The sequence below is a fragment of the Sphingomonas sp. Root241 genome (genome assembly GCF_001428865.1).
Lineage (GTDB): Bacteria > Pseudomonadota > Alphaproteobacteria > Sphingomonadales > Sphingomonadaceae > Sphingomonas.
Window position 1 is genome coordinate 1,949,435 of sequence record NZ_LMIV01000001.1, and the last position, 230,686, is coordinate 2,180,120.

The following is a 230,686-nucleotide window of genomic DNA, read 5'->3' on the forward strand; positions in this document are numbered from 1 at the left end:
TGTGAATAACGGGCATGAGCGGATAGGAGCCGTCAATGGCCGATCCGCGCATCATAGACGTGACGCTCGACGAACGCACGATCCTGTGGCGCTCGGCCGATATCGAGCAGGAGCGCCGCATCGCGATCTTCGACCTGCTCGAGGAGAACCATTTCGCTCCCCAGCGCAAGCACCCCGACGGCTATGCGGGGCCCTACAAGCTCCACCTCCGCGTCGAGGAGGGCCGGCTGGCGCTGGAGATCCACCGCGCCGACGATTCGCACCTAGAAACGCTGGTGCTCGGCCTCGCCCGCTTCCGCCGCCCGATCCGCGACTATTTCGCGATCTGCGACAGCTATTACCAGGCGATCCGCAACGCCTCGCCCGCGCAGATCGAGACGATCGACATGGCCCGCCGCGGAGTACACAATCAGTCGGCCGAGCTGCTGATGGAACGGCTCGAAGGCAAGATCGACCTGGATTTCGACACCGCACGCCGCCTGTTCACGCTGATCTGCGTGCTGCACATCAAGGGATAAACGACGGCTACGGCTGGGGCAGGCCGATCGAGGGGGACGAGATGCTGATTTCAGACGCACAGCGAGATATTGGGCGTGCCTATGTCGGGGGCGGCCCCGGCGTTATGGTCTCGGCGCTCATCTGGTTCGTCGCCGCATTCGTCCAGCACAGCCAGGGGACCGGCGCCGCGTTCGCCGTCCTGTTCTTCGGCGGCATGGTCATCTTCCCGGCTTCCAAGCTGATTGCACGCCTTGCGTTTCACAGGGACAATGAATCGCCGAACAATCCGCTCGGCATGACCGCGCTGGAAAGCACCATCGCGATGATTGGCGGGCTTCTCGCTGCCTGGCTCTTCCTGCCATCGCAGCCAGGATTGGTTTTCCCGCTCGCCGCGATCGCAGTCGGCACGCATTATGCGGTCTTCAAGACGGTCTATGGCGATCGTCTGTTTTGGGCGCTCGGCGGCATCGTCACTGCAATCGGGCTGTTCGACATCTTTGCCGCACCGCTGCAGGGCGCCGTGGCATTGCTGGTTGCGATCACCGAACTCGCCTTCGGAATCCTCCTGACGGCCCGCGCGCTGCGCCCGGACATGGGCGCACGTACTGGCCGTTCACGCGCCTGACGGGTAGAGACTCGACATATGAACGAAAACGCACCTGCATTGATCGAAGCCGCTCGCGTGGCGGCGAAGAACGCCTATGCGCCGTATTCGAACTTCGCGGTCGGCGCGGCGGTGCTGCTCAGCGACGGCAGCATCGTCACGGGCGCCAATTTCGAGAATGCGAGCTACGGCCTCTCGCTCTGCGCCGAGACCGTGGCGCTGGCGACGGTCAACGCCCAGGGCCGCTTCCGCGAGGTGGTGGCGATCGGCGTGATCGGCGGCCGGATGGGCCATGCCGACACCGCACCGGTGAGTCCCTGCGGCCGCTGCCGTCAGGTCATCAACGAGGCGGCGCAGGTCGGCGGCCGGGACATTCCCGTCCATTGCGGCGGCGCAGCGGGCGACGAGATCGCCACCTACAAGCTCTCCGAACTCCTCCCCCACGCCTTCGGCCCCGCCGATCTCGGACTCGCTTGAGCCGGCTTGCCAAGGGTTCCGCCGGCTGCTCTGGTAGCGCTAACGGAGGAGATGCCATGAAGACGACGTACCGGAGCGCGCTCGCGCTGCCGATCCTGCTCGCCACGCCCGCATTCGCACAGGATGCCCTGCTTCTCCATCCGATGTTCCAGGATCATGGCGTGCTTCAGCGCGATCGGCCGATCGCGGTGTGGGGCGATGCCGCGGCGGGCGAACGCGTGGAAGTGACGCTGGGAAGCCGGAAGGTGCTGACGCGCGCCGACAAGGACGGGCATTGGCGCACCGATCTTCCATCGATGCCCGCGGGCGGCCCGTACACGCTTTCGGCAGCCACGCGCGGCGGCAAGAGCCAGCGTGCCGAGGACATCATGATCGGCGACGTCTGGCTCTGCTCGGGCCAGTCGAACATGGAATATCCGGTCAGCGGCGTGCTCGGCGCGGCGGGCGAGATCGGCAAGGCGAACGATCCCGATCTGCGACTGATGACGATCGAGAAGAAGACCAGCCTCAGCCCCGAGCGCCAGTTCCCCACGCCGGTCCAGTGGCAGCGGACCACGCCCGACGCGGTTCGCGAATTCTCTGCGGCTTGCTATTTCATGGCTCGCGATCTGCGCGCGTCGCAAAAGGTGCCGATGGGACTGATCGATGCGACCTGGGGCGGCACCGCGATCGATGCCTGGCGCCCCGAAAGCGCGCTGGCAAAGGATCCGGCCGCCGCACAGGACCTCGCGCTTTTCCGCGTCTATCGCGCCGACGCGGCCGAGGCGAGCAAGCAGTTCGGCGAGCGCTGGATGGCCTGGTATCGCGGCAAATCGGGCGATGTTGCCGGCACCGAGCCGTGGCAGGCCGATGCGCCGGGCGAGTGGCGTGCTTTGCCGTCGTTCGATGCCTGGGAGAAATGGGGCGTCGCCGAGCTGGCGCAGTATAATGGCATGCTCTGGTACCGCACCGAAGTGACGCTCACCGCCGAGCAGGCCGCTAAAAGCGCGACGCTCGCGCTCGGCCCCGCCGACGATATGGACGCAAGCTTCGTCAACGGCGTGCCGGTGGGCGTGACCTATGCCTGGGGCGTGCCGCGGCTCTACGCACTCGCGCCGGGCACGCTCGAGGCCGGCCGCAACGTCATCGCCGTCGGCGTGCTCGATACCTGGGCCGAGGGAGGGCTGCTCGGCACCGCCGACCAGCGCGCGATCCGCTTCGCCGACGGCACCAGCGTGCCGCTGGCGGGCCCCGAAGGCTGGCGCTGGCGCCGTGCCCCCGCCGGCGTGGACGATCCGCCGCACGCGCCGTGGGAGGCGATCGCCGGCTTTTCGGGGATCTACAATGCGATGATCGCCCCGATCGGGCCCTATGGCCTGCGCGGCGCCGCCTGGTACCAGGGGGAAGCGAATGCCGGCTCGCCCGACGGCTATGCGGAGAAGCTCGGCAGCATGATGGCGGCGTGGCGCGGTCAGTTCGGCAAGCCCGACCTGCCCTTCCTCGTCGCCCAGCTCTCGGCCTGGGGTCCGCGCGTGCCCAAGCCGGTCGAGAGCGGCTTTTCGCAGATCCGCGACGAGCAGCGCCAGGCCGTCGCCGCCGATGCCCATGCCGCGCTCGCCGTCACGATCGATCTCGGCGACGTCGTCGACATCCACCCTGCCAACAAGCTCGATGTCGGCCACCGCCTCGCTCGCGGTGCCGAGGCGCTGACCTATGGCGGCAAGGCCTCGCCTTCGGGCGCCTGGCCGGTCGAGGCGCGTTACGAGGGCGCGGTCGTGCGCGTCCGCTTCACTGGCGCCGACAACGGGCTGGTGACCTACAGCGCTGCGCAGCCGATCGGCTTCGAACTCTGTGGAACCGCTCCCGGCAGCTGCCGCTTCGCCACGGCCACACTCGCAGGAAGCGACGTGCTGGTCGCGGTGGGCACCGGCTCCGCCGATCGCGTGCGCTTCTGCTGGGGCGACAGCCCGATCTGCAATCTCTACGACGGCACCGGCCTCCCCGCGACGCCGTTCGAACTCCCCGTTCGTTAGCCCTTGCGGAGCGCCGCGCTTCCCGCGAAACGAATGTCCCACCTCGTCCGGAGCCCCGAATGATCCTTTCCGACCGCTGGATTCGCGAACATGCCCTCGCCACCGGCATGATCGAGCCGTTCGTCGAGGCGCAGCGGCGCGAGGGCTGCATCAGCTACGGCCTGTCGTCCTACGGCTATGACGCGCGCGTCGCCGACGAGTTCAAGATCTTCACCAATGTCGATAGCGCCGTGGTCGATCCCAAGGATTTCGCAGCGAACAGCTTTGTCGACCGCAAGACCGACGTGTGCATCATTCCGCCCAACAGCTTCGCGCTGGCGCGTACGGTCGAATATTTCCGCATCCCGCGCGACGTGCTGGTGATCTGCCTCGGCAAATCGACCTATGCGCGCTGCGGGATCATCGTAAACGTGACCCCGCTCGAGCCTGAATGGGAAGGCCATGTCACGCTCGAATTCTCGAACACCACGCCGCTCCCGGCGAAGATCTATGCCAATGAGGGCGCCTGCCAGTTCCTCTTTCTCAAGGGCGATCAGCCTTGCGAGACGAGCTATGCCGATCGTGCAGGCAAATATATGGGCCAGCGCGGCGTGACCCTGCCGCGGCTGTGAAGGCACACATTTGATCTAGTTAAGGCGTCATCCCGGCCTTGTGCCGGGATCCACCGGGAGGCGAGCATCAGACTAGAGGCCGAAGGCCATCCGGTGAAGCTCCGTGGACCCGGCACGAGGCCGGGGTGACGGTTATAGGGTTGGGCGCGAGCTGTCCTGCGCCAACAAGAGCGACAATCGCCGCAGTCGGCAATCAGCGCGCGCTGAATTGCACCGCGTCGAGCCGGCGTAGACCGCGCTCCGCGAGCGCATGCGAGCCGGCGGTCTGATCCGCGCTGATGTCCATCAGCACGTCGTCCTTGCTCAGTACCTTGGTGTAGAGGTTGCGCGCCTCGCCCGTGCGGCCGGTCTTGGCATAGACGGCAGCGAGGTTGAGCAGCAGCTCGGGACGGCCTGGATGGATGCGCAGCTCTGTGAGCAGCTTCGATTCGGCCTGCGAATAATCGCCCTGCGCAATCTGTGTGCTGGCGACGGCGCTGTCCTGCGCCTGAGCCGGGAGTGCCGCGATCAGAGGCGCGGCGGCGAGGACAATGAGACCAATACGCATGGCATCCTCCACGAATCATTGCACCACGGTGACTGTTCCGTGACATCTTAATGACTCTTGTGTGACACTTTCGTTGCATATGATCAATTGCGCAGATTGCACGCGCAAAAGAAAAGGCGGCCCCGAAGGACCGCCTTTCCGAAGTTTCCAGGGCAGCGCCGAAGCGCAGCCGGTTAGAAGTCGTTGCGATACTGCTCGTTGCCGACGAAGCCGAGCTTGCTCACGTTCGCACGCTTGACGATCGCGAGCACGCGATCGACCACGTCGTAACGCGCCTGCGGATCGGGCTGGAAGTGCAGCTCTGGCTCCGGATCCTGCTGGAGCGACGCATCCAGATACTGGCGCAGCGTCACATCGTCGATCTGCACGCTGTTCCAGAACACGTTGCCGTTCGCGTCGATGTACAGCTTGTTCTTCTGCGGCTCCACCGGAGGCGCGGACTGGTTGCTGTTCTGCGGAAGATCGACCTTCACCGCGTGCGTCTGGATCGGGATGGTGATGATGAACATGATGAGCAGAACGAGCATGACGTCGATCAACGGCGTCGTGTTCAGTTCCATCATCGGCTGGCCGTCTTCCTGGCCACCGCTCATTGCCATGTAGAAAACTCCTTTGAATCGGTCATCGTCACATCCGGGTCGTGGTCGCGCCGGGCGGGGGTTCTGAAATGAAGCCCACCTTCACGAAACCAGCCATCTGCATCGTGTAGATCGTGGCGCCGATGCAGCGATACGGCGTGTTCACGTCGCCGCGGATATGCACTTCGGGAAGCTCGAGACCGGCGGCATTGATGCCGCCCTGGCGATCGATTTCCTTCTTGAGCTTCTCGACGCCGCGGTCGAGCAGTTCCTGGTGGCTCACCTTGGTCATGCCCCAGTAAACCTGGCACTGCCCGCCGGCGCCCGTCACCGAAAGCGCCACATTCTCGGGCTTGGTGGTGGTCGGTTCGAACTGCACCTTGGGAAGTGCGAGATCGATCGTCTGGATCACCACGGGAACGGCGATCAGGAAGATGATCAGGAGCACCAGCATCACGTCCACCATCGGGGTCGTGTTGATGTCCGACATCGGTGCGTCGTCGCCGCTTTCGCCTACGCTCATCGCCATTGGGCGCTATCCTATCCTTCTATCCCGCCGCAGGGTCTTGGCCTGCGGCGAAGGGCCGCGCGCGGAGACGCGCGGCCCGATGCGTTCAGCTTATGCGCGGGTCTGCACGCCACCGGCCTGGCCGGCGGTCGTGGTGGTGCCGGCCGGCTTGGCGCCGGTTGCCGGAGCGCCGACCTTCTTGACTTCGGGGCGGACGCGGCCGTCCGAAGCCAGGAAGCCGAGCACGTCGTTCGAGAACGCGTTCAGATTCTCCGCGATCGCCTTGTTGCGGCGCTGCAGGAAGTTGTACGCGAGCACGGCGGGAACCGCGACGACCAGACCGAGCGCGGTCATGATCAGCGCCTCGCCGACCGGGCCGGCGACGGCGTCGATCGATGCCTGACCTGCCGCACCGATCTTGATCAGCGCGCGGTAGATGCCGATGACGGTACCGAACAGGCCGATGAACGGCGCGGTGGCGCCGGTCGTCGCGAGGAACGCGAGACCGCCGTTGAGCGACGAGTTGATCGTCGCTTCCGAGCGGGCGAGCGAGCCGTGCAGCCAGTCATGGGCCTCGACGGGATCGGTGAGCTCCTTGTACTGCTCCTGGGCCTGCAGGCCGTCGTCGACGATCTGGCGATAGGCCGAGTTCTTCTCGAGCTTCGCCGCGCCTTCGCGCAGGCTGTTCGACGACCAGAAGCCGGCGCGGACGCGCTTGGCCTGGTTCATGATCTTCTGCTGCTCGAACAGCTTGGTGAACAGGATGTAGAGCGAGACGAAGAGCATCAGCACCAGGATGCCGAACACCGTCTGGGAGATGAGGCCGCCCTCACGGAGCGCGGGGAGCAGGCCGTACGGGTTTTCGCCCTTGGGCGCCGCAGCGGCGAGAATGGTGGTGAGCATTGTCGGTTCTTTCCTCTAAATAGATAGCGCTTGTTCCACACTCCGGCGCGCCGGGGAGCGGCGCGCCGGCCACTCAATCAGTTCTTCGGCAGTTCCCAGCGGAAGCGGCTGGCAAACGTCGCCGGGATCTTGTTCCCGCCAGCGTCTTCTGCAGGCGTGAAGCGCGCGCGGCGCCGCAACAGCGAACAGGCAGTGCTGTCGAGAACCGACGAACCGCTGGACGACGTGACCTGACAGTCGGTCACCTTGCCGGATGCATCGACCGCCAGGCGGAAGCCCGTCGTTCCCTGCTGTTCGGCGCGGATGGCGGCCGCCGGATAATCGTCGTTGGTCACCCAGCTGCCCGGAGGCGTGCGGGGCTTGAGCGGCTTTGCGATGCGCGGCGGTGCCGGCGGCTGCGGCGGCGCGGGAGGCGCAGGCGGAGCCGGCGGCGTGATCGGCGGCGGTGGTGGAATGATCGCGGTGGTCTGCATCGGCGGCGACGGCACCTGGACCTGCACCATAGCCGGCGGCGTCACGACCTGAGTCGGAGGCGGCGGTACGGGGCTGTCCGGCGGCGGCGGCGGCGGCGGAACCTCCTCGGGCGGGGGCGGCGGCTCTTCGACCTCGAAGGTCTTCAGCTCTTCCGCCTTCTTTTTGATATATTGGTATGCCAAGCCCGTGACGAAGGCATATCCCATGCCAGCCACGATTATTGCGACGACTACGATCGCAACGAACCGGCTGCCACTTACATTCCGGTCAGCGTAAGCCATTCGGCAACGTCACTCCTCTAATCTTGGCGACCCTGAACGCAGGAATGCTCCGCGCACAAGCTCGTCCGCCGTTCGCTTGCTTGCGTCGGTGCGGCAGAGCGCGAGTCTCTATCGCGGGCATTCCGGGTACGCAAACGCTTTGTCGGACAAACCGCGCCTACCGGCTCCCGATGACGGAATTATTTCTGTATAAGAATGCCGCGATCCGGTAACGGAAGACTATGATCCGCGTATCCCTGATGGCCTTTTGTTGCGCGTTATCCTTAACCGCGCCTGCCCAATCCGCCCCGCAACCCACGCAAAACCAAGCCTCCGCGCCTACTGTATTGCCCAGCTATGCCACTGTTGCAGGCTTGGTGTTGGGCGCGCCTCTGATCTTGGATGCGCGTATTCGCAGCGCCGTGCGGATCAAGGGGCCCGAAGCGGCAAATGTCGCGCCCGGAAGGGCCAGATTCTATGTCGAGGCCGATGTCACGGCCCTGATTCGGGGCTCGGGAGGGGTCGCACAGAGAATCGGGTACGTCGTCGATCTGCCCCTCGATCAGCGCGGGCGCGAGCCCAAGCTCAAGAAACAGCGCGTGCTCCTGTTCGCCCGCGCCGTCGCCAATCGGCCCGATCAGGTCCAGCTCGCCAACCTTGACGGCCAGCGCGCTTATTCGCCGGAGCTCGACGCTCTGGTGCGCGGAATCGTGCGCGAGACGATCGCCGGAGACGCACCGCCAGCGATCACTGGCGTCGGCAATGCGTTCCACGTCCCCGGCTCGCTGCCCGGAGAGGGCGAGACCCAGGTGTTCCTGCAGACCGCCGGCGGCGCGCCGGTGTCGCTCCAGATCCTGCGCCGCCCGGGCGAGCAGCCGCGCTGGTCTGTCTCATTGGGGGACATTGTCGACGAATCGGCCGGGCCGCCCCGGCCGAACACCTTGCTCTGGTATCGCCTCGCCTGCGGACTGCCGCGCCAATTGCCGGCGGGCAGCATCGAATCGGACGATCCCGCCAATGCGGCAATCGCACGGCAGGACTATGAAATCGTCCTGCGCGCGCTGGGTCCCTGTGCCTGAGGTTCGGCCAGCGCTTTTTGGATCGGGTTGATTCGCTTTCTCCGTTCGCCCTGAGCTTGTCGAAGGGCCGCTCTTCTTCGCGCGGCCCCCGAACGAGGATGGTCCTTCGACAAGCTCAACACGAACGGAAAGCGGCTATCGCGCTCAGCGCCGGTGACGCACCATGTTGATGCCGATCGATTCGCCCTGTTCGGCGATCGCCAGCTTCACGATGCGGATCTCCACGCGCTGTACCCGCGCATCCGAGACGAAGAGCGTTTCGCAGACATGCTCGGCGACTGCCTCGATCAGCGTGAAGTGCACGTCCCTGGGCAGCGCGGTGGTCGCGGCGTGCTTGAGATCGATATAGCTTTTGGAAGCGCTCAGCGGCGTATCGGGTGCGAAGCGCTCGGGCATGTCGATATCGACGGTCACCGAGATTCGCAGCGGCTGCGGCAGATGCGTCTCTTCGGAATATATGCCGGTCAGCACCTCTACTTCGAGGTCGTGCACCTGGAGCTGGAGCAGATCGCGCAATTAACGGCCTTTCGAGGAAACCGCGCTCCCTTAAGGGCGGGCGCTGTGCGGCGCCATACCATTAATCCTTGCGCGCGCGTGCAGCGGCGCTAAAGCGCGCGGCCCCGGCGAACGCGCCGGCTGTTTGCAGGGAATGGACGTGATCGCATTGGTGCCGCTGGCTGCTGTCGACCCCCAGGCCGTGGAGGCGCTGCTCGACCGCGCCTTCGGCCCGGGCCGACGCACGCGCACCGCGTACAAGATTCGCGCCGGCACCCTGCCCGTCCCCGAGCTGAGCTTCGCCGCGCTCGATGCCGACGGCGCGCTGCTCGGCACGATCCAGTGCTGGCCGGTCGAGCTCGCCTGCGACGATGGCGGTATCGTTCCGCTGGTGATGGTCGGCCCCGTTGCCGTAGAACCCGATCGACAGCACGGCGGGATCGGCCGCGCGCTGATGGAGCGGATGCTCGCGGTTCCGGGCTGCCCGTCCGAGGGGTGCGATTCGCTGATGCTGGTCGGCGATCCCGAATATTATGGCCGCTTTTTCGGCTTCACCGCCGATCGCACCGCCGGCTGGCGCCTGCCCGGGCCGTTCGAGCCGCGTCGCCTGCTCGCCCGCGGCGACAAGGTGCCCGATTGCGCGGGCGCGCTGGGCCCACGCGTCCGCCAAGCTGCTTGAGAGGGGAGGCGCGCGCGCCTAACGAGCGTCCATGCCCGGACCGCCGCCGCCCGATTTCACCAGCCTGTCCCTCGCGGAGATCGCACGGCTGGCCGAGGAGAATCACCTGCCGCCGGTGGAGAGCTGGAATCCCGAGCATTGCGGCGACAGCGAGATGCGTATCGCCCGCGACGGGACCTGGTATCATCAGGGCTCGCCGATCGGCCGCGCGCCGATGGTCCGCCTGTTCTCGACCATCCTGCGCCGCGAACCCGACGGCCGCTTCGTGCTGGTCACCCCGGTCGAGAAGCTCGACATTGAGGTGGAAGACGCCCCTTTCACTGCCGTCGAAATGAAGGTCGAAGACGAAGGCGAGGCGATGAAGCTCGCCTTCCGGCTCAACACCGGCGATCTCGTCACCGCGGGTCCCGAGCATCCGCTGCGATTCGAGGAGCGTGAGGACGGTCCCCGCCCCTATCTCCATGTCCGCGGTGGGCTCGAGGCGCTGATCGCGCGGCCGGTCTATTATGAGCTCGCCGGAATCGCGCTCGCCAATGACAGCGCGCCGCCGGGTGTGTGGAGCAACAACGCCTTCTTCGCGCTGGAGCCGCGGCCATGACTCTCGCGGAACGGCTGCGCGCCGCGCTCGATGCTCCGCATGGCGAGGAGACCATCCTCCTCGCCGGCGACCATTTCGATTTCGATCCCGAAATCGCCGGGCATCCCGCGGCGGTGCTGATCGCATTCACCGATCGCACCGAGCCGGGCATTATCCTCACCCAGCGCACCGAGACGCTCCGCCGCCATCCCGGTCAGGTCGCCTTTCCCGGCGGCCGGATCGATCCGGATGATGACGGGCCGGTCGGCGCTGCGCTGCGCGAGGCCGAGGAGGAGATCGCCCTCCCCCCTTCCGCCGTCGACGTGATCGGGGTCGTAGACCGCTATCGCACGGTGACGGGGTATGAAGTGACGCCGGTCATCGGCGTCGTGCCGCCGGATCTGGCATTGGTCCCGGCCGAGGCCGAAGTCGCCGCGGTTTTCGAGGTCCCGCTGGCCTTCCTGTTCGACACTGCCAACCATGTCGAGGCGACCGCGCAATATCAGGGCCGGGAACGGCGTTATTATGAGATACTCTGGGGCGAACGCCGTATCTGGGGGGCAACCGCGGCCATGATCGTCAATCTCTCGCGGCGGCTGCGATGGGCGGCATGACGCTTCCGCAGGCCGATTGGCGGCACCGATTCGGGCTCGATCGGCTGGTCGAGGTGCTGGGCGAAGTGCGCTTCGTTGGCGGCTCGGTGCGCGACACGCTGCTGGGGATCGCCGTCTCGGACGTGGACCTCGCCACGCCGCTCGCACCCGGGCGCGTGGTGGAGCTGCTCAGGGCCGCCGGCATCAAGGCGATCCCCACCGGCATCGATCACGGCACTATCACCGCGGTGCTGGAAAGCGGGCCGGTGGAAGTCACCACGCTGCGCCGCGACGTCTCCACCGACGGCCGCCGCGCCACCGTGGCCTTCACCGACGACTGGCGCGAGGATGCCGCGCGCCGCGACTTCACGATCAACGCGCTCTACGCCGACCCGCGTACGAGCGAGATCTTCGACTATTTCGGCGGGTTCGCCGATCTCGAGGCGCGCCATGTCCGTTTCATCGGCGATCCGCTCGAGCGAATCGCCGAGGACCATCTGCGTATCCTGCGTTTCTTCCGCTTCCTCGCCCGATTCGGCGATCGGGCCGATCCCGCGGGGCTCGACGCCTGCACGGCGCGCGCGAAGGACCTGATGGCGCTGTCGCGCGAGCGGATTCGCGACGAACTGCTCAAGCTGCTGGTCGCCCGGGACGCCGTGCGTGTCGTCCGCCTGATGATCGAGCGCGGCATATTCGAGCCCGTCCTTCCCGAAATCGTCTCGCCCGATCTGCTCGCCCACCTTGCCGAACGCGAAACCGCCACCGGCATCTCCCCCGATCCGATCCGTCGGCTCGCCTCAGTGCTGCCGCGCGACGGCGCGACCGCCGACCAGATCGGCGCGCGGCTCAAGCTTTCGAACGCCGAGCGCAAGCGTCTGGTGGCGGCGATGGGCGAACCATTGGAAGCGCCGAAGCCCCTCGCTTATCGGCTGGGCAGGGAAACCGCACTCGACCGATTGCTCCTCTCGGACCGCGACATCGCACAGATCGAGGAGATCAAGTCCTGGGAAGCGCCGCGCCTTCCGCTGAGCGGCGGCGCACTCGTGGCGCGCGGCCTCGCCAAAGGGCCGGACGTCGCCCGCGCGCTGCGCGCGGTCGAGGATCGCTGGATCGCGGAAGGCTTCCCCGGCGAGGAGCGCGCGGCCGCGCTTGCCGACGAAGTGGTCGCTCAGGCCTTGCTGGCGAGCAGCAGCGAATAGGCCTCGGCCTCAGGCAGCGGCCGCGCGTAGAGATAGCCCTGCCCATGAGTGCAGCCGAGCGCGGCGAGCGTCTGGGCGAGCTCGTTGGTCTCGATTCCCTCCGCAGTGGTCTGCATGCCCAGCGCCTGCGCCAGGCTGAGGATCGCACGCACGATCGCGATCTTGTCGCGGTCGGCGAGCATGCCGGAGATGAAGCTGCGGTCGATCTTGAGCAAGTCGATCGGCAGCTTCTGCAGATAGGCGAGGTTTGAATAGCCCGTGCCGAAATCGTCCATCGCCAGCGTGGCGCCCAGATCCTTGAGCGCCAGCATCGTCCGGCTGATCCGGTCCGGATCGCTGACGATCGCGCTTTCGGTGAGCTCCAGCGTCAGGCGCGTGCCCGACACGCCATATCGCTCGAGCGCCGCCTGCACCATCTCGGGGATCCGGTCGCGCTGGAGCTGGATCGCCGACAGATTGACGGCGATTTTCACCTCACTGTCGCCGCCCGTCGCGGCATCCCACGCCGCCAGCGTCCGCGCCGCTTCCTCCATCGCCCAGCGCCCGAGCGGGATGATCAACCCCGATTCCTCGGCAACGGGGATGAACTCGTCGGGCGAGATCGCGACGCCGTTCTCATTGGTCCAGCGCGCCAGCGCCTCGAACGAAATGATCTTGCCGGAACCCAGATCGCAGATCGGCTGATAGGCCAGGGTCATCTGGCCGTTCTCGATCGCGCGGCGCAGCTCGGTCTCGATGCTGAACTGCTCGCGGGCGATGTCGAACGCGCGGGTGTGATAGACTTCGGTCCGCCCGCTGGTCTTGGCGCGCTTCACGGCGAACTGTGCGTGGCGGATCAGATCCTCGGGCTCGCCCTTGTTGTCGGCGCCCAATGCGATGCCGATCGAGCAATCGATGCGAATCTCGAAACTGGAGAGCCTGAACGGCGTGGCGAGCGCCGCCTGGACGCGCTTGGCAACGTGCAGCGCGTCGCCGGGCCCTTCGTCGAGGGTCAGCAGCACGCCGAACTCGTCGCCGCCCATCCGCGACAATATGTCGCGGCCACGAAGCGCCCCCTTGAGGCGGCGCGCGACCGAGATCAGCAGTTCGTCGCCGGCAAGTCCCCCCATACAGGCATTGACCCGGCTGAAGCGATCGAGGTTGACCACGAGCACCGCGAAGCTCTCGGCATTGTCTATGGTGATCAGCTCTTCGAGCTGGTCGCTGAAGCCGGCGCGATTCGGCAGGCCGGTGAGGCTGTCGGTCGCCATCTCGCGGCGGAGGCTGTGCTCGGTGCGCAGCTCGGAGGTCTGGTCGACCAGCGTGACCAGGCAGCGCGGCGTGCCGCGATGCGCATCATGGCGTGCGAAGAGGACGCGGAAGTAACGGCAATCGACTTCCTCGCCGAATTGCCAGGCGGTTTCGCGCCAGGTCTCGTCCGATTCGAGGAAGCGGCGAAGCTGGGTGCCGAGCAGGCGGATCAGTGGCGATTCGCCGGCCACGGTTCCGAGCCCGGCCATACGGAATGGGCGGTTGAGCGCGTTGAACTGGAGCTTGCCGCCTTCGAGGGCGACCGTCACCGCCGGCACCGGCAGCAGGTCGAGCATCAGCCCGGTTTCGAGCAAGCCATCGGCGCGCGCAGGCATATCCTGAGGAGCAAACTCCACAGGCGCGGCCGAAACTGGCTTGAGCTTACCGAACGCCATCGCAATCGGGGCTAGCCGGAATTGGTTAAGACCGGCTGAAGCGGGCGCCTTTCCCGCGCCTCTAGAAGCGGTTGTCGCGGGGAAAGCCGTTGGGCGCCATCCGCCCCGCCGCGCCGCGCGCCGCGCGCCATGCGGAAAGGTCGGTCTCGCTGCGCGTCCGGCCGCTGTCGCCGCCCATCGGCCAGCTCAGCCCCTCCTCCATCCGGAAGGTCTTGGCATCCGAAAGGCCGCCGTCGCGGTAGCGCTGGAGCTGCACGCCCTGCCCGCGCGCCAGCTCGGCGACTTCGGACAATGGGAACACCAGCATTTTCCGGTTGTCGCCGATCGCCGCGACCGCGTCGTCCTCGGGAGCGATCGGGCGGACCAGCTTGAGATGCGCGCCGGCGCGCGGTGTCACCACCTGCTTGCCCTTGCGCGTTTCGGCGACGACGTCGGCGGCGTTGACCACGAAACCACGGCCGTCGGTCGCCGCCACCAGCAGCTTCGCCGCAGCACTCGCCGGCAGCAGCGCGATGATCTGCCGCTCGCCGTCCAGATCGACCATCAGCCGCACCGGCTCGCCGAAGCCGCGCCCGCCGGGCAATTTGTCACCGCCCAGCGTGTAGAAACGGCCATTGTCGGTGGCGAGCAGCAACTTGTCGGTGGTCTGGGCGTGGAAGGCGAAGAGCGGGCCGTCGCCTTCCTTGAACTTGAGCGTCTCGGCCGATGCCAGCTCGACATGCCCGCGCATCGCCCGGATCCAGCCGCGCTGCGACAGGATCACGGTGATCGGCTCGCGCTCGATCATCGCCTCGAGCGGGATCTCGCGGGTGGGGCCGGCCTCTCGGATCGCAGTCCGGCGCGCCCCGAGCGGGGTTTCGAGGCCGTAGCGCTCGATCATCTTGCCAAGGTCGCGCTTCATCCGCGTGCGCTGGCGCGCATCGGAAGAGAGCAAAAGCTCCAGCTCCGCCTGCTCCTTCTGCAACGCTTCCTGCTCGCGGCGCAGCTCCATCTCCTCCAGCCGGCGCAGCGAGCGCAGCCGCATGTTGAGGATCGCCTCGGCCTGGCGGTCGGTGAGCTGGAACTCGGCCATCATCATCGGCTTGGGCTCGTCCTCGTTACGGATGATCTCGATCACCCGGTCGAGGTTGAGGAAGGCGATGATATAGCCGCCGACCAGCTCCAGCCGATCGGCGATCTTGCTCAGCCGGTGCTCGGAGCGGCGGCGCAGCACGACGAACTGATGCTCGATCCAGGCGGCGATCGCCTCGTGCAGGCTCATCACCCGCGGCGTGCGGTGCTTGTCGAGCACGTTGAGGTTGAGCGGCACGCGCACTTCGAGGTCGGAGAGGCGATAGAGGCTCTCCATCAGCGTCTCGGCATCGACGGTGCGGCTGCGCGGCTCGAGCACGATGCGGACATCGTCGGCCGATTCGTCGCGCACGTCGCCGAGGATCGGCAATTTCTTCTCGTTGATGAGGTCGGCGATCCCCTCGATCAACTTGCCCTTCTGCACGCCGTACGAGATCTCGGAGACGATCAGGTGCCAGCCTCCGCCCTTCTCGACGACCTTCTCGATCTTCGCCCGCACCCGGAAGGAGCCCCGCCCGGTGGCATAGCTCTCGGCGATCGCCGCGGGACTGTCCACGACCACGCCGCCGGTGGGGAAATCGGGGCCGCTGACATGATCGAGCACGTTGGCCTGCGGATTGTCGATCAGCGCGACCGCGGCGTTCATGATTTCGGCGGCGTTGTGCGGCGGGATCGACGTCGCCATGCCCACTGCGATGCCTGCGGCGCCATTGGCGAGCAGATTGGGGAACAGGCCGGGGAAGAGCTCGGGCTCTTCCTCCTCTCCGTTGTACGTCAGGCGGAAATCGACCGAATTCTCGTCGAGCCCCGCCATCAGGTCGATCGCGACCTGCGTCAGCCGCGCCTCGGTGTAGCGATAGGCCGCCGCGTTATCGCCATCGATATTGCCGAAATTGCCCTGCCCGTCGACGAGCGGGTAGCGGAGCGCAAAGGTCTGCGCGAGGCGGACCATCGCGTCATAGACCGACTGATCGCCGTGCGGATGGTATTTGCCGATCACGTCGCCGACGACGCGCGCGCACTTCTTGTAGCCGCTCGCGGGATCGAGCTTGAGCAGCCGCATCGCCCAGAGCAGCCGGCGATGCACCGGCTTCAGCCCGTCGCGGACATCGGGCAGCGAACGCGCGGTGATCGTCGACAGCGCATAGACCAGGTAACGCTCGGAAAGCGCGCTATCGAAGGGGACGTCGGTGGGACCGGAGGGTTCGAGAATTTCGGTGTCGAGGGTCATCGTCCTCTCGGTTAGCAGCCCGGAAGCTCCACGCAAAGCTAGACCGGCGCCGGTCGCTCCCGCCCGATCTCGCCGAGCAGCCATTCGCGGAAGCGCTTGATCTTGGGGACGTTGCGGCGGCTTTCCGGAGCGACGAACCAATAGGCATAGCCGCGGGTCGAGACCTGCTCGAACGGCCGCACCAGCCGTCCTTCGGCGAGATCGTTGCGCCAGAAGAAGGGCGTGAGCATCGCCACGCCCTGCGCGGCCATCGCGGCATGCCCCTCATGCGCCTGCGAATCGAGGCGGACGCCGGGGCGCAGCGGACCGTCGGGCACGTCGACGCCCGCCTCGCGCAGCCACACCGTCCACCAGGGATCATGCGGACTGATCAGCTGTAGCCGCAGCAGGTCAGCGGGTTGCAGCGGGCCGTGGCGGTCGAGGAATTCGGGGCTCACCATCGGCGTGAAGTCGATCTCCATCAGCCGATCGGCGGCGAGTCCCGGCCAGCCGCCGCGACCGGCCCGGATCGCGCAATCGGCGCCTCCGCCCTCGAGATCCACCAATGCGTCGCTGGTCTCCAACCGCACCGCCATCTCGGGATGGCCGATCTGGAAGCTGCCCAGCCGCCATGCGAGCCAGGTGTTGGCGAAGGTGTTCGACGTCGAGATGACCAGCAGCGCCTCATCCTCGGCACGGATATTGGCGAAGGCCGAGTCGATCGCGTCGAACGCGCGCGAAATCTGCGGCGCGGCACGCGTGCCTGCGTCGGTGAGCACCACGCGGCGCTTGTCGCGGCGGAACAGCGCCGCGCCCAACCGCTCCTCGAGCAATTTCACCTGATAGCTCACCGCCGCCTGGGTCATGCCCAGTTCCTCGGCGGCGCGGGTGAAATTGCCGTGACGCGCGGCGGCTTCGAACACGCGGACGGCGGAAAGAGGCGGAAGGCGGCGCATCGGGTTATCATAAGCCCTGCTTATCACCTGAGTCCAACCATTTGTTGGCGCCGCGGTCGCTTCAGGCTCAAATACGGGAGGCCAGCAGCACAGGAGAAACCGACATGGACCGCGATTACGCAAGCGCCGCCTGGGCCGACAACCGCCACCATCTCAGCACGGCAATCCGCCGCTTTTTCAAAAGCATGGCTCATGTATTCAAGCGCCTGAACGCGATCGAATACGACGCCCCCTGGCGGTACATGCGTCCGTGATTTCGCCGCCCCAGGACGTCCCGAACCACTCCGAATCTTCTTCGCCACAATCTTGCCATAAATGTGGCAAGATTGTGGCTTGACGGCTTTCCCAGTCATGTGATGTCATATCCTCCTCGTTGCAGGAGATATGCCCATGCGCTTCATCACCCTATTCGCGGCCGCCGCGACGCTCACCGCCTGCTCTGCCGCTGAAAACGCGGGTTCCACGAAGCAGGACTCGACCGTCACGTCTTTCACGCCCGAGGAATCCGCCGCCGCCGATCGTGCGATGACCGACACACCCGCAGTCACACGCCCTGCCACGCCCGGCACCGCGAAATCCGATGCCCCGGCCAAGCTGCCGATCTCGATTCCCAAGCTCGCTTATGCCTATGCGCTCACCTATCTGCTCCCGGGCGACAAGATCGCCGCGACGCAGGACGCCCACCGCGACATGTGCGAGGAAATGGGGCCGGCACGGTGCCAGCTGCTCGCGCTCGAACGCGGCATCGGCAACGAACAGTCGAACAACGCGTCGCTCAAGTTGCGCGTCGCCACGACCGAAGCCCGTCGCTTCCAGATCCTGCTCGAGCATGACGTCACCCAGGCAGGCGGCCGCACCGAAAATGCCAAGATCGCCACCGACGAAGTCTCGAAGCAGATCGTCGACAGCGAGGCGCGCGTGCGCCAGCGCGAATTGCTCGTCGCCCGGCTGACCGAGATGCTGCGCAAGCGGCAAGGCACCCCCGCCGATCTGCTCGCGGCCGAACGCAGCGTCACGCAGGCGCAGGAGGAGCTAGACCAGGCCAAGAGCTGGCTAAGCGAGCTGCAGGGCCGCGTCGCGATGTCGGAATTCGACATCCGCTACGGCGCGATCGCCCCTTCGGCAACGGCCCAGGGCGTCGGCGCCCAGCTGGGGGAAGCGGTGCAGGGCTCGGGCGCGGTGTTCCTGATCGGCCTGCGCTTCGTCTTGTCGCTAGTGATCTATCTGCTGCCGTGGCTCTTGCTCGCCGCAATTCCGGTGCTGCTGATCCGCCGGTTCGGCAAGCGTCGGCCGGCAGCCGTGGGGGGCTGACGACCACCATTCGCGCTTCGCCGGGCCCGATGTCCGGCTCCGGCACAGTCGCTGCCCGGCGAAGCGTGATTGCACCGCAACACCGCATCCAGTATAGGCCCGAGCCTTCCAGAGCCCCGGTTGTCGTGCGGTCCTTGTCCGCGCCGCCGGGGCGACGCTTTTCAGGGGTAAGAGCCGACATGGCACGCCGCCGGCAGATCTACGAAGGCAAGGCAAAGATCCTCTACGAGGGTCCCGAGCCCGGCACGCTGATCCAGTATTTCAAGGACGACGCCACTGCGTTCAACGCGCAGAAAAAGGGCACGATCAACGGCAAGGGCGTGCTCAACAACCGCATTTCCGAGCATGTTTTCACCCTGCTCGGCGGGATCGGCATCCCCACCCACTTCATCCGCCGCCTCAACATGCGCGAGCAGCTGATCCGCCAGGTCGAGATCGTCCCGATCGAAGTGGTGGTGCGCAACGTCGTCGCCGGCAGCCTCGCGAAGCGCCTCGGCATCGAGGAAGGCACGCCGCTGCCGCGCACGATCGTCGAATATTATTTCAAGGACGATGCGCTCGGCGACCCGATGGTCACCGACGAGCACATCCTCGCCTTCGGCTGGGCCGCGCAGGAAGAGCTGCACGACATGGCCGACATGGCGATCCGCGTGAACGACTTCCTTTCGGGACTGTTCGCCGGGATCGGCATCCGGCTGGTCGACTTCAAGCTCGAATTCGGCCGCATCTGGGACAATGACTATGCCCGGATCATCCTCGCCGACGAGATCAGCCCCGACGGCTGCCGCCTGTGGGACATGGCCACCAACGAAAAGCTCGACAAGGATCGCTTCCGCCGGGATCTCGGCGGCGAGGTCGAGGCCTACCAGGAAGTCGCGCGCCGGCTCGGCCTGTTCCCCGAGGGTGCCGATTCGGCGGTGCTGGACCTCGAGAGCCACCGCAAGCGCCGCGGCAAATAAGGCGTTCGTTCGCCGCAGCGCTATTTCTGATTGCGGGACTCGCCCGGTCGGGCCATAGGCCCCGGCCATGAAGCTCCGCATCATCGTGACGCTCAAGAACGGCGTCCTCGACCCCCAGGGCAAGGCCATCCAGCACGCGCTCGGCGGCCTCGGTTTCACCGGCGTCGAAGACGTCCGCGCCGGCAAGATCTTCGAACTCGAAGTCGCCGACGGCACCAGCGACGAGAGCATCGACGAGATGTGCCGCAAGCTGCTCGCCAACACGGTGATCGAGAATTATCGGGTCGAAAAGCAATGAAGACCGCGGTCATCGTCTTCCCCGGCTCCAACTGCGATCGCGACATCGCGACCGCGCTGGAAGACGTGACCGGGACCGCCCCGCACATGGTGTGGCACGGCGAGAGCGAGCTGCCCTCGGGCATCGGCCTGATCGCCCTGCCCGGCGGCTTTTCCTATGGCGATTACCTGCGCTGCGGCGCGATCGCGGCGCGTTCGCCGGTGGTCCGCGCGGTGGTCGAGGCCGCCGAGCGCGGCGTGCCGGTGATCGGTATCTGCAACGGCTTCCAGGTCCTCACCGAAACCGGGCTGCTGCCCGGCGCGCTGATGCGCAACTCGGGGCTCAACTTCGTCTGCCGCAACGTCGCGCTGACGGTGGACAACAGCCAGTCGATCTTCACCAGCGCCTATCAGAGCGGCGAGACGATCACCGTTCCCGTCGCGCATCACGACGGCAACTACTTCGCCGATGCCGAGACGCTCGACCGCCTCGAAGGCGAAGGCCGCGTCGCCTTCCGCTATGCCGAGGACGTCAACGGCTCCGCACGCAACATCGCCGGGCTGCTCAACAAGAGCGGCAACGTGCTCGGCATGATGCCCCATCCGGAGCGCCGCATCGAAGCCGCGCACGGCGGCACCGACGGCCGCCGCCTGTTCGAGGGACTGCTCGAAGCGGTGGCCTGAGGGTCCGGCCTGCCAGGCTAGCGCTGAACCATCCCGTCCCGGCTCTTCAGGTCGAAACCGGCCGACACGGCGCTCGTATGGATGTTCCCGCTGATCACGCGAACGCGCAGGTGTGATTCCGGCGGGACCTGAATCGTGACCTGAAGCGGCACCATATGCGTCCAATAGTCGCCGCGTTCATCGACCGGAGGCAGGCAATCATTGGGCCATCGTGCGCGCGGGAGATAGCGATCGCGAATGCGAACCACATCGCCCGCCGACGCGGCCGAGAACGTCACGCTGGCAGCGTCGTCTCCGCGCGGAACGATGCGAACTTCGGAAGGCCCATCTTTCACGATGATCCGTATGTCCGCCCGAACCAGATCAACATCGATCACGGCAGCGGCACCGCGCCACTCCCACGCCTCCGCCACGGCAGGCGTATCGAGGCTCGACAGCAGCGAGAGCAAGGCGACAGGAATGTTCATGGCGGTGCCAATCCCGCATCGGGAGTGACGCCGCCATCCGCGCCTTGCGCGCAAACTCGCCCTGATCAGCCCGTCGTCGGGGCGTTGATCGCCAGTTGCGCGGCGAAAGCCCGGCGATAAGCCGGCCGGGCTTCGCCGCGAGCGACATAGGCGGCCAGGTTCGGATATTCGTCCAGGATGCCCGACATTCTCAATCGGAGCAGCACCGACACCATCAACAGGTCGCCCGCGCTGAATGCACCGTCGAGCCAATCCGCATCGCCCAGCCGCGCGGATAATTGGTCCAGCCGGGCACGGATACGATCCATGACCAAGGGCAGCCGTTCCTCGCTCCAGGGCTTGTCGCCTTCCGCGAATCTGGCCGTCTGGAGGTCGAGGATCGGCGGCTCCACCGTGTTGACGGCGGCGAACATCCAGGTGATGGCGCGCGCCCGGGCGTTCGCATCTTCGGGCAGCAGGGCCCTGGATCGCTCGGCGATATGGAAGACGATCGCGCCCGTCTCGAACAGGATCAGGTCGCCTTCCTCATAGGTGGGAATCTGGCCGAAAGGATGGAGCGCGAGATGCGCGGGCTTCTTCATCTCGGCGAACGAAACCAGGCGAACCTCGTAAGGCTGGCCGGCTTCCTCGAGCGCCCAGCGCACACGCGTATCGCGCGCCAGTCCCTTGCCGCCATCGGGCGACCGTTCGAAGGCGGTGATGGTGCTGGTCATGGCGTTTGTCTCCCTGGCTCGATCGATTGGCTTTGGTGCCACAGACGATGACGAACGAGATTGCCGGAAATCGACATGCCCTTTGAAATATATCGCTGAAGCGCAGATTTCTGTGGGGCGGCTTCGAGAAAGAGACCGAACCCCGGCCGCAGCCCGCCTTACAGATGCGCCTCCAGCCACGCCGTGATGTCCGCCATCACTTCTTCCTTGCCCAGATCCGCGAGCAGGTCGTGATAATGATCCTTGTACAATTTGAGCGTCTTATCGGCCGATCCGGCGGTCTCGTGGAAGAACACACTGCCCTCGCACACCGTCGCCTTGTCGGCGGTGCCGTGCAGGATGAGTAGCGGCAGCGTGATCGTCGGGAATTCCGCGCGCAGCCGCTCGTCGGCACGCACCAGGGCCGCCACCGTCGCCGCGGGCTGGGTCTCGTTCTGGGTATAGGGATCGGCGTTCAGCGCCGCGACCCATTCGGGGTCGCGCGAGAAATCCTCGTTCTTCAGCTTGAGCACGCCCAGCCGCGGCGCGATGTGGCTGAGCCCCTTGATCGCGGCGAGCGCGAAGCCGGGCGCCGGCACCTGAAAGGCGAAGCTCTCGCAGATGAATCCGTCGAGCGTGTCCTGATGATCGAGCGTGTAGAAAGCCGAAGTCACGCCGCCCGCGCTGTGTCCGAGCAGGAACAGCTTGCGGCCCGGATAGCGCGCCCGCGCAATGGCAATGGTGCCGCCGACGTCGCTCGCATAATCGGCGACATCCTCGACATAGAAGCGCTCGCCTTCGGAGCGCCCGCGCCCGCGCAGGTCGAGCGCGAACACCGCATAGCCGCTCGCGACGAACTGCTCCGCCGCCCAGAGATATTGGCCGCTATGCGAATTGACGCCGTGGCAGATCACCACCACCGCGCGGGGCTCGCCTGCGGGCTCCCAGGCGCGGTATAAGATGCTGAGCCCGCCGGCCCCCTCGAACGTCGCTTCGGTCGCCGCCATCGTCATTCCCCTAATCTGGTGATGGGGCGAGATTGTTACGCATGTGCATCTTCATGCAAGTGCGACGATTGCATCAGCGCTCCTGTGCGGGATTGCCGAATAATTGCGTGGTCCGCGCGAGGAGGAGCAGCGCGCTCGGCCAGATCATGGTGTTCCAGATGTCGTGGAAATTGGCCCAGAATGCGATTCGGGTGTGATAGACCATGCTGTCGCGCAGATCCCAGGCCTCGCCGATCAGCGCCCCCGCCAGCGCCACTGCCCAGGGCTTCCAGCTGCGGACCGGCCAGCGGAAGATCAGCGCGCTGACGACGAACAGCAGCAGCCCGACATGGACGTGCAGCGCATCCTTGGCGAGGCCGATATGCTGGATCAGCCAGAATTTGCTCGCCTGGAGCGGGCTCATCAGACCCGGGTGGCGAAGGGGGTGAAGTCGGTCCCCTCGTCATAGACGTCGACGCCCTCGCGCCGCTTGAGGAAACCCACCACGGCATAGGTGACCGGCGTCAGGATCGCCTCCCACGCCACCTTGAGCGCCCATTGGGTGAACATCACCTGGATCACCAATTGCGTCGTCCAGCCTTCGGCCCACAGGAAGGCGAGCGGATAGAAGATCAGGCTGTCTATCCCCTGCCCCGCGATCGTCGATCCGATCGTGCGCGCCCAGAGCATCCGCCCGCGGGTCCACAATTTCATGCGCGCGAGCACATAGGAATTGACGAACTCGCCCGCCCAGAAGGCACAGACCGAGGCGAGCACGATCCGCGGCACCTGGCCGAAGATCGTCTCATACGCCGCCTGGTTTCCCCAGCTCGGTGCGGGCGGCAGCGCCACCACCACCCACGACATCAGCGCCATGAACAGCACCGCGACGGTCCCCGCCCAGATCACCCGGCGCGCGCGGGCATAGCCATAGACCTCGGTCAGCACGTCGCCGATGACATAGGAGACGGGAAAGAACAGGATGCCGGCGCCGAACGGCCAGTAATCGTCGTAGAGCGGCAGCCAGATCTGCGAGACCTTGCCCGCCCCCAGCACGTTGGAGAGCAAAAGGATCGTGACGAACGCCGCCATCACGAAGTCGAAATAGCGGAAGTGCCCGCCGGCGATGTCCCGCGCGGCGATCGGCGCCGGCCCCATGTCCCCCTGAGTCATGCCGCGACTATATGGCGGTTCCGCCGCGGCGCAATCCGCGCTAGATGCGCCCCGCGCGCGCCCGTAGCTCAGCTGGATAGAGCACATGCCTTCTAAGCCTGTGGTCGTTGGTTCGAATCCAACCGGGCGCGCCAAATACCCTCAAGACGCTTTGCCAGGCTAAGGCGGACGACGGCTCAGCGCCCTATTTGCGAACTCGGTAGCGGATGTGCGTTGCGTGCGGCGTGTCTACGACGCCGATAATTTCCAGCTCAATCTCCCGAGGCAATATGTCGAACATGCGACGGCCGCGCCCCAATAGCACTGGTATGTGGTGAATTCTCAGCTCATCCAACACTCCAGCCTCAAGCGCTCGCTGTGCAGTGTATCCACCGCGGACCTGCACTTCCCGATCGCCGGCCGCGGCCTTCGCCTGTTCCATCGCCCTGGCGATCCCGTCGTTGACATAGGTAACCAAGGGGTAGCCCCAACGAGCGGCAGGGCTGGGCGGTCGGTGGCTCGGGACGAAAATAGGGGCGCCGTTATGACTACCGCCCCAATGATCCATCAGCTCAGCCGTCCGCCGACCAGCAAGGACGGCACCGGCTTTGCCCATTTCTTCCTCCAGCTCCCGCGCGAGGTCGCCAGTCTTGGCCCAGTCGTGCAGCCGCTCCCCGTCCTCACCCCCGAGATAGTCGTTCTCATCGGCGATATAGCCATCGAGGGACATAGACATGTCGAGTACCGATATGGACATCCTGACACCGCCTCTGAAGCGAAACTTCCAAGGCAACTTTCGCAGTCTTCGTTAGTGTCCGCAACGGGTCGATAGCTGCCATCGACCAGATGCCTGATCAAAAACGACCGGGCGCGCCAATCCTCACCAGCTTGTCGAGAAGCACCGCGTTACGCGACGCGGAAGCTCGCCCCGAACAGCAGCACCTCGGAATCCGGCGGGCTCACCTGCAGCGTGCCTTCGCCTTGGGTCACCAGCGCGTGGGCGAGGAACGCCGCCGCCGCGCGCGGCGTGACCGGCATGTCCTCCTGTCCGCCGGCCAGCGCTCCACGCAGCTCCGAATCGAGCACGATGCGCGGTCCGTCGGCGCGCACCACGATCTCGATCGATCCGTCGACGATCTCGGCGCCGATATCGAGCTGGCCGCCGCGGATCAGCGCGTCGCCGCCGATCAATGCGAGATTGAGCAGCACCTTGATCGCCTGCTTGGGCAGTACCGGGTCCTCGACCATCCAGCCGACATTGACGCGATGGTTCTCGCCGAACAGCCCCTCGATCGCCGCTTGCGCCTCGCGCGTGTCGACGGTCTCGCCGAAGCCGCCCGCCGCGCCGAAGGCGAGACGGAAGAATTTGAGCTTGTTGGCCGATGCCTTCGCACTCTCGCTCAGCAGCTCGAGGCAGCGCGCGCGCATCTCCGGGTCATGCTCGTCGGCGAGCAATTCGAGCCCGTTGTTGAGCGCGCCAACCGGACTGAGCAAATCGTGGCAAAGCCTTGAACATAAAAGGCTCGCGAAATCGGTCGGGCTGATGTTCAAGGAAGTGGCTCCGGTTACCCCAGCGCCTCTTTGGCGCAGCCGCGTTGCCGCTGCAAGCTGCGCCCGTGCACCACGCTAGACGACGCGGCGCCCCGAGAAGAGCTGGATCAGCCCGATGACGAGCGCGACGACCAGCAGAATGTGGATCAGCCCGGCACCGATATGCAGCGTAAAGCCCAGCAGCCAGAGCACGAGAAGGATGACGACGATGGTCCAGAGCATCCGGGAACTCCTTTTTGTTATGATGAGCAAACGTGGCGCGGGAGTGAAACGTTCCACGATGCGTGGCCTCGGCTGGGACCTTCAGACGGGGATCAGCTCCACCGGGGTGAAGCGGTCGTGCAGCGGGGCCCGTTCCTCCGCCCGCCACAGCTTCTCGCCCTCCCGCGCCACGATCAGCCATAGCTTGCCGTCAGGCTGCGCCATCGCCGCGTCGGTGATCGAAGGAGTCGCGTCGCCGCTCGGATGGGAGTGCCAGTAACCGATTATTTTCGGCCCGCCGGCGCGCTCGGCGCGGAGCGCTGCGAACAGCGCGCTAGGCTCGATCTCGAAGCGCCGCTCGGGCTCTTCCGCTACATTTTCAACGGCTTGCCAATCGGTGATCCGATCAGCCGCGCCGAACAGCAATCCGCAGGCCTCGCGCGGGGCGGCGTCCGCGGAAATGCGTTGAATACCGATCAGTACAGATCTTGAAACGCGTATTCCCATCCCCATCTACGTTTACAGAATGGACCGGGGGGTTACTACACTCGAAGCGCGGATTGCAGAGACCGCGAACGGCTGGCGGCTCGACCGTGCGCTCGCCGATGCGATTCCCGCCCTCTCGCGCGAACGCCTCAAGGCGCTGATCTCGAGCGGTGCGGTGACGGGCCCCGATGGCCTTGCTCGCGATCCCGCCAAAAAGGCGCCCGGGGGCGCGGTGTTCCGCATTGCCGTGCCGGATCCGACTCCGGCGCACAACGAAGCGCAGGATATCGCGCTCGACGTGGTGTTCGAGGACGAGCATCTGATCGTGATCGACAAGCCCGCGGGGCTGGTGGTCCATCCTGCCGCGGGCAATCTCGACGGCACGCTGGTCAATGCCCTGCTCCACCACTGCGCGGGGCAGCTTTCGGGGATCGGCGGAGTCGCGCGGCCGGGGATCGTCCACCGGATCGACAAGGACACGTCGGGCCTGATGGTCGCCGCCAAGAGCGATCGCGCACATATCGGACTCGCCGCGCAGTTCAAGGCACACTCGATCGACCGGCGCTATCGGGCAATCGTCGCGGGAAAAGTGTCAACTTCGGCGGGTACAATTTCCACTTTCCTAGGGCGATCGTCCACGAATCGGAAGAAAATGGCAGTCGTCCGCGAAGGTTCCGGAAAGCACGCGGTTACGCATTGGCGTACACTTCGCCAACTTCGCGAAGCAGCCCTGGTCGAATGCCGGCTCGAAACCGGGCGGACGCATCAGGTCCGCGTGCACATGGCTTCGATCGGTCATCCGCTGTTGGGCGATCCGGTCTATGGGAGCACGCGCCCGATCCATCGTGCACTTCTGGCAACCTTGAATTTCCGGCGGCAGGCCTTGCATGCGGCGCATCTCGGGTTCATTCACCCCCTGACAAGCCACGCTTTGGCGTTTGATAGCGAAATGCCTGCGGACATGCAGGAACTGTTCAATAAGCTCATCGTATGATTTTCGTGGCGCAACCCATGTGGTGCTGCGTCCAGTGAAGGGAGATTGATCATGGCAAATGGCAGCAACGTCCCGGCGACGATTCCTGCACTCGGCGGAGAGGCGAGCCTCAACCGCTATCTGTCCGAGATCAAGAAGTTTCCCATCCTGGCGCCCGAGCAGGAATATATGCTCGCCAAACGCTTCCAGGAGCATGGCGACCCAGATGCGGCCGCGCAGCTCGTCACGTCGCACCTGCGACTCGTGGCCAAGATCGCCATGGGCTATCGCGGCTATGGCCTGCCCGTCTCCGAGCTGATCTCGGAGGGCAATATCGGCCTGATGCAGGGCGTGAAGAAGTTCGAGCCCGATCGGGGCTTCCGCCTGGCGACCTACGCCATGTGGTGGATCCGCGCCTCGATCCAGGAATTCATCCTGCGCAGCTGGTCGCTCGTGAAGATGGGCACCACTGCGGCGCAGAAGAAGCTGTTCTTCAACCTGCGCCGGATGAAGGCCAAGCTCGACGCGTTTGAGGATGGCGACCTTTCCCCCGAGCATCTCGCCAAGATCGCCACCGATCTCGGCGTGACCGAGGAAGAGGTCACCTCGATGAACCGCCGCATGGCGATGGGCGGCGATACGTCGCTCAACGTGCCGATGCGCGAGGATGGCGAGAGCCAGTGGCAGGATTGGCTGCAGGATGATGGCCCGCTCCAGGACGAGGCCGTCGCCGAAGCGCAGGAGGCGGATGTCCGCCACGAGATGCTCGTGGACGCGATGGAAGACCTCAACGAGCGCGAGAAGCACATCCTCACCGAACGTCGCCTGACCGACGATCCGAAGACCCTCGAGGAACTCAGCCAAGTCTATGGCGTCTCGCGCGAGCGCGTCCGCCAGATCGAGGTCCGCGCCTTCGAGAAGCTCCAGAAGGCGATGATGCGCCTCGCGGGCGAGAAGCGGCTGCTCGCGGCCTATTGACGACGAAGCGGTTGCGTTGAGCGACCAGCGCCGCCAATCGTGCCCGAATGAGTGACGAACGGCACGACGATCTGACCGGTACACCGGCGCCGCAGGTAACGACGCGCATCGACGCGCCGGAGCCTGCGCTGCCCCGCCCGCGCAAGTCGCTCAAGCGCCGCCTCCTCGGCTGGATCGTCAAGGCGGTGCTGATCTTCTTCCTCGGCTCGCTGCTCTGGGTCACGGCCTTGCGCTTCATCAATCCGCCGATCACCTTCACGATGATCGGCGACGCAGTCTCGGGGCACGGCGTCACCAAAAGCTGGATGAGTCTCGGCCGGATCGACCCCAGCATGGCCCGCGCCGCGATCGCCGCCGAGGATTCGCGATTCTGCCAGCATAACGGCTTCGACTACAAAGCCATCGCCGCAGCGGCCGCGCGCAACGCCATCGGCAAGAAGCGCATCCGTGGCGGCTCGACGATCAGCCAGCAGACCGCGAAGAACGTCTTCCTGTGGCAGGGCGGCGGCTATTTCCGCAAAGGCCTGGAAGCCTATTTCACGCTGCTCATCGAGAATATCTGGGGCAAGCGCCGGATCATGGAAGTCTATCTCAATGTCGCCGAGACCGGGATCGGCACCTACGGGGTCAATGCCGGCGCGATGCGCTATTTCAAGCACGACGCCTCGCAATTGAGCGACCGCGAGGCCGCGCTGATCGCCGCCGTGCTGCCGCTGCCCAAGAAACGCGCCGCGATCGACCCGAGGGGCTTCACGCGGCGCTATGGCAATTCGATCAATCGCCGGATCGGCGTCGTGGCGGGAGACGGGCTCGACTCCTGCCTGCGCTGACTATTCGACCTTCTTGGCGGCATCCTTCGCAGCGCCGCCCACATCCTTCGCCGCACCGCCGACATCCTTCGCGGCGCTGGTGATGGCATCCGTCTTCACATTCTCACGATTGTTCTGGTTGATCAGGTACAGCGCTCCGACCACGACGAGGATCAGCACCGCCAGCCCGATCAGCAGTCCTGCGCCGCTGCCGCGCCGCTCGACCACCGTGGTGCCGCCGGGTGCACTCGCCGTCTCGGTCACGCGTTCCGACGTCGTACCATCGGTACGCTCAACAACTCGATCGACCATGGCTTTCACTCCTCCTCTAGACCTGCCAGCAACCGGCAAGAGGGGAAGATTGTTCCGTTTCGGTCCCGTCTAGAAGGGCAGCTTGAAGCCCGGCGGCAGGGGCAAACCGCTGCTCATCTTGGACATTTCGGCCTGCGATGCCGCGTCGGCCTTGGCGCGCGCGTCGTTGAACGCTGCGGCGACGAGATCCTCCAGCATGCCCTTTTCGGACGGCGCCAGCAGCGATTCGTCGATATCGACGCCGATGATCCGGCCCTTGGCGCTCGCCTTGACCTTGACGAGCCCGCCGCCCGACGCGCCCTCGACTTCGATCGTATCGAGCGTCGCCTGCGCCTTGGTCAGTTCGTTCTGGACGTTCTGCGCCATCGCCATGATGTCTTCGAGGCTCTTCATGCCTGGTTACTCCGTACATTGTTCCAGCCGATCAGCTCGGCTTCGGGAAAGGCTTGCATCGCTGCGGCGACTACGGGCGAGGCCAGCACCGCCGCGCGCTCGGCCGCCTCGCCCGCCGTCTGCTCCTCGCGCAGCGTCGGCGCCGCAGCGTCCTCAACGCACTTCAGGCGCCAATTGACCCCCGTCGTCTCGCGGAGGGCGGCCCCCAATTCGCGAATGAAGTCGTGCGGCAGCTCGCGCGCCGCGCCGAACTCGAATTCGGAGCCGTCGAACCGCACCGGCCGCAGATAGTCGCGCACCTGCTGCGCGAGCTGGAAGCGCTTGCCCATCTCCAGATGCGTGGCCAGCTCGGCAATGCTCGAAGGCATCGCCGGCTCGGCTGGCTTCGCCGACGCGGCTGCAGGCGCAGACGCGCTGACGCTGCCGTTCGCCAGCTGCCGTGCAAGCTCGCCCGGATCGGGCAATTGCGAGGCATGAATCACGCGCAGCAGCGCCATCTCGCACGCTTCGATCGGCAACGCCGCCTTGGCGACTTCATCATGTCCGCGCAGCAGCAATTGCCAGAGCCGATGCAGCGCCGGGAAGGAGAGACCTGCCGCCCAATCCTGCAGCGCCTTCAACTCCTCGGCCGATTGCCCCGCCGTCGCCTCGGTACCTAGCTTGGCGAGGGTCACGCCGTGGACGGTTTCGAGCAAGGTGCGCAGCACTGCCTGCGGATCGACGCCGAGATCATATTGCCCGCGCAGCGCCGCCAGCGCACCCACGGCATCGCCGGCGAGCAGCAATCCGAACATGGTCCGAATTGCGCCGCGGTCCGACAAACCGAGCATCTGGCGCACCGCCTCGGCACGCACCCCGCCGCCTTCGAGGCCGGCATGCGCGATCGCCTGATCGAGGATCGAGAGGCCGTCGCGCGCCGACCCCTCCGCCGCCCGCGCGATCAGCGTCAGCGCATCGGGCTCGGCCTCGACTCCCTCCGCGGCGGACACCCTGGCGAAATGCTCCGCCAGTTTCTCCGCCGGAATCCGCCGCAAATCGAAACGCTGGCACCGCGACAGCACCGTCACCGGCACCTTGTTCACCTCGGTCGTGGCGAACAGGAACTTCACATGCGCCGGCGGCTCCTCGAGCGTCTTGAGCAGGCCGTTGAACGCGGCCTTGGAGAGCATGTGGACTTCGTCGATGATGTAGATCTTGTAGCGCGCCGAGACCGCCGAATAACGCGACGCCTCGATGATCTCGCGGATATCGTCGATGCCCGTATGGCTCGCGGCGTCCATCTCGATCACGTCGATATGCCGCCCCTCGGCGATCGCGCGGCATGGCTCGCACACCCCGCAAGGATCGATCGTCGGCCCGCCCTGCCCGTCCGGCCCGATGCAGTTCAACGCCTTGGCGATCAGCCGCGCAGTCGAGGTCTTGCCGACCCCGCGGACACCGGTGAGCAGGAAGGCGTGCGCCAGCCGATCGCGCCGAATCGCATTGCCGAGCGTGGTGACCATCGCATCCTGCCCGATCAGCTCGGAAAAGGTCTGCGGGCGGTATTTGCGCGCGAGGACGCGATACGCCTCCTGCTTGGGCTGGGGCGGTTCGTCGAGGCCGAGGAAGGAATCAGACATTGCGCGCCAGACTAGCGGGCCGAGGGCTCTGCGTCTTCAAGGAATGGTGGGAGCCGGGACGACCCGACACGAAATCGTTACGGCTGCTTCCTTCCGGATCTGACCGGGTTGGCGACGGCATCGTCCGCCCGACTCCCGCGGCGCATATGGGCAAAGTCCGCGGCTTAGGCAAGTGCGGGAGCGCGCATGCGCGCCCCCGCGCTCTTGCTCAGCGCCAATAACGCACCTTGCGGCAGATGCGGACGCGGTGGCCGTTGCGCCATTTGCGCGTGCAGTTCGTCCGCCAGTAAGCGCGGCGATGCCGGTTGGTGGTGCGGCGCTCGTAGCGGCGTTCGCGCTCCCAGCGGCCGCTCTGCGCAGCGGGTGCGCTGGCGGCAAAGCTGGCGACCGATATGACGCCGGGTGCGGCGGTGGTGGCGGCGGATGCCGTCGGAACCGCCAGAACCGCGGCAGCGGCGGCCGCGATTAGGGTGAGGATTTTCATATGGCTCTCTCCTGACCTCGGGGCGAAAACCCCAAGGCCGTTACAATCCCGAAACGGCGGCGTTGTTCCGCGCGTTGTTCAAGTCTCAGGGCCATTCGGATCGGTGGTGACGACGGACTTGCCGCGACGTTTCGCGAGGACCTCCCCGGCCTTGTCGCCGGTGATGCGCAGCGCCTCCAGTTCGGATTCGCTCGCGGTCTCGATCCCCATCACTTCGTCGCGCGCACCCTTCATCGCATGGATCAGTTCGTCGATCTTGAGATGCAGCGCCGCCTCGTGCCGTTTCTGCTGGTTGAGGACCATCTGGGTGAGCGTGATCGCCAGCACCGACAGCACCAGCGTGAGCACCGCAGTCGCCTTGTCGCCGAGCGGCAACAGGAACCAGGCGAGGCAGAAGAGCACCAGCACGATCTGCGCCGTCGGGTGCCCCGCCACATTCGCGCCGGCATCCGAGATACGGCAGCCGATCACATAAAGGGCCTGGCTGATCGTCCGCTTCGACACGGTGCTGAAACGACCCGGCGCGAGGCCCGTTCCGAAAATTCCAACCTGGATCAGTCAGCGGCCCTGCATGTCGCGATGCTCGGGCGGCATTCGCACGGTCAGCCCGTCGAGCTCGGGCGAAAGCACGATCTGGCAGGCGAGCCGGCTGGTCCGCGCCGCGCCGATCGCGAGGTCGAGCATGTCCTCCTCCTCCTCGCTCGCGCGCGGCAGGCGGGCGAAATCCTCGGGCGCGACGATGACGTGGCAGGTCGAGCACGACATCTGCCCCTCGCACGTGCCCTCCAGCGGCTGGCCGTCATTCTGCGCCACTTCGAGCAGGATCGCACCCGCTTCGGCCTCGACGTCGCGGCTGTCGCCGTCGCTGCTGACGAACCGCACCCGGATCATGCCGCAACCTTCTGCGATCGCGCCGCGGCGATGATGCGGTCGAGCGCCGTCAGCAGTTCCTCCTCGGTGGTATAGCGGCCGAAGCCCAGCCTAATGCTCGATCGCGCCTCGTTATCGGCCAGCCCGATGGCGCGCAACACATGGCTCGGCCGCCCGGACCCGCTGGCACAGGCCGAACCGGCCGAAAAGGCGATGTCGCGCAGATCGGACATCAGCCGTGCGACATCGAGCCCCTTGCGGCGGATGTTGAGATTGCCGTGATAGCGCTCGTCGCGCGAGCCGTTGAGGATCCAGTCGCCATCGAGATGCGCCAGCGCCGCACGGAACAGTTGCTCGGCATGGGCATGGTCCGCCCCGAAACGCTGCTTGGCGAGCCGCGCCGCCGCACCGAAGCCGGCGCACAGAGCGGGCGAGAGCGTGCCCGATCGTCCCGCCGGTTCCTGCCCGCCGCCGTGCAGCAGTGGATCGAGCGTCACGCCGTCACGGATCCACAGCGCACCGACCCCCTTCGGGCCATGGATCTTGTGCGCCGATACGGCAACGAGGTCGCAGCCATCGGGAATCCGCGTGCGGCCATAGCCCTGCACCGCGTCGCACAGGAACAGCGCACCGGCGGCCCTGGCCAGATCGGCCAATTGCTCGACCGGCTGGATCGTCCCGATCTCGTTGTTGACCAGCATCGCCGCGACCAGCCGGGTCCCCGGGCGGATCGCCGCACGCGCCGCGGCGAGATCGACCAGCCCGTCGCTGCCGAGCGGCAGCACAGTGACGTCGCGCCCCTTGCGCGCTTCGGCCTCGACGGTGTCGAGCACTGCGGCATGTTCGCTCGCCAGCGTGACGATGGGGCCTGTCGTGCCCTTGATCGCCCAATTGAGCGCCTCGGTCGCGCCACTGGTGAAGCTCACCGCCCCGCCCACGGGCATCAGCGCGGCGACATCGTCGCGCGCCGCCTCCACTGCCGCCTTGGCTGCGCGGCCGGGGGCGTGGGCGGAGTGGGGATTGGCGTGCTGGCTCTCCAGCCAGGGGAGCATCGCGGCGAGTGCCTCGGGTGCGAGCGGCGTCGTCGCCTGGTAATCGAGATAGATCATGCCGCGCGCGCCCGCTTCTCGTCGGCGATCGTGCGCCAGAGCTCGGCGAAGCGCGCCACTTCGCCCTCGCTGGTGCTCCGCCCGAAACTGACCCGCACGACTTCGCGCAATTCGGGCTCGCTCCAGCCCATCGCCGACAGCACATGGCTCGGCCGCATGCTCCCCGACGAACAGGCACTTCCGGCCGAAACCGAGATCCCGCCCAGATCGAACCGGATGAGCTGCGCCGCGGAGGACACTCCCGGCATGCGATACGCGCCGATCAGGGGGCTGCGGGGGCTCGCCTCGCCCACGACTTCGCCGCCGGCGTCGCGGATCGCCTGCTCCAGTCCGACGCGAAGGCTCGCCATCCGCGCCAGATCCTCGGGCTCGCTCACCGCCGCGGCATAGCCGAGCGCACCGGGCAGATTCTCGGTCCCCGCGCGATAGCCCTTCTCCTGCCCGCCCATCGGCAGCAGCGTCCCGAAATCGCGCACGAGCAGCGCGCCGATCCCCGGCGGCCCGCCGCGCTTGTGCGCCGAGACCGCCACGAGATCGGCATGGCGGAGCACCGCCTCATCCGCGTGCGCCGGCATCTGCGCGGCATCGACCAGCAGAATGCCGCCCGCGCCGCGCACGATCTCCGCGATCGCCGCGATCGGCTGGCGCACCCCGGTCTCGCTGTTCGCCCATTGCACGCAGAGCAACGTCCGCCCGCGTCCCGCCAGCGCTCCCTGCAGCGCCTCCAAATCGAGGATGCCGTTCGCATCCACCGGTAGTACCGTCGCCCCTTCCGAATGCCGCAGCACCGAATCATGCTCGACGGCAGTGATCAGCCGCCGTTCGGCCATCGACCGCGTAAGCGCCATGTGCAGCGATTCGCTCGCTCCGGAGGTCAGCACGAGTTCGTGCGCCCAGCCATAAGCCGCGGCGATCTTCGCCCTCGCGCCCTCCAGCGCCGCCCGTGCGGCGCGCCCCTCGGCATGCGGCGAAGAGGGGTTCGCCCAGCGCGCCATCCCCTCGACAACCGCGGCCACGGCAGCTTCGGTCATCGGTGTCGTCGCGGCGTGATCCAGATAGATACGGTCGGCCAAGTTGGTTCCAATTGCGTGAAGGGCGCCGCTGCCTATATAGCGCGCAACTCCCCGCGCTCCACTGCGCGCACCCAATTCAAGGCAGGCCACATTGCCCGAAGTCATTTTCCCCGGTCCCGAAGGCCGTCTCGAAGGGCGTTTCGCCCCCGCTCCCCGCCCCCGCGCACCGGTCGCGATGATCCTCCATCCGCATCCCAATGCGGGCGGCACTATGAACAACCGCATCGTCCAGGAGCTTTACAAGACCTTCCAGCGCCGCGGCTTCGCGACGCTGCGCTTCAACTTCCGCGGCGTCGGCAAGAGCCAGGGCACGTTCGACAACGGCATCGGCGAGCTGAGCGATGCGGCGAGCGCGCTCGATTGGGTGCAGAGCTTCCACCCCGAAGCCTCGACCACCTGGATCGCCGGCGTCAGCTTCGGCGCATGGATCGGCATGCAGTTGCTGATGCGCCGCCCGGAGATTCGCGGCTTCATCTCGGTCGCGCCGCCGGCGAACATGTACGACTTCAGCTTCCTCGCGCCCTGCCCCTCCTCGGGCATCATCATCCAGGGAGAGGCCGACGAAGTCGCCACGCCGCTCGCGACGCAGAAGCTGGTCGACAAGCTGCGCACGCAGAAGCACATCACGATCCACCACGACACGATCCCCGGCGCGAACCATTTCTTCGAGCACGAGATGGAGCAGCTGATGGGTTCGGTGGACCGCTATCTCGACATGCGGCTCGATCCGAACTCGCCGATCCGCTGAGCTTGCGTCATCCCGGCGAAAGCCGGGATCTCAGGCGGCAGGCGAGCGGCTTGCGGCACGAGATCCCGGCGTTCGCCGGGATGACGAGCTTACAAGCTCCAGATCAGCAAATTCCCCAGCAGCACCAGCGCGCAGATCGCCATCAGCGCGCCCTTCTGCCGGTCGCCACCGCGCCAGGTGCGCACGCCGCCCCAGATCAGCGCGAACATCGCCACCACGGCGATGCTCAGCAGCAAGGGATTGAGTTGGGGATCCATCATCGCACGATCGCCCAGACCAATGCGACGATGACGAGACCGGCCCCGACAAAACCCGCGATCACCTTCGGCTCGCCGCGATAGATCAATCGCAGGAAATACCACAGGAACCAGCCGAGACCGCGCGCCCCGACGCTCAGCACATTGGCGGCGACCGCCCCGAACCGCGTGTCCTTCATCAGTCCCTCGATCCCAGCACCGCCGCATAGGCGTCCGGATCGGCATTGCCGCCCGAGAGTATCACCAGCAATCCCGGCTTCGCATCGACCTTGCCGGCCAGCAGGGCCGCCAGCGCCGCCGCGCCGCCGGGTTCGAGCACCAGCCGCAGTTTCGCCGCCGCCCAGCGTTGTGCGTGCCGGATCTCGGCCTCGCTCACTGCGACGCCCGTCGCGCCCCGCCGGCTGAGCACGTCGAAGGTCAAGGGCGAAACCTCATAGGTCTGCAGCGCATCACACGCCGTCGGCGGCGGATTGTCGTCCACCGGCTCGATCCACCCGGCTTCGAGGCTGCGGCGCATATCGTCCCACCCCTCGGGCTCCACCACCGTGATCTCGGCGTCCGGCAATGCCAGCGCGAGCCCCGCCGCGAACCCGCCCCCGCCGCACGGCACCACCACGTTCGAAGGATCGGGCAGCTTCATCTCGATCATCTGGGTCATTGCCTCGATGCCGGCGCTCCCCTGCCCCTCGATGATCCACGGGTCGTCGAAGCTCGGCACCAGGACCGCGCCGCGTGCATGCGCGAGATGCGCGGCGATCTTCTCGCGGCTTTCGGTGGCGCGGTCGTATTTCACGACCTCGGCGCCCATCGCCAGCGTCGCGTCGAGCTTCACCTTGGGCGCATCGGCCGGCATCACGATCACCGCCGGGATGCCCAACCGCTTCGCCGCCCAGGCGATTCCCTGCGCGTGATTCCCCGACGAGAAGGCGACGACGCCCCGTTCTCGCGCCGCCGTGTCCAATGCGGTCAGCCGATGCCATGCTCCACGAATCTTGAACGCGCCGATCGGCTGCAGCGATTCCGCCTTAAAGCAAACCGGAATGCCGCGAATTTCCGCTGTCAGCAGAGGGGTTTGCGGCAGGATTGCCGCGATCTTCGCTGCAGCGTCACGGACCCCGGCTCGGGTAGGCTGTCGTACAATCGTCACAGTTTAACCCCGCCGTACATTTCCGGATACCGAATCACTTTACATGGGGGGACCTCGTCCCTAAATGCCGCCTTCCGCTGCCCCATGGGACTTCCAACCGCAAGGCAGCTTTTCGTCAATGTTTGCCGCAAGGCATTTGGAGGTCCCTTGAATTGCACAAGCATCTTAGCGCGCTGGGGCTAGCGTCGGCCCAATCGACCGCACTTCGCGGTATCGACATCGCCAGCCAGCGCCCGGTTCAGCCGGTAACGCTGACTCGTCCGCACGCCGCATCGCGTGCCGCCCGCTTCTTCGTCGAGAAGTTCCCGGGCCGCTCGATGTATGCCGTGAAGGCGAACCCGTCTCCGGATCTGCTGCAGATCCTGTGGGATAGCGGTGTCACGCATTACGATGTCGCGTCGATCGCCGAGGTCCGCCTCGTCGCATCGACCCTGCCCGAAGCCACGCTCTGCTTCATGCACCCGGTCAAGGCCGAGGAAGCGATCGAAGAGGCGTATTTCGAGCATGGCGTCCGCGTCTTCAGCCTCGACAGCCTCGAAGAGCTCGACAAGATCGTCACCGCCACCAAGGGCGCCGAGGATCTGACGCTCTGCGTGCGGCTGCGTGTCTCGTCGGATCTGTCCAAGCTCAGCCTCGCATCGAAGTTCGGTGCGCTACCGGGCGAGAGCAAAGACCTGCTGATGGCCACGCGCCAGGTCGCCGATGCGCTGGGCATCTGCTTCCATGTCGGCAGCCAGGCGATGTCGCCCGATGCCTATGCCCAGGCGATGGAGCGCGTTCGCGCCGCGATCGTCGAAGCGGGCGTCACCGTCGACGTCGTCGATGTCGGTGGCGGCTTCCCTTCGTCCTATCCGGGCATGGAACCTCCGCCGCTCGAGCTCTACTTCGAGACGATCCACCGTGCGTTCGAGAGCCTGCCGATTAGCTATTCGGCCGAGCTCTGGGCCGAGCCGGGCCGTGCTTTGTGCGCAGAGTACAGCTCGATCATCGTCCGCGTCGAGAAGCGTCGCGGCGACGAGCTCTACATCAACGACGGCGCGTACGGCGCGTTGTTCGATGCCGCGCATATCGGCTGGCGCTTCCCCGTCCGTCTCCTCCGCGAGCCGGATTCGAACGCCCGCGACGTCGCGTTCAGCTTCTACGGCCCGACCTGCGACGACCTCGATCACATGGCCGGTCCGTTCCCGCTGCCCGCGGACGTCCAGGCCGGCGACTATATCGAGATCGGCATGCTCGGCGCCTATGGCGCGGCGATGCGCACGGCGTTCAACGGCTTCGGATCGGGCGAGACGGTGATCGTCGACGACGAGCCGATGACCTCGCTCTACGCCGAGGTTGAAGAGCCTGCGGTGGCGAACAACGTCGTCAAGCTGTAACCATTTCCCGTCACCCCGGCGCAAGCCGGGGTCTCAGGCCTCAGGCACGAGATCCCGGCGTTCGCCGGGATGACGGCTATTTGGCGGGCTTCGGCTCGCACAACGGGTTTTCCGCGTCCCCTGAATGACGGCGGCCATGCAGAATGGGAGTTCCCATGACCGACACCCTCACCAAGACCGCCGCGGCGAACCCGCCGATCAACGACACCCGCAAGGCGGAACTGCTGTCGAAGCAGGTCAAGCATATCGACATCACCAAGTTCGACGCGCGCCCGATCGTCGACGCGATGGCCGACATGAGCTTCACCAGCCGCGATCTCGGCCGCGCGACCAACATCTACAACCAGATGCTGGCCGACAAGGACTGCACGATCTTCCTCGTCATCGCCGGCTCGACCTCGGCCGGCGGCTGCATGGACCTCTATGCCGAGCTGGTGCGCAACAACATGGTCGACGGCATCGTCGCCACCGGCGCGACGATCGTCGACATGGATTTCTTCGAGGGCCTCGGCCACAAGCATTATCAGGCGCTCGAGATCCCCGACGACGACACGCTGCGCTCGCTCTACATCGACCGCATCTACGACACGTACATCGACGAAACGGACCTCCAGAACGTCGACCACACGATCTTCGAGATCGCCGAGAGCCTCGAGCCCAAGGCCTATTCGAGCCGCGCGTTCATCCGCGAGATGGGCAAGTATCTCGTCGAGCACGGCAAGAAGGACAACAGCCTCGTCAAGCTCGCCTACGAGCATGACGTGCCGATCTTCTGCCCAGCGTTCGTCGACAGCTCGGCCGGCTTCGGCCTCGTCAAGCATCAGGTCGACGCGGCCAAGGCGGGCAAGCCTTACGTGATGATCGACGCAGTCGCCGACTTCCGCGAACTGACCGACATCAAGATCGCAGCGGGCACCACCGGCCTGCTGATGATCGGCGGCGGCGTGCCGAAGAACTTCATCCAGGATACCGTGGTCTGCGCCGAAATCCTCGGCCATGAGGACGTCGCCGTCCATAAGTATGCGGTCCAAATCACGGTCGCCGACGTCCGTGACGGCGCCTGCTCGTCCTCGACGCTGCAGGAAGCCGCAAGCTGGGGCAAGGTCAACACCGGCATCGAGCAAATGGTGTTTGCCGAGGCCGGCTCGGTGATGCCGCTCCTCGCCTCGGACGCATACCATCGCGGCCATTGGAAAGACCGCGCCAAGCGCGGCTGGGCGAAGCTCTTCGCCTGAGGCGACCCACAAGACAACAAGGCGGCCGGGGAGCGATCCCCGGCCGTTTTGTCGTGGGAAACGGCCGGACCGCTCAGCGGCAAGCAGCTATTCCTCCACCGGCGGGTTGATGATAGCCTCCCTTCAAAGGGCGGGCTCAACTCGTCTATCGGGGAGAGTCATGATGCGGGCTCGCGGCGGGAAATTGTTCTGGACTGCGCTGGGGGGCGCGACGCTCATCGCGACCGGCGCCGCGCAAGCACAGACTGCCCCCGCTCCCACCCAGTCCGAAACGAGTGATCAGGACCTGAAGGTGACGGGCCAGCGCCTGCCTGCCGCCGAAGCGCCGCGCTCCTCGACTTGCGAGGTGCTGTCGCGCGATCCGTTCCTGCGCGCTTCGGGAATGGCCAGCCGAGCCTATCTGCCGACCAGGCCCACCCGCAATCCCGACTATAGCGCGCCGCCCATCGTGCCCGCCGGATCGCCGCTGCCCGATCTTTCGAAATCGCGCTTCGGCGTGCGCGATGTCACGGACGGCGATGTGGCGACCACCTTGGGACCCAGCGCACTCGACGATACTGCCGCCGACGGAGGCGCCGCCGCATCCCTCGACCAGAACAGTCTCGCCTCCGCGATCGGAGCATGCCGCGGTGCCTATGCTCGCGGTCTCGGCGACACCGGCGCGAGCGGCGGCAACACCGGCGCCATCGCGGCGAACAGCGGGGTATCGGAAACGGGTGCACCGATGGCCGATCCGGCATGGCGCGTCTCGGCAGCGAACAACCGCCAGATCGAGGCACGATCGTTCATCGCCAGCCGCGACACGTCGCTCCCGATGGGCTTCGCGCTTTTCGATCAGGGCCGCTACGGCGAAGCGCTCGACTGGTTCCGCAAGGCCGCCAGCAAGCTCCAGATGCGCGAAGGCGGCGACGAGGCGGCGTTGTTCGTCGGCAAGATCACGCTCCAGGGGCTCGGCGACAAATCCGATCCGGTCGAAGGCGTCAAATGGCTCAAGAAAGTGGCCACTGCCCCCTTCAACCCGCAGAACGAAACGCCGATGTTCGATCCGCGCCAGCCCGATCGCAACACCGCGGTCGGCGAAGCCGCGGTGATCCTCGCCAATGTCTACAGCACCGGCTTCGGCGCCGTCGGTAAGGACCCGGCCGAGGCCCGCAAATGGTATGATCGCGCCGGCGACGTCGGCCATATCCCCGCGATGAAGCGGCTCGGCGACATCTATTACGAAGGCGTGGACACACCGCGCGACGTGGCCAAGGCGGTCGGCTATTACAAACGGGCCGCGAAGCTCGATCATCCTGGCGCGCAGGTCGCGCTCGCCGATATCCTTTGGGACGGCGAGGACGGCGTGCCGCAGGACCGCAAGGCCGCGCTCGGCTGGTATCAGGCCGCCGCGCGCAACGGTAATGCGGGCGCGCTTTATGCGCTGGCCCGCGCTTATGATCTCGGCGAAGAGGTCAAGGCGGATCCCGAACTGGCAATGGGCTTCTACAAGACCGCCGCGCTGGGCGGAAACGCCGCCGCCAAGGTCGCGATGGGCACCTATTTCTACGAAGGCAAGCTGGTGCCCCGGGATCTCGCCATCGCGCGCAAATGGTTCGAGGCCGGCGCCGCGGGCGACGATCCCGACGGCATGTTCAACCTCGCCGCGATGCTCGCCAAGGGCGAAGGCGGCGACAAGGACGTGGGCAAGGCGCTTGCCCTGCTCCGCCGCGCCGCGCTCCAGGGCCACAAGACCGCCCCCCGCGCCATCGCCGCACTCCAGAAAAAGGCGAACTAGCCGTTCGCCGCAACTGTCTTGCCCACCGACATTGACGCGCTAGGCTCGCCAAAAACAGGGAGGATGCCGCCATGCCGATCGACCGCCGCACGCTGATCGGAGGCGCCGCTGCGCTCACGCTCGCCCCCGCCGCCGCCCGCGCGCAGAACGCACCGACTCCCTATGTCCTCGGCACCGGCACCGCCGCATGGCCCCCGCGCGAGCATTTCAAGCTGTGGGCCGGCACGCCTCCGGGCGCTCCCAGTCCACTCCCGACCAACGACTTCACCGTCAACGGCAGCTTCAAGGAACTCTGGCTGCGCGGCGTCTCCGAACCGATGGTCGGCGTCTATCGTCCGGCCAGACCGGATGGCCGAGCGGTCCTCTCGATCCCGGGCGGCGGTTACAATTTCGTCTCGGTCGAGAATGAAGGGATCGATGTGGCCAAGGCGCTCACCCCGCACGGCATCACGGTCTTCGTCCTCGCCTATCGCCTCCCCGGCGAAGGCTGGGCCAATCGCCCCGACGTGCCGCTCCAGGACGCCCAGCGCGCGATGCGGCTGATCCGCGCCAATGCCGGCAAATATGGGATCGACGCAGCGAAGCTCGGGTTGGTCGGCTTCTCGGCGGGCGGCCATCTCGGCGGGATGCTCGCCGTCGGTCACGCCGACCCGGTCTACAAGGCCGTAGATGCCGCCGACAGCGGGTCGGCCCGCCCGGCCTATGCCGGTCTCATCTACCCCGCAGTCTCGTTCCATTCGGCTGGTTTCGAGGATCGCAAGAGTAACGGATTATGGGGCGAATCGACCGATGCCGAGACCAAGGCGCGGTACACGCCGCTGACCCGCGTGGGCCCCGGCACTCCGCCGATCTTCCTCGTTCACGCAATCGATGACGGCACGGTTCCCATCCAGCAAAGCCTCGCGATGATCGAGGCCTGCCGCACGCAGAAGGTGCCGGTCGAGGCACATCTCTTCGAAAAGGGCGGCCACGGCTTCGGCGGGCTCCACTTGCCCGCCGACTCGCCAGGCCGGCTGTGGACCGACGTCTTCGCGCGTTGGACCGCCAGGCACTAGGTCCGTTGCATTCCCGAACCGCTTGCGGCAGCCTCGCCGGACAATCGGAGGGGACCGAATGCACAGCCAAATTCTCGCGCCCGTCGTGGCGCTCGTCGCCTGGTCGCTCGTCATGCTCGTCTGGATGATGGCGATCCGCCTTCCCGCACTCAAAAGGGCCGGGATCGACATGTCGAAGGCGCGCGGCGGCCGCCCCGGCATCCTCGACGGCATGGTCGACGAGCGTGTGCAATGGCCCGCGCACAATTACATCCACCTGATGGAACAGCCGACGCTGTTCTATGCGATCTGCCTCGCGCTGGCGCTGCTCGGCAGCGGCGACGGGGTCAACGCGTGGATAGCCTGGGCCTATGTCGGCTTGCGCATCCTGCACAGCCTCGTCCAGGCGACCTTCAACAAGGTGGCCGTGCGCTTCGGCCTGTTCGTGCTGTCGACATTCGCGCTGGTCGCGCTGACGCTCCACGCGGGAATCGCGCTGTTGCACTAGATTCCCGCGCAGGGCGGGTGTCAGGCCACAGCTTTAGCGGCGATCGCGCGTTCGACGGCCTCGCAACCTTCGACGCTCGCGACCGCAAGGTCCAGCGGGCGCCCGCCCAGCATTTCGTCATGGTTGTTCAGGAACGCCATCGCTTCATCGCGCCCGCCCAGCAGGCGCCACGCCAGCGTGGTTACGCGGCCCTGCCGCTCGGCGCTGTCGGCAGGCATGCGCGCGCTGGAAAATTTCTTGCGGAACGGCGTGGTCCTGCGTTCGGCAGTGGCGCCCTCCGGACTGGTAGCTGGCTCGTCACTCATCGGCGATTTCCTCTCGGATTATGAAGCGGCGCGAGGGGCCATTGGCCTGCTTGCCAGCGATCGAACTTATATGGGGAGCGACGGTGGCCGGCGAAACCCCGCCCTCCGCATCCGTGACGATCGAGGCCTCAGCCGAACAGCCGTTCGAGGCTTCGTTCCAGCATCAGCAGCTGCCAAAGCGTCCGCCCATGTTCGGCCCGCCCGGCCTTGTGGTCGGCAGCGAGCTTCTCGATCGCCGCGGGTTCGAACCAGCCGGTCCCGGTCAGCACCCGCGAGTGCGCCAGCGCCGCGGCCTCGTCGGCCAGCGCCTTGCGGAACCATGCGCTGATCGGCGTCACGAACCCCATTTTGGGCCGATAGAGAATATCCTTGGGCAGCCAGGGCTCGAGCGCCTTCTTCATCAGCCACTTGCCCTGCCCCGCCTTGATCCGCAGCGAGGGCGGCAGGGTCGCCGCGAACTCGACGAGCCGATAGTCGAGCAAGGGCTCGCGCGCCTCGAGACTCACCGCCATGCTGGTGCGGTCCACCTTGGTCAGGATATCACCGGGCAGCCAGTGCTGGATGTCGGCATATTGCGCACGGTCGAGCGCGTCGCGGGCCGGCGCCCGCCGCATCGCGTCGACATAACGCTGCTCGGCGGTGTGCCCGGCGAGCGTGTGCTTCGCGGCGCTGGTATAGAGCCGGTCGCGCAGCACCGGGCTCGTGACGCCCACTGCTTTGGAATAAGCGAACTCGCCATTTTCGGCGAGGGCGAGCAGGGTGGTTTTCGCGCGAAACGCCCGCGGCGCCCAGTCGGCCTTGGGATAGAGCCGACCCAAGGTCCCGAAAACGCTCGTTCGAAACTTTTCGGGAAACAGCCCGCGCGCGCGCTCCTCGGCGGCGAAGAACTTGTAGCGGCGGTATCCGGCGAACGCCTCGTCCGCGCCGTCGCCCGACAGCGCCACGGTCACTGTCTCGCGCGCGAGTTCGCACACCCGATAGGTCGGCAGCGCCGATGCGTCGGCGAAGGGCTCGTCAAATGCCGCTACCAGCGTGTCGATGAGCGCAAAGTCATCCGAGCCGACGGTTTTCGAGCGGTGTGCGGTCGCGAAGCGCTCCGAAATGCGTTTCGCATAATCGCTTTCGTCGTGCCCGGCCTCGTCGAACCCGATCGTGCAGGTCTTGACCGCCGCCTTGCTCGCCTCGGCCATCAAGGCGACCACCGCGCTGCTGTCGACGCCGCCCGAGAGGAACGCCCCCAGCGGTACGTCGGCGATCATCCGCGCGCGCACCGCCGCCCGCATCCGATCGATCAGCTCGGCTTCGAGATCGCGGGTCTTGCCCGTCGCGCGGTTGGAGAAATCCAGATCCCACCAGCGTACCGGCTGCGGCATGCGCTTGCCCCGCTGGAGCAGCAGGAAGTGCCCGGCGGGGAGCTTTTTCACGCCGACGAGCAGGGATGCGTCGTCGGGCACATAGCCGAGCCCCAGATAATCCTCGACCGCGCGGAAGTCCGGCCGCCGACGAAACAGCGGATGTGCCAGCAATCCCTTGATTTCGGAGGCGAAAGCCACGCCGCCATCGGCGAGCTTCGTATAGACGAGCGGCTTTACCCCGAACCGGTCGCGCGCGAGGAAAAGGCTTTGCTTCTCCGCATCATACAGCGCGAAGGCGAACATCCCGTTCAGCTTTTCGAGCATCCCCGGCCCCCAGGCCCGCCAGCCATGGAGCAGCACCTCGGTATCGCTCTCGGTCTGGAACCGCGCGCCCTTCGCCTCCAGCTCGGCGCGCACTTCCCGGAAATTGTAGATCTCGCCATTATAGGTGACGACCACGCTCTCGTCCGGCGTCGCCATGGGCTGGACGCCGCCTTCGAGATCGATGATCGACAGCCGCCGGTGCCCGAGCCCCACGCCCGGCGCGGTCCATACGCCCGCCCCGTCGGGCCCGCGATGCGCCAGCGCGTCGCGCATCGCTACGATGCGGGCGGGATCCACGGGTTTCGCTATGGCGGGGTAATAGAGCCCCGCGATGCCGCACATCGTCTAGCGACCGGCCATGCGGTCGGCGAACGCGTCCACGGGGCCGAGCGCGCCGAGAAAGTCCTCGATCGCCGCCTGCGCGCCCTGGTCTGGCCCTTGCTCGGCCGACACCAGAACGGCCACCGCGGCCTGATTGCCCCCCAACAACTTGGTCTTCAACGTCTCGAACTTCACGCGTTTGTCGCTCCCGGTCAGCGTATCGCCGACGCGGTACCAACTAACCGTCGTACGTTCCACCCGCGCCGGCCCCGTCATGCGCAGCGCGTAGCCGCCCGCCAGGTCCGGCAGGTCGGCGATGCGTACCCAGCGATCATTCTCGCGGATCGCGCCGATGCCGAAGCCGACCAGCTCCTTGCCTTCGTGCTGACTGGCATAGACCGCGACGGCAAGATCGATCGTCCTGCCGCGCCCGTCGGCATAATGACCGGTCAGGAAATGATCCGCACCCGGATAATGAGGCGACCAGGGCGCGACCGTGCTCGGTCCAACGCGGTGCCAGCCGGCGACCTGCGGCAGTTCGACGTTCGCCGGCAGCGGCGTTGCGCGCGCGGCGATCAGGCTCGACCAGCCTAGGAACAGGCTCACGACCGTCAGCGCCAGCAATGCCGTCACCGACGCCCCTGCGCGACCGATGACCGGCGCCTGCAGCCGCATTGGATCGAACCACGCCGCATCGGGATCGCGATCGAACCATTTCCAGCCGATCGCCAGCACCGCCGCCATCACCGCCGCGAAGAACACCCAGCCATAGACGATATGATCCATCCCCGTGGCCGCCTCGACCGAAGTCCACCACGCGGCATAGATCGTCCCGAACGCGCGCAGCCCGTTGGCGATCACCGGCACCACCAGCGCCATCGCAAGGAACGCCGCTCGGCGGGTCCACGAGACGTAGCAGACATTGGCGACGAGCACGCCGAACGCGACCATTGCGATCACGAACTTGGCACCCGAACACGCCTCAGCGACTTCGAAATATCCGTTCGAAGTCGTGATCAGCACTCCGTCGACGCTCGCCGGCACTCCGAGCAGATGGAGCAAAGGCATCACTTGTCCGACGGTGATGTCCTGCAGCGGCCCTTCGAGGAAATCGCCGAAGGGGACGAGGAAGGCCATGTACGCCAGCGGAAAGAGCAGCGCGCGGCTCACATTGGGGCCGAGCACGCTCACTGCGGTGCCCTGCAGCATCAGTACCAGCCCGGCATGACGGAACAATGCGACGCCGGCGGCATCGCCGAGCAGCCAGCCGAGCCCGCCCGCGCCGACCAGCGCCAGGCCAGGCCACCAGCCCTGCGGTCGCACCAAAGCAAGCTGGCTCCGCCGCTGCCAGATCAGCCAGGCGATCACGGGGGCAATGAACAGGCAATGCCCGAAGGTGGTATTGGTCCAGTAGATCGTCGCAAGGTCGATCGCATCGCGGCGGAACAGCAGCAAGAGCACCGCCCATGCCGCAGCGAGAATCGCCGCGTGCCGCTTCCAGCGTGCGTCGAAACGCGCTTCAGTCTGCGCGAAATCGCTTCGAGGCACCGCCACGGTCATGCGGCCTCTCCGAGGCGTGCCGGCAGGCGGATGAGATCATCGAGCGGCGCCAGCCGCGCATCCCAGCCATAGCGCGCCATCACCCGCGCGCGCGCATCCATGCCCAGTTCCGCGGCGCATTTCCGGTCGGACAGCAGCAGCGTCACAGCTTCGACCATATCCGCCGCCGTGGCGCCGACCGCGATCGTTCCGCCGTGATCGATCCCTTCCGCCGCCGCCGTCGAGGCGGCAACGGCGCGGCCCATCGCCATTGCCTCGAGCACCTTGTTCTGAATTCCACGCGCCAGCTTGAGCGGTGCCACCACCACGGCCGCGGCCGCGAGCCAGCCGCGGACGTCCTCGACTTCACCGGTCACGATCACGTCGCCGCGCTTCGCCAGTGCCTTCACCGCCTCGGCGGGGTTACGGCCGACGATCGCGAAACGTGCATCGGGACGGGTCACACGCACCCGCGGCAAGATGTCTTCGACGAACCAGGTCACTGCCTCGATATTCGGCCGATAGTCCATCTGGCCGGTGAAGACGATCAACGCCGGCCCCGCATCCACGTGCGCGAAATCCGCGGCCGGATCGAAATGCGCGGTGTCGATGCCGTTCTCGATCGCCTGCACGCGCTCGGCACCCGTGGATTGCCGAAACAGGCTCGCTTCGGCCTCGCTCACGAACAGACTCGCATCGGCGCGTGCCGCGACAATGCCTTCGTGCGCCATCAGCAGCCGCGCCTCGCGCGCCAGCATCCAGCGCATCGGGCCTCTCGCCGCCTCGGCATAGGCAGCGAACTTCGCCGAATCCATGTCGACGAAATCCATGATCACGCGGGCGCAAGGTTCAGCTGGCAGATACTGCGCCATCTGGCTCGAGAAGACGAAGATCGTCTCCACGTCCTCGCGCGCCAGCACGTCCGCCACCGCCCGGCGCATCGCCGCATCGTCGAACGCAGCAAGCGACAAAGGTCGCCCCGACACCAGCGCCTGCACGCCCGCCACGGCCTGCGACTTCCTCCGTCGTACGATCACGCGGCGGGCGGTGAATTCGGCCAGCTCCGGGCGGTTCATATCGCGCGGATCGTCGGCAAAGGCGGCCAGATGCACACTCCGGTGCTTCGCCAAATGCCGGAGCATGTGGAAGCTGCGGATCTTGTCGCCGCGATCAGGCGGATACGGCACGCGGTGCGCGAGGAAGAGCACGTCCCCCATCAGCCGAGCCCCTGCGCGATCCACGGACCGATGCGGTTGGCGGCCCAGAGCGGCAACTGCTTCCACAATTTGACCTGAAGGCTGTACTTGGGATCGAGCGGATTCACTTTCCGGGGCGCCGCACCGTCGGCTGCGCGGGAAAAATAGCTCAGCGGCTCCGGCTCGAAGCCCCAGTTCTTCTTGAACGCCGCGGCGCCCGTACCCGCTTTGGACCGCCCGAAATCGAAGCGCGTGCAGCCGCGCTCGCGGGCATGCCGCATCAGCCCGAAATACATCGCATCGTTGGCGCGCAGCGCCCGTGCCGCATCGCCGCCTCCGCCCCAATAGGGATAGACGACGCCCTTCCAGTAAAGGCTCAGCACGCTCGAAACCGCCACGCCGTGGTGGCGCACCGTCAGCACATCCGCCGCCTCGCCGAATTCGTTCAGCACTTCGGAGAACAGCGTCCGCGGAAACACCGGCGTGCCGAGATTGCGCACCGATTCCGCATAGAGCGCATAGTGCGTCGCCGCGTCGTCCCCCGCGACGATCTCCAGCTCGTTGCCGAACGACCGCCGCACCTCGGCGCGCTGCTTTCGGGGGATCGCGAGCAACTCAGCCTCGTCGTTCCCCGCGAGATCGCGCACGAAGCCGAGATAGGTGGTGTGGTCGACATGCCAGTCCGGCCCGGGCAGCGCCCCGCCGCGCAGTTCGACGCTTGGGCAGCTCAACCGTTCGGCGAGCGCCCAGGCCGTCTCCGCCAGTTCGCGCACTGCTGCCGCATTGTCGGCGAGCACGCCTCCGCCGACTCCAAACCCCGCCGAGACCAATGCCCGCCCGAACAAGGGCGAGTGCATCTCGGTCAGCGGCAGCACTCCAGCGATGTCGCCATTGCCGCGCTCCGCAACGAGATAATGGCTCTTCTGCCGGCATCCGCGCGCCACTGCCACGCTCCATGCGGGCAGATGGAACGGCGTAGCTTCTGGATGGTCGTGCACCCAGGCGCTGAGCCGCGCACGCTCGCCCGTATCGCCCAGATCGGCGACGCGCAGGCCCAGCGGGCGGGTCAGCAGCGGCGCGTTCATTGCAGCCGCTCCGCTTCGCGCGTGGCAATCGCGTCCATTCGCCCCCACGCATGGGTGGCGATCAGACGCTCGAGCTTGCCCGCCATCGCGCCGAGCCGGGCATAATGCCGCAGCCGCGACTTGAGCGGCGCATTGGCGACGCGCGGTTGACCCGGATCGACTTCCCAGGGGTGGAAATAAAAGACTGCGGGCGTGTTTGCCGCGTTGGCGGTGCGCACCGCTCGGTCGGTCACGCCATTGGGCAGCAGCCGGAAGAACCCACCCCCCGCGGTGATCTCGCGTCCCGCAAACCGTGCGATGGTGATCGGCAGTTCGATCAACTCGGCGCCGGCGACCGGCCGGAACGCACTACGCGGCGCTTCGTGCCAGCCATAATGGTCGTGCCGGATCGGCGCGATGCTCGACGAATAACGATAGCCCGCCTCGGCCAGCTCGGCATGCGCCCAGGGCGTCCGGAGGTCGATCGAGAAGCTGGGCGCCCGATAGCCGGTCACCTTGGTGCCGCTTGCGTCCTCCAGCGCCGCCCGGGCATCGGCCAGATCCTTGCGAAACTGCTTCGGCGCCATCGTGAACACGCGCTGATGCGCCCAGCCGTGGCTGGCGACTTCGTGCCCTGCCTCGGCGATGCGGCGGATCAGCGCGGGATAGCGTTTCGCCACCCAGCCGAGCGTGAAGAAGGTGGCGTGCACGCCGGCCGCACCGAACAATGCGAGCACCCGATCGGTGTTCGCCTCGACGCGATGTTCGAGCCCGTCCCAGTCGTCCCGGGCGATCGTCTTTTCGAACGCCCCAACCTGAAACCAGTCCTCGACATCTACCGAGAGGCCGTTGACGACCATGTGGTCAGGCCGCGTGCCCGCGCAGGCTCGACAAGTCCGGACGGCGATCGCTGTCGCCGCTCTCGACCCAGTCGACTAGCAAGGTCAGCACCCGGCGCAGCGCCGCATCCTGCTCCTGGAGCTGCTTCTCGAGCTCGGCGATCCGGCGATCGAGCGGTGCTTCGGCGACGGGCGCGGGCGTCTCGACAACGGTTTCGGCACGCAGCGGCCGCGCCTCGACAGGCTCCGACGGCGTCGGCGTGCCCATCGCCATCGGCGCGATGTCGCGCAGCTCGAGCGGCTCGACCGGCACATGGTTGCGGGCAGGTGCGACGCGTGCCGGGGCATCATTGTCGAGATCGTCGATCACTGCCGCCAGCTCGGCCGCGCCGAACGTATCGAGCTGCTCGATCGCGCCGAACAGCATCACCCGACCGGCGAGCTGGTTCACCCGGCGCGGGATGCCGCCCGACCAGCGGTGGATCGCCATCAGCGCATCGTTGGTGAAGCGTGGCTTGCCCCGCCAGCCGACACACGACAGGCGATGCAGCAGATAGGGCTCGACTTCATCGGCATCCATCGGCGCGAGATGGTGCATCGCGATCACGCGCTGGCGCAATTGCTCGAGCTTGCCGTCGTGCAGCGTCAGCCGGAATTCGGGCTGGCCGAGCAGGAAGATCTGGAGCAGCGCATAGCCGCCGGCCTGGAAATTGGAGAGCATGCGCAGCTCCTCCAGGCTCTCCGCCGGAAGCGCCTGCGCTTCGTCGATGATCAGCAAGGTGCGGCGACCATCACGCGCCACCGCATGCAGGCCATGCTCGATCGCGGCCAGCATCGCCGACTTGCTCGCGCCGTTCGCGTCGATCTCTAGCCCTGCGCAGACGGTCTGGAGCAAATCCTCCGGACGCAGCTGGGTCGAGACGATCTTGATGACGTTGAGCCGCTCTTCGTCAATCTCGCCGAGCAGATGGCCCATCAGCGTGGTCTTGCCCACGCCAGGATCGCCGGTGATCACCACGAAGCCCTCGCCCTGGCTCAGCCCATAGCCGAGATAGGCCATCGCCTTGCGATGCGTCGCGGTGTCGAACCAGAAGCGCGGGTCCGGCGTGAGCTGGAACGGCCTGCCGCTCAGTCCATAATGATCGTCGTACATCTGCGTGCCTCGGTCCTAGAATCCGTAGCGGAGCCCCACCAACGCCTGCGCCTGGGCAGTCGCGTTGGAGTCGCCTTCCCTGTCGAAACCGAACAGCCCGAGCGACGCAGTCGCCCCGAGCGGTCCGAACATGTGCGTGTAAGCGGTGTTCGCGCCGTAGCCCAAAATGCCCTGGGCTCCAGCGAGATCGCTGTTGTAATAGCTGCCGAACACGCTCGTGCTGATCGAGCCGTTGCGGCCGACATCGCCCGAGGCGAAGAGCTGCGCGTAGATGCTCTCGTCCGACGTGCCGTCGATGCTCACGCCGCCCACGCTCTGCGGCGTCAGGAAGGTGCGCCGCGCATAGCCGCCGCCCACGCCGATCCGCGTGCTGCCGCGGTTGAGCACCGCGACGCCGGTCACGCCGCGCGAGCGATATGCCGAAGTGACGGTCGATGCGAACACCTGGTTGAGGCAGCCGCCTGCCGCAGCACCCGTGGTACCGAAGATGCAGCCGCTGAACTGGTTGCCGAACGGATCGGTGGTGTTGACGAAGCTGGTCGGCAGCCGCGTGAGCGAGCCGTTGAGCTGCTGCCCGAAAGTCTCGACGCTGTCGTAGACGCCGATCTGCACGCCGCTGCCCGGACCGATCTGGTAACTGGCCGAGCCGGTATAGCTCATCGAGCCGTAGCGCCGGCCCACACGCGCCTCGAGGAAGGTGCGGCGGCTGGGGCGCCAGATCACGCCTGCATCCCAGAAGGTGCCGTCGAAATTATAGGCGATCCGGCGCGGCGAGGACGGATCGGTGACGAAGCGGCCATTGCCGTCGATCACCGGCAGGCCGCCGCTCAACAGCGCGTCGCGCTGGCTGACTTCGATCTTCTCATAGCCGACGCCGGCCGCGAGCGCGACGCCGCGGCCGACCGGGAGCACCACGTCGCCGCGCGCGAACTTGCCCTCGAAACGCTGGTCGAGCTGTCCGGCATCCTCGCGAGTGAACGAACCGCTCGCGGTGACGCCCACCGGCAGACCGTTGCCCGATTTCACGCCGACGCTGGCGGTCGCGACATGAACCTTGGAATCATTGTAGCGATCGAGCGGCAGTGATCCTGCCGGAACGCCGGTGCCGGCATTGGGCGTCTCGACCTTGGTGTAGCCGAAACGATAGGCGGCATTGGCGAACACCTTGCCGACATGCGTGGCGAGGCTCGGCCCGACATAGGCGGAATAGACCTGACTGCTGTTGCGGACATTACCCTGCGCAGTGCCCAGGGCGTCCCCTCTGATGTCGGAACGGCCGCGCGTCGCGATGGCGCCGCCTTCCATTGTCAGCTCGGGCGTGATCTTCGCACGCGCCTGGACAAGGCCGCTGTGCATCGAATCGTCCGCGAGATCCTTGTCGTACGAGAAGCGGTGTTCGTACTGGTAGCTGACCTGCACTTCGACGCGGCGGGTGGTCACCTGCGCATCGATCCCCGCGCCGACCGTCGAATAGGTCAGCACATCGCCGCCATTGCTCAGATCGGAAACGAGCACCTGGCTCGCCTCGATATAAGGTGAAACCCGCGTGCGCTGGGCAGTGGCCGGCGAGGTCGCGCAGACGAGCGCGACCATGGCGGCGATGATAAGCCGGGTCACTCCCCCGCCTCCCCGTAATAATTGCCGAACCGGCGACCGCCGGGCTGGAACGAAACCGAATTGAGCAGCAGCTGGATATGCTCACAGCCGTCGAGGACGCTGACCGCCTCGCGCAGATCGCTCTCGCTGGTGCGATCGGCGCGGACGACGAGCATCACTTGCCCGGCCTGCGCTGCGAGCACCGCCGCGGGCGACGCCGCGAGCGCGGGCGGCGAATCGAAGATCACGATGCGGCGCGGATTGGCCTTGGCCAGCCCGTCGAGGATCGCGCGGGCACTATCGCTCGCCAGAAGCTCGGTGTCGCCGTTGGTTTTGGTGCCCGCCGGGAGCACCAAGAGTTGCGGCACGTCGGTGTCGACGATGCAGTCCTCGACGTTCGCAGTCCCCGCCAGCGCATCGAGCAGGCCCGGCCCCTCGGGGAGTCCCAGCCGCCCGAGCACATCGGGCTTGGCGAAATCGGCGTCGACCAGCAGGATCTCCATATCCTTCTCGGCCGCCATCGAAAGCGCGAGGTTGATCGCGCAAAAGGTCTTTCCTTCGTCGGGCTGCGCCGAGCAGACGAGGATCATCCGCGCGCGATCGGCCGCACTGGCCCCGTCCTTCGCCGCCACCGCACGCGCGGTGAGCAGCAACTGGCGCTTCACCATGCGGAATTCCTCCGCCATCGCCGTCACGTGACTGCCCGGAACGAGCATCCCGCCCTCACGGAGCGCGACGCGGTCGATCGGCGCGTACCGGCGGCCGGTGCGCGGTGCGGGCCTGGGCTGCGGCTCGGACCGGAAGGCGGGCGCTTCGACTTCGGCAACCGCGGGCTCGAAGCCGTGACGCAGCAGCGGCGCGCGCGAGTCGATCGCCGGCATCTCGGGCTCAGGCGCGCGGACGTTCAGCGTCAGCGGCTCTTCGTCCGGCGTCGAAATCGGCGCGGGCACCACGGCCGGTCGGGAGAAGCCATATTGCTCCGCCGCCCGTTCGAGCAGCGAGCCGCGATAGCGGCGCGGGGTTTCGTCGTTCATCTCAGGCCCCCATGCCGCGCTGGAGGAATTCGACGCCGAGCAGCCCGACGAACGCGACGACCAGCCCCGCGGTGGCGCCAGCGAATATCATCAGCCTCCTGCGACGCATCTCGATCTGCGCTGCGGTGACCACTTCGGCGATCGACCCGATCACCGGCATCCCGCTCGCTTTCTCCAGTCGGGAAGCGGTGGAGAAGGTCGTGGTCAGCTGCGCCAGCCCGAATGCTCCGGCAACGCCTGCGCCAAGGCCGAGGATAAGCACTCCGGTGAGCAACAGCGGACGGTTCGGCGCGGTCGGTGCGCGCGGCAGTGTCGGCGGATCGACGACGTTGAACTTCACTGCGTCGGTCTCGGTCTGCGCCTGGCTGCGGATGCGTACCTGCTCGCGATCCGAGAGCAATTTGTCATACTGGTCCTTGAGGACCTGATATTCGCGGTCGATCTGGCCCTGCTCGGCAGCGAGAGCGGGAGCCCCGGCCATCTTGGCCTCGAACTGGGCGAGATCACCTTCGATCTGGCTCTTGCGCTGGGTGAGCGCGGCGACGGTCGCGGCCTTGTCAGCCTGCATCGATTTGAGGCTCAGATAGAGCGGGTTGTTGGCGCCCGCCGCGCCACCCACGGCCGGTTCGGCGCGCGCCGCCGCCTGCGCCGCGGCAAGCTGGTTGTTGAGCGCGATCATGTCCGGATGGCTGTCGGTCCAGCCGCGGCTGCGGCCTTCGGCGAGTTGGCCCTGGATCGCCTGGAGCCGCGCACGCGCCGGCCCGGTGACCGGGGCGCCCTGGCCCGCGACGTTCATCGGCGTTCCCGCCATCTGGCCGTTAACTGCGCTGAGGCCACTCTGCGCCGCCGCGAGGTCCGACTCGATCTGCGATAGCTGGGTGCGCGCGGCGCCGATGCGATCGTTGAGCGAACCGGTGCCCGGCAGCGAACCGAGATACCGCGCCGCGAAATCGGCCTTCTTGGCCTCGGCCTCCTGCAGCGCCTTCTGGCGCACGTCGAGCTGCTGATCGAGGAAGCGCAGCGATTGCCCGCTGGCGTCGCGACCGTCGGCGAGATTCTCCTCGACGAAGATGTCGATCAGCTTCTGCGTGATCTGCTGTGCCATCTTGCCGCTCGGCGCAGTGACGCTGATCTCGAACAGATTATCCTGCTGCGCAGTGAGCTTGATCGCCTTTTGCAGCCCGGCGATCCGATCGGCGACGTCGCGGTCGGTCGACACCGTTTTTGCGATGTCGGTACCGCGCACGACCTTGTCGAGATTGACCGCCGAGGTCAGCGTCTGCCGGACCCGATCGATGTCGCGCTGCTGCGCGGCAGCCGAAGCGCCGCCGTCGGTCGGCAGGATCTGGCGGAGCTGGACGAATATCCGCGCCCGCGATTCATAGCTGCTCGGCATCTGCGACACGACCAGCCACCCTGCCAGGCACAGCCCCCAGGCGATCGCGAGCGCAAGCCAGCGCCGCATCCATACCGCGTGCAGCGCCGCGCGCAGTTCGTCGAAAAGATTACCCATGTTCCGCGATCCTCAGAACATGCTCTCGGGGATGATCAGCACATCGCCCGGTTCGAGGCGGACGTTCGCCGAGATATCCCCATTCTTGAGCAGATCGCCGAGGCGGATCTTGTACTCGCGCTGCTTCCCGGTCTGCTGGTCGTAGCGGACCAGCCGCGCGCGATTGCCCGAGGCAAATTCGCTCAAGCCCCCGACGGCGATCATCGCGTCGAGCGCGGTCATGTTGGCGCGATACGGGATCGATGCCGGCTTCTCGGTCGCGCCGACGACGCGGACCTGCTGGCTATAGGTGCCCGAGAAATTCTCGACGATCACCGAAACGATCGGGTCCTTGATATATTCGCCCAGCGCATATTTCAGGTCATCGGCGAGCATCGCCGGGGTCTTGCCCACGGCGGGCATGTCGCTGATCAGCGGCGTCGTGATACGGCCATCGGGGCGCACCTGGACCTTCGCCGAAAGCTCGGGATTGCGCCACACGAACACGTTGAGCTGATCCATCGGGCCGATGACATATTCTTCGCTCGGCGCCTCGCGTCCTGCGACGGCACCCGCGGGCGGCAATTCGGGACGGCTGCCCCCGGAACATCCGGACAGCAAAACGGCAGTGACGCCAAGTCCCGCCAAAACCCTGCCAAACGACTTGAAAAACATGCTCGAGCTCCCTCCCCGGCAGGGTCGAACACGGCCAACGTCTCGGCCGCTCCCCCGCCTGGATCAGGGCAAGCTATGGTCTTCAGAGGTAAAGATAGCGTTAGGCGTGGTTCGCCCCGATCAACACTTCGCGCACGGGCGGATGACCAAGAAACGCCGAAGGGCTGGCAGTGGCGCCATAGGCTCCGGACGCGAAAATCGCGATGACGTCACCCACTGCGGCTGTGGGCAGCGCCACCCGATCGGCCAGCCGGTCGAGCGGGGTGCACAAGGGCCCGACGATCGTCACAGTCTCCTCGGCGGGATCCTGCATCCGATGCGCTACCGCGACCGGATAATTCCGGCGGACGACGGTGCCGAAATTGCCCGTCGCGGCGAGATGATGGTTGAGCCCGCCGTCGACGATCAGGAAGGTTTCCCCCTGGCTCACCTTCCGGTCGACCACCCGCGCGAGATATACACCTGCTTCGCCGACCAGCCAGCGCCCCAGTTCAATCGCATACTGCGTATCGAGCTTGTCGAGCTCGTCCGCCAGTGCCGCGCCGATCGCCTCGACGTCGAGCGCAACATCGCCGGGAAAATAGGGAATGCCGAACCCGCCCCCCAGATTGACCAAAGGCGGCGCGCGATGCGCCTCCTGGGCGATCCGCGCCGCCAGCGCCACCGTCGCTGCCTGCGTCTCGATCACTGCCTGCGTGTCGAGCGACTGCGATCCGGCGAAGATGTGCAAGCCCCGCCACTCGGCGCCCCCGATAATCAGCCGCTTGACCAGCCCCGCGACATGCTGCGCCTCGACGCCGAAGGGCGAGGCGCGCCCCCCCATCTTCATGCCCGATCCGCGCAGCTCGAAATCGGGGTTCACCCGCACCGCGAGCTTGGGGCGCATCCCCAGCATCCCCCCGATCGCCAGCGCGCGCTGTCCCTCACTCTCGGACTCGACGTTGAGCGTCACTCCCGACCGGATCGCCAGCTCGATTTCGGCATCGCGCTTGCCCGGCCCGGCAAAGCTGATCGCATTCGCCGCCATGACGTCGAGCGCGCGATCCATTTCCCCTGCGGAGGCGACATCGAGCCCGTCAACCAAAGGCGCGATCGCTTTGAGCAAAGCAGGCATGGGATTGGCCTTGATCGCATAATGCACGGCGACGCCCGCCGGCAGCGCCGTCCGTAACCGCGCGACCCGCGCCGCGACGATGGAAAAGTCATAGACATAGGCCGGCGCCGTCTCATCGAGCCACGGCAGCGCGTCGAGGTTCCTGAATTCGGGCGGGATCGGGCCGAAGGGCTTGGGCTGAACGGTCATCCACCCATCCCTTTACCGTCATCCCCGCGCGGGCGGGGATCCAGAGCAATAGAACCATGCCCTTTGTGACTCTGGATTCCCGCCTTCGCGGGAATGACGAAGAGGAAAATGGCCAGTCTCATCCCAAGGCCGCCTTCAGCGCCGTCCGGTCCAGCTTGCCATTGGCATTGCGCGGCAATTCCGACCGCCAGTCATAGCGCGCCGGCTGCATGAAGCTCGGCAACTCCCGCCGCAGCCGTTCGCGCAGCGCATCCTCGCGGCTGCCGTCACCCCGCGCCACCACCACGATCGCCTGCCCCAGCCGCTCGTCCGGCACCCCGAACGCCGCCGCTTCGGTCACTTCGCCGCCGCTCAGCACTGCGTCCTCGATCTCGGTGGGGCTGATCCGGTTGCCCGCGCTCTTGATCATCTCGTCGTCGCGTCCGACGAAACGGAGCAATCCGTCCGCATCCTCCACCACCGTGTCCCCCGACCACACCGCCATGCCTCCGCTTGTGGCGAATTCGGGCGCCGGACGGAAGCGTTGCGCGGTGCGCTCCGCATCCTGCCAATAGCCCTGCGCCACCAACGGCCCGGCATGGACCAGCTCGCCCGGCTCGCCCGGCGCCGCGCGGCTGCCGTCGGGCCGCACCACCAGTATCTCCGCGAAGGGGATCGCTCGCCCGATCGACTCGGGATGCGCATCGACCAGCGCCGGGTCTAGAAAGGTCGATCGGAACGCCTCGGTCAGCCCGTACATCGGATAGAGATATGCGTTCGGAAAGCGCTTGCGCAGCCCCCGCACCAGTCGCGGCGTCAGCGCGCCGCCCGAATTGGTCAACCGCTTCAGCCGCGCGGCGGTCTCCACCGGCCATTCCGCCTCCAGCAATTGCACCCAGAGCGGCGGTACCCCGGCCAGGCTGGTGACGTCATGACGCTCTACCGCCTTCACCACATCGCGCGCGGTAAGATAATCGAGCGGAATCACCCGCCCCCCCGCGGCCCAGGTCGAGAAGAGCTGGTTCTGGCCATAATCGAAGCTCAGCGGCAGCACGCCGAGCACGCGATCCTCAGACCTGATCTGAAGATAATGCGCCACACTGATGGCACCGAGCCATAAATTGGCATGGCTTAGCATCACGCCCTTGGGCCGGCCGGTCGACCCGGAGGTGTAGAGGATTGCCGCCAGCGCATCGGTATCGGCGCGCGAAGGCGGCAGCACGTCGCCGGAGGCGAGTTCCTCCTCGGTAACGATCGTGCAGCCATCGGGCACGTCACCCGGCTCCAGTGCCGCGATCCGCGCCGCTTGCGTCACCAGCACCCGCGCGCCGCTATCGGCGAGGATATACGCCACCTGCGCGCGCTTGAGCACCGGATTGACGGGTACATGCACCAGTCCCGCGCGCGGGGCGGCGAGCGGCATCAGGCAAGCCGTGCGCGTCTTGGGCAGCCAGGTTGCGACCCGTTCGTTCGCCGCGAACCCCTGCCCCGCCAGCCAGTGCGCGATGCCGCCCACTGTCGTTTCCAACTCTCGAAAGGACAGCGTCCCCGCCCGATCTTCCAGAGCCACCGCATCCGCCACACCGCGCAGCGGCAGCATGTCGATCGGTTTCGGAACGGGATCGAGGGTTATCATCATCACCGACCTTAGCCTTGGCAGCGCACCCGCCAAGCCTTACGGAGACGAAAAATCGCTTGCAGGGGATATGCATTGCAGCGCGAAGGGTTCGCAGAGGTTGAAAACGCCGTGCGCGGGGTGCTGCGCGACGTGCTGGGGTTGAGCGAAGAGCGCGCCCGCGCATTCCACGAGGACACGCCCTTGTTCGGCGCGCTCCCCGAACTCGATTCGCTCGCGGTGGCGGGCGTGCTCACCGAGATCGAGGATCGCCTCGGCATCCTGATCGAGGACGACGAAGTCGACGGCGAAATGCTCGAGAGTTTCGGCGCCCTCACGCGCTTCGCCGCTGACAAGGCGCTCGGTTGATCGATCATTACGACTGGGCCGGCGGCCGCGAGGCGATGCTTCGCTTCGGCCCCGACACCGGCCCGGTCGTAGTCGCGGCGCTTCCGCTGTTCGAGGAGGCGAACCGCACCCGGGCGTTCGTCGTCACGATCCTGCGCGCGCTCGCCGAAAGAGGCATTGCCAGCGCGCTTCTCGACCTGCCCGGCCAAGGCGAGAGCCTCGTGCCGCTACACGCGCTCTCGATCCTCCAGATCCAGGACGCATATGGATCGGCCATCGAGGTTTTCGACCGGGAAGGGCGCCGGAGCTATGCAGCCTCGATCCGCAGCGGCGCATTGCTGGATGCCCTAGGCTTGATGTTCGGCCGCTGGCATTTCGCACCGGTCGGCGGACCGCAGCTGCTGCGCGAACTCACCCGCATCAAGCAGGCTGAGGTCGGCGCGGCGCGAAAGCTTGGCGATTGTTGGTTTTTCGACGGCAGCCTTCCCGAGGATGCCGAGGATCCGCCGGTCGAAATCGCGGGAAATCTCGTTTCGACCGACCTGCTCACCGACCTGATGGTCAAGGAGCCATTCTCGAGCGACGACGCGGCGGAAACTCCGCTCCGCACCGTTCGGCTCGAAAGCGACCCCAAACCCGCCGATCTAAAAGTCCCCGGCGCCCCCCTCTGGCGCCGCGCCGAGCCTGACAACGACCCTGCACTGGCCGCACTGCTCGCCGACGACATTGCCGCATGGGTGCGCGCATGCGAAGGCTGATCGAATTCCCCTGCGCCGGCGAGATGCTGCTCGGGACGCTCGACGAGGCGTCCGGCACTACCGGCCTGCTGATCGTCTCGGGCGGCAACGAGATCCGCATCGGCGCGCATCGCGGCATGGCGTTGCTCGCCCAGCGCGTCGCCGAAGCCGGCCATCCGGTGTTCCGCTTCGATCGCCGCGGTATCGGCGATTCGACCGGCGAAAATCATGGCTTTGAGAGCAGCGCGGACGATATCGCCGCAGCCGCAGCCGCATTTCGCCAGGCCGCCCCCCACCTCAACCGTATCGTCGCGTTCGGCAATTGCGACGCGGCCACCGCCCTCGCCTTCTTCCATGCCCGCGCCGGCATTGACGCACTGATCCTCGCCAATCCCTGGGTGATCGAGGCGACCGACGACCTCCCCCCCGCCGCCGCGATCCGAGCGCGTTATGCCGAGCGGCTACGCGATCCGCACGAATGGATCCGCCTGCTGCGGGGTGGTGTGGATATTCGAAAGTTAGTCAGTGGCTTACGCAAGGCTTCTCGCGGTCAATCTCAGCAAGAGGGCAGCCTCGCCGCCCGGTTGGCAGCCGCACTCGGGGAGACCCGCATCCCCGTCACCATCCTGCTGGCAAAGGGTGACAACACTGCGATCGCCTTCCGCAACGCCTGGGCCGGTCCCGTTTTCGAAGCTGCCCGCGCCAAGGGCGCGATCGAAAATCTGGACACCGCCAGCCACAGCTTCGCCTCGGCGGCGGATAAACAATGGCTCTTCGAACAAATTCTGAAGAACCTGTCCTAGATCACTCCGCTGCTTCGGCGACCTGCTCGAAATCGGCCTCGGCGAGGAAACGCTCGGCATCCAGCGCGGCCATGCACCCCGTGCCCGCCGCGGTGATCGCCTGGCGGTAGTGCTTGTCCATCACGTCACCGCACGCGAACACGCCGGGGACGTTGGTCCGCGTCGTGCCTTTTTCGACGGTGATATAGCCGTCATCGTCGAGCGCGATGTGCCCGCGAAACAGCTCGGTCGCGGGATGATGCCCGATCGCGACGAAGCCGCCGTCCACTTCGAGCGTCGAGACCTCGCCGGTCACCATGTCCTTCAATTCGATGCCGACCAGCCCGGCAATACCGCCGCCGTCGATGAAGCGCTCGACCTTCTTGTTCCACAGCGTGGTGATCTTTTCGTTCGCGAACAGCCGCTTCTGCAGAATCTTCTCCGCCCGCAGTGAATCGCGGCGATGGATCAGCGTCACGTCGTGGCTGTGGTTGGTGAGGTAAAGCGCCTCCTCGACCGCTGTGTTGCCGCCGCCGATCACCGCGACTTTCTTGCCGCGGAAGAAGAAGCCGTCGCAGGTCGCGCAGGCGCTGACGCCCTTGCCCTTCAGAAGCTCCTCCGAATCGAGCCCGAGCCACTTGGCCTGCGCCCCGGTGGCGATCACCAGCGTGTCGCCGACATAGACCGTGCCGCTATCGCCCACCATCCGGAACGGCCGCTGGCTGACGTCGACCTCGACGATCGTGTCCCACAGCATCTGCGCACCGACATGCTCGGCCTGTGCCTGCATCTCCTCCATCAGCCACGGCCCCTGGATCACTTCGCGGAAGCCGGGATAATTCTCGACATCGGTGGTGGTCATCAGCTGGCCGCCGGGCTGGATACCCTGCACCACGATCGGTGAAAGCCCGGCGCGCGCGCCATAGATGGCGGCGGAGAGTCCGGCCGGGCCAGAGCCGAGGATGAGCATGCGAGTCGAATGGGTAGCGGTCATGTCGTATCCAGAATCAGCGTTGCCGCATCTAGGGGTTGGGCATCGCCCGACGCAACATGGGTTGCGCACCGCCGCCCGCCGACAAATCAAATCTGTGGACGAGTGAAGCCTGTCCCCTCGATAAAAAAAGGGCCCACCCCGGGGGAAAGGGTGGGCCCATCGGGGAGACCCCTGGGGTTCGAGAGTCCGGGTTAGAAGTTGAGTGTCGCGCCCACTGCGATCTGGCGACCAAGCGAATCGTACCGCGCCGATAGCGTGTTGCTGCGCGACAGGCCGTAATTGTACGAATTCGGCAGGATCGGCGGCGTCTTGTCGAACAAATTGTTCGCCGAGATCCGGAACGAATAGGCCTTGTTCACCCGGAAGCTGAGCGCCAGGTCGATATAGTCATAGGGGTCGATCCGGTAGAAGGTCGCCCGCTCGCCCGCCGCGGTCCAGCCGAGCGCCGGATCGCCCGAGTTCGTCACATTGGTGAGCGGACCCAGATGGCGCCAGTTCACCGAAGCGCTGAAGAACTGGTCGGCAGTGGTGTAGGTGGTGCGGAGCGCATGGGTCCATTTCGGGATCAACTGGCCGCAGCCGCCGCCATAATAGCCGGCGCAATTATACTTCGGCAGGATCGGCGAATCCTGCCCGCCCGCGAGGGTGGTCAGCGAGCCCATGAAGTCGAAGTCGAGCCGGCCCGCGCCGCCCAGCGGAAGCGCGTACTGGCCCTGGAAGTCCCAGCCATGCGACTTGCTCTTATAGTAGTTGGTCGTGCCGCCCCGGAGATAGCCGGTGGACGGATTGCCGGCCGGCGCGCTGTAGAGCGTGCCATTGGCATTGCGCACGAACATCCGGCAGAAGAAGTCGTTGCCGGTGGCAAGGCACCCGTTCGAGAAATAGTCGTAGTCGTTATAGCCGATCGAATCGTTCAGATCGATCATGAAGCGGTCGGCCGAAAGCGTCAGGCCGGGCAGGAACCGCGGCCGCAGCACGACGCCGAAGGTCTTGGTATAGGCTGTTTCCGGATCGACGGTGAAGCCGCCGCGGCGCACCGTGCAGCCGACATCGGTCGGGCACAACAGCGTGGGGCTGCCGTAGAGGTTGGCGGCCAGTCCCGTAGCAGCGCACACTGCCTGCGACGCCTGGGGAGCGCCATAGACCGGAACCTGCTGGCCCGTATTCGGATCGGTCGTGGTCCCCACGCGGGTCGGCGCGCAGATGTCGTTATACGCGGTCGTGATGCGGTCGTAGCTGATATTGCTGCCCTGATACGCCTCGACCACGGTCGGGGCGCGCTGGGCGCGGTTGATCGAGCCGCGGAAGGTGATATCCGGGATCGGTGCCCACAGCGCCTCCGCCTTCCAGGTCGAGAACTTGTTCGGATTGCTGCTGTACTTCGAGAGGCGATAGGCGCCGTTGAACTGCAGCAGGTCGGCGAACGGCTTGTGCTGCGCGATCGGCACCTGGAGCTCGACATTGCCTTCCCAGACATGCTGCGACAGGCTCTGATCGGTCCCACCCATATTGTCGCGCCACAGCTGGTCGGCAGTGCCCTCGAGCTGGTCTTCGCGGAATTCCGCGCCGAACGCGATCGCCACGCCCTGCTCCGCCCAGGGGCTCTTGATGCCATAGGTGCCGAGGTCGCCCTGCACCGTCGCGAGGACGTTGTAGAGCTTGTTGACCGTCGTCTGGCTGCCGTAGCTGTCACGGACCAGATAATCGAACACCGCCGTATTGTTGACGGTCGAGCGCGAGCTGAACGGATCGAGTGGGAGGCAGCCATCGGCCGCACCCGTGACGCAGGTCGGCACGCCGCCGACGTTGACGACGTTCAGCGCATTGTTGACGCGATCGACGGACGGAAACGACCAGCTCCAGTCCTGCTGGTTGCGCGCATAGACGCCGCCGACATCGTAGCTCCAGCCCTCGGCGAAATCGCCGCGGACGCCGCCGGTGATGCGCAGTCCTTCGTTCAGATAGCGATCCTCGAGGTCCGGCACGCCGCTGAAGCGATAGCGCAGCTCGATCGGCACCATGGCGCTGGTCCCCGCCTGCGCGCCGCAGACCACCTGCGCCTGCGAGGCGGAGAGAAACGGATTGTTGCAGTTCACCTGGTAGGGCGCCGAACCGAAGGCAGTGTAGCTGTAGATGCGCGCGGGGAAGCCGTTGGCCGACTTGTCGCGGAACCACATGCCGCTGGCATAGAGCTCCGCCGCGTCGGATATCTCGAACGATGCGAAGCCGCCGGCATTCCAGCGCTCGTTGCCGCGCTGGAAGGAATAGTCGCTATAGGGATTGGCCGCGACCGCGTCCGAAAACGGAACGAAGGTACGGCTGCCGTCCGGATTGTTGACATATTGGTTGCCGTTGTTGGCGCCGGTGCGCGGCGACACGTAACCATGATAGCTGTAGGTCGAAGTCGAGCAGCTCAGCGGGCCGTCCTTGACGTTCTCCACCAGCTGGCAACCGGCGGTCTCGCGTGCCTCGTTAGGCACGAGCTCGCCCTTGCGATAATTGACATAGCCGGAGACGCGGAAGCGGTCGTCGAACAGCTTGGTGCCCGCGGTCAACGACAGGTCGATACGACCGCCATCGACTGCGAGGCCGTGGCTGGGCTGCCCGAAGCCGTATTGGCTGGCAACCTGCGAAATGAGGCCCGGCTGATTGTCATGGGCGTAGAAATTGTAGTTCGCGTTGAGCTGGATGCCCTCGAAGTCGTTCTTCATGATGAAGTTGACGACACCGGCGACTGCGTCCGACCCGTACACCGCCGAAGCGCCGCCGGTCAGCACGTCGACGCGCTGGATCAGCGCGGTCGGGATCATGTTGACGTCGACGCCGTTCATCGTGCCGACGCGCTTGCCATCGATCAGGGTCAGCGTGCGCTCGAAGCCGAGATTGCGCAGCTTGACGCGCTGGCGGCCGTCCGAATCCTGATAATTCTGCTGGCTGTCGGGCGCGATCTGCGGAATGCGGTTGAGCACTTCCTCGATATTCACTGCCGCCTGGGCGCGGATCGATTCGGACGTGACCGACGTGATCGGCGCCGCGGCCGTCATGTTGGGACGCGTGATGCGGCTGCCGGTGACGACGATGTCACCGGTTCCGGCCTCGCCGGCACCCTCGTCCTGTGCGGTCGCGGTGCTGGCGGGTGTGGTTTCCTGCGCCATCGCGGGCACCGCGAACATGCCCGCGAAGCAGGTCGTGCTCAGTAACAATCGATTCAAACGTGACATCCGGTGACCCCTTTATGTTGATCCGTTGTCGATACGCGTCGCCTCCCCACGGCACGCCGTTTTCGGCGCCAACCATGGGGCACGAAGCCTTTGTTCCAGCCGCTTGCAGCCAAATTCGAACGTATCGATCAGGCGCCGGCGCAGACCGTGCCGCAGCCACCGTGGCTTTCCCGAGCCTTGGGTGATTGCGCCGCGACGAGGCGTCTTCATTGGCACGACCCCTGACAATTGGGCGCGCCCTCCGGCCGCCCCGGGTGCGACCGGCGTCGTTGTACACACGCGCCGGTAACGCAATGAAGTTGTCATATATGAAAGAGTATTTCAATACCAAAAATGCGCTTTGGTGCTATCGTTCAACGAAACAAGCATACCAAAGCGTTATTGGGCGTCTCGACATTCAACTCTTCCCCTCCCTTTTAGGGAGGGGGCTAGGGGTGGGTAAGGAAAGCCGGGCTCGATGCCCGGTCTTTCCTTCTCTTCCGAGCCGTTCGATGGGCTCGCTACGCTCGCACCCACCCCCTGCCCCTCCCTTGCAGGGAGGGGAGTCAGTTTGTTGAATATCGATACGGCCTAGGCGCCAGTGGGGCGGATCGGCCGCGCACGCAGCCGATAGGCGGTTCGATATCTCGAAGCCACCTTCGCAAACCGCATTCGCACAGGAAATCAACGCGTGGCGATGAACCCGCCTATGCCGGCTATCGCCAGCCGCGCAGCCGGCACCGCCGGTTCGGAAAAGGTCAATCGCAGGAAGCGCGCGGATCGAACCTTGGTGAAGGCGATCCGCTGCGTGGAGAGCGCATAAGCGATATTCGAGAATTCGCCATTGGCGCCAGGTTCCCAATTGGTTCCATCGCGACTCGTTTCAGCGATATAACCTTTGGGCGGTGCCGCATCCGTCATCACCTGGCGCGAGGGTGTGAGGCTGAACCCCGCCAGAAGCGTATCCGCGCCCAGATCGACGGTCACGCGGGCCGGTGTTCCCGGTGTCGGGCTCGGCTGGACCCAGATGCTCGCCGCCTCATTGTCGAGCAGCTTCTCCGCGCCGGGCGCACTGGCAGATACGATCGTCCATTTGGTCACGTCGAGAACGCTGGGATCGGTCGAGACGATCGTCGGCACCGGCACCGGTGCGACCGCCCGGAACAACGCGAATTCGCTGATCGCCGGGCCAGCCGGTGCCTCGACAATGCGCAACCGCACGCGGCGCGGTGCGATCGGCGCGCCGAGCCGGATGACGCGCTGGGCGGAAATGCATTCATGCTCCGCAAGCGTGTGCCAGCTGCCGTCGATCTCTGCATCCACTGCGAAGCGCGTCACGCGGACGCCCAGCGGCAGATATTCGCGCAGGCGGATCACGTCGAAGCGCGTGCCCGGCTTCAGATCGAGCGTCAGCGTCGGGCTGGTCACGCCGTCAGGCGCCGCCCAATAGCTCTCGCGGTTGCCGTCGAGCACGCGCGCCGGCTCGAAGCCCGGGCCGCGGCTGTGGCTGGCATGCGCGACTGCCCCCTGCGCCAGATCGCGCGCGAAGGTCGCGCGGATCGCATCGCCGAAGGACTTGAGGATCTTGACGTCCTGATCGGGGATCCGGCCGCGGCGATCGGGAGGGATGTTGAGGTTGAGGTTGGTCCCCCGCCCCACGGACTCGTCGTACAGCCGGATCAGCCGCTCGGGGCCCTTCACCTTCGAATCCTCGTCGGCGTGGTAGAACCAGCCCGGGCGGATCGACACGTCGGTCTCCGCGGGCCACCAGATCGCGCCGCCGCGCACCCCGGAATTGCCTTCTTTTTGGTCATAGGGCTTGTTCGGCATGGTCGGCCAGCACGGATCGCCCGCGATTCCGTCCTCATTGCCCACCCATCGGATATCGGCACCGAGCGGATCGAAGGTGCAGGCATCGGGCTGGAGCTTGTGGACCAAAGCGACGATCGAAGGCCAGTCATAGTAACGCGGCGCATCGATCTTCCGCGCCTCGCGCGCGCCGCCATAATAGCCGTCGCCGCCATTGGCGCCGTCGAACCAGACCTCGAACAATTCGCCATAGCGCGTGCACAATTCGGTCAGCTGGGCGCGGAAATATTCGACATAGGCCGGGCGGCCATATTCGGCATGGTTGCGGTCCCAGGGCGAGAGGTAGACGCCGAAGGGCAGCTTCGCGCGGCGGCAGGCATCCGCCATCTCGCGCACGATATCGCCCTTGCCGCCCTTGTACGGGCTGTTGCGGATGCAATGCTCGGTGCGCGCGGTCGGCCAAAGGCAGAAGCCGTCATGATGCTTGGCGGTGAGGATCAGTCCCTTGAGCCCGCCCGCCTTGGCGGCGGCGACGATCTGGTCCGCGTCGAAATCCTTGGGGTCGAACAGCTTGGGGTCTTCGTCGCCAAAGCCCCATTCCTTGTCGGTGAAGGTGTTGATCGAGAAATGGACGAAGGCATATTGCTCGCGGCCGTGCCACCGCCACTGCCGGGGGCTCGGTACGACGCCATAGGGCTTTGGCGCCGCGCCGGCACGCGCCGATGCGGGGACCGCGCTCGCCGCCAGGCTGGTGGCGATCAGGCTGCGACGGGAAAGCTCGATCATGCGGATCCTCTTCGTATCGTGTTTCGTCCAGTGCCCTATTTCGGCAGTTCCAGCGCATCCCCACTCAGTGTGAAGTCGGTCCATTGGCCGGGCGCATCGCCGGGCTGGCCGCCGCCCACCCAGAGTCGATAAGCGCCGGGCACCACGCGGCGCGTTCCGTCGCGCGCGACCGTGCTGATGCTGCGCGGATCGAGGGAGAAACGGACCGTCCGCGTCTTGCCCGGAGCAAGGGCCACACGGCGGAATCCGACCAGCTGGCGCTGGAGCACTGGTGCGGTGAACGTCGTCCCTTTCTCCGCCGGTGGCACCAGATAGGCCTGCACGACCTCCTCGCCCGCACGCGCACCGCTGTTGCGCACCGTCACTTGGATCTCGACCGGCGCGGCCGTACCCGCGCCCTTGGCCTCCAGCCCGGCATAAGCGAAATTGGTATAGCTCAGCCCGTGGCCGAAACCCCAGAGCGGTGTACCGGTGAAGAAGCGATAGGTGCGCTCCTTCATCCCGTAATCGACAAAGGCCGGCAGGTCTGAAGTGGTTTTGTAGAAGGTGACCGGCAGGCGCCCTGACGGGTTGTTGAGCCCAGCCAGCGTTTCCGCAATCGCAGTGCCGCCCGCCTCGCCTGGATACCAGGCGGCAAGGATCGTGTCGGCCATCGCCGGATCCACGGCCACCGCGCTGCCGCTGGTCAGCACCAGCACGACCGGCTTGCCGGTGTCGCGCAGCGCCTGAAGCAGACGCTGCTGCGCCGGCGGCAATGCGATATCCGTCCGATCGCCGCCGACGAAGCCCGGCACGCTCACCTGCAGCGCTTCGCCCTCGAGATCGGGCGAAAGGCCGAGCACAGCGACCACCACGTCCGAATCCCGTGCCGCCGCGACGGCCTGCTCGAGCAGCGGTTCGACCGGGGGAAGCCAGAGCAGCCTGATGCCTTCGTCCTCGCCGTAGTGATCGAGCTCGAGACGGAAGCTGTGGCGCCGCCCGTCACTCGCCAGGGGAACTTCGATCCGCGCCTTACCGAGCGGGCCCTGATGGAGCGGCTTGCCGTCGATCCACAGCCGCACGGCATCGTGCCTGGTGCAATCCTTCCAGCAGGCTGGGATGTCGATCGCCAGCGTGTAGCGGCCAGGGCCGGGCGGCACGAGCTCGCCCGTCCAGCGGACCGCAAAGCCCTTAGCGTCGAGTTCGGGCAAAGGCGCCGCGCGGGTATAGTTGAAATCGATCCGGCGATCCCGCCGCACGGCCGCGGGTGCGCCCGTCACAATGGGGCCTGCGAAATACTCCGCCTTCAGTCCCGGCTTGCCATCCGCCATGAATGCCGTCTCGGGTACCACCACCGGTGCGCCGTCGGCCAATATCGATCCCTGGGCATAACGCACATTAGCAGCACCGAATTGACGGCGGATGCCTTCCAGCGGCGTCACCGGATCCCGGGCGGTGCCGTGGTAATTGGCCTCCAGCACGTTCAGATCGTCCGCATCGGCGCCGATCACTGCTATGCGACTGCCCTTGGCGAGCGGAAGCCGGCCGACATCGTTCTTGAGCAGCACGATCGTCTTTCGCGCCGCCTCGAGCGCCAACGCCCGGTGCGCGGGTGTGCCGATTTCGTTCGGCGCGATCCGGTTCCACGGGTTTTCAGCGCCGAACAAGGTGCCGAGCGCCTGCCGGGCCGAAAGCGCGCGAGTCAACGCGGTGTCGATCTCCGCCTCGGTCACCAACCCGCGCTTCACTGCCTGCGGGAGCGCGGCATAAGCCGATCCGCAATTGAGGTCGTTGCCGCCCCTGAGCGCCGCCGCTGCCGCCGCCGCGCCGTCGAGCCGGTAATGGTGGAATAGATGGATGTTGGCGACGGCATCGCAATCCGAGACCGTCAAGCCGCGAAACCCCCAATCGCTGCGCAGCCGATCGATCATCAGCGACGGCAGCGCACAGACCGGCACACCGTGGATCGAATTATACGCGCACATCACCGAGCGCGCTTTGCCTTCGGTCACTGCCAGCCGGAACGCGGGGAGATAGGTCGATTCCAGATCCTGCGGGCTCGGATCGACATCGAACCCATCGCGCCCCGCCTCGGGGCCGCTATGCACTGCGAAATGCTTGGGGGTAGCGATCACCTTGGGATGCGCCGGGTCGGGACCCTGCAGCCCCTGGATGAAGGCGACGCCGAGATGCCCCGTCAGATAAGGGTCTTCGCCATAAGTCTCCTGCCCCCGCCCCCAGCGCGGATCGCGGAAGATGTTGATGTTGGGCGACCAGATCGTCAGCCCCTCGTAAATCCGCCGGTCGGCACCAATCGGCCGCGCGTTGAACTTCGCTCGCGCCTCGGTCGCCACGACATCGCCGACGCGCTGCATCAGCGCGGTATCCCAGGTTGCAGCCAGCCCGATCGCCTGCGGGAAGACGGTGGCGTAACCGTTGCGCGCGAGGCCGTGCAGCCCCTCGTTCCACCAATCATAGGCCGGAATTTTGGCCTCGGAGTCGGCAGGCGCAGTACTCTGGAGCTGTGCCGTCTTTTCCTCGACCGTCATCGCGGCGATCGCTTTGGCCACCGCGTCGGGATCAGGCTCGGCGCCGGCCAGTAGGAACGGGAGGATCATCACTGGGGTCCCAAGGTGCGGAGCGTGACCGTGCGTTTGAGCGCTGCGGCGGAAGCATCGGAGCGCACGTCGATCGTCACGCTCTCGCCGGCGAGCAAGTCGAAGCCGTCGTCACTCGGCTGTGCCGCCAGATCGCCGAAGTCGAGCATCACGGCGCGGGCAAGCGACCCCGCGGTGATTGTTACGCGCTTACCCTCCCAACGCGTGGTTAGCACTGGTGCCGGATAGACCATGTCCTTGGGCAGCGCGCGCTCGACGATCGTGCGCGAGACGCGGCGCCCGTCGACCAGCAACTCCGCGACTGCGAAGCTAGCATTGGCGTCGACGCCGGCGAACAACTCCGCATCGGCGATGCTCGCCACCTCCTGCGCCCTCAGCGGCTCGAGCGTGACCACCGCGCCTTTCGTGCCTAGCGGCTTGCCGGCCATGTCGAACGCACGGATACGCCATTCCGCGGCAAGCGGCGTCGTCGCATCGGACACGAGCGCGACGCGTGTGAGGCCGTCTTTGTGCTCGGCGACGATCGCCTGCGGCGCGAAGAAGCGGCGCGCGGCATAATGGAGCAGTTTCCACTGGCCATCGTAATCCACACTCGCCCACGAGATCGCCGGCCACGTATCGTTGAGCTGCCAGTAGAGCGAGCCCAGAGTCACCGGACGGCATCCGCGGTGATGCCGTGCCGCCATGTCGATCGCCTGCGCTTGGTTGACCTGGGTCAGATAGACGAGATCGGCGAAGTCCTTAGGCTTGCGCAGCCTTTGGTCGAGATAGAGCTGGAGCCGCACATTGCCCTCGCCCGCGAGGAACTTCTGGTGCGCCTTGAGCACCGGGCTGTCGATCGCGAGCGGGCCCTTGCCCGCGAAGCCGCGGATCGTCGACAGATCGGGCATCGCCTGGAAGCCATATTCGGACATGAAGCGCGGGCACGAATCGAGATACCGCTCGACGGGCTTGGATCCCGACCACACGTCCCAGAAATGCCGGTCGCCGTCCTTGTCGGTGTCGGTCGGCCCGTCATAGTCGCTCGAAGGCGAACCAGGCCAATAAGGCGTGCCCGGCGCGTTTTTGGTCACTGCCTCGCGCAGCACCCGATCGAATATAACCGCCATGCCCGTGCCGATCCGTTCCTGCGCATCGGCGCCGATCTGCCTCTTGAACGCCTTGCGATCGGACCAGTTCTCCCAGCCCGACAGCACCTCGTTGCCGCCCGACCAGGCGACAAGCGACGGATGCGGCTGGAGCCGCTCGACCTGCTCCTCAGCTTCCACCCGCACATTCTCGCGGAAGGCCGCATCGGGCGGAGTGATCGATCCGCCGAACATGAAGTCCTGCCAGATCATCAGCCCCATTTCGTCCGCCATCCGGTAGAAGGCGTCGTCGAGATAATAGCCGCCGCCCCAGACGCGGATCATGTTCATGTTGGCATCGCGGGCGCTGGTCAGGATCCGGCGCATCTGCGGCTCGCCCACCCGCGACGGAAAATTGTCGAACGGGATCAGGTTCGCGCCCTTGGCGAAGATCGGCACACCGTTGATCCGGAAACCGAAGCTACCATCTTTTCGGATGAATTCGGTGGTGCGCAGGCCGATCCGCTGGGTCACGCGATCTTCGATTGTGCCGTTGGTGTCGAGGGTCGCCTCGACATCGTAGAGCGGCTGCGCGCCATAGCCCGCCGGCCACCAGCGTTGCGGGTTGGCCACCGTCAGCGGTGCACTGACCCAATTCTCGCCGGCGACAAGGGCGGCGATGCGGCTGACCTCGACCTGCCTGCCGTTCGGTCCGGTAACACGCGCGCGCAGTGTCACCTTGGCGGGAGCGCTGGCAATGATCCGCCAGCGCGCGACCAGCCGCGCCTCGGCATCGTTGAGCGCTTCCTGATCGACGCGGAAGCCATCGATCCGAGCTTCGTCCCAGGCCTCGATCCGCACCGGCCGCCACAGGCCGATATTGACCAGTCGCGGCCCCCAATCCCAGCTATACTGGTATTTGGGTTTGCGGATATACGGCGAAGTCTGCTTGCCCTTGGGCTCGTCGCCGAACGCCGAATCATATTCGCCCGGCAGCGGGTTGGGCTCGGCCAGCACCATCGGCTGTAGCGTGCCGATCGGCGAGGCGATGCGCACGATCAGTTCGTTGCGGCCGGGCTTCAATGCTGCCTTGGCGTCGACACGCCACCGGCGATGGGCGTTGTCGGTGGCGAGCAATTGCTTGCCGTTCAGCGATACGCTTGCGAAGGTGTCGAGCCCGTCGAACACCAGTTCGACGTGGTCGCGCGCCGGCATCGCCGGGGTCACTTCGATCACCCGCCGGAACTGCCAGCTGGTGAGCCCCGCCCATTGGATCGGCGCTTCGTTGATCCCCTTGAACGGATCCGGCACGCGCCCCGCGGCGATCAGATCCTGCTGGACGCTCCCCGGCACGCGCGCGGGGAACCACTTTGCCTCTTTCGGGTGCGCCTTCGCCGCGTCGTCGGGAGGATCGATCCGCACTTCCCAGGCCCCGTCGAGCGAAACCGTCTCGCGTGGCGCCGCCCAGGCACACACGCTCGCGAGGAGCGCGGGCAGCAACGCAAGTGCGCGTGCCTTCACTTCGCAGCCTCACTCAGCGTTGCCCGCTCGACCGCGTAAAAGGGATCCGAGAGCGGCGAAGTGAATTGGAAGCACAGATCCTCGTCCCCCGCCATCGCCGGCAAGCTACCCGAGAAGCTGAACCGCGTCGGCGCGGTTTTCGGATCGGGCAGCGGGAAGCTGGCGACGACGATCGGCTTTACCGTCTTGTCCTTGGCCGCGGCGATGCAGCGCGCGGAGATCACCAACTCACCATAAGTGGTCACGTTGAAATGCGAGCGCAGCGCCCTGGCTTCGTGCGCAAGCCCGTAATGCCGCGCCAGCCGCGCAATGTCGATCGTGAAGCTCTTCGCCACGTCGAGCGGAGCCGCCGGATAGGCGCTGCACGTGTCGAACAGATTGACGTTGAACACGGGCGCATTCTCGGTCGATTCCGACGTCAGCGGCACACGCAGCCCGAACGCGCCGCGCGGGCAGGCGATCAGCTCCGAGCTGGTCCTGGTGAGCAATGCAGCGCGGCTGGTGTCGAAGATGCGCGGCCGGGCGGTCGAATTTCCCGCGGCGTCGAATGCAGCAGCCTGAATCGCCACGCCCGGCTTCAGCGACAAAGGTGCCTTGTACACCGGCGATTTGGCCGTCGGGACTTTGCCATCGAGCGTGTAGCGGATGGTGCCATAGGGCGCCTGCGTCGCCAGCGCGACGCTTGCCCGATTGGCACGCAGTGCGTCGCCCCGCGTGCCCCGAAGCTGGAAACCTACCGCAAAGGCGCTGTCGGCGACCTCCACTCCCGATCGGCGCCAGCGCTGGATCTGCGGATCGAGCCGGGTGAGGAAACTCGGGAAATCGCGCTTCTCCTTGGCCGACCAGGTGATCTCGGCAATCGCCGCGGCGCGCGGAAAGAGCATGTGCTGCACTTGGTACGGCGTCGCCAGATATTCGCTCCACGCATTGCCCTGCGCGCCGAGCACATGCTTCGCCTTTTCGGCGTCGATGCCCGCCGGCATCGGCTCGTATCTATAGACGTCGGCGAGCGTCTGGATCGAGAGCCGCCCCGGCGGCTCGTCGCTGCGATCGCTCTGCAGGCTGTCGAGATACAGGGTCGGCGCCGGAGTCAGCACCACGTCGTGATTCTGGTTGGCGGCCTCGACCGCGCCCTTTTCGCCGCGCCACGACATGATCGAAGCCGAGGGGGGCAGCCCGCCCTCGAGAATCTCATCCCAGCCGATCAGTCGCCGCCCCTTGCTCGCCAGATAGGTGCCGAATTCGTCGATCATCCAGCTCTGCAGCTGGTTTTCGTCCTTGAGCTTAAGTGCCTTGATCTGTGCCTGAACCCGTGGCGAGCGCTCCCACTGATCCTTGACCGCCTCGTCCCCGCCGAGATGAATATAGGTGCCGGGGAACACCGCCATTACTTCGTCCAGCACTTCCTTGACGAAGGCCACACCCTTGGGTCCTGGATCGAACAGATAGGGATTCACGCCCCAATCGTGCGATACTTCGGGCCGGTCACCAAACACCCCGAATTCGGGATAGGCGGCGACGAGCGCCTGAGCGTGGCCGGGCAAGTCGATCTCAGGGACGATCGTGATGCCGCGTTCGGCGGCATAGGCGACCAGCGCCTTCAATTGCTCCTGCGTGTAGAAGCCGCCGACCTTGGGGCCCGGCGCGTTGCCGGTCGACGGCGGGGTGCGCCAGCCGCCGATTTCGGTGAGCTTGGGATAGCGCTTGACCTCGAAGCGCCAGCCCTGATCGTCGGTGAGGTGCAGATGCAGCGTGTTGAGCTTCACCGACGTCATCTGATCGACCACGGCGTAGATCGATTCGATCGGCTGAAAGTGACGCACCGGATCCAGCATCAGCCCGCGCCAGCCAAAGCGCGGCGCATCCTCGATCGTCACCGCCGGCACCTTGACCGGCTTGCCGAATGCGCGATCGGGACTGAGCAACTGCGCCACCGTCATCGCGCCGTAGAGCAGCCCGCGATCACCCGAAGCGCTGACGCGGATGCCCCCGGCGCTCACTACTAGGCGATAGGCCTCGTCCCCTTTTATTGATGCGTCGCGGATCAGGGTGATCGCGCCCTCGCCCTCCCGGTTCGTCAGCCTGAGCCCACGCTCGACCTTCACATGCGCCGTCAGCACGCGCGCCGCCGCCGCCGCGCCGGGGTCGCCCCGCACCACCGCGATCGTCGCACCGTCCCCTATCGTGATGCTGCCGGTCCCGTGCACAATCGATTGCGGGAGCGGCGTCAGCGGGAGCGGATCGGCGGACTGCGCCAATACCGAGGAACCGCACAGCAACGCCGCCCAACCGACATGGCGTAGCCGCAGCACCCCGAGAACCCGCATCGATCTACTCCCGTTGACGTCCCGAGGACGCGATCCGGGGATGTAACCAATATAGGTCCTGCGGCACAATAGCCGCGTTCAGCCCTGCGCTCCTGCAGCCGGAGGAGGCCAGGAGTAATCCGCGTCCTGCAGGCTGAGTGATTGATACCAATATGAATCCATAACCATCCCATTGCCCGATCGGGCGTGTTGCGATAGCGTTGTAGCCAACCAAAGGGTGACAGCGCGAGGGGCGCGCTGGGGGAGTATTTGATGGCATTCTCGGATCAGATCGGGCGTTTCCGAGCAGATAATCCATCGCCGCTCTACCTCCAGCTCCAGCAGCTCATTCGCGACGCGATCAGCTCCGAAATCCTCACTCCGGGCGATGCGATCCCTCCGGAACGCGACCTTGCCGTCGAGTATGAAGTGGCGCGCATCACCGTGCGCAAGGCGATCGTGGGGTTGGTGGAGGAAGGTTTGCTTACGCGGCGTCGCGGCGCGGGCACGTTCGTCACTGGCCGCGTCGAAAAAAGCTTCTCCAAGCTCTCATCGTTCACCGAAGACATGGCGGCACGCGGCCGCAAGGCCAGCAGCAGCTGGATCTCCCGCGCGCCCGGCACGGTGAATCCCGAGGAGGCGATGATGCTGGGGCTCTCGCCCGGCGCCCCGGTGCTGCGCTTCGCGCGCATCCGCTATGCCGATGACGAGCCGATGGCGCTCGAATTCTCGACCATCGCCGGTTACTGCCTCGCATCGGTCGATGTGGTGCAGGATTCGCTGTACGGCGCGCTCGAAAAGGCCGGCAATCGCCCGGTGCGCGCGCTGCAGCGGCTCCGGGCGGTGCCCTTCGGCGGCGAGCATGCCCGGATGCTGGGCGTCGATCCCGGCCACCCCGGCCTGCTGATCGAGCGGCGCGCCTTCCTGCGCGACGGTCGCCCCGCCGAGGTCACGCGCTCTTATTATCGCGGCGACGCCTATGATTTCGTCGCGGAGCTCAGCGACATCTAGAGCTGCCGAACCCCGCAGATAGTTGGTACTATACCATTCGCGCAGAATCCGTACCTTTTACGGCCCAGCCGCCCGCCTCGGCTCCTCCCATTTCGAGGCCACAAGCGGCAAATCCCTCCTAAAACACGACGGACAGCACGTTTATCGCGACGTGTGGAAAGATCGACCGATCGCTCAATTGGTATGCACTGGTTATGTCGATTGGTACGCCTCCTCGGTCTCGAACCGAATCGTGAGGAAGCGGCAAGCCCGGTGCGATCGTCAGCCGGGGGTTTGGACATCCACTGCGTCGGTGTCCGTGTTTTTGAAGGGGAATATTGTGATGCGTTTGCGACAGACGATCCTCCTGACCTCCGCCCTGACCGGCTTCGCCGCGAGCGCCCAGGCCCAACAGACCCCCGCCACGCCGCCCGCGACGACAACGCCGAGCGAAACCACCGCCCAGTCCGGCCCGGATGTCGCCGGCGAGGAGATCGTCGTCACCGGCTACGCCAGCAGCCTTCGCCAGTCGATCGAGCTCAAGCGCAACGCGAACGCCGTGATGGACGCCATCTCCTCCGAGGATATCGGCAAGTTCCCCGACCGCAACGTCGCCGAATCCCTGTCGCACATTCCCGGCGTCTCGATCGACCGCCGCTTCGGCGAGGGCGAGAAGGTCGCGATCCTCGGCACCGATCCCGCGCTCAACCGCATGTTGCTGGACGGACATGGCCTCGCCTCGGCCGATTGGGGCGGGAACGACAATGATCCCAGCAGCCGCACCTTCAACTATTCGCTGCTCGCGCCTGAATTGGTCGACCGGCTGGAAGTCTACAAGTCGCCCGAGGCGCGGATCGAGGAAGGCAGCCTCGGCGGCACCGTTATCGTCCGCACGCGCCGACCGCTCGACCTGAAAGCCAATTCGGTGTTCGCTTCGGGCGGCTATTCGTACAATGATCGCGCCGAGAAGGGGAACATCCGCGGCTCCGGCCTCTACAGCTGGAAGAACGACGCGGAGACGTTCGGCGTCCTCGTCGCAGCCACCTATGACAAGCAGAATCTCGTGCGCTCGGGCGTCGAGTTCTTCGGCTACGACAATGCCAATGGCTCCGGCAGCCCCTTCATGACGACGAACGGCGCGGGCCAGCGCGTGCTCAAGAATCCGGCCGCGGTGATCACCGGCGGATCGCTCGCCGATCTCGACAAGGCGGCATCGCCGTTCGGCATCAACTACGCCTATTTCCAGCAGAAGCGCGAACGGGTCAGCGTCGCCGGCACTGCGCAGCTGCGCCCGACCAGCGACCTGACGCTCACGCTCAACGGCACGCACATCGAAGGCAATTACAACAATTACAGCCAGTCGATGTACACGATCCCCGGCGCGTGGACCGGCGACGTACTCCAATCTGCCACCATCTCGAACGGCGTGGTGACCGATGCCAGTTTCGGCGCCGCCACCGGCCAGAGCGCGCAGCTCGACACGCTCGTTCGCCATACCAAGCTAAAGACCGACAATCTCAACTTCTTCGCCGACTGGGAAGGCGAGGACGGCGCCAAATTGTCCTTCGCCAGCGGCTGGAGCAAGGCGACCGGCGGGCGGAACCCCGAATATCTCTTCAACGTCCAGACCCGGCTGCCGTTCAGCTATTCGATCAGCCCGACCACGGCGGATGTGAATTTCGTCGGCGACCTCACCAATCCGGCCAATTATTTCACCAACCCGAACAACAATCCCGCGACGATCGAGGGCAACCCGGTGATCGTGAACGGGGCGCCGCTGAATGCCGCGCAGATCGGCGGCCTCGATTACAGCGTCACCACCGACAGCGACGTGTTCGCCGGCTTCGACGCGACGGTTCCGGTCGGCGGGTTCTTCACCCAGATGCAGATCGGCGGCCGCTTCACCCATCATATCAACCGCGTCGATGCGCGCGGCGTGAACAGCTATCTCCAGCAGTCGCTGCTCGGCTCGGAGCTCGGCGTCGACACGCTGGTGACCCCCGATGGTGTCTTCAGCGGCACGGGCGGCAGCGGCAGCGCGACGCAATATCTGAACCTGCCCGAGCAATCGGTCATCGATATCCTCGCCGATGCGATCAATTCGCCGCTCGTGGACAAGGTGGGCGCCTCGACCCGCGTGAAGGAGACGGTTGCGGCGAGCTACGTCCAGTTCAACTTCGAGAGCGGCGGGCTGCGCGGCAATATCGGCGGCCGGCTCGTCTATACCAAGAATGTGTCGCAATATGCGCTGGCGCTGCCGACGCTGGCCGATCCCAATCCGCGCCCGGTGCCGACCAGCACCGCGAACGATTATCTGAAGTTCCTACCGGCGTTCAACGTCGCTTATGAAGTCAGCCCGAAGCTGATCTTCCGCGGCGCGGCGGCCAAGGTGATCTCCCGGCCGCGCTATCAGGATCTGGCGGCGTCGATCACGCAGAACGACGTCACCTACGATGCGGGCGGCGGCAATCCCAATCTGAAGCCATATGAATCGACCAACTTCGAAGTCACGGCGGAATATTATCCGGCACCCGGCGCGCTGCTTTCGCTGGAACTCTATCGCCGCGAGATTTCCAACTACATCGTCAACACCCGCCGCGAAGGCGTCACGCTCTACAACTCGCTGACCGGCCAGCTCGAAAACCGGTACAGCGTGTCGCAGCCGGTCAATGGCGGCAAGGCGAAGGTCAACGGCGTGCTCGTCCACGGCCAGGCGGAGATCTGGGGCGGGTTCGGCATCCAGGCTAACTATGCCTATCAGGACAGCAGCACCTCGACGACGCTCGACACGACCGAGATCCTCAACCTCCCCTATCTCTCGAAGCACACCGTCAACATCATTCCCTATTTCGAGAAGGGGCCGTTCCAGGCCCGGCTGAGCTACAGCTATCGCTCTTCCTATTTCCGCACGATCGGGCGCCTCGGCTCGCAGGAAATGGTCGCGCCGTACAATCAGCTCGATGCTTCGGCCGCGTTCAAGCTGACCGACAACGTCACGATCAGCGTCCAGGCGCAGAACCTGCTCGACGAGACCTATCTGCAATATAGCGGCACGCCCGATCGTCCCTCGGCCTTCTACAAGAACGGGCGTACCTTGGTGGGCAGCCTGTCGTTCCGCATGTAGCGCGACACTGCATGCGGATTAGCGCGGCGCCGCATTCGTGCGTTGGTTTCGCCTGACGAAATCGACCATGAGCGGCGCCGCCGCGGCCGCGTGCGTTTCGAGCAGCTTGTGACCGCCATCGAGAATATGGGCTTCCATCCGCGGCAGCGCCTGCATCCATGTCAGGACCTCGGCAAGATCGAAGAACGGATCATGGCGGGCCCAGAACATCAGTGAAGGCGGCTGCCGGCGCTCGAGATATTCGGCGATTTCGTCGAACCGAGCAACGTAGTTCCCATAGTCCCTGACGAGCGCGCGCTGCGTCTCCATCCGACCCGGCAACTGCATCACCCGCCAGTCCTCCTCCCATATTTCGGGCGCGATCTGCGCCGCCACTTCCGGCGGCATCCCGCCGAGATATCCGTTGCGTATGCCCTCGAAGGTCAGATGCGCGGTCGAAGCCGCCTCGTTTTCGGGGTTTGGATGCGACCAATAGTCGATCACCGGGGCCCATGGCGGCCCGAGCCCGGTGCGATGCGCGTTGGCGTTCTGGACGATATGGCCCAGGACCTGTTCCGGCGCCTGCATGGCGATGTGAAACCCCACTGGCGCGCCGAAATCATGCAGGTAGATGTAGCGCGGCCCGATCGCGAGCCGATCCAGCAGCTCCGAGACGGCCTGGCCAAAGGCAGAAAACGAAGGCGTCGGCAGAACGTCTGATTCACCGAAGCCGGGCAGGTCCGGCGCGATCACATAGGTGATCTGCGAGAGCGCGGGCACGATCCCGCGGAAATAGTCCGCCGAGCCGGGAAAGCCATGCAGGAGCAGCATCGCGGGCTTGGATGCGTCGCCTGCCGTGACGAAGGCCAGCTCCGTGCCGCCGGACAGGCCAAGGCGTTGACGGGTCTCCGGGTGCATGTTCGGGTTCCTCTCAATCCTCTGCCCCTGCTCAGACGCGGCTGTGGACCCGTCTCAGGAAATCGCGCGTGAGATCGACTGCCTCTGCGACGCTGGTCTCGAGCAGCCAGTGCCCCGCGTCGAGCAGATGGAGTTCCGCCTCGGGCAAGTCACGCAGCCAGGCGCGCGCCGATTCCTCGGGCATATAGCCATCCTGGGGCCCCCACAGGATCAGCGTCGGCGGCGAATGCTCGCGCAACCACGCCTGGTAGCGCGGAAACCACGCAAGATTGTCCTTGAGGTCGTAGATGATGCCTGCGGCGATCTCCTGACGCCGCTCCGTCATCAGGGCCCAGTGCAGCTCCCAAAGATCGGGCGGAATCCGCTGGGCCAGTTCGGGACGGACATCGTTCAGGAACTCGTCCCTGAAATGGTCCTCCGAAATGGACTCGCGCAATTTGCCGAGCCCTTTCGCCCGCTCCATTTTCCAGATGTCCTTGAGCCCGGCATATTTGGCCCCGAGCACGTCTTCGTAGATGTCGCCATTCTGGACGATGAGCGCAGTGACGCGATCTGGATCGCGGATCGCGAGCCGGAGGCCAATCTGCGAGCCGAAATCATGGAGGTAGAGCGCGAAACGCTTCACGCCCAGTGTGTCGGTAAAGTCCTCCAGAAAGGAGGCGAAGCCGTCGAAATCATAAGCGAAGGCTTCGGGCGTGGCGCTGTAGCCGCTGCCGGGGAAATCGGGCGCGAGCAGTCGCCAGTCTTCGCCGAGATGGCGCATATAGTCCCTGAACTCATATGAGGAGCAGGGATAGCCGTGAGGAAGCAGCACGACCGGGGCGTTCGGCGGCCCCGCTTCCCGATAGAAGACGTCCACGCCGCCGACGTTCGTCCTGCGATGAAATACGGGAACAGGCATTCCGGCTCCTGACTGCATCCGGCCGGAACAACGGCGGGCGCGGGCGGCCGTTCCTTCTAGAAACCCGGTTCTCGTCACTATGTCATCGCGCCGTAGTGAACGGCCCCTAGCCGCAGCCGATCCAGATAAGGGGTTCGCAAAATGCACGTATCGGGCAAAAAAACTTACGCAGTGTCGCTTCTGGCATCCGCATGCGCACTGGCCTGCGCCCTGCCCGGCGTCGCCGCTGCGCAGGACGCAGGGCAGCCGGCCGCGCCTGCAGCGGAACCCGAGACCGACGTAGATTCGGCCGACGACATCGTCGTCACCGGCACCGCGCGTGCCCAGCGTCGCTTCGACGTCTCCTATGCGGTCAATTCATTGAGCCAGGAGGAAGTCCAGAAGATCGCGCCGAGGAACTTCGCCGACCTGCTCGGCACCGTTCCGGGCATCCAGGTGGAAGCGACCGGCGGCGAGGTGCAGAACATCACCCGCGTCCGCGGCATCCCGACCGACCGGGGCTATCTCATCTTCCAGCAGGACGGCCTGCCGCTCTATCATGAGATCGACGGCGTGTTCTTCAACTCAGGCGAAGGCATGAACCGCTACGACCTGATGACCGAGCGGGTCGAAATCGTCCGTGGCGGCCCGGCGCCGATCTATGCGAGCAGCGCCGCCGCGATCGCCAACAACATCACCGTGACCGGCGACGCCCAGTCGCGCGGCCGTGGGCAGCTGACGCTCGGCGACACCGGCCTGTACCGGCTCGATCTGATGCAGTCGGGGCCGATCGACGACCGGACCTATTTCGCGGTGGGCGGCTTCCTGCGCCAGCATGACGGCTATCGCGACAGCGGTTTCCCCAGCGACAAAGGCGGGCAGATCCGCGCCAATCTGAAACACGATTTCGACAATGGCTTCGTCAAGATCTCGGCGATGTACGTCAACGACCACAATCTGTTCTATTTGCCGATCCCGACCGCCGATCCGCGCAACCCGTCGGTCTCGCTCGATCCCTATATCGATTATCACACCGGCACGCTGAACTCGCCGGCGCTACGCGACGTCAATATCCGGTATCGCGACGGCACGGGTGCGGTGCAGACCCTGAACCGCGATCTCGCCGACGGCCGCTACATGCGCTTCTTCAACGGCGCGGTGGACTGGGAGGCCGATTTCGACGGCTGGCTGGTCTCCGCCAGGCTCGGCCTCACCAAGGGCAAGAGCGGCTTCGACGCTTTCTACTCGACCACCAATCCGGCCGACGCAGCCACCTTCGCCGCCGGCTATCTCCCTGCGGCGCGCGCTGCGTTCGGCGCCGGCGTCTCGCGGCTGGGCTATGCGATCGCGGGCAGCAACGGCGCGACGGCTTACGATCCCGCCACCGCCTCGGGGCTGATCATGTCGGGCCAGTATCGCGCGGTCGACGCCGATTTCTATTCGAGCCAAGCCGATCTCAGCGTCACCCGCAAGTTCGAGACCGGCTTCGGCACGCACGATGTCCGCGCCGGAATCTACGGCTCGGCTTATGGCGTGAGCAGCCGGCAGGTCTATCAGGACATGCTGATCGAAGTGCGGAGCAAGCCGCGGACGATCGACCTCGTGGCGTATTCGGCGGCCGGCGCGGTGCTCGGCTCGGTGACCCAGAACGGCGTGCTGCGCTATACGACCACGCTCAACCAGGGCGAGGGCAACGCGAAGATGGTCGCGGCCTATGCCAACGATACGTGGGAAATCACCAACGGGCTGCGGCTCGACGCGGGCGTGCGCAAGGAATGGTACGATTATGACGGCTATGCCCTGCTTTCGGCCGAAGCCAATCTGGGCGACGCGACTACGCTTGCCGACAACACCACCCGCGCCTTCACTGGCGCGTTCGTCTCGCGCAAGCTGAAGCCGTCGACGACCAATTGGACGGCCGGCCTCAACTATGATTTCACCGACAATCTCGGCGCCTATGGCCGCATCTCCAATCTCGAGGTGCCGCCGCAGCTCGGCGTGACGACGAGCACTGCGCCGACGATCATCAAGACCAAGGCGCGGCAATATGAAGCCGGCGTCAAGGCGAGCTTCGGGCGCAATTACCTCTACGTCACGGGCTTCTATACCAAGTTCGATCCGTTCAACGCCTCGTTCGTCGCGTTCAATCCGGTGACCGGGCGCAACGATCAATCGGTGCCTTTCGTCGGGGAGGCCATCGTCAAGGGCGTCGAAATCGACGGGAAGGTCGCGCCGCTGCGCTGGTTCGAGCTGACCGGATCGGTCACCGTCGCCGATCCGCAATATCGCAACCTCGAAAACACCTCGGGCGCGGATCCCAGCGCGGTCAACGGCAACCAGATCATTCGCGAGCCGAAATTCTTCGGCAATCTGCGCCCCGCAGTCCACTTCCCCATCGGCGAGGGTGAGCTCGAGATCGCCGGTCGCTACGAATGGGTCGGCCGCCGCTATGTCGACCTGTTCAACCTGACGGCGCTGCCCGCCTATCAGACCTTCGGCGCGAACGCGTCGGTTACCTACGGCCCGTGGCGCATTCAGGTGGTCGGCGACAATCTCACCAACGCGAAGGGCCTCACCGAGGGCAACCCGCGCACCGACCAGCTCGCCGGCCAGGGCGCGACCGACGCGATCTATGGCCGTCCGCTGTTCGGCCGCAACTTCCGCTTCATCCTGAGCCGGAGCTGGTAAGTTGCGTCACGCCGCCATCGCTCTCGCCGTCGCACTGGCCTGGGCGCCCGCGGCGGCCTGGGCGCAGGATCCCCGAGGCTATTCCGCGCCGTTCGCCGACTCGCTGGAGACGCGGGTCTTCCCGCTCTTCGCGATGCTGCGGGCGGCGGACGGCTGGGCGCAGGCGCTGCGCGTCGATCCGGTCCTTCGCCGGCTCGCGACGGAGCGCGCCGCACGTGTGCCGCAGGAAACGTGCACTCCGTCGCCGCAATGCCTTGCCGATGCGTGGGTCTGGACCGACGCCGACATCGCCGCGGTGGAGGCCCGGCTGCGGCTGCTCACGCGCGATCGCCGGCTTGGCGCGGCGCTTGTCGGTCGGCAGATGCGGCCTTCGGGACGGTTCGCACGCCACGAGGCCCTGGCCGACGCGGATCTCGTTGCCACCGCCTGGGGCGAGACGGCCGCGGCGGTCAATCGCGTGATCGCGATCTATGCCAAGGGGATTCCGCCGCGTTATCCCAAGATCGATGCGATCATCTTCGACACCGCCAGACCCGAATATGCCGACGTGCTGAGCGCGCACGGCGTCGCCACTGCGGCGCTGGGGCACGATGACGACCTCTTCTTCGACCCATCGCTACGCTACGCGATCGGGCTGCTCCAGATGAACGAGCGCACCGAAGCGGGTGCCTATCGACCGCTTTTGGGCGGCGAGAACGCCGCGGCAGTGCGCGCAGTCGCCGGAACCGACTGGCAGGCACGCCCTAATATTGCGCTGCTGGTGTTCGGGCACGGCCCCGAGGATGCGCAATCGCGCACCGGGGTGATGGGGCATATCCGCATGCGGATCGCCGCCGATATGTTCGCACGCGGGCTCGCGCCGTTCATCATCGTGTCGGGCGGCAACGTCCACCCCAACCGCACGCCGTTCAACGAAGCGATCGAGATGAAGCGGCTTCTCGTCACCGAGCACGGCGTTCCGGCCGACCGCATCCTGATCGAGCCGCACGCCCGCCACACCACGACCAATTTGCGCAATTGCGCCCGGCTGCTTCTCGCCGCCGGCTTCCCGGTCGATCGGCCGGCACTGGTCGTCTCGGACCACCGCACGATCCAGTATATCGGCGGCGACGAACTCGCCCAGCGCAACCTGCGCGAGATGGGCATCCAGCCGGGCCGCCTCGCGCTGGGGCCCGACCGGTTCAGCCTGCGCTTCACGCCCGCGCCGATCGCTTTCCACGTCGAGGCCGCCGACCCGCTCGATCCATGAGACGGAAAAGCTGAGACAGCGGCGATTGGCATAATGTTACGTTTGCCGGAATAGGTAATACCTCATATGCTAGGCCTATGGACCTGTTCGCCTCGTTTCACACCGCTCGCCACCTGGCCGCCCGGCGTCGTTCCATTGCTCTGATCGGTGCGGCATTTCTGCTTGGCGCCGCGTCTCCCGCGCTCGAAGCGCCCCGATTTGCGCACTGGATCGACGGCGCGACGGCGAACGAACCCGAGATGCAGGTCCAGATGGTCGATGCGGACACGTTCGTCATTCGCCAGTCGGTCGAAACCAACTTCGAGGCGCCCTTCCTCTATCTACTGTTCGGCAAGGATCGCGCTCTGTTGATCGACACCGGCGCAGGGGGACTCAAGATCCGCCCGACCATCGACCGGATAATTGGCGAATGGCGGGCGAAGCACGGCGACCGCCCGCTTCACCTCGTCGTTGCGCACTCGCACGGCCATGGCGATCATCATGCGGGTGACAATGAGTTTCGTGATCGACCCGACACCGACGTCGTGGGCGTCGCATCGGAAGACGTCGCAGCCTTCTTTCACATCACGAACTGGCCGGACGGTATCGCTCGCTTCGATCTCGGCGGGCGCGTTCTCGAAATCATCCCGACCCCCGGCCACCAGCCGGCGCACATCATGGTCTATGATGCGCGCACGCAGCTGCTGTTCTCGGGCGACATGCTCTACCCGGGGAGGCTCTACGTACCGCGCGACAAGTTCGACGAGTTCCGCGCGAGCGCCGACCGGCTCGCCGCCTTCGCGGCCACCCATCCGATTCGCGCGCTGCTCGGGGCACATATCGAGATGACCGCCACGCCAGGGCAGGACTATCCGATGAAGGCAGCGACGCATCCCTCGGAGCATCCGCTCCCGCTCCCGCCCTCGGCGATCGGGGAACTCCAGCAGGCGGTTGCAAAGATAGCTTCGGCGCCGATGGTCGATCGGCACGCCGATTTCATCGTCTACCCGCTTCCGCCACGACCCGCCTCCTGAGACAGCTGATCCTTCGCACAGAGCCATCAATTTTTCCCTTGAAAGCCTGCCAGGTCGGCCCGCCATCGAACTGTCCACGCCATTTCAACCGGCGCATGCCCGGCCTGAAGCGGAAAGACTGACGGTCCGCTCCCGGAAGCCTTCAAAGATTCATGAACAGCGGCATTGAGCGCAAAGCTGCCACTTGCCTAGATCGACTGGAAATAGTTGAGAGCGGCTGATCGGTTTCTGGATACCAGGAGCGGAAAGCAGCCATTTGGTCATATCCTCCGAACCGGGGGTTGTGGGTTTGGAACCAATTTGGAGGACGTGGACGTTTCCACCCGCGACAGGATCAGCGCGATCAGAAGCGGTAAGGTCAGGCCATGAAGGCAATGCGGATATTGCTGGCGACATTGGTGGCCGCCGGGCTGTGGGGGACGAGCGCGACGGCGCAACAGTCACCGGCCGAACTCTACGGCGATCTCTTCCGCAGGGTCCAGATCGAACATGTCTTCGATGACGGCAAGACTTTCGTCGACGCCCGGCCCCGCCGCGCGCCGGCGGAGATCATGGCCGATTATGCCCGCCAGCAGCCGCGCGACCGCGCGGCACTGCGGACTTTCGTACTCGCCAACTTCATCGTGCCCGGCGCGAATGATCGCCAGGCAACCGACCTGCGCGAGCACATCCGCACGCTTTGGCCGACGCTCGTGCGCCATCCGGTGGCGGCGCGTCCGGGCAGCTCCGCGCTGCCGCTGCCGGCGCCGTTTGTCGTGCCCGGCGGACGGTTTCGCGAGATGTATTATTGGGACAGCTATTTCACCATGCTCGGCCTGGCGAAGGACCGACAGCAACCGATGATCGAATCGATGCTGGCAGATTTCGTCAGCGTCATCGAGCGCTACGGCCACATCCCGAACGGCATGCGGACCTATTATCTCAGCCGGTCGCAGCCGCCATTCTTCGCGCTGATGCTCGACTTGTCCGAAGCGAAAGGTTCCACGCTGGCCGCGCAGCGGCTGGCGGCGCTCCGGCGCGAGCATGCGTTCTGGATGCGCGGTGCGGCGTGCATCACCCCCGACGGTGCTTGCGAACGCGTCGTCCGGATGCCCGATGGCAGCCTGCTCAACCGCTATTGGGACGACAAGGACACGCCGCGTGACGAATCCTATGCCGAGGATGTCGCCACCGCGGCCGCGGACAGGACCCGGCCGGCGGCGGTGGTGCAGCGCCATCTGCGCGCCGGCGCGGAGAGCGGGTGGGATTTCAGTGCGCGCTGGCTCCGCGATCCCGCAGTGCTCGCCTCGGTGCGCACCACCGATATCGTGCCGGTCGACCTCAACAGCCTCATGCTGGCGATGGAGCAGCGGATCGCCGCGCGTTGCCGGGCCGCGAAAGACCAAGGCTGCACGGCGGAGTTCACGGCGCAGGCGCAGCGGCGCAAGGCGGCGATCGATCGCTATCTCTGGGTGCCCGGCGAGGCGCGCTATGCCGATTGGGATCGGATCGCGGGCCGACCCACCCCAGTGGTTTCCGCCGCGGCGCTCTATCCACTGTTCGTGGGCGCCGCCTCGCCGGAACAGGCGCGAGCGACAGCCGCCACCGCGCGCAGGAAACTGCTCGCGCCCGGCGGGCTGCGGACGACGACCCTCCGCACCGGGCAGCAATGGGATAGCCCGAACGGCTGGGCGCCGCTGCAATGGATCGCGATCGACGGGCTCACCCGCTATGGCGAGAAGGAACTGGCGCGCGAGATTGCGCGGCGCTGGATCGGCACGGTCGCGACTGCCTATGCCGAGACCGGCAAGATGCTCGAGAAATACGACGTGGAGGAGCACCGGCCGGGCGGCGGCGGCGAATATCCGCTCCAGGACGGGTTCGGTTGGACCAATGGCGTCGTCAGCGCGATCCTCGAACGCTATCCGGACCTGAGCACCGAGAAGGTGCGCCCGACGCGGTGAGAAACGCGCCAGACCGCGCACGGGGCCGGGATCGGAACGCGCGTTTGCGGGTTGGGACCGGAAAAGTCGCGGGAGAGAGGCATGTCCATTTCGGAGCGCTTCAGTGTGCGCACCGGGCTGTTGCTAGGGGCAGCGGTGCTTCCAGCGGTACCGGCGCTGGCGCAGACCACCCCAAGCGAGACGCCACCGCCCGCCGAACAGAACGGAACCCCGGCCCCGACGCCACAGACCACCCCTGCGGCGCCGGCCGACGAGGCCTATGGCAACCAGGAGATCGTCGTCACCGGCCAGACGAGCCGCGATCGCCCGCTGATCACCGCTTCGGCCGACATCACCTATGCGACGCGCGCGGATATCGACCGCAAGGCGCCGCGTTCGACCGCAGACATGCTCGAGCTCGTTCCCGGCATCTTCGTCGAAGGCACGGCGGGCGAGCTCTCGAACAATTATTCGGTCCGCGGACTGCAGGGCGGCGGACAACGTTTCGTCCAGCTCGAAGAGGACGGGATGCCCGTGCTCTATCAGGGCGGCGGTGCCGACTTCTTCTTCTCGCAGGATCTGACCATCGACCGGCTCGAGGCCGTGAAGGGCGGCTCGTCGGGGGTGCTGACGGTCAACGGCGCAGGTGCCACGATCAACTTCATCTCGAAGCGGCCCAGTTTCGATGGGGCCGAGGGGATGGCACGCGCCACCGCCTATAATTACGGGCTCAAGCGCGGCGACCTCTATTATTCGGCGCCGATCGCCAACAATCTGGCGTTCAGCGTCGGCGGCTATTTCCAGAGCAGCCCCGGCGTGCGCAAGAACCCGTTCGACTATGACGGCTATCGCGTGAAGGCGATGCTCGAATATCGCTTCGACGGCGGCGGTTATCTGCGGCTCACCGGCAAGATCGGCGATCTCAAAACGGCCTATTATGCCGACCAGCCTTATACCTATAACAACGGCAAGCCCGGCAGCGTGCCCGGGCTCGACAAGCAATGGGACAATATCGGCGGCGGCGCCTTTGCGCGCCTCTCGGTGCCGGTATCGACTTTTGTCGAGCCCGACGGGCTCCGCGATTTCCGGCTGAGTGAAGGCGTGCGCGCCAGGACGAAGCAGCTGCGCCTCGATTTCGAGAAGCCGGTGACCGAGGGGCTCGATCTGTTCCTGCGCGCCCGTTATCTGGACTATAGCTACGACTTCAACGGGCTTTTCCCCGGATCTGGCACGGGCAATGCCGGGCTGACCAGCGCAGTCGATTATCTGACGCCGGGGCCGGATTCCCCGATCAACAATCTGCTCACTCTCGGCGCGGCGGCGTTCCCCGGCACCGCGCGCTACGGCATCAAGAATTTGCGCACCGGCACTGTCGTCGGATCGAACCAGACCGACATTTTGAACGGGCTGAACGGCAACGGCTTTCTGCAGCAGACCGTGCTCAACCACGATTATCTGAAGGGCAGCGATTTCGGCGCGAATGCCGGCTTCCGCTGGGAGTTCGAGAGCGGCGCGTTCAAGAATTCGCTGACCGCGGGCGTGCTTTATTACGATGTCCGCCGCAAGCAGAACCAGGCCGCCGTCGCCACCGTGGTCAACGATGTGCGCAACAACAGCGACATCTACGACATCGTCGCGCTCGACGCGAACAACAACGTCATCGGCACGCTGAGCGACAACGGCCTGATCTCCTATGGCGACTGGGGCGTCGGCATCCGCGAGCGCGACGACAAGTCGATGTCGGTCTATCTCAACGACGAGCTGTCGATCGGCGACAGCCTGCATATCGACGCCGGCATCCGCTGGGAGAGCGACGAGGCGAGGTTCCGCGACGGCCGCGCCGCCGCGGTCAACCAGCCGGTGCCGCCGGGCACGGCCGGCGTCATCCCGACGGTGGGCTCCACCTGGGACGGCACCTTCAACCTCACCCGGCGCACGCAGGAGGCGACGGCATGGACGGTCGGCGCCAATTACCTGATCACGCCGAACCTCTCGATCTATGCGCGCTATGCCAAGGGCTTCCAGACCAACAACACCGATCCGGTCACCGGGATCGAGCTTTACGAAGCCGGCGTCCGCTATCAGCTCGCCCGCTTCCTCAGCGCATCGGCGACGGTGTTTCGCACCAACTTCAACGACCAGTTCTACAATTTCATCGACCCCTCGGATCCGACCCAGCAGACCAGCTTCCTCGCGGACCTCAGCACAAAGGGGGTCGAGATCGATGCGGTGGTGCGGCCGGTCGACTGGTTCTCGATCGACTTCACCGGCGTGTTCCAGGATCCGAAGCTGAGCAACCTCCGGCTCAACGGCGTGCAGCAGCCGACCTATGACGGCAACCGGCCCGAGCGCACGCCCGCACAGCTCTATACGATCACCCCGGCGATCAAGCTGCCGAACGGGCTGGGCGAGGTCTTTGCGCGGTACAAATATGTCGGCAAGATCTTCGCGGATTCGGGGAACGGCGTGGCCCTGCCCGGCTATGGGGTGACGGGGGCGGGCATCAGCCTCAACCTGACGAAGAACCTGCAGTTGAGCTTCGACGCCGACAACATCTTCAACGTGACCGGCCTCACCGAAGGCAATCCGCGCCAGGGCCAGACGCAGAACGCGGCGTCGGGCTATTTCTACGCGCGCGGGATCGTCGGCCCGACCTATGGCGGCTCTTTGACGCTGAAATTCTGATGGGGGCGAGGTTCGCGCGAAGCCTGGCGACGGGGATGTGCCTGATGGCCGCAGCGCCCGGACCGGCACAGCGCGCGCCCGAGCTGGCCTATCAGTTGACCGAGGGACAGAACCTCAACGCCTTCGTCCGCGACGGCAAGGTCGCCGCGCATCTGCTGCTCCGCTCAGGCACCGACCCGCGCATCCTTATCGCCTTCCCGGCGGGGAACAGCGGCGTTGGGCTGTGGTTCGATCGGACGGCGGCGCCGGTGGCGTGGCGGCTCGAAGGCGCGCCGCAGCCGGTGACGCTGGCCGACGGCCGGGGCCGGCCGCTCTACGGCATCCGCGCGGTGGCGACCGTCACGGCACCCCGGCTCGCCGTCAAGCAGGCGGTACTGTCGAACGTGCGCTTCCTGCGCGACTATCAGGCAGTGGGCAAATTCCCGGCCGAAATCGCCGTGCCGATGCGCGTGGAGGGAGATCGGATAAGCTACGCGCGTGACCGGGTGGACGGCGCGCCGGGCTATCGGCTCGAGTTGCGCGTGATCGAGGGGCGGATCGACAAGGGAGGGATCGCTGCCGGCGCGAGCGGGCGGATCCGGCTGGAGATCGTCGCGGCGAGCGGGGACACGCCGCTGACCGGACTGACGCTCCCCGAATTGCTCAACGACCATGCGGCGGACGATCCGGCAGCGCGCAACGCGCTGCATTTCCTCAGCTATCGCGAGAAGTTCCTCGCCGGCTCATGGCGGTTCAACACCTATTTCGGACGCGACACGCTGATGTCGGTGCGCCTCCTGATGCCGGCGCTCCAGCCGGCAGCGATCGAGGCGGGGTTGGGCGCGGTGCTCGCGCGGCTCAACGAAGCCGGCGAGGTGGCGCATGAGGAGGGCCTCTCCGAATTCGCGATCCTCGACCGGCGCCAGCATGGCGGCAGCGGCGACGCGCCGACGCTCGATTATGCGATGATCGACGACGATTTCATGCTCGCGCCGGTGGCGGCGCACTATCTGCTCGACCGGGTCCGGCCGGACGCGGCGAGCACTTTTCTGGCAGGCAACGTCCCGAGCGAGACCAAGCCGGGCAGCTCCGAGCGCGCCGGTACCGCGATGGTGCGTAATCTGCGCTTCGTGCTCGCGCAGGCTCGGCCTTTTGCCGAGGCGCCGGGCGTCGCGCGGCTCGTCGCGCTCAAGCCGGGACGGACGGCGGGCCAGTGGCGCGACAGCGGCGACGGAATAGGCGGCGGGCGTTATCCGTACGACGTCAATGCAGTGTTCGTCCCCGCCGCGCTGGACGCAGCCGCCCGCCTGTTCCGGGCTGGGTTGCTCGACCCGTATCTGACCGCCGACGATCGGGCGGCGTTCGGCCGGGCCGATGCGATCGCCGGACTGTGGCGCAGCCGGGTGCCCGGGCTGTTCCGCGTCTCCGTTCCAGCCGCCCGCGCCGTGCCGATGATCCGCACCTATGCGGCGGGACTCGGCGTACCCGCCCAGCCCGCACTCGCCGCATTGGGCAAGACGCCGCTCACCTTCCACGCGATTGCGCTCGACGCGGCGGGCGCGCCGGTGCCGATCCTCAACTCCGACGAGGGCTTCGCCTTGCTCTTCGGCGATCCGGCACCCGCCGATCTCGACATTTTCGTCGACGCGATCATGCGACCTTTCCCGGCCGGGCTGATGACCGATATCGGCCTGCTCGTCGCCAATCCCGTGCTGGCGGACCCGGCGATGCAGGCGCGCTTCACGCCTTCGGCCTATCACGGCACCGTGGTCTGGTCGTGGCAGCAGGCGCTGCTCGCCGCGGGCATCGAGCGCCAGCTGGCGCGGAGCGGCCTGCCGGCAGCGACGCGCGGCCGCCTCCGCCAGGCGCAAGCGCGGCTATGGCGCGCCATCTCGGCGACACGCGCGCTGCAGAGCTCCGAGCTCTGGTCCTGGGCCTATGAGGGCGGACGCTATCGCATGGTGCCGTTCGGCGCGGGGCGGCAGGATGTCGACGAATCCAACGCTGCGCAGCTGTGGAGCACCGTCTATCTCGCCGTGCGGCCGCCGGCCGCCGCGCCCTGAATTTCCGCCAGCACCGCGTCGTGTAGCGGCAGCGTCTCGGCGGAGCGCGCGATCAGGTCGGCGACCTGCTCCAGCTGGGCTCGGTTGGTGGCGGGATCGAGCGTATCGGCGAGCGGATTATAGTCCTGAGCGAGTATGCCCTGGCCGTTGAGCACGGCGAGCCAGCTCGCTTCGCGGAACAGCTCGTCGCTGCCCACCATCACCCGGCCCGAGCGGCGATACTGCGCCTCGCGCTCGACCAGCGTCTCGGGCAGTTCCATGTGACGACACTGCTCCCAGATGGGATCCTGCCGATCCTGGGCATGGTAGTGGAGGATCAGGAAGTCCCTGATATTGTCCATGTCGGCAGCGAACAGCGCGTCGAAACGGCGCGCGAGTGCGGGATCGCAGTCGCGGTCCGGAAACAAAGTGAGCAGCTTGGCGATGCCGCTCTGGATCAGATGGATGCTGGTCGATTCGAGCGGCTCGAGAAAGCCGGAGGAGAGCCCGATCGCCACGACGTTCCCGAGCCACGCGCGCCGCCGCCGTCCGGCCGTGAAGCGCAGGAAGCGCGGCTCGGCCAAGGCTTCGCCGTCGAGATTGGCGAGGAGCGACGCGGCCGCCTCGTCGTCGCTGACGAACCGGCTGCCATAGACATAGCCGTTGCCGGTGCGGTGCTGTAGCGGGATGCGCCACTGCCAGCCCGCTGGCCGGGCCGTGGCGCGCGTGTACGACGTGGTCGCCGCCACGCGTGCGCAGGGCACGGCGACGGCGCGATCGCACGGCAGCCAGTGCGACCAATCGTCATAGCCGGCCTGCATCACGCCCTCGATCAGCAGCGCGCGGAACCCCGAGCAGTCGATGAACAGTTCGCCCTCCAGCCGGTCGCCGCGCGACGTGCCGAGCGCAGTGACGAAGCCGGTCTCCGGATGCTGCTCGACCCGCTCGAGCTTGCCCTCGATCCGGGTCACGCCGTTCGCTTCGGCGAGCCCGCGGAGGTGCTGCCCATAGAGGCTGGCGTCGAAATGATAGGCATAGCCGAGGGTCGAGAGGATCGATCGGGCGTGGTTCACCGGCTTGGCGAAGCGGCCCTCCAGCGCCAGCCGGTTCGCCAGCGAAAAGGCCGACAGCGGCAGGTCGAGGCCCTCGGCCCGCGCCTTCAGCCAGCGATGATGGAAAGAGACGCCCGGCAGCGGGATGCCATATTGGCCGAAGGGATGGAAATAATGCTGGCCGGGCCGCGCCCAGTCGACGAACTCGATCCCCAGCTTGAAGGTGGCCCCGGTGGCACGGAGGAAGGCGGCCTCGTCCAGCCCGATCAGCTCGTTGAACCAGTGGATCGTCGGGATCGTCGCCTCTCCGACTCCCACGGTCCCGATCTCATCCGATTCGAGCAGGGTGATCGAAAGCCGCTGGCCGAAGGTCCGCGCGAGCGCCGCGGCGGTCATCCAGCCGGCGGTTCCTCCGCCCAGGATGACCACCCGTCGGATCCGCCCTGTTCCAGCCTCGTCGATATGCGCCACCTGATACCCTTCGCGAGCAAGGCCATGTCCGTGCGACGCGAACATAGCCCGGCGAGACCAAATTGTGCAGCGCCGTCAGGTGTCCGAATCCGGCGCTCGCGCAGACTGGTTCGGATGGCGGAAGCCGCCGCCGGATTGCTATTCCTCTTGTCGGAAAACCTGCTGATGCGACGGTCCGAGACCGTACAGCCATGGTGAAGAGCCATCCCCCTCCCCTCGCGAAACCGGTGCTGCGACCGTCGGCCGATCGATGTTTGACGCCAAGCCGGGACGGGTCTCCGAGAGCGAGTGGCAAGCGATGTGAGCGCCGGCAACAATTTGTTGCAATCCAATTCTGCTATTGATACGCGCTCGCAATAAACTCTGATGCTCTCAGTTAGGACTTCCCAATTGGCTATTCGTGCACCGCTGACCTTGGAGGGCGCCTTCCTTCGCCTACTCACCACGACAGCCATCGTGCTGCACCTGTCACTTCCGGCGCACGCCGCAGCCGACGACCCCGACCAGGACAGCCCTATCGTCGTCACTGGCGTCCGCGAGCACGACGGCTACGTTCCGCAGGACACCGGAGCAGCGAAAATCGCGATCCCGCTCAAGGACCTGCCGCAGTCAGTTGCGGTTGTCCCGTCCGAAGTGCTGCGCGACCAGCGCGCGCTGTCGCTCCAGGACGCGCTCAAGAACGTGCCCGGCGTGTCCTTCTCGCACGGCGACGGCCAGCGCGACCAAGTGACCATCCGCGGCTTCACTGCGATCGCCGACCAATATGTCGACGGGTTCCGCGACGACGGCCTGTATTTCCGCGACTTGTCGAACGTCGAGCGGGTCGAGGTGGTGAAGGGTCCGGCAGCTGTGCTTTACGGGCGCGGATCATCGGGCGGCCTCATCAATCGCGTTACCAAGAAGCCCAATGTCAACATCATCGGCGGCGCCTTCACCTACGGCTCGCACGATATCGCGCGCGGCGAGATCGACCTCGGCCTGTTCGACGGGCAATCGGGTGTCGGCTTCCGCCTGACCGGCGCGCTGGAGGACAGCGGCAGTTTCCGCGACCAGCAGTTCGTCAAGCGCGTCGCCCTCGCACCCTCGATATTGCTGGGCGCAGGCAAGGACACCACGCTCCTCATCCAGGCCGACTATCTCCAGGACCGCCGCCTAACCGATTTCGGCATCCCCGCGATCAACGGGAAGGTCGTCCGCGTGCCGCGCTCGAGCTATTACGGCGCCGCCAATGCCCACGACGTGGACGTTAGCCGCTCCGAGGTGCTGTCGCAGACGATCACGCTCGAACACCGCTTTTCGGACGCGCTGTCGTTCCGCAACGGTTTCCGGCACTATCGCTATACGCTCGACCGCCACAACACCAACGCGACCGCAGTCAACGCCGTCGCAGGTACGGTCAGCCTGTCGCACGGCGGCATCCTGCGCGATGAAGACGGCTGGTCGAACCAGTCCGAACTCACGCACAAATTCGAACTGGGCGGCACTCGGCACACCGTCCTCTACGGTGTGGAGATCGCCCGCCAGGTCAAGGATGCCGAGACCATTCAGGCGCGCGTCGTCGCCGTGACGCCGATCCTGGCTCCGGTCCTGCCCACGCTTTCCAATGCGAACTTCACCACCCTCAGCGCCAAGTCGGCATCCGCCTTCGACACGCGCGGCCTGTATGTGCAGGATTTCATCGAGCTCGGTGCGGGCTTCAAGGCACTGCTGGGCGTCCGCCACGACTGGTTCGTGCAGAAAACGCAGCTCATCATCCCCGCCCGCGCCACACCGCTCGAGCGCACCGACAAGAAGTGGAGCCCGCGTGCCGGCCTAGTCTTCCAGCCGGATGATGCGCAGTCCTATTACGCGTCGTGGAGCACCAGCTTCCAGCCGTCGGCGGAGACCTTCGCACTGGCGGCGAATAACGCCGACATCGCACCGGAGAAGACCACGAACAACGAGATCGGCGCGAAGTACAGCCTGCTCGACAATCGGCTGAGCATCCAGCTCTCCGGCTTCATCCTGCGCCGGACGGGGATCAAGGGCAGCGATCCCGCCAATCCGCAAATCGTGGTGCCGATCGGCACCCAGCGCACGCGCGGCGTGGAAGTCTCGGGCGCGCTCGACCTGCCCTCGGGATTCCGCGCGATCCTGGGGTACGCTTATCTGGATGGCCGGGTGACGGCGTCGGCCAACCCCCTTTTCCTGGACAAGGGCGCCACCCTGACGCCGAAGCATGCCGCCAATGCCTTCGTCGCCAAAAGCTTCGGCGAGCGGTTCGGCATCGGTGCAGGCGCCAACTATGTCGGGGACCGCTGGGCCGATCCCGCCAATACGACAGTCCTGGACCATTATTTTACTGCCGACGCGATGGCTTGGACACAGGTCGGTCCGGCACGGCTGCAGCTCAACGTCTACAATATGTTCGACAAGGACTACATCGTTTCGGGCCATGGCACATCACCGATCCTGAACCTGCCCGGAGCGCCCCGCACCGTTCTCGCAACACTGCGCTTCGGGCTCTGACCCCTTCTGCATTGTCGTTGTTCACGCTGTTGAGCGCCCGCACCATTACGCGCTGCGGCATGATCTACGGGACCGACAGTACGCCCGTTGATCCAGCCGGTTGTCGCAGCGCCGCTTGAAGAGATCTCCATCGGCTGGCGAAACGATTTTGACGGCGGCCAGTCCGATACCGACGCCGTCAGGCCTTTGGCGGGCAGTCGTTCGTCGAACCGCATTTACCGTTCATCGTCCGCCGCAGCGATTGATAGAACGGACCGCCCTGTTGATCGAAGAGCGCGCCGCCTCGCGGGTGCGATCGAATATCCATCAGTCGTCGCCCTCCAAGGGCGATTGATGACTTGGACAGCATGGGAACAATGTGATGCGTATTGTACATTTGGGACTGTTGTCGCTCGCTTTTTTGGGTTCGCCCCATTTCGCCGAGGCGGCTACGGCCAGTACTACCATGAAGCAGTCGGACAAGGCCGTCGTCTCCACGCACGACCTCGACCTTTCGACCGATGCGGGGTTCAGGACAGCGCGCGCGCGTATCCGCCGCGCGGCGGAACGTGTTTGCGGCGACTATCCGCGCGTTGGTCTATTGCCGCCAACCGAGATCGCGCGCTGCCGCGCGACTGCGGCGCGCGAAGCAGGTGCTAGGGTTGCTGCATTGGCTTCGGGCGCGCGTGATGATCGCGCTGCCTTGACCGATGCAGGCAAGCGGGGCCGATAGCCGGCTCCGGTCCGACCGTACGCTCGCGCGTCATGGAGGTGAGGGGACTTACCGGCCCGCCAAGGCCTTCACCGTCGCGAGATAGGAGCGGCCGATCCGGACATCGGCTCCATTGGCCAGGATCGCGTACCAGATCCCGAGTCCGTCGTGGCGGAGTTTGGCGATGAAGTCGCGCCTGACGATCGTCGAGCGGTGGACGCGGATGAACCTGGCCGGGTCCAGCCGGCGCTCGAGGTCGCCCAGCGTCTGGTGGAGCAGGAAACTGCGCGACCCGACCTGCAGGGACATGTAATCACGCATCGCGTCGATCCGATCGACATCGATCGCCGCGATGCGCACCATTTCCGAACGATACGGAACCCAGAATTCCTCGATCCGATCGGACTGCGTGGTGGTAGCGCGGTGTTCGGGGCTGCCGATCTTCCTGCGCGCACGCGCAACCGCCCGGACTAGTCCTTCGGACGTCACCGGCTTCAACAGATAGTCGACTGCGGCAACATCGAATGCCGCCAGGGCAAAGCCGTCAAAGGCGGTACAAAAGACGATGGCGGGTGGCTGCTCTCCGGCGGAGAGCGACTTCGCCACACCCATGCCGTCCACTTCCGGCATGGCGATGTCGAGAAGCACGAGGTCGGGCGACAGCGCCTTCGCCAGTCGCAGCGCGATCTCCCCATCGGACGCTGTCCCCACCAGCGAAAGGCTGGGGACGTGCGCGCAAAGCATGACCAGCCGTTCGATCGCGAGCGGTTCGTCGTCCACGATCAGCGTGCGCAAGGCGGGTTCAGCGTTCATCGAAGGTCAACGGCATGGCGAGGTCGACGAGAAATCCGCCGGGATCGAGCGGGCGGGCGCGGCAATAGCCGTCCCGGCCGAACCGCGCAGCGATGCGATCGGCGACGTTGCGCAAGCCCAGGCCGGTTCCTCCGACGGTCTCCTTGCCGGCCGCTCCGGGTTCGCCGTCGTCCTGCACCGACAAAAGGAGAAAGCCCTGCCGGTCGCTCGCGCGGATGCTGATCGTGACCGGTCGGCGCGATCGCGACACACCGTATTTCACGGCGTTCTCGATTAGCGGCTGCAAGATCAATCCGGGGACGAGGGCACCGCGCAGGTCATCCGGCAGATCGATGGCGAGGCGCAGGCGGACGGGAAACCGGACCTGTTCGATCTCGAGATAGAGGCGCTGGAGCCGAATTTCTTCCTCCAGCCGCACATCCTCGCTCGGGTCGCCGACCAGGCTGGCCCGGAAGAAGCTCGAGAGATTGATGATCATGCGCTCGGCGGAGGGGCGCCTGTCAGCCATGACCAGTGAGGACAACGAGTTGAGCGTGTTGAACAGGAAATGCGGGTTGACCTGGTACCGCAGCGCCCGAAGCTCGGCCGCCTGCGCCGCGGCACGGAACGCAGCGTTCTTGCGTTCCAGCGCGCCGACCTCCGCGGCATAGCGAAGCGCCAGGTAGAGCGCTGCCCAGCCGACGAAGAAGAAATAGCTGTTGACCGCGCTATCCGCGATCATCTTGGTCACTTCCATATTGGTGTCGTCGGCATTCGTTCCCCCGACCTGCACCATCATCCGGCCCGCCGGCTGGGGTTGCTCCGCACCGGAGGGCGCTTTGTCCGCACGGGCGGCGGGCGCGGACCATGGTGATTTCACGACCTCGAACACCACCCAGTCGGCAGCCGAAAAGGCCAGTGCCGCAGGCGCAGCCAGCAGGCCTGCGACGATCATGCCGCGTCGCAGCGAGTTCCTTACAACCCTGCGCAACACCAAATAGAGCAGGTAGGTGAGCCCCATGCTGAAGACCATGAGCACGAGGTGCCGCGCCAGGGTGTCGAGCTGGCAGGCCTGTCCCATGACCGCCGCCCGCAACGTGACGATGGCGCAATAGAACAACCAGAAACCGGCAATCGACAGCAGGGCGACACGTGGCGAAAGGGCAGGTTCGTCGTGCGGGTCCGCAGCAAATTCGTCAAGCATGGTGGACCATAGCGTCAGGCCGGCGGCGGTGAGAAGATGGCGCAGTGTCGCTGATCGAAGACCATCGAACATTCATCGAAAACACGTGGCCGCAAAGCGCTTTCGAGAGATCAGGTTCCTAGGCAGAGCAGCAATTGGCCGCCAACAGTCGGGCAGCTCCAGGACGAGAGCGGGTTCCAGTCGATCAGGCGACCCGGGGCAGCTTGGCGAGATGCTTGTCGAGCGTGATCGGGTAATCTCGCACACGCACCCCGGTGGCGTTGTAGATGGCATTCGCGACGGCCGCGCCCGGACCGCAGATCCCGAGCTCGCCGACGCCCTTGGCTTTCATCGGGGAGACGATCGGATCTAGCGTATCGAGGAAGATGCATTCCTGATGCGGGATATCGGCATGGACCGGCACTTCGTAACCGGCGAGGTCGTGATTGACGAAAAAGCCGAAACGCTTGTCGACGGCAAGCTCCTCCATCAACGTGGCCCCGGCGGACATGACCATCGCGCCGATCACCTGACTGCGGGCGGATAGCGGGTTCAGAATGCGGCCCGCGTCGCAGACCGCGAGCATACGGCGGATGCAGGTCTCGCCGGTATAGGTATCGACGCCCACCTCGCAGAAATGAGCCGCATAAGTGCCTACGTCATAGTCGCGCTTGAACGCGCCATAGGTCATCTCGCCGTCAGCCGAGATGACGCCGGCCTCGGTCAACACCAGCGTACGGTCACCTGCGCGGATCCGTCCATTTTCGAAGGTCGCACTATCGCCATCGAAGCCGAGCTTTTGCCCGATCGCCCGGCGCAGGTTGACACAGGCGGCATAGACGCCCGCGGTGGAGCTTGCGGCACCCCATTGTCCACCTGATCCGGAGGAAACGGGATGGCGGGAATCGCCGAGCACGACGGCCACATGGTCGAGTGGGACGCCCATCGTCTCAGCCGCGGTCTGCGCGATAATGGTGTAGGTGCCCGTGCCGATGTCGGTCATGTCGGTTTCGACGATGATGCGCCCGCCCGCTTCGAGCCGCACCCGCGCGGCCGATTTCCCTGTGGGGGCGCCGCGATACCCCGCCGCGACGCCCATGCCGACGAGCCAGCGCCCGTCGCGTACCTGGCCCGGCCTCGCCTGACGGCTGGACCAGCCGAAACGCTCCGCTCCCTCGCGGAGGCAGCGCACCAGATTGCGATCCGAGAAGCGCTGCGACGGGTTGGCCGGAACGGTTCGCGGCTCGTTGCGGATGCGCAGCTCGATCGGATCGATGCCGAGCTTTTCGGCAAGCTCGTCCATCGCGACTTCGAGCGCCAGGTGGCCCGGCGCCTCGCCTGGCGCACGCATCGCATTGCCTTCGGGCAAATCGAGCGTCGCGATATAGTTTGCGATCAGGCGATTGGCGCCGGCATAGAGCTTCGGCGTCTGCCGCGTGCCGTTCTCGCCGTCCTCGCCATTGAGGTTGCCCGACCAGTTCTCGTGCGCGATCGCAGTGATCCGCCCGTCGCGCTCGGCGCCGATCCGGATGCGCTGGATGGTGGCATGGCGATGCGTCGTGTTGTTTGCCATCAGCGGGCGCTGAAGCGCGACCTTGACAGGGCGCCCAGCGGCTTTCGACCCGAGCGCGGCCAGCACCGCGTCGGCCCGGATGAACAGCTTTCCGCCGAATCCGCCACCGACATAAGGCGAATCCACTCGGATCTTCTCCGGGTCGATGCCGAGAATTTTGCCCATGCTCTCCTTGGCCCAGTTGATCATCTGGTTGGAGGTCCACAAAGTCAGGCGATCGCCTTCCCAGGCAGCGATGGTGGCATGCGGCTCCATCATCGCATGGCTCTCGTCGGGCGTCGTGTAGCGGGCGTCGAGCTTGACCGACGCGGCCGCGAAGGCGGCATCGAAGTCGCCCATCGTCTCACGGTCGGGCTTACCACCTTGTCCTTCGGCAAGCGGGGCGCCCGGCGCGGCGTGGGCGAGATCGAAGGCGCCGTCGGCGCGCTCGTAGCGGGTGCGGATCAGGGCCGTCGCGGCGCGTGCCTGCTCGAACGTTTCGGCCACGACACAGGCGATCGCCTGATGATAATGCGCGATCTCGCTGCCGCCAAACAGGGGGGCGTTGTTCTGCATTCCCTTACCGACCGGCTTGGTCTCGGGCGCCGCGACCACCGCCAGCACGCCGGGGGCCGCGCGCGCCTCCGACGTGTCCATCGACACGATGCGGCCTTTCGCGATCGCGGACCCGAGGACATAGCCATAGGCTTGGTTGGGAACGACATCGTGGCGCTCATAGGCATAGGGCGCGGTGCCGGTCGTCTTGAGCGGTCCATCGATGCGAGGCGTCGATTTGCCCACCACTTTCGATCGATCAAACAGGTTGGTGCCGGCGGGTGCGTTGAATTCCATTGATCAGCTCCGGGCCTCGGCGATCACTCCGGCGAGCGTGCGCTCGGCCAGCATGATCTTGAACCGGTTATCTGCAGTCGGACGGGCATCGGCAAAGACGCGGGAAACGACAGTTCGCGCACCTTGTCGCATCGCCGCCTCTGCCGCCTCGATCCGCCACGGCTTGTGCGCCACGCCACCAAAGGCAACCCGACCCGTACCGTCGCGCTGGATGACCGCCGCGACCGAGACAAGCGCAAAGGCATAGGACGCGCGGTCGCGCACCTTATGGTAGACGTGGGTGCCGCCAAGCGGTTTGGGCAGCGTGACCGCAGTGACGAGCTCACCACGATCGAGACTGTTGTCGCGCTGCGGCTCGTCGCCCGGCAGACGGTGGAACTCGGCAATCGGGATTGCGCGCGTCGAACCGTCAGGCTTCACTGTCTCGACGGTCGCGTCGAGGACGCGCATGGCGACCGCCATGTCGCCCGGATAGGTGGCGATGCACTTGTCGCTCGACCCGATTACCGCCAGCTGGCGCGAATAGCCGCCGATCGCCGCGCAGCCCGAGCCGGGTGCGCGTTTGTTGCACGGATGGTTGGTGTCATAGAAATAGGGACAGCGGGTGCGCTGCAGGAGGTTGCCGGCGGTAGTCGCCTTATTCCTGAGCTGTCCGCTCGCGCCCGCAACGATCGCTCGCGTCAGCACGCCATAATCGAGACGGACGCGATCGTCGGCGGCGAGTGCGGTGTTGGTGACGAGAGCGCCGATCCTCAGCCCTCCCTCGCCGGTCCTCTCGATCCGATCGAGCTTCAGGTCCTGCACATCGACGAGGTGCGTCGGCGTTTCGATCTCGAGCTTCATCAGGTCGAGCAGGTTGGTGCCGCCCGCGAGGAACTTGGCGCCGGGACGGTTGGCGACCGCAGCGGCGGCTTCCGCCGGCGTCCTGGCGCGTTCGTAAGTGAAGGACTTCATGTCCGCCTCCCCGCCACTTCCGCCATGGCTTCGGCGATATTGGAATAGGCGCCGCAGCGGCAGATATTGCCGCTCATCCTCTCGCGCAGCTCGATATTGCTCATGGCGGGGCGAGCAGTGAGGTCCGCCTGCACATGGCTGGGGACGCCCGCCCGGATCTCGTCGAGCATTGCGACGGCCGAGCAGATCTGCCCCGGGGTGCAGTAACCGCATTGATAGCCGTCATGCTTTATGAAAGCGGCTTGCATCGGATGGAGCCTGTCGGGTGTGCCGAGACCTTCGATCGTCGTCACCTTGTCACCTGCATGCTGGACGGCAAGACTGAGACAGCTGTTGATCCGCTGACCATTGACGATCACCGTGCACGCGCCACACTGGCCGTGATCGCAGCCCTTCTTGGTGCCGGTCAGCTTTAGGTGCTCGCGTAGTGCATCGAGGAGAGTCGTGCGGGTGTCGACCTCAAGTTCGTGGCCGCGGCCGTTCACCTCGAAAGCAACCGGCATCATCGAAGGTTTGGGCTGCACAGGAGTGGTCTGCGCCGCCTCGGCGTCGAGTGGTGGCACCGTAGTCAACACCACCGTCGCGCCACCAGACATCAAAACGCCTCGTCTCGTGATATTCAGCTCTTGAGAAACCTCGGACAAATTCGACGCTCCTTTGGTTCGATCAAGACGGGCGCCCGGCGGATCTGCCAGCCGACCATGCCGCCGTGCCGATCGTAGGTCTGCAGTTCGGCGTTGAGAGCTTAGCGCAGCGAAGCTGCGGCAACTAGACGGCTGAAACGGGATGAAGCTATGAATGAACTTCATGAAACCGGATGTGGAAAACTACGTTGCCAGGTAGCCGGGATATCGGCCGACCACCTGGCTCAACCGGCAATGCTCGTGCCGAACATGCGGCCCGCACGATTCTCGTGCCGGCACTCCATAAACGGCCCTCTCGCCCAGCTTGCCTTCTGCTCGAGGGTGACGGCGAAAATCGGGAGCCGGGCCTTGTCGCCCCCTCCTTTCCATGGCCAAAGGCGCCCCGACGTGAGCCGAGACGCCTTCTTGGATGAGCCGGTTCGGTTGGCGAATTAACCGAAGAAGATGTCGCTGCTTTGCAGTTGAACGTTGTCCAGCCCGATCACGAAATCGGCGATCCTGTCGCCATTCACGTCGCCGGCAAGGAAGTAGTTCCCATGGTCGCGGTAGAACTGCAATTCACCGGCACTTCCACTGAACGCCCGGTTCCCGATCCAATGGAACGAGTCATCGGCTTCCGTCCGCGTGTCGGCGTCCAGACCGCTCAGGTCGATCTTGTCTTGGCCGCGGCGGAAGTCCGTGATGCTGTCCCGGCCGCCCAGTTCAGCGAACACGAATACGTCGTTGCCCGAGCCGCCAGCCATGACGTCGTCGCCGGCACCGCCGTACAAGCGGTCCGCACCATCGCCGCCATTGAGCACATCCGAGTCCGCTCCGCCGAACAGCTTGTCGTTGCCGTTCCCGCCATCAAGGACGTCGCGGCCGGCACCGCCATCGAGGACGTCGTCGCCCGCATCTCCGTACAGAAGGTCGGCGCCGGCGCCGCCGCTCAGAACGTTGGCGACATTGTTGCCGAACAGCTGGTCGTTATGGGCCGAACCGGTGATGTTCTCGAAATTCAGCAGGCGGTCGCCGGTGGCATAGCCGCCGAGGCCGTCCGGCAGGAAATCTTCGATCGCACCGCCCAGGCTTCCCCAGAACCCGACATTCCCCGTGCGGACGGTGTCGAGCCGAACGAGGACGCCGGCGTCGGAGGCTTCGTAGCTGACCGTATCGATACCCGCGCCGCCGTCGAGAACATTGCGGGCGTCGTTCGCGATGATGAGGTTGTCGAGCGCGTTGCCGGTTCCGTTCTGCGCCGAACCGACGAGTTCCAGCGTCTCGAGATTGGCTCCCAAGGTGAAGCTCACCGAGCTGACCACTCGGTCACGGCCTTCGCCTCCGAGTTCTTCGATGATCTCGCCTGTCTCGCCCACGACGTAGATGTCGTCGCCGATCCCGCCCTTCAGCGTATCGGCCGCTCCATCTGCCCCGCCATCGAGGCGATCGTTGCCGGAGCCGCCGAACAGGCTGTCGACGCCGGCTCCGCCAAGCAGCGTATCGTTGCCGCCATTGCCGATCAGGCTGTCGTTCCCGGCATAGCCCCTGAGGATGTTGTCGAGATCGTTGCCGGTGAGGCTGTTGGCGAAGTCGTTCCCGGTCCCGTTCGCGGCGGTGCCGGTGAGAACCAGGTTCTCGAGCTCCGCACCCAGCGTGTAGCTGATCGAGGATTCGACGGTATCGATGCCTTCGCCGATGAGCTCGGTCACCAGGTCGCCCGCATCATCGACGACATAGGTGTCGTCGCCCGTGCCGCCGGTCAGTCCATCCGCGCCAGCGCCGCCATCGAGACGGTCGTCACCCGCCCCACCGAACAGCAGGTTGGCGCCTGCGGCGCCGGTCAGAACATCGTTGAAGGCCGAACCGATCAGATTCTCGATTCCACTGAGTGTGTCGGAGCCCGCGCCAGTCGCCTGGGCGCCTGCGAGGCCGAGGTTCACCGTCACACCGACAGCCGCGTCGCTGTAGCTGGCCGTGTCGATGCCCGCGCCGCCGATCAGGACGTCGTCACCCTCACCACCGAACAGAGTGTCGTCGCCATTGCCGCCGTCCAGCGTGTCGTTCCCGGCCAAGCCGATCAGCACGTCGTTGCCGTCCGCGCCGCTGAGGACGTCGTTGCCGGTGGCACCGGTGATGGTCTCGTCGGATGCGAAGCCGGTGAGGACCAGATCGCCGATGAAGCCGTCGAAATTATAGGCAGTGAACCCACCGGTGTAGCCATTGGCAATCGTGAAGAGAGTCACGAAGCCGTTCACGGCGGCACCGGCGTCACGGTCGACCTGCAGCAGCAGGTCGGTCCCCGACTGCAGCAGGCGGAGATGGCCGCTGGCGAAGGGGTTGGAGTTGGCCGTGTAGCCGAGCAGCGAGCCGTTCAGGAACGTCGTCATCTCGAACCGGTCGCCCGCGTTGCCGACCTTGAAGTCGGTGACGACGTTGCCGTGGTCCGTCGTGCTGGCGACTGCGCCGGTGCCGGCGAGCTGGATCGTGTCCTGGCCCGTGCCCAGCGTGAGGGTGTGTTTCGACTCCGTCGCCGCGCCGAGGAGGCTGACGCTGAGGATGTCGTTGCCCGACCCGGCATCGACGACCGCGGATTTTACTGCCGTCAGGACGATCCGGTCGTTGCCGGCGCCGCCATCCACCACGACAGTGTCGAGGTAGCGATTGCCGGTCGTGCCTAGCGCCGCATAGGTGTTGCCGATCAGGCCGTCCGGGTTCGTCGCGAGGGCCGCGGACAGCGTTCCGGAGCGCACTTCCAGCAAATCGTCCCCGTCGCCGCCGTCGATGTTGACGTTGGTGGCAACCGTCCCCGCAGCGCGGGTGACCAGGATGCTATCGTTGCCGCCATAGCCGAACAGCGAGTCCGTCTGGCCGGCCGCCCCGGCCACGGCATTGTCGACGAGCAGGTTGAAGACGTCGTTGCCCCGCAGGGTGTCGCCGAAGCCCGACCCGGTGAGGTATTCGATGCCGCTCAGCGTGTCGATGCCCTCGCCGCCCGTGTCCTGGGCTCCGGCGATCCGGAGGTCGACGTTCACACCCGCGGTCGCATTGACATAGGTGGCCGTGTCCAGCCCCTCGCCGCCGATCAGCGTGTCGTTGCCGAGCCCGCCGGACAGGGTGTCGTTGCCGAACCAGCCGTCGAGGACGTCGTCGCCGGCGTTGCCGACCAGGGTGTCGAGCGTACCGCCGCCTCTGACGATGTCCGCGCCCGAGCCGCCGCGGAAGATCACCCGCTCGATGCTGGTGAAGGAGCCTGCCGCAATGCCGCCCATGGTGATGGCGCTGTTGCCGGCCACATTGGCCAGGTCGAACGCGATCCCGCCGGTCTGGTCGGTGTAATAGGCATAGGCGATGTCGGAGCCTTCTCCGCCGTCGAAGGTGTCCTGGCCGCCGTCGTTGGTATAGACCGTGCTCAGGCCCGCAGCCGTGCCGTTGCCGATTCCGCCCACCAGGGTGTCGTCGCCGTCGCCGCCGCGCAGGATGTCGTTACCCATGCCGCCGACGAGCTGGTCGTTGCCTGCGCCGCCTTCGATCACATCGGCACCGTCAGCCGTGGTCGCCCCGGTGTTGAAGGTATTCACATAATCGCCGAAAATCACGTCGTTGCCGCCGCCGCCGATCAGGGTATCGCCCAAGCCGCTGCCGATCAGGAAATCGGCAACCGCGCCGCCGACAAGGCGGTTGGCCGTGGTGCTTCCGCCGGTGAGGGTGTTGGCGAAGGCAGCAGCGCCGATCAGGTTTTCCACGTTGGTGATCGTGTCGGAGCCGGTGGAGGTCCCGGTGTTCTGAGCCGCGACGGTGTTCAGGTTCACCGTCACCACCGAGGTCGCGGCGGAATAGTCCACCGTGTCCGAGCCGCCCGCGCCGTTATAGACGTCGGCGCCGCCGGCTTCGAAGAAGACGTTGTCACCGGCATCGCCGGTGACATTGTCCGCGCCCGCGGTCGTGCGGACATTCTCGAATCCGATGATCGTCTTGTTGCCCGCGCCCGTATTCTGGGCGGTCAGCGTGGCGAGGTTGACGGCTATCCCGACGGCGCCGCTGCTCGCGAACGAGATCGTGTCCACTCCGTCGCCGCCGTTCAGGATGTCGTCGCCGAGCCCGCCGTCGATCACATTGCCGTTCGCATCGCCGACGAGGAAGTCGGCGCCCGAGCCGCCGCGCAGGTTCTCGATGCTGCGCAGGGTGGCGACCATGCTGCCACCGACCATCGCGATGCCGTCGGTCCCGCCGGTCAGCACCGCCGTCACTGCCGTGACGGAGTCGGCGAACGAGGCGGTGTCGCTGCCCGCGCCGCCGTCGAGCAGGTCGACGGTGCCGATCGCGTTCGCGCCCGGGTTCAGCGTGTCGTCGCCCGCGCCACCCGAGAGGGTGTTGGCGTTGGCGTCACCCGTCAGGCTGTCGTTGAACGCCGAGCCCTCGAGCTTCTCGAAGCCGCTGAGCGTGTCCGAGCCCGCGCCGGTGCTCTGCGCCGATCCTTGCGCCGCGAGGCTGACCGTCACGCCAGCCGAAGCGCCCGCATAGGAGACGGTGTCGATCCCCGCGCCGCCGGTCAGGACGTCGTTGCCGAGGCCGCCCTCGATGACGTTGTCGTTGCCGTCGCCGGTGAGGGTATCGTTCAGCGCCGAGCCGATCAGGTTCTCGATGCCGGTCAGCGTGTCCAAACCGGCCGCGACGGTGTTCTGGGCCACACCCTGCACGTTGAGGTCGACCGTGACGCCCGTCGTGGAGCCGCCGCTGAACGCGTTCACGAACGAGGCGGTGTCGTTGCCGTTGCCGCCGTTCAGGACGTCGTTTGCGATCGTGCCCTGGAGGAAGTCGTTGCCCTCGCCGCCGTCGAGCACCGCGCTGCTGGTGTTGTTGGCGGTGACGGTGGTCGTCACGGCCGCCGCACCCTGCAGCGAGATGTTCAACTGATAGGTCATCCCCGCCGTGAGCGGCTGGGCAACGCTGCTGCCCGTCCACTGGCCTACGCGAATGTAATAGGTGCCCGGCGCAGCGAAGGTGTAGACCAGATAGGCGTCGTCATGTCCGGCCGGTGACGCGTCACCAGTCCCGGTGTCGTTCGACGCCAGCACTACGCCGCTGCTGTTGACCAGTTCGAGGATGCTGTCGGTCAGCGTGCCGTTGCCGTCGATGTCGAAGATGGCTTGCGCGCCCGCCTGGGTCACCACGACCTTGTAATATTCCACCACACCGCCGGCCGCGGTCGCGTTGATCGTCGCGTGCGGAAGGCTGGCCGCGTTCGTGATGTCCGGATTGGCATCGACGTCAAAGGCGCCTGTCGTGTCCACGGCCGTGGCGATCGATCCGTTGTTGGTGGACTGCGCCTTGGTGATGTCCGCCTGCGACGGCGCCGAATAGGTCGTGGTGGTCGTGAAGCCGCCGCCGATCAGACGGTCGTCGCCGCCGAGTCCCGTAAGGACGTCGGCGCCGCCGGCGCCGACGAGGATGTTCGCCTGGCTGTTGCCGGTGATGGTGTCGTTGCCGCTGGTGCCGCCGATGTTCTCGATGCTGCGCAGCGTGTCGGTTTCACCATCATGCGTGACGATGACATCGGTGTTCGTGTCGTTCAGGGTAACGGTGATGCCCGTGGGGTTGGTGAAGATCACCGTGTCGCTGCCGGCACCGCCGTCGAGAAGATTATTGGCGATATTGCCGACGAAGATGTCGTTTCCGTCCCCGCCCCTGGCGTTCTCGATCAGCGAGCGGGCGTCGTTATTGTAGAGCAGCGACATGGCGAAGTTGCCGGGCGCCAGATTGGTCAGGTTCTGATAGGCCAGATTGTTGGCCAGTTGGGCCTGATCGACAGTGGAGAACTCACCCGGGCGCAGGTCGATGGTGACACCATTGGCGTAGTTGCCGGCATCGATCGTGTCGTTGCCGCCGCCGTCCCAAATTGTGAGATAGATCTTGTTGCCGGACGGCGCGCCCTGACCGACGCCGTTGATGAACATCTCCCCAGTCGTCTGGCTGAAAGTATAGACGCTGTCGCCCGCGTTGGTGTTGTAGTTGGCACCGTACATGTACTGCAGCGCGGCCAGGTCGTACTGCATGTAGGTCTGGGGCTGGTTGACCTTCTCGCCGGCGAAGTTGCTGTTGGTGAAGGGTGCGGGCGTATAGGTCATCAGCGACCAAGACTGCCCGTCACGGTCGGGAGTCAGGGACTGAGTGCCAAAGCGCGGGGTGGTCCCGAAATAGAAGGACAGATCGGAGTTGGTATAGTCCTGGTGCCCGTGCTTCAGCCCCATGGTGTGGCCGATCTCGTGCATCATCGTGGCGAAGCCCCACGTGCCTTCAGTGGCCATGTCGTAATAAGGCTGGTTGTTGCGGCCGAACCAGATGTCGCCCGCCACACCGCGCGTGTCGGACGGGAACCCGCCATAAGCGGACGCAACGTCGGAGTCGCCGGTCTGTGAGATCCGGATGTTGGCGTGGACCGTGTCCGTTTCGGTGATTTCGGTAAACGTCAGCCCGGTCGCCGCGGAGATCTGCGCGAAGGCCGCGCGCGCCGCCGCCTGCTGCATCGAGCCCAGCTCGAGCTGGTACTGGCTCACGCCGTTGGTGTCGTAGCCGGAGCCATTATAGTTCGAGCCCGACTCCGGGAAGCTGAAGGTCAGGTTCTGCGTGCCCCATTTGGAGCCGATCAGGACGGCATCGACGTTCCGGTTGCCGGTGATCGACTTGCTGCCGTCCGGATTGGTGACCAGCGGCAGCAGCACGCCGAGATTGTTGCCTTCGGGATTGGCGTCGGTGACGCCGCCACCGCCGGAAGCCCCGTCGTCGTCGTCCTTCGTGGCGGCCTGGCACGCTGCACAGCCGCATCCCTCCACCACCTTGTCGTGAACGATTTCGCTCAGCGGATCCCAGGAGACGGAAGGCTGGTCACCGGACGTGCTGTTGCCGAATTCGGAAGTGCTCATTCGTGGTCCCCTGTGTGGCCCGATCGCATCGTCCGTACCGCGAGTTCGATTGTGCGCCCTGCTCGCGGAACGGAGCCAAGTGACGCTATGCTTTACGAAAAAATAAATCTGTCAAGCGCTGCCGATCTGCGCGGAGGCCGTCCATGCCGATTCAGGTCGATATGCGTCGAGGGGTGACAAATCAGGAATCCGGGTGGGAGCAGGATCGAATCACCGACGGTTTTGAGGATAATGTCCAGGTGTGACTTGGGGTCGCGGTTGGCGTATCGGGAAGCGTGTTCAAGTTCGTGGAGGAGCGCGATGATCCGCATCTTGCCATCAATCGCGGCGGCGATCGCCGCATGCACGCCTTCTCCTCAGGAAACCGCCATGCACAGCCAGACCCAGAACCGAGGCGCCACCCCGAAAAACTCGAGCACGGCAGGGTCCGAGGCTTCGGGAGGCGCCCTGAACCCGACCAAGCGAGGCGCCGGCGATCAGGAGCGAGCTGCCTTGGGCCCCGTCCCCGAGCCGGTGTCTGCAGCAGAGAACCCTGTACCAGCCGTGCCGGCCGATTCGCCCGCTGAGACCCAGGGCCGCCGCACCCTGTCGACTGCCTTCGTCATGGTGGGCCCCGACGGGCGCCTGACGGTGGAGCTGCGCAACGGGCGCTTGCTGGTCCTTCGCAATGTGGTCATGCGCCGCAAGACCTATTGCGGCGTGCACGTGCTCGGCGGCGAGGCCGGCGCCCGATATTGCGGCGGATACTCCGAGGTCGCCGCCGCCAAGCCCGGCGGCTCGCCGGCTCCCGCGGAGCCGGATCTGGCGGCCCCCAATCCCATCGAACCTCAGCGCAACCCTGCCAAGTGAATGCCAGCAAGCAGATCGAAAGGGGATGGTCCGGCCGACCTGAACGAGCATCCGCTTTTGGATCAAGATAGCGCTACCAGAGCCGGGCGGAGCGACTTATGAGCACTGCCCACAGCGGAGCGATTTGGCGCCTGCCTGGCCCCGGGGATGAATATGATCGACTTCAGTCGCGTTGCTAAATCCTGTCTGGCTGTCGCAGCGATTGCCGTCGCGCTCGTGCCCCACATGGCGATCGCTCAGCGCGAACGAATTCGCATCAGCGAGGACTGGCGGTTCATCAAGGGCGACCCGGCGGGTCTGACGGCCGACCTGCGTTATGACGTTCGGCCGAGCGTCGAAAAAAGCGCGGACGGCCGCGTTGCGGATGCGCCGCCCGAGGCAGCGGCCGCGATTGCCACCGCAGACGCGCAGGTGCTCAAGCCCTGGATCCTGCCGACGGGCAACGGCTTCATCGCCGACCCCGCTCGACGTCACATCCGGCCTGCAGGAGACCCCGGCGGCGACGTTTCCTTTGTGCAACAAGGCTTCGACGACAGCAAATGGCAGCGCCTGACGCTTCCGCACGACTGGGCCATCGCGGGACCGTTTCTGGAAACCGGCCCTTATGGAGGGATGGGCAGACTGCCGAGCTGGGGCATCGGATGGTACCGGAAGGCGCTGGCGATCCCGGCCTCGGATCGCGGGCGATCGATCTTCCTCGATGTCGACGGCGCCATGTCTTACGCGACGGTCTGGCTCAACGGACGGCTCGTCGGCGGCTGGCCCTATGGCTATAACGGCTGGCGGCTCGATCTCACGCCCTATGTGTCGTTCGGCGGGCCCAACCAGCTGGCGATCCGGCTCGACAATCCTCCGGAATCCGCCCGCTGGTATCCCGGCGGCGGGCTCTATCGGGACGTCTGGCTGGTCAAGACCGACCGGGTCCACGTCGCGCATTGGGGCGGCATCGTCACCACGCCGCAAGTGTCGAAGGCCAGTGCCACCGTCGCGCATCGGCTGACCGTCGCCAACGATGGCGCCGCCGCCCTGCCCGTCTCGGCGACGACCGAAGTCTACCTCGCCGGTGCGGACGGTCGGCGCACCGGCCGACCGGTCACGCGCTTCGCCCTTGGCAGCGCGACCATCGCCGCGGGCGGCACGGTGGTGCTGAACGGCGACGGCAGCATCGCCGATCCGCACCTGTGGGGGCCGCCGCCGACGCAACGGCCGAACCTGTATGTCGCGGTCTCGACGGTCCGCGCCAGGGGTCGCGTGGTCGACACCTACGAAATACCGTTCGGCATCCGGACGATCGTGATGAACGGCCGCGAAGGACTGGTCGTCAATGGCGAGAAGGTGAAGATACAGGGCGTCAACAATCACCACGATTTGGGCGCGCTTGGCGCTGCATTCAACGTCCGCGCGGCGGAGCGCCAGCTCGAGATCCTGCGCGAGATGGGCGTCAATGCGCTGCGCATGAGCCACAATCCCCCCGCCCCCGAGCTGCTCGATCTGGCCGATCGGATGGGTTTCGTCGTCATCGACGAAGTGTTCGACTCCTGGGAGCGCAAGAAGACGCCGCTTGATTTCCACCTGATCTTCAAGGATTGGGGCGAACAGGACCTCCGCGCCATGCTGCGCCGCGATCGCAACCATCCTTCGATCCTTATGTGGAGCATCGGCAACGAGGTGGGCGAACAATATACCGGCGAGGAAGGCGCCAAGGTGGCCCGTCGGCTGGTGGCGATCGTTCGCGAGGAAGATCCCACGCGCCAGACCACGACATCGATGAATTATGCCCGGCCCGAGATGCCGCTGCCGACGACGATCGACGCCATCGGGATCAATTATCAAGGCGCGGGCGTCCGCTCCCTGCCGCCGCAATACCGGCCTTTTGCCGAGAAGTTCCCGGACAAGATCCTGTTCGAATCGGAGAGCGCTTCGACGCTGAGCAGCCGCGGCGAATATCTCTTCCCGGTATCGGGGAGCATCAGCGGCCCGGTCCGACCCGGTTCCGGCGGCGATCCGATACGCCAGCAAGTGAGCGCCTATGAGATCCACGCCGCCGATTTCGGATCGTCGCCCGACCGCGAGTTCGCGGCGATGGACCAGAACCCGACCGTCGCCGGCGAGTTCGTGTGGACGGGCTTCGATTACCTCGGCGAACCGACGCCTTATTACGGCGCGCGCAGTTCCTATTCCGGCATCGTCGACCTTGCCGGTTTCCCCAAGGACCGCTTCTGGCTCTACCAGTCGCGATGGCGGCCCGACCTCAAATTCGCACACATCCTGCCGCACTGGAGCTGGCCCGGCCGCGAGGGACAAGTGACTCCGGTCCATGTCTTCACGTCGGCAGACGAGGCAGAGCTGTTCATCAACGGCAAGTCGCAGGGCAAGCAGAAGCGCGCGCCTTTCACCTATCGCTTCCGCTGGGACTATGTCGTCTACGAACCGGGCGAAGTGAAGGTCGTGACCTGGAAAGAAGGACAGCCTTGGGCAACGCAGACCGTCACTACGACCGGCGCGGCGGCCGCGCTCTCGGTCAGCGCCGATCGGACCCGGATCGCGGGTGACGGCCGCGATCTCGCATTTGTGACGGTGCGTGTTCAGGATGCCAAGGGCCGCACGGCGCCAACCGCGTCGAACGCCATCCGCTTCATCGTGTCCGGTCCGGGAGAATTGGTCGCCACCGACAATGGCGATCCGACCAGCTTCATTCCGTTCCCGTCAGCGACAAGGCCCGCCTTCAACGGACTGGCGCTGGCGATCGTCCGCGCCCGGCCGGGTGCGAAGGGAACGATAACGGTCCGGGCGGAGGCCGACGGGCTGGCCGCCGGCATGGCCACGCTGACGGCCCGCTAGCCCCCGCGCCTTGCCGAGCGGCCAAGCTCAACGACCTTAACTCAGACAAGATTGACATGGCACGCCGTGAATCTTATGCCTGACGTTAGCGCTACCACAACTTGAGCCGTCACCTGCAAAGCAGGGACCATTGGGGAGGATGAGAATGGTTTCTCGTATTCAACTAGTTCGCCGTGCGCTTCTGGGTGCTGCGGCGGTATCCGGCCTCGCTTTGCCGACTGCCGCAGCGGCGCAGACTGCAGTCCCCCCGACGGCGAGCAGCAGCCCAAACGAGCCTGCAAGCCAGGCGCAGGGTGCCGGCCAGACGGCTCCGACTCAAACCGACTCCACCGATCAGGCTTCCGCCGATCCGTCCGCGACGGGCAACGACGATATCGTGGTGTCCGGCTATCGCGCCTCGCTCGAGAGCCAGACCAATGCCAAGCGCAATTCGATCGGCTTCACGGACACGATCTTCGCCGAGGATATCGGCAAGTTTCCGGACACCAATATCGCGGAATCGGTGAACCGTATCCCCGGCGTCACGATCAGTCGCGAAGTTACCGGTGAAGGCACCAATGTCGCGATCCGCGGCTTGGGGACGAACTTCACCCGGGTGCTGCTTAACGGCGCGCCGGTGGCGGTCGCTTCGGTGCGCTTCGACGCGCAGAGCACCAACCGTGAAGTGGACCTCGACCTCCTTCCCACCGAATTGTTCACCCAGCTCACCGTCAGCAAATCACCCGTTGCCAGCCAGGTTGAAGGCGGCGCCGCCGGAACCGTGAACCTGCGATCGGCAAGGCCGTTCGACAAGGCGGAGACCTATGTGAGCTATTCGCTCCAGGGGCAGAAGGTCAGCTCGGCGGACAAATGGGGCTATCGCGGTCACCTGCTGGCGAGCACCACTTTCGGCAATTTCGGTATTCTGGCGGGCGTCTCCGTTTCGAAGTCCGAATTTCGGATCGACGGCTATGAGACGATCGGCTGGACGAATCCCAATCTGTCTGCCGCCCAGCGCACCAGCGGCGCGTTGAATTCCACCGGCGGTGGCAATTTCAGCATCCCGGCAACGGTTCCCGCGAACGCCGGCAACGGCCTCACCACCGGCGCCGTGATCAACCAGGCATTTCTGCTCGCCAATAATCCCGGCGCGACGATCGATCAGATCGACAACGGCCTGATCCCCCGCCTCAGCCGTCCGCGCACCGAGGTGGGATCCCGCGAGCGCCAAAGCTATCTCGCGTCGCTCGAGTGGCGGCCCAGCGACTCGCTGCATTTCTATGTCGACGGCATGTACGGCAAGCGCGATACCGAATTCACGCGCACCGCGCTGAACTGGGTTGGCCGCAACGGCGCGGCGATCCCGCTCAACACGACTTATGACCGCACCGATTGCACCACCGGCTGCGTGGTCACGAGCGGGACCTATGCGAACGCGCAGTTCTTCCTCGAATACCGCCCGTACAAGGACACCCAGGACTATTGGGGCGTCAATCCCGGGCTGGACTTCATCGTCAACGACTGGATCAAGGGCGACATCCAGGCGAACTATACCAAGAGCAATTTCCGCCGCGAAAGCCCGACCGTTCTGGTGATCACGCCGCCGAGCAGCGGCGTCACGGCAACCTATGTCAACGATGGGATCAGGCCCGTCGTCACCGCCAATGTCGATCTCAACAATCCCGCGAATTTCGGCTGGGCAGGCGGCGGCCGCGTCAATCTGAACGGCGAGGAACGCGAGACCGAGACCAAGGGGGTGCGCGGCAGCCTGTTGTTCGGGGATGCTGCGCGATTCAGCGTCCGTGTCGGCGCGGCATATGACGACACGCGCCGCCGGATCACGCCGTTCGACAACACCGCCGTATGGCAGAACGCGATCTGCGGTAACGGCCCGAACATCAATCTGCCGGCGCCCAACACGAGCACCACGCCCTGTACCGGCCTCAACCAGCCGGGCGCCGCGACGCCCACCGGCTTCCCCACCTTCCCCGGCTACGGCACCAATTTCACAGCGGGCGGCCCGCCGATCAGCTATGCCGGCTCTCTCATCCCCACGGCCGCGGTGCCAAGCTATCTGATGCCTGGAAGCAACGGCTTCATCACCGTCGACTGGAACAAGTTCAAGGCGGCTACCAACTATGATGCCTTGCTCGCCGACGCCGACGAGACCGGCAGCGGCAGCAGCGGCGCCAATGGCGGCCTGATCCACGAGAAGGTGACAGGTACCTTCGCCGAGGCGAACGGCGTCGTCGATATCGGCCCGAACACGCTGCGGCTCAATGCCGGTGTCCGCTACGTCCGGACCGAGCAGATCATCGGCGGCCGGGTCAGCGTCCCTGACGGGCGCAACTCCACCATCGCGGATGGCGGTCGTTACCCCAATACGGTCACCTTCCCGACGACGACGACGCTCTATTCGAAGTTCCTGCCTTCGGCGAGCGTCGCACTCGACTTCGGGGGCAAGGCGGTAGTGCGTGGATCGGTCTCGCGGACGATGACTCGCCCGGATCCGAACGCGATGCTTCCCGGGGCGAGCTTCGTGCAGCCGTCGGCCGACACGGGCACGGTCGGCAATCCGGATCTCGATCCGTACATCTCGACCAACATCGATCTCGGCTTCGAATATTATACCGGCGGCGAGGGCGTGATCGCCTTTGCCGCGTTCCGCAAGTCGATCACGGGCTTCACGGTGAATGGCCTGCGCACCGTCCCGTTCTCGTTCTTCAACCAATATGGGATCACGGTCGACTCGCTCACCCAGGCGCAGAGGGATGCGCTGGCCACCCGCGCCAATGGCGGCCCGCTGAACAACGTACCGGTGGTCGTCCAGCAGCAGGTCAACTCGGACGGCAAGCTCAAGGTCAACGGCCTCGAGTTCCAGATCACCCAGCCGCTCGATTTCCTCACCAGCTGGGCGGGCGTTCGCGGCTTCGGCTTTCAGGGCAATCTGACGCTGATCGACCAGAAGGGCGAAGGCGCCGGCGCGCCCGCGGTGGCGATCGGCGTGGCGCCGACGACCTATACCCTGACCGGCTATTATGAGGACAACGGGCTCTCGGCGCGGCTCACCTACACTTACAATGAAGGGTCGCAAGGATCGGGCACGAACCAGAATGGCATTCCGGCCGCCGCGATCTTCGGACGGGACTATACCCAGCTCGATTTCTCCGGGAGCGTCGATCTCGGCAAGATCTTCGGCCAGAAATACCTGCCGACTTTGGTCTTGAACGTCATCAACATCACCAAGGAATCGCAGAGCAGCTATTTCCAGTTCGAGAACGCGACGTACAACGAATATAATCCCGGCCGGACCGTCCTGGTGGGCATTCGTGGCCGGTTCTAGATCCATCTCCCCGAGGATCGGGTGAGTCCTCTCGCCTGATCTATCCCCCTGGAGCCGCCGAAAGGCGGCTCGTTTTTTGGGCGCGGCGCGTTTCGCCAAGTATGTTCGTCGGCCGAGACGGGCGCATCTCGGCCGATCGGACATGAGACCATTCGCGCGACTGGCGCCCTTCGGGAACACCGCAAAGGGAACGGCCGCCGCATTTCAAATCGTCTCGACGCGCATCTAGAACTTTCCTTGAACCGTCAGGGTGAACAGCGGGCCGACCATCTGGTGCTGGCGTTCGTAGAAGCTCACCGGCGCGCTGTTGCGCCGGCCGGAATAGACGGTGCGGTAATTGCGCACCTGGCCGTCGTTGAGATTGAAGACCTGGAAGTTCACCTTGAGACCCTTCACGTCCTTCAGCTCGATGAACGCGCTGGTATAGGGCCCCTCCCAGCTCTGGTTGATCTCGTCGAGATAGTAAGCGAGCCCGTAATGCTGGAACGAGAGCCCAGCCCCCCAGGCGATCTGCGTGCCTGGAATGTCGTGGCGGAGCGTCAGCTCCGCCCAGCGATCGCGGGTGTTGCTGATCACCCGTTGGGTGCTGGTAAGCGGATCGCGCACGCGGCTCCGCTCGAAACCCACATCGGCGTCGAGCTTGGCCCCTTTCCAGCCGATCGGATCGAACTGGATCGTGCTGATGCTCTGGATGCCGAACCGGGTGGCGCGCGGCAGATTGCCGACCGCGTCGCCATCCACCCCCATGGGAATATGGTCGACGATGTCCTCCACCCAGTGATTGTATATCTTGAGCCTGGTCTTGCCCCAGCGCCCGAAATTGCGACCGATCTCGCCCGTCAGCTCCCAGCTTTGCGGCGGCACGAGATTGGGATTGGCGTCGTTTTCGCGATCGTTGGTGATGTCCTGGTTGGCGAGGAAATCGTAGAAGCTGATCTGGCCCACCTTGCGCTCGAACTTGAGGCTCGCGTCCCAGCCCATGGCGGGGCGCCAGGCGAGCGAGGCGCTCCCCTTGGGGCGGAAGAAATGACGCGCCGGATCGGCGCTGCCCAGCTCGGCGAGCTCCGAATATTCCGCCCCGCCGGCGAGTTGCAGGTCCAGCCTGGGCGATAGCGGGCGGCTCAGCGCCGCAATGCCTTCGTACCGGGTCTCGACCACGGTTCCGCTACCCTGCGGGAAGGGAATGTCGGCATAGCTGCCATCCGGCTGCAGGCTGGCCAGGCTGCTCCTCTGCACGAGCCGGTTGTCGGCGCGCTCGAACGAGAGGGTCCAATCGTTGCGCCCTCCTTTCCAGCGATATTCGAGCCGACCGATCGTCTCACCGATCTTCGAATCCTGCCCATAGCGTGTGCCGGTCGAGGGCGCGCCGCTGTCATAGTCGGTGCGCTGGTCATAGGTCGCCGGCGCATGCTCGAAGTGGCGCAGGCCGATCGCCTTCAGCCGGCCGCCGCCCAGAGGCACCGAAACGTCGCCGCTGATATCGTACTGGAAGCCGAAGGTGCGGCGGCGATTGTTCCAGTCATTGTGGTTTCCGTCGACGCGCACGCGCCGCTGGAAATTGTCGCCGCGGTTCCAATAGGGGTAGTAAGCAAGGTTGAGATTGGCCTGAAGGGGACCGTTTCCGCCATATTTGAGGATCGTGGAGACCCGCGCCTGATCGAAGCTGTTCCAATAGACCTGGTCCCGCTGCTCGATCGGCGTGCCGTCGGGCGACAGGATGCGATAGTCGTTGCCGCCCATCGCGCCGCGGCCGGGATTATTCTCCAGCGACACGGTATAACCCAGCGCGCCGCTCGTCCCGCTGTAGCTGATCGATCCGGCGAGCCAGCGCGGTTTGGCGAAATGCGGCCGCAGCTGCGGGCTCCAGCTGAAATTGCCGCCAGCCTTGCGGTCAGCTTTGAGGATCACGTCGGCGACCTGTCCGGTGAGCCCCGCGATGCCGAGCGAGGCCGCTTCCTTGATCTCGATGCGCTCCACATCGGCCGCGGGGACCTTCTGCAGCTGCGCGGCCGCCCCGCCCGCCTTGTCGGTGGCGCGCTGGCCGTTGATCAGCACATTCTCCGAGGCCTCCCCCAGCCCGCGCGCGTCGTCGGCGCCGCGGATGGTGAAGCCCGGCACCTGAGCCAGCATGTCGTAGGCCGTCTGCGGGGCGAAGCGCGCGAAGTCGGCTGGCGTGAACACCTTGGCGCCGGTTGCCGGCGCCGCGGCGGAGGGTTCGGCTGGCGTATCGTGCTGAGCCCAAGCGGATAGCGGCGCGAGCAGCACCGCCGACACCGCCAGCCATTCGCCCACAAGACGCGATGGCCCGACCAAACGAAGGTTCTGGAAGTCCCGGCTCATTTTCTGGCCCGCAGATCCTGGGGGCTGACACCCGCGATCCGCAGCTGGATCAGCTCGCCCGCATCGAGGTTTCTCGTTCCGCCGCTCGCGAAAGCGCGGACATAGTCGGGCGTGACATCGAAGATGCGCAGCTGGATGAGCTTCTCGGGAGACAGGTCGCGCAGACCCACTGCGCGCATCGACCGCACATAATCGGGCGTAACGCCGTGGATCCGCATGGCGAGCAAGTTATCGGGGCTGATCCGCGCGTATCCGAGCTTGGCATATTCCCCGATCTCTTCGGGCGTCACGCCGTGGATCTTGAACGCCACCAGCGTCTCGATCTTGCCGCCCCTGTAGCCTGCGCTCGCGAAACTGCGCACCAGCTCCGGGGTGATCTGGAAGATGCCGAGCTGGACCAGCTCGTCGAGCGTCGGCGTCGCCCAGCCCTCGGCCTGCAGTGTGTCGAGCACTTCGAGCGACACGCCGCTCATGGTGAGCGCGAAGCTCTGGTCACGGTCGGGCCGGCCGATGCCGCGCGCGGCGAGCCGGTCCGCAAAGGCCGTGCTCGGCGTCAATGTGCAGTCGCCGTCGGCACGCCGGTCATGGCCCAGCCCTTCGCAGGCAAGCGTGCCGGCTGGCCGCATGAGCCGGAACTGGACGCGACCGCCACGATCGAACGCGTCGCGCGTCAGCCCCTCGAAATCGGACAAGGGTACGGACTGGGACCAATTGTTGCGGTGCTTGGGGCCGGCATTGTGCTCGACGCGCAGTTCCACATCGGACGGCCCCTCCAGATGGGCTTCGAAAGCGAGGCGATCCTTGGTGTCGAGCGGCGTGGCGGATGCGCAGCAGGTGAGCAGCATCGCCGCCGAAGCGAGCGTGGAACGAAGCATGAGCATTCTCCTGGATGACGGGCAAAGGGGTGCCGTTCGCCCGCGACGGGGCGTTTCGGCGGTACGGTTTCGGTAGGTAGAAGGTGGCGCGAACGCGGTGCCCGTTACGGGCCGTCGCTATCCTTGTCGGGATCGAAGCCAAGCGCCTTCAGCTCGGTCAGCTTGCCGGGCGAAGTGACGCCGATCCCGCGCGCCCGGAGCTTGCGCACATATCGGGGGGTGACGCCCAGGGCGAGCATGCCCTGATAGTCGTCTAGCGAGCCGCGGATGCCGAGCCTGCGCATCTCGCCGACATAGCCGGGATCGAGCCGCAGGGCGCGCGCGTCCACTATTTGCTTGAAGCTCCCCCCCAATCCGGCGGCGCGCATGTCGCGGACATATTCGGGCGTGACGTCCAGCGATCGCGCCTCCACCAGCTGGTCGATCGTCAGACCCGGAAAACCTGCCTCCGCCATCGCGCGCTTATATTCCGGCGTGACCCCGACGGCGCGCATCTCGATGAGCTGATCGACGTCGACCTGCTGTGATCCGCGGACCGACGGGCTGGCCTGTGCCACCACGACGGGAAGGGCAAGCTGGACCGCTTGCGCGGATACCTGCGACGCGGAACCCGCTTCGACCAGGGCCTGATCCGTGGCGGAAACCGAAGGCGAAGCATCGGTGTCCTGTGCTCGAGCCACCACGCCGCGCGGCAACGGGGACGCCGATGATGCCGGCGATGCCGGCGCGGCACCTGCCACGCGTGCCGGGTCCGCGGCGACCGATGCGGCCTGGCTCGGCGCGAGCGTCAACGCGGCAAGCGGCGCGGCCATGGTGAGCATTCCCGCGGCGAAGCCGGCCACCCAGGATCTGCCCGAGGGCTGGCGCGCGGGATTCATGTCGAGCACCCGCGTGATGCGCCGATGCAGCGAGTTCTTCCCCGGCGCCACGCCATGTGCGCCGAGCAGTACGCCGCGGCACTCGTGGCGGGCCACGCCGATCAGCAGTTCGGCATAATCGGGCCCGTTGATATCGGCGGCGAGCACGGCATCGTCCGCCGCTTCCTCGCGCAGCTGATGGGCTTCGCGTGCCAGAACCCAGGCGAGCGGATTGAACCAGAATGCGGCGGTGGCGACACGGGCGAGCATCAGCTTCGCCCAATCGAGCTGAACGACATGCGCCAGCTCGTGCGCGATGATCGCCTCGGCCTGTTCGGGCGCGCGTGCGGCCGCGTCGCTGAGCAGGATCGTCGGGCGCATCAGTCCCCAGCTGATCGGCGAGGCGAGTTCCTCGCTCCTGAGCAGCGCCGTGCCGCTCTTGAAGCCCATGCGCCGCTGGGCCCGGGCGAGCGCCGCCAGCCACTCGGGCTCGACCAGCACTTCGGCGCGCGCGCGCAGGCCGACGAGACGGAACAGCGCGGCCAGGGTGAGAAGCAGCAATGCCGCGGTCGGCAGCAGATAGGCATGCCGCGCCAGTGCGTTCACGGCGCCGGCGAACGGCGAAGGCTGATCGGATACGGCCTGAACCTGCGGTTCGGCGGCCGGCAACGGAAGCGCCGCCCTGGTCGCCTGCGCGACGCCCTCTGTCGATGGCGTCTCCGTAACGGGAGGCGTGCCGATCCCCAGCACGCCCGCGATCGATTCCGGAACCGGCAACGACAGCGAAGGCAGGGCCAGGCTCGCAAGCGGCAGCGCAACCAGCGCGAACAGCCCAAGATGCGCGATCGTCGAACGCTCCGCGGCCGAGCGGCGGCGGGTCAGGCGGAGCAGCAGCAACGTCGCGGCGGCGACGAGGAGCGACTTGAGTGCGAGGAGCAATATCGCCATCGTTATTCTCCGCTGGCCCGGGCCTTTCGCGCACGCGCGATCATGGCCTCGAGTTCGTCGAGCTCGTGCGCATCGGGTTGCTGCGCCATTCCCAGCAGCGCGCTGGCCGCGCTGACCGGCGATCCGTTGAAGAAGGTCCGCACCACCTGGCTGAGCGCAGTCCGCCGCGCCTGGCTGTCGGGCAAGGTCGGCGAGAAGAGAAACCCTCGGTCGCTTTCCTCCCGGCGCACGAAGCCCTTGTCCTCGAGTCGCTTGAGCATCGCCCGCACCGCCGATCCCGTGAGCCGGTCGGGCAGCGCGTCGCAGATATCCGAAACGGTGCGCGCGCCCCCCTCATAGAGCAGATCGACGATCTGACGTTCGCGCGGCGGCAATTGCGAAAGCATGGCATACCTCTTGGACTACATTTGTAGCGTGCTACATTTGTAGCGCGAACGCAAGCGGTATCTTTTCGGCATTTCTCCGCGGTCGCCACGTCCGGGCCGGCATCGGATCTTATGCGTCGTCGCCATGGCGGGATCGAGCGGGATTCACATGGACGGAGCCGATCGCGATCGACGCCAGAAATATTTGAATCTTTTGAGGAAAATACGCCTCAGGATGAGAAGGCGTCCGGAGGACTTGGTAGCGGAGGAGGGACTTGAACCCCCGACCCCAGGATTATGATTCCCGTGCTCTAACCAACTGAGCTACTCCGCCGAGCGGCGCTCCAAGTCCCTAAGGAGCGCGCCACATAAGTCCCGCTTTTCGTCCGGTCAAGCGAACATGTGCCGCGAATGCGGCTCCCATGGCCCGCCGCGATACCACCAGCTCGCCAGCCCCGCGATCTCGACCTCGCGCGGCCGGAAATCGCGCGACAATGCCCCCAGGACGACCTTGGCGAGCGAGGGCCGCACCTTGTTCTGCACCGTCACGTGCGGCCGCCAGCGGCCCGCATCCTGCGGCATCAGCATTCCCGCGAACGCCTGCGCCAGCCGCTCGCGGATCGCCGTGAGTTCCGGCACCTCGATCCGATAGGCCACGCCGCCGCCCAGCGACATCAGCCCCGTGACCTTCGCACGCGGCGCGCGGATCCCCCGCGTCTCCGCGCCGAGCCGCTGCTTGAGCTCCTCCCCCACGCTCGGCGGCAGATGGTGGAACAGCGTCAGATGCGCGGGCAGCACGTTGCGCTCGGGGGGATAATGCTCGCGCCGGAGCACATCGAACCACGCCTGGTCCTGCCGCCCGAACAGGGCCGTGACGATCAGGGGTGCGTTGGCGCTCAGATCTCGACCTGGCTCCCCAGCTCGACCACGCGGTTGGTCGGCAGGCGGAAGAATTCCATTGCGCTTTCGGCGTTGCGCAGCATCCACGCGAACAATTTCTCGCGCCAGATCATCATCCCCGGCCGCGACGACGGCAGCAGGGTCTGCCGCGCGAGGAAGAAGCTGGTGTCCATCATCTTGAACTCGGCCCCGCACGCGCTGACCTGCTTCAGGGCCGCGGGCACATCGGCCTCCTGCATGAAGCCGTAGAACAGGATCATCCGGTGGAAGCCCTTACCGAGATCGTCGATCTTCATGCGCTTCTCGTCGGGCACGTACGGCACGTCCGCGATCTTCACGGTGAGCAGGATCACGCGCTCGTGCAGCACCTTGTTGTGCTTGAGATTGTGGAGCAGCGCATGCGGCACCCCGTCGGGGGTCGAGGTCATGAACACCGCGGTCCCCGGCACGCGGGTGGCGGCGATCGCGGCCGATTCGATGAAGATCTTGATCGGCATCGCACTCTCGCGCAGGCGCTCGATCATCAGCTTGCGGCCCTTGGCCCAGGTGGTGAGCAAGGTGAAGACGATGAAGCCCACCAGCAGCGGGAACCAGCCACCGTCGGGAACCTTGGTCAGGTTCGCCGCGAAATAAGCGAGATCGACGGCGAAGAACAAGGCGAGCAGGGGAATCGCATAGCGCTTCTTCCACTGCCACAATGCGAACAGCACCACCGCGAGCAGGCAATTGTCGATCAGCATCGCGCCGGTGACCGCGATACCATAGGCCGCAGTCAGGTTCGACGAGGTCTGGAACGACAGCACCAGCAGGATCACCATGGCCATCAGCGCCCAGTTGATCGTCGGGATGTAGATCTGCCCCGCGGTCGAGGCGCTGGTGTGCTCGATGCGGAGCCGCGGCACGAAGCCGAGCTGGATCGCCTGCTGGGTCACCGAAAAGGCGCCCGAGATCACTGCCTGCGATGCGATGATCGCCGCCATCGTCGCCAGCACCACCAACGGCAGCTGGAGCCCTTCTGGGGCGAGCATGTAGAAGGGGCTGGTCAGTGCCGGAGCCCCGTCGCGCATCAGCAACGCGCCCTGCCCCATATAATTGAGGATCAGCGCCGGCAGCACGAACCAGAGCCACGAGACGCGGATCGGCTTGCGCCCGAAATGCCCCATGTCTGCATAGAGCGCCTCTGCGCCGGTCACCGCCAGCACGACCGAACCCAGCGCCAGGAAGGCCCGCACCGGATCGATCATGAAGAATTGGACCGCATGGGTCGGCGACAGCGCCCAGAGGATTTCCGGCGTCTGGACGAAGCTCAATATTCCCAGGGTCGCGATGACCAGGAAATAGAGCATCATGATCGGACCGAAGAACGCTCCCACCCGCGCCGTGCCGGTACGCTGGATCGAGAACAGCATCACCAGGATCACCACGGCGATCGGGATCACGAGGTTGGCGAAGCCGGGTGCCGCGATGGCGATGCCCTCCACCGCCGACAGCACCGAAACCGCCGGCGTGATCATCGAATCGCCATAAAAGAGCGCCGTGGCGAACACGCCGAGCAGCACGATTCCCTGCGTCCAGCGCTTCTGGTTGGCGCTGCGCGATATCAATGCGAGCAGCGCCAGGCTTCCGCCCTCGCCCTTGTTGTCGGCGCGCATGATGATCGTGACGTATTTGAGCGTCACCACCGCCATCATCGACCAGAACATCAGGCTGATCACGCCCATGATGTGGACGGTGTCGAGATCGAGCTTGTGGTGCCCGGCGAAGGTCTCGCGAAAGGCGTATAGCGGGCTGGTGCCGATATCGCCGAAGACGATGCCGATCGCGCCGAGCGCGAGCTTCCATGTCGCATCCGCGGCATGGGCATGCGCGCCGTGCGGTTCGTCTGGAGCCGGGAGCGTTTCCGCCTGCCCGCTTGCGTTGATATTCACTGTCGCGGTGTTCGCGCGAAAAGGGAAACGGACCTGGTCATGCGACCTGTGTTCTCGTCAAAAATGTGCGCGGCCGTTAGCACGTGCAGCAAGCGCTAGCAACGGCCGGACCCGGACAGATGGTTACGCCTGCACGGACCTGCAAGTAGGGCCGGAACTCCCTCAGCGAGCGCCGGCGAATAGCGCATCCGCTTCCGTGCGAGTCGGCACGGCGCGCAGCACGAAGCTCGAATTGATCGTCACCACGCCCGGCAGCCGCCCCAGATGCTCACGGTGCAGCCGTTCGTAATCGTCGAGATCCTGCGCGAGGATCTTGAGCCGGTAATCCTGCCCGCCCGATACCAGCGCACATTCGACCACTCCGTCGATCTCGGCAACCGCGCGTTCGAACCGCGCCAGATCCTCCTCGATCTGGGTACCGAGCGTGATGTCGACCAGGGCCGTGATCCGGAAGCCCAGCCGCCTGTGCCCGAGTCGCGCGCCATAGCCGGTGATGTGCCCCGAGCCTTCGAGCGCCTGGATCCGCCGCGTACATGCCGATTGCGACAATCCCACCTGCGCCGCGATCGCGCTCACCGGCGCACGCGCGTCGGCTGCCAGCAATTTGAGGATTGCACCGTCGATCCTGTCCATCGCGCATGATTCTCCTGCCGGACGGCACCATACAGCATTTTCATGCGTAATATCCAGCCTCCGCGGCAAAACTTGCAGAGATTCGCGCCGGTATCCTGCGTTACTATGCGGGCAACAACGGATTCTGGAGAGAAGCCATGCGCATCGGTGTCCCCAAGGAAATCAAGAACCACGAGTATCGCGTCGGCCTCACGCCCGCTTCGGTCGCCGAGCTGGTGCACGCCGGCCACGAAGTGCTCGTCGAAACAGAGGCCGGCATGGGCATCGACTTCGCCGATGAGGCCTATACCAGGGTTGGCGCCAGGATCGCCCCCGATGCCGCCGCGGTGTTCGCCGGCTCGGACATGATCGTGAAGGTCAAGGAGCCCCAGCCGCAGGAAATCGCGCTGCTCGAGCCGCGCCATGTGCTCTTCACCTACCTCCATCTCGCCGCCGACAAGCCGCAGGCCGAGGGCCTGATGCAGTCCGGCGCGACGTGCATCGCTTATGAGACGGTGACCTCCAATTCGGGCGCCCTGCCCCTGCTCAAGCCGATGAGCGAAGTCGCCGGCCGCATGTCGATCCAGGTCGCCTCGCACTATCTCGAAAAGGAACAGGGCGGCCGCGGCGAGTTGCTCGGCGGCGTCCCCGGCGTCGCGCCGTGCAAGGTCGCGATCCTCGGCGGCGGTGTCTCCGGCATCAATGCCGCGCAGATGGCGACCGGCCAGCGCGCCGACGTGACGATCTACGACATCAGCAACGAGCGCCTCGCCGAGCTCGACATGCACTTCGGCAGCCAGATCAAGACCGCTTATGCCAGCAAGGCCGCGATCGCCGAAGCGGTGAAGACCTCGCAGGTCGTGATCGGCGCGGTGCTGGTGCCGGGCGCAGCGGCACCCAAGCTGGTCACCAGGGACATGCTCAAGACGATGATGCGCGGCTCGGTGTTGGTCGACATCGCGATCGATCAGGGCGGCTGCTTCGAGACCAGTCATGCCACCACGCATGACAATCCCGTCTACGAAGTCGACGGCGTGATCCATTATTGCGTCGCGAACATGCCCGGCGCGGTCGCCCGCACCTCGGCCTTCGCGCTCAACAACGCGACGCTGCCGTTCGTGATCAAGCTCGCCAATCTCGGCGCCGAAGGCGCGATGAAGGCCGACAAGCACCTCGCCAACGGCCTGAACGTCTACAAGGGCAAGATCGCGTTCAAGGCAGTCGCCGACGATCTCGACCTGCCGTACGAGGCATGGGCGGGCTGATCTCTCGTTCCCCTCCCTCTTAGGGAGGGGCCAGGGGTGGGTAGAAAAGGTCGGGGCTCGATGCCCCGGCCTTTTCTTTTGCTCCACGCACCTCGTTGGGCTCGCTAGAGTCAGGACTCATATTAAAAACGCGTCATCCCCGCGAAAGCGGGGACCCATCTCCTGAGCGAGCGGCAAAATGCACCGGTGCGTTTGTGGAGACTGTCGGAGATGGGTCCCCGCTTTCGCGAGGGGTTTCGCGATGGACGCAGTACAGCCGTTATGAATCAACAGCTTGTATAGGTTCTCACCCTAGCGCTCGCACCCACCCCCAACCCCTCCCTTGCAGGGAGGGGAGTCAGTTAGGGCTGCGTAGCCCCTGCCTTCTCCTCCGCCGCCTGCGCCTCCAGAAACCGATCCAGCAGGAACAGCCGTCCCACCAGCTGGGCGCGATACGTCGCCTTTGCCGGCGTCAGCTCCACCGCCTTGGCCCAGAACGGCCGTGCCTCGTCGAACTTGCCTTCGCGAATCAAGGCAAGGCCGTGGAAGAAGGGCGGCCCCGGATGCTGCGGCGCGAGCTGCGCTGCGCGATCGAATGCGAATTTGGAGGCCGGCGAGATCTGGTTGCCGTCATTCTCGGCCAGCTTGATGCCGAGCCATGTCCATGCGCCCACGTCGCCCGGCGCCTGGCGCACCGTCAGGATCATCGCCCGCACCGCGGTATCGGGCGCGCCCGCGCGCGTCATCGCGTCGGCACGTGCGAACGAGCCCCAGGTGAAGTTGAAGCGCCCGAACATCCCGTCGCGGACCGCGACGATATCCGGATCGACTTCGCCCGCTTTCTGCACGGCGGTCACCGGATGGCCCGCAAGCCCCGGACTACCCTGCCAGGCATATCCCGCCGCGCCCAGGGTCAGCGCCGTCGCCGCGACCGTCCACAGCTTCCGGGGAAAACCCGTCATCCACAGCAGCAGCGCCGCGCCGAGTGCTATCCCTGCGAGGATCACCCAGCCCATCACGGCCTGCGCCTCGCGAAATTGCGCCGCGCGATCAGCACGCCCAGCCCGAGCAGCACCAGCGGCGCGAGCCACAGAGGCGCAGTGATCCAGCTCAGCGGCGGATCATAGGTCACATAGTCGCCGTAACGCTGCACCAGCCACTTCCGGACCTCGCCGGGGCTCTCGCCCGCGGCGATCCGCTGCCGCACCAGCGCGCGCATGTCGCCGGCCATCTCGGCATCGCTGTCGGCGATCGACTGGCCCTGGCAGACGAGGCAGCGCAGCGTGTCCATCAGCGCCTTGGCCTTCGCTTCCTGCGCGGGATCGGCGAGCTGGGTGTAGGCTAGCTCGGCGGGGGGAAGCTTCGAGTCCGCGAACGAAGGCGCGCTGAACAACAACGCCGCCGAAAAAACCAGCGTCACCCCCGCGAAAGCGGGGGCCCATCTCCTGCACGCGCCGGCTGTACCACGGTTGTTATATTGCGTGGCATCTTCCGGAGATGGGCCCCCGCTTTCGCGGGGGTGACGGGAGGTAGCGAACCTCACTTCGCCTTCTCCAACTCGCCCAGCAGCATCGCCACGTCATCCTCGCGAATGTCGCCGATATGTTGATAGGCGATCCTCCCCGCGGCATCGATCACGAAGGTCTCGGGCACCCCCGACGATCCCAGCGCTAGCTGCGCGCGGCTGGCCTTGTCGTCGCCGATCCGCGTGTACGGATCGCCGTGCCGCGCAAGAAATGCCTGCACCGCCTCGGGCGTGTCGCGCACTGCGATCGCGTCGATCTCGACGCCGGCCTGCTTCAACTTCATCAGCTGCGGCGCCTCGGCGATGCAGGGGATGCACCAGCTCGCGAACACATTGAGCAGCCGCGGCTTGCCCTTCAATTCGGCAGCGGCGACCCCCGGCTTGCCGGGCAGCAGCGCAGGCAACACGAGCGAAGGCACCGGCTTGCCCACCATCGCCGAATGCACCGTCCGGTCGCCCGGCTTGATCAGCCCGCTTGCGACCAGGCCAAATACCAAGGCGAACAGCACGAGCGGTGCCCAGATCAGCACCCGCCTCATGCCCAGGACTCCGCATCCACGCGCCGCTCGCGCCGCACCCGGCCGATCAGCGCCAGCGCGCCGCCCAATGCGATCAGCGCGCCACCGAGCCAGATCAAAGTCACGAACGGCTTCCACCACAAACGGATCTGCCAGCGCCCCTGTTCGTCGCCCTGCCCGAGCACGGTGTAGAGCTGCCCGTCGAGCATCGTCGTGATCGCCGCCTCGTTGGTGTTGGTCGGCGGCGTGCTGAAGAAGCGCTGCTGCGGGAACAATTCGAACATCGGTCCATCGCCGCGCCGCACCTGCAGCCGCGCCTCCAGCGCCGACCAGTTCGGCCCGACGGTCGGATGCACATCGGCCAGGGTCACCCGGAACGGTCCGACGGTGACGTTCTGTCCCACGGCGATCGCCGCAAGCCGCTCGGTCTTGAATGCGGTATCCGCGGCCATGCCGGCGATGCTCACCGCAACGCCGAGATGCGCGATCACCATGCCCCACACGTGCAATGGCGTCCGCCGCAGGTTGCGCCGAACCACCGGCACTACGCTCGCGACACCCAGCCCGACGGCAAAGGCGATGCCGAGCACCGGCACGAAATGCGCGCCGCCCGAAAGCGCGAAGATCAGCGCGAATGCCGCGCCCGCCGCCGCGGTGGGCACCAAAACGCGCTTCGCCAGCGCATTCAGATTGTCGCGCCGCCAGCGCAGCAGCGGCCCCGCCGAGGTTGCCGCGACCAGCGCCAGCGCCACCGGCACCAGCGCCTTGTTGAAGAACGGCGCGCCGATCGAGAGCTGCACCCCCGCCGCCTGCGCCGCGAGCGGATAGAGCGTGCCGATGAACACCACGCCGAGGATCACCGAAAGCAGCAGATTGTTGAGCACCAGCGCGCCCTCGCGGCTCACCAGCTGGAAGGTCGATCCCTGCGTGATGGTGCCGACACGCGCGCCGAACAGCGCCAGCGCCCCGCCGATATAGATGCCGAGCAAGGCGAGGATGAACGTCCCGCGCGTCGGGTCCACCGCAAAGGCGTGCACGCTGACGAGGATGCCCGATCGCACGAGGAAGGTGCCGATCATCGACATCGCAAACGCGACCAGAGCGAGCATCAGCGTCCATGCGCGCAATCCGTCGCGCGTCGCCAGCACCGTCACCGAATGGAGCAAGGCGGTGGCCGCCAGCCAGGGCATCAGCGATGCGTTCTCGACCGGGTCCCAGAACCACCAGCCGCCCCAGCCGAGCTCGTAATAGGCCCAATAGCTGCCCGCCGTGATCCCGATCGTCAGGAAGATCCACGCAACCAGCACCCAGGGCCGCATCGCCTTGGCGAAGGCCGGCCCCACGTCGCGCATCACCAGCGCGCCGACCGCGAAGCTGAACGCGACCGAGAGCCCGACATAGCCGAGGTACAAGGTCGGCGGATGGAACGCCAAACCCGGGTCCTGCAGCAGGGGATTGAGCCCCTGCCCGTCCGGCGCGGGCGGGTTGAGCCGCACGAACGGGTTCGAGGCGAAGGCGAGGAACGCGTAGAAGCCCAGCGCGATCGCCGCCTGCGCGCCCAGCGTCGCCGCCAGCGTGCCGCCCGCCAGCCGCCGCTCGAGTGCCGCCACCCCCGCTCCGGCCACCGCAAGCACGGTCACCCAGAGCAGCATCGAGCCCTCATGGTTCCCCCATGCGCCCGCCACCTTGTAGATCATCGGCTTGAGCGAATGGCTGTTCTCCGCGACCAGCACCACCGACATGTCGCTCCGCACGAACAAGGCGATCAGCAGCCCGAACGACAGCAGCGCCAGCAGTCCCTGCACCAGAGCGGTCCGCCGCAGCGCCGTCATCAGCTGTGCAGAACTCAACTCCGTTCGTGCTGAGCTTGTCGAAGCACCGCTCTCCGCAAGCGTCTCGCCCGCGGCTTCACGCCCTTCGACAGGCTCAGGGCGAACGGCAATGGAAACCCTCGCCGCGCCCCAGGCGAGCATCAGCTGGACGAGCGCGAACGCCGCCGCCAGCCACAAGGCCGCAAGCCCCGCCTCGGCGATCATTTGGAGCCAGTCATTATTCTAGCGTCTCGGTCTTGTGCATCTTGCCGGCCACTTGCGGCGGCATGTAGCGCTCGTCGTGCTTGGCCAGCAGGTTGTCCGCAGTGAAGCTGCCATCGGAGTTGAACCGGCCTTCGGCGACCACCCCCGATCCTTCCTTGAACAGATCGGGCGCCACGCCGCGGAACGCCACCGGCACCTTCGCCTTGCCGTCGGTCACTACGAACGTCATCGAAATCCCGTCGGGCTTGCGCACGATCGATCCCGCCTCGACCATGCCGCCCAGCCGCACTGCCTTGTCGGTGGGCACCGGCTTTCCGGCGATGTCGCCGGGCGCATAGAAGAACGCCGCCTGGTCCTGCAGCGCCGACAGCGCCAGCCCCGCCGCGCCCGCCACCGCGCCGAGCGCGAGCAGCCCGAGCACGAGCCGCTGATGCTTGGGCTTCATGGCTTCCGCCTCAGCGAATCCGCCGCGGCCTCGGCACGCCGCATCGATCGCCACGCCCATGTCGCCAGCCCGCCGGTGCCGAGCAGGGTCACGGCATAGGCCGCGGTGATGAACGCCCAATGGTTCACTGCGCCGCCATCCGCCGCATCCGCGCCTCGATCTTCTGCGTCGCGAGCATCGCCCGCATCCGCATCAGCACCACCGAGAGGAAGAACAAACTGAACCCCCCGATCGTAAAGAACAGCGGCCACAGCATCGAGCTGTCGATGCTCGAGCTGGTCAGCCCGATGCTCTGCCCCTGGTGCAGCGTGTTCCACCACACCACCGAATAGCGCACGATCGGCAGCAGCACCGATCCCGCCACGCCGAACAAGGCCGGCACGCGCCCGTCGCCGCCGCGATCGCTATCGGCGCGGGCCAGCGCGATATAGGCGATATAGACGAAGAACAGCAGCAGCATGCTCGTCAGCCGCCCATCCCATTCCCACCAGGTGCCCCAGGTCGGGCGCCCCCAGATCGAACCGGTGATCAGGCAGAGCGCCGCGAACACCGCCCCTGCCGGCGCCGTGGCACGCGCGGCGATGGCGGCAAGCGGATGCCGCCAGATCAGATAACCCAGACTCGCGAACGCGACCCCGCTCCATCCCGCCATCCCCAGCCAGGCGGCGGGCACGTGGATGTAGAGGATGCGCACGCTCTCCTTCTGGAGATAGTCCGCCGGGGTCTGGGTCAGCCCGCCCCAAGCGCCGAACAGCGCAAGCGCCACCCCGGCCCAGAACAGGATCGGAGTCAGCGGGCGCGCGAGCTTCAGGAAGCGCGTGGGATTGGCGAGAGCGTGGATCACGATATCCGCCAGCCAATAGCCGCCTTCGCCCGCGGAATCTACGCCGGGATGTTCGCGGCGAACGCTCGATTGCAAACTCCGCGCTTGCCCGCAGCCGCCTCTGTCATCATGCTTTCGTCACGGGATCGTAAGGAAATGGCGCGGCCGCATTCCCGGGAGAGGCGTGCGCACGCGGATCGGCGCCGGCCTTCCCCGGCTACACAAACGCAACAAGGACCAAGGCCATGCCTTTCATCACTACCAGCGACGGCACCGAGATCTTCTACAAGGACTGGGGTCCCAAGACCGCACAGCCGATCGTCTTCCACCATGGCTGGCCGCTCTCGGCGGACGACTGGGACAACCAGATGATGTTCTTCCTCGAACACGGCTATCGGGTCGTCGCGCACGATCGCCGCGGGCATGGCCGCTCGACCCAGACCGACATCGGCAACGAGATGGACACCTATGCCGCCGACGTGATCGCGCTCGCCGCGGCGCTCGATCTCAAGGGCGCGATCCATATCGGCCATTCGACCGGCGGCGGCGAAGTCGCGCATTATGTCGCACGCGCCGAGCCCGGCCGCGTCGCCAAGGCGGTGCTGATAGGCGCAGTCCCCCCGATCATGGTCAAGTCCGATGCCAATCCCGGCGGCCTGCCGATCGAAGTGTTCGACGGGATTCGCGCCGGCGTCGCCAACAATCGCGCGCAATTCTACGTCGACCTGCCGACCGGCCCCTTTTACGGCTTCAACCGCGAAGGCGCGAAGATCGATCAGGGCGTGATCCATAATTGGTGGCGCCAGGGGATGATGGGCGGCATCAAGGCGCATTATGACTGCGTCAAAGCCTTTTCGGAGACGGATTTCACGGAAGATCTGAAGAAGATCGATGTGCCGGTGCTGCTCCTTCACGGCGAGGATGACCAGATCGTCCCGATCGCCGATGCCGCACTGATCGGGATCAAGCTGCTCAAGCACGGCTCGATCAAGACCTATCCCGGCTTCCCGCATGGCATGGCGACCACCCATGCCGACATCATCAACGCAGACCTGCTCGCTTTCGTTCGCAGCTGAATCGCGTCCCCTCCCCGCGTCGCGGGGAGGGGTTCGCTATCGAACGCATCCAGCTGGGCACATGCGCGTTGTAGCGCGATCCGCAGCAGGAGCCTCAACATGATCGACACTCCCGATCCACGCGCCGCAGCCGCGCTCACCGCGATGTCGGTCGATCTCGCCGAGCTCCTCGCGACGATCGACCAGGTCCGCACCCAGCTTCAGCGCTTCCAGGCACACATCATCTGCGCCCAGCTGGACGCGGCGGAGCATATGATGCCGGTCGATCTGCAATAAAGATCGTCGGCGATCAGTTGCGGACCTCGTCAGATCCTCCCCGTGCCGGGGAGGATCGGAATGTCCGCGTTCCACCACTCCCAACCCGTCCCTAATGCACCGCCCCCAGATGCCGCAGCTTGTCCGGATTGCGCATGATGTAGATGCCGACGATCTTGCCGTCCTCGATCGCTAGCGCGGTGGTCTGGAGCAGGCCGTCGGCCTCGCAGGTCACGAATCCGGGCAGCCCGTTGATCATTCCCCAGCGCTCGACGCGCGACATCTCCTTGGCGAAGAAGCGTGCGAGCGAGCCATGCAATTTCATCACGTCCTCGATGCCGAGGATCGGCCGCAGCCCGGCATGGACCTTGCCGCCGCCGTCCGAATAGACCGAGACGTCGTCGGCGAGCAGGCTGCGCAGCCCGGCCATGTCGCCGTTCCGCGATGCCTGGAAAAAGGCCGCGGCGATCTCCAGCCCGCGCTCCTTCGGCACGTCGAAGCGCGGCCGCGCTGCGCGCACATGCGTCCGCGCCCGGCTGGCGAGCTGGCGGGTCGCGGCGGGATCGCGCCCGATCGTCTCGGCGATTTCGTCGAAACCCAGTCCGAACACGTCGTGGAGCAGGAACGCCGCGCGCTCGAGCGGCGACAGCCGTTCGAGCGCAAGCATCAGCGGCAGCGTCACGTCGTCGGCATCGTCCTCCTCGACCATCGGCTCGGGCAGCCATGGCCCGACATAGGTTTCGCGCCGCGCGCGCGCCGATTTGAGCTGGTCGAGGCAGAGCCGCGTCACCACGCGGCGCAGGAACGCCTCGGGCTCGCGGATTTCGGCACGGTCCGCGCCCATCCAGCGAACGAACGCGTCTTGCACCACGTCCTCCGCGTCCGCGACCGAACCCAGCATGCGATAGGCGATGCGGGTCAGCCGCGGACGCAGCGGATCGAACGACGCTGCAGCGTCGCTGCTCACGCGGCCTGTGCCGCCGCGGGCTTGGCGTCGTAGAACAGACCACAGCCGACCGCGAGGCGGTTCCATCCGTTGATCACGTTGATCATCAGCGTCAGTTGCACCTGTTCCTCCTGCGTGAATTCCGCGGCGAGGGCATCATACACTTCGCGCGGCGCCCGCGAGGTCGATATCAGAGTCAGCGCATCGGTCCATGCCAACGCCGCGCGCTCGCGCGCCGAATAGACCGGCGCATCGTGCCATGCGCTCAGCAGATAGATGCGCTGCTCGGTCTCCCCGGCCTTGCGCGCATCCGCGGTGTGCATGTTGATGCAATTGGCGCAGCCGTTGATCTGCGAGGCCCGGATCTTGACCAGCTCGAGCAGCGAATGCTCGATCGCCGGAGCGATCTTGAGCGACATGTCGAGCCAAGCCTGCATCTGGACAGGGGCGGCGGCGAAGGGGTCGAGGCGTTGGGTCATGGTCGTTCTCCTTGGGCTTACGGAGACATGACGAGACAGCGCCGGCGGATGTGACATGGCAGTGCGATTTTATTCGTCGTCCCGGCGAAAGCCGGGATCTCAGGCCTCAGGCGCAAAGCTCGCGGCCTGAGGCCCCGGCGTTTGCCGGGGAGACGGGCGCTACTTCAAATGTAGGATTTCGCTTGCTAGGCCGAGTTCGCTCTTTGAACCGTCGAACCTATCTGCCCGCACCCTCGACGCAACATCGTTACGCCGACACGCAACTAAATTGCCGATTCACCGTGCAAACCGTGAAACTTGGTCGCCGTTTTCCAACAAGCCGCCAAGCGAATCACCCGCGCCCGATCAGCCTTTGCGCGATGCGATCGGCGACTTCGCTCTCGGGATCGCCGGTGCGGTCGCTTTCGTCCCACACTTCGATCAGCCGCTCGGGGATCTTGTCCACGCGCGACTGGACCTCGGCCATGTTGCCCTGGCCGAGATATTCGAGCCCGACATTGATGATGCCGCCCGCGTTGATCACGTAATCGGGGGCATAGAGGATGCCGCGGTCGTGCAGCCGCGCCCCGTCCGCGCGCGTCGCAAGCTGGTTGTTCGCGCCGCCGGCCACGACCTTGGCCTTGATCTGCGGGATCGACTGCTCGGTGAGGATCGCACCGAGCGCATTGGGGCTGAACAGGTCGATGTCGAGCGTCAGGATCCCGTCGGCATCGACAGCCTCGGCACCAAGCTCAGCCGCGAGCGCCCTGGCCCGCTCGGCATTGACGTCGGCGAGCACCAGCTTCGCCCCGTCCTTTGCCAGCAATCGGGCGAGCCCGCCGCCGACCGAGCCGACGCCCTGGATCGCGACACGCACGCCGCGCATGTCGTCGGCGCCGAGCCCGCGCTTCGCCGCCGCCTTGACGCCTAGATAGACGCCGCGCGCAGTCACCGGTCCCGGATCGCCACCTGCGCTGCCGGCCGCCACCGGCAGGCCGGAAACATGCTTCGTCCGGGTCGCGACCACCTTCATCCGCGCTTCGGACATGCCGACATCCTCGGCAGTGACGTATTTGCCCTGGAGCGATTCGACTGCGCGGCCGAATGCCTCGAGTTGCTCGGTGGTGACCGTGGCGCCGGGTTCGGCGGCGAGGATCACGCCCTTGCCGCCGCCCATCGGCAGGTTGGCCATCGCGTTCTTGTAGCTCATCCCCCGCGAGAGCCGCAGCGCATCGGTGATCGCCGCATCCGAATCGGCATAATGCCAGAAGCGCACGCCGCCTGCCGCCGGCCCGAGCGCAGTCGAGTGAATCGCGATGATCGCGCTCAGCCCACTGGCGTGGTCGGTGAAGAGGTGAACGCCCTCATGCTCGTCGAAATCGGGGAAGCCCCAGTCGGTTTTCAAGGGAAATATCCGGGCTGTGGAAAATGGGGCGACCGACGGGACTTGAACCCGCAACTTCCGGCATCACAAGCCGACGCTCTAACCAATTGAACTACGGTCGCCGCGAACGTTGGCCGCTTAGCGAGGGCTTTCGCGAAGCGCAAGATCATTGCGCGATGCGCCGACGGCTTCCTCAGGCGCGATCATTCCGTCGCGCGCCAATGCCCTTGCCGCTGAGGCGAAATTGGGCGCCGAAAGATAGGCATGGCGGGCGAGCAAAGGCGCGTCGGCGCCGTCGTAGATCAGCCGCCGCATCGCCGGATCGACTTCGACGCCTTCGAAGATTCGCACCGACGCCCCCCGCCCGCTCCCGGCACACGCGTCGCATCCGGGCGCCGACCACAGGATCGCCCCCGGATCGAGTCCCAGAAGCGCCGCGGTCGATCCGAATGCCTGTTCGGGCTGCCGGCAGCTGCGGCAGAGCCCCGGCGCAATACGCTGGGCGATCACCAGGCGCAGCGCCGCGGCCAGCGCGAAGCGATCGCTGGCCAGCCGCCGGAGGGTCAGGATCGTACCCACGGCATCGCCGCCGTCGAAACAGGCGATCACCAGCCCGCGATCGGCGGCGTCGACCGTCAGGTTTGCCGCCGCCCGATCCGCGATCACGCCGCCGAGCGGAATCCCGAACCGGCGGTGCAGCGCCGCGGCGGTTTCCTCGGCACCGGGCCCGGCGATCGCGATCATGCCGGTCAGCCGATCGGCCGCACGCTCGATCGCCGCGGCCAGCCTCGCCGGCACGCCCAGCGCATCCAATGCGTGCGGGTCCGCGAAACGCGGCATTTCGGCTTCGAGCTGCGCGTCGAGGGCCATGTGCCGTCGAGTGCCTGTGATATGTGACGGCTTGCTTGCGCTTTTGTTACGCCGGGCGCCACGGACACGCGATACTGGCGAAATGCCGCCGAATTTGGCAGAATCACTCGCGATGCAGACCCTCGCCGACCCTTCGCCCGCCGTCCCCAATTTCGGTGCGGGCCATCCGTCCGAACCCGTGATCGAGCACATATTGCGCCAGCCCGGCATCCAGCGCGTGCCCAACCCCAAGGTGGCGATGTTCATCGGCAAGAAGTTCATCGACCCGGAGATGTGCCGGCTCCTGATGCTCCAGATCGATTCGAAGCGCCGTCCCTCGACCCTCGCCGACGCCAATGGTGATTACGCCTTCCGCACCAGCGAAACCTGCGATCTCGATCCCGACGATCCGCTGGCGATGGAACTCAAGCGCCGCATCATAGCGCTGACCGGGCTCGACCCCGCACATGCCGAGCCGATGCAGGGCCAGCGCTACGAGGTCGGCCAGGAGTTCAAGGCGCACACAGATTATTTCGAGCCTTCGGGCGCAGACTTCGAGAAGTTCTGCAGCGTCGCCGGCCAGCGCACCTGGACGGTGATGCTCTACCTCAACCAGGTCGAGGCCGGCGGCGTGACGCGCTTCAAGGCGATCGACAAGATGGTGGAACCCGAGGTCGGCAAGGTGCTCGCCTGGAACAATCTGCGCGCCAACGGCACGCCCAACCCGTCGACCATCCACCATGCGATGAAGGTTCGTGCCGGCACCAAATACGTCATCACCCAGTGGTTCCGCGAGCGGCCCTGGGGCTGGTGACATAGAAAAGGCCCCGGCGGGCTTTCGCCCGGCCGGAGCCCTCTTCCCCTGTTACCCGATCAGAATTTGGTGCTGAGGCCGATCGTGAAGACGCGGCCCTGATCGTAGCTGTTGGTGTCGGCGATCCCGGTGGTGCCGCCATAGTCCTGGAACTCGACGAAGCGCGTGCCGGTGAGATTGCGCCCCTCGAGCTTGAACTCCCATTCGCCGCCGAGCACGTCGAAGCCCTGGCGCAGCACGAAGTCGAGGCGGACGCCCGGCCGCTCGACGATCGGCGGCAGGCCCCCGCCCGAGAGCAGACCGCGGGCGACGACCCGGTCGCTCGCATAGTTGAACAGGAAGGTCAGCTGCGAGAGCTTCTGCGTGTCCTCGATGCCGAGCTGCAGGTTCACCAGATGGTCCGACTGGCCGACCAGCGGCTGGCCCGAGACGAACACCTGGTTGGCCGGACGCGTCACCGACGCCGGGTTGATCGGATCGCGGATCAGCTCGTTGCCCGCGAAGACCTCCGAATGGGTGTAGGTGTAGTTCGCGATCAGCACGAGGCGGCGCGTCGTGAACAGGTCGTTGTTGATGAAATCGAGCGGCACGTACTTCTGGAGCTCGATCTCGCCGCCATAAAGCTGCGCCTCGGGCGCGTTGGCGAAGTTGATCTGGGTGGTGTTGCTGCCGGCAAGCTGGAAGCTCACCGTCTCGATCGGGTCTTCGATCTTCTTGAAGAAGCCCGACGCGGTCAGGCGCTGGTCCTTCCCGAAGAACCATTCGTAGCGCGCCTCGAGATTGGTCAGCTTGCTGTCTGTGAGGAACGGGTTGCCGTAGAAGACGCGGTCGGAATCGAAGTCGAGATATTGCTGCGGCGCGAGCTCGCGGAACTGCGGGCGAGCGATCGTCTTACTCGCGTTGAGTCGCCACTGCATGTCGGTTGCGAAGTTCCAGGTCAGTGTCGCGGCCGGTAGCCAATAGTCATTGTTGAGCTCCGTCACCGGCTGATTGTCGGTCGGAAGCACCGTCTGCTTGGCGGTTTCATAGCGCACACCGGCGGTCATGCGCATGCCGTCGGCGATTTCGCCCTCGAGCTGAGCGTAGCCCGCGTGGACCTTCAGCCCGGCGTCATAGGAGCGCGCGCCTTGGCTGGTCGTCGAGGGCCGCAGGACGATGCCGTTCGCCTGCAAACTATAGTCCGACAGCAGATAGTCCGGACGCAGCTGCGAATAAGGATCCGGCAGCGCCGTGCCGCCCGGCAGGACGTAGTCGAACGTATAGCGGAAGGACGAACGATCGGTATCCTGATAGGCATAGCCCGCCTGCAGGCTGAACGGCCGGCCGAGGTGCAGGTCGTAAGCGAGATCGATGCCGCCGGCCCACAGATTCTCGTTGAGATCGCTGAACGCGACGGTGGCGTAGGAGCCGCCGTTCAGCGTGTTGCGATAGTCGTTGATCGACGCGTCGTAGAGATAGCGGAAGGCGCGTTCATAAGGCGATTTGCGCTTGGTGTTTGCATAGGCACCGCGCACGTCGACGTCGAGGTCGCCGAAATCGAACTCACCGACTAGCTGGCTGGTGAAAAGCTGGCGTTCGAACCAGTTGGTATTCTGCTCCATCACCGGCGCATGGCCGTTGACCGGAGATTCGAAATTCTCGGCGGTACCCGCGCCCAGCCGGCCCTGCTTCAGCGTGTCGTGGATATAGACATTCGTGAAGCGGATGCGGTGCTCGCCGAACTCGGCGCCGAAGCCGAGCATGCCGTTAACCAATGCACGATGGTCGGTGGTGACGCGACGGAAGGTCGTGCTAGGGATGCTGCGGACCCCCGAGACGGCATCACGCGTGCGCCAGGTGTTGCTGAGGCCCGCGCCCGCGATCACGCCGAGCCGCGTGCCGCCGATGTCGGTCGAGGTGCCGAAGCTGGTCTCGCCCGAGAAGTTCGGCGGAATGTGGTAGTTCTCGAAAAGGACCGTTGTCTCGGCGTTGGTCAGATTGACTGCCTGACTGGTCGGGATCGTGGTCCGATCCGCGCCGGCCTTGAGGATGAAGTTGGGTGTATCACGCTCGCCGGAGTCATAGCCGAGCCAGTCGTGCGAGCCGCCGTCATAGGTGTAGCCGAGCTCGCTGGTGGTCTCCATGTCGAAGCCGACCGAACCGCCCACCGAGAAGAACGACTTTTCGGGAACCGCCGTAGTCGTGAGGTTGATCACGCCGCCGCCGAACTCGCCCGGATAATTGGCCGAGAAGGTCTTCTGGACCAGCGCCGAGCCGATGACGCTCGTCGGGAAGATGTCGAGCGGCACCACGCGGCGGAGCGGCTCCGGGCTCGGCAGGGGCAGGCCGTTGAGCAGCGACAGCGAATAGCGGTCGCCGAGGCCGCGCACATAGACGAAGCCGTTGCCGACGACGCTGAGGCCGGTGACGCGCTGGAGGGCGCCGGCGATGTCGCCTTCACCGGTCCGCGCGATATCCTCTGTCGAAAGCACCGAAACCACCTGTGGCGTGCTGCGCACGACATTGGGGATGTTGCGGCCGATGACGACGATGTCCTCGGAATCGCTGCCGGCGCCAGGTGCGGAAATCTCGACTTCCTGCTGCTCCGGGGCCTGCTCGGGCGCGGTCTGCGTTGCCGGCGGCGGGCTGGCAGTCTGGGGAGTGGCGTCCCCGGCCGTCTGCGCGAGCGCGGCCGGCGCAACCAGGCAGGACGTGACAGCCAATAGACTTGCGAAGGCGAGCTGGTTCTTCATCGGGGTATCCGCTGTTTTGGGGTAGGGGCGCCGGATAGGCTCAGGGGGACGGCGGTCTTGCCGCCGTCCCCCGTCGCCCGGCTTGCAGCCTTAGAGGGCAGTGCAATTGCCACTGGTCGTGCCGAAGCTCGCCCGGTTGGAATTGCAGGTCCAGCCCTGGAACCAGGTATCGGTCGAGCCGCTGACCGCGCCGATATAATTGGTCTGGACGAGGAACGACGAACCCGACGGGTTGAGCGTCCGCGCGTCGAATGCGGCGACCGCCAGCGTCGTCGCCGTCGGGAAATAGCCGTTCTGCAGCGCGTTGGCGGCGGTGCCGTTGGTGGTGTTGCCCGAACTTCCACCGGTCGTGAAGAAGGCGTCCTGCTCGGCGGTGGTGATCGTGTTGCCGTTCACTGCGTTCTGCGCGGTCAGCGCGGTGCCGCAGGCGAAGTAGATCGAGTTGAAGCGCGGCGGCCCCTGATCCTGCAACGCCGGGTTGGCGGCGCGGATCGTGCCGCGGTCGGCGGTGCCGGCTTCGGTGAGGAGGCACGCACCCGGCGTGACGAGGATCGAATTGACCAGGGTCAGATCGGCGCTGCCGCGCAGGCGGATCGCCGCCAACGGGTTGGTCGTGCTGGCATTGGTCTGGATCAGCGTCGCGTTGGCAACCCGGCCCCAGGTCCGCGGCAGTGCGTCCTCGGGATTGGCGCCGGTGCCCGGATTGAAGCTCGAGTCGACTTCCATCGAATAGGTGTCGGTGGTGGTCAGGCCCGGCTTCTGGGCAGTGATCAGGAACTGGACGAGGCCGCGCCAGCCCACATCGAAGTCCAGGCCGTCATCGTCGGAGCCGGTGAGCACGAGGTGCCGGGCTTGGGCGGTACCGCCGAAGATCTCGATGCCGTCGTCCGAGCTGTTGTGGACCTGGACGTGATCGATCGTGGTGCCCGATCCGACGCCGGCGAGGGTCAGGCCCTGCAGCTCGTTGTTCGGACTGATGACGGTGCCCGAGTAGCGGATCTGGACGTACTGGAACACACCCGAGCTGTCGCCCGGTGCATTGCCGCCGTAGAGCGCGTTGCCGGTGCCTTCGACGACGTTCTCGCAGGTCGTGCTGGTGCCGTTGGCGTCGTTCGAGCCGGTGATGCAGTTCGCGACCGGCGAACGGCCGGCGAGGATCACGCCGCCCCAAAGGCCCTGGCTGTCATCCGTCGTGGTGGCGGCGAGGTTCTGCTGGGCAGTGAAGATGATCGGCGAGGTGGCCGTGCCCTGTGCGTTGATCGTCGAGCCGCGGTTGACGATCAGGAAGTCGTTGTCGGCATTGGTGGTGTTGGCGAACAGGATCGCGCCGGCGCCGATGGTGAGCGAGCCGGCCTGGCCGATCAGCCCTTGCGAACCGCGATCGGTGCCGACATCGACACGACCGTTGATCTCATAGGCGACGCCCGGGGCAGTGGCCTTGCTGGGCAGCGACAGGTTGGTAACCAGCGTCGGTAGGCGGCAGATGCGATACGCGCCGATCGTGCCGACGTCGGTGAGCGCCTGGCCGGTGCCGGTCGGGCACGCCGCAGCCGGCGTACCCGGCGTGGGGGTCGGGCTCGGGCTGGGACTCGGCGCTGGAGTCGGCGCGGGCGCCGGAGCCGGGAAACCGCCTTCGCCGGGCGAAGCGACGCTGCTCGCGCCATCGCACGCCGCGAGGCTGAGCGCGGCACAGCTGGTCAAGAGGATGAGGCTGAGGCGTTGGAAGCGGGCCATAAAGTCTCCGTTCCGGCGGAATGCCGGGTTGCGCGTGTGGGCGAATGGACGGGATCGACTCGGTTCCCCCTGCCGATCACGAACGCTGCGCTAGGAGGCTTGCGTGACTCGTCCGCGAGAGTTTGAAGACTCCTGCGAGACAGTCGAATGACAATCAGGTTACGATGTTGCAGGTCCGCAACAAGCGCGGGCCCGCGGGCCCGAGGGGAAATCCGGCATTGCCTGCGCGATCAGAACTGCGCGGTCATTGCTACCCCGATCGTCACGACAACCACGCCGAGCATCTGGCGAAAAGTGAGCCCCTCGCGGAACAGCCGGTGACCGGCGAGCGCCGCGATCGGCATCTCGATCACGCCCAACGCGCGAACCGCTGCTGCCGGAGCGAGGTTGAGCGCGAAGAACCAGCCCGATGAAGCAAGCGCGCCGAACAGACCCGCGCCGAGGGATTCGCGCCAGTCAGTGATCACCGCGAGGAGCGCCGGCCGATCGCGCCAGAGCAGATAAAGGATCAGCGCGCCGGCTTGCACGGCCTGCACGATCGCGACGCTCGCCATTGCCGCGAAGAAGGGGTGCTGGGGCTCGAGCCGCAGCCCGGCATGGCGAAACGCATTGAGCGCAAACCCGAAGAGCAACCCGGAGACGACGCCGAGCGCGACGCCGGACACCGGCTTCTGCCCGCCGCCGGTCCGGCGCGGCCAGACGAGAATCGCGAGGCCCGTCGTGGTGAGCGCCACCCCTGACCAGCCCAGCGGCGAGAGATTGTCCTCGAATACGAGCAGTCCCGCGATCGCGGCCAGCGGTACCGAGCTCTGCTGCAGCGCCGTCCCGATCGCGAAGCCGGCATAGTGCATTGCGAGGAGCAAAGCCGCGGTTGCCAATACCTGCGCCAGCGCTCCGGTCAGCGCCGGCCACCAGAAGGCGGCGCCGAAGCGTGGCGCTACGTCTGGAGCAAAGGCGAACGCGACCGCCACAAAGACGAGCGAGAAGGGCAGCCCGAAGAGGAAGCGGACCAAAGTCGCACCCCAGGGGCCGGTGCGCGACATCATCCCCCGCTGGAGGGCGTTGCGGCCAACCTGAAACGCCGCTGCCGCAATCGTCGCGCCCGCCCACAGCATCTCGTTCCTCCCGTCCGAAGGCGCGGCTTAGGTGCGCTGCATCGCAGCATCAACCCTGTCGCCCCTTTTCGGCAGGGTCTCTTCGGTCCTGGATCGGCGAACCATGAGCCAGGCTAATGGCTCTCGCGAGAAATGGTGGTTTGCGCCGCCGTCTCTGCTGCGGTCATTTCACCGGCGCAAAGGGAGATCATGATATGTCCATTCGAGCCGCGCTCGCCGCCATGCTGCTGTCGTCGGCGGCACCCGCACAACAGGCCGACGATCCGCTGCTCCGCCCGATCGCTCCCAAAAGCGCCGCGAAATGGCTGGGGCCGGAGGCGCCGATCCGTGTGTTCGGCAATTTCTATCTGGTCGGCTTCGAGGGGCTCAATGTCGGACTGATCGACACCGGTGCCGGGCTGATCCTGATCGACGGTGCCGTGCCGCAGGGCGTTCGGGCGATCGAGGCGAACATCCGCAAGCTCGGCTTCCGGGTCGAGGATGTGAAGTACATCCTGAGCACCGAACCGCATTACGATCACGCCGGCGGCATCGCCGCCCTTGCGCGCGATAGCGGGGCGACGGTGGTGGCGGGCGCGGCGGCCGCGACGGTGTTGCGCGGCGGCACCGATCCATCGGACGCACAGGCAAGCTGGCTGGTGCCCTTCCCCGCCGTGTCGCGGTTGCGCACCGTTCGCGACGGCGAGCGGCTTCGGCTTGGCGGGGTGACTGTCAACGCCCGCGCCACACCCGGCCATACCCGGGGGAGCACGAGCTGGACATGGCGAAGCTGCGAAGGCCGCCAATGCCGCACGATCGTCTTCGCCGCGAGCCTCAATCCCGCAGCGCCGCCGGCCTATCGCTTTTCCGATCCCGACCATGGCTGGCTGGTCGCGTCGTTCGGACGGTCATTCGCCGCGATGCGCCGTATGCCCTGCGACATCCTGATCACTGCGCACCCGAGCCAGTCGGGGGGAGCCGAGAAACGCCGGCGCTTCGACCAGGGGTCGAAACCCAATCCCTACATCGATCCGGGCGCGTGCCGGGCTTATGCGCAGGATTTCGCGGCGGCGCTCGACAAACGGCTGGCGCAAGAGCGCGCGCCGCAGGCGAAATAGACACGAAAAAGCCCGCCGATCGTGCGACCGGCGGGCTTCTCTACATGGTGGGCGCGGCAAGGATTGAACTTGCGACCCCTGCGGTGTGAACACAGTGCTCTACCACTGAGCTACGCGCCCTTTCGCCCTGGGTCCTTGAACCCTTCGGCGGAAACGGGAAGCGGGCCTTTAGGCGGTGCGGGGTGCGCTTGTCCAGCCCCAAGGCCCTGCTTTACCGTCGGATCAGTTGACCGAATCCTTGAGGCCCTTGCCGGCCTTGAACTTGGGCTGGTTAGATGCCTTGATCGTCATCTCCTCGCCGGTGCGCGGGTTGCGGCCGGTCGACGCCTTGCGCTTGCTAACCGAGAAGGTGCCGAAACCGACCAGGCGCACTTCGTCGCCCTTCTTGAGCGAAGTCGAGATCGCATCGAACACCGCTTCGACGGCCTTGGTGGCGTCGCCCTTGCCGAGGCCGGAGGTCTCAGCGACCGTCCCGATCAGCTCTTGCTTGTTCATGCTGGTGGATTCCCCCTGAGTGAGTGCATCGAAAAATGAGTCGCGGCGGCAAGCCGAGCGCGCCAGTCAGCACGCGACCGCCGCCGCTGTCAAACCCTCAGCGGCGGATTTTGCCGCAAAAGTTACGCGTCCTCAATGATGAACGGCGTCGCCGATCCCGGGCACATGCGCCGGCGGCTGAGCCGCCAGCTCGTCGGCATCGGTCCAGTCGATCGCCGTGAGCGGCTCGGTCAAAGCGAGCCGCAGCACTTCGTCGACATGGGTGACCGGAACGATTTCCAGCCCTTCGCGGATGTTCGCCGGGATCTCGACGAGGTCCTTCTCGTTCTCGCCCGGGATCAGCACCGTCTTGATGCCGCCGCGCAGCGCCGCGAGCAGTTTCTCCTTGAGCCCGCCGATCGGCAGCACCCTGCCGCGCAACGTGACCTCGCCGGTCATGGCGATGTCCTTGCGCACCGGAACCCCGGTCATGGTCGATACGATCGCAGTGACCAGACCGATACCCGCCGACGGACCGTCCTTGGGAACCGCGCCTTCGGGCAAGTGGACGTGCACGTCCTTGCGCTGGAACAGGCTCGGCTTGATGCCATAGGTCGGCGCGCGCGCGCGGACGAAGCTGAACGCAGTCTCCACGCTCTCCTTCATCACATCGCCCAGCTTGCCGGTCGTCTTGATCGCGCCCTTGCCCTGAACGGTGACGCTCTCGATCGTCAGCAGTTCGCCGCCCACTTCGGTCCAGGCGAGCCCTGTGACCGCACCGATCTGGTGCTCCTCCTCCGAAAGGCCGTGGCGATATTTCTGCACCCCGGCATATTCGTGAAGGTTCTCGGGCGTGATGGTGACGTTGGTCTCCTTGCCCTCCAGGATCTTCCGCAGTGCCTTGCGCGCCAGCCTGGCGATCTCGCGCTCGAGCGTGCGGACGCCCGCCTCGCGCGTGTATTTCTGGATCAGCTCGCGCAGCCCCTCGTGCGTCAGGGTGAACTCGCCTTCCTTCAGCCCGTGCGCCTCGATCTGCTTGGCGATCAGGTGCCGTTCGGCGATCTCGACCTTCTCGTCCTCGGTATAGCCTTCGAGCCGGATGATCTCCATGCGGTCGAGCAGCGGCTGCGGCAGGTTTAGCGAGTTGGCCGTGCACACGAACATCACGTCCGAGAGATCGATGTCGATCTCCAGATAATGGTCGTTGAACTTGTTGTTCTGCTCGGGGTCGAGCACTTCGAGCAGCGCCGAGGCGGGATCGCCGCGGAAGTCCTGGCCGAGCTTGTCGATCTCGTCGAGCAGGAACAGCGGGTTCGAGGCGCCGGCCTTGCGCAGGTTCGTCACGATCTTGCCGGGCAGCGAACCGATATAGGTGCGGCGATGGCCGCGGATCTCGGCCTCGTCGCGCACGCCGCCCAGCGACTGGCGAATGAACTCGCGACCGGTCGCCTTGGCGATCGACTTGCCGAGCGAGGTCTTGCCCACGCCGGGAGGCCCGACGAGGCACAGGATCGGCCCCTTCAATTTATTGGTGCGCGCCTGCACCGCGAGATATTCGACGATGCGGTCCTTGACCTTCTCGAGCGCATAATGGTCGCCGTTGAGGACAGCCTCGGCCTCGACGAGATCCTTCTTGAGCTTGGACTTCTTGCCCCAGGGCAGGCCGAGCAGCACGTCGAGATAATTGCGCACCACCGTCGCCTCGGCGCTCATCGGCGCCATGGTCTTGAGCTTCTTGAGCTCGGCGGTCGCCTTGGTGCGCGCTTCCTTGGAGAGCTTGAGCGTCGCGATCTTCTGGGTGAGCTCGGCGATCTCGTCGCCATCACCCTCGTCGCCTTCATTGCCCAGCTCGCGCTGGATCGCCTTCAATTGTTCATTGAGATAATATTCGCGCTGGGTCTTCTCCATCTGGCGCTTCACGCGGCTGCGGATCTTCTTCTCGACCTGCAGCACGCCGAGCTCGCCCTCCATGAAGGCGAAGACCATCTCGAGACGCTTCCGGGGGTCCTTCTCGACCAGCAGCGACTGCTTGTCGGCGACCTTGACCGCGATGTTGGCGGCGACCGCGTCGGCGAGGCGCGAGGGATCGTCGAGCTCAGCGAGCTGGACCGCGGTCTCGGCGGGCAGCTTGCGGTTGAGCTTGGCGTAATTTTCGAACTGATCGACCACCGAGCGCATCAGCGCCTGGAGCTCGGCACTCAGATTGTCGGGCGTGATCTTGCTCACCTTTTCGCCCAATTCGGCGGCGGCGCTTTCCAGCTGCGTGTCGCCTTCGTCGACCGGATTCACTGTCGCGGTGAGGAAAGGCCCCGATTCGTCGACCGTCTCGAGCGTGCCGCGCTCCTTGCCCGCAACCAGCACGCGTACGGTGCCGTCGGGAAGCTTGAGCAGCTGGAGCACTTCCGCCGACACGCCGGTGTCGTACAGATCCTCGCGGCCGGGATCATCCTCGGCGGGATCGAGCTGCGCGACGAGGAAAATCTCCTTGTCGTCGGCCATCGCGGCTTCGAGCGCGGCGACCGACTTGTCGCGGCCCACGAACAGCGGCACGATCATATGCGGGAAGACGACGATGTCGCGAAGCGGCAGGACGGGATAGGACTGCTTCATGGATACTCCTGGGCCCGAGCGGCCCTCACATTCCACTATATATGGTGCCTGCGCCAGCCGCATCAATCGTCGTGCATTGATTGGCTGTGGACTGTCGTTTCCGGCGACGCATCGGCCCGCGGAAACGTCGCGACGTGGCACATGCGGGCGCTTCGGCTATATCCGCTCCCGCCAGACCCGATTTTACGCTCGCGACGGCGGACGCGCCGTCGAGCGCGCCTGATGGAGAGACCTATCCGCATTCACCTGCTGCTCGCCGCTTCCGTCCTCGCGCTGAACGCTTCGCCTGCCCTTGCGCAGGTCAAACCGGGCGAACCGCCGATCACCGAAATCACCAAGACTTCCGGCGGCCCGATCGATCCCGAACGCGCGGCGCTGCGGCTCGAGCATGTCGATCTCGCGATCGAAGTGTTCCCCGATACGCAGACGCTGCGGGGGGTTGCCACGCTGACGCTCGCCACTTCGGCACCGCAGCGCCGCCTGCTGATCGATCTCGACAAGAACTTGCCGGTGAGCGCGATCAGCATGGACGGGCAACCGCTTGCCCGCACGAGCTGGTCCAATCCCGAAGGCCGGCTGACCATCGCCTTGCCCACAACGCTCGCGGCGGGCAGCCGTGCAACGGTCAGGATCACCTATGGCGGCACGCCGCATGTCGCCGTGCGCGCGCCGTGGGACGATGGCATCGTCTGGTCGAAGACCCCAGAGGGCCAACCGTGGATCGCGACGACCGCCGAAGGCTATGGCTGCGACCTGTTCTGGCCGTGCCTCGATTTCCCGGCCGGGGAGCCGGCGAAGGTCGACCTCCACATCACCGTGCCCAAGGGCCTGTCGGCACCTTCCAACGGCGTGCTGCAAAAGGTCGATACGCTTCCCGACGGCCGCACGACCTGGCATTGGCATGCGCGCAGCCCGAACCCCTATTCGGTGGTGCTCAACGTCGCGCCCTATGTCGAGATCAAAGGCCTTTACAGGAGCCGCTTCGGCGGGACGATCCCACTACATTACTGGCACCTGGCGGGCCGCGATGCGCAGGCGAAGGGCCTGTTCGCCGAATTCGCGCCGACGCTCGATTTCTTCGAAGCCAATGTCGGCCCCTATCCCTGGTCCGACGAGAAACTCGGCGTGGTCGAGACCCCGCATCTCGGCATGGAACACCAGACGATCAACGCGTACGGCAACAACTACGCCAAGGACGCGACCGGCTTCGATTGGCTGTTCCAGCACGAGCTCGCGCACGAATGGTTCGGCAACCAGATGTCGGCGGCGAACTGGGATGATTACTGGCTCCACGAAGGCTATGCCCAGTACATGCAGCCGCTCTACGGCCGCTGGCGGGAGGGCGAGGCCCGCTATGCAGTGATGATGGAGAAGTTCCGCAACCAGATCGAGAACAAGGCGCCGATCGTCTCCGGCCGGATCATGACCGAGGAAGAGGTCTATGAGGAGGAGAAAGGCGGCCCCGGCGGCGACATCTACGTCAAGGGTGCCTGGGTGCTCCACACGCTGCGCAACACGATCGGCGACAAGGCCTTCTGGGAAGTCACACGCCGGCTGGTTTATGGCCGCCCCGATCCGAGACCAGGCAATTTCCAGCCTCGCTTCGCCACCACGCCCGAATATATCGCCATCGTCAACCAGGTGACCGGCAAGGACATGACCTGGTTCTTCCATGTCTATCTGTATCAGGCGGCGCTTCCCGAGCTGATCGAAACCCGCGAAGGCGACCGGCTCACGCTTCGCTGGAAGACTCCCGGGAACAAGCCCTTCCCGCTTCCGGTCGAGGTGCAGATCGACGACAAGGTCGAGACTGTGGCGATGACCGGCGGCACCGGAAGCATAGCCGTGCCGGCGGAGGCGCATGTGATCGTCGATCCCGCCTCGCGCCTCCTGAAGCGCTCCGAAGCGGTCGAAGCCGCCCAGCGTGACCCGCGCCACGGCGAGTGATGATGAGACTTTGGCTCTTCGCCGCCGCCATGGGTGCGTTGGCGTTCCCCGTCACCGCCGCCGCGCAGCTCTACGAGGGCAAGGCCGGCAATGCGCCGATCATTGTCGAACTCGACCAAGGCGATGGTGCACCGAGCGGGCGCTATTTCTATCGCAGCACCCGCCTCGACATTGCGCTCGACGGCGAACGAGACGCGGATGCGCTCAAGCTGAACGCACGGCTCACCGGCGACAGCCTTGTCTTGAAGCGTGCGGGCAATGGCTGGGCGGGAACGCTGACCACCGCCAAGGGCAAGACGCTTCCGATCGCGCTCACGCCGGCCACGCCTCCCGCCGCACCGGTCGGCGCTCCCGCGGATCTCGACGGCTATGATCGCATGCAGCTCGCGGGGCTGCGTCTCGAACCCGCCCGCACGGAGCGCATCGGTACGCGCACGATCCGCTGGTACACCGAGCGCATGTCCGGAACCCGGCTGTTCCGCATCGAAGGCGGATATGCCGCCGCAGCGCTGCACAGGATCAACGCCGCGCTGACGGCGACGCAGTGGGAGCATGTTCGAAACTGGTTCGGCTGCCCAGGTTATGAGGGCGGCGCGGGCATTGATTCGGACGAGGCCGGGCCAGTCTATCTCGACGATTCCTGGGTCAGCTATCCGTGGCGGACGAGCTGGGGGTGCGCGGGTGCGGCGCACCCCGATTTCGGAGTGCAGGGCGTCATTTTCGACGCGCGGACCGGCAGCGAAGTCAAGCTCGATGATCTGCTGCGCTTCGGAAAGACGCCGCCGCCCGAGCGGTCGGACGCCTGGTACACCTATCGCGGCGGAACTTTCGCCACGGGATTGGTGGCGCTGCTCAAGCGTTATCATTCCAAACAGATGGCGGCTTCGGAAGAGGACGGCTGCAGCTATGACGACCCGGGCGTTTGGAGCTTCCCTCAAGCCTGGCTCACCCCGGACGGCCTGTTCGTCGCGGCGTATTTCGCTCGTGTCGCGCGGGCCTGCGATGCTCCCGAATGGGCGGTGATCCCGTGGCGAGCGCTGAACGGTCCGGCCGTGCGGCGCTCTACCGCACGGCCCCGGTGATCAGACCGGGCGGAGGACCCTCGCCAGGACATAAGCGAAGGCGATCTGCCACGGCGTGTAGATCTTGAGCGGCTGGATGATGTCGCTGGCGGACGAATCACCCGTCGCGCCGGTGGTGAGATACAGATACAGGCAGAAGCTGCCGACGGCGCCGAGCAGCACGGTGCCGAACGCCTCGAAGGTGAGGCTCGATCCCTTGCGGAGCAGCCCGAAGATCGCGCAGAGCAACAGCGCGCCGCCGCCGCCCACGGCACCGCCGACAAAACCGCGCAGGAAGCCCACTTCGTCGCCGCGCATTCCACTGACGGTCATCAGCGCGACATAGTGCATCAGCGTGAAGCCGAGGAAGAATACCAGCGCCTTGACCGCGAGCCGGTGCTGCCGCTCGCGCCAGACGAAGGGCAGGCCGAACAGCGGCGTTATCCAGACCGCGCCGTTGTCGATGTGGAAATAGACCACCAAGGCCAGGCCAATTGCGTACAAGACATGCCCAAGTACCAGCCATTTGAAGGTTTCGAGCGCGGCCGGGTTGAGCGCCAGATCGAAGGGCGAATGATACTCACGAGGATCTTCGTCATCGAGGATGGCTACATCGGACATACGTCACCTCTCCATCTCTTCTCCTGCGGAGATGGTGCGCCTCGTGAGCGAGTCGGTCAAACAAAAGCGGCCGGAAGGGTATCTTTCCGGCCGCTCGTGCAGTGTTTTGGCAACAGAAGTTCAGGGTCCGCACTCCCTACCCACAACGGCCGGGATCGCCCGGAGACGGGCGCTGGCAAGGAAGCTCGCGCAGCGCGGGCTGGTGGCCCGAGCAAGTGAGCTGACGCAGTCCAGCGTTCGTCTCCGGGCGACCGCGAAGCGGCGGGCGGATTTTGGCGCACAGCCACGTCATTCGTCGGTCGCGATGAACACCGCATCGCTCCCTCCTCATTCCTCCCTGTGCGCCAAAATCCGCTCCGTCACGGCCATTGCGGGCAGGGAGTGCGGACCCTAGGCGGCGCTGCCGGTCTTTTCCTTCTTGGCGTAGATCCGGACCGGATCCTTGCGACCCTCGACCACGTCCTTGTCGATCATCACCTCGTCGACGCCGTCCATGCCGGGCAGGTCGAACATCGTGTCGAGCAGGATCGCCTCGAGGATCGAGCGGAGCCCGCGCGCGCCGGTCTTGCGCTCGATCGCCTTCTTCGAGATCGCGGTTAGCGCGTCGTCGTTGAAGCCGAGCTTGACGCCCTCCATGTCGAACAGCTTCTGATACTGCTTCACCAGGGCGTTCTTGGGCTCGGTGAGGATCTTGATCAGCGCATCGATGTCGAGATCCTCGAGCGTCGCGATCACCGGCAGGCGGCCGACGAACTCGGGGATCAGGCCGAACTTGAGCAGATCCTCGGGCTCCGTCGAACGCAGCACTTCACCAGTACGACGCTCGTCGGGCGCGGCGACATAGGCGCCGAAGCCGATCGACTTGCCCTGCAGGCGATCGCCGATGATCTTCTCGAGCCCCGAGAAGGCGCCGCCGCAGATGAACAGGATATTGGTCGTGTCGACCTGGAGGAACTCCTGCTGCGGATGCTTGCGGCCGCCCTGCGGGGGAACCGAGGCGGTCGTGCCTTCCATCAGCTTGAGCAACGCCTGCTGGACGCCCTCGCCCGAAACGTCGCGGGTGATCGAGGGATTCTCGGCCTTGCGGCTGATCTTGTCGATCTCGTCGATATAGACGATCCCGCGCTGCGCCCGCTCGACATTGTAGTCGGAGGCCTGGAGCAGCTTGAGGATGATGTTCTCGACGTCCTCGCCGACATAGCCGGCTTCGGTGAGCGTCGTCGCATCGGCCATCGTGAACGGCACGTCGAGGATGCGCGCCAGCGTCTGGGCCAGCAGCGTCTTGCCGCAGCCGGTGGGACCGACGAGCAGGATGTTCGACTTGGCGAGCTCGACATCCGCGCCCTTGGCGCCGTGGTTGAGCCGCTTGTAATGGTTGTGCACCGCGACCGAGAGCACGCGTTTGGCCTGCTTCTGACCGATCACGTAGTCGTCGAGCACGTCGCAGATTTCCTGCGGCGTCGGGACGCCACCGTCCTTTTTCGAGACGAGTGCCGACTTGGTCTCTTCGCGGATGATGTCGTTGCAGAGCTCGACGCACTCGTCGCAGATGAACACGGTCGGTCCGGCGATGAGCTTGCGCACCTCGTGCTGCGACTTGCCGCAGAACGAGCAGTAAAGCGTGCTCTTGGAGTCGCCGCCGCTGAGCTTGGTCATTCAATCCATCCTTTACGCGCCGGACGCGTAGCCACTACCCGCCATCCTACACGCGGGTTCCCGTCCGGCAATCCATAATCCGCCCACAGCAAGCGGTTTGCGCCGTCCGAAGGGCCATGCCCCCGGACGGCTTATAATCCAATAATCTTAAGCAGCTGCTGCGTCTTCGGTCGGCTGCGGCCGCTTGTCGTACACTTCGTCGACGATTCCGAACTCCTTGGCCTCATTGGCTTCGAGGAAGGTATCGCGATCCATCGCGCGCTCGATCCGCTCGAGCGGCTGGCCCGTATACTTGGCATACAGGTCATTCATCCGCTGGCGAATACGGAGAATCTCCTTAGCCTGGATCTCGATGTCCGAGGCCATGCCCTGCGCGCCGCCCGAGGGCTGGTGCACCATGATGCGGGCATTGGTGAGCGCGACACGGAGGCCCGGCTCGCCCGATGCGAGCAGGAAGCTGCCCATCGAAGCGGCCTGACCGATGCACACCGTGCCGACGCGCGGACGGATATATTGCATCGTGTCGTGGATGGCCATGCCGGCGGTGACCACGCCACCCGGCGAGTTGATGTACATCCAGATATCCTTCTTCGGGTTCTCGGACTCGAGGAAGAGCAGCTGGGCAGTGATCAGCGAGGCCATATGGTCCTCGACGCCGCCGGTCACGAAGATGATGCGCTCGCGCAGCAGGCGCGAGAAGATGTCGAAGCTGCGTTCGCCGCGGCTCGACTGTTCGATGACGATGGGAACGAGACCGCCGGTAACGGGATCAATGGTCATCTGACCGGAAAGCGGATGCATGCGGGATTTTCTCTTGGATGGTTGCCCAGAAACCCAACATCGGCGCTCGGACTGCGCGGCGCAAGGGGGCAACGCGGTAAACCGCCGGTAGGGCCTGCTTGACACGTCAGCTTGACACGGTTGACACGAAACGGGCTTTTTCGGCCGTCGTTGACACGCTTCCCCTCCTACCTCCCGTTGTCACGCGTCACCGACGCGCCCGATACGCTCGTGCCGCGCGCCACAAACGCGGCACCTACGCGGCACGATCGCGCCATTCACGCGCCGCCTTCGCCCCTAGTTCGCGCCGGCTACGCCCCTGTGACGCGACAGCCGTTTGCCCCCGAACGCGGCTGCGACTCCGCAGCACCACATGCCGGCACGAGCGGACCGCAGCACGCCAAATCCTACATTGCAAGGCAGCCCTGCCGCGCCCACATCGTTTCGCATGAGCAAGGTTCTAGTCACCGGTGGCTCCGGCTTCGTCGGCAGCCATGTGATCCTGCAGCTGCTGGCGGCGGGGCACGAAGTCCGCACCACGGTGCGCAGCCTTTCCCGCGAAGCCGAGGTGCGCACGACGCTCGCCGCGGCGGGCGCGGATGCCGGCGACCGCCTCTCCTTCTTCGCCGCCGATCTGGAAAAGGACGATGGCTGGGGGGAGGCGGCGGCGGGCTGCGACTATGTCCACCATGTCGCCTCGCCCTTCCCGCCCGCACAGCCAAAGGACGAGGACGAATTGATCCGCCCCGCGCGCGAAGGCACCTTGCGGGTGCTCCGCGCCGCCCGCGACGCGGGCGTGAAGCGAATCGTGGTCACTTCGTCCTTCGCGGCGGTGGGCTACGGCCATGGCCAGCGCGACACGCCCTATACCGAGGCGGACTGGACCGATCCGGACGGGCCGGCGGTGCAGCCCTATATGAAGTCCAAGACGCTCGCCGAGCGCGCGGCGTGGGATTTCATCGCCTGCGAAGGCAACGGCATGGAGTTGGCGGTGGTCAATCCGGTCGGCATCTTCGGCCCGGCGCTGAACGGCGATCTCTCGACTTCGATCTTCCTCGTGAAGACGATGATCGAGGGGAAGATGCCGGGCACGCCGCGGCTCTATCTGGGCGTGGTCGACGTCCGCGACGTCGCCGATCTCCACTTGCGCGCGATGACCGATCCGGCGGCCGCGGGCGAACGCTTCCTCGCCGTTGCAGGCGAGGCGATGTCGTTCCATCAGATGGCGATGGTGCTGCGCGAACGACTGGGGCCTGCCGCCGCCAAGGTGCCGAAGCGTCAGTTGCCCGATTGGCTGATCCGCCTGCTCGCGATCTTCAATCCGCTGGCGCGCGAAGCGGTGCCCCGGCTGGGTATCAAGGCGAGCGCGAGCAACGAGAAAGCGCGCCGCGTGCTCGGCTGGACGCCGCGATCCCGCGAGGACGCGATCGTCGCCAGCGGCGAGAGCCTGATCGCGCTGGGCCTGATCGGACGTTAGGCTTTTAACTCTTCCCCCTCCCTGTAAGGGAGGGGTCAGGGGTGGGTGGCACCGGCTGGGGCTCGATGCCCCAGCCGGTGCCGTTTTGCTGCGAGGCCAGAGCTTCCTTTAAGCGCGCAGACGCGCGCACCCACCCCCAGCCCCTCCCTGCAAGCAGGGAGGGGAGTCAGATAGTTGACCTCGACACACGCTAAGGCATTTTCCATTCTCTCCCGCTATCGAGGCGCGATGGGGACAGGATCTTCGATTTCCGACGAGCGGCGGTTCGTGCTGTGCTTGCTGCTCGGCGGGCTGGCGCTCAGACTGTTGCTGCTCCAGGTCCGTGGCGACGGGCTGACGGGCTTCTACGGCGGCGGCGAGGCCACGCGGATCGCACTCGCACTGGCGCGCACCGGCACATTCGCCGATGCCTATTACCAAGGCTATGGGCCGACCGCGCATCTGCTGCCGGTGCTTCCCGGCATCGCGGGCTTCCTCTTCTGGCTGTTCGGGCCGCTGAGCGTTCCGGCCAATCTGGCGTTGCTCGGCTGGTCGCTGCTCCAGACCTTCGCGAGCTATCTGCTGCTGCGCCGGCTTTTCCAGCGCCTCGGGATGGACCCGACGGCGATCCGCTGGGGGCTCGCCTTGCTCTGCCTCGTGCCGGTGTTTCAGCCGCAGGAGACAATCGATTTCCGCTATTGGGAGGGCGCCGCGGCGGTGACGCTCGCTGCGCTCAACCTAAATCTGCTGCTGGCGCTCGACGAACCTACGCAGCCCGACTGGCGCTCGTTGCTGCTCTGCGCCGCACTGGCCGCACTGACCTTCTTCGTCAGCCCCGCCGCGGGGCTCGGCATCTATGCCTGCTGGGGATTGTTCGCGCTGCGCCGGCTCGGCCTGGCCAAGGCGTTCCAGTTCGGCGGTCTGTGCGCGGCCGCGCTCGCATTGCTGATCGTGCCCTGGGCGATGCGCAACGCCGCGATGCTCGGCGAGCCCGTGCCGCTCCGCAGCAATTTCGGGCTGGAGATCGCGATCGCCAATCACCCCGCCGCCGTTTCCGGCGACAGGCCCGCCGAGACCTTCGCCGAACGGATGTTGGCGATACACCCCTATCACAGCCGCCCGGCACGCGCCGAACTCGCTCGCGAAGGAGGTGAGATCGCCTATGCGCGCAACCTAGCCGCCGAGACGAAGGCGTGGATCGTCGCGCATCCGCTGGATTTCGCGCGGCTCAGCGCGCGTCATCTCCGTCAGTTCTTCTTGCCTTCGCCATGGCAGTTCTACTTCAGCAGCGGGGAGGAATGGCGCACTCCCCGCGCGATCCTGCTGTCGCTGGTGAGCCTGTTCGGGCTGCTCGGGCTCGCCACCGCGATCTACCGGCGCTGGCGCGGCTATGGCTGGCTCGCGATCTATATCGCCGGCGCGGCTTTACCCTATGCGATCGTCCAGCCGATCCCGCGCTATTCCTATCTCGTCTACGGGATGCTCGCCTTCTTCGCGGTGGAGGCGCTGCTGCGCGCCGGGCGCTATGTCGTCGGTAGAGTCGGCCCCGGCACTGCCAGATAAGCCAGCCGACGCATCTCACGGCGCCCGCGCACCACCGTATCCAGGATTAACCCGGTGAACAGGTTGAGGAAGGCGAGGATCATCAAGCCCGTCGCGAGCACGGCGGTCGGGAAGCGCGGCACGAGGCCGGTCTGCAGATAGGTGATCGCCAGCGGCACAGCGAGCAGCACCGCCATCATCGCGAACACGGTAGCGATGAAGCCGAAGAACAGCATCGGCCGCTCGATCCGGTAGAGCACCGCGATCGTCTTCGCGATCCGATATCCATCGCGCCAGGTGTTGAGCTTCGACGCCGATCCCTCGGGCCTCGCGAAATAGCGCGCCTCGACCTCGCCGACCGGCATCTTGAGTTCGAGCGCGTGTACGCTGATCTCGGTCTCGATCTCGAACCCGGACGACAGCACCGGGAAGCTCTTCACGAAGCGCCGCGAGAACACCCGGTAACCCGAGAAGATATCGGTGAAGCTGCGTCCGAACAATTGCGCCAGAAGCCCGGTCATCGCCCGATTGCCGAGGACATGGCCACGGCGATAGGCCTCCGCCGCCTCATGCACGCGCGTCCCGACGATCATGTCGAGCCCCTCCTGCACCAGCCGATCGACCATCGTCGGTGCGACGCTCGCGTCATAGGTCGCGTCGCCATCGGCCATCACATAGATGTCGGCATCCACATCGGCGAACATCCGCCGGACGACATTGCCCTTGCCCTGCATCCGTTCGCTGCGGACGATCGCGCCGGCCGCGCGCGCGACTTCGATCGTGCGATCGCGGCTGTTATTGTCGTAGACATAGATCATGGCGGTGGGGAACACCGCGCGGAACCCGGCGATCGTCTGCGCGATCGCGGCTTCCTCGTTGTAGCAGGGCAGAAGGACTGCGATGCGCGGTTCAGACAAGCCATTCCCCCCAAACCTTCTCCCTTGATGGGAGAAGGATAGCGAAGCTCGGCAGCTTGCTGCCTAGCGTAGCTTGGATGAGGGTGAGCGAGCACCCTGCCGAGATGTCACCCTCACCCTTCCCACGCCTTCGGCGCGGGCCCCTTCCCTCTCCCATCAAGGGAGAGGGAAAGCAAGGCTCAGCCCTCGGCCTTCTTCTTCGCTGGTGCCTTCTTGGCGGGCTTGGCCGGAGCCTCTTCCGCCTTCTCGGCCTTGGCGGCGGGCGCCTTCTTGGTCGCGGCCTTCTTCACCGGCTCGGCCTCGACGAGTTCGTCGCCGGGCGCGGCGGGCTCGATATCGGCCTTCTCGACCTTCTTCGGCTTGGCTGCCGCCTTCTTCGCCGGCTCCTCGGCCTTGGCGTCGTCAGCCTTGGCTTCCTTCGCAGGCTTCTTGGCGGCGGCCTTCTTGGCCTTGGGCTTGTGGTTGTCGTGATCGTGGTGGTGGGTGCCGGTATCGAAGCCCTCGTCGCTCTCGATCGCGGCTTCCAGTTCCTCGCGAGTCACTTCGCGCTCGCTGATCTCGGCCTTGTCGAACAGGAAGTCGACGACCTTGTCCTCGAACAGAGGCGCGCGCAGCTGGGCGGCCGCCATCGGCTCCTGCTGGACGTACTGCATGAAGCGCTGGCGATCCTCGGGGCCGTATTGCTGCGCGGCCTGCGCGATCAGCCGGCTCATTTCCTGCTGCGAGACCTCGACGCCGTTGGCGGTGCCGATCTCGGAGAGGAGCAGGCCCAGGCGCACGCGGCGCTCGGCGATCTTGAAATAGTCGTCGCGCTCGGACTCGAGCTCGGCGAGCGCCGCGGCCGGATCGGCCTCGTGCTCGGTCTCGTGGACGAGCTGGTGCCAGATCTGCTGGAACTCGGCGTCGACCATCGACGGCGGCACCGGGAAATCATGGCCGGCGGCGAGCTGATCGAGCAGCTTGCGCTTCATGTACGTGCGGGTGAGGCCATTGAGCTGCTGCTCGATCTGGCCCTTGAGGAGACCCTTGAGCTGCTCGAGGTCCTGCAGGCCGAGCTGCTTGGCGAAATCGTCGTCGATCTTGGTCTCGCCGGCGGTCTTCACCGCGGTGATCTTGAGATCGAAGGTCGCGGGCTTGCCGGCGAGATCCTTCGAACCGTAATCCTTCGGGAAGGTGACGCTGATCGTCTTCTCGTCGCCCGCCTTCACGCCGACCAGCTGGTCCTCGAAGCCCGGGATCAGACGGCCCGAGCCGATCTCGACCGCCATGCCCTCGCCGGTGCCGCCCTCGAAGGCGACGCCGTCGGCGGTCTTGCCGACGAAGTCCATCGTGACCTGGTCGCCGGTCGCGGCCTTGTGCTTGGCCGGGGCATCGTCCCATCCCTTCTGGTTGCTGGCGAGCTCCTTGAGCTGCGCGTCGACCGCGGCGTCATCGGCCGGAACGGTCAGGCGCTCGAGCTTGAGGCCCTCGATCGACGGCGTCGGCACGTCGGGGAGCACTTCGAGCTCGATCTTGATCTCGGCATCCTTGCCGGGCGCATATTCGCCCTCGAGGCTCACCGCGGGCTGCATCGCCGGACGCAGCTTGTGGTCGACGAGCAGCTTCTGCACGCCTTCCTGGATCGAGTTGTTGAGCGCGTCCTGCGCGATCGCCTCGCCATGCATCTTGCGGACGAGGTTCGCGGGAACCTTGCCGGGGCGGAAGCCAGGCATGCGGACCTGCGGGGCGACCCGCTTCACTTCGGCATCGACCTTCTTGTCGATGTCCTTGGCGGTGATCTTGAGCGTGTAAGCCCGCTTCAGGCCCTCGTTCAACGTCTCGACAGTCTGCATCAGTTCAAGCTTCCAAAAAGAATGAGATCGCGGCGCCGGGACGCTGATCAAGAGCGACGGTGCCTGGTGCGGGCGAAGGGACTCGAACCCCCACACCTTTCGATACCAGAACCTAAATCTGGCGCGTCTACCAGTTCCGCCACGCCCGCAGGGGCACCGCCGGTCGGCGGGCTCTATAGCAGTCATGGGTCCGGGGGCAAGCCGCGAAGCAACTTGCTTGGCCCCGCCGACGTTCAGCACGGGAAAAGGAGATGCCCCATGCCCGTCGAGCCGCCGATTCCCGCCCAGCCCGAGCCCGCGCCGTCCGAAAATCCGGGCGCGCCGCAGCCGGGCCAGCCGACCGCGCCGCCGCCCGAATATAACCCACCCGCCCCCGATATCGACGTTCCGGCGCCCCAGCCCGGCGGCGATCCGCACGTTGCCCCCGGGCAACCGATGGCCTGAGGCCGCGTTGACCCAGGGAAGGAGAGACAGACATGGGCGAGACCAAAAGCGACGCCGAACTGCGCGGCCCGATCGCCGGGCCGGCGGACGATTCCCGTTCGGACCTGGAGCAAGCGGTGCAATCGCGCGCCGACGAAGCCGATGCGGCAGGCGGCGGCGATGCCCATTCGCCGCTGGAGCCGACCGGCGTAGCGGACGGCGTCAGCGGAACCGCGGGCGAAGTGAAGAACCAGGACAGGACGCAGCAATAGCGGAGCACAGCAAGTCCGATGGCCCATTATTATCTGAACCTGATCAACGGGTACGGCTTTACACCCGATCAGGAAGGCGAAGACTTCCCCGATCTCGATGCCGCACGCGAACGGGCCAAGGAGAGCGTGCGCTCGATCCTGAGCGATGAAATCAAATCGGCCGGGCTGATCAACCTGCGGGGACGGATCGATATCGCCGATCACCGGGGAGCCGTCGTCACGACGCTGCCTTTCCGGGATGCAATCGAACTCAAGCTGGACGATTCGCCGCCGGAGCGAGAAGCCAAATGATCGAAAAGCATCTGATGAAGCTGCGCGCGCGCGACGACATCAGCGCGGAGGAAGAGCAGGCGCTGCGCGATGCCCTGGGCGAGGTCCGGACAATTCCCGCCGACCGCACCTTCATCCCGGCCGGAAAGGAACTCACCAGTTCGACGCTGCTGCTGGAAGGTGTCGTCTGCCGGTACAAGGACTTGAGCGACGGCCAACGCCAGATCACCGAACTGCACGTCGCCGGCGATTTCGTCGATCTGCACAGCTTCACGCTGAAGCATCTCGATCACAACATCATGGCGCTGACGGCGAGCACGGTCGTGCAGGTGCCGCACGAGAATTTGAAGAAGATCACCGTGGATCACCCCCATCTCGCCCGGGTGATGTGGTTCTCGACCAATCTCGACGCCGCGATCCACCGGGAGTGGGAAGTCTCGCTCGGTCGCCGCAACGCGCTCCAGCGCACCGCGCATCTGTTTTGCGAGCTTCAGGTGCGCCTCGGCCTCGTCGGCCTCGCCAGCGAGCGCGAATATGCGCTGCCGATCACGCAGACGGAACTCGCCGAATGCCTCGGCCTCACTTCGGTGCACGTCAATCGCGTGCTCAAGGAATTGCGCGAGCGTGGCTTGGTCGAGTTTCGCAGCCGGCGCGTGACGATCCGCGACCTCGCCGGGCTGCGGCGCGAGGCGGAGTTCGATCCCGCCTATCTCTATCTCGACAAGCGTTCGCGGTGACGCGGGCGGAGCGCCGCGCCACCGCGACGCTTCAGTTGGCAGCCGTCAGATCGACGATGCGATCCCGATCGTAGCGCAGCACCCCGGCCATTTCGGGGATTCGTCCGATCGTCACGCCGAAATAATTGGGCAGCTTGCCCACCGGCCGATAAGCCGCGGGCCGGATCGTCATCTGCGCCAGCCGCGGATCGATCGTCATGCCCGCCGGGGCCGGCCCGAGATAATTGGGGATGTCCATCACCACCGGCATCGACGAATCGCCCGGCGGCGCCTTGGGCCGCTCCACGCCGTCGGTCAGGATCACGCCCATGTCGACGATCTCGCCCGCGCGCGCCTCGAACTTGACACTGCCCATGCAGAAGCAGGTTCCGAGCGGCGCGGCGCCATTGGCGAGCGCCAGCGGCCCATAGACGCGATATTCGCCCGGCGTGACTTCCTGCAAATAGGTCGACGCGCCGCCCTTCGCCTTGGCGAAGCGGTCGAGCGGGCCGATCCCCACCGCCGCCATCATCCCGAAGGGCGTGAACTCGAAATTGCTTTCGGTTGGCTCGACGGGTTCCTCCGGAATCCGGGGCGGTGGCGAGCCCTTGGGCAGCTTCGCCGCCGCGGCGACCGCGCGATCATAGGATGCGCGCTTCTTGAGATATTTCTCGTGCGCTTCGGCAAATGCGTCGGCGCGGAGCTCAGCATAGGCCGCCTGATCCTCCGCGGTCGGCACGCGCATCAGATAGAGCGGCACCGCTTCGTCGGTGCGGAGCAGGACATAGGCCTTGGCGGGATCGAGCGCCACCACCGGCTTGTCCTTGACGGCCCTGGTCTCGACGAACACCGGGTGCTTGTCGCGCGCGATCGCGGGGCTCGCCAGCGTCAGCGACGCCAGCGCGGAGAGGAAAAGCTTGTTCACAGGCCCAGCGCCTTTTCCTGCGGAGCGGCCGACGATGCGACCAGCGCCTGTTGCTGCAGATAGCGGGTGCGGTCTTTCTCGCTGACGCCCGACAGCCCTTCCTCGAAATTGAACTCGGTCCACAGCTTCTTGGGCAGGCCATAGCGGTCATAGCCCTTGAAGTGCATGCAGGTCCGCATGTTGACGCGACGCACGCGGCGCTTCTCGCCCGATCCGAAGATCGCCTGCGCCATCAAGTTGCCCAGCGCCCCGCCGACCGCGCCGGCCACCGTGCCGGTATAGGGATAAGGCACCTGGGTGTAGCCGATCCCGCTCGCTAAGCCGCGCGCATAGCCGTCGCACTCGCGGACATCGGCATAGGCCGTCGCGAAATCGGTGTCGGTCCGGCGGAAGTAATAATATTTGTCGTAGTCGCCGGCATCGCTGGGATCGGGCTTGAACGCCAGCTCGGGCATCTTGACCGATGCCGCGTCGACCGCCTCAGGCATGCCGAAGGGCGAATCGCTGTCCGCCAGAGTGGCCGTAGTAGACACGGCGGCCGGGGCGTTCCCCGCATTCGCAACCGCTTCCTGCGCACAGGCGGGCGCGACGGCCCCCGTCAACGCGGCCGCCCCAAGGGCAGCCACACTCGCTCTTACCATGATTTCCTCCCCCTCGAATGGCGTCGAATCGCCATTCCCCCGGGGGGCAGGATATTCAGTGAAGCGCTCGAAACAATGCCGAAGTGATCGGTAGTCTCACTTGGCGGCCGGAAGCCGCCGCGCCGCCAGCACCTTCACCGGCGCTTCCGGAACCTCACCCTTGAAGCTGCCCTGCAGCGTCTTGGTCGGCGAGGTCGGGGCGTCGAAGATCTTGAGGATCACGTCCATCCCCTCAACGACGCGCGCGAAAGCGGCATAGCCGAGATTGTCGCCCGGCTTGCTCGGGTCGGCGTCGAACGAAGGCTGATCGCCGACCATGATCGTGAACTCGCCACGCGCGCTGCCCGGCGCGAGCCGCGGCATCGACAGCGTGCCGTCGAGATGCTTGATGCCGGTCTGGCTGGTCGGCTCGTGCTTGATCGGCGGCAGCATCTTCGCAGGCGCGTTCTGCACGCCGAGCTGGACGAAACCGAAATGGTCCGCGACCTTGACGGTGCGGTAGAAGACGATCCCGTCGAGGCGCTTCTGATCGACATAGCGCAGGAAATTGCGGGCGGTGATCGGCGCCTTGTCGGCATAGACCTCGACGACCACCCGCCCCGCGCTCGTCTCGAGCACCACGCGCGGATTGACCGCGGTGGTCTGAGCGGCGGCGGGAAATGCCAGCATGCCGGCCAGCAGCGCAAAAACCATTCCCCGGATCATCTCACGCCTCCCCTGCTTCATCCTTCACCGCGTCCTTCGCCCTGGCCAGCTTGGCGCTCTCGGCCTTGAGTGGCTTGGACACCGGACAAACCTCCTGCAGATAGCCGTTCAGCGCATTGGCGAGATTGGCCTCGACCAGTCGATAATGGACATATTGCCCGCGCTTCTCGCTCGTCACCAGCCCGGCATTTTCAAGCACGGAAAGATGCTGCGATACCGCCGGCTTCGAAATCTCGAACCGCGCCGCGATCTCGCCGGCGGTCAGCTCGGCATGGCTCAGATAAGCGAGGATTTTCCGTCGGACGGTGGAGGACAGGGCTTCGAACACGCGTTGCATGCCCAATATTTAAGTGATTGCTTCATTGCTTTCCAGTCCAAATCTAGTAATTAGGTAATTCCTTAATTGCCTGCGAGTCGCCTCATGCACGATCCTCACGCAGTAAACAGCCTTATCGAAACGCCCGGTGCCGACCCGGTAGAGGGGCAGGTGCGCTGGAGCCCGGCCTTGTCGCTGTGGAATGGCGGCATGGCAGGCGGCGCCATTCTGCTCGGGCCCCTCACCTTCTCGTCCGGCGCGCTCATGGTGTTCGTCCTGACCACCGGCGCGACGCTATTGCTAGGCCATTCGGTCGGCTTCCATCGCCGCCTGATTCATCGCAGCTTCGAATGCCCGCTCTGGCTCGAACGGATCCTCGTCTGGTTCGGTACGGTCGTCGGGATGAGCGGACCGCACGGCATCATCCGCACCCATGATCTGCGCGACTGGGCGCAGCGCCAGCCCGCCTGCCATCCCTATCTCAGCCACCGGAGCCCGATGCTGAAGGACGCATGGTGGCAAATGCATTGTCGGCTCGAACTCGCGCATCCGCCGGCGTTCGAGCTCGGCCGCGCCGGTCGCGACCCTTTCTATCGCTTTCTCGAAACGACGTGGATGGTGCAGCAATTGCCGGTCACGGCGCTGCTATTCTGGGCCGGCGGATGGGGGTTCGTCGTCTGGGGCGTCTGCGCGCGGGTCGCCATCTCGGTGCACGGGCATTGGTTCGTCGGACACCTGGCGCACACACGTGGGCCCCAGCATTGGCTGGTCGAGGGAGCCGGCGTGCAGGCGCATGACGTCCCATGGGCTGGCCTGATCACCATGGGCGAAGCTTGGCACAACAACCACCACGCCTTCCCCGGCTCGGCGCGGATCGGCCTCTATCCGGGGCAGAGCGATCTCGGCTTCGCGTTCATCCGCCTGCTGGAGCGCGCGGGACTGGCCTGGGACATCAGGACGCCCGCAACGCTTCCCCGCCGCAGCGAACTCAATTGTCTGGAGGCAGCATGCTGACCAAACAGCGCCCTGCCGCCTGCGGTACCCAGGCCGGAAGTACCCTTGGCGGGAGCATCGCCGCTGCCGCGGTGTTCAACTGCTGGTTCCTTGCGCAGATGGGGCCTCTGGGCCTGATCGCGTTTCCGATCGCGCTGCTGCTGATATTACCCGTCGCGATTGTTCCCGCGGCTGTGGTTTATCGACTGGCAGTCCAAGTGAAGCTGGCGAACGACTGGACCGCCGCAGCAGCGGGACTGTTGGCAGGAGAGGCGGTCTTGTTCCTGGGCGACGTGACTCTTCTCGCCCCGACACCATTCCCAAGTGATGCGCTGTTGTTCGGCGCCGCAGGGATTGCCGGCGGCATCGCCTTCTGGCGCGGGGTGCGCAGCGAGACGAATGCGCCGAACGAGCCGGTCAGCCCGCCAGCGCCTTCTTGAGCAGTTCGTTGACCACCACGGGGTTGGCCTTGCCGCCCATCGCCTTCATCGTCTGGCCGACGAAAAAGCCGAACAAGGCCTCCTTGCCGCCGCGATACTGTTCGAGCTGCCCCGGATTCTTCGCCAGAACTTCGGCAATCACCGCCTCGATCGCACCGGTGTCGCTGGTCTGCTTGAGCCCACGGTCCTCGACGATCTTCGGCGCGCTGTCGCCGGTTTCGAGCATGATCTCGAAGACCTGCTTGGCGAGCGGGCCCGAGATCGTGCCGTCGGCGACCAAGGCGAGCAATTCGGCGCCCTGGACGGGGCTGACCGGGCTCTCGTCGAGATCCTTGCCGAGACGATTGAGCGCGCCGTACAGGTCCGAGATCAGCCAGTTGGCCGCGGGACGCGCGACTTCCTGCTCGCCCTTGGCCTGGACCCGCGCCGATTCGGCCAGCAAAGCCTCGAACCAGCGCGCGGTCTCGGCGTCGGCGGTGAGCACCGCGGCGTTGTATGCGGAGAGGCCGAGATCGCTCTCGTAGCGGCGGCGCTTGGCGTCGGGCAGCTCGGGCAGGCTCGCCTTGCACGCGTCGAGGAACGCGTCGTCGAGCACCAATGGGAGCAGGTCCGGATCGGGGAAATAGCGATAATCGTGCGCGTCTTCCTTCGAGCGCATCGAGCGCGTCTCGCCGCGATCGGGATCGAACAGCCGGGTTTCCTGGACGATCCGCCCGCCGCTCTCGAGCGTCTCGACCTGGCGCCGCGCTTCATATTCGATCGCGGCCATCACGAAGCGCACCGAATTGACGTTCTTGGTCTCGGTCCGCGTGCCCAATTCATCGCCCGGCTTGCGCACGCTGACATTGACGTCGGCGCGCATCGAGCCCTCTTCCATGTTGCCGTCGCAACTGCCGACATATCTCAGGATCGAGCGCAGCTTCTTGACGTAAGCCCCTGCTTCGGCTGGCGAACGCATGTCCGGGCGGCTGACGATCTCCATCAGCGCGACGCCGGCGCGGTTGAGGTCGACATAGGAGCGCGTCGGATGCTGATCGTGCATCAATTTGCCGGCATCCTGCTCGATATGGATGCGCTCGATCCCGATTTCCTTGGTGAAGGCTTCGGGGTCCTTCTCGTCGAGGCTGATCTCGATTCGACCCTCGCCGACGATCGGGTGGTAGAGCTGACTGATCTGATAGCCCTGCGGCAGATCGGCGTAGAAGTAGTTCTTCCGGTCGAACCGCGAATATTTGTTGATCACCGCGCCCAGCGCCATGCCGGTGCGCACCGCCTGGCGGATGCACTCCTTGTTCGGCGTCGGCAGCATGCCGGGCATCGCTGCGTCGATCAGCGACACCTGGCTGTTGGGCTCGGCGCCGAACTCGGTCGCCGCGCCCGAGAATAGCTTGGCGTTGGAGGTGACCTGCGCGTGGACCTCGAGGCCGATCACGACCTCCCATTCGCCGGTGTCGCCTTTGATGCGGTAGCTGGAAACTGCGGAATCGTTCATGCGGCCCCGCTAGCACGAGCCCCCCCTTCGCCGCCAGCACCTTGCCAGCACTTTGTTAACTGCAGCCATGGCAGATCCGGCCGCGATGGACGCGCCGCAGACCGACCGCCTCGCCGCACTCGATCTCTTGCGCGGATTGGCCGCGCTGGCCATCGTCACACGCCACTTTCCCTGGCCGGGCGACCTGATCGGATTCCTTCCACGCGACTATCTCGCGGTCGACCTGTTCTTCGTGCTCAGCGGATTCGTGCTCGCGCGGGCATATTGGCCCAGCCTGTCACAGGAGCAGGGCGCGCGGACTTTCCTCGTTCGGCGGCTGACGCGGCTCTACCCGCTCTATTTGCTCGCCACCTTATTGGCGGCGGCATTCGCGTTCGCCAACGGCGCCCCGCTCGGTTCCTGGGCCGCCACGCTTGGCGCGAACCTGCTGTTTCTACCCGCCCCACCCGATGCGGCAATGGGCCCCAATCTCTTCCCGTTCGTCTATCCGGCGTGGTCGCTTTTCTGGGAGCTTCTGGCAAACCTGCTCTTCGCGGCCATCGCGTTCCGGCTGCGCGGTCCCCTTTTGCCTGCGGTCCTGCTGACCGGGTTTCTATTGGTCGGCCTGGCCGCACAGCAGTTCGGCTCGCTCGACGCTGGCGCACGCTGGACCGATCTCGCCGGAGGCGGCTGCCGCGTGCTCTACGGCTTCTTCGCCGGGGTGGCGCTGTACTTCTTGCATGCCCGCCTGCGCGTGCGCATCGCCTTGCCCGACTGGTTGCTCGGGCTCGCATTACTCGCGGCCTTCGCACCGGGTACCGGGCTGGCGTTCGGCGCGGGCTATGACTTTCTCGCGGCGACGGTCTTCTTCCCGCTGCTCGTGCTGCTCGGCGCGAACGCACGCACCAACCCGCTGTCCCGCCGCATCGGCGCGGGGCTTGGTGGCGTTTCCTATGGCGTATATGTGCTGCACCAGCCGATCCAGCAGCTCGGCACCTTGCTCGTATCGACCGAGACACTCGGCGCGTCGGGCATTCCCGGGCTGACCGTGCTCGTGGTGGTCACATTCATCGTGGCTTGGGCTGCGACCCGCTGGATCGACGCGCCGGCACAACTCTGGATTCGGCGGCGCCGCGCTCAGTGCGCGCCGGCCGATCCGACGCTCACCACCAGCTATCCGGCCGCGCAGTGAAGCCGGCGCGTTGCTCGATCGCCAGCGCTGCGTCGAGCACGCCCTGCTCGTCGAGCGGCTTGCCGATGATCTGGAGGCCCAGCGGCAGTCCGCCTTTGTCGAGGCCACCCGGCACCGACATCGCCGGCAGGCCCGCGAGACTGCTCGGCACGGTGAAGACGTCGTTCATGTACATCGCCAGCGGATCGCCCTTGTCGCCCAGCGCGAATGCGGCGCTCGGCGCGGTCGGGGTGAGCAGCAGGTCGCACTCCATCCACGCATTCTCGAAATCGCGCGCGATCAAGGTCCGGACCTTCTGCGCCTGGGTGTAATAAGCGTCGTAGAAGCCCGCCGAGAGCACGTACGTGCCGATCAGGATGCGGCGCTTCACTTCTTCGCCGAAGCCGGCGGCGCGGGTTGCGGCGTACATGTCCTGCAGGTTCTGCCCCTCGGCCAGCTCGCGCAGGCCGTAACGCACGCCGTCATAGCGCGCGAGGTTCGACGAAGCCTCCGCCGGCGCGATGATGTAATAAGCCGGCAGCGCGTATTTGGTGTGCGGGAGCGACACCTCGACCACTTCGGCACCGGCATCCTTCACCCAGTCGATGCCCTGCTGCCAGAGTGCCTCGATCTCGGCCGGCATGCCGTCGACGCGATATTCCCTGGGAATGCCGATCTTCTTGCCGCGGAGATTGCCCGAGAGATTGGCCTCCCATTTCGGCACGGCCAGCTCGAGCGAGGTCGAATCCTTCGGATCGAAGCCTGCCATGCTCTCGAGCAGGATCGCACAATCCTGCACCGAGCGCGCCATCGGCCCGGCCTGGTCGAGCGACGAGGCGAAGGCGACCACGCCCCAGCGCGAGCAGCGGCCATAAGTCGGCTTGATGCCCGAGATGCCAGTGAACGCCGCGGGCTGACGGATCGAGCCGCCGGTATCGGTGCCGGTAGCGCCCGGCACGACGCGCGCTGCGATCGCCGCGGACGAACCGCCCGAGGAGCCGCCGGGCGCCAGCGGAGCATTGTCGCCGCCGCCGCGCCGCCATGGCGAGATCACGTTGCCGAAATACGACGTCTCGTTGGACGAGCCCATCGCGAACTGGTCCATGTTGAGCTTGCCGAGCATGCCCGCGCCCGCGTCCCACAGCCGCTGCGACACGGTCGATTCATAGACCGGCTTGAAGCCTTCGAGGATGTGGCTCGCCGCGGTGGTCTGCACGCCTTTGGTGGCGAACAGATCCTTCATGCCGATCGGCACGCCGGCCAGCGGCTTGAGCGTCTCGCCCGCGGCACGCGCGGCATCGGCTTCCTTGGCTGCGGCGATGGCGTGATCGGGGGTCTCGACGATGAACGCGTTGAGCGCCTTCGCCTTGCTCACCTTGACGACGAATGCGTCGGCGACTTCGCGCGCCGAGAAGGTCCCCATGCGGACGCCGTCGCGCAGCTGCGCGATACCGAGATCGGTGATGTCGGTCATGCCCGCACCTCCCCCGTCATCCCGGCGAAAGCCGGGATCTCAGCGTCGTGGAGCGTGCCCTTCCGGCACGAGACCCCGGCCTTCGCCGGGGTGACGGAAATACGCATCATTCGACCACCTTCGGCACGGTGAAGAAGCCGTGCTCGCCCTGCGGCGCGTTCTGGAGGACGGCGTCGCGCTGCTGCCCTTCGGTGACCACGTCTTCCCGAAGCCGGAGCGTATTGGGGATCACGGCGGTCATCGGCTCGACCGAGGACGTGTCGACCTCGCCCAATTGCTCGATCCAGCCGAGGATGTTGTTGAGTTCTGGCGCAAGGCGCTCGGCATCGGCATCGCTGATCGCGATCCGGGCGAGGCTGGCCACCTTCTTCACGGTTGCAGTGTCTACGGACATGAGGGCGCGACTAACAGCCGCGCCCCCTGCCTTCAAGCGGTGCCTGTTTTATTCGAACGGATCGCCGACCGGCACACCGCCCACATAGACCTGGCGGCGCGGCACGGTGCGGATTTCGACATTGCCCGCGGCATAACCGTCCGAAATCGCCTGCTCGTCCTGGGCGCTTGTCGCGCGCGCAGCGCTCCCCTGCTCCCATTTGCCGTTTTCAAGGTGATATCGGACGCCGTCGCGGCAGGCGATACGAACCGGCGGCGGCGCGGGCGACGGCGCCTTTGCGGCGGGCTTCGGTGCAGCGAAGCAGCTGTCCTCGAACACCAGTGCTTCGCTTTCACCGATTAGCAGCACGCCACACTTCTGCTCGCGCGTACAAATATAACCCTGCGCCATTCGTTCGCGCAGCGCTTCGGGCAGCGAGGTGCCTGGCTGCAGCATCCGCACATTGGCGGTAACCTGGGCGCGGTTCCTTGCCTGCTCGCTGGTGTCCCGTACGTCCCAGCGCATCTTGGCGGTGGCCACTTCGTTCGCCCGCGCCTTGATCGTGGCGTTGGCCGAACCCTGCAGCTTCTTGAGCGCAGCCCTCCCCGGTGCACCGAAGTCGAACGCCAATGCGCGCCAGTCGAACTGCTCAGGCGTCACTTTACCCGATTCGAGCCGCGCGACCTGATCGCGCGTCGAGATCGCATTGAAGCTCACCAGCGGCGTCGCCAGCACCAGCGCCACGCCGCAGACCACGAAAGCGAGCATCAGGTTGAGCGGCCGTATCCGGGCAGCCCAGTCCAGCCGGCCGCGTACCAGGGCGTAGAGATAGGCCCCGCCCCACAGGCACGCGAGCGCGACGAACACGATCGCCCAGAGCCGCTGGGGCGTGAAGCCATATTGCCCGGTGCGCAGCGAGATCGCGATCGTGGCGAGCACCGCCAGCGGCAGCATCACCGCCGCCAGCCCCATCGCGCCGTAGCGCAGCAGCGGGAAGCGTCGCTCCTGATCGGGCGCATTGCCGAGCACTGCGTTGGCGAGGACCAATGCACCGGCGACGCAGAACAGCAGGATCGGCGTGGTCGACTTGGTCGCCTCCCACAAGGCGTTCAGTCCGGTGAAGGGCAGCGCGACGACGAACAGCACCAGCCCCACGGCGAGCACCGGCGCGAGCACCGCCAGCACCATCGCCACCACGCGCTGGAGCAGCCGCACCACGCCGTCATGCTCGCGCAGGAGGCCGAGCGCCGCCCCGAAGGCGAGCCCGATCAGCGAACGCCAGAACCAGTCCTTTTCGAGCAACTCCTTCAGGAAATCGATCTTGATCAGGTCGAACAGCAGCGCCAGCAGCCAGGCGAGCGCGAAGACGATCGCGACGAACACCCAGCATGCGAACCACAAAACCACATTGGTCCAGGCATGGTCGTGCACCGATTCGTACGGGAAGCGCCGGGCGCCTTCGTCGCGCGCCGCCTGGAACAAAGGTGCCGCGACCGCCACTGCGAGCAACAGGCTCACCATCCGCCAGCCTTCGCCGACGCTCCAGTCCTCGGGCGTGCCGTTCCACGCCACCACCAGCGCGCCGACCAATGCGAGCGCCGCCGCGAACAGCAGCGACCACCACCAGAGCCGCCGCTCGAGCGTGAAGCCCGTCAGTCCCGCGACGAACACCACGCCAGTCACCGAACTCGCCTGCAGCGTCGTGAGATTGTTGTGAAAGCCGGGGCCGAGGATGAAATGCACCACCAATCCGGCGACGAGCCCCAATCCCGCAAGGATCAAGGGCCGCATTGTCCAGCCGTTCTCCGGTACCGGCCCCTCGCCTGCGATGGCTTCATCCCCCTGCATTGCCGATCTCCGATTTGTTGAAGCGCGTGATCTGGCGCAAGCCGCCTGCCGCGGCATGATCAAAGGCTGAGCTTTTCCTGAGCGGCGCCAAATCCGTCCCCGTTTCGCGGCTGGAACATCCCCTGCCCCAATGGTTACGTCAACGCAGTTGCATCCGGCACAAGCGTGCGCCACGGGAACGCGATTGCAACGCGTCGGTTTATGTTGCACCGCACAATGGAGAGTGCGTTTTGGCCCGGAAGTTCCTGTATGTCGTCGCAGTCCTGATCGTGCTCGCGCTCGCCGCCGCCTTTGCCTATCGCTTCTACGGCGTTCAGCTGATGCGCCAGTTCATGGTGCCCGGCGGCGAGGCCGTCGCGCTGCCGCCGCCCGATCGCGCCGCTTATGCGCGCGCCGACATGTGGATCGCCCGTCCCGACAAGCCCGGCAATCCCGCGCTCTGGACTCCGGAGGGCTTCAAGCCCGCGGACGAGCCCGAGGCCGCGGTGTTCTTCGTCCACCCGACTTCGTTCCTCGACACCGCGACGTGGAATGCGCCGCTCGACAATGCCGATGCCAACAACCGCGCCGCCTTGTTCCTGCGCGGCCAGGCGAGCGCGTTCAATTCGGTCGGCGCAATCTGGGCGCCACGCTACCGCCAGGCCACTTTCGGCGCCTTCCTCACCAACAAGGCGGCCGCGCAGCAGGCGCTCGACTTCGCCTATCGCGACGTGATCGCGGCGTTCGACGAATTCGTGAAGGAGGCCGGCGATCGCCCCATCGTCCTTGCCGGCCACAGCCAGGGCGCGCTCCATCTCTCGCGCCTGCTCGTCGATCGAATCGCCGGCACGCCGCTCGCGAAGCGCGTGGTCGCGGCCTATGTCGTCGGCTGGCCGGTCTCGATCACCGCGGACCTGCCCAAGATGGGCTTGCCCGCCTGCTCGCGTCCCGACGAGGCTGGCTGCATCCTCTCCTGGCAGAGCTTCTCCGAGCCTGCCGATCCCTCGCTGATCCTCGACACGTTCGACGCGACCACCGGCTTCACTGGCAAGCCCCGCGCGGGGACGCCGATGATCTGCACCAACCCGCTGACCGGCAAGCCCGGTGGATCCGCCCCGGCCGAGGCCAATCTCGGCACGCTGATCCCCGACATGAGCTTCCAGTCGGCGCAGCTCGTCACAGGACGCGTCCCCGCGCGCTGCGACGGCCGCGGCTTCATCTCGATCGGCCGCACGCCCCCCGATTTCGGCCAGTACGTCCTGCCCGGCAACAATTACCACGTGTTCGACTACAGCCTGTTCTGGGCGAACGTGCGCCAGGATGCCGAGCGCCGGCTGGCGGCGTACAAGCAGTGATCACCACCGCCTCCGCCGAGTTCCGCGCCGCGCTGCCCGTCGGCGGGCGCCTGCTCGGGCTCGATGTCGGCACCAAGACGATCGGCACGGCCTTGTGCGACGCCGGCTGGAGCTTCGCCAGCCCGGCTTCGCTCATCCGCCGCACCAAATTCACCAAGGATAAGGCCGCGCTCGCCGAGCTGATCGCGCAGCAGCAGGTGAAGGGCCTCGTCATTGGCCTGCCGCTCAACCTCGACGGCACGGACAGCCCCCGCACCCAATCGACCCGCGCCTTCGCGCGCAATCTCGACGACATGGCCCTCCCCATCCTGCTCTGGGACGAGCGCTGGTCGACCGTCGCAGTCGAGCGCACGCTGATCGAGCAGGACTTCAGCCGCGCCCGCCGCGCCGAGATGATCGACAACATGGCGGCAGCGCATATCCTGCAGGCCGCGATCGACGCGCTGGTGAACGTGACTTAGTCGCCGCTACCCGCAAATTTCCATCCGGCGCCATAGTATACCGCATGCTGACCTCCGCTCTCTGATATGTTTCAGAGGGGAAACGTTCCGACTGGTTCAAGACGGCTTGCCCGTGGTGCGGTCCCCGTCTAACCCGCCCTTTTAATGCAAGCCTCCGATCACAGCCCCGCGGCGCAGCTTCCCGGCCGTGCCGCCTTTCCGCACCGGCATCTGACCGGCATCGCGGGCCTCCAGCCACACGAGATCGTTTTCCTGCTCGACGAAGCCGAGCAATGGGTCGAGGCGAACCGCACCCGCGCCAAGAGCGACAAGCGCCTCGAAGGCCTCACCCAGATCAATGCCTTTTTCGAGAATTCGACGCGGACCCTGCTCTCGTTCGAGATCGCCGGAAAGCGGCTCGGCGCCGATGTCGTCAACATGCACGCTGCGCAGTCGAGCGTGAAGAAGGGCGAGACGCTGATCGACACCGCGGTGACATTGAACGCGATGCGCGCCGATGTGATCGTCATCCGCCACATGAGCTCGGGCGCAGTCGATCTGATCGCCGAGAAGGTCGATTGCCCGGTGCTCAACGCCGGCGACGGCTGGCACGAGCACCCCACCCAGGCATTGCTCGACGCACTCACCATCCGCCGCCGCCGCGGCAGCGTCGCGGGCCAGCGCGTGGTGATCTGCGGCGACATCCTCCATAGCCGCGTCGCGCGCTCGAACATGCTGGCGCTGACCGCATTGGCCGCCGAGGTCCGGGTCGTCGCGCCCTCGACGCTGATGCCGGCGGCGATCGAGCGGATGTATGTCCAGCCCTTCACCGATTTCGACGCCGCGCTGGAAGGCGCCGACGTGGTGATGATGCTCCGCGTCCAGAATGAGCGGATGGCGGGCGGCTACATCCCCTCCACCCGCGAATTCCACATGCGCTACGGCCTCACGCCCGAGCGGCTCGCCCGCGCCAAGCCCGATGCTTTGGTGATGCACCCGGGCCCGATGAACCGCGGGGTCGAGATCGAATCCTCGGTCGCCGATCACCCGACACGAAGCGCGATCACCGAACAGGTCGAGATGGGCGTCGCGGTACGCATGGCGTGTCTGGATGTGCTCACCCGCAGCGAGCGCGGCGTGGAGGGCTGGGCATGATGTTCACTCGTCACCCCCGCCCTCTTCCCCGTCACCCCCGCGAAAGCGGGGGCCCATCTCCTGCAGGCGCCGGTGAGACGACAGCTGTGGGTCTCCGCGACTTCTCTCCGAGATGGGCCCCCGCTTTCGCGGGGGTGACGATTTGGGAGGCGCGCGCATGAAGACCGTCTTCCGCAATGCGCAGCTCGTCTGCCCTGTCGGCGGCGTCACCAGCGGCGACCTGCTGGTCGACGGCGAAACGATCGCCGCTACCGGCGAGTTCGAGATCCCCTCCGACGCGAAAGTGATCGATCTCGCCGGCAAGACGCTCGCCCCCGCGCTGATCGATCTTGGCGTGTTCGCGGTCGATCAGGCTGCCTGCCGCGCCGGCGGCATCGCCCGCGTCGGGCTGATGCCCGATCAGTCGCCGGTGCTCGACGATCCGGGCATCATCCGTCGGGCCGCACTGTCGGGCAAGCCGGCGCTCTGGGTCCACCCGCTCGCTGCGGCGACCCGTGCCCTCCAGGGCCATGATCTCGGTGAGATGGCGATCAACGCTTCGGCCGGCGCGCGCGCCGTCGCCACCGGCCGGGGCTGGATCGCCTCGTCGGCGACGATGCGCAAGGTGCTCGCTTATGCCCGGGACATCGGCGTGGTGGTGGTCGCGCATGCCGAGGATGGCGGCCTCACCGACGGCACCGTCGCGACCGAGGGCGAGACCGCGACGCGCCACGGCCTACCCGCCGCCCCCGCCATCGCCGAGGCGCTCGCAGTGGCGCGCGACCTGATGCTCGCCGAGGAAACGCAGGCGCGCATTCATTTCCGCCAGGTCACCACCGCCGCCGCCTTCGATCTGATCCGCGCCGCCAAGCGCCGCGGTGTCCGCGTCACTTGCGGCGTCACGCCTGCCCACCTGCTGCTGTCGGATATCGCAATGAGCGACTTCCGCACCTTTGCCCGGCTCTCGCCCCCATTGCGCGACGAAAGCGACCGTCAGGCAGCGCTGGTGGCGGTCAGGGACGGCACGATCGACGTCATCGCATCGGGCCACGATCCCCGCGGCCCCGAGGCCAAGCGCCTGCCCTTCGTCGACTCCGAGCCCGGCATGTCGGGCGCTGAGACCCTGCTCGCTTTGTCGCTGGGGCTGGTGCGCGACGGGCTGGTCCCGATCGAGCGCCTGTTCGCATTGCTCGCCGCCAATCCCGCGAAGATTCTCGGGCTGCAGAGCGGCACGCTCGAACCCGGCGCCCCCGCCGACCTGATCGTCCTCGATCCCGGCGCGCCATGGCAGATCGAAGCCGAACGCATGGTCGCCCGCGCCGGCAATACGCCGTTCGATGGCCTGCCGGTCCAGGGCAAGGTGCTGAAGCTGTTCAAGGGCGGCACGCTGGTCGAGTAGGAGGCGCGTGCTCAGCCCTCTCCCGCTTTCGCGGGAGAGGCAGCGAGACTTGGTGAGCGAAGCGAGCCTAGTCGCAGCGGTGAGGGTCTTCTTCTTCGGACGACTACCAAAGAAGAAGACCCTCACCCAACCCTCTTCCGCGAAAGCGGGAGAGGGCTAAGAACACCGCTCTTCCAGCCCAAACGAAAAAGGCCGGAGCGTGAGCCCCGGCCTTTTCGTGACGAAACTGGTTCGGCTCAGCGCGCGGCGACTTGCGCGCGACCGTTGCCCTTGACCCAGGCGGCGAGGGTGTCGCCCGCACCGACGCGGACGAAGCAGGGGCTGCCGCTGGCGCGCACCTGGCGGCACAGCGTAGCGGCACCGGCGCGGTCGAAGCCGCCGACCGACAGGCGGTAGAAATTGCCCGCCGCAGTCGAGAACTTCACGCCCTGTGGGGTTTCGCCGCGGAGCGCGGGAACGCGGCTGGCATGCCGCGCCCAGCCGTCGCGGGCGACTTCGGCGTTCGCATAGGCGCCGAGTTGGACATAGTAATTGCCGGGCTTGGCCTTCGTTGCGGCGACAGGCGCCGCGGCGCGAGCCGAAGCCCTGGCGACGCGAACCGGTGCCCTGGCGGCGACGGGCGCGGACGCTCGCTCGGCGACGCGGATCTGCTGGACCACTTCGGCGCGCGGGCCGAACACGACCTGCGGGCCGGTTCCGGCGACCTGCTGCGGCTCGGGCTGCACTTCCGGCGCGGATGCGGGTGCGGCTGCAGCGGCGACTTCGACGGGCGCCTCGGCGACGACCTGCTCGGCGCCCTGCGGCACGCCGGGCATATAGGCGTCGACCGGATCGGCCGGAGCGACTGCCGCCACGGCGACATTCGGCTGCTGCGACAGCGCGAGCGCAACCGGCTGGCCGCCGTCTTGCACCGGCACCACGTTCAGCAGCGATGCGACCTGGTCATAGGCATTGGTCGGCCGCGAGAAGCGTGCCCATTCCATCATCCGCTCCTGAAGCTTGTCGGGAGCGACGTCCATCGCAGCGATCTCGTTGGCCTGCTTCCAGCGGCCGGCGAGCGCGAGGCTGAGCGCGAGGTTCTGGCGGGTCTTGGCAGTGGCGGTCGCTTCGCGCGCCGCCGGGCCGAGGATGTCGATCGCAGTCACCGGATCGCCGGCGAGCGCGAAAGCGAGCCCGCGGTCGCTGGCGGGAATCTTGTCGCCGCTGGCCTGCAGCGTGATACGCGCACCCTGCCAGTCGCCCTGCGCGATCTTGGCGAGGACGAGGTTGAGCGTGACGCGGCCGTCCGCCGGGTCGAGCGTCAATGCGTCGGTGAGCGCTTGCGAAGCCGAAGTGAAGCGGCCCGCGAGCAGATAGGCCTGGCCCAGCAAAGCGCGATAATCGGCGTTGGTCGGATCGTTGGCGACCGCGGCTTCGGCGTGCTGCACGGCGTCACCGCCCTTGCGCTTCGCAATCGCCTTCTCCGCCGCCTTGGCTTCCGCTTCCGCCTTCTTGGCGTTGGCGCCCGAAGTCGCGAAGGCCGAGCTGGTGAAGCCCTGCGTCGCGACGCCGGTCACCGCCACGCCGCCCAGTACGAGCGCCGAGAGGCCGAACTTGATCATCTTACGGCTGTTCATGGTCATGTCCTTCACCCACGGTTCGCGGCGGGTTCGATCTGGCCGGCGAGAGCGTCGATGCCCTCGAGCGTTTCGAGAAACTGGTCGAGCGCCTGCGTCACCAGTTGCTGCGCCGAGCGGCAGGTGATCGCCGAAGCGAGGCGAAGCTTGAGGTGACGCTCCTGATCGAGGCGCAGCGTGAACGCCGCCTTGGCCTTTTTCGAAGCGACTTCGCGCACCACCCGGGCGAGCGTGGCTTCCGGAACTTCCGGCGTATGCTTGAGCACCGGCTCGCGCTTCATCTTGCGCGCGGGCACCATCAGCGGCGCGTAATCGACTTCGGCCTCGGGAGCATGTTCCGCGGGGGCGAATTCGGGTTCCGGCTCGGGCGCATATGCCGGCGCGGCAAGCTGCTCGTCGAGCGCCTCGAGCTGGCGGAGCACGGCAGGCTTGGGCGCCTCGATCTCCTCGTCGACCGGGGCGACATAGGGCATCTGCACAGGCGCCTGCTGGAAGTCGTGGCCCATGTCGTTCCAGCCGAGATCTTCCTGCGGGCCGGTGTTCATCTGCAGGAAGCCCTGCGGACGCATTGCCGGACGCGCCTGACCCTTGCGGGCGAGGAGGCTGGAGGAGAGTGAAGCGAGTGGTTTGGAGGTGCCGATCATCGCCGCCTCCCTCAGCCGACCACGCGGCGGCCGAAGCCACCTGCGCGAGGCGCCTGGCCGAACTGGCTCGGCTGCGCCGGCGCCGCGAACACGGTGCGGCGGAAATTCTTCTCGAGCCGGTCGAAGATATAGGCCCAGAGCCCGGCGACCTCACCGGCGGACTTGCCGCGCGGATCGGTTTCCATGACGGTGCGGCCGTCGATCATCGACGCCGCGAAATCGGTGCGGTGATGGAGCGTGATCGGGGCGACGGTGCCGTGCTGCGACAATGCGACCGCGGCTTCCGAAGTGATCCGTGCCTTGGGCGTCGCGGCGTTGACCACGAAGATCAGCGGCTTGCCGGCGCGCTCGCACAGATCGACCGTGGCGCCGACTGCGCGCAGATCGTGTGGGGACGGACGCGTCGGGATGACGATCAGCTCGGCGACCTGGATCACGCTCTGGATCGCCATGGTGATGGCGGGAGGCGTGTCGATCACTGCCATGCGGAAACCCTGCTGGCGCAGGACCTCGAGATCCGCCGCGAGCCGCGCGACCGTGGTCTGGGCGAACGCCGGATATTCGGTGTCGCGCTCGTTCCACCAGTCGGAGAGCGAACCCTGCGGGTCGATATCGATGAGAACGACAGGCCCGTGGCCAGCCAGCTGTGCCTGCACCGCAAGGTGACCGGACAGCGTGGTCTTTCCCGACCCACCCTTCTGCGATGCCATCGCTAGAACGCGCATGAACCCCCTCGAAAACTCGGTATTGCGGAGGACCTGATGCCATGCGGGTCGATAAGAAGCGGTTAACGCGTTTCGCCTTGGCACGGGTTTTGGTTTCCCGGCCGGTAAGGATATCTTTGCCTGCCCGGAGTTAAGTGGCATTCATCTCTTTTCGCGGGGTATTGGAGCGTGCTCGGAATGAAGTCTCTGTGGATGGCCGCCGTCGCGGGTGCCCTGCTGCTGGTGGCCCCGGCCTGCGCGCAGGAAGACCCGGTCAGGGCCGGCGTCGACGCCTATGAGCGCGGCGACTATCGCACCGCGGTCGAGAAATGGCGCCCCGCCGCCGATCAGGGCAATGCCGACGCGCAGTTCAACATGGGCCAGGCCTATAAGCTCGGCCGCGGCGTCGCTGTCGATCTCAAGGCGGCCGAGGCCTGGTATCGCAAGGCCGCGCTGCAGGGCCATGAGCAGGCCGAAGGCTATTACGGCCTCGCTCTGTTCGAGAACGGCAAGCGCGCCGATGCCGTCCCCTGGCTCCAGCGCGCGGTAGGCCGCGGCGATGCGCGCGCGCAGTACATCCTCGGCATCATGCTGTTCAATGGCGACGGCGTCGCGAAAGACTGGGTGCGCGCCTACGCGCTGATGGTCCGCGCCTCCTCGACCGGCCTCGACGCCGCGGTCAAGGCACGCGCGCAGATGGACCAATATATGCCGCTGGGCGATCGCCAACAGGGCCTCGCCCTCGCGCGCAAGTACGAAGACGAATTCAACAAGGGCGGCCGTCCGCTGCCGCCGGTCGAGGTCGCGGAGAATAATCGTCCCGCCCCGCCCGCGGTCACGCGCCCGGCGCCGCGCACCACACCGCCCGCGCCTGCTCCGGCACGCGCCACCCCCGCTCCGGTACGCGCCACGCCGGCCCCTGCGCAGGATGGCGGCTGGCGCGTCCAGCTCGGCGCGTTCGGCGACCCGGGCAATGCGCGAAAGCTATGGGACCAGGTGAGCGGACGCTTCCCCGGCCGCCAGCCTTACTTCGTCAAGGCGGGCGCATTGACCAAACTTCTCGTCGGCCCCTTCGCCTCGCGCGCGGCGGCCGCCGGTGCCTGCGGCAGCGTCAAGCCCTGCGTTCCTGTGGCGCGCTGAGTGGAGGGAATTGCTTCGCGCCCGCAACAAAGTCGCATGAGGCGCGTTTCGCGCCCATGATCAAAGCTTTGCTGGCCATCGCTGCCGCTCCCTCGCTTCTCTTCGCCACGAGTGCCGTCGCCCAGGACAATGAAGCCCCTGGGGAGCCGGCACCCGTGCAGGAGGCCAATCAGGACAAGAAGCCGATCAGGGTCCGCCTCTCGCTGGGCCCGCAGCTGCGGCCGCGCTTTCCCGGCTCGGACGAGATGTTCCTGCTTCCATTCTACGACGTCTCGATCACGCGCGGCGACAAGCCCTTCGAATATGAGGCGGCGGACCAGGGCGTGTCTTTCTCGCTGATCAAGAGCACGGGGTTCGCGTTCGGCCCCGTGGTCCAGCTCGAGGGGAGTCGGCGGCGCAACGAGACCGATCTGCCGATCGACGAAGTTGGGACGAGCATCGAGGCGGGCGGCTTCGTCGATGTCTGGCTGGGCTCTTCGATCCGCGCGCGCGGCGAGCTGCGCAAAGGCGTGACCGGCCATAAGGGCCTGGTGAGCGACGTGATGCTCGATTACGTCGCACGCGACGGCGACAAATGGCTGTTCTCGGTCGGGCCGCGCTTCTCTCTCGCCGACCGCAAATATCAGGAGGCCTATTTCGGCGTGAGCCCCACGGTGAGCGCGCGGACCGGCCTGCCCGTCTACGCACCCGACGGCGGCGTGCATTCGATCGGCGCCGCCGCCACGACGCTCTACCAGCTCGATCGGCACTGGGGCCTGTACGGCTATGCCAAATATGAGCGCCTGATCGCCGATGCCGCCGATTCCCCGATCGTCCGCACGATCGGCTCGCGGAACCAGTTTTCGGGTGGCGTGGCGCTGACCTTCACATTCGACACGGGAATCCGGCGTTGAGGCATCAGTTCGAACCATGATGGGCTAAAGTGAGCCCATTAAGGGTTGCCGCTCCTCTTCGTCATCCCCGCGAAATCCGGGGACCCATCTCCAACAATTTCCACGAGCGCGCCGGGCTCGATAAATTCCGAAGCCTGCCACTCACCCCGCCAGAAAGGCGGCCAGTTCATCGGGCGCTCCGGTCGGAAAAGCCGATTTGAGATAGTCGAGGAACGCCGACACGCGGGCGCTCAGCAAGCGGCGCGACGGATAGAGCGCCCACAAGGCGATTTCCGGCCCGTCTATGTCGCCCCAATGCACCAGGGTCCCCGCAGCCAGATCGCGACTGACGAGCGATACGGGAAGGCGTCCAGCGCCGGCCCCCGCGCGGACCGCGTCGCGGTTCATGACCATCGATGACACGCTGAGAACCGGCTCGACTGCGATGCACATCGCGCCATCGGGGGTCTTCACTTTCCAATCCCCCTCCTGATCGAACGATCCGCGAACGACCGCAGGCGCCGCAATGCCGTCCGCCGGCCGGGCGACGGAAGGGCTCGCCACCACCACCAGCCGATCGCGCAGAAAGGCGCGCCCAACCAGGCTCTCGTCCGGGGCTGGATTGACACGGATCACGAGGTCATAGCCCTCCTCGATCATATCCACCGGCCGATCCTCGGTGGTCACCTCGAGCCGGACTTCGGGGAATCGGGCAGCGAAGCCGGCGGCGAGCTTTCCCATCGCGATCTGCGAGAACAGCAGGGGCGCGCTGATCCGCAATCGCCCGCGGGGTGTGTGTCCGCGTGAAGCGATGGCAGCCGCCGTCTCGTTGAGTTCGGTGAGCAGCGCGCCCGTCCGCTGATGGAGCGCGCGCCCCTCCTCGGTCAGCTTGAGCATGCGCGCGCCGCGCTCGAACAGCCGCACGTCGAGGCTGGCCTCCAGCTCCGCGACCCGGCGGGACAAAGTGGCCTTGGGGCGCCCGGCGGCGCGCGCGGCACGTCCAAATCCGCCGTGCCGGGCGACGAGATTGAAGTCGGCGAGGGCGAGTAGGTCCATGCGTTCCATCAGTGAGACTGTACGTCCAAATATAGCGTCTATTGGCGCGCATGTGGATCACTAATTTCCGGGAATGCCATTTGGCATCAACCAGGAGTGACCCCCATGACCATCCTCGTTACCGGCGCTACCGGCCAAATCGGACGCCATGTCGTCGATCAGCTCATCCATCGCGGCGCCGATGTGCGCGCGCTCGTCCGCGATCCCGCCAAGGCGAACCTGCCGGCGGGCGTCAGTGTGGTTCAGGGCGACCTGCTCGACATCGTTTCGCTGCGCGGCGCATTCTCGGGTGTCTCGACGCTGTTCCTGCTCAACGCAGTGGCGGCCGACGAATTCACCCAGGCGCTGATTGCGCTCAACCTCGCCCGCGAGGCCGGCATCGAGCGGATCGTCTATCTGTCGGTGATCCACAGCGATCTGTACCTCAACGTGCCGCATTTCGCGGGCAAGTTCGGCGTCGAGCGGATGATCGAGCAGATGGGCTTCAACGCCACGATCCTGCGCCCCGCATATTTCATCCAGAACGACCTCACCATCAAGGACGTGGTGACCGGTTTCGGCGTGTATCCGATGCCGATCGGCGGCAAGGGGTTGGCGATGATCGACGCGCGCGATCTGGGCGAGATCGCGGCGATCGAACTCCTTCGCCGCGAACAGGCGAGCACGCCGCTTCCGCTCGATCGGATCACGATCGTTGGGCCTGACACGCTGACGGGTGCGGACATCGCCGCGATCTGGACTGAGGTTCTCGGCCGCCCGATCGCTTATCCGGGCGACGACACCGCCGGTTTCGAGCAGAATCTGCGGCAGTTCATGCCGAGCTGGACGGCCTACGACATGCGCCTGATGACGGAGCGCTTCCAGACCGAGGGCATGATCCCCGCCGCCGGCGATGTCGAGCGCCTCACCGCGCTGCTGGGCCGCCCCTTGCGCACCTATCGCGAATTCGCCGCCGAAATCGCGGCTTGAACCAACGCACAAGGAGATCCGTCATGATCTATTCGACCGCCACCGTCCCGGTGAACCCCGAGGGCGAAACCCGGCTGACCCGCGCGCAGGCCTGGGCCGGGCTCGAGCTGAAGGCCCGCGATGCGCGCCTGTTCCTTCCGCCCGGCCTCTGCACCCGTTGCGATGTCGTCGAGGAAAGCGCGACGCATTTCGTCCGCGAAGCCACGATCGGCGGTGCCGAGCTGCGCGAGATCGTCGCGCTGGAACACGAGAGCAAGGTCACCTTCTTCCAGGCTACCGGCCCGCGCGAAGGGGCGATCGTCAACGAGCTCTACGAAGACGAGGCCGGCGCGCTCCAACTGCGCTTCTATTGCTATCTCGGTCTGCGCGGCAAGGCGCCGAGCGGCCCGGAGGAGCAGGCGGAGCAAGCCCAATTCGATGGCGACAACGGCTATAAAGCCGCCCTGTTGTCGACGCTGAAGCGCACCCGCGAACTGCTCGCGGAGGGCAGGCTCTGATCATACCGACATGGCCGGCGAGACTGCGATTTCAGGCGGTCTCGCCGCCAACCCACTCCCCTCGCGGAATCCCCTGCGCATAGAGCAGAGCGGTCAGGTCGTTATGATCGATCCGCGCGCCCGCCGCGGCGGCGACGATCGGCTTGGCGTGATAGGCCACGCCCAACCCGGCCTTACGGATCATCGCGAGGTCGTTCGCGCCGTCGCCCACCGCCATCGACGCTTCGGCCGGCAGCCCCAGTTCGGCCAGCGCGCCCAGCAACGTGCTCTCCTTTGTGCCGCTGTCGACGATCGGCTTCGTCACCTTGCCCGTCAGCCGGGCATCGCCGATCTCGAGCCGGTTGGCGATCACCCGGTCGAAGCCGATCTCGGCACCCACCGGCTCGGCGAAGCGGGTGAACCCGCCCGAGACGAGGATCGTCGTCGCACCACGCGCACGCATCGTCTGCACCAGCGCTTTCGCGCCCGGCATCAGCTTTACCCGCTCGGCAAGGCAGCGGTCGATCGCGCTTTCCTCCAGCCCCTCCAGCAACGCCACCCGCGCGTCGAGCGCCTCGGCGAAGTCGAGTTCGCCTTTCATCGCCCGCTCGGTCACTTCGGCGATCCGGCTCTTGATCCCGGCATAGTCGGCGAGCTCGTCGATGCATTCGACCGTGATCATCGTCGAATCCATGTCGGCGACGAGCAGCTTCTTGGCCCTGCCCTGCTGCGGCTGGACGATCACGTCGGTCGCCGGCAATGCGCCTTCCAGTACCGCCCGCGCCGCGCCCGGATGCGACACGAACAGCAGGTCCGCCGCTTTGCCCTGGTCGAGCCAGTGCCACGCCCCCGGCGCGCAATCGACACCCGCCAGCCGATCGGCCGCTTCGGAAAGCTGCCCCGCGCTGAGGCCGTCTGCTATGAGCGTCGCGATGAACATGGGATCCCCTGACCTGCCAACGGTGGCGCTCATCGCAGGGCCGACCGCGAGCGGCAAGTCCGCGCTCGCACTAGCGCTCGCCGAAAAGCACCGGGGCACCGTGATCAACGCCGATTCGATGCAGGTCTATGCCGATCTCCGCATCCTCACCGCGCGGCCGAGCGTCGAGGAGGAATCGCGCGTCCCCCACCGCCTGTTCGGCCATGTCGACGGCGCCGACGCCTATTCGGCGGCACGCTGGGCGGCCGAGGCACGCGCCGCGATTGCCGAGGCGCATCGCGAGGGCCGCCTGCCCATCCTCGTCGGCGGCACCGGCATGTATCTGCGCACCCTGCTAGAGGGCATCGCGCCGGTACCGGAGATCGATCCCGAAGTGCGCAAACAAGTGCGCGCACTGCCGGTGGCAGAGGCGCATGCCCAGCTCGCCGCCGCCGACCCGGAAGCCGTCGCGAAGCTCAACCCCACCGACACCACCCGTGTCGCCCGCGCGCTCGAAGTCGTCCGCGCCACCGGCAAGCCGCTCGCGCATTGGCAGGAGCAGCGTCTGGGCGGGATCGCGGGTGAGATCCATCTCGCCCCGCTCATCCTCCTCCCCGACCGCGACTGGCTCGGCGAACGCATCGACCGCCGCTTCGCCGACATGGTCGACCAGGGACGCGCCGAGGCGACAGCCCTGCTCGCCCGCACCGACGTGCCTGCCGATGCCCCCGTCCTGCGCGCGATCGGCGTGCCGGAACTGCGCGCCTTGTTCTCCGGCGAAACCGATGTCGTCGAAGCCGCCGCCGCCGGCGCACTTGCCACGCGACAATATGCCAAACGCCAGTATACGTGGTTCCGTCGCCAGCCGCCGCCCGAATGGGAACGTAGCGACGCGACAGAAACAAAGGTATTACTGGCTATAATTGAAACTAAATTTCACATATAAGGCTTGACGTGCCATTTTCTTGCCGTTAGCAGCGCCAATCCGGCGTTGTGCGGCAACGCAGCAAAAGGAGGCAGACGTGACCGAGAAGAGCGGAGCAGACATCCTGATCGAGGCGTTGAGCGACCTCGGTGTGGAGGTCATCTTCGGCTATCCCGGTGGCGCGGTGCTTCCCATTTACGACGCGCTCTTCAAGCAGGACCGCATCAAGCACATCCTCGTCCGCCACGAGCAGGCCGCCACCCATGCCGCCGAGGGCTATGCCCGCTCGACCGGCAAGCCCGGCGTCGTGCTCGTCACTTCGGGCCCGGGCGCGACCAACGCCGTCACCGGAATCACCGACGCGTTGATGGATTCGATCCCGCTGGTCGTGATCACCGGGCAGGTCCCCACCGCCCTGATCGGCACCGATGCGTTCCAGGAAGCCGACACCGTCGGCATCACGCGGCACTGCACCAAGCACAATTACCTCGTGAAGGGCCCCGAGACGCTCGGCAGCATCATCCACGAGGCGTTCCACATCGCCACCTCGGGGCGCCCGGGCCCGGTCGTCGTCGATATCCCCAAGGACGTTCAGGTCGCCACCGCGCGTTACGAGGCGCCGGGCCCGATCCAGCACAAGACCTATCGCCCGCAGACCCAGCCCGATGCGGCGAAGATCCAGGAAGCGGTCGACATGCTCGCCGCCGCCGAGCGTCCGATCTTCTACACCGGCGGCGGGATCATCAATTCGGGTCCCGAGGCTTCGAAGCTGCTCCGCGAGCTCGCGGCGATGACCGGCGCACCGGTCACTTCGACGCTGATGGGCCTCGGCGCGCTGCCCGCCTCGTCGGACCAGTGGCTCGGCATGCTCGGCATGCACGGCACCTACGAAGCCAATTGGGCGATGAACAAGGCCGATCTGATCATCGCCTTCGGATCGCGGTTCGACGATCGCGTCACCGGCCGGCTCGACGCCTTCGCGCCGAACAGCCGGAAAGTGCACATCGATATCGACCGGTCATCGGTGAACAAGAATGTCCGCGTCGACCTGCCGATCATCGGCGATGTCGGCATTGCGCTCCGCGAGATGATCGATTGCTGGAAGGCGCGTCAGCACCCGAAGCCCGACCTCACCGAATGGTGGAACCGGATCAACGGCTGGCGCCAGACCCGCTGCCTCGATTTCGAGGAAAAGGGCGACGCGATCATGCCGCAGCGCGCGATCCGTGCGCTCTATGAGGCGACCAAGCACCGCGCACCGATCATCACCACCGAGGTGGGTCAGCACCAGATGTGGGCCGCGCAGCATTTCGGCTTCGAATCGCCGAATAAGTGGCTGACGTCGGGCGGCCTCGGCACGATGGGCTATGGCCTGCCTGCCGCGATCGGCGCGCAGCTCGGCCATCCGGATGCGCTGGTGATCGACATCGCCGGCGAGGCCTCGATCCAGATGAACATCCAGGAGCTGGCGACCGCGACCCAATATCGCCTGCCGGTCAAGATCTTCATCCTGAACAACGAATATATGGGCATGGTCCGCCAGTGGCAGGAGCTGACCTATCAGTCGCGCTATTCGGAGAGCTACAGCGATGCGCTCCCCGATTTCGTCAAGCTCGCCGAAGCCTATGGCTGGAAGGGCATCCGCATCGAGGGCCGGCAGGAGCTGGAACCCGGTATTACCGAGATGCTGGCCTATGACGGGCCGGTATTGGTCGACTGCAAGGTGGCCAAGCTCGCCAACTGCTTCCCGATGATCCCGTCGGGCGCCGCCCACACCGAAATGCTGCTCCAGGCCGCCGAAGTCTCCGGCGAAATGGACGACGAAGCCAAGGCACTGGTCTGATCCCATGCACATCAAGGAAGAGCAAAAAGAGCGGCACACGCTTGCCGTGATCGTCGACAACGAGCCGGGCATCCTCGCCCGGATCGCCGGCCTGTTCACCGCGCGCGGCTACAATATCGAAAGCCTCACCGTCTCGGAGATCACCGAGGACAATCGAATTAGCCGCATCACCATCGTGACATCGGCCTCGGCCGCGGTGATGGAGCAGATCATCGCGCAGCTAGAGCGCCTCGTGCCGGTCCACAAGGTGACCGATCTCACGGCCTTCGGCCCGCATGTCGAGCGCGAGCTCGCGCTGGTGAAGGTTGCCGGCACCGGCGATCACCGGATCGAGGCGCTGCGCCTCGCCGAGGTCTACCGCGCCCGCGTCGTCGACGCGACGATTTCGAGCTTCGTGTTCGAAGTCACCGGCGGCTCGGAGAAGATCGACAAGTTCGTCGAGCTGATGCGCGAAGTCGGCCTGGTCGAAGTCGCGCGCACCGGCGTGGTGGCAATTTCACGAGGTCGCGAAGCGGCCTGACCCTCATTCGTCACCCCGGCGAAAGCCGGGGTCTCATGCGGCAGGCGTATCGGCGCTTCCTCATGAGATCCCGGCCTTCGCCGGGATGACGGTTTGTTTTGAAAGGAAGAGCTAGAATGCGTGTCTATTACGATCGCGACGCCGATCTGAACCTGATCACCGGCAAGAAGATCGCCATCCTCGGTTATGGTTCGCAGGGCCATGCCCATGCCCAGAATCTCCGCGATTCCGGCGTCAAGGAAGTCGCGATCGCGCTCCGCCCCGGCTCGCCCTCGGCGGTAAAGGCCGAGGATGCCGGCTTCAAGGTGATGAGCAACAAGGACGCCGCCGGCTGGGCCGACATCCTGATGATCCTCGCTCCCGACGAGCATCAGGCCGGCATCTGGGATGCGGATATCAAGGGCAATATGAAGCCCGGCGCAGCGCTCGCCTTCGCGCACGGCCTTAACGTGCATTTCGGCCTGATCGAGCCGCCCGCGGACATCGACGTGATCATGATCGCCCCCAAGGGCCCCGGCCACACCGTGCGCAGCGAATATAAGCGCGGCGGCGGCGTTCCCTGCCTGATCGCGATCCACCAGGACGCGAGCGGCAACGCGCACGACGTCGCGCTGGCTTATGCCTCGGGCGTCGGCGGCGGCCGCTCGGGGATCATCGAGACCAATTTCCGCGAGGAATGCGAGACCGATCTGTTCGGCGAGCAGGCCGTGCTCTGCGGCGGCATCACCCATCTGATCCAGGCGGGTTTCGAGACGCTGACCGAGGCCGGCTACGCGCCGGAGATGGCCTATTTCGAGTGCCTCCACGAGACCAAGCTGATCGTCGACCTGCTCTATGAGGGCGGCATCGCCAACATGCGCTATTCGATCTCGAACACCGCCGAATATGGTGACATCAAGACCGGGCCGCGGATCATCACCGACGAGACCAAGGCCGAGATGAAGCGCGTCCTCGCCGACATCCAGTCGGGCCGCTTCGTCAAGGATTTCGTTCTCGACAACCGCGCCGGCCAGCCCGAGCTCAAGGCCAGCCGCAAGGCCGCCGCGGCGCATCCGATCGAGCAGGTCGGCGCCGAGCTGCGTGCAATGATGCCATGGATCAGCGCCAACAAGCTGGTCGACAAGGACAAGAACTGAGCCAACTCTTCTCCCTCTCCCCTTCAGGGGAGAGGGTTGGGGAGAGGGGCAAGTGCGGTGCGCTCTCGATAGGCCCCTCTCCCCTGCCCTCTCCCCGCAAGCGGAGAGAGGGAGAAGCAGATTTCGCCTCCCGTTTCGATTAGGCTCTCGCCGCAATCGCAATGGGGGAACCAAATGCCCGAAGAAACCGAAGGCCGCGCCGGCGTAACCCGCGTCGAGGCCTATTCCGACGCGGTCATCGCGATCGTCGTGACGATCATGGTGCTCGAGATGCACGCACCCGAGGAAGCCGGCTGGGGCCACCTCATCCATCTCTGGCCGGTATTCGTCGCCTATGCGCTCAGCTTCGCTTATGTCTCGATCTACTGGGTCAACCACCACCGGCTGTTCCACCACGCAACGCGGGTGACCAACGGCCTGCTCTGGTCGAACATCGCATTGATCTTCACGCTCTCGCTGATCCCGTTCGGCACTGCCTATCTGGGCGAGCAGATCTTCAGCCGCGACGCGACGCTCGTCTACATGGGCATCATGCTGCTGCCGTCCTTCACCTATATGTGGTTGCAGCGGACGATCCGGCGCACCGGCAGCCAGTCGGAAGAATCGAAAGCCTATCACCGGCTCGCGCTCCGCAAGGGCGCGGCGGCGAGCGTGGTCTATGCCTCGGGCATCGCGCTCACCTTCGTCTCGCCCGCACTCGGCCTCGCCTGCGCGGCTCTGGTCGCGATCTTCTGGTGCCTGCCGGCCAGCGCGCTCGATCACCTGTTCGAACGCTGACGCAAAAGAAAACGGCCGGGGATCGCTTCCCGGCCGTTTTCCTTCGATGATCGAGCCTCAGAAGCCCAGGCGCACGCGCCCGCCGAAGAAGCGCGGCGTGCCGGGATAGCCGGCATAATTGCCGGTCTGCTCGGGCACCGCGAAGCCGGTGATGTAATAGAACTGGTTGGTCAGATTCTCGACGAAGAACTCGGCCCGCCACTTTTTGTTTGCCGATTCCACCCCGATCGAGGCGCTGATCAGCGGATAGCCTTCGTTGTTGATCGGCGTCCGGCCAGTCACCGGGTTGGGGTTGCCCGAAGGGATCGTCACCTCGCTATTGTAGCGCATGTCGACATGGAAGAGCCCGTTGACCCGGCTGGTGAGCGGCGGAGTCCAGGTCGTCGCCACGGTGACGGTATGCTCGGGCTGGTTGTTGAACTGCCGGCCCTCCTGCCCCGCAAGCGGCGTTCCGGTGAAGTTGTTGCTGTCGTCATATTTCGCACTGATCCAGCTATAGCCGAGCTGGAAGGTCAGATCGCGCGTCGGGCGGATCGTCGATTCGATCTCGAGCCCCTTGCTGATGCTCTTCGGCACGTTCTGGACGACGAAGTTGTTGCCCGAAAACACCAGCGACTGGAGATTGTAGAAGTTCATGTAGAATGCCGCGACGTTCAGCGAGAATTCGCGGCTCGGGCTCGCCTTGAAGCCGATTTCATAGGCGTCGTTGGTCTCGGCGCCGAAGCGCAGGTCCGATCCTTGCGCGCCGTTGCCGCCGAGCAGCACCGAATCGAAGGTCGCCTGGTCGAGATTATAGCCGCCCGATTTGTAGCCGTGATCGAAGCTCGCATAGGCCAGCAGCCGCTCCGAGAACTTGTAGGCCAGCTTGGCGGTGCCGGTGATCTCGTTATCGGTGAACTCGTCCTCGTAATTGCCGTTGAATTCGGTGTTCACCGCCGGGTTGCAGCTGAGCAGGAACAGGTTGTTGAACAGCCCCGGGACCTGACGCAGCACGTTGGCATAGGCAGTCGCCGCCGGATCGCCCGCACGCACCCGGTTGAAGAAGGTGCAGCTGCCCAGATTGTTGTTGATCGAGGCAGTCATGTCCTTGGTTTCGTGGTTCCAGCGCGCGCCCAGCGTCACCGATAGCTTGTCGGTCACGTTGATGATGTTGTGCGTGAACAACGCGAAGGCGTTGGTCTTGACGCGGAAATCGTCGGGGCTGTTGCCCTGCCCCGCCACCGCGCCCGGAAGCGGGCTCGCCGCAAGCGCGGCAAGGCCCGGGATCGGCGTGCGCGGATAATTCGGGATCACGCAGGCGGCCGCCGGCGCGGTACCCGCCTGCGCGCGGAAACAGCCCACCAGCGGAGCAAGCGCCCCATAGGCGGCGGTCAGCGCCGGCAAGGTGTTGGGCACCGCGGGGTTGAGCAGAGCCGCGCCGAACGTCGGCACCGTGGGCCCAAGCGAGCCATAGAATTGCAGCGGGGTGCCGAATCCGGCACGAAGCTGGCCGGCGAACACCGTGTCGACATAGCGATTGCCGTCATTGCCGATCTGCACCACGTCGCGCAGCTTGTTGGTCTCGTTGAGGTAGAAGCCGCCGATCAGCCAGTCGAGCTTGTCGCCGAACGCCGAGCCCTGGAGGCGCAGCTCCTGGGTGAAATCGTTGAGCTCGTTACGATAGCCGTTGCGATAAGCGCGATCCACGCCTGAGAAATCGATGTCCTGGTTCCGGACCACGCGCCAGTTGCGATAGGCGGTGATCGAAGTCAGCTTGGTGCCGCCAAGGTCCCAGTTGAGCTCGCCCGAGAAACCCCAATCCTTGATCTTCTCGGCATAGTCGCGGTTCGGCGACATCGCCTGAACTCGGTTGCTCGGATCGCCGGTATAGAGTCCGACCAGCCCCTGCGCCGCGGCGATCGACTGGAGCGCCGGCGCGAGCGGCCCGCGGACCACGGAGACCGCGCCGCAGCATTGCTCGTCGGTCTGGTAATAGTCGCCGATCAGGCGGAAGGTGATGTCGCCGCTGTCGAGCAACGCCTGGCCACGCACGTTCCAGCGATCGACGTCGTTGATCGCGCGGTCGCTATTGGCGTCCTTGATATAGCCGTCGCGCTTGCGATAGCCCGCGTCGAGGCGCAGCGCGAGCGACTGGCTGACCGGCCCGGTGATCGCGCCCTTGACGCCATAAGCATTGTAGTTGCCGACCATGCCCTCGACATAGCCATGCGTCTCGAACTGCGGCTGCGCGGTGTAGATGCTGAGCGCGCCGGCCGAAGTGTTGCGGCCGAACAAGGTGCCCTGCGGCCCGCGCAGCACTTCGACCCGCTCCAGCTCGGGAAGCTCGGAGATCGCGACGCCGGCGCGGGCGCGGAACACGCCGTCGACGAACACGCCCACTGCGGGCTCGAAGCCGGGATTGTCGCCGCCGGTGGTGATGCCGCGCAGATAGATGGTCGTGCCCGTCGCCGACGACTGGCCGGTCGAGCTCTGCAGCGAAGGCGCGAGCTGCTCGAGATCGCGGACATTGTCGACCCCGGCATTCTGGAGCAATTCGGGCCCGATCGCGGTGATCGCGATCGGCACGTCCTGCACGGTCTCGTTGCGCCGGGTGGCGGTCACGATGATGTCGTTCGCGCTCTGATATTCCTGCGTCTGGGTCTCGTCCGGCGCAGCGGTAGTGGCCGTGTCCTGCGCGAACGCAGGCGTCGCCAGCAACAGTCCAAGCGCGGTCGCCGCGAGCAAATCGAGCTTCTTCATGGGATTCTCCCCCCTCTCCTGAGTACCCCCGCACCTATCCGGCGTCGGCGTTGCTTTTATTACGCATGAAACTAACGCTGCATTTTTGAAGCCGTCAACGGGAATGCGGCGCGGAACTCTGCGGTTTCCGGCCATTTTTGGCAGAGCGGTACGGATGGGCAACAGGTTCGGCGCGGCTAAATCAGCCGTTACGTAGCGTAAACTGGATCAAGTCGAGGAAGGACATAATCGATGGCGGAAAATCACGATCCAGCGGAAGATGGCGATCTGGTCGCCTCCCCCGCCAAGATCGCGGTGCCCGAAGACGTCGCCGATGCGATCCGCACGCTGATCCGCTGGGCCGGCGACGATCCCGGGCGCGAGGGCCTGATCGACACGCCCCAGCGCGTCGCCCGCGCATGGAAGGAATATTGCCAGGGCTATGGCGAGGATCCCGCGCACCATCTCTCGCGCGTCTTCGAGGAAGTCGGCGGCTATGACGAGATCGTGCTGTTGAACGACATCCCGTTCCAGTCGCATTGCGAGCACCATATGGCGCCGATCATCGGCAAGGCGTCGATCGCCTATCTGCCGAAGGACCATGTCGTCGGCATCTCGAAGCTGGCGCGCGTGCTCAACGCCTTCGCGCGCCGCCTGCAGGTGCAGGAGCGGCTGACCGCCGAAGTCGCCGACTGCATCTGGGAGCAGTTGAAGCCCGTCGGCGTCGCGGTCGTGATCGAGGCGACGCATGCCTGCATGACCGCCCGCGGCGTGCGCACGCCCGGCGTCGGCATGGTCACCAGCCGGATGATGGGCGTGTTCCGCGAAGACGAACGCAGCCGCCGCGAGGTGCTCGCCTTGATGGGTTATTGATGCGGGTTCTCGTCACCGGCGGCGCGCGGCGGATCGGTGCGGGCATCGCGCGCCGGCTCGCGCTGCGCGGGCACGCCGTCGCGATCCACCATCATCACGCGCCCGCGGACGCCGAGGCACTGCGCGACGCAATCCTGGCGGCGGGCGGCAAGGCGTGTGTCGTGTCGGGCGAGCTCGCCGATGCCGCCACTGCGCCCGCACTGATCGCGGAAGCCCGTGAGGGATTGGGCGGCCCGGTCGCCGGCCTCGTCAACAACGCGTCTTTATTCGCCTTCGACGCGCTCCCGATCACCGATTTCGCGCTGCTCGACCAGCATATGCGCGTGAACCTCGGCGCCCCGGTGGCGCTCGCCTCCGCACTGGCGGCGCAAGCGGACCTCGACGAAGGCGCAATCGTCAATCTGCTCGACCAGAAGGTCGCCAATCTCAACCCCGATTTCTTCACCTACACCTGCAGCAAGGCCGCGCTCGCCGCCGCGACGCAAATGATGGCGCAGGCGCTCGGCCCCCGCATCCGCGTCAACGCCGTCTCGCCCGGCCTGACCCTCCCCAGCCTCGACCAGACCCCCGAGCAATTCTCCGAGCACGCCCGCCAGAACCTGCTCCAGCGCCCCGTCGCGCTCGACGACATCGCCGCGACGGTCGAGCATCTGCTGACTTGTCCCAGCATCACCGGCCAGAACGTCTTCGTCGATTGCGGCCAGCGCTTCCTGCCACGCGACGGCGACGTGATGTTCGAGGGGCGGGAGCGTCCCGATGCCTGACTATACGATCCTGCTCGACGAGCTCGTGGTCGAGATGGGCCTCGGCATCCATCCGCACGAACAGGCGCCGCAGCGCGTGACGCTGCACGTCGCGATGACGTGCCGCTACGATGCGCCGCCCGAGGACCGGATCGGTGCGGTCGTCGATTATGATTTCCTCCGCCGGGAAATCCACGCGCTCGCCACCTCGCGCCACTTCGCGCTGCAGGAGGTTCTGTGCGATGAAGTGGCGGCGCTCGCGCTGCGCGACGCCCGCGTGCGCGAAGTGCGCGTCCGCTCGATGAAGCTCGACGTCTATCCCGACGCCCGCATCGGCTGCGAGATCACCCGCCGCCGCGACTGAACGACAGGAGAGTGTCATGCCCGACCCGTTGACCGGCCTCGAATTGCGCTCGACCGTTTCCAGCGACGGCAATCTCACGCTGACCCTCGAACCGGTCACGCTCACCCCGCCCGGCCCCGACGAAGTCATCGTCCGGGTCGAGGCGGCGCCGATCAATCCCTCGGACCTCGGCCTGCTGCTCGGCCCCGCCGATCTCGCGACGCTCCAGCCCGGCGGCACAAGGGACCGCCCCACGCTTACCGCCGCGATCCCGCAGGCGCGGCTGGGTGCGATGAAGGCCCGCCTCGACAAGCCGATGCCGGTCGGCAACGAAGGCGCCGGCACCGTCGTCCAGGCGGGCGAGAATGTCGCGGGCCTGCTCGGCAAGAAGGTCGGCATGATCGGCGGCGCGATGTACGCCCAGTACCGCAAGATCGCCGCACGCGACTGCATCCCGCTCCCCGGGGGCGCCAGCGCCGCCGACGGCGCCTCGATGTTCGTCAATCCGTTGACCGCACTCGCGTTCGTCGAAACGCTGCGGGCCGAGGGGCACAAGGCGCTGGTCCACACCGCCGCCGCGTCGAATCTCGGCCAGATGCTCAACCGCATCTGCCTCGCCGACGGCGTGCCGCTCGTGAACGTGGTCCGCAGCGAGGCCCAGGCCGCGATCCTGCGTGACATCGGCGCGAAATATATCGTCGACAGCAGTACCGCGGACTTCCGCGAAAAGCTCACCGACGCGATCGCCGAAACCGGCGCCACGCTGGCCTTCGACGCGATCGGCGGCGGCAGGCTCGCCAACACGATCCTCCACGCAATGGAGGCCGCGGCCAACCGCAGCGCGACCGAATATAGCCGCTACGGCTCGTCGACCTTCAAGCAGGTCTATATCTACGGCGCGCTCGATCTCGGACCCACCGAGCTCGACCGCGGCTACGGCTTCGCCTGGGGCGTCAGCGGCTTCCTGCTCACGCCCTTCCTGATGAAGCTCGGCATGGAAGGCACGATGCGCCTGCGCGCCCGCGTCGCGGCCGAGCTGACGACGACCTTCGCGAGCCATTACACCGCCACGATCTCGCTGACCGAAGCGCTCGATCCGGCGGTGGTTGCCGCCTATGCGAAGAAGGCCACCGGCGAGAAATATTTGATCGACCCGACCCGCTGACCCAAATTCCTCCCCCGCTGCGCGAGGGAGGAATTGGTCAGGCCCTATTCGCCGCGCTCAGCACCGCGCGCACCGAAGCCGTCGCGATATCGGCGTCGATGCCCACCCCGAACACGGTCCGACCGTCCACGGTCCGGCATTCGACATAGGCGGCCGCCTGCGCATCCGCGCCGTGGCCGATCGCGTGCTCGCTATAATCGACCACGTCGAGCGACGGCCCCGTGGTCCCCGCAAGCGCGTCGATCACACCCGAGATCAGCCCGTTGCCGCGCCCCGAAATCGACTGCTCGACGCCGTCGATCGCGATCCGCCCGACGAACACGCGCTGGCCCGCCGCACCGGTCTCCTCGTAATCGACCAGGGCGATGCGATCGCCGGAACCTGGCAGATAGACTTGCTCGAACTTCTGCCGGATATCCGCCGCGTTGAGCTCGCGGCTGGTCTCGTCCGCCAGTGCCTGGACGTGGCGCGAGAAGTCCGCCTGCATCCTCTTGGGCAGCTTGAGCCCGCGATCTTGCTCGAGCACCCAGGCGACGCCGCCCTTGCCCGATTGCGAATTGACCCGGATCACTGCCTCGTAATCGCGCCCCAGGTCCTTGGGATCGATCGGGAGATAGGGCACGTCCCAATACTCGTCGTTGCGCGCTTCCTGCGCCGCGAACCCCTTCTTGATCGCGTCCTGATGGCTGCCCGAGAATGCCGTGAACACCAGTTCGCCGGCATAAGGATGGCGCGGATGCACCGGCAGTTGGTTGCAATATTCGACGGTCTGGATGACCTCGTCGATGTCCGAGAAATTCAGCCCCGGATCAACGCCCTGCGTGTACATGTTGAGCGCCAGTGTCACGAGGTCGACATTGCCGGTCCGCTCGCCATTGCCGAACAGGCAGCCCTCGACGCGGTCCGCCCCCGCCAGCAGCCCGAGCTCGGACGCAGCGACTCCGGTGCCGCGATCGTTATGCGTGTGAAGGCTGATCACGATACTGTCGCGGTTGCGGATGTTGCGCCCGAACCATTCGATCTGGTCGGCATAGATGTTCGGCGTCGCCGCCTCGACCGTTGCCGGCAAATTGAGGATCAGCGGCTTCTCCGGCGTCGGGCGCAATATCTCCATCACCGCTTCACACACCTCGACCGAGAAATCGAGTTCGGCGGTCGAGAAGGTCTCGGGCGAATATTCGAAATGCCAGTCGGTATCGGGCTGCTTCGCCGCCTCGTCGCGCAGCACCTTGGCACCGGCCACGGCGATCTCGCGGATCTCGTCGCGGCTCATCCCGAACACGATGCGCCGCCATGCCGGCGAGACGGCGTTATAGAGGTGGACGATCGCCTTCTTCGCGCCCTTCAGGCTCTGGAAGCTGGTCTCGATCAGATCCTGCCGCGATTGGGTGAGCACCTGGACGATCACGTCGTCGGGGATCCGCCCTTCGCGCACCAGTCCCGAGATGAAGTCGAACTCGGTCGCACCCGCGCTGGGGAACCCGACTTCGATCTCCTTGACGCCCACCTTCACCAGCAGATCGAAGAAGCGCTGCTTCTTCTCGCCGTCCATCGGATCGATCAGTGCCTGGTTGCCGTCGCGCATGTCGGTGGAGAGCCAGCGCGGCGGCTTTGTGATCGTCTTCGACGGCCATTGCCGGTCGGGCAGGTCAACCTGCGGGAAGGGACGGTATTTTACGCTAGGATCGCGCAACATGGGTGCCTCTCAAGGGATCGCGGACGCGCCGTAGCGCGTGCCAGTTCAAGCTGGAAGTTCTTTGGCCCTCGGCCATTTGCCCTTAGAGGCGTGCGCGCGCAGCGGTTCGGCCCCTAAGGGCGGATAAGTCGCAGAAGGCGCAGCGCGTTCGTCACGATGCCCTTGTTAGCGGGCACGGCGATTTTGTCCACCATCGTTGATCTACGGGGCGCGAAAGCCCCGATTTCCCGATCAGGCAGTAGTGTTCGCCACCGCCTCGGCATCCACCGCATTGTCCGCTGCAGGTTCCGCAGCATTGTCCGGCGCGGGCTCTTCCGTGGCAGCTGGAGCTTCTTCGGGCGTCTCGCTCGGCCGGGGGCTGGGCGTCGCGACGATCTCGGCCATGGGCGGCGGATCCGAATAATTGGTGCCGGTGGTCCCGCCACCGCCGCACCCCGCCAGAGCCAGCAATCCCCCAACCAGCAGCACGCGCATCTTCATCCCCCCTTGGAGCGCCGCACCGTTAGCATGCGCGGGGGCGCGCTTCCAACGCCCACGCTTTCCGCCAGGGCGGCTCCCGAACGCGACGAAGCGTTGCCGAAGCGCAACCTGGTATGTCGACAAGATCTTTGTATTTGTAATTGCTAGATAAATCCTAAAAAATCGCATTTGTGCGAGAGCGACGGGACGCCCGGGAAATCGCATGGACGCGCCGCACACCCCAAACTGCTCTCTAGACAGACGCGCGATACCACGATCAAAGGGGGTCAGGTTCGTGCATCCGGGCACGAACCACAGCATCGTCGAGAGCGACACCACGGAAAGGGCTTCGCACGAGCCGGGGGCGCTGACGAAGGAATAGCCCGGGAACGGGTGCGAACAGGAGAAGAGAAAATGGCCGAGACTAAAGCACGTGGTGGCATCGCAAAGCCGGTGACGCCGTCGCCGGAGCTGGCCAAGATCGTCGGCACCGCCGATCTGCCGCGCAGCGAGATCGTCAGCAAGATGTGGGCCTACATCAAGAAGAACAACCTCCAGAACCCTGAAAACAAGCGGGAAATTCTGGCTGACGCGACCCTGAAGCCGATCTTCGGCGCGGACAAGGTCACGATGTTCGAGATGAACAAGCACATCTCGAAGCACGTCAAGTAAGGCTGCCGCCGGCAGACGCCGGCACGCCTGACAGACAGCAGCGGGGCGGGTCTCGGAAGAGGCCCGCCCCGTTCGCGTTTCAGTCGAGCGCAGAGGCGGAATCGGCCGCCGAACAGATCAGTGTGTGGAGCGTCCGGGCCCCATGCGACTCCTCGGCACCCGACTCGTCGAGCGCCAAATCGGGGCCAAATCCGGCTACTGCGGCCTTCTCCGGGGCCCATTTTCCAAGCTTTTCCACAGAAATCTTCGCCTCCAGCGGATATGGAGCAATTTCCCCTGGAACTGGCCACACGTCCGCCAGGCTGGCATTGCGGGACTGAACAGGAGACGAGCATGTCCGAGCGTTTCGAACGCCACCGCCAGCCCTGGCGGACCGACGAGATCCAGAAGCTGCACACCCTCGCCAAGAAGGGCATGCCCCTGCGGGCGATCGCCAAGGCGCTGACCCGCAGCGAGGAATCGGTCAAGGAACGCGCCAAGCTCGACGGCCTGAGCATCGCCAAGCTGCATTGATGGCGCACTTTCGTCATCCCCGCGAAAGCGGGGACCCATCTCGTTTGCTCTCCCGTAATATAACGGCTGTGATGCGCGTTGCACGGGCAGGAGATGGGTCCCCGCTTTCGCGGGGATGACGATGGGGTCGATATTCGCGATTGGCAGGCTTACGAACCTGCTCCTTCCCGTCTAACGCGCCTTCATGCCCACCTACGACGCCATCATCCTAGGCGCCGGCGCCGCCGGCCTGATGTGCGCCGCAGTCGCCGGCCAGCGCGGCCGCCGCGTGCTGCTGCTCGATCACGCGAGCGAAGTCGGCAAGAAGATCCTGATCTCCGGCGGCGGCCGCTGCAACTTCACCAATATCCACACCGCGCCCGATCGCTATCTCTCGGCCAACCCGCATTTCGCCAAGTCGGCGCTGGGCCGCTACACCGCACAGGACTTCCTCGCTTTGGTCGAGCGCCACCGCATCGCCTGGCACGAAAAGACGCTCGGCCAGCTGTTCTGCGACGGCTCGGCGCGCCAGATCGTCGACATGCTGCTCGACGAATGCGCGCGCGGCCAGGTCGAGATCCGCACCGGCCGCCCCGTCGGTGAGATCGCGCACGCCGACGGCCGCTACCGCGTCGGCGACGACGAAGCCCCCGCATTGGTGATCGCCACCGGCGGCCCGTCGATCCCAAAGATGGGCGCCACCGGCTTCGCTTACGATCTCGCCCGCCGCTTCGGCCTCAAGGTGGTCGAGCCCCGCCCCGCGCTCGTGCCCCTCACGCTGCCCCCCGACCAGGCCCTGTTCCGCGAACTCTCCGGCGTCGCGACCGACGTGATCGCCCGCGCGGGCAAGGCCGCCTTTCCCGAAGCCGCGCTCTTCACCCATCGCGGCCTCTCGGGCCCCGCGATCCTCCAGATCTCGAGCTATTGGCGCCACGGCGAGCCGATCCATATCGACTTCTTGCCCCACCGCCCCGCCAACTGGCTGGTCGAAATCAAGCGCGCCCGCCCCCGCACGACGCTGCGCAAGACCCTCGCCGAAGCCCTCCCCGATCGCCTCGCCGAGACGCTGGCCGAACAACTCGCCCTCCCCGGCGAGCTCGCCAACCTCCCCGATCGCAAGCTGCAGGAAGCCGAACGCCGCCTCGCCGCCTGGCCTTTCCTCCCCAATGGCACCGAAGGCTTCGCCAAGGCCGAAGTCACGATCGGCGGGATCAGCACCGCCGACCTCTCCTCGCAAACCATGGAAGCCCGCAAAGTCCCCGGCTTCTACGCGATCGGCGAGGCAGTCGACGTCACCGGCTGGCTGGGCGGCTATAATTTCCAATGGGCCTGGGCCAGCGGCTGGGCCGCCGCGCAGGCGCTCTGAGAAAGAAACGGAGGTCGGGGCTTATTTGCCCTGCAGCCCCTGCGTCCGCTTCGCCACCGTCGCGCTGCGCAGCGCCTCGGTGCGGGTCCGCAGCATCGCGATCTCGGCGTCCGAATAGCCGTCGCGGCCATAACGCGCACTTGCCGCCTCGATCCGGCGCCCCTCGCGGCGCAGCGCCCGCGCCTCTCTCCGGTCGAGCTGACCCGCCTCCCGGCCGGCGTCGATCTGCTCCCGGATAGCGCCGACCTCGCGCGACACCGAGACACTGCGCCCAAGGGTCGGATTGACCGGCGCCGGCAGCCTGATGTCGCCGCGGATCGGCGCCCGCGCGCCCGAATAGTCGCGCATCGCACGTGTCAATTGCGCCGAGGCCGGCGTGGCCGCGACGAGCGCGAGAACCAAAGATCCGAGTGCGAGCACACGCATACCAGTCTCCCCATTCGAGCCCTTCCACCCAGCCTCTCCCCCGCCGACTGAACCGCCGCTTAATCCCCCGCCCGCCTCAGGACTTCCACCGCCAACCGCGAATTCGCTTGCCCTTCCCCCTCCGCACCCCCATGTGCGCGGTTCCATGGAATTCCAGAACCTCCCCGCGCTTCTCGCCGAAGCGCTCGCCGCGCGTGATTACTCCGCGCCCACGCCCGTCCAGGCCGCCGTCCTCGAGCCCGAAGCGAAGGGCCGCGACCTCGTCGTCTCCGCCCAGACCGGCTCGGGCAAGACCGTCGCCTTCGGCATCGCCATGGCCGACGACCTGCTCGGCGAGGACGGCCGCGTCGCCCCCGCCCGCGCGCCGCTCGCCTTGATCATCGCTCCCACGCGTGAACTGGCCCTTCAGGTCAGCCGTGAGCTGATCTGGCTCTACGGCCCCACCGGCGCGCGCATCGCCACCTGCGTCGGTGGGATGGATGCCTCGAAGGAGCGCCGACAGCTCAACCACGGCGCGCACATCGTCGTCGGCACGCCCGGCCGCCTGCGCGACCATCTCGAACGCGGCGCGCTCGACCTCTCTGCCCTCCGCGCCGCCGTGCTCGACGAAGCCGACGAGATGCTCGACATGGGCTTCCGCGACGATCTCGAGCACATCCTCGACGCTACACCCAACGAGCGCCGCACCCTCCTCTTCTCCGCCACGATGCCCAAGCCGATCGTCGCGCTCGCCCGCCGCTACCAGAAGGACGCGCTGCGCATCTCGACCGTCGGCGAGGATCGCGGCCATGGCGACATCGCCTACCAGTGCGTCACCATCTCGCCGTCGGACATCGAGCACGCCGTCATCAACCTGCTCCGCTTCCACGAAGCCGAGACCGCGATGCTGTTCTGCGCCACCCGCGACAATGTCCGCCATTTGCACGCCACCCTCGTCGAGCGCGGCTTCTCCGCCGTCGCCCTCTCCGGCGAGCACAGCCAGTCCGAGCGCAACCACGCGCTCCAGGCCCTGCGCGATCGCCGTGCCCGGGTCTGTGTCGCCACCGACGTCGCCGCGCGCGGCATCGATCTGCCCACGCTCAGCCTCGTCATCCATGTCGAGCTGCCGCGCGACGCCGAGGCGCTCCAGCACCGTTCGGGCCGCACCGGCCGCGCCGGCAAGAAGGGCACCGCCGTCCTCCTGGTCCCCTATCCGCGCCGCCGCCGCGTCGAGATGATGCTCAAGGGCGCGCGCATCAACGCCGAATGGATCGACGCGCCGACGCCCGAGGCGATCCGCGCCAATGATCGCGAGCGGCTCCTTGCGGCCCTCCTCGCCCCCGTAGAGACCGACGAGGAGGATGCCGCCCTCGCCGAGCGCCTGCTCGCCGAGAAGACGCCGCAGGAGATCGCCGCCGCGCTCGTCCACGCCCACCGCGCCGCGATGCCGCAGCCCGAGGAGATGATCGAGCAGACTCCTGAAGGGCGCCGTGCAGCCCAGCAGGAGCGCCACCGCCCCGGCTTCGACGATATCGCCTGGTTCCACATGGACATCGGCCGCCGCCAGAACGCCGATCCGCGCTGGATCCTGCCCCTGATCTGCCGCCGCGGCCACATCACCAAGAACGAGATCGGCGCGATCCGCATCGGCCCGAACGAGACCTTCTTCCAGGTCCCCAGCGCCATCGCCGCCAAGTTCGCCGCCGCCATCGCCCGCACCCATGAAGGCGACGAAGACGTCCGCATCGAGCCCTCGCGCGACGGCCCGCCGCAACATGGCGGCGGCGCCCGCGGCCCCCACCAGGGCGGCGGCGGTGGCGGCCGCCCCTCGCACCACAGCGGCCCCCGTCCCCCGCACCAGGGCGAAGGCCGCCCGACCCTGCGCCGCCAGGACCCCAGCCGCCCCCAGACCCCCTACAAGGCCAAACCCCACCGCAAGCCCCCGCCGCAGCGCTGAACGCTTTTCCCCGCCGAACCTCTCTTCGTCATCCCCGCGAAAGCGGGGACCCATCTCCTGATCGCGCGACGAAATGCACCCGGCGCGCTCGTGGACGGTGCTGGAGATGGGTCCCCGCTTTCGCGGGGATGACGCGTCTTGAGTTGCGTCCTCAATTTGGGATCGCATCAAAGCAGTAATTGGATGGATGCCTCTGCCGCCGGGTGACGCGTTCAAAAGAACGCGACGATCTCCCCCACTCCGTTCGTTTCGAGCGAAGTCGAGAAACCGGGCCAGGCGAACCACCACGTTTCTCGACTTGCGCTCGAAACGAACGGAAGGCGTGTACGATTCAACCGCAAGCCATCGTGCTCCAAAGGGAAACCCAGATGCCCATCCCCCGCATCCTAGTCGACGCCGATGCCTGCCCGGTAAAGGAGGAGATCTACAAGGTCGCCTTCCGCCACGAGGTCCCCGTGGTCGTGGTCAGCAACCAGCACCTCCGCGTGCCCCAGCATCCCTTGCTCGGCCGCCAGGTGGTGAGCGACGCCTTCGACGCCGCCGACGACTGGATCGCCGAGCAATCCGCCCCCGGCGCGATCGTGATCACCGCCGACATCCTCCTCGCCGACCGCGCGCTGAAAGCCGGCGCCCGCGTCCTCTCCCCCACCGGCAAGCCCTTCACCACCAGCTCGATCGGCAGCGCCATCGCCACGCGAGCCATCATGGCCGACCTGCGCGCGGGCGGCGACCAGCTCGGCGGCCCAAAGCCCTTCGCGCCGGCGGATCGCTCGCGCTTCCTGCAGGCGCTGGATACGGCGGTGGTGGCGGTGAAGCGGAGCGGCTGACCTCCCCTCTCCCTTGAAGGGGGGAATGGGCGAATTGAGCCCAATCTAAGCCGCGCTTTTTGGGCCGCCTCCCAGGAGTTGGTGCCAGCTCGTCCATTTGGACGATATCTCCAGCGCCCTCAAGCGGTGGGTGCCCCACCCTCGCGTGCAACATGGTTTTCCAGCCTGCGGAAGGCATTCTAATTTAGCTCGTTCCGAAGCCCTCTTCCATGCAATCATCCTTGCCGGTAAGGAGATGTTGACTTATATGTCAATAGAAGGCTGGATAGATGGCTTGGTTGCCTGTGGTCGCCTTTATCAGGTGCGCCCTTGGCTGCCGGGGCAGTCGATCGAGCGAAGGATATTCGCAACGCAGGAGGTGAATAAGCTGGTGTGTGGGCCTTGGCCGCATGTTGCCGCGGAGCGGAGGTGCGGAAGCCTCCGGGCTGATTTCGACGCGTTTGTGTCGGGCGAAGAAATTGGCGTTTGCACAATACCGCGCAAGGCGCGGAATGCCCGTATGGGGCTGCTAAGCCCAGCCTCGGACGGGATTTGGGATTTTCGCAGTCAGTCCCCTCGGCCCGGGATTCGTGTTGTTGGAAAGTTTGCCGCCCAGGACGCTTTTGTAGCACTTGTTCCCGCTGCCCGCTCCCAAGCCTGTGATTACATAGCGCGGGGGCCATTAGGAGATGCAGATTCGGATGAGTGGAAAGCCCTGATAACGGAGGCAAAACGCCTCTGGAATTCGCTTATGCCAATGTGGCCGGGCATAACAGGAGATCATATAAATGACTACTTCCGGACCAAATACTATCACATCTGAGATAGAATCTGGGGAGGTAATTTCGGCCGCTACGCGCGCGTATTTTCAGTCCCGCCTTCGCAACCGACTATATACGCTCGTTATCTCGAATTTTCGAATGGCGGAAGGCAAGGGGATGACGCGCGCGAAACTCGCGCGCAGGATGGGAAAGCGCCCCGAAATCGTCACCCGCCTCCTGTCCGCTCCGGGAAACTGGACCCTAGATACGGTTAGCGATCTGCTTTTGGCCGCCTCTGGAGAGGAACTTGACGCTACGTCGTCATCCCCTTTCACTAGCCCACCACGAAATTACGACGCATATTTACGAATGTTGGAATCCTCTCAAGGATGTAATGATCCTCCAAAAAAACCGGATATCAAAATGCTGCTCCCTCGCGCTGGATCTACCCAAGATGCCACGCCGCTCTTTAGCATTGCGTCTATCCAAGGCGGGATCGGGAACCAAAATGCAAATTGTTAAGATATTGAAAAGTACTAATATACGCCTTGGAAATGCGGAATTAGGGACTGATTACTACCTGCCCGACTTCATCGCTGGAATTAGAGAGCGGTACCGTTTTTTTGAATATCCCACGAAAGCTTCAGACATAAGTGGAGACGGGCCAGTAAAATTTCAGATCGGAAGATTTGATAACACAAATATAAATAAGTTGGATTTATATTCCGCCGCAATTTCTATTGAGGCTGAAGCACCTACTGAACAATTAGACGATATTATAGAGGATTTATTCGTATGGGCTCAATCAAATTTTCCGATGAAATTTATAGAATCTGATACAGTGTCTCGTCTTTATTCTAGTTCAGTGGAATTTAGCGACGAGAACATGTTTAAACTTACAGATGCCCTTCAGGGCGCTACAGATTATATTTCCGAATGCCTCTCTGTCGACGGCATTTCTGCCGCTTATGCGCTTAATACGATTGCTCTAGTAGCAGATCCTAAGTTATCTACCCCCCTACAACCGGCAAGATTCTTGATAGAACGCCGCGCCAATACTAATTTTGAAGACAATATTTTCTTTTCAGAGGCTCCTTTGGCCACCGAAAAGCACATCTCGATATTGAAAAGCCTATCCGGGCTCCTTTGACAGCGACACTACTCCACCTTGCAATGTAGGATTTTGTCTGCTTGCCTCGAGGGGTCGGCCTTGCCGTCCGTTATCGGGGTCCTCGGATTGATCCAGTTCGCAACATCCGGCCAACGCGCGTGGCGCGTGGCGCGCGCGTGCGACTTCGGCGACGCCAAGCCGCCGCTTAGATGGCGCGTCAGTGGCGCGTACCTGTAGCGCCGGTGGCGCGTGCGTGGCGCGTATGTGTAGCGTGGGTGTCGCGTCACGGGCCCGAACCCGGCGCGCGTGCCAACCGCGTCTCAAAAATTATCGCGTCGTTTCAATGTCGTGGCGTGTCAACGCCGCCCGCAAAACCTCATTTCGAGTCAACCGAGTCAACCAAATCGGGTCTTGTCACCCGCGCCCCGTTGCCCTCGCCCCGCCGCTTCCTAAGCTCCGCCAATCTTCACATCACGGTGATCGACGATGTGCTAAATACCTTTCGCAATTTCGAGGACCGGATTGATGCTGGAATTATTGCTCTTTGGCCTATTCGCGTTCCAGCAAAGGCCAAATGCCGATGGGATCAATCGGGAGCAATTGCAACGCGGCATCTCCGTAGCCCGACAGAGGGCCGGAGTGGTCGCCAGCATTTTAGATGCTGTCCGCGAGAATGATCAGACGAAGCTGCGATCCTTGAAGGTCTTGGGGGTGAAATATACATCGGATTTCGATGCGAGCCCCCGGGAGCGTAACGATGCTCCTTTTTCGGCCGCGTCCTTGGAGCAGTTCAACGAATGCAAGCCGAGCAGGCCTGGCGGCAGCGGCATCAACTGGGTGTCGGTGCAATGGAACTGCGGCCCGCAGCGAGGCAAGGGAAATGCAATGACGGCATTTCGGTTCGATGGAATGCGCGTGATCGAGATAAGAACGGGACCAGGCGCGCCTCTGCTTCGACTGCAATAACCGTATAGCGGCCCGCTTTCGACCACGCGCGCGGCGATGGTCTCCCTTGCAATGTAGGATTTCGTCTGCTTGCCTCTCGGGCGGTCGGCCTTGCCGTCCCGCTCTTTGATTCGTCGCACCGATCCTGCTTGCAGCACCGCGCCGCATGGCGCGTGCGCGTGAGGTTGGCGTCGTCAAGCCAGCGCGCAGCCGTCGCACAAGCGGCGCGGGGATGCCCCTCCCCACCAGTGTGACCTTCGTGTGACCTTTGGGCCGCTACACTGCTGCGCAGGCCCCGCATCGTGTCAACCGCGCCAGAAGGCCCATTCAGCGATTTCAATGACTTGACGAGTCAACGCCGCCCACAAAACCCCATTTCGTGTCAACCGTGTCAACCAGATCGGCGTCAAAGCCGGCATTGTCGTTCGCGCCCCGTTGCCCTCCTCCCCGCGCGTTCTTAAGGTCCGCGCAAATTCCAGGACACGGGGCACTATGCACAGATTGAAGACCATCCTCCTCGCCGGCGCGCTGGCGACGGGCCTCGCCACGCCCGCCACCGCCCAGCGCGCGCCGGCGAAGGTCACCCCCGAGCATGTCCGCGCCCATGTCGACATCCTCGCCGGCCCGGCGCTGCGCGGCCGCGGCAGCGCGACGCCGGACGAGGCCGCGGCGGCCGCCTATGTCGCGGCGATGTTCCGCGGCTATGGCCTCGCCACGGCGCCGGGGATGACCGGCTACACCCAGCCGGTCGACGTGGTCAGCCTGCGGCTCGACGGCACGCCGGTGCTCACTGCCAACGGCGCCGCGGTCGAGGCGCCGTTGCTCTTCTCCTCCATGGGCCAGCCGGTCCGCGGCAAGCTCGTGGTGTTCGCCGGCACCGATCCCAAGGCCGTCCCCGCCGCCGACGCGGTGATCGTCACCGGCACGGGGGTCAACGGGCTGCAATTCGCCGGCGGCGTGGATCCGTCCAAGGTCAAGCTGGTGATCATCCGCGCCACCGAGCAGGTCCGCGGCTATTACGAGCGCATCGGCGGCCGCCCCCGCCTGCCCCGCTACATCAAGGGGGAGACGCCGCGCCTCCGCCCGACCGTCGTCGCGCTTGCCGACGCCGCGTTCGACAGGCTCGCCGCGCAGGACGGCGCCGACGTGGCGCTCGAATTGCCCGGCTTGGTCGAGCAGGCGCAGGTCACCACCAATGCGCTGGGCTGGCTCCCCGGCACCGACCCGAAGGCGGGCGTGCTGCTGATCACCGCGCATGTCGACCATCTCGGCGTCCGCCCCGACGGCAAGGTGATGTACGGCGCCAATGACGACGCCTCGGGCACCGCCGCGGTGCTCGAGCTGGCGCGCACGCTCTCGACCCGGAAGCACCGCCGCGGCATCCTGTTCGTGGCCTATGGCAGCGAGGAAGCCGGCGGCTTCGGCGCGCGCTGGTTCGCCGAGCATCCGCCGGTGCCGCTCTCGGAGATCGTCGCCAATCTCGAGATCGAGATGATCGGCCAGCAGGATCCCAAGCTCCCCGCCGGCACGATGATGATGACTGGGTTCGAACGCTCGACCTTCGGCGAGACGCTGAAGGCGCACGGCGCTTTGGTCACCACCGATCCCTACCCCGAGCAGAACTTCTTCCAGCGCTCGGACAATTACGCCTTGGCGCTCAAGGGCGTGGTCGCGCACACCGTCTCGGGCTGGGCGACGGTCCCGACCTATCACACGCCCGAGGACACGATCGAGCGGCTCGATCTGCCCTTCATGGCCCGGGCGATCCAGTCGCTGGTCGCGCCGCTGGCCGGCCTCGCGAACAGCAAGGCGAAGCCCGAGTGGAAGCCCGGCGGCCGCCCGACCGAGCAATGACCGCGGGCGAATTGCAGGACCTGCTGGTGACGGCCCTGGTGCGCAAGGCCGGCGGCAGCAAGCGCGACTGGCGCGCGGCTTTGGGCAAGGTCCGCGTCTACAGCGCGGAGACGCATCCGCATTGCAACTGGTCGGTCGCCCCCTCGGGCAGCAACGGCGAGAACGCGATCATCGAGCGCCTGCTCGACGATTTCCGGGGCAAGCACCCGCTGGTAACGGCGGACTGATACTTCCCTCTCCCCTTCAGGGGAGAGGGTGGCCGAACGAAGTGAGGTCGGGAGAGGGGCAAGCCGGATGCACCATCGATACCCCCCTCTCCCCCAACCCTCTCCCCGCAAGCGGAGAGAGGGAGTTTACCTCACGCCGCGGCGCGCAGCGTCCGTGCGGCGGCGACCATCGCCTCGATCGCCGGTTTCACTTCGTCCCACTTGCGCGTCTTGAGCCCGCAATCGGGGTTCACCCATAATTGCTCGGGCTTGAGGTGCTGCTGCGCCAGCCGCATCAGCGTCACCATCTCCGCCTCGCCCGGCACCCGCGGCGCGTGGATGTCGTACACCCCCGGCCCGATCGCACCCGGGTAGCGATATGCGGCAAAGCCCTCGAGCAGCTCCATCTGCGAGCGGGCGGTCTCGATCGAGATCACATCGGCGTCCATCGCGCCGATCGCCGGCAGGATGTCGTTGAACTCGGAGTAGCACATGTGCGTGTGGATCTGGGTTGCGTCCGCCACCCCCGCGGCGGAGAGCCGGAAGCAGGCCACCGCCCAGTCGAGATAGGCCTGCCAGTCCCGCCGGCGCAGCGGCAGCCCTTCCCGAAGCGCCGCCTCGTCGATCTGGATCGCCTTGCACCCCGCCGCCTCGAGATCGACCACCTCGTCGCGGATCGCCAGCGCGATCTGCCGGCACGACGCCTCCCGCGGCTGGTCGTCCCGGACGAAGGACCAGTTGAGGATCGTCACCGGCCCGGTGAGCATCCCCTTCATCGGCTTGGTCGTGAGGCTCTGGGCGTACCGCCACCACTCCACCGTCATCGGCTGCGGCCGGGAGACGTCGCCGAACAGGATCGGCGGCCGCACGCACCGCGAGCCGTAGCTCTGCACCCAGCCGTTGACGGTGAAGGCGAACCCCGAAAGCTGCTCGCCGAAATACTGGACCATGTCGTTGCGCTCGAACTCGCCATGGACGAGCATGTCGAGCCCCACTTCCTCCTGCCACGCAATCGTCCGCGCCGTCTCTTCCCGCAGGAATGCCTCGTACGCAGCACCGTCCAGCTCGCCGCGATTGCGCCGCGCCCGGGCATTGCGGACCTCGGCGGTCTGCGGGAACGAACCGATCGTCGTCGTCGGGAAGGCCGGCAGGTCGAGCACCGCCGCCTGCGCCGCGATCCGCGCGCCGAGGCCGGAGCGGCGCTCGTACATCGCATCGGTCACCGCCGCGGTCCGCGCCGCGACCTCCGGATTGTGCACCCGCGGCGAAGCCCGCCGATCGGCATTCGCACGTGAGGCCTTGTCGAGCTCCCCTGCCACGCTCGCCCGCCCGTCGTTGAGCGCACGCTTGAGGACCGACAGCTCCTCGATCTTCTGCACCGCGAAGGCGAGCCACTCGGCCACGTCGCCGAGCTTGCTTTCGAGCGCCAGATCGACCGGCACATGGAGCAGCGAACAGGACGGCGCAAGCACCAGATCGCGCGTCACCGCGATCGGAGCAAGGCGGTCGAGCAGCACGTCGAGATCGGCGCGCCACACATTCCTGCCGTCGATCACTCCAAGCGACAGCAGCATCGTCTTCGGTGCGGCCTTGAGCAGCGGATCGAGTTGCTCGGGCGCGCGGACCAGATCGACGTGCAACCCTGCCACCGGCAGCGCCGCGGCGAAGGACAGGTTCTCGCCGAGCCCGCCGAAATAGGTGGTGAGCATCAGCTTCGGTCCCGCCCGCGACAGTCGGGCATAAGCCCGCGTCAGTGCGCGCCGCTGCCGTTCGTCGAGATCGAGCACCAGCACCGGCTCGTCGATCTGCACCCATTCGGCGCCGGCATGGGCGAGCTGTCCGAGGATCGCGGCGTAGAGCCCGAGCACTTCGTCGAGCATGTCGAACGGATCGACTCCGCGCCCCTTGGCGAGGCTCAGCCAGGTAACCGGCCCGAGCAGCACCGGCCGTGTATCGAAGCCTTGCGCCTTGGCCTCGCGATATTCGTCGACGATCTTCAGGCGATTGAGCGCCAGTTTCTGCCCCGCCGCAAGCTCGGGCACGAGATAATGGTAATTGGTGTCGAACCACTTGGTCATCTCGCAGGCAGTGACGCTGCCGTGCGTGTGGCCGCAGCCGTCTTCCTCGCCGGTGGTGCCGCGCGCCATCGCGAAATAGGTCAAGAGCCCCGCCTCTCCGTCGGCACTACGATAGCGCTCGGGGATCGCTCCCAGCATCAGGCTGGTATCGAGGACGTGATCGTAGAGCGAGAAGTCGTTCGACGGCAGCCAGTCGGCGCCGAGCGCCTTCTGCCGCGCCCAGGCTGCGGTGCGCAGGCCCGAAGCGGCGTCGAGCAGTTCGGATTCAGAGGTCTTGCCGGCCCAATAGGCCTCGAGCGCATGCTTCAATTCGCGGCGCGGCCCGATGCGCGGGAAACCGAGTGTGGCAATCGTGACGGTCATGTTCTTCAACCCCGAAGAGGGGCGGAGCATGGACCAGACACGAGCAGGCGCCGCGAGGACGACCCGCGGCGGAATGCAAGCGGCCAGCCCGGACACCCCGCCGGTGGACGTTATGCGTCGCAGGCAGGTCTCCTGGCTCGCGGGTCACAGCCGACGGTCCGTCTTCCCGGGGCGCGAACCCCAGTGACATTATGGACCGCAGCTCACCGCTTACAGTTGCGGGGGCAGCGCCGGCATCGCACCGGCTTCCCGTCTTAGCTCCGCCGCGGGGCACGCCCCGGACGAAGAACCTTCGACTGCATCAGGATTGGCACCGCGCCGCGGCGCGGTCAAGTACGATATAAAGATATCTTTATATCGTCATCTCAAGATCAACGCGGCTTGACGAGCCGTTCGCTCTCTCCCGAAGGCTGAGCGAATAGCGGCTGGCCGTCACGCGACCAGTTCACGCGCTGAATCCGCGGCGAACGCTTCGGCGTGCAGCGCATGTCAGGCCCCGGATTGGCGTGATAGACGATCCAGGTCTCGCCCCCGGGCGCGGTGAAGAAGCCATTGTGTCCGGGCGCATAGACGCCCGCCGCGACCGATTTGGCGACCACAGGCTGGAGGCGCTTGGTCCAGGATTTCGGGTCGAGCAGGTCGCTGCCCGGCTTCGCATGCAGCAGCCCCACCGCATAATCGTCGGACCAGCAGGCGCTTCCCGAATAGGAGAGATAGATGTCGCCGCGCGGCCCCTGGAAGAACGCCGGCCCTTCGAGGATCTGGCGCCCGCCCTGGCGCTCCCAGCTCTGGTCGGGACGCGCGATGATCGTCTCCCGCCCCTCCAGCGTCACCGGATCGCGCATGGCGACGATCGACAATACGCTGTCCGGCCCGACATAAGGCGAATAGACGAAATAGCGCTTGCCGCCCGCCGTGAAGGTGGTGCCGTCAATGCCCGTGTATCGAGTCTTCAGCTTGCCCATGTCCCGCCACTCGCCGGCGAGCGGATCGCTGGCATCGTTGCGCAGGACGAAGATGCCGCGATGGGCATCGTCATTATGGCCGGTCTCGGCGGCAGTGTAATAGATGTACCAGCTGCCATCGATACGATGCAGCTCGGGCGCCCAGATCGCCACGCCATTGGGGGCCGGCTCCGACGGCGCCTTCCAGACCAGCTTGCGTTCGGCATGGGCGAGATCCGTGATGTCCTTCGTCCGCCAGATCTCGAGCCGGTCGCCCAGCGTATGCATATAGTAATAGGTATCGCCTTCGCGGTGGACCGACGGATCGGGTCCCGAAGGGAGCAGCGGGTTGGTAAAATCCTTCGCCCCGGCCTGTTGGTCCTGCGCCGGATCGGCGGCCCCGACCAGAGCGAAGGCCGCGGCGAGCACGGGAATCAGAAACTTGGTCTGCACTTCATTCTCCACTGGCGGCCGGAACGCTGCCGGGGAAGGCAGCGACGATCGCGTCATATTGCTTGCGGTCGATCTGGATCATCGATCCGTGGCGCAGACCCGCCGGCATCGCATAGCGATCCCACGCCGCGACACCGCTGTTCCCCGAGACCTGATACCAGGGCCCGCGCAGCCGCGGCGCCTTGGACAGGCCATAGCTCGTGCCGGCATATTGCTCGTAATAAAGCAGCCAGTCCTGATTATTCGGCGCGCGGATCAATGTCGGCGCCTCGCGGAAATTGGGGCTGAGCGGCGGACCCGGCTGGGGATACGGCCCGGTCAGCGACGGCGCGCAGCTCATCCGGATCGTCTTGCCCGTGGTCCAGTCGTACGACGGATAGCGTTCGTCCTTGATGATCGCGCAATAGCCCGGCCCGCCATCGTCGGGCTGTATGATCGTATCGATCGTCGCCATGTCCCAGTCGAACAGCCGCCGCGGAGCCCCCTCGAAGGTCTTGAGATCGCGCGACTGGACATAGAGCGTGCGCTGGCTGGCCCAATAACGCTCGGGATCCTTCGGATCGCCGGGCACATTCGGTGTGTGCCAGGTCAGCAGGAACTTGCCCGATCGCTGATCGAAGAACAGCTTGGGCGCGCCGATGCGCTGGAGCGCGCCCGCATGGCCCGGGATGTTCGCAAGGTCCGGCTTGTACGTGCCCCAGGGCGTCCAGCGGATCAGATCGTTCGAAACCCAGAAGCGGATATAGGGATCCTCGTCGCTCTTGTTGCCGACGAGGAAATAGCGCCCGTCGCCGCCGCGCGCGATCGAGGCGTGGCCGTGATACTCCTCCGAGACCGGACGGCCGCCATTGACCTGCCGCCAGTGCAGCCCATCCTCGCTAACCGAATAATAAAGGACGCCGTAGCGCGCCTTCGTCATGTGCGCGAAGAGATAGGCTTTGGCGGGATCGACATAGGGGGCCTCGGGCGCGCCGGGCGGCACCTGCGCCTGCTGCGCGGACGCCGTTGTCGTCGCCGCGGCCAGCAGCAGCATGACCGCGGCCATCCCTCTCGATCGTCTTGCCAGCACCCTGCTCCCGCGACCGCGCTTCACGCGCCCTACGCCGCATCCTCGAAAGCGTAGGCCACCGTGTCAAGATTTATCATATCAATGGGCTTATTATGCTGGTGTTTGCTATCTTTCACGCCTGAGCTGATCGTCACGTGAAGCCGTGCTCATCCGAGACGGATACGGACGGCCTAGGCCGGCTTGAACAGCCACGTGTCGGTTCATGAGGAAAAGCCGATCCCAGCGTATAAGCAGGGATCCTTGTACGGGCCGTGATCGCGGAGTGCGCCTCTTTCGCCGATGTTACATAGTCAAGTGGGGGCCGCGCGCAGTCACGAGACGCGCTGAAACTCGCTTAGACCCCGCGTTTCTTGCCTCGAAGCCGTCCTTCACGTTGTCGATCCGGGCGACGAGCTCGTGCCCGCTCCAGCGTCTAGGGCGGCGAGCGTTTCGTGGTTCGGCGAATCGCGCCAGATTGGAGGGCATCGCGATCAGTCCCACTTCATCTCGCCCTTGGCCACCTTGGCGCCTATCTGCAGCGCCGCAGGTAGGCCGGCGTTCGGATAGCGCTTGGTCATCGCGGCGATCAGCGCCGCACTGTCCGCTGCCCTGGCGAGTTCCTTGTCGAACGCAACGAGGTAGTCGCGTGTGTAGGCGACAGCCGAGGCGTCGATGGAACTGTTGACCGCCATGTGACCTGGCACGACAATGCGTGGCTTGCGTGCGACGATGGCGTCGAGCGTCCTAATCCAGGCTACCCGCGCTTGGGATGTCGCCGTGTCGGCGGTCCACACATGCAGGCCGGAGAATATCAACACGCCGCCGAACACCGCGTCGAGGGAAGGCACCCACAGGTACCGCCGGTTTTCGAGCCCCTCGGCGGGCACGATGTCGATGCGATGGCCGTCCAGGCTCAGCGTGGCGCCGTCGAAAGCTTCGGGAATGACGATATCGGCGAGCCGTTGGGGTCCGTTCTCCTTGAGCTGGGGCCTCCAGACAGCCAACTTCTTCTCGGCACTTGCCTTGATTGCCGTGATCGTCGCTGACGCTGCGATCACCCTGGCCGACGGAAACGCCGTCCTGATCGGTCCGAGGCTGAAGTAGTAATCGGGATCGCTCTGGCTGATATAGATGGTTGTCAGTGTCTTGCCGGAGGCCTTGATGGCTTCAGCGACAGCGAGACCGTCCGGCAGCGAAAAACCGCCGTCGACGAGGATCGCCTCCTTCGTGCCGGAGAGCAGCACCGGCGCACGAAAGAACCCGTTTTCGCCTGCGGGAAAGTGCTTCCACTGGAGGGGGGGCGAAGCGGCCAATGCGTCATTCGCCGCACCAGCGAGTATGGCGGCGGTACCGGCTGCGCCCGCGGCCTGAACGAAGTCTCTGCGAGTCATCATGATCTTCCTTGTCTTCACGACTGGTCGTCCGCCCGGCCCGATAGACGACGCTTCTAACTCTTCTTCGTCGAATGGGCACGCGAGACGGATCGTCCGACCGCCGCACACAAGATGCCGCTTCAGCGCTCGATCCGGCCCGTGGAGAATGACGGCGCGGTCGGTCATTTGGCCCTATCCGCAGTCGCTCTTCAGGAGCCGTGAGGCCCCGGTGGCTGCGGCGGAACAGCAGCGCCGTCGGGGCCGCAGTTGCTGCTATCCTCGCCCTTATTCTTGCAATCTTCAGGCATGCGCGAACCCACGCCAAACTGAAACGACAAATTGAGCGGATTGAGGCCCGACATCGGCGCGCTTGTGCTCACGCCGGCTCCGCCGGCTTGCGGCAAACCACCGACGACTCCGGCGACAGTATCAAAAGATCGGACGCCGGCGATCGGCGAAACGGGGGTTTCCACAGGCCTGGGCGTGACGATCAATTCCGCGCCGACAAAGCCGAGCGCATAATTGCCGCTCACCGCGAGTGTGCCCTGGGTGATGGCATACGTGCCGACGGTCGAACTCGCGCCGGCGCTGGTCCCCAGCATGCCCGTCAGCGTGTCACCGTTGACCAAGCTTCGCCCCCCCACGGTATAGGTCAGCGCGGGGTTCGCCTCCCCGAAGATGCGACTGAGACCGTCCGCCGTCACCGTGATCGGACGGGCGATGGCGGTGAACGCGTTGGCATTGCCAATCGCTTGGCTGCTGGTGAGAGTGTAGTTGCTGTCCGCGCTTAATCCGGAACCTTGGATGGCATAGCTGCCCACGTCCGACCTGCCGGTCGCCTTGGTCGTCCAGGATGCCGCTCCGCCAAGCGTGTCCCCATTGACCAGGCCGATCGTCGCATAGCTGCCGGTCAGCCCAGCGGGGCCGTCGCCATAGACGCTGCTCGCTGCGTTCGCGCTATACACCAAGGATAGCGCGCGGGGCGTGACGACCAGGTTTGCAGCGACAAAGTCGAGCGCATAATTGTCGTTCGCGGCGAGTGTGCCCTGGGTGATGGCGTAGGTGCCGACATTCGCGCTTGCGCCGGCAGCGGTCGCCAGCGCGCCCGACAGTGTATCGCCGTTGATCAAGCCTCGCCCGCCGACGGCATAGCCCAGCACCGGATTTGCCTCGCCATAGATGCGGCTGAGACCGGTTGCAGTCACCGTGATCGGGCGGGCCGTCACGGTTAGCGCTATGGCATTGCCCGCAGCCTGGCTGCTGGTGACGGCGTAGTTGCTGTTGGCGGTGAGGCCGGAGCCCTCGATGGCGTAGCTGCCGACGTTCGAGGTGCTGGTCGCTGTCGTCGTCCAGGACCCCGCCCCTAGGAGCGTATCGCCATTGACCATTCCCGTCACGGCATAGCTGCCGGTGAGATCCGCGGGGCTATCGCCATAGACGCTGCTCGCCGCAGCTGCGGTGTAGGCCACCGATAGCGTTCGCGGCGTGATCGTGAGCGCTGTGGCGTTGCCCGCCGCTTGGCCACCCGTCAGCGCATAGTTGGCGCTGGCGGTCAGGCCTGAGCCCAGCACGGTGTAGCTGCCGATGTTCGAACTGCCGGTCGCTGTTATGCTCCAGCTCGCGGTTCCGGCGAGCATGTCGCCGTTGGCGAGGCCGATTGCCGTGATGCTGCCAGTCACGCCCGTGGGCGTGTCACCATAGATGCTGGTTGCCGCATTCGCGCTGTACAATACCGACAGGGCGCGCGGTGTGATGGTAAGCGCCGTGGCATTGCTGGCCGCTTGGCCGCTGATCAGAATATAGTTGCTGCTCGCGCCCAGCCCCGAGCCTTGAATGGCATAGCTACCGATGTTCGAGGTGCCCGTCGCGGCGGTGGTCCAGGTTGCCGCGCCGCCAAGCGCATCGCCATTGACCAGGCCCGTCGGCACATAGCTGCCGGCAAGGCCTGCCGGGACGTCGCCATAGATGCTGCTCGCCGCATCCGCGCTGTACACCACCGACAGAGTGCGCGGCGTGATAGTGAGTGCCGTCGCGTTGGCTGCGGCCTGGCTGCTGATGAGCGTGTAATTGGCGCTGGCGCTGAGGCCGGAACCCTGGATAGCATAGCTGCCGACATTTGATGCGGCGGTCGCGGTGGTGACCCAGGAGGCCGCCCCGGCCAAGGTGTCGCCATTGACCAGCCCGGTCGCCATGAAACCGCCCGTCAGCCCGGTGGGGGTATCGCCATAGACGCTGCCGGCCACGGTGGCGGCGTACACCACCGACAGCGCACGCGGCGTGATGGTCAGCGCCGCGACATTGCCGGCCGTCTGGCCGCTGGTCAGCATATAGTTGCTGCTCGCCGCCAGCCCGGAACCCTGGATGGCGTAGCTGCCGATGTTCGAGGCGCCAGTCGCCGGCGTGGTCCAGCTCGCGGTGCCGGTCACCGTGTCGCCATTGACCAGCCCGGTCGCGATGTGGGTGCCGGTCAGGCCGACGGGCGCATCGCCATAGATGCTGCTTGCCGCATTGGCGCTGTAGACCACCGACAGCGCGCGCGGTGTGATCGTGAGTGCCGTCGCGTTGGCCGCCGCCTGGCTGCTGATGAGCGCGTAGTTGGCGCTTGCGCTAAGGCCGGAACCCTGGATCGCGTAGCTGCCGATGTTCGACGTTCCGCTCGCCAGCGTGGTCCAGGATGCCGTGCCCGAGAGCGTATCGCCATTGACCAGCCCGGTGGGCGTGGTGCTGCCGGTGAGGCCGGCCGGCGCATCGCCATAGATGCTGCTCGCCGCATAGGCGGTGTAGACCACCGATAAGGCGCGGGGCATGATACCCAGATTGGCGCCGACATAGCTGAGCGCGTAATTCCCGTTCGCCGCGAGCGTGCCCTGGAGGATTGCATAGCTGCCGACATCGGATCCGGTGGTCGCACCGGTGGCCAGGGCGCCGGAGAGCGTGTCGCCATTGACTAGGCCCTGCCCGCCGATCCCATAACTCAGTACCGGATTGGCATCGCCGTAGATGCGGCTTTGCGGGTCCGCGGTGATCGTGATCGGGCGCGGCGTGATCGCGAGCGCAGTCGCGTTGCCCGCGGCTTGGCTGGCGGTCAGCGCATAGTTGGCGCTGGCGGTGAGGCCGGTGCCGGTGATCTCGTAGCTGCCGGCGCTCGAATTGCTGGTTGCGATCGTGGTCCAGGATATGGTGCCCGTGAGTGCATCGCCATTGACCAGGCCTGTCGGCACATAGCTGCCGGCAAGGCCCGCTGGGACGTCGCCATAGATGCTGCTCGCCGCATCGGCGCTGTACACCACCGCCAGCGGTCTCGCGGTGACGGCGAGGGTCGCGCCGACATAGCTGAGCGCGTAATTGCCGCTCGCCGCGAGCGTCCCCGAGGTGATGGCATAGCTGCCGACGTTCGAGCTCTGGGTCGCGGCCGTGGCCAGGATCCCCGAAAGTGTGTCGCCATTGACCAGCCCCTGCCCGCCGACCGTGTAGCCTAATGTCGGGTTGGCATCGCCATAGACGCGGCTTTGTGCGGCGGCCGTGATGGTGATCGGGCGGGTGGTGACGGTGAGCGCGGTTGCATTGCCTGCGGCCTGGCTGGTGGTGAGCGTGTAGTTCGTGCTCGCGGAGAGACCGGAGCCGGTGACGGCATAGCTGCCCACGCCGGAACTGCCGCTGGCCGTGCTGGTCCAGGACGCGGTTCCGATCAGCGTGTCGCCGCCGATCAGGCCGGTCGGCACATAGCTGCCGGTCAGGCCCGTCGGCGTGTTGCCATAGACGCTGCTCGCCGCGTTGGCGGTGTAGACCAGCGACAGCGCGGCCGGAGTGATGGTAAGCGTGCCGGTGATGCCCGGCGCCAGGTCATAGCCGAGCTGGCTGGAATAGAGTCCCTGGACGCCGATGGCGTAGCTGCCGGCATTGGAGCCGGACGTGGCGAGCAGGCCCGACACGAGCGAATAATCGGCCCCTGCGGCCAGCGCAAAGCTGCTTCCAGAGGTTTGCGCCGCGCCGTTATAGACATAGCTCGCCGTGGCGGCGCTGGTATCGACCAGCATCGTGGTCATGAAGGTCTTGAGCAGCGGCGCCGTTTTGCCTTCATAGATGCGCCAGGTCAGCGCCTGGCCGCCTACCGTATCCAGATCGGCTCCCCAGCCGGCATAGTTCGATGCCTGGGTCATCTGCGTCGCGGTCAGCCCGGCGCCGCCGGCGCTGCTGCTCTGCCCCGTCGACGTCAGGTTCCAATAGCTGTTGACGGCGATTCCGCCAGCCGACAGGCCGACAAGCCCCCCGCCATGGCCGCTGCTGACCGCGCCGGAGGCATAGCTATAGCCGATCACTCCACCCTGATTCTGGCCGACCAGCCCGCCCGTGACATCGTACCCGCTGACGCTGGCGGTGGAATAGGAATGATCGAGATGGCCCGAGATGAGAAAGCCGACCAGCCCGCCGCTGCCCAGTTGTGAAACGGTGCTTCCGGTCACCGAGCCGGTGGAAAAGCTGCTCGAGATGTCAGCGCCAAAGGACGCGCCGATAAGCCCGCCGACGGACCGGCCAGACGGCGCGCTGACCGAGCCGCTGAAATAGGCATTGGCGATGACGCCGCCATTGGCCGCCCCCACCAGCCCGCCGACATCGATACCCGTCGCCGCGCCGACCGAAACCGAACCGGTCACCCCGATATTGCGGATCGTCGCGCCATTGGTGCGGCCGAACAGGCCGGCGTCGCCTGAGGGCTGGACGATGGTGAGGCTGGACACCACATGGCCCTGGCCATCGAGCTGGCCGGTGAAGGGCGTGGCGCTCGTTCCGATGGGTGCGAAGCCCATGCCGGACCACATGCCCTGGTGATTGAACTGCCCCGCACCGGAGGAGGCGATTCCGGTCTCCGCGAGATCGATATCCCCGCCCAGCACATAGGTTTCGCCCGGTAGGGCCGCCATCAGCTGCAACTGGTGACTATTCATCACGGTGCGCACGCCGCCTGCCAGCGGCGCGATTTCCCAGGCGCCGAATGGCCGCGTCCGGCCTTCAAAGACGATCCAGTCGCTCGCGGTGAAATTGCCATAGGCGCTCGCTTTATAGGCATAATTGGCGGCGCCGGATTGCGCGGGGTTGGAGGTGACCGCGGCTACGTTGGTGATCGTGCCTCCTTCGTTCACGCCGACGGCGCCGGTGGCGGCGCTCGAATAGCTGTCCCAATAGCCGTTGGTGAGGGTGCCCTGCTTGATATGGCCGATCAGGGCACTGTTAGCGGAAAACTCCAGAAAGCCCGAAGCATAGACGTTGCGGATATCGGAATGGTCACTATAGCCGACAATGCCGCCAGCGCCGGAGCCGCTTATTTCTCTGTTGGAATAGGCATGATCGATGCTGGTATATTCACTGAAACCCACAATTCCGCCAACATTGTTATTACCGATTATATATCCGCTCGAATAGACATGATCGATGTTGCTTTCCTGGCTATAGCCAACCAGGCCGCCCACCATATTGAGCCCTGAGACAAGGCCGGTTGCATAACTGTAATTTATGCTGCTGTGGTAACTCAGCCCTACCAGTCCGCCGACATAGGTTTGTCCGCTTACAACTCCCGTGGCATAGCTGTTCGATATCGAGGAGCCTATTTCGGCGAACCCCACCAGCCCGCCAATGTTGATGGCGCCCCCCCAACCGATCATATCGACCGACCCGGTCGCATAAGAATCGATAATGCTGCCGAAATTGGTTCCCACCAGCCCACCGGCGGTCTGGCCGAAGGAATCGAAATTGAGCGTGACCGCCGAATGGGAGTTGCTGATGGTGCCGCCATTGACGCCCACTAGGCCAGCAACGTTGAAAGTGCCCGACACCTGCCCGGTGGCATAGACGTTGGTCAGGTTTCCTCCGACAGAGACGGCAATCGGAGCGACACCGGCCGTCCCCCGCAACCAGACATTGACGAGGCCGAGGTCGTGGACGTTGCCTAAGAGCGTCGCGAACAGCGCGGCTCCGTCCTGGCCCGGCCGGTTGATGGTCAGGCCGGAGACGACATGCCCCTGGCCGTCAAAGTCTCCGGAAAACGAGTTTCCGAGGCTGCTGGAGAGCTTGATGGGAACGAACCCGGCGCCGCCATTCCAGTTGACCGTTCCACTGGCATCCACATCATTCGCCAGCGCGAAGTTGGTGGCATGGGGAAGCCTGTCCAGGCCCTGCAGGCCGTAAACATCGCCGATCCGATAGGGATCGCCGATCGTCCCGGCGCCACCGAGCGAGCGCAGGAAGCTGCCGCCGCTCAGCCTGAAGTCGTGAGCGTGGAAATCCGGCAGGCTCGCCGTGTTCTGGCTCCAATTGCCGGCCTGGAGCGTGAAAATGCCGATGGAAATTGCCGCGCTGTCGTTCACCGCTGCGCCCGCGTTCAGCGTCAGCCCGCCGCCGGATGCGGTGATCGGCGCGGCGATGTTGATATTGTTGGCGGCGAGCAGCGTCAGCGTGTTGGCGCTCGACCAGTTGACCGCAGCGTTGACGTTGACGTCGCCATTGCCGTCGAGCGCGCCGTCGCTCGACTGAATGGTGACGTTACTGGTCGCGAGATTGGCGGCGAGCGCCGCGCCGGTGATGTCGCCGCCCGATGTGGCGATGGTGAAGTCCTTGGGGTCGATCAGCCATAGCCCGGTCAGGCCGTTCGCGGCGCTAGTATCGACGGTGAGGCCGTCCAGCGCCACGGTGCTGCCCGACGTCTCGATGGCCCCGCCGTCACCGGCCAGCGCTCCGCCCCGGGCGGTAATTGATCCCGCGAAGCGCGACTGGCCGTCGGACCACAGGACGATGGAACCACCCTTGCCGGTTTCGAGCGCGTCGGCGCGGATCGCGCTGGCAGCGTCCATGGTCAGGCTGGCCGCACGGACGGTTGCGCCCTGTCCCTGCGCATCGCCGCCGATCAGGACGCTACCGCCTTCGTTCCTCCCGGAGACATCGATGCGCGCCTGCTCGAGCGCGATGTCGCCGGTGCCGCTGACCAGGACAGATCCGCCCGCGGCATCGATCGTACCGCCCAATATGATGTTGCCGTCGCTGCCCGTCACGCTGCGCGCGGCGATGTATGCGGGCAGGTTGACCAAATTGTGGACCGCATCGCGCGCGGCATCGGCGCTGACGACCGCGCGGCCAGCGCCATGGCCCAGCACGGCGTCGGCGGGCAACGCGACCTTGAGGAATCCGTCGCCGTTCAGGTCGAGCGTGGCGCGCGTCACCGCGCCGATCGTCACGCTGCCGGCGGGCGCGCTGATCAGCCCGTTCGTGCGCACCGATCCGCCGAGCAGCGCGACGAAGCCGTTGCTGCCGGTGGCGACGGTGCCGTCCATAATGGTAGCGCCGCCGGTGCCCACGAAGCTGCCGTGCCCGGCAAGGAAGTCGCCATCGGCGATGTCGAGCGTCGAGGCGACGAAGCCGCGCCCGGTGCGCACCACGCCCTCGCGCGTGATCTGGATGCCGTTGGGGTTGACCAGATACACCGAACCCGTGGCGCCGATCTCGCCCGCGATGGTCGATCGGGTCGCACCGGTGACGCGGTTGAGGATCGCCGCGTTGGCATCGGGCTGGAGGAAGCGCACCGCATTGCCCAGACCGACATCGAAGCTCTGCCAGTTGACGATCGCGCGGTTGCTCGTCTGGGTGACGGTCAAGGCGCCGCCATCGGGTGCGCCGATCTGCACCGATCCTGCCGCGACCGTCCCACCCTCGGGCAAGGCGCGTTCCTGGGCGTGCGCCACCGGCGCGGCGAGCGCACCGATCGGGACCAGCCAACTGGTGGTGCGGGCCAGGTGAAGCAAGGCGGCGCGGTACTTCATGACTTCATCCTCCTTGGGCCCGCGGTCAAAACGAGACCGCCATGGATGCGACGAGCTTGGTCTCGTCTTCGATCAGGCTTTCGGCGTGGGTGCGAGCGATCTCGGCTTCGAGCGAAACCTGGCCGCCGATCGCGGCGCGGAGCCCGCCGCCGAACGACCAGCCGGTGATCGTTCCGGGCTCCAGCGCCGTCGGCTTCGACAAAGCGCCCCGCCCGGCCGCAACGAAAAGATAGGGCGTGACGGTCACGGGATTCGCCACGACGCGGCGCTGTGCCTCGATCCGCCCGGTGAAGCCGCTGTCCACGTTGAGCGTGCCAAGATCGAACCCGGACAAGGCGTCGCCCGCATCAAGCGCGAACTGCGCGGAGGCGGGCAAGGCGCCAGACACCGAGATCTGGCCGCGCACCCGCAGCGCGAAAGTGATGGCGTCGTCGGCGCGCAACAGCGCGCTCAGGTCCGCATCGAGCTTGGTGAAGTCCGGCCTGCCGCCCTGGCGCGAGAGGCTGACGCCGCTCGCCATCGCATCGGCGCCGTCTCGAGCGCCCCAGATATCGAAGCCTTGGGTGAGCTGCAGCGCGCCGCCCAGCGTGAGCGCGCGCGAGATTGCGCTGCCCCATTCGGCGCCGAAAGTGGCAAAACGCAGCTTGTCGTTGCTGAGCATCACACCGAAGCGGCGCGCCGTCTGGCGTTCGTCGAGTATCTCGAAGCTGCCGGTCAGGTTCAGCGTTTCGCGCCGCGTGAGCACCAGCGGGTAGTGCAGTCGCAGCGACATGTGATCGAGTGCGCCCCGCACCGCCAATGCGCTGGCGGGCAGCTCTGGATCGGTGTCGGCGCGGAGATATTCGAGATTGGCGGAAAGCCCGTCCGCTCCGATCGGAACGATGCCGCCCAGCGCCGCGATATGGCGCCGCGGATGCCCGGAGAACAACCCGAAGTCGCGGGCGGTGGATGCGAAGGCGTAGACCTGCTCGCCGGCGCCCAGCACGCCGTTCGCAGCGAGCTGGAGATCGAAGGACCAATGGCCATATTCCTCGCCCAGCGGGTTGCTGGCACTCAGGCTCGCGCTCAGCGGGCGATGCCGGGCTTCGATCACCAGCTGCGCCCCGCCGGCTTGCTCACCTGGAACCAACGTGCTCTCCAGCGTCACCCCCGGCAGGCGCGAGGCGAGCAGCACGCGCCGCTCGATCTCCTCGATCCGCAATCCCTTCTTGCCCAGCAGCCCCGCAAGCCGGCGCGCAACGGCACCGCGCACGGCAGCAGGCACCCGGCTCGTATCGATCGTTTCGACGAACCCCTCGACGATGACGATGCGGACGTCGTCGCCATCCTTGAGAGTCTGCGGCGGGATCGCCGCGCGGGTCAGCACCTGCCCGTCCTGCGCATAGAGCGCCTCGATCCGGGCGGCGAGTTTGTAGAGATCGGCGACGGTGCGGCGCTGCCCCTCCAGCGCGGCAGCCAAGGGTGCGATCCGGATGGCCATCGCCGGATCGGCGCCCTCGACGCGAACCCGGCCTACGGTCAGCTGGAGCTTTTCCGCGCCCGCCGGCGCTGTGGTCGCGCGCGTCTGCGGCAACACTATGCCATCCGGTGCCGCCGGCTCGACCGGCGCGGCGGATTGCGGCGTCGTGCGGCTCGGCGGAGCGACGACCTGCGCCCTGGCCGCCATCGCGGTGCAGCCCAAAGCGAGCGCAACAAGGCCCACCCGCGCCACGGATCGCCCGAACCGTTGGAGATGTCCCTGGGGAAGACCAGCTGCATCTGGCTGGACTGAAGGCGCCGTTCGAAGCGTCAATTTGCGTCCATTCGCAGCTTGCGACGGAGGCATAGTGAGCGTGGATATCGGGGGTGACAATCGCTCGATATAGCTAGCTGATTTCAGCTATGAGGCAACGTTCGCAGCCTCCGAAAAGAGCGCAGCGGTGGCGGCAAGAAGATCCTCGGCGCGCATCGGCTTGTGAATGATCCGGCACAACGGCAATGCCGCGATCGCATCGGAATCGATCTGCGTATCGCCGGTGATCAGCAAGGCGGGAACCGTCTTTCCGATCCGCCCGCGCAGTTGCACTATCGCTTCCACGCCCGTCTCCGCACCGCGCAGGCGCTGGTCGCAAAGCAGCAGGTCGGGCGCCGCCGCGGCAACCCGATCGAGCGCTTCGCCCACCGTCTCGGCGCTGCTGCAGGATACGCCCCATTGGCCGAACAGTGCCTCGGCGCCGATCCGGATCGCCTCTTCATCGTCGAGCACGAGCACATGTCGGGCGGGGAATTTCCCCGGCCAGGCGTCCGCCGACACCGGCTGGAAAGCGCTTTCGCTGGCGGATAGCGGCAACGAAAACCGGAAGACACTGCCCCGGCCCGGCCGCGAACGGAGTGCGATCCGCGTATCCAGCAGATCCGCCATCCGCCTGGCGATGGCCAGCCCCAGGCCGAGACCCTTTTTGCGATCGCGCTCCGGATTGCCGAGCTGGAGGAACTCCTCGAAAATGTCGGCATGGCGGTCATCGGGGATACCGATCCCGGTATCCCATACCTCGACAACCGCCCGATCACCGCGACGCCGAGCCGCGACCAGCACGCCGCCCTGCGCGGTGTAGCGGATCGCGTTGAAGGTCAGGTTGCGCAGGATGATCAACGCAAGCGACGAATCGGACATAACGGCGATCCCCGTGTCGCGCACGGAGAACAATATGCCCTTTTCCAGGGCGACGACCGACATCTCGTTGCCGAGCTGATCGAAGATGGCCTGCAAGGCGAAGGGGCGCGGCTTAGGGGTGATCGCCCCGGCATCGGCGCGCGAGAAATCGAGCAGCGCGTCGAGCAGTTCGGCAGTGGCGAGTTGCGCGGACTTGCTCTGGCGCACGAGAGTGCGTTGCCTGATGGTCTTCGCTTCGCCTTCCATGGCGCTGAGCAGCATCGAAAGCGCGTGGATCGGCTGGCGCAGATCGTGGCTGGCCGAGGCCAGGAAACGCGATTTGGAGAGGTTCGCCGCTTCCGCCCGCTCGCGTGCCTTCTCGAGCTCGGCGGCCTCTGCGGCCAGCCGCGTGTTCAGCGCGACATTCTCGAACCGAAGCAGGATCGAGCGCCGCATCGCCTGGGAGTTCGCATAGGCCGCGCCCCACATGCCCGCGCAGAAGATCATCTCGAAAAGGGTGAAATTGCCGAGCGCCGTCTCATGTGCGGCGGTGGATTGCAGCCCGGTCAGCATCGCCAGATAGACGGCGATATAGCAAGAGAATATCCGGAAGGTGGCCCCATAGGTCATCACCGCGCCGCAGCACACGCCGGAAAGGACCGCGAAAATCAGGAGCATCTGTGATCCGGTTGCCGACTGGTAGGTGAGCCAGGGCAGCGTGGTCCAGCCGAGTGCGTGGAGGGACTGGGTGATGCACAGCCGCATCTCGATTTTCGCAGGCGACGCGACGACATCGGCGTCCGAGACGAACCATCTGAGTTCGATCAGTTCGCCGACCTTCAAGACGACCTGAACGGCGAGCCACCCAGCGATGACGGCGCCGGCATCGCGCACGTACCAGGCGACCACGAACGAAGCCGCCAACGTCGATAGGTTCGACTGGCGCAGCATCGCGTAGACCAGGCGCAATTGCTCGATCAGTATGTCGCGCTCGGCGACGCCCTCGGGCAGCGCGTCGGTGCTGCGGAGCGGTCCGCTCATTTGATCAAGCGCAGCCGCCGGGCCTCGTAGACGGCTTGCGTCCGGTTAGCGACGCGCAGGGCGCGGAAAATCGCCTGGACGTGCACCTGCACCGTGAAGGTCGACAGCTCCAGGCGATTGGCGATCGCCTTGTTCGATAGTCCTTCCCGTATCAACTCGGCGATCTCGACCTGCCTCGCCGTCAGGCTCGTCGATTCCTGCTGCTCGCCCCCCGGAATTGCGTCTCGGATCAGCGAGACCAGATGCTCGGGATCCTCCGCTTTCGACAGGCAAGCGGTAACGCCCATTGCGGAAGCGCGCTCGACGATCTCGGCATCGACTTGAGAGCTGACCAGGATGATCCTGGCGCCCGGCCAGAATTTCCGGATCTCGGGAATGGCATCGATACCGTCGCGCCCTTCGAGCTTTACGTCGAGCAAAATGGCATCGGGAAGCTCGAGCGCCTCGCGCATCGCCTCCTCGATCGAGTGATAGGCCCGGAACCTGCTGCCCGGAAGGCGCTGCTCGACGACGAGTTCGAGGCCGGCACGAAACAGGCCATGATCGTCGATTGCGACAATGTCGTAGCGCATCGATCGCCCCCATTCGAGTACGGCTGTGCCCCTTCAAGATCGCGCAGATTCTCGGCCTCGGCTTGTCGCACCGGATGGCCCCTTGTCAATCGGAGGGGTGGCCTAGGAGACCTCCGTTAATCACCGAGTTCCTTCGGCAAGGATGAGTGGCCGCTTTCGGGGTTCTTGATTGCGTCCTGAGTGTCTGAACACGGGCGCATTGCTGACCGGCAGCAACTGACCACAAGCCGACGTTCAAAGCCGCGGGATCCACGCCCAAAGCGCGGACGCCTCCCCGCAGTCAGCCATCCTTCTGCAGCCTCGACCGACCGACGTCCAGGACTGCGTCGGTAAGTGTCTTCAATGCAGTCGCGTGCAGCCGCGTCACAGTCCAGAAGAGCTTTACGCTAGTTGGCATTCCCGGCGTCAACTCAACGAGTTCCTCATTGGCGATCCGGGGGCGAGCGAGGATGGTGGGGTGCATAGCCCAGGCCATTCCCTGAAGCGCGAAGTTGAGAAATCCCGATGTCGACGGAACCCAGTGCGTCGGCGCATCGAGCTCGATTCCATGCGCCTCCCTTGCCCACCGGGCTTGGAGGTTGTCGCGACGCTCGAAGCGCAGGCATGGTGCGCGGCGGAGAGCTTCTTCGGTCACACCGTCGGAAAAGTAGCGCGCTGCGAAGTCGGGACTGCAGCAGGCGAGATACTCCAGGCTCCCGAGTTCGATGGTCTTGCATCCCTGAACGGTTCCGGGGTCGGCGGATACGGCGCCCATGACCTCGCCTGATCGCAACCGATCGGCAGTCAGCGCCTCGTCCTCAATGATGAATTCCAGGAGATAGCCGCTCGCCTTCGCGAAGTTGGCTGCTGCCTGCGGGAACCATGTGGCGATGCTGTCCGAATTGACGGCAACCTTCAACGTTGTGGGAACGTCGTCGACCCCGGTGGAAAGCGATGTGGCCAGCGCGAGATCGGCTTCAAGCAGCTGGACTTGATCGACATGGGCACAAAGCCGCCTGCCAAGATCGGTGGCCACGCATGGTTGTCCTCGGACGATCAGGATGCTTCCCAGCCGCTCCTCGATCGTCCGCACACGCTGCGACACCGCCGAGGGCGTGATGCCAAGCCGCTCCGCGGCGCGCTCGAAGCTCCCTTCGCGAACGACGAAAGCGACAGCCGAGAGCGCTGCATAGTCAAGCATGACTTAGCAATGCTTCATCGGGGTAACAAAAACAAGTTTTACTGAACTGCGCTGCATCGCCACATGAACGGCATGACCCCTATCTTTCCGACCTTCGTGATGGGCTTCGCCATGTCGGGTGCTCTCATCATGGCGATCGGTGCGCAGAACCTCTTCGTGCTCCGTCAGGGCCTTAAGCGCGAACATGTTGGCCCGATCGTGCTGTTCTGCGGCTGCGCCGATGCGCTGCTCATCGCCGCCGGTGTTGGCGGCGTGGGCGCCCTGCTCGGGGCGATGCCTCAGCTGACGATGGCACTGACCGTTGGCGGCGCCCTCTTTCTGAGCTGGTATGGCTTCAAGGCGTTCCAGCGAATGATGGCGCCCGAGGCAATGACCGTCACGACGCAAGGCAGCGTAGCGCTTGGCCGCGCCCTTGGCACGGCAGCGGCCTTCACCCTGCTCAACCCGCATGTCTATCTCGACACGGTTCTGCTGATGGGGGCAGCGGGTTCGGCCCATACGCCCGCGCTCCGGCCGGTGTTCGTCGCTGGTGCGGCGACAGCAAGTATCATCTGGTTTGCCGCGCTCGGTTACGGCGCCCGTATCCTAACGCCGCTGTTCGCCCGTCCGGCCGCCTGGAAGGTCCTCGATGCGGTTGTGGGCATTGTGATGCTGACGCTGGCGGCGACGCTCATCGGGAGAGTATTGGCATGAGCAGCTTCTCGCCACGCCGTCTGTCCGTCGGCAATGACGCGACATTCGTCCAATCCCAAACCTCGAGACTCCGGCAGGCGCTGAAAGCGTTTCTCCGCCAAATCGTCACCGTGTCCGAGACCGCTGTTCGGCGCCGATACGATGCTCCTTGGAAGCGCTGCACGGACCTCGATCGTCCTTCAAACGTCCACGACCGAAGGAACTGAATTGGTGGCGTGGATCGTTCTCCGCTATCGCCGTGATCACCGAGACCTGCTGGGCCCTCAGCCTGAAGTGGGCAACTACGCAGCGCAGCCGGGCCGCATCGGTGCTCATCGCCGTGGACTTCGCCCACATGGGGCCTGCTGGCGGCTGCGATGCGATCGCTGCCGGCATGATCGAGAACGGCATGTCGGCGAGGTTCGCGGACGCGCTGATCGGGAGCGCGACGAGCTTCAACAATGGTGAGCGCTGTGCGCTCGAGGCACCTGAGCCCGCGGAACACCACCCGACCAGATTGGAACGCTGGACCGAAGAAATCTTCGGTGCATCACGGCACACCGCCTGAACTGGCAATCAATTGTATAACTGGAGGATCCCGAAAATGAGAAAGCTCGTTCTTCAGATGCAAATGTCGGTCGACGGCTTTGTCGGCGCCGATGGCGACCACGATTGGCTCGTCTGGAACTGGGGCGACGACAACCGCTGGGACGAGGAATTGAAACGAGATTTCAACGCCCACTTCCAGTCCGTCGACACCATATTGTTGAGCCGCAAGATGGCGGAGGAAGGCTATCTGTCTCATTGGGGCAATGCGGCGAAAAGATATCCGCAGGACCCGTTCTATGCCTTCGCGAAGCGTATCATCGATGTGCAAAAGGTGGTGCCGAGCGACAGGCTGGAAGAGCCCCGATGGGAGCGTACGCTAGTCACAAGCGGAGACCTTCCGCGTGAAGTTGGCGCGTTGAAAGCCGAGGAAGGTCGCAACATTGCCGTCTTCGGTGGTGCGGGTTTTGCCTCGGCATTGATTGCGGCCGGACTGGTGGACGAGTTCCAATTCTACATCAATCCGGCGGCCCTTGGCGGCGGAACCGGCATCTTCGGCCGGGCCGGCTTCGGCAAGCTTCGCCTACTTGGCTCAAAGGCCTATGAATGCGGCATCGTGGTGAGCCGTTACGTTCCGGCTGCCCAGGGTCACAGCTTCACGCCGATCGAAGGCCTCGACCTTTAACTGCGGTAGATCGTGTAGCTGATGAAGTAATACGGATTCTCAGCGCCTACGGAAGTGACCATCACTGCCATCGTGTGGGGCACGCCGACCACCGACAAACCCCGCAGCGTCGCAGCCGTGCCGAGGTCGGGCTTACCCGACAGGATCAGTGTCCCATTCTCGATGCGGAGGTTGATCGGTGCATTCGGCTCGAAGCGTAGCGGCATCGGCCCGCTTGGAAGCGAAAGGGCATAAGCATTCGCGTCCGACGGAACCAGCACAGAGCCTTCGACGGCTGCAGCCTTGCCGTTGACAAGCAATCCCATCGACCCCTCCGTTTCCTTGATAAATTTGGAGATAGCTGCCTGAGCGTGGCTCAATAAGGAGCGGCCTGGGGTCGGTTTTTGGGCCGACAGCGGACGGGCCGCTTTCGGAAGCCGAAGGCGGATAGCTGCCGTTCTGGCGGACACGAGGAATGTTCGGAGAGGCTCCGGCCGACGCCGATGGCCGCAGCAGCCGAAGCACCGCGCCACGTGAAGTCCGAGCGCCGCGAGCCCGATCTACTCTCGCTTCCCACCTGCCCCCTCTCGTTCATTGTCGACTTTAACAGTGCCGTACCTGGATGGGCGAAGCCACTCCCGATTTCTCGTCCACCGCGGCGATATGGTATTCCTATGGGCGTTCCTTACCCTCGACGGGCGCGGGCCCGAGATAAGTAGGCGGCAACTCCCCGGTATAGAGCACGAGCTTCTGCACGAACACGTTACCATCGATCCGCCACAACTTCACCGTATGCCGGCCGGACGCAAGGCGACCCAATCTAGCCTCGAGCGGGAACGCATTATCGCGGACCGCTTGAGCCCAGTCGCGGTCGTCCACCTTCAGACTCATCGTAAGCGACTGCACCGGACCGTTATCGATCGAGACGCCGATCCGCAGTCCATTGCCTCCGCGTGTATCGAGCGTGGGAACCATATAGAGCCGCAAGGTCGCGTCTCCGCTGCTCGGGAGAGTAACATCATAGTCGAGACGGACGTCGTCTGCGGGAGCGGTGGCCGGCTGGCCTTGAGGAAATGTGCCCACTGCACCGGCGGTCCGGCCGAGACGGGGGATTGCTCGCCAGGCAAGGCCCTTTCCGCCTCTGGAACGCGTAAAATCGACGGCCTCGGCCGCAGCAAAGCTGCGATTGCCGGTTGGTTGCGCAATTCCGAAGCGAACAGGTCCAGGCTGACCCTCCACTCTCGAAACCGCAGGCATGACGTCGGAGCGCGGATCGTTCCACGAGGTATAGCCGAACTTTGTCTGCAGCATCATGCCGTCCCACTTGCCGCCGTTCAGCTTATGGTAGGCAAGCTTTAGTTCGGCATCTCTGGCGAAGGCGGCTTCGGTGTTCTCCGCGAATATATTCGCCCGGGCGTCCTTCGCCGAAGCGAGCCGTCGATTCCAGGCGACGGCGTAGTAGAGATGATGGAGGTTCGTCATCGCCTCGACCGGGTATTCGACGAGCTGGAAAAAGGCATCGTGCTG

General features: G+C 65.8%; 198 protein-coding genes, 5 tRNA genes, 1 other RNA gene and 1 riboswitch (1 of these 205 only partly in view). Of the genes, 86 read left to right on the forward strand and 118 right to left on the reverse strand.

The genetic code is table 11. The features are described 5' to 3' along the window. Positions 1-35: 35 nt before the first annotated feature. From ASE13_RS09015 to dcd, 5 genes are read left to right on the forward strand one after another with little or no spacing between them, the layout of a single operon-like run. Positions 36-518: a UPF0262 family protein gene (locus ASE13_RS09015; protein ID WP_056613657.1), complete on the forward strand. Its 483-nt coding sequence runs from the start codon at positions 36-38 to the stop codon at positions 516-518. 41 nt (positions 519-559) lie between these two features. Next, on the forward strand, positions 560-1,123 hold the full coding sequence (locus tag ASE13_RS09020; protein WP_414885304.1) for a DUF7010 family protein: 564 nt from the start codon (positions 560-562) through the stop codon (positions 1,121-1,123). Positions 1,124-1,141: 18 nt separating this feature from the next. Then, positions 1,142-1,579, forward strand: a complete 438-nt coding sequence (locus tag ASE13_RS09025) for a cytidine deaminase (RefSeq protein WP_056613661.1) — start codon at positions 1,142-1,144, stop codon at positions 1,577-1,579. 56 nt (positions 1,580-1,635) lie between these two features. Continuing rightward, positions 1,636-3,591: a sialate O-acetylesterase gene (locus ASE13_RS09030; protein WP_056613663.1), complete on the forward strand. Its 1,956-nt coding sequence runs from the start codon at positions 1,636-1,638 to the stop codon at positions 3,589-3,591. A gap of 59 nt (positions 3,592-3,650) precedes the next feature. Then, positions 3,651-4,202, forward strand: coding sequence for a dCTP deaminase (gene dcd, locus ASE13_RS09035; RefSeq protein ID WP_056613665.1), 552 nt, complete (start codon positions 3,651-3,653; stop codon positions 4,200-4,202). A gap of 193 nt (positions 4,203-4,395) precedes the next feature. Here the strand turns inward: dcd and ASE13_RS09040 are convergent, their stop codons facing one another. The 5 genes from ASE13_RS09040 to ASE13_RS09060 form a co-directional block, all read right to left on the reverse strand. Continuing rightward, complete coding sequence (locus tag ASE13_RS09040; RefSeq protein WP_056613667.1) at positions 4,396-4,749, reverse strand: tetratricopeptide repeat protein; 354 nt, start codon at positions 4,747-4,749, stop codon at positions 4,396-4,398. A 173-nt stretch (positions 4,750-4,922) separates the two neighbouring features. Further along, positions 4,923-5,348, reverse strand: coding sequence for an ExbD/TolR family protein (locus ASE13_RS09045; RefSeq protein ID WP_056613669.1), 426 nt, complete (start codon positions 5,346-5,348; stop codon positions 4,923-4,925). A 28-nt stretch (positions 5,349-5,376) separates the two neighbouring features. Beyond that, positions 5,377-5,856: an ExbD/TolR family protein gene (locus ASE13_RS09050; protein WP_056613671.1), complete on the reverse strand. Its 480-nt coding sequence runs from the start codon at positions 5,854-5,856 to the stop codon at positions 5,377-5,379. Positions 5,857-5,946: 90 nt separating this feature from the next. Next, positions 5,947-6,738: a MotA/TolQ/ExbB proton channel family protein gene (locus ASE13_RS09055; protein ID WP_056613673.1), complete on the reverse strand. Its 792-nt coding sequence runs from the start codon at positions 6,736-6,738 to the stop codon at positions 5,947-5,949. 77 nt (positions 6,739-6,815) lie between these two features. Continuing rightward, positions 6,816-7,493, reverse strand: coding sequence for an energy transducer TonB (locus ASE13_RS09060; RefSeq protein WP_056613675.1), 678 nt, complete (start codon positions 7,491-7,493; stop codon positions 6,816-6,818). Between the two features lie 377 nt (positions 7,494-7,870). On the opposite strand from ASE13_RS09060, the gene ASE13_RS09065 reads away from it, so the two are divergent. Beyond that, positions 7,871-8,551, forward strand: a complete 681-nt coding sequence (locus ASE13_RS09065; RefSeq protein WP_235536898.1) for a hypothetical protein — start codon at positions 7,871-7,873, stop codon at positions 8,549-8,551. 144 nt (positions 8,552-8,695) lie between these two features. Here the strand turns inward: ASE13_RS09065 and ASE13_RS09070 are convergent, their stop codons facing one another. Continuing rightward, the gene (locus ASE13_RS09070; RefSeq protein WP_056613680.1) at positions 8,696-9,067 is read right to left on the reverse strand and encodes a dihydroneopterin aldolase; all 372 of its coding nucleotides are present in this window, start codon (positions 9,065-9,067) and stop codon (positions 8,696-8,698) included. A gap of 139 nt (positions 9,068-9,206) precedes the next feature. Between ASE13_RS09070 and ASE13_RS09075 the strand changes: the two genes are divergently transcribed. Genes ASE13_RS09075 through ASE13_RS09090 form a run of 4 tightly spaced genes read left to right on the forward strand, consistent with a single transcriptional unit; the run spans position 9,207 to position 12,094 of the window. Continuing rightward, positions 9,207-9,725 carry a GNAT family N-acetyltransferase gene (locus tag ASE13_RS09075; protein WP_056615013.1) on the forward strand — a complete coding sequence of 173 codons (519 nt, stop codon included), beginning with the start codon at positions 9,207-9,209 and terminating at the stop codon, positions 9,723-9,725. A 31-nt stretch (positions 9,726-9,756) separates the two neighbouring features. Next, positions 9,757-10,323 carry a DUF1285 domain-containing protein gene (locus ASE13_RS09080; RefSeq protein WP_056613682.1) on the forward strand — a complete coding sequence of 189 codons (567 nt, stop codon included), beginning with the start codon at positions 9,757-9,759 and terminating at the stop codon, positions 10,321-10,323. Next, positions 10,320-10,916, forward strand: coding sequence for a CoA pyrophosphatase (locus ASE13_RS09085; RefSeq protein WP_056613684.1), 597 nt, complete (start codon positions 10,320-10,322; stop codon positions 10,914-10,916). Before ASE13_RS09080 ends, ASE13_RS09085 begins: the two co-directional genes overlap by 4 nt. Further along, complete coding sequence (locus tag ASE13_RS09090) at positions 10,904-12,094, forward strand: CCA tRNA nucleotidyltransferase (protein WP_056613686.1); 1,191 nt, start codon at positions 10,904-10,906, stop codon at positions 12,092-12,094. The genes ASE13_RS09085 and ASE13_RS09090 overlap by 13 nt, the downstream gene beginning before the upstream one ends. Here ASE13_RS09090 and ASE13_RS09095 read toward each other — a convergent pair. The 3 genes from ASE13_RS09095 to gcvA form a co-directional block, all read right to left on the reverse strand. Further along, the gene (locus ASE13_RS09095; protein WP_056613688.1) at positions 12,064-13,719 is read right to left on the reverse strand and encodes a putative bifunctional diguanylate cyclase/phosphodiesterase; all 1,656 of its coding nucleotides are present in this window, start codon (positions 13,717-13,719) and stop codon (positions 12,064-12,066) included. The two genes, ASE13_RS09090 and ASE13_RS09095, sit on opposite strands and share 31 nt — an antisense overlap. A 121-nt stretch (positions 13,720-13,840) precedes the next feature. Continuing rightward, the gene (gene parC / locus ASE13_RS09100; protein ID WP_056613690.1) at positions 13,841-16,081 is read right to left on the reverse strand and encodes a DNA topoisomerase IV subunit A; all 2,241 of its coding nucleotides are present in this window, start codon (positions 16,079-16,081) and stop codon (positions 13,841-13,843) included. 38 nt (positions 16,082-16,119) lie between these two features. Beyond that, entirely contained in the window at positions 16,120-17,016 is an 897-nt protein-coding gene (gene gcvA, locus ASE13_RS09105; protein ID WP_056613692.1) for a transcriptional regulator GcvA, read from the reverse strand. Between the two features lie 104 nt (positions 17,017-17,120). On the opposite strand from gcvA, the gene ASE13_RS19785 reads away from it, so the two are divergent. From ASE13_RS19785 to purQ, 5 genes are all read left to right on the forward strand, one after another. Further along, positions 17,121-17,270: a hypothetical protein gene (locus tag ASE13_RS19785; RefSeq protein ID WP_156404795.1), complete on the forward strand. Its 150-nt coding sequence runs from the start codon at positions 17,121-17,123 to the stop codon at positions 17,268-17,270. Between the two features lie 136 nt (positions 17,271-17,406). Continuing rightward, positions 17,407-18,327 (forward strand): DUF4349 domain-containing protein, encoded by a 921-nt coding sequence (locus tag ASE13_RS09110; protein WP_056613694.1) that lies wholly within the window; start codon positions 17,407-17,409, stop codon positions 18,325-18,327. 179 nt (positions 18,328-18,506) lie between these two features. Beyond that, on the forward strand, positions 18,507-19,286 hold the full coding sequence (gene purC, locus ASE13_RS09115) for a phosphoribosylaminoimidazolesuccinocarboxamide synthase (RefSeq protein ID WP_056613695.1): 780 nt from the start codon (positions 18,507-18,509) through the stop codon (positions 19,284-19,286). 67 nt (positions 19,287-19,353) lie between these two features. After that, positions 19,354-19,584 (forward strand): phosphoribosylformylglycinamidine synthase subunit PurS, encoded by a 231-nt coding sequence (gene purS, locus ASE13_RS09120; protein WP_056613698.1) that lies wholly within the window; start codon positions 19,354-19,356, stop codon positions 19,582-19,584. Further along, a complete protein-coding gene (gene purQ, locus ASE13_RS09125; RefSeq protein ID WP_056613701.1) occupies positions 19,581-20,246 on the forward strand; it encodes a phosphoribosylformylglycinamidine synthase subunit PurQ in 666 nt (221 codons plus the stop codon). The genes purS and purQ overlap by 4 nt, the downstream gene beginning before the upstream one ends. A gap of 17 nt (positions 20,247-20,263) precedes the next feature. Here the strand turns inward: purQ and ASE13_RS09130 are convergent, their stop codons facing one another. From ASE13_RS09130 to ASE13_RS09150, 5 genes are all read right to left on the reverse strand, one after another. After that, entirely contained in the window at positions 20,264-20,713 is a 450-nt protein-coding gene (locus tag ASE13_RS09130; protein WP_056613704.1) for a hypothetical protein, read from the reverse strand. Between the two features lie 65 nt (positions 20,714-20,778). Next, positions 20,779-21,426, reverse strand: coding sequence for a glutathione S-transferase family protein (locus tag ASE13_RS09135; RefSeq protein ID WP_056613707.1), 648 nt, complete (start codon positions 21,424-21,426; stop codon positions 20,779-20,781). 158 nt (positions 21,427-21,584) lie between these two features. Continuing rightward, positions 21,585-22,412, reverse strand: a complete 828-nt coding sequence (locus ASE13_RS09140) for an alpha/beta hydrolase (RefSeq protein ID WP_200955606.1) — start codon at positions 22,410-22,412, stop codon at positions 21,585-21,587. 73 nt (positions 22,413-22,485) lie between these two features. Next, positions 22,486-22,815, reverse strand: coding sequence for a hypothetical protein (locus ASE13_RS09145; RefSeq protein ID WP_056613714.1), 330 nt, complete (start codon positions 22,813-22,815; stop codon positions 22,486-22,488). Next, positions 22,815-23,564: a queuosine precursor transporter gene (locus ASE13_RS09150; RefSeq protein WP_162254680.1), complete on the reverse strand. Its 750-nt coding sequence runs from the start codon at positions 23,562-23,564 to the stop codon at positions 22,815-22,817. Before ASE13_RS09150 ends, ASE13_RS09145 begins: the two co-directional genes overlap by 1 nt. Positions 23,565-23,621: 57 nt before the next feature. Here ASE13_RS09150 and ASE13_RS09155 point away from each other — a divergent pair. Next, positions 23,622-23,698: transfer RNA gene (locus tag ASE13_RS09155), tRNA-Arg, on the forward strand. Between the two features lie 50 nt (positions 23,699-23,748). On the opposite strand, the gene ASE13_RS09160 is transcribed toward ASE13_RS09155, so the two are convergent. From ASE13_RS09160 to ASE13_RS09170, 4 genes are all read right to left on the reverse strand, one after another. Then, complete coding sequence (locus ASE13_RS09160; RefSeq protein ID WP_056613718.1) at positions 23,749-24,300, reverse strand: dihydrofolate reductase family protein; 552 nt, start codon at positions 24,298-24,300, stop codon at positions 23,749-23,751. Positions 24,301-24,449: 149 nt separating this feature from the next. Then, entirely contained in the window at positions 24,450-25,094 is a 645-nt protein-coding gene (locus ASE13_RS09165) for a histidine phosphotransferase family protein (protein WP_056613721.1), read from the reverse strand. Positions 25,095-25,169: 75 nt separating this feature from the next. Continuing rightward, on the reverse strand, positions 25,170-25,316 hold the full coding sequence (locus tag ASE13_RS19790; RefSeq protein ID WP_156404796.1) for a lmo0937 family membrane protein: 147 nt from the start codon (positions 25,314-25,316) through the stop codon (positions 25,170-25,172). A gap of 81 nt (positions 25,317-25,397) precedes the next feature. Continuing rightward, complete coding sequence (locus ASE13_RS09170) at positions 25,398-25,808, reverse strand: M67 family metallopeptidase (protein ID WP_321164337.1); 411 nt, start codon at positions 25,806-25,808, stop codon at positions 25,398-25,400. A gap of 13 nt (positions 25,809-25,821) precedes the next feature. Here ASE13_RS09170 and ASE13_RS09175 point away from each other — a divergent pair, with 13 nt between their 5' ends. Genes ASE13_RS09175 through mtgA form a run of 3 tightly spaced genes read left to right on the forward strand, consistent with a single transcriptional unit; the run spans position 25,822 to position 28,562 of the window. Further along, on the forward strand, positions 25,822-26,775 hold the full coding sequence (locus ASE13_RS09175; protein WP_056613723.1) for an RluA family pseudouridine synthase: 954 nt from the start codon (positions 25,822-25,824) through the stop codon (positions 26,773-26,775). Positions 26,776-26,826: 51 nt separating this feature from the next. Further along, positions 26,827-27,732, forward strand: coding sequence for an RNA polymerase sigma factor RpoH (gene rpoH, locus ASE13_RS09180; RefSeq protein WP_056613726.1), 906 nt, complete (start codon positions 26,827-26,829; stop codon positions 27,730-27,732). Between the two features lie 47 nt (positions 27,733-27,779). Continuing rightward, positions 27,780-28,562, forward strand: a complete 783-nt coding sequence (mtgA, locus tag ASE13_RS09185; RefSeq protein WP_082596489.1) for a monofunctional biosynthetic peptidoglycan transglycosylase — start codon at positions 27,780-27,782, stop codon at positions 28,560-28,562. Here mtgA and ASE13_RS09190 read toward each other — a convergent pair whose 3' ends face one another. From ASE13_RS09190 to ASE13_RS09225, 9 genes are all read right to left on the reverse strand, one after another. After that, on the reverse strand, positions 28,563-28,853 hold the full coding sequence (locus ASE13_RS09190) for a hypothetical protein (RefSeq protein WP_056613729.1): 291 nt from the start codon (positions 28,851-28,853) through the stop codon (positions 28,563-28,565). It lies immediately after the preceding gene. A 69-nt stretch (positions 28,854-28,922) separates the two neighbouring features. Then, positions 28,923-29,246, reverse strand: coding sequence for a YbaB/EbfC family nucleoid-associated protein (locus ASE13_RS09195; RefSeq protein WP_056613735.1), 324 nt, complete (start codon positions 29,244-29,246; stop codon positions 28,923-28,925). Further along, complete coding sequence (locus ASE13_RS09200) at positions 29,243-30,865, reverse strand: DNA polymerase III subunit gamma/tau (protein ID WP_056613737.1); 1,623 nt, start codon at positions 30,863-30,865, stop codon at positions 29,243-29,245. Before ASE13_RS09200 ends, ASE13_RS09195 begins: the two co-directional genes overlap by 4 nt. Positions 30,866-30,907: 42 nt before the next feature. Further along, positions 30,908-31,005, reverse strand: an RNA gene (ffs, locus tag ASE13_RS19405) — signal recognition particle sRNA small type. Positions 31,006-31,073: 68 nt separating this feature from the next. Further along, complete coding sequence (locus ASE13_RS09205; protein ID WP_056613740.1) at positions 31,074-31,349, reverse strand: hypothetical protein; 276 nt, start codon at positions 31,347-31,349, stop codon at positions 31,074-31,076. Between the two features lie 78 nt (positions 31,350-31,427). Beyond that, complete coding sequence (locus ASE13_RS09210) at positions 31,428-31,853, reverse strand: low affinity iron permease family protein (protein ID WP_056613743.1); 426 nt, start codon at positions 31,851-31,853, stop codon at positions 31,428-31,430. Positions 31,854-31,907: 54 nt separating this feature from the next. After that, positions 31,908-32,240: a 2Fe-2S iron-sulfur cluster-binding protein gene (locus ASE13_RS09215; RefSeq protein WP_056613746.1), complete on the reverse strand. Its 333-nt coding sequence runs from the start codon at positions 32,238-32,240 to the stop codon at positions 31,908-31,910. Beyond that, positions 32,237-33,328 (reverse strand): cysteine desulfurase family protein, encoded by a 1,092-nt coding sequence (locus tag ASE13_RS09220; RefSeq protein WP_056613749.1) that lies wholly within the window; start codon positions 33,326-33,328, stop codon positions 32,237-32,239. The genes ASE13_RS09215 and ASE13_RS09220 overlap by 4 nt, the downstream gene beginning before the upstream one ends. Further along, a complete protein-coding gene (locus tag ASE13_RS09225; protein WP_156404797.1) occupies positions 33,325-34,401 on the reverse strand; it encodes a cysteine desulfurase family protein in 1,077 nt (358 codons plus the stop codon). Before ASE13_RS09225 ends, ASE13_RS09220 begins: the two co-directional genes overlap by 4 nt. Positions 34,402-34,492: 91 nt before the next feature. Between ASE13_RS09225 and ASE13_RS09230 the strand changes: the two genes are divergently transcribed. Beyond that, positions 34,493-35,149, forward strand: a complete 657-nt coding sequence (locus ASE13_RS09230) for an alpha/beta hydrolase (protein WP_029728628.1) — start codon at positions 34,493-34,495, stop codon at positions 35,147-35,149. Between the two features lie 89 nt (positions 35,150-35,238). On the opposite strand, the gene ASE13_RS20020 is transcribed toward ASE13_RS09230, so the two are convergent. The 3 genes from ASE13_RS20020 to ASE13_RS09240 are packed head-to-tail and all read right to left on the reverse strand — an operon-like array spanning position 35,239 to position 36,553. Continuing rightward, the gene (locus tag ASE13_RS20020) at positions 35,239-35,406 is read right to left on the reverse strand and encodes a hypothetical protein (protein ID WP_235536899.1); all 168 of its coding nucleotides are present in this window, start codon (positions 35,404-35,406) and stop codon (positions 35,239-35,241) included. Beyond that, positions 35,406-35,585, reverse strand: coding sequence for a hypothetical protein (locus ASE13_RS19410; RefSeq protein ID WP_082596495.1), 180 nt, complete (start codon positions 35,583-35,585; stop codon positions 35,406-35,408). Before ASE13_RS19410 ends, ASE13_RS20020 begins: the two co-directional genes overlap by 1 nt. Then, positions 35,585-36,553 carry a threonine/serine dehydratase gene (locus ASE13_RS09240; protein ID WP_056613753.1) on the reverse strand — a complete coding sequence of 323 codons (969 nt, stop codon included), beginning with the start codon at positions 36,551-36,553 and terminating at the stop codon, positions 35,585-35,587. Before ASE13_RS09240 ends, ASE13_RS19410 begins: the two co-directional genes overlap by 1 nt. Positions 36,554-36,705: 152 nt before the next feature. On the opposite strand from ASE13_RS09240, the gene ASE13_RS09245 reads away from it, so the two are divergent. The 5 genes from ASE13_RS09245 (at position 36,706) to ASE13_RS09265 (ending at position 42,483) form a co-directional block, all read left to right on the forward strand. After that, positions 36,706-37,929, forward strand: a complete 1,224-nt coding sequence (locus tag ASE13_RS09245) for a type III PLP-dependent enzyme (RefSeq protein WP_056613758.1) — start codon at positions 36,706-36,708, stop codon at positions 37,927-37,929. Between the two features lie 155 nt (positions 37,930-38,084). After that, positions 38,085-39,164: a 1,9-bis(guanidino)-5-aza-nonane synthase gene (locus ASE13_RS09250; RefSeq protein ID WP_056615024.1), complete on the forward strand. Its 1,080-nt coding sequence runs from the start codon at positions 38,085-38,087 to the stop codon at positions 39,162-39,164. Positions 39,165-39,324: 160 nt separating this feature from the next. Continuing rightward, positions 39,325-40,941 (forward strand): tetratricopeptide repeat protein, encoded by a 1,617-nt coding sequence (locus ASE13_RS09255; RefSeq protein ID WP_056613761.1) that lies wholly within the window; start codon positions 39,325-39,327, stop codon positions 40,939-40,941. A gap of 71 nt (positions 40,942-41,012) precedes the next feature. After that, positions 41,013-41,996, forward strand: coding sequence for an alpha/beta hydrolase (locus ASE13_RS09260; protein ID WP_056613765.1), 984 nt, complete (start codon positions 41,013-41,015; stop codon positions 41,994-41,996). A 58-nt stretch (positions 41,997-42,054) separates the two neighbouring features. Further along, on the forward strand, positions 42,055-42,483 hold the full coding sequence (locus tag ASE13_RS09265; protein WP_056613768.1) for an MAPEG family protein: 429 nt from the start codon (positions 42,055-42,057) through the stop codon (positions 42,481-42,483). A gap of 20 nt (positions 42,484-42,503) precedes the next feature. Here the strand turns inward: ASE13_RS09265 and ASE13_RS09270 are convergent, their stop codons facing one another. The 13 genes from ASE13_RS09270 to ASE13_RS09330 all read right to left on the reverse strand — a co-directional run bounded on the left by ASE13_RS09270 (position 42,504) and on the right by ASE13_RS09330 (position 58,294). Then, the gene (locus tag ASE13_RS09270) at positions 42,504-42,788 is read right to left on the reverse strand and encodes an antitoxin Xre/MbcA/ParS toxin-binding domain-containing protein (protein WP_156404798.1); all 285 of its coding nucleotides are present in this window, start codon (positions 42,786-42,788) and stop codon (positions 42,504-42,506) included. A gap of 128 nt (positions 42,789-42,916) precedes the next feature. Further along, a complete protein-coding gene (locus ASE13_RS09275; RefSeq protein WP_056613774.1) occupies positions 42,917-44,809 on the reverse strand; it encodes an XrtA/PEP-CTERM system amidotransferase in 1,893 nt (630 codons plus the stop codon). Between the two features lie 3 nt (positions 44,810-44,812). Further along, positions 44,813-46,348 (reverse strand): exosortase A, encoded by a 1,536-nt coding sequence (gene xrtA / locus ASE13_RS09280; RefSeq protein ID WP_056613778.1) that lies wholly within the window; start codon positions 46,346-46,348, stop codon positions 44,813-44,815. Next, positions 46,345-47,544, reverse strand: a complete 1,200-nt coding sequence (locus ASE13_RS09285; RefSeq protein ID WP_082596499.1) for a TIGR03087 family PEP-CTERM/XrtA system glycosyltransferase — start codon at positions 47,542-47,544, stop codon at positions 46,345-46,347. The genes xrtA and ASE13_RS09285 overlap by 4 nt, the downstream gene beginning before the upstream one ends. Then, positions 47,544-48,608, reverse strand: coding sequence for a FemAB family XrtA/PEP-CTERM system-associated protein (locus tag ASE13_RS09290; RefSeq protein ID WP_056613781.1), 1,065 nt, complete (start codon positions 48,606-48,608; stop codon positions 47,544-47,546). The genes ASE13_RS09285 and ASE13_RS09290 overlap by 1 nt, the downstream gene beginning before the upstream one ends. Next, positions 48,605-49,447, reverse strand: a complete 843-nt coding sequence (locus tag ASE13_RS09295; RefSeq protein ID WP_056613783.1) for an XrtA system polysaccharide deacetylase — start codon at positions 49,445-49,447, stop codon at positions 48,605-48,607. The genes ASE13_RS09290 and ASE13_RS09295 overlap by 4 nt, the downstream gene beginning before the upstream one ends. A 4-nt stretch (positions 49,448-49,451) precedes the next feature. Continuing rightward, positions 49,452-50,579 carry an ExeA family protein gene (locus ASE13_RS09300; RefSeq protein ID WP_056613785.1) on the reverse strand — a complete coding sequence of 376 codons (1,128 nt, stop codon included), beginning with the start codon at positions 50,577-50,579 and terminating at the stop codon, positions 49,452-49,454. Between the two features lie 15 nt (positions 50,580-50,594). Continuing rightward, entirely contained in the window at positions 50,595-52,196 is a 1,602-nt protein-coding gene (locus ASE13_RS09305; RefSeq protein ID WP_235536900.1) for a hypothetical protein, read from the reverse strand. Further along, entirely contained in the window at positions 52,193-53,209 is a 1,017-nt protein-coding gene (locus ASE13_RS09310; RefSeq protein WP_056613788.1) for an AAA family ATPase, read from the reverse strand. Before ASE13_RS09310 ends, ASE13_RS09305 begins: the two co-directional genes overlap by 4 nt. A gap of 1 nt (position 53,210) precedes the next feature. After that, positions 53,211-54,722, reverse strand: coding sequence for an XrtA system polysaccharide chain length determinant (locus ASE13_RS09315; RefSeq protein ID WP_056613790.1), 1,512 nt, complete (start codon positions 54,720-54,722; stop codon positions 53,211-53,213). 12 nt (positions 54,723-54,734) lie between these two features. Beyond that, on the reverse strand, positions 54,735-55,376 hold the full coding sequence (locus ASE13_RS09320; RefSeq protein ID WP_056613793.1) for an XrtA/PEP-CTERM system exopolysaccharide export protein: 642 nt from the start codon (positions 55,374-55,376) through the stop codon (positions 54,735-54,737). Positions 55,377-55,476: 100 nt separating this feature from the next. Further along, positions 55,477-56,679, reverse strand: coding sequence for a pyridoxal-dependent decarboxylase, exosortase A system-associated (locus ASE13_RS09325; RefSeq protein WP_082596501.1), 1,203 nt, complete (start codon positions 56,677-56,679; stop codon positions 55,477-55,479). Between the two features lie 118 nt (positions 56,680-56,797). Continuing rightward, on the reverse strand, positions 56,798-58,294 hold the full coding sequence (locus ASE13_RS09330) for an acyl-CoA ligase (AMP-forming), exosortase A system-associated (protein WP_056615037.1): 1,497 nt from the start codon (positions 58,292-58,294) through the stop codon (positions 56,798-56,800). 111 nt (positions 58,295-58,405) lie between these two features. Between ASE13_RS09330 and ASE13_RS09335 the strand changes: the two genes are divergently transcribed. From ASE13_RS09335 to ASE13_RS09345, 3 genes are read left to right on the forward strand one after another with little or no spacing between them, the layout of a single operon-like run. Next, positions 58,406-58,642 (forward strand): phosphopantetheine-binding protein, encoded by a 237-nt coding sequence (locus tag ASE13_RS09335; protein WP_414885305.1) that lies wholly within the window; start codon positions 58,406-58,408, stop codon positions 58,640-58,642. Further along, positions 58,639-59,379, forward strand: a complete 741-nt coding sequence (locus tag ASE13_RS09340; protein WP_056613800.1) for a hypothetical protein — start codon at positions 58,639-58,641, stop codon at positions 59,377-59,379. The genes ASE13_RS09335 and ASE13_RS09340 overlap by 4 nt, the downstream gene beginning before the upstream one ends. Beyond that, positions 59,367-60,161, forward strand: a complete 795-nt coding sequence (locus tag ASE13_RS09345; protein ID WP_056615040.1) for a hydrolase 1, exosortase A system-associated — start codon at positions 59,367-59,369, stop codon at positions 60,159-60,161. The genes ASE13_RS09340 and ASE13_RS09345 overlap by 13 nt, the downstream gene beginning before the upstream one ends. Position 60,162: 1 nt before the next feature. On the opposite strand, the gene trxB is transcribed toward ASE13_RS09345, so the two are convergent. From trxB to ASE13_RS09375, 6 genes are all read right to left on the reverse strand, one after another. After that, a complete protein-coding gene (gene trxB / locus ASE13_RS09350) occupies positions 60,163-61,134 on the reverse strand; it encodes a thioredoxin-disulfide reductase (RefSeq protein WP_082596502.1) in 972 nt (323 codons plus the stop codon). Between the two features lie 191 nt (positions 61,135-61,325). Then, on the reverse strand, positions 61,326-64,307 hold the full coding sequence (locus ASE13_RS09355) for a TonB-dependent receptor domain-containing protein (protein ID WP_082596504.1): 2,982 nt from the start codon (positions 64,305-64,307) through the stop codon (positions 61,326-61,328). A gap of 711 nt (positions 64,308-65,018) precedes the next feature. Beyond that, positions 65,019-66,929, reverse strand: coding sequence for an alpha-L-fucosidase (locus ASE13_RS09360; RefSeq protein ID WP_056613807.1), 1,911 nt, complete (start codon positions 66,927-66,929; stop codon positions 65,019-65,021). 35 nt (positions 66,930-66,964) lie between these two features. Then, positions 66,965-69,526 (reverse strand): glycoside hydrolase family 3 C-terminal domain-containing protein, encoded by a 2,562-nt coding sequence (locus ASE13_RS09365; protein WP_056613809.1) that lies wholly within the window; start codon positions 69,524-69,526, stop codon positions 66,965-66,967. After that, the gene (locus ASE13_RS09370; protein ID WP_056613814.1) at positions 69,526-72,114 is read right to left on the reverse strand and encodes a beta-mannosidase; all 2,589 of its coding nucleotides are present in this window, start codon (positions 72,112-72,114) and stop codon (positions 69,526-69,528) included. Before ASE13_RS09370 ends, ASE13_RS09365 begins: the two co-directional genes overlap by 1 nt. Beyond that, the gene (locus ASE13_RS09375) at positions 72,111-74,441 is read right to left on the reverse strand and encodes a beta-N-acetylhexosaminidase (protein WP_056613817.1); all 2,331 of its coding nucleotides are present in this window, start codon (positions 74,439-74,441) and stop codon (positions 72,111-72,113) included. The genes ASE13_RS09370 and ASE13_RS09375 overlap by 4 nt, the downstream gene beginning before the upstream one ends. A gap of 252 nt (positions 74,442-74,693) precedes the next feature. Between ASE13_RS09375 and ASE13_RS09380 the strand changes: the two genes are divergently transcribed. Further along, positions 74,694-75,431 carry a GntR family transcriptional regulator gene (locus tag ASE13_RS09380; protein WP_056613820.1) on the forward strand — a complete coding sequence of 246 codons (738 nt, stop codon included), beginning with the start codon at positions 74,694-74,696 and terminating at the stop codon, positions 75,429-75,431. A 322-nt stretch (positions 75,432-75,753) separates the two neighbouring features. Next, on the forward strand, positions 75,754-78,534 hold the full coding sequence (locus ASE13_RS09385) for a TonB-dependent receptor (protein ID WP_056613823.1): 2,781 nt from the start codon (positions 75,754-75,756) through the stop codon (positions 78,532-78,534). Positions 78,535-78,552: 18 nt separating this feature from the next. On the opposite strand, the gene ASE13_RS09390 is transcribed toward ASE13_RS09385, so the two are convergent. Beyond that, positions 78,553-79,431, reverse strand: a complete 879-nt coding sequence (locus ASE13_RS09390; RefSeq protein WP_056613826.1) for an alpha/beta fold hydrolase — start codon at positions 79,429-79,431, stop codon at positions 78,553-78,555. A gap of 31 nt (positions 79,432-79,462) precedes the next feature. After that, positions 79,463-80,332, reverse strand: a complete 870-nt coding sequence (locus ASE13_RS09395) for an alpha/beta fold hydrolase (RefSeq protein ID WP_056613829.1) — start codon at positions 80,330-80,332, stop codon at positions 79,463-79,465. A gap of 171 nt (positions 80,333-80,503) precedes the next feature. On the opposite strand from ASE13_RS09395, the gene ASE13_RS09400 reads away from it, so the two are divergent. The 6 genes from ASE13_RS09400 to ASE13_RS09425 all read left to right on the forward strand — a co-directional run bounded on the left by ASE13_RS09400 (position 80,504) and on the right by ASE13_RS09425 (position 91,910). Beyond that, positions 80,504-82,999, forward strand: coding sequence for a TonB-dependent receptor (locus ASE13_RS09400; protein WP_414885306.1), 2,496 nt, complete (start codon positions 80,504-80,506; stop codon positions 82,997-82,999). A 1-nt stretch (position 83,000) separates the two neighbouring features. Then, positions 83,001-84,248, forward strand: coding sequence for a YdcF family protein (locus ASE13_RS09405; RefSeq protein WP_056613836.1), 1,248 nt, complete (start codon positions 83,001-83,003; stop codon positions 84,246-84,248). A 77-nt stretch (positions 84,249-84,325) separates the two neighbouring features. Continuing rightward, on the forward strand, positions 84,326-85,261 hold the full coding sequence (locus ASE13_RS09410; protein ID WP_056613839.1) for an MBL fold metallo-hydrolase: 936 nt from the start codon (positions 84,326-84,328) through the stop codon (positions 85,259-85,261). A 365-nt stretch (positions 85,262-85,626) separates the two neighbouring features. After that, positions 85,627-87,204, forward strand: coding sequence for an alpha,alpha-trehalase TreF (gene treF, locus ASE13_RS09415; RefSeq protein ID WP_056613843.1), 1,578 nt, complete (start codon positions 85,627-85,629; stop codon positions 87,202-87,204). Between the two features lie 81 nt (positions 87,205-87,285). After that, positions 87,286-89,868: a TonB-dependent receptor gene (locus ASE13_RS09420; protein WP_082596506.1), complete on the forward strand. Its 2,583-nt coding sequence runs from the start codon at positions 87,286-87,288 to the stop codon at positions 89,866-89,868. A gap of 44 nt (positions 89,869-89,912) precedes the next feature. Beyond that, entirely contained in the window at positions 89,913-91,910 is a 1,998-nt protein-coding gene (locus ASE13_RS09425; protein WP_156404799.1) for a hypothetical protein, read from the forward strand. Here the strand turns inward: ASE13_RS09425 and ASE13_RS09430 are convergent. Next, positions 91,874-93,412, reverse strand: coding sequence for a tryptophan halogenase family protein (locus ASE13_RS09430; protein ID WP_268801289.1), 1,539 nt, complete (start codon positions 93,410-93,412; stop codon positions 91,874-91,876). The genes ASE13_RS09425 and ASE13_RS09430 overlap by 37 nt on opposite strands. A 390-nt stretch (positions 93,413-93,802) precedes the next feature. Here ASE13_RS09430 and ASE13_RS09435 point away from each other — a divergent pair, with 390 nt between their 5' ends. Further along, positions 93,803-95,920: a TonB-dependent receptor gene (locus tag ASE13_RS09435; RefSeq protein WP_235536901.1), complete on the forward strand. Its 2,118-nt coding sequence runs from the start codon at positions 93,803-93,805 to the stop codon at positions 95,918-95,920. A gap of 361 nt (positions 95,921-96,281) precedes the next feature. Further along, positions 96,282-96,632, forward strand: coding sequence for a UrcA family protein (locus ASE13_RS19415; RefSeq protein WP_082596512.1), 351 nt, complete (start codon positions 96,282-96,284; stop codon positions 96,630-96,632). A 48-nt stretch (positions 96,633-96,680) separates the two neighbouring features. Here the strand turns inward: ASE13_RS19415 and ASE13_RS09440 are convergent, their stop codons facing one another. From ASE13_RS09440 to ASE13_RS19795, 6 genes are all read right to left on the reverse strand, one after another. Continuing rightward, the gene (locus ASE13_RS09440; RefSeq protein ID WP_056613853.1) at positions 96,681-97,424 is read right to left on the reverse strand and encodes a LytR/AlgR family response regulator transcription factor; all 744 of its coding nucleotides are present in this window, start codon (positions 97,422-97,424) and stop codon (positions 96,681-96,683) included. Further along, the gene (locus ASE13_RS09445) at positions 97,414-98,607 is read right to left on the reverse strand and encodes a sensor histidine kinase (RefSeq protein WP_056615049.1); all 1,194 of its coding nucleotides are present in this window, start codon (positions 98,605-98,607) and stop codon (positions 97,414-97,416) included. Before ASE13_RS09445 ends, ASE13_RS09440 begins: the two co-directional genes overlap by 11 nt. A gap of 184 nt (positions 98,608-98,791) precedes the next feature. After that, positions 98,792-100,990 (reverse strand): aldehyde oxidoreductase molybdenum-binding subunit PaoC, encoded by a 2,199-nt coding sequence (gene paoC / locus ASE13_RS09450; RefSeq protein ID WP_056613856.1) that lies wholly within the window; start codon positions 100,988-100,990, stop codon positions 98,792-98,794. A 3-nt stretch (positions 100,991-100,993) separates the two neighbouring features. Further along, positions 100,994-101,944: an FAD binding domain-containing protein gene (locus ASE13_RS09455; RefSeq protein WP_056613858.1), complete on the reverse strand. Its 951-nt coding sequence runs from the start codon at positions 101,942-101,944 to the stop codon at positions 100,994-100,996. Beyond that, entirely contained in the window at positions 101,941-102,588 is a 648-nt protein-coding gene (gene paoA / locus ASE13_RS09460; protein WP_268801290.1) for an aldehyde dehydrogenase iron-sulfur subunit PaoA, read from the reverse strand. The genes ASE13_RS09455 and paoA overlap by 4 nt, the downstream gene beginning before the upstream one ends. 431 nt (positions 102,589-103,019) lie before the next feature. Continuing rightward, positions 103,020-109,487, reverse strand: a complete 6,468-nt coding sequence (locus ASE13_RS19795) for a M10 family metallopeptidase C-terminal domain-containing protein (RefSeq protein WP_056613862.1) — start codon at positions 109,485-109,487, stop codon at positions 103,020-103,022. A 300-nt stretch (positions 109,488-109,787) separates the two neighbouring features. Between ASE13_RS19795 and ASE13_RS19800 the strand changes: the two genes are divergently transcribed. From ASE13_RS19800 to ASE13_RS09480, 3 genes are all read left to right on the forward strand, one after another. After that, on the forward strand, positions 109,788-110,336 hold the full coding sequence (locus ASE13_RS19800) for a hypothetical protein (RefSeq protein ID WP_156404800.1): 549 nt from the start codon (positions 109,788-109,790) through the stop codon (positions 110,334-110,336). 225 nt (positions 110,337-110,561) lie between these two features. Next, a complete protein-coding gene (galB, locus tag ASE13_RS09475) occupies positions 110,562-113,177 on the forward strand; it encodes a beta-galactosidase GalB (protein ID WP_056613867.1) in 2,616 nt (871 codons plus the stop codon). A 145-nt stretch (positions 113,178-113,322) separates the two neighbouring features. Then, positions 113,323-116,499, forward strand: a complete 3,177-nt coding sequence (locus ASE13_RS09480) for a TonB-dependent receptor (RefSeq protein WP_235536903.1) — start codon at positions 113,323-113,325, stop codon at positions 116,497-116,499. Positions 116,500-116,724: 225 nt separating this feature from the next. Here ASE13_RS09480 and ASE13_RS09485 read toward each other — a convergent pair whose 3' ends face one another. The 8 genes from ASE13_RS09485 to ASE13_RS09520 form a co-directional block, all read right to left on the reverse strand. Next, complete coding sequence (locus ASE13_RS09485) at positions 116,725-118,791, reverse strand: TonB-dependent receptor plug domain-containing protein (RefSeq protein ID WP_056613873.1); 2,067 nt, start codon at positions 118,789-118,791, stop codon at positions 116,725-116,727. 44 nt (positions 118,792-118,835) lie between these two features. After that, on the reverse strand, positions 118,836-119,714 hold the full coding sequence (locus tag ASE13_RS09490) for a hypothetical protein (protein ID WP_156404802.1): 879 nt from the start codon (positions 119,712-119,714) through the stop codon (positions 118,836-118,838). A gap of 104 nt (positions 119,715-119,818) precedes the next feature. Next, positions 119,819-121,519 (reverse strand): M56 family metallopeptidase, encoded by a 1,701-nt coding sequence (locus ASE13_RS09495; RefSeq protein WP_056613879.1) that lies wholly within the window; start codon positions 121,517-121,519, stop codon positions 119,819-119,821. Between the two features lie 2 nt (positions 121,520-121,521). Next, positions 121,522-121,905: a BlaI/MecI/CopY family transcriptional regulator gene (locus tag ASE13_RS09500; RefSeq protein WP_056613882.1), complete on the reverse strand. Its 384-nt coding sequence runs from the start codon at positions 121,903-121,905 to the stop codon at positions 121,522-121,524. A gap of 236 nt (positions 121,906-122,141) precedes the next feature. Beyond that, positions 122,142-122,218 (reverse strand) — tRNA-Met (locus ASE13_RS09505). A 56-nt stretch (positions 122,219-122,274) separates the two neighbouring features. After that, on the reverse strand, positions 122,275-122,784 hold the full coding sequence (locus tag ASE13_RS09510) for a 2'-5' RNA ligase family protein (protein ID WP_056615052.1): 510 nt from the start codon (positions 122,782-122,784) through the stop codon (positions 122,275-122,277). Continuing rightward, positions 122,781-124,706: a potassium transporter Kup gene (locus ASE13_RS09515; protein WP_056615053.1), complete on the reverse strand. Its 1,926-nt coding sequence runs from the start codon at positions 124,704-124,706 to the stop codon at positions 122,781-122,783. The genes ASE13_RS09510 and ASE13_RS09515 overlap by 4 nt, the downstream gene beginning before the upstream one ends. Before the next feature lie 168 nt (positions 124,707-124,874). Further along, on the reverse strand, positions 124,875-125,345 hold the full coding sequence (locus tag ASE13_RS09520; protein WP_056613885.1) for an Lrp/AsnC family transcriptional regulator: 471 nt from the start codon (positions 125,343-125,345) through the stop codon (positions 124,875-124,877). 137 nt (positions 125,346-125,482) lie between these two features. Here ASE13_RS09520 and ald point away from each other — a divergent pair, with 137 nt between their 5' ends. Next, the gene (ald, locus tag ASE13_RS09525) at positions 125,483-126,589 is read left to right on the forward strand and encodes an alanine dehydrogenase (protein ID WP_056613887.1); all 1,107 of its coding nucleotides are present in this window, start codon (positions 125,483-125,485) and stop codon (positions 126,587-126,589) included. Between the two features lie 341 nt (positions 126,590-126,930). Here the strand turns inward: ald and ASE13_RS09530 are convergent, their stop codons facing one another. The 7 genes from ASE13_RS09530 to ccmC form a co-directional block, all read right to left on the reverse strand. Next, a complete protein-coding gene (locus ASE13_RS09530) occupies positions 126,931-127,584 on the reverse strand; it encodes a tetratricopeptide repeat protein (RefSeq protein WP_056613891.1) in 654 nt (217 codons plus the stop codon). Further along, positions 127,584-127,988 (reverse strand): cytochrome c-type biogenesis protein CcmH, encoded by a 405-nt coding sequence (locus tag ASE13_RS09535; RefSeq protein WP_056613894.1) that lies wholly within the window; start codon positions 127,986-127,988, stop codon positions 127,584-127,586. Before ASE13_RS09535 ends, ASE13_RS09530 begins: the two co-directional genes overlap by 1 nt. Before the next feature lie 119 nt (positions 127,989-128,107). Next, on the reverse strand, positions 128,108-128,632 hold the full coding sequence (locus ASE13_RS09540; RefSeq protein ID WP_056613896.1) for a DsbE family thiol:disulfide interchange protein: 525 nt from the start codon (positions 128,630-128,632) through the stop codon (positions 128,108-128,110). Further along, positions 128,629-130,647, reverse strand: coding sequence for a heme lyase CcmF/NrfE family subunit (locus ASE13_RS09545; RefSeq protein WP_056613899.1), 2,019 nt, complete (start codon positions 130,645-130,647; stop codon positions 128,629-128,631). Before ASE13_RS09545 ends, ASE13_RS09540 begins: the two co-directional genes overlap by 4 nt. Positions 130,648-130,660: 13 nt before the next feature. Then, entirely contained in the window at positions 130,661-131,092 is a 432-nt protein-coding gene (gene ccmE / locus ASE13_RS09550) for a cytochrome c maturation protein CcmE (protein WP_056613900.1), read from the reverse strand. Then, positions 131,089-131,220 (reverse strand): heme exporter protein CcmD, encoded by a 132-nt coding sequence (ccmD, locus tag ASE13_RS19805; RefSeq protein WP_156404803.1) that lies wholly within the window; start codon positions 131,218-131,220, stop codon positions 131,089-131,091. Before ccmD ends, ccmE begins: the two co-directional genes overlap by 4 nt. Continuing rightward, entirely contained in the window at positions 131,217-131,936 is a 720-nt protein-coding gene (gene ccmC, locus ASE13_RS09555; RefSeq protein ID WP_200955680.1) for a heme ABC transporter permease CcmC, read from the reverse strand. Before ccmC ends, ccmD begins: the two co-directional genes overlap by 4 nt. A 224-nt stretch (positions 131,937-132,160) precedes the next feature. Between ccmC and ASE13_RS09560 the strand changes: the two genes are divergently transcribed. Further along, positions 132,161-132,991 carry an alpha/beta fold hydrolase gene (locus ASE13_RS09560; protein ID WP_056613903.1) on the forward strand — a complete coding sequence of 277 codons (831 nt, stop codon included), beginning with the start codon at positions 132,161-132,163 and terminating at the stop codon, positions 132,989-132,991. A gap of 99 nt (positions 132,992-133,090) precedes the next feature. After that, complete coding sequence (locus ASE13_RS19810) at positions 133,091-133,267, forward strand: hypothetical protein (protein ID WP_156404804.1); 177 nt, start codon at positions 133,091-133,093, stop codon at positions 133,265-133,267. 91 nt (positions 133,268-133,358) lie between these two features. Here the strand turns inward: ASE13_RS19810 and ASE13_RS09565 are convergent, their stop codons facing one another. The 5 genes from ASE13_RS09565 to ASE13_RS09585 form a co-directional block, all read right to left on the reverse strand. Next, positions 133,359-134,279 (reverse strand): sigma-70 family RNA polymerase sigma factor, encoded by a 921-nt coding sequence (locus tag ASE13_RS09565; RefSeq protein ID WP_082596520.1) that lies wholly within the window; start codon positions 134,277-134,279, stop codon positions 133,359-133,361. Continuing rightward, positions 134,210-134,671 (reverse strand): carboxymuconolactone decarboxylase family protein, encoded by a 462-nt coding sequence (locus ASE13_RS09570; protein ID WP_056613906.1) that lies wholly within the window; start codon positions 134,669-134,671, stop codon positions 134,210-134,212. Before ASE13_RS09570 ends, ASE13_RS09565 begins: the two co-directional genes overlap by 70 nt. A gap of 331 nt (positions 134,672-135,002) precedes the next feature. Next, positions 135,003-136,055, reverse strand: coding sequence for a Glu/Leu/Phe/Val family dehydrogenase (locus ASE13_RS09575; protein ID WP_056613909.1), 1,053 nt, complete (start codon positions 136,053-136,055; stop codon positions 135,003-135,005). 24 nt (positions 136,056-136,079) lie between these two features. Next, positions 136,080-136,156: transfer RNA gene (locus tag ASE13_RS09580), tRNA-His, on the reverse strand. A gap of 16 nt (positions 136,157-136,172) precedes the next feature. After that, positions 136,173-136,904 (reverse strand): hypothetical protein, encoded by a 732-nt coding sequence (locus ASE13_RS09585; protein ID WP_056613912.1) that lies wholly within the window; start codon positions 136,902-136,904, stop codon positions 136,173-136,175. 112 nt (positions 136,905-137,016) lie between these two features. On the opposite strand from ASE13_RS09585, the gene ASE13_RS09590 reads away from it, so the two are divergent. Then, the gene (locus ASE13_RS09590; protein ID WP_056615060.1) at positions 137,017-137,697 is read left to right on the forward strand and encodes a prolyl hydroxylase family protein; all 681 of its coding nucleotides are present in this window, start codon (positions 137,017-137,019) and stop codon (positions 137,695-137,697) included. Positions 137,698-137,756: 59 nt separating this feature from the next. On the opposite strand, the gene ASE13_RS09595 is transcribed toward ASE13_RS09590, so the two are convergent. The 3 genes from ASE13_RS09595 to ASE13_RS09605 form a co-directional block, all read right to left on the reverse strand. Next, positions 137,757-140,429 carry a TonB-dependent receptor domain-containing protein gene (locus ASE13_RS09595; protein WP_056613915.1) on the reverse strand — a complete coding sequence of 891 codons (2,673 nt, stop codon included), beginning with the start codon at positions 140,427-140,429 and terminating at the stop codon, positions 137,757-137,759. Between the two features lie 90 nt (positions 140,430-140,519). Then, positions 140,520-142,163, reverse strand: coding sequence for a hypothetical protein (locus ASE13_RS09600; protein WP_056613918.1), 1,644 nt, complete (start codon positions 142,161-142,163; stop codon positions 140,520-140,522). 230 nt (positions 142,164-142,393) lie between these two features. After that, the gene (locus ASE13_RS09605; protein WP_056613921.1) at positions 142,394-143,278 is read right to left on the reverse strand and encodes a DMT family transporter; all 885 of its coding nucleotides are present in this window, start codon (positions 143,276-143,278) and stop codon (positions 142,394-142,396) included. Between the two features lie 194 nt (positions 143,279-143,472). On the opposite strand from ASE13_RS09605, the gene bla reads away from it, so the two are divergent. Then, on the forward strand, positions 143,473-144,375 hold the full coding sequence (gene bla / locus ASE13_RS09610; RefSeq protein WP_056613925.1) for a subclass B3 metallo-beta-lactamase: 903 nt from the start codon (positions 143,473-143,475) through the stop codon (positions 144,373-144,375). 45 nt (positions 144,376-144,420) lie between these two features. Here the strand turns inward: bla and ASE13_RS09615 are convergent. From ASE13_RS09615 to lon, 3 genes are all read right to left on the reverse strand, one after another. Beyond that, positions 144,421-144,495 (reverse strand) — tRNA-Val (locus ASE13_RS09615). 102 nt (positions 144,496-144,597) lie between these two features. After that, positions 144,598-144,870 (reverse strand): HU family DNA-binding protein, encoded by a 273-nt coding sequence (locus ASE13_RS09620; protein ID WP_056613928.1) that lies wholly within the window; start codon positions 144,868-144,870, stop codon positions 144,598-144,600. 132 nt (positions 144,871-145,002) lie between these two features. Further along, positions 145,003-147,459 (reverse strand): endopeptidase La, encoded by a 2,457-nt coding sequence (lon, locus tag ASE13_RS09625; protein ID WP_056613932.1) that lies wholly within the window; start codon positions 147,457-147,459, stop codon positions 145,003-145,005. A 222-nt stretch (positions 147,460-147,681) separates the two neighbouring features. Between lon and ASE13_RS09630 the strand changes: the two genes are divergently transcribed. Together ASE13_RS09630 and ASE13_RS09635 are read left to right on the forward strand one after the other, a co-directional pair. Continuing rightward, positions 147,682-149,406 carry a M1 family metallopeptidase gene (locus ASE13_RS09630; RefSeq protein WP_082596522.1) on the forward strand — a complete coding sequence of 575 codons (1,725 nt, stop codon included), beginning with the start codon at positions 147,682-147,684 and terminating at the stop codon, positions 149,404-149,406. Between the two features lie 2 nt (positions 149,407-149,408). Beyond that, the gene (locus ASE13_RS09635; RefSeq protein ID WP_156404805.1) at positions 149,409-150,488 is read left to right on the forward strand and encodes a hypothetical protein; all 1,080 of its coding nucleotides are present in this window, start codon (positions 149,409-149,411) and stop codon (positions 150,486-150,488) included. On the opposite strand, the gene ASE13_RS09640 is transcribed toward ASE13_RS09635, so the two are convergent. The 3 genes from ASE13_RS09640 to ASE13_RS09650 form a co-directional block, all read right to left on the reverse strand. After that, a complete protein-coding gene (locus ASE13_RS09640; RefSeq protein WP_056613938.1) occupies positions 150,489-151,088 on the reverse strand; it encodes a hypothetical protein in 600 nt (199 codons plus the stop codon). It abuts the gene before it with no gap. Positions 151,089-151,478: 390 nt separating this feature from the next. Continuing rightward, entirely contained in the window at positions 151,479-152,744 is a 1,266-nt protein-coding gene (gene clpX / locus ASE13_RS09645) for an ATP-dependent Clp protease ATP-binding subunit ClpX (RefSeq protein WP_056613941.1), read from the reverse strand. Between the two features lie 147 nt (positions 152,745-152,891). Then, positions 152,892-153,545, reverse strand: a complete 654-nt coding sequence (locus tag ASE13_RS09650; RefSeq protein ID WP_056613945.1) for an ATP-dependent Clp protease proteolytic subunit — start codon at positions 153,543-153,545, stop codon at positions 152,892-152,894. Positions 153,546-153,972: 427 nt separating this feature from the next. Here ASE13_RS09650 and ASE13_RS09655 point away from each other — a divergent pair, with 427 nt between their 5' ends. Together ASE13_RS09655 and ASE13_RS09660 are read left to right on the forward strand one after the other, a co-directional pair. Continuing rightward, on the forward strand, positions 153,973-155,001 hold the full coding sequence (locus ASE13_RS09655; RefSeq protein WP_056613948.1) for an SDR family oxidoreductase: 1,029 nt from the start codon (positions 153,973-153,975) through the stop codon (positions 154,999-155,001). A gap of 228 nt (positions 155,002-155,229) precedes the next feature. Next, positions 155,230-156,543: a hypothetical protein gene (locus ASE13_RS09660; protein ID WP_056613952.1), complete on the forward strand. Its 1,314-nt coding sequence runs from the start codon at positions 155,230-155,232 to the stop codon at positions 156,541-156,543. On the opposite strand, the gene ASE13_RS09665 is transcribed toward ASE13_RS09660, so the two are convergent. From ASE13_RS09665 to ASE13_RS09675, 3 genes are all read right to left on the reverse strand, one after another. Next, positions 156,504-157,439: a glycosyltransferase family 2 protein gene (locus ASE13_RS09665; protein ID WP_056613955.1), complete on the reverse strand. Its 936-nt coding sequence runs from the start codon at positions 157,437-157,439 to the stop codon at positions 156,504-156,506. The genes ASE13_RS09660 and ASE13_RS09665 overlap by 40 nt on opposite strands. A gap of 179 nt (positions 157,440-157,618) precedes the next feature. Next, positions 157,619-159,271, reverse strand: coding sequence for a trigger factor (gene tig / locus ASE13_RS09670; protein ID WP_056613958.1), 1,653 nt, complete (start codon positions 159,269-159,271; stop codon positions 157,619-157,621). Between the two features lie 64 nt (positions 159,272-159,335). After that, a tRNA-Leu gene (locus tag ASE13_RS09675) sits at positions 159,336-159,420 on the reverse strand. A 109-nt stretch (positions 159,421-159,529) separates the two neighbouring features. On the opposite strand from ASE13_RS09675, the gene ASE13_RS09680 reads away from it, so the two are divergent. The 4 genes from ASE13_RS09680 to ASE13_RS09695 are packed head-to-tail and all read left to right on the forward strand — an operon-like array spanning position 159,530 to position 160,973. After that, positions 159,530-159,715, forward strand: a complete 186-nt coding sequence (locus tag ASE13_RS09680) for a hypothetical protein (RefSeq protein WP_056613961.1) — start codon at positions 159,530-159,532, stop codon at positions 159,713-159,715. A gap of 32 nt (positions 159,716-159,747) precedes the next feature. Further along, positions 159,748-159,966 carry a hypothetical protein gene (locus ASE13_RS09685; protein WP_056613964.1) on the forward strand — a complete coding sequence of 73 codons (219 nt, stop codon included), beginning with the start codon at positions 159,748-159,750 and terminating at the stop codon, positions 159,964-159,966. An 18-nt stretch (positions 159,967-159,984) separates the two neighbouring features. Continuing rightward, the gene (locus tag ASE13_RS09690) at positions 159,985-160,257 is read left to right on the forward strand and encodes a DUF6894 family protein (protein WP_056613967.1); all 273 of its coding nucleotides are present in this window, start codon (positions 159,985-159,987) and stop codon (positions 160,255-160,257) included. Continuing rightward, entirely contained in the window at positions 160,254-160,973 is a 720-nt protein-coding gene (locus ASE13_RS09695; RefSeq protein ID WP_056613973.1) for a Crp/Fnr family transcriptional regulator, read from the forward strand. Before ASE13_RS09690 ends, ASE13_RS09695 begins: the two co-directional genes overlap by 4 nt. A gap of 31 nt (positions 160,974-161,004) precedes the next feature. Here the strand turns inward: ASE13_RS09695 and ASE13_RS09700 are convergent, their stop codons facing one another. The 4 genes from ASE13_RS09700 to ASE13_RS09715 form a co-directional block, all read right to left on the reverse strand. Then, positions 161,005-161,877, reverse strand: a complete 873-nt coding sequence (locus ASE13_RS09700; protein WP_056613976.1) for a hypothetical protein — start codon at positions 161,875-161,877, stop codon at positions 161,005-161,007. Continuing rightward, entirely contained in the window at positions 161,874-162,410 is a 537-nt protein-coding gene (locus tag ASE13_RS09705; RefSeq protein ID WP_235536905.1) for a hypothetical protein, read from the reverse strand. The genes ASE13_RS09700 and ASE13_RS09705 overlap by 4 nt, the downstream gene beginning before the upstream one ends. 204 nt (positions 162,411-162,614) lie before the next feature. Continuing rightward, positions 162,615-163,223, reverse strand: coding sequence for a peptidylprolyl isomerase (locus tag ASE13_RS09710; protein WP_082596524.1), 609 nt, complete (start codon positions 163,221-163,223; stop codon positions 162,615-162,617). Between the two features lies 1 nt (position 163,224). Next, entirely contained in the window at positions 163,225-163,560 is a 336-nt protein-coding gene (locus tag ASE13_RS09715; RefSeq protein WP_056613982.1) for a metalloregulator ArsR/SmtB family transcription factor, read from the reverse strand. Between the two features lie 84 nt (positions 163,561-163,644). Here ASE13_RS09715 and ASE13_RS09720 point away from each other — a divergent pair, with 84 nt between their 5' ends. Both ASE13_RS09720 and ASE13_RS09725 read left to right on the forward strand, forming a co-directional pair. Next, a complete protein-coding gene (locus ASE13_RS09720; protein ID WP_056613985.1) occupies positions 163,645-164,553 on the forward strand; it encodes an acyl-CoA desaturase in 909 nt (302 codons plus the stop codon). Further along, entirely contained in the window at positions 164,547-164,972 is a 426-nt protein-coding gene (locus ASE13_RS09725) for a hypothetical protein (protein WP_056613988.1), read from the forward strand. Before ASE13_RS09720 ends, ASE13_RS09725 begins: the two co-directional genes overlap by 7 nt. On the opposite strand, the gene gatB is transcribed toward ASE13_RS09725, so the two are convergent. Then, a complete protein-coding gene (gene gatB, locus ASE13_RS09730; protein WP_056613991.1) occupies positions 164,950-166,464 on the reverse strand; it encodes an Asp-tRNA(Asn)/Glu-tRNA(Gln) amidotransferase subunit GatB in 1,515 nt (504 codons plus the stop codon). The two genes, ASE13_RS09725 and gatB, sit on opposite strands and share 23 nt — an antisense overlap. A 67-nt stretch (positions 166,465-166,531) precedes the next feature. Between gatB and ASE13_RS09735 the strand changes: the two genes are divergently transcribed. Then, positions 166,532-167,635, forward strand: a complete 1,104-nt coding sequence (locus ASE13_RS09735) for an acyltransferase family protein (RefSeq protein WP_056613994.1) — start codon at positions 166,532-166,534, stop codon at positions 167,633-167,635. Here the strand turns inward: ASE13_RS09735 and gatA are convergent. From gatA to ASE13_RS09750, 3 genes are all read right to left on the reverse strand, one after another. Next, positions 167,607-169,088 (reverse strand): Asp-tRNA(Asn)/Glu-tRNA(Gln) amidotransferase subunit GatA, encoded by a 1,482-nt coding sequence (gene gatA / locus ASE13_RS09740; RefSeq protein ID WP_056613997.1) that lies wholly within the window; start codon positions 169,086-169,088, stop codon positions 167,607-167,609. The genes ASE13_RS09735 and gatA overlap by 29 nt on opposite strands. A 106-nt stretch (positions 169,089-169,194) precedes the next feature. After that, entirely contained in the window at positions 169,195-169,482 is a 288-nt protein-coding gene (gatC, locus tag ASE13_RS09745; RefSeq protein ID WP_056614001.1) for an Asp-tRNA(Asn)/Glu-tRNA(Gln) amidotransferase subunit GatC, read from the reverse strand. Between the two features lie 48 nt (positions 169,483-169,530). Then, positions 169,531-171,309: a DUF4153 domain-containing protein gene (locus ASE13_RS09750; RefSeq protein ID WP_082596526.1), complete on the reverse strand. Its 1,779-nt coding sequence runs from the start codon at positions 171,307-171,309 to the stop codon at positions 169,531-169,533. A 230-nt stretch (positions 171,310-171,539) separates the two neighbouring features. Between ASE13_RS09750 and ASE13_RS09755 the strand changes: the two genes are divergently transcribed. The 4 genes from ASE13_RS09755 to ASE13_RS09770 all read left to right on the forward strand — a co-directional run bounded on the left by ASE13_RS09755 (position 171,540) and on the right by ASE13_RS09770 (position 175,616). Next, positions 171,540-172,643, forward strand: a complete 1,104-nt coding sequence (locus ASE13_RS09755; RefSeq protein WP_056614006.1) for a DUF3089 domain-containing protein — start codon at positions 171,540-171,542, stop codon at positions 172,641-172,643. Then, positions 172,640-173,104 (forward strand): Holliday junction resolvase RuvX, encoded by a 465-nt coding sequence (gene ruvX, locus ASE13_RS09760; protein WP_056614009.1) that lies wholly within the window; start codon positions 172,640-172,642, stop codon positions 173,102-173,104. Before ASE13_RS09755 ends, ruvX begins: the two co-directional genes overlap by 4 nt. Positions 173,105-173,248: 144 nt before the next feature. Continuing rightward, complete coding sequence (locus tag ASE13_RS09765; protein WP_056614012.1) at positions 173,249-174,238, forward strand: aspartate carbamoyltransferase catalytic subunit; 990 nt, start codon at positions 173,249-173,251, stop codon at positions 174,236-174,238. A 157-nt stretch (positions 174,239-174,395) separates the two neighbouring features. After that, complete coding sequence (locus ASE13_RS09770) at positions 174,396-175,616, forward strand: dihydroorotase (RefSeq protein ID WP_056614014.1); 1,221 nt, start codon at positions 174,396-174,398, stop codon at positions 175,614-175,616. A 236-nt stretch (positions 175,617-175,852) separates the two neighbouring features. Here the strand turns inward: ASE13_RS09770 and ASE13_RS09775 are convergent, their stop codons facing one another. The 3 genes from ASE13_RS09775 to ASE13_RS09785 are packed head-to-tail and all read right to left on the reverse strand — an operon-like array spanning position 175,853 to position 178,601. Then, positions 175,853-177,232: an SPOR domain-containing protein gene (locus tag ASE13_RS09775; RefSeq protein WP_162254681.1), complete on the reverse strand. Its 1,380-nt coding sequence runs from the start codon at positions 177,230-177,232 to the stop codon at positions 175,853-175,855. 11 nt (positions 177,233-177,243) lie between these two features. Further along, entirely contained in the window at positions 177,244-177,876 is a 633-nt protein-coding gene (locus ASE13_RS09780; protein ID WP_082596528.1) for a hypothetical protein, read from the reverse strand. Between the two features lie 11 nt (positions 177,877-177,887). After that, the gene (locus tag ASE13_RS09785; protein ID WP_056614026.1) at positions 177,888-178,601 is read right to left on the reverse strand and encodes a ParA family protein; all 714 of its coding nucleotides are present in this window, start codon (positions 178,599-178,601) and stop codon (positions 177,888-177,890) included. A gap of 177 nt (positions 178,602-178,778) precedes the next feature. On the opposite strand from ASE13_RS09785, the gene ASE13_RS09790 reads away from it, so the two are divergent. Next, on the forward strand, positions 178,779-179,720 hold the full coding sequence (locus ASE13_RS09790) for an SPOR domain-containing protein (protein WP_056614029.1): 942 nt from the start codon (positions 178,779-178,781) through the stop codon (positions 179,718-179,720). A 56-nt stretch (positions 179,721-179,776) separates the two neighbouring features. Further along, entirely contained in the window at positions 179,777-180,613 is an 837-nt protein-coding gene (locus ASE13_RS09795; protein ID WP_056614031.1) for a MipA/OmpV family protein, read from the forward strand. Between the two features lie 141 nt (positions 180,614-180,754). Here ASE13_RS09795 and ASE13_RS09800 read toward each other — a convergent pair whose 3' ends face one another. Next, a complete protein-coding gene (locus tag ASE13_RS09800; protein WP_056615066.1) occupies positions 180,755-181,648 on the reverse strand; it encodes a LysR family transcriptional regulator in 894 nt (297 codons plus the stop codon). A gap of 105 nt (positions 181,649-181,753) precedes the next feature. Between ASE13_RS09800 and ASE13_RS09805 the strand changes: the two genes are divergently transcribed. Both ASE13_RS09805 and ASE13_RS09810 read left to right on the forward strand, forming a co-directional pair. Next, entirely contained in the window at positions 181,754-182,617 is an 864-nt protein-coding gene (locus ASE13_RS09805; protein ID WP_056614034.1) for an NmrA/HSCARG family protein, read from the forward strand. A gap of 23 nt (positions 182,618-182,640) precedes the next feature. Then, positions 182,641-183,114, forward strand: a complete 474-nt coding sequence (locus ASE13_RS09810; RefSeq protein ID WP_056614037.1) for an SRPBCC family protein — start codon at positions 182,641-182,643, stop codon at positions 183,112-183,114. A 31-nt stretch (positions 183,115-183,145) separates the two neighbouring features. Here ASE13_RS09810 and serB read toward each other — a convergent pair whose 3' ends face one another. Next, on the reverse strand, positions 183,146-184,033 hold the full coding sequence (serB, locus tag ASE13_RS09815; protein WP_056614040.1) for a phosphoserine phosphatase SerB: 888 nt from the start codon (positions 184,031-184,033) through the stop codon (positions 183,146-183,148). Between serB and miaA the strand changes: the two genes are divergently transcribed. From miaA to ASE13_RS09840, 5 genes are all read left to right on the forward strand, one after another. Beyond that, on the forward strand, positions 184,032-184,958 hold the full coding sequence (gene miaA, locus ASE13_RS09820; RefSeq protein ID WP_082596530.1) for a tRNA (adenosine(37)-N6)-dimethylallyltransferase MiaA: 927 nt from the start codon (positions 184,032-184,034) through the stop codon (positions 184,956-184,958). The two genes, serB and miaA, sit on opposite strands and share 2 nt — an antisense overlap. Before the next feature lie 37 nt (positions 184,959-184,995). After that, complete coding sequence (locus ASE13_RS09825; protein ID WP_268801295.1) at positions 184,996-186,780, forward strand: acetolactate synthase 3 large subunit; 1,785 nt, start codon at positions 184,996-184,998, stop codon at positions 186,778-186,780. Positions 186,781-186,784: 4 nt separating this feature from the next. Then, a complete protein-coding gene (ilvN, locus tag ASE13_RS09830) occupies positions 186,785-187,300 on the forward strand; it encodes an acetolactate synthase small subunit (RefSeq protein WP_029728692.1) in 516 nt (171 codons plus the stop codon). A gap of 116 nt (positions 187,301-187,416) precedes the next feature. Then, positions 187,417-188,436, forward strand: a complete 1,020-nt coding sequence (gene ilvC / locus ASE13_RS09835) for a ketol-acid reductoisomerase (protein WP_056614047.1) — start codon at positions 187,417-187,419, stop codon at positions 188,434-188,436. Between the two features lie 174 nt (positions 188,437-188,610). Continuing rightward, the gene (locus ASE13_RS09840) at positions 188,611-189,213 is read left to right on the forward strand and encodes a TMEM175 family protein (protein WP_056614050.1); all 603 of its coding nucleotides are present in this window, start codon (positions 188,611-188,613) and stop codon (positions 189,211-189,213) included. A gap of 57 nt (positions 189,214-189,270) precedes the next feature. Here the strand turns inward: ASE13_RS09840 and ASE13_RS09845 are convergent, their stop codons facing one another. Further along, complete coding sequence (locus ASE13_RS09845; RefSeq protein WP_056614053.1) at positions 189,271-191,952, reverse strand: TonB-dependent receptor; 2,682 nt, start codon at positions 191,950-191,952, stop codon at positions 189,271-189,273. Between the two features lie 231 nt (positions 191,953-192,183). Between ASE13_RS09845 and folE the strand changes: the two genes are divergently transcribed. From folE to ASE13_RS09865, 4 genes are read left to right on the forward strand one after another with little or no spacing between them, the layout of a single operon-like run. Further along, on the forward strand, positions 192,184-192,804 hold the full coding sequence (folE, locus tag ASE13_RS09850; RefSeq protein ID WP_056614056.1) for a GTP cyclohydrolase I FolE: 621 nt from the start codon (positions 192,184-192,186) through the stop codon (positions 192,802-192,804). Next, entirely contained in the window at positions 192,804-193,568 is a 765-nt protein-coding gene (locus ASE13_RS09855; protein WP_056614058.1) for an SDR family oxidoreductase, read from the forward strand. The genes folE and ASE13_RS09855 overlap by 1 nt, the downstream gene beginning before the upstream one ends. Continuing rightward, positions 193,561-193,911, forward strand: a complete 351-nt coding sequence (locus ASE13_RS09860) for a dihydroneopterin aldolase (RefSeq protein WP_056614061.1) — start codon at positions 193,561-193,563, stop codon at positions 193,909-193,911. The genes ASE13_RS09855 and ASE13_RS09860 overlap by 8 nt, the downstream gene beginning before the upstream one ends. A 16-nt stretch (positions 193,912-193,927) precedes the next feature. Further along, complete coding sequence (locus ASE13_RS09865) at positions 193,928-195,055, forward strand: zinc-binding dehydrogenase (protein ID WP_056614063.1); 1,128 nt, start codon at positions 193,928-193,930, stop codon at positions 195,053-195,055. Positions 195,056-195,092: 37 nt separating this feature from the next. On the opposite strand, the gene leuA is transcribed toward ASE13_RS09865, so the two are convergent. After that, positions 195,093-196,751, reverse strand: coding sequence for a 2-isopropylmalate synthase (gene leuA / locus ASE13_RS09870; RefSeq protein WP_056614066.1), 1,659 nt, complete (start codon positions 196,749-196,751; stop codon positions 195,093-195,095). 231 nt (positions 196,752-196,982) lie between these two features. Continuing rightward, positions 196,983-197,225, reverse strand: coding sequence for a hypothetical protein (locus tag ASE13_RS09875; protein WP_156404807.1), 243 nt, complete (start codon positions 197,223-197,225; stop codon positions 196,983-196,985). A 399-nt stretch (positions 197,226-197,624) separates the two neighbouring features. On the opposite strand from ASE13_RS09875, the gene ASE13_RS09880 reads away from it, so the two are divergent. The 3 genes from ASE13_RS09880 to ASE13_RS09890 all read left to right on the forward strand — a co-directional run bounded on the left by ASE13_RS09880 (position 197,625) and on the right by ASE13_RS09890 (position 199,740). After that, positions 197,625-197,882 carry an SWIB/MDM2 domain-containing protein gene (locus tag ASE13_RS09880; RefSeq protein WP_056614073.1) on the forward strand — a complete coding sequence of 86 codons (258 nt, stop codon included), beginning with the start codon at positions 197,625-197,627 and terminating at the stop codon, positions 197,880-197,882. A 333-nt stretch (positions 197,883-198,215) separates the two neighbouring features. Next, a complete protein-coding gene (locus ASE13_RS09885; protein ID WP_025494730.1) occupies positions 198,216-198,395 on the forward strand; it encodes a hypothetical protein in 180 nt (59 codons plus the stop codon). 184 nt (positions 198,396-198,579) lie between these two features. Then, a complete protein-coding gene (locus tag ASE13_RS09890) occupies positions 198,580-199,740 on the forward strand; it encodes an NAD(P)/FAD-dependent oxidoreductase (RefSeq protein ID WP_056614076.1) in 1,161 nt (386 codons plus the stop codon). A 21-nt stretch (positions 199,741-199,761) separates the two neighbouring features. Here ASE13_RS09890 and ASE13_RS09895 read toward each other — a convergent pair whose 3' ends face one another. Further along, positions 199,762-200,166, reverse strand: coding sequence for a hypothetical protein (locus ASE13_RS09895; protein WP_056614079.1), 405 nt, complete (start codon positions 200,164-200,166; stop codon positions 199,762-199,764). Positions 200,167-200,311: 145 nt separating this feature from the next. Between ASE13_RS09895 and ASE13_RS09900 the strand changes: the two genes are divergently transcribed. From ASE13_RS09900 to ASE13_RS09920, 6 genes are all read left to right on the forward strand, one after another. Further along, on the forward strand, positions 200,312-202,102 hold the full coding sequence (locus tag ASE13_RS09900; RefSeq protein ID WP_056614081.1) for a DEAD/DEAH box helicase: 1,791 nt from the start codon (positions 200,312-200,314) through the stop codon (positions 202,100-202,102). A gap of 368 nt (positions 202,103-202,470) precedes the next feature. Then, a complete protein-coding gene (locus ASE13_RS09905) occupies positions 202,471-202,929 on the forward strand; it encodes a YaiI/YqxD family protein (RefSeq protein ID WP_056614084.1) in 459 nt (152 codons plus the stop codon). A 1,047-nt stretch (positions 202,930-203,976) separates the two neighbouring features. Continuing rightward, positions 203,977-204,819: a hypothetical protein gene (locus tag ASE13_RS19815; RefSeq protein ID WP_162254682.1), complete on the forward strand. Its 843-nt coding sequence runs from the start codon at positions 203,977-203,979 to the stop codon at positions 204,817-204,819. A gap of 486 nt (positions 204,820-205,305) precedes the next feature. Beyond that, a complete protein-coding gene (locus ASE13_RS09910; protein WP_056614088.1) occupies positions 205,306-205,746 on the forward strand; it encodes a hypothetical protein in 441 nt (146 codons plus the stop codon). A gap of 480 nt (positions 205,747-206,226) precedes the next feature. Continuing rightward, a complete protein-coding gene (locus tag ASE13_RS09915; RefSeq protein WP_235536906.1) occupies positions 206,227-207,579 on the forward strand; it encodes a M28 family metallopeptidase in 1,353 nt (450 codons plus the stop codon). Further along, a complete protein-coding gene (locus tag ASE13_RS09920; RefSeq protein ID WP_056614093.1) occupies positions 207,576-207,806 on the forward strand; it encodes a hypothetical protein in 231 nt (76 codons plus the stop codon). The genes ASE13_RS09915 and ASE13_RS09920 overlap by 4 nt, the downstream gene beginning before the upstream one ends. Positions 207,807-207,937: 131 nt before the next feature. Here ASE13_RS09920 and metE read toward each other — a convergent pair whose 3' ends face one another. The 9 genes from metE to ASE13_RS09965 all read right to left on the reverse strand — a co-directional run bounded on the left by metE (position 207,938) and on the right by ASE13_RS09965 (position 227,277). Next, a complete protein-coding gene (gene metE / locus ASE13_RS09925) occupies positions 207,938-210,226 on the reverse strand; it encodes a 5-methyltetrahydropteroyltriglutamate--homocysteine S-methyltransferase (RefSeq protein ID WP_056614096.1) in 2,289 nt (762 codons plus the stop codon). Between the two features lie 104 nt (positions 210,227-210,330). Beyond that, positions 210,331-210,535: riboswitch (cobalamin riboswitch) on the reverse strand. A gap of 62 nt (positions 210,536-210,597) precedes the next feature. Then, the gene (locus ASE13_RS09930; RefSeq protein ID WP_321164338.1) at positions 210,598-211,623 is read right to left on the reverse strand and encodes a glycoside hydrolase family 43 protein; all 1,026 of its coding nucleotides are present in this window, start codon (positions 211,621-211,623) and stop codon (positions 210,598-210,600) included. Between the two features lies 1 nt (position 211,624). Then, complete coding sequence (locus ASE13_RS09935; RefSeq protein WP_056614098.1) at positions 211,625-212,668, reverse strand: glycosyl hydrolase family 43; 1,044 nt, start codon at positions 212,666-212,668, stop codon at positions 211,625-211,627. Positions 212,669-213,162: 494 nt separating this feature from the next. Then, on the reverse strand, positions 213,163-214,230 hold the full coding sequence (locus ASE13_RS09940) for an MBL fold metallo-hydrolase (protein WP_200955608.1): 1,068 nt from the start codon (positions 214,228-214,230) through the stop codon (positions 213,163-213,165). Between the two features lie 23 nt (positions 214,231-214,253). Further along, entirely contained in the window at positions 214,254-221,852 is a 7,599-nt protein-coding gene (locus tag ASE13_RS09945) for an MBG domain-containing protein (RefSeq protein WP_056614101.1), read from the reverse strand. 25 nt (positions 221,853-221,877) lie between these two features. Then, the gene (locus tag ASE13_RS09950; RefSeq protein ID WP_162254683.1) at positions 221,878-223,563 is read right to left on the reverse strand and encodes a ShlB/FhaC/HecB family hemolysin secretion/activation protein; all 1,686 of its coding nucleotides are present in this window, start codon (positions 223,561-223,563) and stop codon (positions 221,878-221,880) included. Between the two features lie 168 nt (positions 223,564-223,731). Further along, positions 223,732-225,525 (reverse strand): hybrid sensor histidine kinase/response regulator, encoded by a 1,794-nt coding sequence (locus tag ASE13_RS09955; RefSeq protein ID WP_056614108.1) that lies wholly within the window; start codon positions 225,523-225,525, stop codon positions 223,732-223,734. Further along, positions 225,522-226,097 carry a response regulator gene (locus ASE13_RS09960; protein ID WP_056614111.1) on the reverse strand — a complete coding sequence of 192 codons (576 nt, stop codon included), beginning with the start codon at positions 226,095-226,097 and terminating at the stop codon, positions 225,522-225,524. The genes ASE13_RS09955 and ASE13_RS09960 overlap by 4 nt, the downstream gene beginning before the upstream one ends. A 280-nt stretch (positions 226,098-226,377) precedes the next feature. After that, positions 226,378-227,277, reverse strand: a complete 900-nt coding sequence (locus tag ASE13_RS09965; RefSeq protein WP_056614114.1) for a LysR family transcriptional regulator ArgP — start codon at positions 227,275-227,277, stop codon at positions 226,378-226,380. Positions 227,278-227,340: 63 nt separating this feature from the next. Between ASE13_RS09965 and ASE13_RS09970 the strand changes: the two genes are divergently transcribed. The 3 genes from ASE13_RS09970 to ASE13_RS09980 all read left to right on the forward strand — a co-directional run bounded on the left by ASE13_RS09970 (position 227,341) and on the right by ASE13_RS09980 (position 229,180). Continuing rightward, entirely contained in the window at positions 227,341-227,970 is a 630-nt protein-coding gene (locus ASE13_RS09970; protein ID WP_235536907.1) for a LysE/ArgO family amino acid transporter, read from the forward strand. A 238-nt stretch (positions 227,971-228,208) separates the two neighbouring features. Then, complete coding sequence (locus ASE13_RS20155; protein WP_056614117.1) at positions 228,209-228,517, forward strand: hypothetical protein; 309 nt, start codon at positions 228,209-228,211, stop codon at positions 228,515-228,517. 36 nt (positions 228,518-228,553) lie between these two features. Continuing rightward, positions 228,554-229,180, forward strand: coding sequence for a dihydrofolate reductase family protein (locus ASE13_RS09980; RefSeq protein ID WP_056614119.1), 627 nt, complete (start codon positions 228,554-228,556; stop codon positions 229,178-229,180). On the opposite strand, the gene ASE13_RS09985 is transcribed toward ASE13_RS09980, so the two are convergent. Both ASE13_RS09985 and ASE13_RS09990 read right to left on the reverse strand, forming a co-directional pair. Then, positions 229,177-229,485, reverse strand: a complete 309-nt coding sequence (locus tag ASE13_RS09985) for a hypothetical protein (protein WP_056614123.1) — start codon at positions 229,483-229,485, stop codon at positions 229,177-229,179. The genes ASE13_RS09980 and ASE13_RS09985 overlap by 4 nt on opposite strands. 346 nt (positions 229,486-229,831) lie before the next feature. Beyond that, a protein-coding gene (locus tag ASE13_RS09990) for a glycosyl hydrolase 115 family protein (protein WP_235536908.1) crosses the window boundary here: on the reverse strand, positions 229,832-230,686 show its final stretch. It continues 1,740 nt past the right edge of the window; the window shows 855 of its 2,595 coding nt (coding positions 1,741-2,595); the start codon falls outside the window, past its right edge — the gene reads right to left on this strand; the stop codon is at positions 229,832-229,834.

Bases quoted from the DNA above. Each gene is read 5' to 3' on its own strand.
- ASE13_RS09015 (WP_056613657.1), top strand. From the start codon at position 36: ATGGCCGATCCGCGCATCATAGACGTGACGCTCGACGAACGCACGATC.
- ASE13_RS09020 (WP_414885304.1), top strand. From the start codon at position 560: ATGCTGATTTCAGACGCACAGCGAGATATTGGGCGTGCCTATGTCGGG.
- ASE13_RS09025 (WP_056613661.1), top strand. From the start codon at position 1,142: ATGAACGAAAACGCACCTGCATTGATCGAAGCCGCTCGCGTGGCGGCG.
- ASE13_RS09030 (WP_056613663.1), top strand. From the start codon at position 1,636: ATGAAGACGACGTACCGGAGCGCGCTCGCGCTGCCGATCCTGCTCGCC.
- dcd (WP_056613665.1), top strand. From the start codon at position 3,651: ATGATCCTTTCCGACCGCTGGATTCGCGAACATGCCCTCGCCACCGGC.
- ASE13_RS09040 (WP_056613667.1), bottom strand. From the start codon at position 4,749: ATGCGTATTGGTCTCATTGTCCTCGCCGCCGCGCCTCTGATCGCGGCA.
- ASE13_RS09045 (WP_056613669.1), bottom strand. From the start codon at position 5,348: ATGGCAATGAGCGGTGGCCAGGAAGACGGCCAGCCGATGATGGAACTG.
- ASE13_RS09050 (WP_056613671.1), bottom strand. From the start codon at position 5,856: ATGGCGATGAGCGTAGGCGAAAGCGGCGACGACGCACCGATGTCGGAC.
- ASE13_RS09055 (WP_056613673.1), bottom strand. From the start codon at position 6,738: ATGCTCACCACCATTCTCGCCGCTGCGGCGCCCAAGGGCGAAAACCCG.
- ASE13_RS09060 (WP_056613675.1), bottom strand. From the start codon at position 7,493: ATGGCTTACGCTGACCGGAATGTAAGTGGCAGCCGGTTCGTTGCGATC.
- ASE13_RS09080 (WP_056613682.1), top strand. From the start codon at position 9,757: ATGCCCGGACCGCCGCCGCCCGATTTCACCAGCCTGTCCCTCGCGGAG.
- ASE13_RS09085 (WP_056613684.1), top strand. From the start codon at position 10,320: ATGACTCTCGCGGAACGGCTGCGCGCCGCGCTCGATGCTCCGCATGGC.
- ASE13_RS09090 (WP_056613686.1), top strand. From the start codon at position 10,904: ATGGGCGGCATGACGCTTCCGCAGGCCGATTGGCGGCACCGATTCGGG.
- ASE13_RS09095 (WP_056613688.1), bottom strand. From the start codon at position 13,719: ATGCCTGCGCGCGCCGATGGCTTGCTCGAAACCGGGCTGATGCTCGAC.
- parC (WP_056613690.1), bottom strand. From the start codon at position 16,081: ATGACCCTCGACACCGAAATTCTCGAACCCTCCGGTCCCACCGACGTC.
- gcvA (WP_056613692.1), bottom strand. From the start codon at position 17,016: ATGCGCCGCCTTCCGCCTCTTTCCGCCGTCCGCGTGTTCGAAGCCGCC.
- ASE13_RS19785 (WP_156404795.1), top strand. From the start codon at position 17,121: ATGGACCGCGATTACGCAAGCGCCGCCTGGGCCGACAACCGCCACCAT.
- ASE13_RS09110 (WP_056613694.1), top strand. From the start codon at position 17,407: ATGCGCTTCATCACCCTATTCGCGGCCGCCGCGACGCTCACCGCCTGC.
- purC (WP_056613695.1), top strand. From the start codon at position 18,507: ATGGCACGCCGCCGGCAGATCTACGAAGGCAAGGCAAAGATCCTCTAC.
- purS (WP_056613698.1), top strand. From the start codon at position 19,354: ATGAAGCTCCGCATCATCGTGACGCTCAAGAACGGCGTCCTCGACCCC.
- purQ (WP_056613701.1), top strand. From the start codon at position 19,581: ATGAAGACCGCGGTCATCGTCTTCCCCGGCTCCAACTGCGATCGCGAC.
- ASE13_RS09130 (WP_056613704.1), bottom strand. From the start codon at position 20,713: ATGAACATTCCTGTCGCCTTGCTCTCGCTGCTGTCGAGCCTCGATACG.
- ASE13_RS09135 (WP_056613707.1), bottom strand. From the start codon at position 21,426: ATGACCAGCACCATCACCGCCTTCGAACGGTCGCCCGATGGCGGCAAG.
- ASE13_RS09140 (WP_200955606.1), bottom strand. From the start codon at position 22,412: ATGGCGGCGACCGAAGCGACGTTCGAGGGGGCCGGCGGGCTCAGCATC.
- ASE13_RS09145 (WP_056613714.1), bottom strand. From the start codon at position 22,815: ATGAGCCCGCTCCAGGCGAGCAAATTCTGGCTGATCCAGCATATCGGC.
- ASE13_RS09150 (WP_162254680.1), bottom strand. From the start codon at position 23,564: ATGACTCAGGGGGACATGGGGCCGGCGCCGATCGCCGCGCGGGACATC.
- ASE13_RS09160 (WP_056613718.1), bottom strand. From the start codon at position 24,300: ATGTCCATATCGGTACTCGACATGTCTATGTCCCTCGATGGCTATATC.
- ASE13_RS19790 (WP_156404796.1), bottom strand. From the start codon at position 25,316: ATGCTCTGGACCATCGTCGTCATCCTTCTCGTGCTCTGGCTGCTGGGC.
- ASE13_RS09170 (WP_321164337.1), bottom strand. From the start codon at position 25,808: ATGGGGATGGGAATACGCGTTTCAAGATCTGTACTGATCGGTATTCAA.
- ASE13_RS09175 (WP_056613723.1), top strand. From the start codon at position 25,822: ATGGACCGGGGGGTTACTACACTCGAAGCGCGGATTGCAGAGACCGCG.
- rpoH (WP_056613726.1), top strand. From the start codon at position 26,827: ATGGCAAATGGCAGCAACGTCCCGGCGACGATTCCTGCACTCGGCGGA.
- mtgA (WP_082596489.1), top strand. From the start codon at position 27,780: ATGAGTGACGAACGGCACGACGATCTGACCGGTACACCGGCGCCGCAG.
- ASE13_RS09190 (WP_056613729.1), bottom strand. From the start codon at position 28,853: ATGGTCGATCGAGTTGTTGAGCGTACCGATGGTACGACGTCGGAACGC.
- ASE13_RS09195 (WP_056613735.1), bottom strand. From the start codon at position 29,246: ATGAAGAGCCTCGAAGACATCATGGCGATGGCGCAGAACGTCCAGAAC.
- ASE13_RS09200 (WP_056613737.1), bottom strand. From the start codon at position 30,865: ATGTCTGATTCCTTCCTCGGCCTCGACGAACCGCCCCAGCCCAAGCAG.
- ASE13_RS09205 (WP_056613740.1), bottom strand. From the start codon at position 31,349: ATGAAAATCCTCACCCTAATCGCGGCCGCCGCTGCCGCGGTTCTGGCG.
- ASE13_RS09215 (WP_056613746.1), bottom strand. From the start codon at position 32,240: ATGATCCGGGTGCGGTTCGTCAGCAGCGACGGCGACAGCCGCGACGTC.
- ASE13_RS09220 (WP_056613749.1), bottom strand. From the start codon at position 33,328: ATGATCTATCTCGATTACCAGGCGACGACGCCGCTCGCACCCGAGGCA.
- ASE13_RS20020 (WP_235536899.1), bottom strand. From the start codon at position 35,406: ATGGATCCCCAACTCAATCCCTTGCTGCTGAGCATCGCCGTGGTGGCG.
- ASE13_RS19410 (WP_082596495.1), bottom strand. From the start codon at position 35,585: ATGAAGGACACGCGGTTCGGGGCGGTCGCCGCCAATGTGCTGAGCGTC.
- ASE13_RS09250 (WP_056615024.1), top strand. From the start codon at position 38,085: ATGACCGACACCCTCACCAAGACCGCCGCGGCGAACCCGCCGATCAAC.
- ASE13_RS09255 (WP_056613761.1), top strand. From the start codon at position 39,325: ATGATGCGGGCTCGCGGCGGGAAATTGTTCTGGACTGCGCTGGGGGGC.
- ASE13_RS09260 (WP_056613765.1), top strand. From the start codon at position 41,013: ATGCCGATCGACCGCCGCACGCTGATCGGAGGCGCCGCTGCGCTCACG.
- ASE13_RS09265 (WP_056613768.1), top strand. From the start codon at position 42,055: ATGCACAGCCAAATTCTCGCGCCCGTCGTGGCGCTCGTCGCCTGGTCG.
- ASE13_RS09270 (WP_156404798.1), bottom strand. From the start codon at position 42,788: ATGAGTGACGAGCCAGCTACCAGTCCGGAGGGCGCCACTGCCGAACGC.
- ASE13_RS09275 (WP_056613774.1), bottom strand. From the start codon at position 44,809: ATGTGCGGCATCGCGGGGCTCTATTACCCCGCCATAGCGAAACCCGTG.
- xrtA (WP_056613778.1), bottom strand. From the start codon at position 46,348: ATGACCGTGGCGGTGCCTCGAAGCGATTTCGCGCAGACTGAAGCGCGT.
- ASE13_RS09285 (WP_082596499.1), bottom strand. From the start codon at position 47,544: ATGGGGGACGTGCTCTTCCTCGCGCACCGCGTGCCGTATCCGCCTGAT.
- ASE13_RS09290 (WP_056613781.1), bottom strand. From the start codon at position 48,608: ATGAACGCGCCGCTGCTGACCCGCCCGCTGGGCCTGCGCGTCGCCGAT.
- ASE13_RS09295 (WP_056613783.1), bottom strand. From the start codon at position 49,447: ATGGTCGTCAACGGCCTCTCGGTAGATGTCGAGGACTGGTTTCAGGTT.
- ASE13_RS09300 (WP_056613785.1), bottom strand. From the start codon at position 50,579: ATGTACGACGATCATTATGGACTGAGCGGCAGGCCGTTCCAGCTCACG.
- ASE13_RS09310 (WP_056613788.1), bottom strand. From the start codon at position 53,209: ATGAACGACGAAACCCCGCGCCGCTATCGCGGCTCGCTGCTCGAACGG.
- ASE13_RS09315 (WP_056613790.1), bottom strand. From the start codon at position 54,722: ATGGGTAATCTTTTCGACGAACTGCGCGCGGCGCTGCACGCGGTATGG.
- ASE13_RS09320 (WP_056613793.1), bottom strand. From the start codon at position 55,376: ATGTTTTTCAAGTCGTTTGGCAGGGTTTTGGCGGGACTTGGCGTCACT.
- ASE13_RS09325 (WP_082596501.1), bottom strand. From the start codon at position 56,679: ATGACCGTTCAGCCCAAGCCCTTCGGCCCGATCCCGCCCGAATTCAGG.
- ASE13_RS09330 (WP_056615037.1), bottom strand. From the start codon at position 58,294: ATGATAACCCTCGATCCCGTTCCGAAACCGATCGACATGCTGCCGCTG.
- ASE13_RS09345 (WP_056615040.1), top strand. From the start codon at position 59,367: ATGCGAAGGCTGATCGAATTCCCCTGCGCCGGCGAGATGCTGCTCGGG.
- trxB (WP_082596502.1), bottom strand. From the start codon at position 61,134: ATGACCGCTACCCATTCGACTCGCATGCTCATCCTCGGCTCTGGCCCG.
- ASE13_RS09355 (WP_082596504.1), bottom strand. From the start codon at position 64,307: ATGTTCGCGGTGCCCGCGATGGCGCAGGAAACCACACCCGCCAGCACC.
- ASE13_RS09360 (WP_056613807.1), bottom strand. From the start codon at position 66,929: ATGATCGAGCTTTCCCGTCGCAGCCTGATCGCCACCAGCCTGGCGGCG.
- ASE13_RS09365 (WP_056613809.1), bottom strand. From the start codon at position 69,526: ATGATCCTCCCGTTCCTACTGGCCGGCGCCGAGCCTGATCCCGACGCG.
- ASE13_RS09375 (WP_056613817.1), bottom strand. From the start codon at position 74,441: ATGCGGGTTCTCGGGGTGCTGCGGCTACGCCATGTCGGTTGGGCGGCG.
- ASE13_RS09380 (WP_056613820.1), top strand. From the start codon at position 74,694: ATGGCATTCTCGGATCAGATCGGGCGTTTCCGAGCAGATAATCCATCG.
- ASE13_RS09385 (WP_056613823.1), top strand. From the start codon at position 75,754: ATGCGTTTGCGACAGACGATCCTCCTGACCTCCGCCCTGACCGGCTTC.
- ASE13_RS09390 (WP_056613826.1), bottom strand. From the start codon at position 79,431: ATGCACCCGGAGACCCGTCAACGCCTTGGCCTGTCCGGCGGCACGGAG.
- ASE13_RS09395 (WP_056613829.1), bottom strand. From the start codon at position 80,332: ATGCCTGTTCCCGTATTTCATCGCAGGACGAACGTCGGCGGCGTGGAC.
- ASE13_RS09410 (WP_056613839.1), top strand. From the start codon at position 84,326: ATGGACCTGTTCGCCTCGTTTCACACCGCTCGCCACCTGGCCGCCCGG.
- treF (WP_056613843.1), top strand. From the start codon at position 85,627: ATGAAGGCAATGCGGATATTGCTGGCGACATTGGTGGCCGCCGGGCTG.
- ASE13_RS09420 (WP_082596506.1), top strand. From the start codon at position 87,286: ATGTCCATTTCGGAGCGCTTCAGTGTGCGCACCGGGCTGTTGCTAGGG.
- ASE13_RS09425 (WP_156404799.1), top strand. From the start codon at position 89,913: ATGGCCGCAGCGCCCGGACCGGCACAGCGCGCGCCCGAGCTGGCCTAT.
- ASE13_RS19415 (WP_082596512.1), top strand. From the start codon at position 96,282: ATGCGTATTGTACATTTGGGACTGTTGTCGCTCGCTTTTTTGGGTTCG.
- ASE13_RS09440 (WP_056613853.1), bottom strand. From the start codon at position 97,424: ATGAACGCTGAACCCGCCTTGCGCACGCTGATCGTGGACGACGAACCG.
- ASE13_RS09445 (WP_056615049.1), bottom strand. From the start codon at position 98,607: ATGCTTGACGAATTTGCTGCGGACCCGCACGACGAACCTGCCCTTTCG.
- paoC (WP_056613856.1), bottom strand. From the start codon at position 100,990: ATGGAATTCAACGCACCCGCCGGCACCAACCTGTTTGATCGATCGAAA.
- ASE13_RS09455 (WP_056613858.1), bottom strand. From the start codon at position 101,944: ATGAAGTCCTTCACTTACGAACGCGCCAGGACGCCGGCGGAAGCCGCC.
- ASE13_RS19795 (WP_056613862.1), bottom strand. From the start codon at position 109,487: ATGAGCACTTCCGAATTCGGCAACAGCACGTCCGGTGACCAGCCTTCC.
- ASE13_RS19800 (WP_156404800.1), top strand. From the start codon at position 109,788: ATGATCCGCATCTTGCCATCAATCGCGGCGGCGATCGCCGCATGCACG.
- galB (WP_056613867.1), top strand. From the start codon at position 110,562: ATGGCGATCGCTCAGCGCGAACGAATTCGCATCAGCGAGGACTGGCGG.
- ASE13_RS09480 (WP_235536903.1), top strand. From the start codon at position 113,323: ATGGTTTCTCGTATTCAACTAGTTCGCCGTGCGCTTCTGGGTGCTGCG.
- ASE13_RS09490 (WP_156404802.1), bottom strand. From the start codon at position 119,714: ATGCTTCGTTCCACGCTCGCTTCGGCGGCGATGCTGCTCACCTGCTGC.
- ASE13_RS09495 (WP_056613879.1), bottom strand. From the start codon at position 121,519: ATGGCGATATTGCTCCTCGCACTCAAGTCGCTCCTCGTCGCCGCCGCG.
- ASE13_RS09500 (WP_056613882.1), bottom strand. From the start codon at position 121,905: ATGCTTTCGCAATTGCCGCCGCGCGAACGTCAGATCGTCGATCTGCTC.
- ASE13_RS09520 (WP_056613885.1), bottom strand. From the start codon at position 125,345: ATGGACAGGATCGACGGTGCAATCCTCAAATTGCTGGCAGCCGACGCG.
- ald (WP_056613887.1), top strand. From the start codon at position 125,483: ATGCGCATCGGTGTCCCCAAGGAAATCAAGAACCACGAGTATCGCGTC.
- ASE13_RS09530 (WP_056613891.1), bottom strand. From the start codon at position 127,584: ATGGGCTGGGTGATCCTCGCAGGGATAGCACTCGGCGCGGCGCTGCTG.
- ASE13_RS09540 (WP_056613896.1), bottom strand. From the start codon at position 128,632: ATGAGGCGGGTGCTGATCTGGGCACCGCTCGTGCTGTTCGCCTTGGTA.
- ASE13_RS09545 (WP_056613899.1), bottom strand. From the start codon at position 130,647: ATGATCGCCGAGGCGGGGCTTGCGGCCTTGTGGCTGGCGGCGGCGTTC.
- ccmE (WP_056613900.1), bottom strand. From the start codon at position 131,092: ATGAAGCCCAAGCATCAGCGGCTCGTGCTCGGGCTGCTCGCGCTCGGC.
- ASE13_RS09560 (WP_056613903.1), top strand. From the start codon at position 132,161: ATGCCTTTCATCACTACCAGCGACGGCACCGAGATCTTCTACAAGGAC.
- ASE13_RS19810 (WP_156404804.1), top strand. From the start codon at position 133,091: ATGATCGACACTCCCGATCCACGCGCCGCAGCCGCGCTCACCGCGATG.
- ASE13_RS09565 (WP_082596520.1), bottom strand. From the start codon at position 134,279: ATGGAACCGCCTCGCGGTCGGCTGTGGTCTGTTCTACGACGCCAAGCC.
- ASE13_RS09570 (WP_056613906.1), bottom strand. From the start codon at position 134,671: ATGACCCAACGCCTCGACCCCTTCGCCGCCGCCCCTGTCCAGATGCAG.
- ASE13_RS09585 (WP_056613912.1), bottom strand. From the start codon at position 136,904: ATGGCCCTCGACGCGCAGCTCGAAGCCGAAATGCCGCGTTTCGCGGAC.
- ASE13_RS09590 (WP_056615060.1), top strand. From the start codon at position 137,017: ATGCAGACCCTCGCCGACCCTTCGCCCGCCGTCCCCAATTTCGGTGCG.
- ASE13_RS09595 (WP_056613915.1), bottom strand. From the start codon at position 140,429: ATGAAGAACCAGCTCGCCTTCGCAAGTCTATTGGCTGTCACGTCCTGC.
- ASE13_RS09600 (WP_056613918.1), bottom strand. From the start codon at position 142,163: ATGGCCCGCTTCCAACGCCTCAGCCTCATCCTCTTGACCAGCTGTGCC.
- ASE13_RS09605 (WP_056613921.1), bottom strand. From the start codon at position 143,278: ATGCTGTGGGCGGGCGCGACGATTGCGGCAGCGGCGTTTCAGGTTGGC.
- bla (WP_056613925.1), top strand. From the start codon at position 143,473: ATGTCCATTCGAGCCGCGCTCGCCGCCATGCTGCTGTCGTCGGCGGCA.
- ASE13_RS09620 (WP_056613928.1), bottom strand. From the start codon at position 144,870: ATGAACAAGCAAGAGCTGATCGGGACGGTCGCTGAGACCTCCGGCCTC.
- lon (WP_056613932.1), bottom strand. From the start codon at position 147,459: ATGAAGCAGTCCTATCCCGTCCTGCCGCTTCGCGACATCGTCGTCTTC.
- ASE13_RS09630 (WP_082596522.1), top strand. From the start codon at position 147,682: ATGGAGAGACCTATCCGCATTCACCTGCTGCTCGCCGCTTCCGTCCTC.
- ASE13_RS09635 (WP_156404805.1), top strand. From the start codon at position 149,409: ATGAGACTTTGGCTCTTCGCCGCCGCCATGGGTGCGTTGGCGTTCCCC.
- ASE13_RS09640 (WP_056613938.1), bottom strand. From the start codon at position 151,088: ATGTCCGATGTAGCCATCCTCGATGACGAAGATCCTCGTGAGTATCAT.
- clpX (WP_056613941.1), bottom strand. From the start codon at position 152,744: ATGACCAAGCTCAGCGGCGGCGACTCCAAGAGCACGCTTTACTGCTCG.
- ASE13_RS09650 (WP_056613945.1), bottom strand. From the start codon at position 153,545: ATGCATCCGCTTTCCGGTCAGATGACCATTGATCCCGTTACCGGCGGT.
- ASE13_RS09655 (WP_056613948.1), top strand. From the start codon at position 153,973: ATGAGCAAGGTTCTAGTCACCGGTGGCTCCGGCTTCGTCGGCAGCCAT.
- ASE13_RS09660 (WP_056613952.1), top strand. From the start codon at position 155,230: ATGGGGACAGGATCTTCGATTTCCGACGAGCGGCGGTTCGTGCTGTGC.
- tig (WP_056613958.1), bottom strand. From the start codon at position 159,271: ATGCAGACTGTCGAGACGTTGAACGAGGGCCTGAAGCGGGCTTACACG.
- ASE13_RS09680 (WP_056613961.1), top strand. From the start codon at position 159,530: ATGCCCGTCGAGCCGCCGATTCCCGCCCAGCCCGAGCCCGCGCCGTCC.
- ASE13_RS09685 (WP_056613964.1), top strand. From the start codon at position 159,748: ATGGGCGAGACCAAAAGCGACGCCGAACTGCGCGGCCCGATCGCCGGG.
- ASE13_RS09690 (WP_056613967.1), top strand. From the start codon at position 159,985: ATGGCCCATTATTATCTGAACCTGATCAACGGGTACGGCTTTACACCC.
- ASE13_RS09695 (WP_056613973.1), top strand. From the start codon at position 160,254: ATGATCGAAAAGCATCTGATGAAGCTGCGCGCGCGCGACGACATCAGC.
- ASE13_RS09710 (WP_082596524.1), bottom strand. From the start codon at position 163,223: ATGATCCGGGGAATGGTTTTTGCGCTGCTGGCCGGCATGCTGGCATTT.
- ASE13_RS09715 (WP_056613982.1), bottom strand. From the start codon at position 163,560: ATGCAACGCGTGTTCGAAGCCCTGTCCTCCACCGTCCGACGGAAAATC.
- ASE13_RS09720 (WP_056613985.1), top strand. From the start codon at position 163,645: ATGCACGATCCTCACGCAGTAAACAGCCTTATCGAAACGCCCGGTGCC.
- ASE13_RS09725 (WP_056613988.1), top strand. From the start codon at position 164,547: ATGCTGACCAAACAGCGCCCTGCCGCCTGCGGTACCCAGGCCGGAAGT.
- gatB (WP_056613991.1), bottom strand. From the start codon at position 166,464: ATGAACGATTCCGCAGTTTCCAGCTACCGCATCAAAGGCGACACCGGC.
- ASE13_RS09735 (WP_056613994.1), top strand. From the start codon at position 166,532: ATGGCAGATCCGGCCGCGATGGACGCGCCGCAGACCGACCGCCTCGCC.
- gatA (WP_056613997.1), bottom strand. From the start codon at position 169,088: ATGACCGACATCACCGATCTCGGTATCGCGCAGCTGCGCGACGGCGTC.
- gatC (WP_056614001.1), bottom strand. From the start codon at position 169,482: ATGTCCGTAGACACTGCAACCGTGAAGAAGGTGGCCAGCCTCGCCCGG.
- ASE13_RS09750 (WP_082596526.1), bottom strand. From the start codon at position 171,309: ATGCAGGGGGATGAAGCCATCGCAGGCGAGGGGCCGGTACCGGAGAAC.
- ASE13_RS09765 (WP_056614012.1), top strand. From the start codon at position 173,249: ATGCAAGCCTCCGATCACAGCCCCGCGGCGCAGCTTCCCGGCCGTGCC.
- ASE13_RS09770 (WP_056614014.1), top strand. From the start codon at position 174,396: ATGAAGACCGTCTTCCGCAATGCGCAGCTCGTCTGCCCTGTCGGCGGC.
- ASE13_RS09775 (WP_162254681.1), bottom strand. From the start codon at position 177,232: ATGAACAGCCGTAAGATGATCAAGTTCGGCCTCTCGGCGCTCGTACTG.
- ASE13_RS09780 (WP_082596528.1), bottom strand. From the start codon at position 177,876: ATGATCGGCACCTCCAAACCACTCGCTTCACTCTCCTCCAGCCTCCTC.
- ASE13_RS09785 (WP_056614026.1), bottom strand. From the start codon at position 178,601: ATGCGCGTTCTAGCGATGGCATCGCAGAAGGGTGGGTCGGGAAAGACC.
- ASE13_RS09790 (WP_056614029.1), top strand. From the start codon at position 178,779: ATGAAGTCTCTGTGGATGGCCGCCGTCGCGGGTGCCCTGCTGCTGGTG.
- ASE13_RS09795 (WP_056614031.1), top strand. From the start codon at position 179,777: ATGATCAAAGCTTTGCTGGCCATCGCTGCCGCTCCCTCGCTTCTCTTC.
- ASE13_RS09800 (WP_056615066.1), bottom strand. From the start codon at position 181,648: ATGGACCTACTCGCCCTCGCCGACTTCAATCTCGTCGCCCGGCACGGC.
- ASE13_RS09805 (WP_056614034.1), top strand. From the start codon at position 181,754: ATGACCATCCTCGTTACCGGCGCTACCGGCCAAATCGGACGCCATGTC.
- ASE13_RS09810 (WP_056614037.1), top strand. From the start codon at position 182,641: ATGATCTATTCGACCGCCACCGTCCCGGTGAACCCCGAGGGCGAAACC.
- miaA (WP_082596530.1), top strand. From the start codon at position 184,032: ATGGGATCCCCTGACCTGCCAACGGTGGCGCTCATCGCAGGGCCGACC.
- serB (WP_056614040.1), bottom strand. From the start codon at position 184,033: ATGTTCATCGCGACGCTCATAGCAGACGGCCTCAGCGCGGGGCAGCTT.
- ilvN (WP_029728692.1), top strand. From the start codon at position 186,785: ATGCACATCAAGGAAGAGCAAAAAGAGCGGCACACGCTTGCCGTGATC.
- ilvC (WP_056614047.1), top strand. From the start codon at position 187,417: ATGCGTGTCTATTACGATCGCGACGCCGATCTGAACCTGATCACCGGC.
- ASE13_RS09840 (WP_056614050.1), top strand. From the start codon at position 188,611: ATGCCCGAAGAAACCGAAGGCCGCGCCGGCGTAACCCGCGTCGAGGCC.
- ASE13_RS09845 (WP_056614053.1), bottom strand. From the start codon at position 191,952: ATGAAGAAGCTCGATTTGCTCGCGGCGACCGCGCTTGGACTGTTGCTG.
- folE (WP_056614056.1), top strand. From the start codon at position 192,184: ATGGCGGAAAATCACGATCCAGCGGAAGATGGCGATCTGGTCGCCTCC.
- ASE13_RS09855 (WP_056614058.1), top strand. From the start codon at position 192,804: ATGCGGGTTCTCGTCACCGGCGGCGCGCGGCGGATCGGTGCGGGCATC.
- ASE13_RS09860 (WP_056614061.1), top strand. From the start codon at position 193,561: ATGCCTGACTATACGATCCTGCTCGACGAGCTCGTGGTCGAGATGGGC.
- ASE13_RS09865 (WP_056614063.1), top strand. From the start codon at position 193,928: ATGCCCGACCCGTTGACCGGCCTCGAATTGCGCTCGACCGTTTCCAGC.
- leuA (WP_056614066.1), bottom strand. From the start codon at position 196,751: ATGTTGCGCGATCCTAGCGTAAAATACCGTCCCTTCCCGCAGGTTGAC.
- ASE13_RS09875 (WP_156404807.1), bottom strand. From the start codon at position 197,225: ATGCGCGTGCTGCTGGTTGGGGGATTGCTGGCTCTGGCGGGGTGCGGC.
- ASE13_RS09880 (WP_056614073.1), top strand. From the start codon at position 197,625: ATGGCCGAGACTAAAGCACGTGGTGGCATCGCAAAGCCGGTGACGCCG.
- ASE13_RS09885 (WP_025494730.1), top strand. From the start codon at position 198,216: ATGTCCGAGCGTTTCGAACGCCACCGCCAGCCCTGGCGGACCGACGAG.
- ASE13_RS09890 (WP_056614076.1), top strand. From the start codon at position 198,580: ATGCCCACCTACGACGCCATCATCCTAGGCGCCGGCGCCGCCGGCCTG.
- ASE13_RS09895 (WP_056614079.1), bottom strand. From the start codon at position 200,166: ATGCGTGTGCTCGCACTCGGATCTTTGGTTCTCGCGCTCGTCGCGGCC.
- ASE13_RS09900 (WP_056614081.1), top strand. From the start codon at position 200,312: ATGGAATTCCAGAACCTCCCCGCGCTTCTCGCCGAAGCGCTCGCCGCG.
- ASE13_RS09905 (WP_056614084.1), top strand. From the start codon at position 202,471: ATGCCCATCCCCCGCATCCTAGTCGACGCCGATGCCTGCCCGGTAAAG.
- ASE13_RS09910 (WP_056614088.1), top strand. From the start codon at position 205,306: ATGCTGGAATTATTGCTCTTTGGCCTATTCGCGTTCCAGCAAAGGCCA.
- ASE13_RS09920 (WP_056614093.1), top strand. From the start codon at position 207,576: ATGACCGCGGGCGAATTGCAGGACCTGCTGGTGACGGCCCTGGTGCGC.
- metE (WP_056614096.1), bottom strand. From the start codon at position 210,226: ATGACCGTCACGATTGCCACACTCGGTTTCCCGCGCATCGGGCCGCGC.
- ASE13_RS09935 (WP_056614098.1), bottom strand. From the start codon at position 212,668: ATGGCCGCGGTCATGCTGCTGCTGGCCGCGGCGACGACAACGGCGTCC.
- ASE13_RS09940 (WP_200955608.1), bottom strand. From the start codon at position 214,230: ATGACCGACCGCGCCGTCATTCTCCACGGGCCGGATCGAGCGCTGAAG.
- ASE13_RS09945 (WP_056614101.1), bottom strand. From the start codon at position 221,852: ATGAAGTACCGCGCCGCCTTGCTTCACCTGGCCCGCACCACCAGTTGG.
- ASE13_RS09955 (WP_056614108.1), bottom strand. From the start codon at position 225,525: ATGAGCGGACCGCTCCGCAGCACCGACGCGCTGCCCGAGGGCGTCGCC.
- ASE13_RS09960 (WP_056614111.1), bottom strand. From the start codon at position 226,097: ATGCGCTACGACATTGTCGCAATCGACGATCATGGCCTGTTTCGTGCC.
- ASE13_RS09965 (WP_056614114.1), bottom strand. From the start codon at position 227,277: ATGCTTGACTATGCAGCGCTCTCGGCTGTCGCTTTCGTCGTTCGCGAA.
- ASE13_RS09970 (WP_235536907.1), top strand. From the start codon at position 227,341: ATGAACGGCATGACCCCTATCTTTCCGACCTTCGTGATGGGCTTCGCC.
- ASE13_RS09980 (WP_056614119.1), top strand. From the start codon at position 228,554: ATGAGAAAGCTCGTTCTTCAGATGCAAATGTCGGTCGACGGCTTTGTC.
- ASE13_RS09985 (WP_056614123.1), bottom strand. From the start codon at position 229,485: ATGGGATTGCTTGTCAACGGCAAGGCTGCAGCCGTCGAAGGCTCTGTG.